This is a genomic window from Hyphomonas sp. CACIAM 19H1 (genome assembly GCF_003325995.1).
Taxonomy (GTDB): Bacteria; Pseudomonadota; Alphaproteobacteria; order Caulobacterales; family Hyphomonadaceae; genus Hyphomonas; species Hyphomonas polymorpha.
This window is the reverse complement of the sequence record NZ_CP016437.1, coordinates 576,855-805,741: the sequence shown is the minus strand read 5'-3', so window position 1 is coordinate 805,741 and position 228,887 is coordinate 576,855. Positions and strand designations below refer to the sequence as shown.

General features: G+C 62.5%; 207 protein-coding genes and 2 tRNA genes (2 of these 209 cut by a window edge). 91 read left to right on the top strand and 118 right to left on the bottom strand.

Translation table 11 applies throughout. The annotated features are described in order from the left end of the window. Positions 1–1,143 carry the 3' portion of an aminotransferase class V-fold PLP-dependent enzyme gene (locus BBF93_RS03880; protein ID WP_114106985.1) on the top strand. 105 nt of this gene lie to the left of the window's left edge, so 1,143 of the gene's 1,248 nt are visible here — the last part of the coding sequence; the start codon falls outside the window, past its left edge; it ends in the stop codon at positions 1,141–1,143. A 4-nt stretch (positions 1,144–1,147) separates the two neighbouring features. Here BBF93_RS03880 and BBF93_RS03875 read toward each other — a convergent pair whose 3' ends face one another. From BBF93_RS03875 to BBF93_RS03845, 7 genes are all read right to left on the bottom strand, one after another. Then, positions 1,148–2,719: a S10 family peptidase gene (locus BBF93_RS03875; protein WP_114105029.1), complete on the bottom strand. Its 1,572-nt coding sequence runs from the start codon at positions 2,717–2,719 to the stop codon at positions 1,148–1,150. Beyond that, on the bottom strand, positions 2,716–3,675 hold the full coding sequence (locus BBF93_RS03870) for an ornithine cyclodeaminase family protein (RefSeq protein ID WP_114105028.1): 960 nt from the start codon (positions 3,673–3,675) through the stop codon (positions 2,716–2,718). Before BBF93_RS03870 ends, BBF93_RS03875 begins: the two co-directional genes overlap by 4 nt. Positions 3,676–3,690: 15 nt before the next feature. After that, positions 3,691–5,214: a S10 family peptidase gene (locus BBF93_RS03865; RefSeq protein WP_114105027.1), complete on the bottom strand. Its 1,524-nt coding sequence runs from the start codon at positions 5,212–5,214 to the stop codon at positions 3,691–3,693. A 27-nt stretch (positions 5,215–5,241) separates the two neighbouring features. Continuing rightward, on the bottom strand, positions 5,242–8,241 hold the full coding sequence (locus BBF93_RS03860; protein WP_233349262.1) for a TonB-dependent receptor domain-containing protein: 3,000 nt from the start codon (positions 8,239–8,241) through the stop codon (positions 5,242–5,244). Positions 8,242–8,443: 202 nt separating this feature from the next. Further along, positions 8,444–9,766: an APC family permease gene (locus BBF93_RS03855; RefSeq protein WP_035601919.1), complete on the bottom strand. Its 1,323-nt coding sequence runs from the start codon at positions 9,764–9,766 to the stop codon at positions 8,444–8,446. A 10-nt stretch (positions 9,767–9,776) separates the two neighbouring features. After that, positions 9,777–10,886 (bottom strand): pyridoxal phosphate-dependent aminotransferase, encoded by a 1,110-nt coding sequence (locus BBF93_RS03850; RefSeq protein WP_114105025.1) that lies wholly within the window; start codon positions 10,884–10,886, stop codon positions 9,777–9,779. A gap of 274 nt (positions 10,887–11,160) precedes the next feature. Continuing rightward, on the bottom strand, positions 11,161–12,762 hold the full coding sequence (locus BBF93_RS03845) for a hypothetical protein (protein ID WP_114105024.1): 1,602 nt from the start codon (positions 12,760–12,762) through the stop codon (positions 11,161–11,163). A gap of 223 nt (positions 12,763–12,985) precedes the next feature. Here BBF93_RS03845 and BBF93_RS03840 point away from each other — a divergent pair, with 223 nt between their 5' ends. Beyond that, complete coding sequence (locus tag BBF93_RS03840) at positions 12,986–14,755, top strand: hypothetical protein (RefSeq protein ID WP_114105023.1); 1,770 nt, start codon at positions 12,986–12,988, stop codon at positions 14,753–14,755. 82 nt (positions 14,756–14,837) lie between these two features. On the opposite strand, the gene BBF93_RS03835 is transcribed toward BBF93_RS03840, so the two are convergent. Next, a tRNA-Leu gene (locus tag BBF93_RS03835) sits at positions 14,838–14,922 on the bottom strand. Positions 14,923–15,008: 86 nt separating this feature from the next. On the opposite strand from BBF93_RS03835, the gene lipB reads away from it, so the two are divergent. Beyond that, positions 15,009–15,695 carry a lipoyl(octanoyl) transferase LipB gene (lipB, locus tag BBF93_RS03830; protein ID WP_114105022.1) on the top strand — a complete coding sequence of 229 codons (687 nt, stop codon included), beginning with the start codon at positions 15,009–15,011 and terminating at the stop codon, positions 15,693–15,695. A gap of 44 nt (positions 15,696–15,739) precedes the next feature. Here the strand turns inward: lipB and BBF93_RS03825 are convergent, their stop codons facing one another. From BBF93_RS03825 to BBF93_RS03805, 5 genes are all read right to left on the bottom strand, one after another. Then, positions 15,740–16,531, bottom strand: coding sequence for a DUF805 domain-containing protein (locus BBF93_RS03825; protein ID WP_114105021.1), 792 nt, complete (start codon positions 16,529–16,531; stop codon positions 15,740–15,742). A 30-nt stretch (positions 16,532–16,561) separates the two neighbouring features. Beyond that, complete coding sequence (locus tag BBF93_RS03820; RefSeq protein ID WP_035601902.1) at positions 16,562–17,083, bottom strand: DUF805 domain-containing protein; 522 nt, start codon at positions 17,081–17,083, stop codon at positions 16,562–16,564. A 134-nt stretch (positions 17,084–17,217) separates the two neighbouring features. Then, the gene (locus tag BBF93_RS03815) at positions 17,218–17,667 is read right to left on the bottom strand and encodes a DUF805 domain-containing protein (protein ID WP_035601899.1); all 450 of its coding nucleotides are present in this window, start codon (positions 17,665–17,667) and stop codon (positions 17,218–17,220) included. A gap of 43 nt (positions 17,668–17,710) precedes the next feature. After that, positions 17,711–18,244 (bottom strand): DUF805 domain-containing protein, encoded by a 534-nt coding sequence (locus BBF93_RS03810; protein WP_051612785.1) that lies wholly within the window; start codon positions 18,242–18,244, stop codon positions 17,711–17,713. Between the two features lie 156 nt (positions 18,245–18,400). Next, positions 18,401–20,407 (bottom strand): acetyl/propionyl/methylcrotonyl-CoA carboxylase subunit alpha, encoded by a 2,007-nt coding sequence (locus BBF93_RS03805; RefSeq protein WP_114105020.1) that lies wholly within the window; start codon positions 20,405–20,407, stop codon positions 18,401–18,403. A gap of 165 nt (positions 20,408–20,572) precedes the next feature. Here BBF93_RS03805 and BBF93_RS03800 point away from each other — a divergent pair, with 165 nt between their 5' ends. Together BBF93_RS03800 and BBF93_RS03795 are read left to right on the top strand one after the other, a co-directional pair. After that, complete coding sequence (locus tag BBF93_RS03800; RefSeq protein WP_114105019.1) at positions 20,573–21,793, top strand: serine hydrolase; 1,221 nt, start codon at positions 20,573–20,575, stop codon at positions 21,791–21,793. Between the two features lie 261 nt (positions 21,794–22,054). Further along, on the top strand, positions 22,055–22,741 hold the full coding sequence (locus BBF93_RS03795; RefSeq protein ID WP_114105018.1) for a hypothetical protein: 687 nt from the start codon (positions 22,055–22,057) through the stop codon (positions 22,739–22,741). Between the two features lie 159 nt (positions 22,742–22,900). Here the strand turns inward: BBF93_RS03795 and BBF93_RS03790 are convergent, their stop codons facing one another. Next, entirely contained in the window at positions 22,901–24,139 is a 1,239-nt protein-coding gene (locus BBF93_RS03790) for an EAL domain-containing protein (protein WP_035593562.1), read from the bottom strand. A 324-nt stretch (positions 24,140–24,463) separates the two neighbouring features. Beyond that, a complete protein-coding gene (locus BBF93_RS03785; RefSeq protein WP_114105017.1) occupies positions 24,464–25,297 on the bottom strand; it encodes a fumarylacetoacetate hydrolase family protein in 834 nt (277 codons plus the stop codon). 111 nt (positions 25,298–25,408) lie between these two features. Between BBF93_RS03785 and BBF93_RS03780 the strand changes: the two genes are divergently transcribed. After that, the gene (locus BBF93_RS03780; RefSeq protein WP_114105016.1) at positions 25,409–27,073 is read left to right on the top strand and encodes a DUF262 domain-containing protein; all 1,665 of its coding nucleotides are present in this window, start codon (positions 25,409–25,411) and stop codon (positions 27,071–27,073) included. 6 nt (positions 27,074–27,079) lie between these two features. Here BBF93_RS03780 and BBF93_RS03775 read toward each other — a convergent pair whose 3' ends face one another. The 3 genes from BBF93_RS03775 to BBF93_RS03765 all read right to left on the bottom strand — a co-directional run bounded on the left by BBF93_RS03775 (position 27,080) and on the right by BBF93_RS03765 (position 30,193). Then, the gene (locus tag BBF93_RS03775) at positions 27,080–27,577 is read right to left on the bottom strand and encodes a YciI family protein (protein ID WP_114105015.1); all 498 of its coding nucleotides are present in this window, start codon (positions 27,575–27,577) and stop codon (positions 27,080–27,082) included. Positions 27,578–27,680: 103 nt separating this feature from the next. Beyond that, entirely contained in the window at positions 27,681–29,696 is a 2,016-nt protein-coding gene (locus BBF93_RS03770; protein ID WP_114105014.1) for a TonB-dependent receptor, read from the bottom strand. A 68-nt stretch (positions 29,697–29,764) separates the two neighbouring features. Continuing rightward, the gene (locus BBF93_RS03765; RefSeq protein ID WP_114105013.1) at positions 29,765–30,193 is read right to left on the bottom strand and encodes a DUF2946 family protein; all 429 of its coding nucleotides are present in this window, start codon (positions 30,191–30,193) and stop codon (positions 29,765–29,767) included. 148 nt (positions 30,194–30,341) lie between these two features. On the opposite strand from BBF93_RS03765, the gene BBF93_RS03760 reads away from it, so the two are divergent. From BBF93_RS03760 to BBF93_RS03745, 4 genes are all read left to right on the top strand, one after another. Further along, the gene (locus BBF93_RS03760) at positions 30,342–31,109 is read left to right on the top strand and encodes an SDR family oxidoreductase (RefSeq protein WP_035593550.1); all 768 of its coding nucleotides are present in this window, start codon (positions 30,342–30,344) and stop codon (positions 31,107–31,109) included. Then, on the top strand, positions 31,109–31,480 hold the full coding sequence (locus BBF93_RS03755) for a tRNA-binding protein (protein ID WP_035593547.1): 372 nt from the start codon (positions 31,109–31,111) through the stop codon (positions 31,478–31,480). The genes BBF93_RS03760 and BBF93_RS03755 overlap by 1 nt, the downstream gene beginning before the upstream one ends. Then, positions 31,477–31,950, top strand: a complete 474-nt coding sequence (locus BBF93_RS03750) for a PaaI family thioesterase (RefSeq protein ID WP_114105012.1) — start codon at positions 31,477–31,479, stop codon at positions 31,948–31,950. The genes BBF93_RS03755 and BBF93_RS03750 overlap by 4 nt, the downstream gene beginning before the upstream one ends. A gap of 190 nt (positions 31,951–32,140) precedes the next feature. Then, positions 32,141–32,614: a hypothetical protein gene (locus BBF93_RS03745; protein ID WP_114105011.1), complete on the top strand. Its 474-nt coding sequence runs from the start codon at positions 32,141–32,143 to the stop codon at positions 32,612–32,614. A gap of 682 nt (positions 32,615–33,296) precedes the next feature. Here BBF93_RS03745 and BBF93_RS03735 read toward each other — a convergent pair. The 3 genes from BBF93_RS03735 to BBF93_RS03725 form a co-directional block, all read right to left on the bottom strand. After that, positions 33,297–34,187, bottom strand: a complete 891-nt coding sequence (locus BBF93_RS03735; protein ID WP_114105009.1) for a DUF1499 domain-containing protein — start codon at positions 34,185–34,187, stop codon at positions 33,297–33,299. A 64-nt stretch (positions 34,188–34,251) separates the two neighbouring features. Next, positions 34,252–34,599 carry a DUF3088 domain-containing protein gene (locus BBF93_RS03730; protein WP_114105008.1) on the bottom strand — a complete coding sequence of 116 codons (348 nt, stop codon included), beginning with the start codon at positions 34,597–34,599 and terminating at the stop codon, positions 34,252–34,254. Between the two features lie 6 nt (positions 34,600–34,605). Next, positions 34,606–36,231, bottom strand: a complete 1,626-nt coding sequence (locus tag BBF93_RS03725) for a long-chain-fatty-acid--CoA ligase (protein ID WP_114105007.1) — start codon at positions 36,229–36,231, stop codon at positions 34,606–34,608. 120 nt (positions 36,232–36,351) lie between these two features. Here BBF93_RS03725 and BBF93_RS03720 point away from each other — a divergent pair, with 120 nt between their 5' ends. Beyond that, the gene (locus BBF93_RS03720) at positions 36,352–37,323 is read left to right on the top strand and encodes a glycerophosphodiester phosphodiesterase family protein (protein WP_233349261.1); all 972 of its coding nucleotides are present in this window, start codon (positions 36,352–36,354) and stop codon (positions 37,321–37,323) included. A 10-nt stretch (positions 37,324–37,333) separates the two neighbouring features. Here BBF93_RS03720 and BBF93_RS03715 read toward each other — a convergent pair whose 3' ends face one another. After that, on the bottom strand, positions 37,334–37,717 hold the full coding sequence (locus BBF93_RS03715; RefSeq protein WP_035593535.1) for a DUF4345 domain-containing protein: 384 nt from the start codon (positions 37,715–37,717) through the stop codon (positions 37,334–37,336). 272 nt (positions 37,718–37,989) lie between these two features. Between BBF93_RS03715 and BBF93_RS03710 the strand changes: the two genes are divergently transcribed. Then, positions 37,990–38,439 carry a glyoxalase superfamily protein gene (locus BBF93_RS03710; RefSeq protein WP_114105006.1) on the top strand — a complete coding sequence of 150 codons (450 nt, stop codon included), beginning with the start codon at positions 37,990–37,992 and terminating at the stop codon, positions 38,437–38,439. Between the two features lie 16 nt (positions 38,440–38,455). Here the strand turns inward: BBF93_RS03710 and pdxH are convergent, their stop codons facing one another. Continuing rightward, positions 38,456–39,115, bottom strand: a complete 660-nt coding sequence (gene pdxH, locus BBF93_RS03705; protein ID WP_035593731.1) for a pyridoxamine 5'-phosphate oxidase — start codon at positions 39,113–39,115, stop codon at positions 38,456–38,458. Positions 39,116–39,199: 84 nt separating this feature from the next. Between pdxH and aroC the strand changes: the two genes are divergently transcribed. Continuing rightward, entirely contained in the window at positions 39,200–40,291 is a 1,092-nt protein-coding gene (aroC, locus tag BBF93_RS03700; RefSeq protein ID WP_114105005.1) for a chorismate synthase, read from the top strand. An 80-nt stretch (positions 40,292–40,371) separates the two neighbouring features. Here aroC and BBF93_RS03695 read toward each other — a convergent pair whose 3' ends face one another. From BBF93_RS03695 to BBF93_RS03685, 3 genes are all read right to left on the bottom strand, one after another. After that, a complete protein-coding gene (locus BBF93_RS03695) occupies positions 40,372–40,872 on the bottom strand; it encodes a porin family protein (RefSeq protein ID WP_035593529.1) in 501 nt (166 codons plus the stop codon). Between the two features lie 240 nt (positions 40,873–41,112). After that, on the bottom strand, positions 41,113–41,613 hold the full coding sequence (locus BBF93_RS03690) for a porin family protein (protein WP_051612158.1): 501 nt from the start codon (positions 41,611–41,613) through the stop codon (positions 41,113–41,115). A 164-nt stretch (positions 41,614–41,777) separates the two neighbouring features. Further along, a complete protein-coding gene (locus tag BBF93_RS03685) occupies positions 41,778–42,785 on the bottom strand; it encodes a class I SAM-dependent methyltransferase (RefSeq protein ID WP_233349260.1) in 1,008 nt (335 codons plus the stop codon). 231 nt (positions 42,786–43,016) lie between these two features. On the opposite strand from BBF93_RS03685, the gene BBF93_RS03680 reads away from it, so the two are divergent. Next, positions 43,017–43,784, top strand: a complete 768-nt coding sequence (locus BBF93_RS03680) for a glycine zipper domain-containing protein (RefSeq protein ID WP_162786393.1) — start codon at positions 43,017–43,019, stop codon at positions 43,782–43,784. A 91-nt stretch (positions 43,785–43,875) separates the two neighbouring features. Beyond that, complete coding sequence (locus tag BBF93_RS03675) at positions 43,876–44,454, top strand: copper chaperone PCu(A)C (RefSeq protein WP_162786392.1); 579 nt, start codon at positions 43,876–43,878, stop codon at positions 44,452–44,454. Here the strand turns inward: BBF93_RS03675 and BBF93_RS03670 are convergent. Further along, positions 44,451–45,206: a TlyA family RNA methyltransferase gene (locus tag BBF93_RS03670; RefSeq protein WP_035593523.1), complete on the bottom strand. Its 756-nt coding sequence runs from the start codon at positions 45,204–45,206 to the stop codon at positions 44,451–44,453. The genes BBF93_RS03675 and BBF93_RS03670 overlap by 4 nt on opposite strands. 165 nt (positions 45,207–45,371) lie before the next feature. Between BBF93_RS03670 and BBF93_RS03665 the strand changes: the two genes are divergently transcribed. From BBF93_RS03665 to BBF93_RS03655, 3 genes are all read left to right on the top strand, one after another. After that, positions 45,372–46,871, top strand: a complete 1,500-nt coding sequence (locus BBF93_RS03665; protein ID WP_114106983.1) for an amidase — start codon at positions 45,372–45,374, stop codon at positions 46,869–46,871. A 163-nt stretch (positions 46,872–47,034) separates the two neighbouring features. Continuing rightward, entirely contained in the window at positions 47,035–48,111 is a 1,077-nt protein-coding gene (locus BBF93_RS03660; RefSeq protein WP_114105001.1) for an efflux RND transporter periplasmic adaptor subunit, read from the top strand. Next, positions 48,108–51,383 carry an efflux RND transporter permease subunit gene (locus tag BBF93_RS03655; RefSeq protein ID WP_114105000.1) on the top strand — a complete coding sequence of 1,092 codons (3,276 nt, stop codon included), beginning with the start codon at positions 48,108–48,110 and terminating at the stop codon, positions 51,381–51,383. Before BBF93_RS03660 ends, BBF93_RS03655 begins: the two co-directional genes overlap by 4 nt. Before the next feature lie 19 nt (positions 51,384–51,402). Here the strand turns inward: BBF93_RS03655 and BBF93_RS03650 are convergent, their stop codons facing one another. Both BBF93_RS03650 and BBF93_RS03645 read right to left on the bottom strand, forming a co-directional pair. Continuing rightward, positions 51,403–51,681: a hypothetical protein gene (locus BBF93_RS03650; protein ID WP_035593517.1), complete on the bottom strand. Its 279-nt coding sequence runs from the start codon at positions 51,679–51,681 to the stop codon at positions 51,403–51,405. An 86-nt stretch (positions 51,682–51,767) separates the two neighbouring features. After that, the gene (locus tag BBF93_RS03645) at positions 51,768–52,193 is read right to left on the bottom strand and encodes a hypothetical protein (protein ID WP_114104999.1); all 426 of its coding nucleotides are present in this window, start codon (positions 52,191–52,193) and stop codon (positions 51,768–51,770) included. A 186-nt stretch (positions 52,194–52,379) separates the two neighbouring features. On the opposite strand from BBF93_RS03645, the gene BBF93_RS03640 reads away from it, so the two are divergent. Next, a complete protein-coding gene (locus BBF93_RS03640) occupies positions 52,380–53,360 on the top strand; it encodes a Gfo/Idh/MocA family protein (RefSeq protein ID WP_114104998.1) in 981 nt (326 codons plus the stop codon). Here the strand turns inward: BBF93_RS03640 and BBF93_RS03635 are convergent, their stop codons facing one another. Next, positions 53,361–55,103: a DUF4332 domain-containing protein gene (locus BBF93_RS03635; RefSeq protein ID WP_114104997.1), complete on the bottom strand. Its 1,743-nt coding sequence runs from the start codon at positions 55,101–55,103 to the stop codon at positions 53,361–53,363. Between the two features lie 252 nt (positions 55,104–55,355). On the opposite strand from BBF93_RS03635, the gene BBF93_RS03630 reads away from it, so the two are divergent. The 4 genes from BBF93_RS03630 to BBF93_RS03615 all read left to right on the top strand — a co-directional run bounded on the left by BBF93_RS03630 (position 55,356) and on the right by BBF93_RS03615 (position 59,163). Then, on the top strand, positions 55,356–56,720 hold the full coding sequence (locus tag BBF93_RS03630) for a tryptophanase (protein ID WP_114104996.1): 1,365 nt from the start codon (positions 55,356–55,358) through the stop codon (positions 56,718–56,720). A 76-nt stretch (positions 56,721–56,796) separates the two neighbouring features. Further along, a complete protein-coding gene (locus tag BBF93_RS03625; protein ID WP_114104995.1) occupies positions 56,797–57,447 on the top strand; it encodes an SRPBCC family protein in 651 nt (216 codons plus the stop codon). Continuing rightward, positions 57,447–57,788, top strand: a complete 342-nt coding sequence (locus tag BBF93_RS03620) for a helix-turn-helix transcriptional regulator (RefSeq protein ID WP_114104994.1) — start codon at positions 57,447–57,449, stop codon at positions 57,786–57,788. The genes BBF93_RS03625 and BBF93_RS03620 overlap by 1 nt, the downstream gene beginning before the upstream one ends. A 61-nt stretch (positions 57,789–57,849) precedes the next feature. Beyond that, positions 57,850–59,163, top strand: a complete 1,314-nt coding sequence (locus BBF93_RS03615) for a cytochrome P450 (protein ID WP_114104993.1) — start codon at positions 57,850–57,852, stop codon at positions 59,161–59,163. A gap of 72 nt (positions 59,164–59,235) precedes the next feature. On the opposite strand, the gene BBF93_RS03610 is transcribed toward BBF93_RS03615, so the two are convergent. After that, complete coding sequence (locus BBF93_RS03610; protein ID WP_035593504.1) at positions 59,236–60,576, bottom strand: acyl-CoA dehydrogenase family protein; 1,341 nt, start codon at positions 60,574–60,576, stop codon at positions 59,236–59,238. A 255-nt stretch (positions 60,577–60,831) separates the two neighbouring features. Here BBF93_RS03610 and BBF93_RS03605 point away from each other — a divergent pair, with 255 nt between their 5' ends. The 4 genes from BBF93_RS03605 (at position 60,832) to BBF93_RS03585 (ending at position 64,257) form a co-directional block, all read left to right on the top strand. Further along, the gene (locus BBF93_RS03605; protein ID WP_051612154.1) at positions 60,832–61,125 is read left to right on the top strand and encodes a hypothetical protein; all 294 of its coding nucleotides are present in this window, start codon (positions 60,832–60,834) and stop codon (positions 61,123–61,125) included. Between the two features lie 131 nt (positions 61,126–61,256). Beyond that, complete coding sequence (locus tag BBF93_RS03600; RefSeq protein ID WP_114104992.1) at positions 61,257–61,787, top strand: hypothetical protein; 531 nt, start codon at positions 61,257–61,259, stop codon at positions 61,785–61,787. 591 nt (positions 61,788–62,378) lie between these two features. Beyond that, on the top strand, positions 62,379–63,230 hold the full coding sequence (gene kdsA / locus BBF93_RS03590) for a 3-deoxy-8-phosphooctulonate synthase (protein ID WP_114104991.1): 852 nt from the start codon (positions 62,379–62,381) through the stop codon (positions 63,228–63,230). Between the two features lie 16 nt (positions 63,231–63,246). Then, the gene (locus tag BBF93_RS03585; protein ID WP_114104990.1) at positions 63,247–64,257 is read left to right on the top strand and encodes a glycosyltransferase family 2 protein; all 1,011 of its coding nucleotides are present in this window, start codon (positions 63,247–63,249) and stop codon (positions 64,255–64,257) included. Here the strand turns inward: BBF93_RS03585 and rfbA are convergent. The 6 genes from rfbA to BBF93_RS03555 form a co-directional block, all read right to left on the bottom strand. Beyond that, positions 64,251–65,120 (bottom strand): glucose-1-phosphate thymidylyltransferase RfbA, encoded by an 870-nt coding sequence (gene rfbA, locus BBF93_RS03580; RefSeq protein WP_114104989.1) that lies wholly within the window; start codon positions 65,118–65,120, stop codon positions 64,251–64,253. The genes BBF93_RS03585 and rfbA overlap by 7 nt on opposite strands. Further along, positions 65,117–66,022 (bottom strand): dTDP-4-dehydrorhamnose reductase, encoded by a 906-nt coding sequence (gene rfbD, locus BBF93_RS03575; protein ID WP_114104988.1) that lies wholly within the window; start codon positions 66,020–66,022, stop codon positions 65,117–65,119. The genes rfbA and rfbD overlap by 4 nt, the downstream gene beginning before the upstream one ends. A gap of 32 nt (positions 66,023–66,054) precedes the next feature. Next, positions 66,055–67,125 (bottom strand): dTDP-glucose 4,6-dehydratase, encoded by a 1,071-nt coding sequence (gene rfbB / locus BBF93_RS03570; RefSeq protein ID WP_370454406.1) that lies wholly within the window; start codon positions 67,123–67,125, stop codon positions 66,055–66,057. 67 nt (positions 67,126–67,192) lie between these two features. Then, positions 67,193–71,134, bottom strand: coding sequence for a glycosyltransferase (locus BBF93_RS03565; RefSeq protein WP_114104986.1), 3,942 nt, complete (start codon positions 71,132–71,134; stop codon positions 67,193–67,195). Positions 71,135–71,136: 2 nt separating this feature from the next. Continuing rightward, the gene (locus BBF93_RS03560) at positions 71,137–72,480 is read right to left on the bottom strand and encodes an ABC transporter ATP-binding protein (RefSeq protein ID WP_114104985.1); all 1,344 of its coding nucleotides are present in this window, start codon (positions 72,478–72,480) and stop codon (positions 71,137–71,139) included. Further along, positions 72,470–73,279 (bottom strand): ABC transporter permease, encoded by an 810-nt coding sequence (locus BBF93_RS03555; protein WP_114104984.1) that lies wholly within the window; start codon positions 73,277–73,279, stop codon positions 72,470–72,472. Before BBF93_RS03555 ends, BBF93_RS03560 begins: the two co-directional genes overlap by 11 nt. Positions 73,280–73,536: 257 nt before the next feature. Here BBF93_RS03555 and BBF93_RS03550 point away from each other — a divergent pair, with 257 nt between their 5' ends. Genes BBF93_RS03550 through BBF93_RS03530 form a run of 5 tightly spaced genes read left to right on the top strand, consistent with a single transcriptional unit; the run spans position 73,537 to position 78,319 of the window. Further along, entirely contained in the window at positions 73,537–74,922 is a 1,386-nt protein-coding gene (locus BBF93_RS03550) for a DUF2142 domain-containing protein (protein WP_233349259.1), read from the top strand. A gap of 31 nt (positions 74,923–74,953) precedes the next feature. Continuing rightward, positions 74,954–76,105 (top strand): glycosyltransferase family 4 protein, encoded by a 1,152-nt coding sequence (locus BBF93_RS03545; protein WP_114104982.1) that lies wholly within the window; start codon positions 74,954–74,956, stop codon positions 76,103–76,105. Then, a complete protein-coding gene (locus tag BBF93_RS03540; RefSeq protein ID WP_114104981.1) occupies positions 76,102–77,160 on the top strand; it encodes a Gfo/Idh/MocA family protein in 1,059 nt (352 codons plus the stop codon). Before BBF93_RS03545 ends, BBF93_RS03540 begins: the two co-directional genes overlap by 4 nt. 11 nt (positions 77,161–77,171) lie before the next feature. Next, the gene (locus BBF93_RS03535) at positions 77,172–77,591 is read left to right on the top strand and encodes a GtrA family protein (RefSeq protein ID WP_114104980.1); all 420 of its coding nucleotides are present in this window, start codon (positions 77,172–77,174) and stop codon (positions 77,589–77,591) included. Further along, positions 77,588–78,319 carry an FkbM family methyltransferase gene (locus BBF93_RS03530; protein ID WP_114104979.1) on the top strand — a complete coding sequence of 244 codons (732 nt, stop codon included), beginning with the start codon at positions 77,588–77,590 and terminating at the stop codon, positions 78,317–78,319. Before BBF93_RS03535 ends, BBF93_RS03530 begins: the two co-directional genes overlap by 4 nt. 52 nt (positions 78,320–78,371) lie before the next feature. Here BBF93_RS03530 and BBF93_RS03525 read toward each other — a convergent pair whose 3' ends face one another. The 4 genes from BBF93_RS03525 to rfbC form a co-directional block, all read right to left on the bottom strand. Then, on the bottom strand, positions 78,372–79,439 hold the full coding sequence (locus tag BBF93_RS03525) for a glycosyltransferase family 2 protein (RefSeq protein ID WP_233349257.1): 1,068 nt from the start codon (positions 79,437–79,439) through the stop codon (positions 78,372–78,374). 48 nt (positions 79,440–79,487) lie between these two features. Then, positions 79,488–80,351, bottom strand: coding sequence for a rhamnan synthesis F family protein (locus BBF93_RS03520; RefSeq protein WP_114104978.1), 864 nt, complete (start codon positions 80,349–80,351; stop codon positions 79,488–79,490). 63 nt (positions 80,352–80,414) lie between these two features. Beyond that, positions 80,415–81,578 carry a DUF2793 domain-containing protein gene (locus BBF93_RS03515; protein WP_114104977.1) on the bottom strand — a complete coding sequence of 388 codons (1,164 nt, stop codon included), beginning with the start codon at positions 81,576–81,578 and terminating at the stop codon, positions 80,415–80,417. 134 nt (positions 81,579–81,712) lie between these two features. Next, on the bottom strand, positions 81,713–82,264 hold the full coding sequence (gene rfbC, locus BBF93_RS03510) for a dTDP-4-dehydrorhamnose 3,5-epimerase (RefSeq protein ID WP_162786645.1): 552 nt from the start codon (positions 82,262–82,264) through the stop codon (positions 81,713–81,715). A 163-nt stretch (positions 82,265–82,427) separates the two neighbouring features. On the opposite strand from rfbC, the gene ahcY reads away from it, so the two are divergent. The 4 genes from ahcY (at position 82,428) to BBF93_RS03490 (ending at position 87,052) form a co-directional block, all read left to right on the top strand. Beyond that, positions 82,428–83,837, top strand: coding sequence for an adenosylhomocysteinase (ahcY, locus tag BBF93_RS03505; RefSeq protein ID WP_114104975.1), 1,410 nt, complete (start codon positions 82,428–82,430; stop codon positions 83,835–83,837). A 22-nt stretch (positions 83,838–83,859) separates the two neighbouring features. Continuing rightward, positions 83,860–84,717 carry a formyltetrahydrofolate deformylase gene (purU, locus tag BBF93_RS03500; RefSeq protein ID WP_114104974.1) on the top strand — a complete coding sequence of 286 codons (858 nt, stop codon included), beginning with the start codon at positions 83,860–83,862 and terminating at the stop codon, positions 84,715–84,717. Positions 84,718–84,739: 22 nt separating this feature from the next. Further along, a complete protein-coding gene (metK, locus tag BBF93_RS03495) occupies positions 84,740–85,921 on the top strand; it encodes a methionine adenosyltransferase (protein WP_114104973.1) in 1,182 nt (393 codons plus the stop codon). 198 nt (positions 85,922–86,119) lie between these two features. After that, the gene (locus BBF93_RS03490) at positions 86,120–87,052 is read left to right on the top strand and encodes a methyltransferase domain-containing protein (RefSeq protein ID WP_162786390.1); all 933 of its coding nucleotides are present in this window, start codon (positions 86,120–86,122) and stop codon (positions 87,050–87,052) included. 21 nt (positions 87,053–87,073) lie between these two features. Here the strand turns inward: BBF93_RS03490 and BBF93_RS03485 are convergent, their stop codons facing one another. The 4 genes from BBF93_RS03485 to glmS all read right to left on the bottom strand — a co-directional run bounded on the left by BBF93_RS03485 (position 87,074) and on the right by glmS (position 92,235). After that, a complete protein-coding gene (locus tag BBF93_RS03485; RefSeq protein WP_114104971.1) occupies positions 87,074–88,225 on the bottom strand; it encodes a DegT/DnrJ/EryC1/StrS aminotransferase family protein in 1,152 nt (383 codons plus the stop codon). Between the two features lie 96 nt (positions 88,226–88,321). Next, on the bottom strand, positions 88,322–89,248 hold the full coding sequence (locus BBF93_RS03480; protein WP_162786389.1) for a hypothetical protein: 927 nt from the start codon (positions 89,246–89,248) through the stop codon (positions 88,322–88,324). A 29-nt stretch (positions 89,249–89,277) separates the two neighbouring features. Next, positions 89,278–90,294 carry a UDP-glucose 4-epimerase GalE gene (galE, locus tag BBF93_RS03475; protein WP_233349256.1) on the bottom strand — a complete coding sequence of 339 codons (1,017 nt, stop codon included), beginning with the start codon at positions 90,292–90,294 and terminating at the stop codon, positions 89,278–89,280. A 114-nt stretch (positions 90,295–90,408) separates the two neighbouring features. Beyond that, complete coding sequence (gene glmS, locus BBF93_RS03470; RefSeq protein WP_114104968.1) at positions 90,409–92,235, bottom strand: glutamine--fructose-6-phosphate transaminase (isomerizing); 1,827 nt, start codon at positions 92,233–92,235, stop codon at positions 90,409–90,411. A gap of 178 nt (positions 92,236–92,413) precedes the next feature. Here glmS and cysD point away from each other — a divergent pair, with 178 nt between their 5' ends. The 3 genes from cysD to BBF93_RS03455 all read left to right on the top strand — a co-directional run bounded on the left by cysD (position 92,414) and on the right by BBF93_RS03455 (position 96,488). Beyond that, complete coding sequence (gene cysD, locus BBF93_RS03465; RefSeq protein ID WP_114104967.1) at positions 92,414–93,397, top strand: sulfate adenylyltransferase subunit CysD; 984 nt, start codon at positions 92,414–92,416, stop codon at positions 93,395–93,397. Continuing rightward, the gene (cysN, locus tag BBF93_RS03460; RefSeq protein WP_114104966.1) at positions 93,397–95,328 is read left to right on the top strand and encodes a sulfate adenylyltransferase subunit CysN; all 1,932 of its coding nucleotides are present in this window, start codon (positions 93,397–93,399) and stop codon (positions 95,326–95,328) included. The genes cysD and cysN overlap by 1 nt, the downstream gene beginning before the upstream one ends. 89 nt (positions 95,329–95,417) lie before the next feature. Continuing rightward, positions 95,418–96,488: a mannose-1-phosphate guanylyltransferase gene (locus tag BBF93_RS03455; RefSeq protein ID WP_114104965.1), complete on the top strand. Its 1,071-nt coding sequence runs from the start codon at positions 95,418–95,420 to the stop codon at positions 96,486–96,488. 15 nt (positions 96,489–96,503) lie between these two features. Here BBF93_RS03455 and der read toward each other — a convergent pair whose 3' ends face one another. The 5 genes from der to BBF93_RS03430 all read right to left on the bottom strand — a co-directional run bounded on the left by der (position 96,504) and on the right by BBF93_RS03430 (position 101,692). Next, positions 96,504–98,030, bottom strand: coding sequence for a ribosome biogenesis GTPase Der (gene der / locus BBF93_RS03450; protein ID WP_114104964.1), 1,527 nt, complete (start codon positions 98,028–98,030; stop codon positions 96,504–96,506). Between the two features lie 51 nt (positions 98,031–98,081). Continuing rightward, positions 98,082–99,431 (bottom strand): PQQ-binding-like beta-propeller repeat protein, encoded by a 1,350-nt coding sequence (locus BBF93_RS03445; protein WP_114104963.1) that lies wholly within the window; start codon positions 99,429–99,431, stop codon positions 98,082–98,084. Next, positions 99,428–100,144, bottom strand: coding sequence for a hypothetical protein (locus tag BBF93_RS03440; RefSeq protein ID WP_114104962.1), 717 nt, complete (start codon positions 100,142–100,144; stop codon positions 99,428–99,430). The genes BBF93_RS03445 and BBF93_RS03440 overlap by 4 nt, the downstream gene beginning before the upstream one ends. Positions 100,145–100,225: 81 nt before the next feature. After that, complete coding sequence (panB, locus tag BBF93_RS03435; protein WP_114104961.1) at positions 100,226–101,053, bottom strand: 3-methyl-2-oxobutanoate hydroxymethyltransferase; 828 nt, start codon at positions 101,051–101,053, stop codon at positions 100,226–100,228. A 57-nt stretch (positions 101,054–101,110) separates the two neighbouring features. Continuing rightward, entirely contained in the window at positions 101,111–101,692 is a 582-nt protein-coding gene (locus tag BBF93_RS03430; protein WP_114104960.1) for an NnrU family protein, read from the bottom strand. A gap of 620 nt (positions 101,693–102,312) precedes the next feature. Here BBF93_RS03430 and BBF93_RS19740 point away from each other — a divergent pair. From BBF93_RS19740 to BBF93_RS03415, 3 genes are all read left to right on the top strand, one after another. Further along, complete coding sequence (locus BBF93_RS19740) at positions 102,313–102,582, top strand: hypothetical protein (RefSeq protein WP_233349255.1); 270 nt, start codon at positions 102,313–102,315, stop codon at positions 102,580–102,582. Further along, positions 102,567–103,649 carry a GGDEF domain-containing protein gene (locus tag BBF93_RS03420; RefSeq protein WP_035593423.1) on the top strand — a complete coding sequence of 361 codons (1,083 nt, stop codon included), beginning with the start codon at positions 102,567–102,569 and terminating at the stop codon, positions 103,647–103,649. The genes BBF93_RS19740 and BBF93_RS03420 overlap by 16 nt, the downstream gene beginning before the upstream one ends. A 235-nt stretch (positions 103,650–103,884) precedes the next feature. Beyond that, positions 103,885–106,203, top strand: coding sequence for a bifunctional diguanylate cyclase/phosphodiesterase (locus BBF93_RS03415; protein ID WP_162786388.1), 2,319 nt, complete (start codon positions 103,885–103,887; stop codon positions 106,201–106,203). Positions 106,204–106,218: 15 nt separating this feature from the next. On the opposite strand, the gene BBF93_RS03410 is transcribed toward BBF93_RS03415, so the two are convergent. Beyond that, entirely contained in the window at positions 106,219–108,228 is a 2,010-nt protein-coding gene (locus tag BBF93_RS03410; protein ID WP_114104957.1) for a transglycosylase domain-containing protein, read from the bottom strand. A 255-nt stretch (positions 108,229–108,483) separates the two neighbouring features. On the opposite strand from BBF93_RS03410, the gene BBF93_RS03405 reads away from it, so the two are divergent. Beyond that, positions 108,484–108,942, top strand: a complete 459-nt coding sequence (locus BBF93_RS03405; protein WP_114104956.1) for a cytochrome c — start codon at positions 108,484–108,486, stop codon at positions 108,940–108,942. Positions 108,943–108,950: 8 nt separating this feature from the next. On the opposite strand, the gene BBF93_RS03400 is transcribed toward BBF93_RS03405, so the two are convergent. After that, positions 108,951–109,319 (bottom strand): YraN family protein, encoded by a 369-nt coding sequence (locus BBF93_RS03400; protein ID WP_114104955.1) that lies wholly within the window; start codon positions 109,317–109,319, stop codon positions 108,951–108,953. Further along, positions 109,309–110,184, bottom strand: coding sequence for a 16S rRNA (cytidine(1402)-2'-O)-methyltransferase (gene rsmI, locus BBF93_RS03395; protein WP_114104954.1), 876 nt, complete (start codon positions 110,182–110,184; stop codon positions 109,309–109,311). Before rsmI ends, BBF93_RS03400 begins: the two co-directional genes overlap by 11 nt. A 47-nt stretch (positions 110,185–110,231) precedes the next feature. Between rsmI and BBF93_RS03390 the strand changes: the two genes are divergently transcribed. From BBF93_RS03390 to BBF93_RS03380, 3 genes are all read left to right on the top strand, one after another. Beyond that, positions 110,232–111,533, top strand: coding sequence for a penicillin-binding protein activator (locus BBF93_RS03390; protein ID WP_114104953.1), 1,302 nt, complete (start codon positions 110,232–110,234; stop codon positions 111,531–111,533). A 99-nt stretch (positions 111,534–111,632) separates the two neighbouring features. Continuing rightward, complete coding sequence (gene dnaJ / locus BBF93_RS03385; protein ID WP_035593414.1) at positions 111,633–112,784, top strand: molecular chaperone DnaJ; 1,152 nt, start codon at positions 111,633–111,635, stop codon at positions 112,782–112,784. A gap of 100 nt (positions 112,785–112,884) precedes the next feature. Then, positions 112,885–114,711 (top strand): ankyrin repeat domain-containing protein, encoded by a 1,827-nt coding sequence (locus BBF93_RS03380; RefSeq protein ID WP_114104952.1) that lies wholly within the window; start codon positions 112,885–112,887, stop codon positions 114,709–114,711. On the opposite strand, the gene BBF93_RS03375 is transcribed toward BBF93_RS03380, so the two are convergent. Continuing rightward, the gene (locus BBF93_RS03375; protein ID WP_162786387.1) at positions 114,677–115,327 is read right to left on the bottom strand and encodes a TetR/AcrR family transcriptional regulator; all 651 of its coding nucleotides are present in this window, start codon (positions 115,325–115,327) and stop codon (positions 114,677–114,679) included. The two genes, BBF93_RS03380 and BBF93_RS03375, sit on opposite strands and share 35 nt — an antisense overlap. Before the next feature lie 105 nt (positions 115,328–115,432). Between BBF93_RS03375 and BBF93_RS03370 the strand changes: the two genes are divergently transcribed. Together BBF93_RS03370 and BBF93_RS03365 are read left to right on the top strand one after the other, a co-directional pair. Then, positions 115,433–116,710: an HlyD family secretion protein gene (locus BBF93_RS03370; protein ID WP_114104950.1), complete on the top strand. Its 1,278-nt coding sequence runs from the start codon at positions 115,433–115,435 to the stop codon at positions 116,708–116,710. Between the two features lies 1 nt (position 116,711). Further along, on the top strand, positions 116,712–118,307 hold the full coding sequence (locus tag BBF93_RS03365) for a DHA2 family efflux MFS transporter permease subunit (protein ID WP_035593408.1): 1,596 nt from the start codon (positions 116,712–116,714) through the stop codon (positions 118,305–118,307). Positions 118,308–118,319: 12 nt separating this feature from the next. Here BBF93_RS03365 and BBF93_RS03360 read toward each other — a convergent pair whose 3' ends face one another. Together BBF93_RS03360 and BBF93_RS03355 are read right to left on the bottom strand one after the other, a co-directional pair. After that, positions 118,320–120,050, bottom strand: coding sequence for a pilus assembly protein TadG-related protein (locus tag BBF93_RS03360; RefSeq protein ID WP_114104949.1), 1,731 nt, complete (start codon positions 120,048–120,050; stop codon positions 118,320–118,322). 1 nt (position 120,051) lies between these two features. Next, positions 120,052–120,471, bottom strand: a complete 420-nt coding sequence (locus BBF93_RS03355; protein ID WP_035593403.1) for a TadE/TadG family type IV pilus assembly protein — start codon at positions 120,469–120,471, stop codon at positions 120,052–120,054. 432 nt (positions 120,472–120,903) lie between these two features. Between BBF93_RS03355 and BBF93_RS03350 the strand changes: the two genes are divergently transcribed. The 3 genes from BBF93_RS03350 to BBF93_RS03340 all read left to right on the top strand — a co-directional run bounded on the left by BBF93_RS03350 (position 120,904) and on the right by BBF93_RS03340 (position 124,030). After that, the gene (locus BBF93_RS03350) at positions 120,904–122,154 is read left to right on the top strand and encodes an acetyl-CoA C-acetyltransferase (protein WP_114104948.1); all 1,251 of its coding nucleotides are present in this window, start codon (positions 120,904–120,906) and stop codon (positions 122,152–122,154) included. A 142-nt stretch (positions 122,155–122,296) separates the two neighbouring features. Further along, positions 122,297–123,340, top strand: a complete 1,044-nt coding sequence (locus BBF93_RS03345; RefSeq protein WP_162786384.1) for a class I SAM-dependent methyltransferase — start codon at positions 122,297–122,299, stop codon at positions 123,338–123,340. Between the two features lie 18 nt (positions 123,341–123,358). Beyond that, positions 123,359–124,030, top strand: a complete 672-nt coding sequence (locus BBF93_RS03340; protein ID WP_114104946.1) for a pseudouridine synthase — start codon at positions 123,359–123,361, stop codon at positions 124,028–124,030. A gap of 4 nt (positions 124,031–124,034) precedes the next feature. On the opposite strand, the gene BBF93_RS03335 is transcribed toward BBF93_RS03340, so the two are convergent. Next, positions 124,035–124,466 carry a PaaI family thioesterase gene (locus BBF93_RS03335; RefSeq protein WP_114104945.1) on the bottom strand — a complete coding sequence of 144 codons (432 nt, stop codon included), beginning with the start codon at positions 124,464–124,466 and terminating at the stop codon, positions 124,035–124,037. An 80-nt stretch (positions 124,467–124,546) separates the two neighbouring features. Here BBF93_RS03335 and BBF93_RS03330 point away from each other — a divergent pair, with 80 nt between their 5' ends. Beyond that, positions 124,547–126,373: an ABC-F family ATP-binding cassette domain-containing protein gene (locus tag BBF93_RS03330; RefSeq protein WP_114104944.1), complete on the top strand. Its 1,827-nt coding sequence runs from the start codon at positions 124,547–124,549 to the stop codon at positions 126,371–126,373. Between the two features lie 79 nt (positions 126,374–126,452). Then, positions 126,453–126,932 (top strand): PAN domain-containing protein, encoded by a 480-nt coding sequence (locus BBF93_RS03325; RefSeq protein WP_114104943.1) that lies wholly within the window; start codon positions 126,453–126,455, stop codon positions 126,930–126,932. Here BBF93_RS03325 and BBF93_RS03320 read toward each other — a convergent pair. Then, complete coding sequence (locus BBF93_RS03320) at positions 126,901–128,502, bottom strand: peptide chain release factor 3 (RefSeq protein WP_114104942.1); 1,602 nt, start codon at positions 128,500–128,502, stop codon at positions 126,901–126,903. The two genes, BBF93_RS03325 and BBF93_RS03320, sit on opposite strands and share 32 nt — an antisense overlap. Positions 128,503–128,741: 239 nt before the next feature. On the opposite strand from BBF93_RS03320, the gene BBF93_RS03315 reads away from it, so the two are divergent. Then, complete coding sequence (locus tag BBF93_RS03315) at positions 128,742–129,275, top strand: hypothetical protein (protein ID WP_162786383.1); 534 nt, start codon at positions 128,742–128,744, stop codon at positions 129,273–129,275. Positions 129,276–129,333: 58 nt separating this feature from the next. Here the strand turns inward: BBF93_RS03315 and BBF93_RS03310 are convergent, their stop codons facing one another. The 8 genes from BBF93_RS03310 to BBF93_RS03275 form a co-directional block, all read right to left on the bottom strand. Continuing rightward, positions 129,334–129,696 carry a hypothetical protein gene (locus BBF93_RS03310; protein ID WP_114104940.1) on the bottom strand — a complete coding sequence of 121 codons (363 nt, stop codon included), beginning with the start codon at positions 129,694–129,696 and terminating at the stop codon, positions 129,334–129,336. A gap of 78 nt (positions 129,697–129,774) precedes the next feature. Continuing rightward, positions 129,775–130,179: a hypothetical protein gene (locus tag BBF93_RS03305; RefSeq protein WP_114104939.1), complete on the bottom strand. Its 405-nt coding sequence runs from the start codon at positions 130,177–130,179 to the stop codon at positions 129,775–129,777. Positions 130,180–130,284: 105 nt separating this feature from the next. Next, positions 130,285–130,671: a hypothetical protein gene (locus tag BBF93_RS03300; protein WP_114104938.1), complete on the bottom strand. Its 387-nt coding sequence runs from the start codon at positions 130,669–130,671 to the stop codon at positions 130,285–130,287. Next, positions 130,668–131,003, bottom strand: a complete 336-nt coding sequence (locus BBF93_RS03295) for a hypothetical protein (protein WP_114104937.1) — start codon at positions 131,001–131,003, stop codon at positions 130,668–130,670. Before BBF93_RS03295 ends, BBF93_RS03300 begins: the two co-directional genes overlap by 4 nt. A gap of 91 nt (positions 131,004–131,094) precedes the next feature. Continuing rightward, complete coding sequence (locus BBF93_RS03290; protein WP_233349253.1) at positions 131,095–131,460, bottom strand: DUF1491 family protein; 366 nt, start codon at positions 131,458–131,460, stop codon at positions 131,095–131,097. Between the two features lie 38 nt (positions 131,461–131,498). Beyond that, positions 131,499–131,807 carry a hypothetical protein gene (locus BBF93_RS03285; RefSeq protein ID WP_035593376.1) on the bottom strand — a complete coding sequence of 103 codons (309 nt, stop codon included), beginning with the start codon at positions 131,805–131,807 and terminating at the stop codon, positions 131,499–131,501. Between the two features lie 92 nt (positions 131,808–131,899). After that, a complete protein-coding gene (locus BBF93_RS03280; protein WP_114104936.1) occupies positions 131,900–133,147 on the bottom strand; it encodes a glycosyltransferase family 4 protein in 1,248 nt (415 codons plus the stop codon). Positions 133,148–133,250: 103 nt separating this feature from the next. Beyond that, a complete protein-coding gene (locus tag BBF93_RS03275) occupies positions 133,251–134,852 on the bottom strand; it encodes a sensor histidine kinase KdpD (RefSeq protein WP_162786382.1) in 1,602 nt (533 codons plus the stop codon). Between the two features lie 160 nt (positions 134,853–135,012). Here BBF93_RS03275 and BBF93_RS03270 point away from each other — a divergent pair, with 160 nt between their 5' ends. Beyond that, entirely contained in the window at positions 135,013–135,984 is a 972-nt protein-coding gene (locus BBF93_RS03270) for a hypothetical protein (protein WP_035593374.1), read from the top strand. Between the two features lie 85 nt (positions 135,985–136,069). After that, positions 136,070–136,489, top strand: coding sequence for a SufE family protein (locus BBF93_RS03265; protein ID WP_114106980.1), 420 nt, complete (start codon positions 136,070–136,072; stop codon positions 136,487–136,489). 5 nt (positions 136,490–136,494) lie between these two features. Here BBF93_RS03265 and BBF93_RS03260 read toward each other — a convergent pair whose 3' ends face one another. The 16 genes from BBF93_RS03260 to BBF93_RS03185 form a co-directional block, all read right to left on the bottom strand. Beyond that, complete coding sequence (locus BBF93_RS03260) at positions 136,495–137,157, bottom strand: hypothetical protein (protein WP_114104934.1); 663 nt, start codon at positions 137,155–137,157, stop codon at positions 136,495–136,497. Further along, positions 137,154–137,498, bottom strand: coding sequence for a helix-turn-helix domain-containing protein (locus tag BBF93_RS03255; protein ID WP_114104933.1), 345 nt, complete (start codon positions 137,496–137,498; stop codon positions 137,154–137,156). The genes BBF93_RS03260 and BBF93_RS03255 overlap by 4 nt, the downstream gene beginning before the upstream one ends. A gap of 100 nt (positions 137,499–137,598) precedes the next feature. After that, positions 137,599–138,099 carry a PAS domain-containing protein gene (locus BBF93_RS03250; RefSeq protein ID WP_114104932.1) on the bottom strand — a complete coding sequence of 167 codons (501 nt, stop codon included), beginning with the start codon at positions 138,097–138,099 and terminating at the stop codon, positions 137,599–137,601. A 147-nt stretch (positions 138,100–138,246) separates the two neighbouring features. Beyond that, the gene (locus tag BBF93_RS03245) at positions 138,247–138,660 is read right to left on the bottom strand and encodes a MucR family transcriptional regulator (RefSeq protein WP_035593659.1); all 414 of its coding nucleotides are present in this window, start codon (positions 138,658–138,660) and stop codon (positions 138,247–138,249) included. A 180-nt stretch (positions 138,661–138,840) separates the two neighbouring features. Next, a complete protein-coding gene (locus BBF93_RS03240; protein WP_114106979.1) occupies positions 138,841–140,616 on the bottom strand; it encodes a Na(+)/H(+) antiporter subunit D in 1,776 nt (591 codons plus the stop codon). Further along, on the bottom strand, positions 140,616–141,059 hold the full coding sequence (locus tag BBF93_RS03235) for a hypothetical protein (RefSeq protein ID WP_051612131.1): 444 nt from the start codon (positions 141,057–141,059) through the stop codon (positions 140,616–140,618). Before BBF93_RS03235 ends, BBF93_RS03240 begins: the two co-directional genes overlap by 1 nt. Then, a complete protein-coding gene (locus tag BBF93_RS03230; protein ID WP_114104931.1) occupies positions 141,056–142,564 on the bottom strand; it encodes a monovalent cation/H+ antiporter subunit D family protein in 1,509 nt (502 codons plus the stop codon). The genes BBF93_RS03235 and BBF93_RS03230 overlap by 4 nt, the downstream gene beginning before the upstream one ends. After that, entirely contained in the window at positions 142,561–144,099 is a 1,539-nt protein-coding gene (locus BBF93_RS03225) for a monovalent cation/H+ antiporter subunit D family protein (protein WP_035593368.1), read from the bottom strand. The genes BBF93_RS03230 and BBF93_RS03225 overlap by 4 nt, the downstream gene beginning before the upstream one ends. Further along, positions 144,096–144,596: a cation:proton antiporter subunit C gene (locus tag BBF93_RS03220; RefSeq protein ID WP_035593366.1), complete on the bottom strand. Its 501-nt coding sequence runs from the start codon at positions 144,594–144,596 to the stop codon at positions 144,096–144,098. The genes BBF93_RS03225 and BBF93_RS03220 overlap by 4 nt, the downstream gene beginning before the upstream one ends. 3 nt (positions 144,597–144,599) lie before the next feature. Beyond that, the gene (locus BBF93_RS03215) at positions 144,600–145,052 is read right to left on the bottom strand and encodes a Na(+)/H(+) antiporter subunit B (RefSeq protein WP_035593363.1); all 453 of its coding nucleotides are present in this window, start codon (positions 145,050–145,052) and stop codon (positions 144,600–144,602) included. Then, complete coding sequence (locus BBF93_RS03210) at positions 145,049–145,660, bottom strand: DUF4040 domain-containing protein (protein WP_035593361.1); 612 nt, start codon at positions 145,658–145,660, stop codon at positions 145,049–145,051. Before BBF93_RS03210 ends, BBF93_RS03215 begins: the two co-directional genes overlap by 4 nt. Further along, positions 145,657–146,025, bottom strand: a complete 369-nt coding sequence (gene mnhG, locus BBF93_RS03205) for a monovalent cation/H(+) antiporter subunit G (protein ID WP_035593359.1) — start codon at positions 146,023–146,025, stop codon at positions 145,657–145,659. The genes BBF93_RS03210 and mnhG overlap by 4 nt, the downstream gene beginning before the upstream one ends. Before the next feature lies 1 nt (position 146,026). After that, the gene (locus BBF93_RS03200) at positions 146,027–146,323 is read right to left on the bottom strand and encodes a monovalent cation/H+ antiporter complex subunit F (RefSeq protein WP_035593356.1); all 297 of its coding nucleotides are present in this window, start codon (positions 146,321–146,323) and stop codon (positions 146,027–146,029) included. Further along, entirely contained in the window at positions 146,320–146,775 is a 456-nt protein-coding gene (locus BBF93_RS03195; RefSeq protein ID WP_233349251.1) for a Na+/H+ antiporter subunit E, read from the bottom strand. Before BBF93_RS03195 ends, BBF93_RS03200 begins: the two co-directional genes overlap by 4 nt. 127 nt (positions 146,776–146,902) lie before the next feature. Beyond that, on the bottom strand, positions 146,903–148,105 hold the full coding sequence (locus BBF93_RS03190) for a DUF2336 domain-containing protein (protein ID WP_035593352.1): 1,203 nt from the start codon (positions 148,103–148,105) through the stop codon (positions 146,903–146,905). Between the two features lie 64 nt (positions 148,106–148,169). After that, complete coding sequence (locus tag BBF93_RS03185; protein ID WP_233349250.1) at positions 148,170–148,655, bottom strand: hypothetical protein; 486 nt, start codon at positions 148,653–148,655, stop codon at positions 148,170–148,172. A gap of 146 nt (positions 148,656–148,801) precedes the next feature. On the opposite strand from BBF93_RS03185, the gene BBF93_RS03180 reads away from it, so the two are divergent. Genes BBF93_RS03180 through BBF93_RS03165 form a run of 4 tightly spaced genes read left to right on the top strand, consistent with a single transcriptional unit; the run spans position 148,802 to position 152,940 of the window. Beyond that, positions 148,802–150,280, top strand: a complete 1,479-nt coding sequence (locus BBF93_RS03180; protein WP_233349249.1) for an MFS transporter — start codon at positions 148,802–148,804, stop codon at positions 150,278–150,280. A 48-nt stretch (positions 150,281–150,328) separates the two neighbouring features. Next, the gene (alr, locus tag BBF93_RS03175; RefSeq protein ID WP_084324081.1) at positions 150,329–151,387 is read left to right on the top strand and encodes an alanine racemase; all 1,059 of its coding nucleotides are present in this window, start codon (positions 150,329–150,331) and stop codon (positions 151,385–151,387) included. A gap of 9 nt (positions 151,388–151,396) precedes the next feature. Continuing rightward, positions 151,397–152,179, top strand: coding sequence for an ABC transporter permease (locus BBF93_RS03170; protein WP_114104930.1), 783 nt, complete (start codon positions 151,397–151,399; stop codon positions 152,177–152,179). Continuing rightward, positions 152,176–152,940 (top strand): ABC transporter ATP-binding protein, encoded by a 765-nt coding sequence (locus BBF93_RS03165; RefSeq protein ID WP_035593348.1) that lies wholly within the window; start codon positions 152,176–152,178, stop codon positions 152,938–152,940. The genes BBF93_RS03170 and BBF93_RS03165 overlap by 4 nt, the downstream gene beginning before the upstream one ends. Positions 152,941–152,950: 10 nt before the next feature. Here BBF93_RS03165 and BBF93_RS03160 read toward each other — a convergent pair whose 3' ends face one another. Beyond that, positions 152,951–153,508, bottom strand: coding sequence for a hypothetical protein (locus BBF93_RS03160; protein ID WP_162786381.1), 558 nt, complete (start codon positions 153,506–153,508; stop codon positions 152,951–152,953). Positions 153,509–153,693: 185 nt separating this feature from the next. On the opposite strand from BBF93_RS03160, the gene BBF93_RS03155 reads away from it, so the two are divergent. Both BBF93_RS03155 and BBF93_RS03150 read left to right on the top strand, forming a co-directional pair. Further along, positions 153,694–154,029 (top strand): type II toxin-antitoxin system Phd/YefM family antitoxin, encoded by a 336-nt coding sequence (locus tag BBF93_RS03155; protein WP_114104928.1) that lies wholly within the window; start codon positions 153,694–153,696, stop codon positions 154,027–154,029. Continuing rightward, complete coding sequence (locus tag BBF93_RS03150; protein ID WP_114104927.1) at positions 153,998–154,270, top strand: Txe/YoeB family addiction module toxin; 273 nt, start codon at positions 153,998–154,000, stop codon at positions 154,268–154,270. Before BBF93_RS03155 ends, BBF93_RS03150 begins: the two co-directional genes overlap by 32 nt. On the opposite strand, the gene BBF93_RS03145 is transcribed toward BBF93_RS03150, so the two are convergent. Both BBF93_RS03145 and BBF93_RS03140 read right to left on the bottom strand, forming a co-directional pair. Further along, positions 154,258–155,457, bottom strand: a complete 1,200-nt coding sequence (locus BBF93_RS03145; RefSeq protein ID WP_114104926.1) for a TIGR03862 family flavoprotein — start codon at positions 155,455–155,457, stop codon at positions 154,258–154,260. The two genes, BBF93_RS03150 and BBF93_RS03145, sit on opposite strands and share 13 nt — an antisense overlap. 36 nt (positions 155,458–155,493) lie before the next feature. Further along, positions 155,494–155,949, bottom strand: a complete 456-nt coding sequence (locus tag BBF93_RS03140; RefSeq protein ID WP_114104925.1) for a hypothetical protein — start codon at positions 155,947–155,949, stop codon at positions 155,494–155,496. A 139-nt stretch (positions 155,950–156,088) separates the two neighbouring features. Here BBF93_RS03140 and radA point away from each other — a divergent pair, with 139 nt between their 5' ends. The 5 genes from radA (at position 156,089) to BBF93_RS03115 (ending at position 161,241) form a co-directional block, all read left to right on the top strand. Continuing rightward, the gene (gene radA, locus BBF93_RS03135) at positions 156,089–157,471 is read left to right on the top strand and encodes a DNA repair protein RadA (RefSeq protein ID WP_114104924.1); all 1,383 of its coding nucleotides are present in this window, start codon (positions 156,089–156,091) and stop codon (positions 157,469–157,471) included. Next, positions 157,464–157,991, top strand: a complete 528-nt coding sequence (locus tag BBF93_RS03130; protein ID WP_035593340.1) for a CvpA family protein — start codon at positions 157,464–157,466, stop codon at positions 157,989–157,991. The genes radA and BBF93_RS03130 overlap by 8 nt, the downstream gene beginning before the upstream one ends. A gap of 67 nt (positions 157,992–158,058) precedes the next feature. Then, positions 158,059–158,937 (top strand): hypothetical protein, encoded by an 879-nt coding sequence (locus BBF93_RS03125; RefSeq protein ID WP_162786380.1) that lies wholly within the window; start codon positions 158,059–158,061, stop codon positions 158,935–158,937. 114 nt (positions 158,938–159,051) lie between these two features. After that, positions 159,052–160,503 carry an amidophosphoribosyltransferase gene (purF, locus tag BBF93_RS03120; protein ID WP_035593336.1) on the top strand — a complete coding sequence of 484 codons (1,452 nt, stop codon included), beginning with the start codon at positions 159,052–159,054 and terminating at the stop codon, positions 160,501–160,503. Between the two features lie 21 nt (positions 160,504–160,524). Continuing rightward, complete coding sequence (locus tag BBF93_RS03115; RefSeq protein WP_114104922.1) at positions 160,525–161,241, top strand: SDR family NAD(P)-dependent oxidoreductase; 717 nt, start codon at positions 160,525–160,527, stop codon at positions 161,239–161,241. 2 nt (positions 161,242–161,243) lie between these two features. On the opposite strand, the gene BBF93_RS03110 is transcribed toward BBF93_RS03115, so the two are convergent. Then, positions 161,244–162,170 (bottom strand): Gfo/Idh/MocA family protein, encoded by a 927-nt coding sequence (locus BBF93_RS03110; RefSeq protein ID WP_114104921.1) that lies wholly within the window; start codon positions 162,168–162,170, stop codon positions 161,244–161,246. A 218-nt stretch (positions 162,171–162,388) separates the two neighbouring features. Here BBF93_RS03110 and BBF93_RS03105 point away from each other — a divergent pair, with 218 nt between their 5' ends. The 3 genes from BBF93_RS03105 (at position 162,389) to BBF93_RS03095 (ending at position 164,691) form a co-directional block, all read left to right on the top strand. Next, positions 162,389–163,411: an NADP-dependent oxidoreductase gene (locus BBF93_RS03105; protein ID WP_114104920.1), complete on the top strand. Its 1,023-nt coding sequence runs from the start codon at positions 162,389–162,391 to the stop codon at positions 163,409–163,411. A gap of 2 nt (positions 163,412–163,413) precedes the next feature. Then, positions 163,414–164,325, top strand: coding sequence for a hypothetical protein (locus BBF93_RS03100; protein WP_114104919.1), 912 nt, complete (start codon positions 163,414–163,416; stop codon positions 164,323–164,325). A gap of 99 nt (positions 164,326–164,424) precedes the next feature. Then, positions 164,425–164,691 (top strand): HU family DNA-binding protein, encoded by a 267-nt coding sequence (locus BBF93_RS03095; protein ID WP_035593325.1) that lies wholly within the window; start codon positions 164,425–164,427, stop codon positions 164,689–164,691. Between the two features lie 30 nt (positions 164,692–164,721). On the opposite strand, the gene BBF93_RS03090 is transcribed toward BBF93_RS03095, so the two are convergent. The 3 genes from BBF93_RS03090 to BBF93_RS03080 form a co-directional block, all read right to left on the bottom strand. After that, positions 164,722–166,140: an MATE family efflux transporter gene (locus BBF93_RS03090; protein WP_114104918.1), complete on the bottom strand. Its 1,419-nt coding sequence runs from the start codon at positions 166,138–166,140 to the stop codon at positions 164,722–164,724. 166 nt (positions 166,141–166,306) lie between these two features. Continuing rightward, on the bottom strand, positions 166,307–167,023 hold the full coding sequence (locus BBF93_RS03085) for a CPBP family intramembrane glutamic endopeptidase (protein WP_114104917.1): 717 nt from the start codon (positions 167,021–167,023) through the stop codon (positions 166,307–166,309). A gap of 69 nt (positions 167,024–167,092) precedes the next feature. Continuing rightward, entirely contained in the window at positions 167,093–168,469 is a 1,377-nt protein-coding gene (locus tag BBF93_RS03080) for a class II 3-deoxy-7-phosphoheptulonate synthase (protein ID WP_114104916.1), read from the bottom strand. Between the two features lie 153 nt (positions 168,470–168,622). Between BBF93_RS03080 and BBF93_RS03075 the strand changes: the two genes are divergently transcribed. Next, a complete protein-coding gene (locus BBF93_RS03075) occupies positions 168,623–169,930 on the top strand; it encodes an AAA family ATPase (protein WP_162786379.1) in 1,308 nt (435 codons plus the stop codon). On the opposite strand, the gene gor is transcribed toward BBF93_RS03075, so the two are convergent. Genes gor through glmU form a run of 3 tightly spaced genes read right to left on the bottom strand, consistent with a single transcriptional unit; the run spans position 169,927 to position 173,464 of the window. Further along, positions 169,927–171,312, bottom strand: a complete 1,386-nt coding sequence (gor, locus tag BBF93_RS03070; RefSeq protein WP_114104914.1) for a glutathione-disulfide reductase — start codon at positions 171,310–171,312, stop codon at positions 169,927–169,929. The two genes, BBF93_RS03075 and gor, sit on opposite strands and share 4 nt — an antisense overlap. Before the next feature lie 55 nt (positions 171,313–171,367). Further along, complete coding sequence (gene rpiA, locus BBF93_RS03065) at positions 171,368–172,069, bottom strand: ribose-5-phosphate isomerase RpiA (protein ID WP_035593312.1); 702 nt, start codon at positions 172,067–172,069, stop codon at positions 171,368–171,370. An 18-nt stretch (positions 172,070–172,087) separates the two neighbouring features. Beyond that, positions 172,088–173,464, bottom strand: a complete 1,377-nt coding sequence (gene glmU / locus BBF93_RS03060) for a bifunctional UDP-N-acetylglucosamine diphosphorylase/glucosamine-1-phosphate N-acetyltransferase GlmU (RefSeq protein ID WP_114104913.1) — start codon at positions 173,462–173,464, stop codon at positions 172,088–172,090. 81 nt (positions 173,465–173,545) lie between these two features. On the opposite strand from glmU, the gene BBF93_RS03055 reads away from it, so the two are divergent. Further along, the gene (locus BBF93_RS03055; protein ID WP_114104912.1) at positions 173,546–174,259 is read left to right on the top strand and encodes an HAD family hydrolase; all 714 of its coding nucleotides are present in this window, start codon (positions 173,546–173,548) and stop codon (positions 174,257–174,259) included. On the opposite strand, the gene BBF93_RS03050 is transcribed toward BBF93_RS03055, so the two are convergent. Further along, complete coding sequence (locus BBF93_RS03050; RefSeq protein WP_035593304.1) at positions 174,229–174,471, bottom strand: hypothetical protein; 243 nt, start codon at positions 174,469–174,471, stop codon at positions 174,229–174,231. The genes BBF93_RS03055 and BBF93_RS03050 overlap by 31 nt on opposite strands. Positions 174,472–174,973: 502 nt before the next feature. On the opposite strand from BBF93_RS03050, the gene BBF93_RS03045 reads away from it, so the two are divergent. The 5 genes from BBF93_RS03045 to BBF93_RS03025 all read left to right on the top strand — a co-directional run bounded on the left by BBF93_RS03045 (position 174,974) and on the right by BBF93_RS03025 (position 179,131). Then, a tRNA-Val gene (locus BBF93_RS03045) sits at positions 174,974–175,048 on the top strand. A gap of 88 nt (positions 175,049–175,136) precedes the next feature. Continuing rightward, a complete protein-coding gene (locus tag BBF93_RS03040; protein WP_162786378.1) occupies positions 175,137–175,880 on the top strand; it encodes a lysophospholipid acyltransferase family protein in 744 nt (247 codons plus the stop codon). Next, positions 175,877–177,166: a 3-deoxy-D-manno-octulosonic acid transferase gene (locus BBF93_RS03035; RefSeq protein WP_051612129.1), complete on the top strand. Its 1,290-nt coding sequence runs from the start codon at positions 175,877–175,879 to the stop codon at positions 177,164–177,166. The genes BBF93_RS03040 and BBF93_RS03035 overlap by 4 nt, the downstream gene beginning before the upstream one ends. Further along, entirely contained in the window at positions 177,163–178,149 is a 987-nt protein-coding gene (gene lpxK / locus BBF93_RS03030) for a tetraacyldisaccharide 4'-kinase (RefSeq protein ID WP_114104910.1), read from the top strand. Before BBF93_RS03035 ends, lpxK begins: the two co-directional genes overlap by 4 nt. Positions 178,150–178,168: 19 nt before the next feature. Further along, positions 178,169–179,131, top strand: coding sequence for a lysophospholipid acyltransferase family protein (locus BBF93_RS03025; protein ID WP_114104909.1), 963 nt, complete (start codon positions 178,169–178,171; stop codon positions 179,129–179,131). A 121-nt stretch (positions 179,132–179,252) separates the two neighbouring features. Here BBF93_RS03025 and BBF93_RS03020 read toward each other — a convergent pair whose 3' ends face one another. Further along, positions 179,253–179,837, bottom strand: coding sequence for a squalene/phytoene synthase family protein (locus tag BBF93_RS03020; RefSeq protein WP_162173987.1), 585 nt, complete (start codon positions 179,835–179,837; stop codon positions 179,253–179,255). A gap of 133 nt (positions 179,838–179,970) precedes the next feature. On the opposite strand from BBF93_RS03020, the gene BBF93_RS03015 reads away from it, so the two are divergent. The 3 genes from BBF93_RS03015 to BBF93_RS03005 all read left to right on the top strand — a co-directional run bounded on the left by BBF93_RS03015 (position 179,971) and on the right by BBF93_RS03005 (position 184,035). Beyond that, a complete protein-coding gene (locus tag BBF93_RS03015; RefSeq protein ID WP_035593299.1) occupies positions 179,971–180,579 on the top strand; it encodes a superoxide dismutase in 609 nt (202 codons plus the stop codon). Between the two features lie 197 nt (positions 180,580–180,776). Next, entirely contained in the window at positions 180,777–182,366 is a 1,590-nt protein-coding gene (locus BBF93_RS03010; protein WP_114104908.1) for a DEAD/DEAH box helicase, read from the top strand. A gap of 370 nt (positions 182,367–182,736) precedes the next feature. Further along, positions 182,737–184,035, top strand: coding sequence for a M20 family metallopeptidase (locus BBF93_RS03005; RefSeq protein ID WP_035593631.1), 1,299 nt, complete (start codon positions 182,737–182,739; stop codon positions 184,033–184,035). A gap of 55 nt (positions 184,036–184,090) precedes the next feature. Here the strand turns inward: BBF93_RS03005 and BBF93_RS03000 are convergent, their stop codons facing one another. Then, positions 184,091–185,191 (bottom strand): cytochrome P450, encoded by a 1,101-nt coding sequence (locus BBF93_RS03000; protein ID WP_114104907.1) that lies wholly within the window; start codon positions 185,189–185,191, stop codon positions 184,091–184,093. Between the two features lie 375 nt (positions 185,192–185,566). On the opposite strand from BBF93_RS03000, the gene nadA reads away from it, so the two are divergent. The 6 genes from nadA to BBF93_RS02970 all read left to right on the top strand — a co-directional run bounded on the left by nadA (position 185,567) and on the right by BBF93_RS02970 (position 191,874). Continuing rightward, positions 185,567–186,709: a quinolinate synthase NadA gene (gene nadA, locus BBF93_RS02995; RefSeq protein ID WP_114104906.1), complete on the top strand. Its 1,143-nt coding sequence runs from the start codon at positions 185,567–185,569 to the stop codon at positions 186,707–186,709. A gap of 75 nt (positions 186,710–186,784) precedes the next feature. Further along, positions 186,785–187,246: a hypothetical protein gene (locus tag BBF93_RS02990; protein WP_233349337.1), complete on the top strand. Its 462-nt coding sequence runs from the start codon at positions 186,785–186,787 to the stop codon at positions 187,244–187,246. A gap of 12 nt (positions 187,247–187,258) precedes the next feature. Continuing rightward, positions 187,259–188,848, top strand: a complete 1,590-nt coding sequence (locus BBF93_RS02985) for an L-aspartate oxidase (protein ID WP_114104905.1) — start codon at positions 187,259–187,261, stop codon at positions 188,846–188,848. Positions 188,849–188,892: 44 nt separating this feature from the next. Continuing rightward, the gene (locus BBF93_RS02980; RefSeq protein ID WP_114104904.1) at positions 188,893–190,059 is read left to right on the top strand and encodes a hypothetical protein; all 1,167 of its coding nucleotides are present in this window, start codon (positions 188,893–188,895) and stop codon (positions 190,057–190,059) included. Between the two features lie 92 nt (positions 190,060–190,151). Beyond that, positions 190,152–191,009 (top strand): carboxylating nicotinate-nucleotide diphosphorylase, encoded by an 858-nt coding sequence (gene nadC, locus BBF93_RS02975; RefSeq protein WP_114104903.1) that lies wholly within the window; start codon positions 190,152–190,154, stop codon positions 191,007–191,009. 55 nt (positions 191,010–191,064) lie between these two features. Then, a complete protein-coding gene (locus tag BBF93_RS02970) occupies positions 191,065–191,874 on the top strand; it encodes an SDR family oxidoreductase (protein ID WP_114106977.1) in 810 nt (269 codons plus the stop codon). On the opposite strand, the gene BBF93_RS02965 is transcribed toward BBF93_RS02970, so the two are convergent. The 10 genes from BBF93_RS02965 to BBF93_RS02920 all read right to left on the bottom strand — a co-directional run bounded on the left by BBF93_RS02965 (position 191,871) and on the right by BBF93_RS02920 (position 203,533). Next, complete coding sequence (locus BBF93_RS02965; RefSeq protein WP_114104902.1) at positions 191,871–192,527, bottom strand: O-methyltransferase; 657 nt, start codon at positions 192,525–192,527, stop codon at positions 191,871–191,873. The two genes, BBF93_RS02970 and BBF93_RS02965, sit on opposite strands and share 4 nt — an antisense overlap. A gap of 3 nt (positions 192,528–192,530) precedes the next feature. Then, a complete protein-coding gene (locus BBF93_RS02960; protein ID WP_233349247.1) occupies positions 192,531–193,667 on the bottom strand; it encodes a cell wall hydrolase in 1,137 nt (378 codons plus the stop codon). 451 nt (positions 193,668–194,118) lie between these two features. Beyond that, positions 194,119–196,836: a pyruvate, phosphate dikinase gene (gene ppdK / locus BBF93_RS02955; RefSeq protein WP_114104900.1), complete on the bottom strand. Its 2,718-nt coding sequence runs from the start codon at positions 196,834–196,836 to the stop codon at positions 194,119–194,121. A 151-nt stretch (positions 196,837–196,987) separates the two neighbouring features. Then, positions 196,988–199,132 (bottom strand): glycine--tRNA ligase subunit beta, encoded by a 2,145-nt coding sequence (gene glyS, locus BBF93_RS02950; RefSeq protein ID WP_114104899.1) that lies wholly within the window; start codon positions 199,130–199,132, stop codon positions 196,988–196,990. A 99-nt stretch (positions 199,133–199,231) separates the two neighbouring features. Continuing rightward, the gene (locus BBF93_RS02945) at positions 199,232–199,765 is read right to left on the bottom strand and encodes a hypothetical protein (RefSeq protein ID WP_114104898.1); all 534 of its coding nucleotides are present in this window, start codon (positions 199,763–199,765) and stop codon (positions 199,232–199,234) included. 57 nt (positions 199,766–199,822) lie between these two features. Next, positions 199,823–200,710 carry a glycine--tRNA ligase subunit alpha gene (locus tag BBF93_RS02940; protein WP_114104897.1) on the bottom strand — a complete coding sequence of 296 codons (888 nt, stop codon included), beginning with the start codon at positions 200,708–200,710 and terminating at the stop codon, positions 199,823–199,825. 263 nt (positions 200,711–200,973) lie between these two features. Continuing rightward, complete coding sequence (locus tag BBF93_RS02935) at positions 200,974–201,717, bottom strand: tRNA1(Val) (adenine(37)-N6)-methyltransferase (protein ID WP_114104896.1); 744 nt, start codon at positions 201,715–201,717, stop codon at positions 200,974–200,976. Continuing rightward, positions 201,714–202,673 carry a type I pantothenate kinase gene (gene coaA / locus BBF93_RS02930; protein WP_035593256.1) on the bottom strand — a complete coding sequence of 320 codons (960 nt, stop codon included), beginning with the start codon at positions 202,671–202,673 and terminating at the stop codon, positions 201,714–201,716. The genes BBF93_RS02935 and coaA overlap by 4 nt, the downstream gene beginning before the upstream one ends. A gap of 165 nt (positions 202,674–202,838) precedes the next feature. Further along, positions 202,839–203,045, bottom strand: a complete 207-nt coding sequence (locus tag BBF93_RS02925) for a DUF2007 domain-containing protein (RefSeq protein WP_035593253.1) — start codon at positions 203,043–203,045, stop codon at positions 202,839–202,841. Then, positions 203,045–203,533 carry a hypothetical protein gene (locus BBF93_RS02920; protein ID WP_035593619.1) on the bottom strand — a complete coding sequence of 163 codons (489 nt, stop codon included), beginning with the start codon at positions 203,531–203,533 and terminating at the stop codon, positions 203,045–203,047. The genes BBF93_RS02925 and BBF93_RS02920 overlap by 1 nt, the downstream gene beginning before the upstream one ends. Positions 203,534–203,702: 169 nt before the next feature. Between BBF93_RS02920 and BBF93_RS02915 the strand changes: the two genes are divergently transcribed. Then, positions 203,703–204,716, top strand: coding sequence for a polyprenyl synthetase family protein (locus BBF93_RS02915; protein WP_035593250.1), 1,014 nt, complete (start codon positions 203,703–203,705; stop codon positions 204,714–204,716). A gap of 1 nt (position 204,717) precedes the next feature. Here BBF93_RS02915 and BBF93_RS02910 read toward each other — a convergent pair whose 3' ends face one another. From BBF93_RS02910 to BBF93_RS02895, 4 genes are all read right to left on the bottom strand, one after another. Next, positions 204,718–205,818 carry a glycosyltransferase family 4 protein gene (locus BBF93_RS02910; RefSeq protein WP_114104895.1) on the bottom strand — a complete coding sequence of 367 codons (1,101 nt, stop codon included), beginning with the start codon at positions 205,816–205,818 and terminating at the stop codon, positions 204,718–204,720. After that, positions 205,782–206,678 (bottom strand): 4-(cytidine 5'-diphospho)-2-C-methyl-D-erythritol kinase, encoded by an 897-nt coding sequence (locus tag BBF93_RS02905; protein WP_114104894.1) that lies wholly within the window; start codon positions 206,676–206,678, stop codon positions 205,782–205,784. Before BBF93_RS02905 ends, BBF93_RS02910 begins: the two co-directional genes overlap by 37 nt. Positions 206,679–206,689: 11 nt before the next feature. Further along, the gene (locus BBF93_RS02900; protein WP_114104893.1) at positions 206,690–208,435 is read right to left on the bottom strand and encodes a lipopolysaccharide assembly protein LapB; all 1,746 of its coding nucleotides are present in this window, start codon (positions 208,433–208,435) and stop codon (positions 206,690–206,692) included. A gap of 71 nt (positions 208,436–208,506) precedes the next feature. Continuing rightward, positions 208,507–209,712 (bottom strand): N-acetylmuramoyl-L-alanine amidase, encoded by a 1,206-nt coding sequence (locus tag BBF93_RS02895; RefSeq protein ID WP_051612122.1) that lies wholly within the window; start codon positions 209,710–209,712, stop codon positions 208,507–208,509. Between the two features lie 428 nt (positions 209,713–210,140). Here BBF93_RS02895 and BBF93_RS02890 point away from each other — a divergent pair, with 428 nt between their 5' ends. Next, on the top strand, positions 210,141–212,897 hold the full coding sequence (locus BBF93_RS02890) for a ribonuclease E/G (protein ID WP_114104892.1): 2,757 nt from the start codon (positions 210,141–210,143) through the stop codon (positions 212,895–212,897). 93 nt (positions 212,898–212,990) lie between these two features. On the opposite strand, the gene BBF93_RS02885 is transcribed toward BBF93_RS02890, so the two are convergent. The 6 genes from BBF93_RS02885 to BBF93_RS02860 form a co-directional block, all read right to left on the bottom strand. Continuing rightward, entirely contained in the window at positions 212,991–215,222 is a 2,232-nt protein-coding gene (locus BBF93_RS02885) for a 3-hydroxyacyl-CoA dehydrogenase NAD-binding domain-containing protein (RefSeq protein ID WP_114104891.1), read from the bottom strand. Positions 215,223–215,251: 29 nt separating this feature from the next. Further along, positions 215,252–216,457, bottom strand: coding sequence for an acetyl-CoA C-acetyltransferase (locus BBF93_RS02880; RefSeq protein WP_035593235.1), 1,206 nt, complete (start codon positions 216,455–216,457; stop codon positions 215,252–215,254). Positions 216,458–216,476: 19 nt separating this feature from the next. Further along, positions 216,477–216,917, bottom strand: a complete 441-nt coding sequence (locus BBF93_RS02875; protein WP_051612121.1) for a PaaI family thioesterase — start codon at positions 216,915–216,917, stop codon at positions 216,477–216,479. Positions 216,918–216,923: 6 nt separating this feature from the next. After that, the gene (locus tag BBF93_RS02870) at positions 216,924–218,099 is read right to left on the bottom strand and encodes an acyl-CoA dehydrogenase family protein (protein WP_035593231.1); all 1,176 of its coding nucleotides are present in this window, start codon (positions 218,097–218,099) and stop codon (positions 216,924–216,926) included. Between the two features lie 110 nt (positions 218,100–218,209). Then, positions 218,210–219,994 (bottom strand): acyl-CoA dehydrogenase C-terminal domain-containing protein, encoded by a 1,785-nt coding sequence (locus tag BBF93_RS02865; protein ID WP_035593228.1) that lies wholly within the window; start codon positions 219,992–219,994, stop codon positions 218,210–218,212. Between the two features lie 110 nt (positions 219,995–220,104). After that, a complete protein-coding gene (locus tag BBF93_RS02860; protein ID WP_035593225.1) occupies positions 220,105–220,584 on the bottom strand; it encodes a MerR family DNA-binding transcriptional regulator in 480 nt (159 codons plus the stop codon). Between the two features lie 273 nt (positions 220,585–220,857). Here BBF93_RS02860 and BBF93_RS02855 point away from each other — a divergent pair, with 273 nt between their 5' ends. Next, positions 220,858–224,550 carry a peptidoglycan-binding protein gene (locus BBF93_RS02855; RefSeq protein WP_114104890.1) on the top strand — a complete coding sequence of 1,231 codons (3,693 nt, stop codon included), beginning with the start codon at positions 220,858–220,860 and terminating at the stop codon, positions 224,548–224,550. 11 nt (positions 224,551–224,561) lie between these two features. Here the strand turns inward: BBF93_RS02855 and BBF93_RS02850 are convergent, their stop codons facing one another. Next, positions 224,562–226,733: a beta-propeller domain-containing protein gene (locus BBF93_RS02850; protein ID WP_114104889.1), complete on the bottom strand. Its 2,172-nt coding sequence runs from the start codon at positions 226,731–226,733 to the stop codon at positions 224,562–224,564. 131 nt (positions 226,734–226,864) lie between these two features. On the opposite strand from BBF93_RS02850, the gene nudC reads away from it, so the two are divergent. Together nudC and BBF93_RS02840 are read left to right on the top strand one after the other, a co-directional pair. Further along, entirely contained in the window at positions 226,865–227,782 is a 918-nt protein-coding gene (nudC, locus tag BBF93_RS02845; RefSeq protein ID WP_114104888.1) for an NAD(+) diphosphatase, read from the top strand. A gap of 104 nt (positions 227,783–227,886) precedes the next feature. Continuing rightward, positions 227,887–228,111: a hypothetical protein gene (locus BBF93_RS02840; RefSeq protein ID WP_114104887.1), complete on the top strand. Its 225-nt coding sequence runs from the start codon at positions 227,887–227,889 to the stop codon at positions 228,109–228,111. 231 nt (positions 228,112–228,342) lie between these two features. Here BBF93_RS02840 and BBF93_RS02835 read toward each other — a convergent pair whose 3' ends face one another. Both BBF93_RS02835 and BBF93_RS02830 read right to left on the bottom strand, forming a co-directional pair. Next, positions 228,343–228,807 (bottom strand): YHS domain-containing (seleno)protein, encoded by a 465-nt coding sequence (locus tag BBF93_RS02835; protein WP_114104886.1) that lies wholly within the window; start codon positions 228,805–228,807, stop codon positions 228,343–228,345. After that, a protein-coding gene (locus BBF93_RS02830) for a hypothetical protein (protein ID WP_233349246.1) crosses the window boundary here: on the bottom strand, positions 228,804–228,887 show its final stretch. 450 nt of this gene lie beyond the right edge of the window; the window shows 84 of its 534 coding nt (coding positions 451–534); its start codon lies beyond the right edge, outside the window; its stop codon occupies positions 228,804–228,806. Before BBF93_RS02830 ends, BBF93_RS02835 begins: the two co-directional genes overlap by 4 nt.

The window sequence follows — 228,887 nt, the reverse complement described above, 5'->3', positions numbered from 1 at the left end:
CCGCCATCTTCGCTGCCAGACCGGAGCAATTTTGACCTTGAGGGCGTGTATCTGAACGCGGGGTCGCAGCACCCGATCAGCCGCCCCGCGCGCGCCTCGCTGGAAGCTTACCTGCAGAACCGCGCCCACCATGCGCCGGGCGCCGGCTATGAACTCGGCAGCAGCGCCGCCGTGGAAAAGTTCGCGCGCCTCGTAAACGCCGATCCCGACGAGATCACCTTCGTGCAGAGCACTACCACCGGCGAACAGATGATCGTCCGCTCTCTGATGCTTCCGGCACCAGGCGCGCGCGTCGTCACGGATACGCTCCACTTTTTCGGTTCCGTCCCGCTCTATATAGAACTTGGCAAGGCGGGCTGCGATGTTGCCTGGGTAAACCACAAGGATGGCCGCATCCTGCTGGAAGATATGGACCGCGCCATCACGCCCGGCACGCGCCTCGTCGCGCTCTCGCTCGTCTCTACCGTGAACGGCTTCCAGCATGATCTGAAGGCCATCTGCGATCTTGCCCATGCGCGCGGCGCGCTTGTCTATGCAGACATTATCCACGCCGCCGGCTGCGTGCCGGTGGACCTGCATGCGAGCGGCGTCGATTTTGCCGCCTGCGCCAGCTATAAATGGCTGATGGGGGATTTCGGTCTTGGCTTCCTCTATGTGCGCCGGAGCGCCCGGGAAGCGCTCACGCGCACACAATATGGCTATTATGGCGTCAGCAGCTTCACCAGCCACGTCTACCCATTTGATCCGCCGGGAGACGAAGTGGCAAGCTACGCCTTCCCCGACACGGCAACCGGCCTCTTCGCGCTCGGCACCTACTCCCACACGGCCGTCGCCCTGCTCAACGCCTCGCTCGATTACATCGCATCAATCGGTGTAGAGACGATCCAGCGCCATGCCGCAGCGCTCACCACACGCCTCAAACAGGGCCTGCTGTCGCAGGGTTATACCCTGATGACGCCGGAGGAAGCAGCAACGCCTCTGGTGGCCTGCGCCTATGAAAACGCCCGCGCCCGGATCAGCCCGAAACTGAAGGAAGCGGGCATCACCACCACCGTGTCCGCAAACCGGTTCCGCCCGTCCGTCTCGGTCTTCAACACCGCCGAGGATATCGACCTCTTCCTGGCCGCCATCGGCCCGGCCTGAGAGATCACTTCTCCAGAAACGCCCTGAGATCAGCCGAAAAGGCTTCAGACGTTCCGCCCAGATACAGCATATGTCCGGAGGCATAATCGGTAAACGTCACCCGGTCCTGCGGCAGGCCCGCCGCCGCGATTGAGGCGCGCGCATCCGCCGGTGTCGTCACCAGGTCATAATAGCCAGACGCCACCAGAACGCGCAGATCCCGATTGCGCCGCATGGCCCAGGCCAGGTCGGTGGCATAGCTTTGCCCTTCCGCCACGCCGGCGCGCGTCCAGTTCCAGCCAAACAGCAACTCCCGCCAGCGGATCGACGCATAGGGCCGCCCCAGGCTGACTTTCAGATCATCGCGGAGCATCTGATGAAACGCCGCCACAAATCCGGGCACATAGCGCGTCATCGCCGGATCATCCGCCACCGGATCACCCCCGCTATGGGCCAGCGGCAGCGTATACCGGCTGTCATACATCCCGATTTCCAGCCCGCGCGCCTTCAGGGCGGCTTTGGCATAGCTGCGCTCGTCGATGTAGAGATCGTCGCCAATCGCGCTCTCCGGCAGGCCGGTCAGGCGGGCGAGATCGCTCAGGGTCTGGGTCCGCGCCTCCCCTGCCAGCGTTCCGGCAAGGTGCGCCCGCAGGGCCGGCTCATAAACGTCCCGCGCATACGCCGCCGCCGCATCATAGATTTCCACCACGCCGCCAGCGGGCATCTCCACCAGCCCGTGAAAGGCAGAGGTCGCCGCAATCCCCGGCAAAGACCGCGCCTGCTTCCCGGCCAACTGTTCAGCCGCCATCTCGCCGCTCGGCTGCCGCGCCTCCAGCGTCGTTCCCAGAAGGATGATCCCGTCCAGCGTGATCCCCCGCATAAGCCCGGTATAAATCGGCCCGCCCATCAGCGCGCGGGGCAACACCGCCGCCCGCATGGATCCATAACTTTCTCCGAGTACGTACTTTGGCACGTTCCAGCGGCCATATTCGCTGAGCCAGAGTTCAATGAACTGCGCCACGGCCTCGGCGTCTTCATCGACGCCCCAGAACATTTTCGGATCAGTGCCGTTCAGCGGCACACTGAAGCCTGTGCCCACCGGATCAATAAAGACGAGATCGGCCACATCCAGAATGCTGTTCGGATTGTCCTCCAGCCCGAATGGCGGCACATTCGACGGATTCACATCCGCGTCCAGAACAACGCGGCGCGGCCCGATGGCGCCCATATGGATCCAGACAGACGCTGATCCCGGCCCGCCATTGAAGACGAAAACCACCGGCCGGCGCGCGTCCTGAATATCCGTCCTCAGATAGGTGAAGGAAAAGATGCTGGCCGTCGGCGCGCCATTCATGTCGCGCAGCCAGGTGTCGCCCGCAATCGCCTGATAGGAAATCGTCTGGCCATTTGCCACCAGCGTATGCTCGGTCACGCTGCGATAGGGCGCGGCCTCGGCAGGCGCCGCGACCGGGCCTTCCGCCGCCTGCGCGGCCTGAACTGGCACCGGCGTCGCAGTCTTCTCGCCCGTTTGCGCGCAGGCATTCAGTGCCAGGATGGCCGCCGCGCAAACGCCTGCCTGAAAGCCAAACCGTGTCATTGCCCACCTTCTTTCCGGATCATCTCATAAACATGATAGCCCGCCGCGATATCCTGCACGATATGTCCGAGAGATTTATAGATCGTGATCTCCTCCGGCCCCTTCCGGCCCGGCACATTCCCCAGGACAACGTCGCCGATCTCGCCCAGGAGATGCGCTTCGGTTACCGCGCCGCTGGCCATCGCATGGCGCAGCTCCGCGCCCTGCGCCAGCACCGATGCGCGCGAGTCGGCAAAGAACCGCCCCGCCGCCACCAGCGCATCGTCAATCTCGCGTGGGCCATCAAAGCTTGACCCGACCACATTCACATGCGCGCCAGGGCTGACCATGCCGGCGGTCAGGATGGGCTCGGCCGCGCCCGTCACCGTGCAGATCACATCGGCCTCCGCCACCGTCCCGGCTACTTCGCTGCAGCTGGCGCAGGCAATTCCTGTTCGTTCACTGATCTTCTCCGCCAGCGTGCGCGCGCGGTCCGGGCTGCGCCCCCAGATGCGGATTTCGTCAAACGGACGCACTACCGGCAAGGCGCAGGCATGGTGCCAGGCCTGCTCGCCCGTGCCCAGAATGGCAAGGATGCGCGCATCTTTCCGTGCAAGAACATCTGTCGCCATCGCGCTCGCGCTCGCCGTGCGGATCGCCGTGACCATGCCCGCCTCAAGCTGGCAGAGCGGCGCCCCGCTGACCGGATCAAAGATCACCACGGCGCCCTGATGCGAGGGCGGCCCGCCCTCGGCGCGATGGGGCATCACGGAAACCAGCTTCGAGCCGAACGGCCCGCCCGGGCCCAGCGTGCCGCCCATGATGCCGAACATCCGGCCCTGATCGAGCGGCAGAATCTGCCGCAACATCTGCTTCGTCTCACCCGAAGACAGCCGCGCCATCGCCGCCCGCATCACCTCGATACAGTCTGCATAGCCCAGCGTCTGCGCAATCTGTTCCGCGCTGATGAAAATCACGCCCGGCCTCCAGTCTCAGTTGCCCTCATCATTCCAGCCGCGGATCCAGAACCGGATATCATTGCCGAAGGCCTCGGCCGAGCTTTCAACCGAATAGGCCATATGCCCGCCGATATACTTCCCGCTCCGCACACGGTCTTTCGGCCAGTCGGACTGGTCAATCAGATAGTCGGCCGCGCCCACGGTCGTCATCGTGTCGTGATAGCCGGTGCCGACGAACACTCTGAATGCGGGATATGTGTCAAACGCCGCCTGAAGCCTTTCGGCATAAGCAAAATGTGCGAAAGGCGAAGCCCCGCCCCAGCGCCAGGCATCAAAGTTTCCGGCGCTGAAGGAATTCACATAGTCTTCCTGCGGCAGATCACCGAAGGTTTCCTTTGCATAGGCCGCAAAGCCGTCGCTATAGGCCTGTTGCAGAATGCCGGAGGGATCTCCACCCTCGCTCAGCGGCCCGGTATAGCGCCCATCACTCCGCCCGAGGATCAACCCCTGATCCTTCAGCAGCTCCACCCGGAACTGCTCCTTCGAAATGCGCAGCCGGTTCTCGATATAATAGGCAGATGGAATGCCGGTATATGCCTCAAGCTTCCCGGCCACGTCCGCCAGCTCTTCCGGGGTAATGCGCTGTCCCTTGAACAGCGCGCCCAGATATTCGGCCTCGCCAAAGGCTGTCACGTCCTCGAGAAAGGCTTCAAAGCTGCGCCCCTGCTGATCGACCTTTCCGAGATCCCAGGCGATGGCCGCCAGCGTGGGCAGCGAGGCGATATAGCTGAGAATATTCTGCTTGCGCTGGGAATATTCGATGATGTTGACGGCCTGCCCCATCAGGAACACGCCCTGAAGGTTCATTGATCCGTCCCCGGCAATCTGCCCGGCCGCTTCAGCGGCGCGGTGGGTGCCATAGCTTTCGCCCAGAATGAACACCGGGGCGCCTGCGCGGCCGTGCTTCTCCAGCCAGGCATTCGCAAAGGCCACAAACTGGGCGGCATCGGCGTCAATGGAAAAATATTTCGAAGCGTCTTCCCCGTCCGCCACGCGGCTGAAGCCGGTGGAGGCCGGATCAAAGAAGACGAGGTCTGCCGCGTCCAGCGGCGAATAGGGATTTGCCACCAGGCGGTGGTCTTCCAGCGGCGCGGAAAGATCCTCCGGCACGAAAACCCGCTGCGGCCCGAGCGCGCCCATTTGCAGCCACAGAGACGCTGAAATCGGCCCGCCATTGAAGATGAACAGCACCGGCCGCTCATCCGGCGCAGCGCCGGTATCGGCAGTGTAGGAAATTGTCACAAGATCAGCTGGCGGAAGATCTTTCCCCGGCGCAATTCTGACCCGCTCAAGCGCGGCAGTATAGGCCACCTCCACCCCGCCAAACACGCCGCTTCCCGGCACGGCAATGTCCCCGGCAATGAGCGGCGCGGCCTCTGCCACCGGCGCCGCAAGCGCGGCTTCGGGAACAGGCATCGCAGGCTGCGCGCTGACGCAGCCCGCGAGAAGAGATAGCGCTGAAATACCGGAAAGAAGGCGCCAGGCAGTCATGGTCATGGTGTCTGGCACCTCCTTTTGGTCAGATCAGAAGCGGTAGTTTACGCCCGCAAAGTAACGGCGGCCGAGGATGTCCCCGTGGTACAGCGTCGGATAGGACGGGCCCTCATCGAAGATGTTGGTCACACCGGCGCGCAGCGTCAAGCCTTCCCGAACCTCATAGAGGCCGGACAGCGAGTGAACATAGTTGGCGTCAATGTACGGGTTCGGATTGTTCTCGATGGTGGCATCCGGCAGGGCCAGAACATTGTCGAGATAGTCCATCTGATAGCTGATGCGCAGCGGGCCATTGGCATAAGCCGCGTTGAGGCGGGCCGTCCAGTCGGGGCGTTGCACGGTATTATCAGAGCGAACGAAGGTCGTTCCCGTCACCGAGGTTGTCAGCTCGGCCATATGCGTCGCCTCGAAGCCAAGCGTGACATTGCCTGTCGCGCCGCTGAAGAGGTCGTTCACGTCAAAGCCGTAATTGAGGTAGTAGACTTCGCCGCGGAACTTGATCTGGCCCGCATTAAACGTGGTGGTGCGGCCCGTTGCGGTCGTGCCCGCCGGGTTGGAACCATCCGCCGTCTGAAGGCGCGTGAAGGCCGAGCAGATGGCCGCTGGCTGCGGGGTGCTGTCATAGCAGGTCGCCATGAAGTCGGCCGTGGTGAAGGCCGAAAGGCCGTCCGTCAGGTCGATCTCGATCCGGTCAGCCGCCACAGTCAGTCCCGGCACGATGAAGTTGTCAAACACCACGCCGAAGGTGGTCGTTTCGGAAACTTCGTTGGCCAGATCCGGGTTGCCGCCAGTCAGAACGCTGGTCACCGTGAAGTTCTCGGCAGGGTTCTGGAAGGTCGCCAGGTTGCCATATTGCGGATTGGCGGCCCACTCAGCTTCACAGTTGGCGCGGCGCACGGCAGGGTTGGGCCCCGAATTGATGCGGTCAGCATCGCAGGGGTCAAATCCGCCATTGGCGATGATGGTATTCTGCGGCGCAAACAGCTGCTCCAGCGTGGGTGCACGGAAGTTCCGGCTGCGGGTTACACGGAAGGTCAGGCCATCAGTCACCTGCCAGCGCGAACCGGCGCTCCAGACGGACTCTTCACCCGCGATGGAGTTGTCCACCATGCGGTAGGTGCCGCTGAAATCCAGCGCTTTCACGCCCGGCAGGGTCAGGTCACCGCCGAAGATCGGCACGAGCACTTCTGCCGAATATTCGTTGGTGTTGTATTTGCCCGAGCTTTCGGTCTGCACAGCGCCGGTGCCCACAAGGCCCTGCTGGTTTGCCAGGAAGGGCGTGTAGGTGGCTTCTTCGCGGCGATGCTCGTAGGCCAGCACCAGATCCACCGCGCCGGCCGGCAGGGTGAACAGCTGCGTGCCGATGGTTGCCAGCAGGTCCACCTGCTCGTTGGCAAACTCGAAACCGCTCCGTGCCGAGACATATTCCGACGCAGCCTGGCTGATATTGCCTGCGCCGAACGGGTTCAGCGGCGCGCAAGCCGGATCATCGTTGGTGGTGATGGCGTCGGCATTGACGGCGCAGACAATGTCGCCCGCGCCGTTGCGCACGGCGTTCACCGCCTTGTTGAACTTGGCGAAGTCTGCCTCCCAACGCCCCTGCTCGCCGCGCACATCGGCAAAGCTTGCCGATGCGGTCCAGTAGAAGTTGCGGCCAGCCGCATCAAAATCGCCTTCAAGTCCACCCAGAACGCGCCAGGTCGTGGTCTCGTTCTCCTGAAGATTGCTCGGGAAAAGATCGTCATAGAAGTGGCGGGAGAGCCACAGCCCGCCGCCCGAAGCGAAGGCCGGGCTCGCTGCGCTCAGCGTATCGATGGCCGACTGGCTGAGGAAGGGGTTGGCATTGGTGAAGCGGATGGCGCCGGAAGTCACGCTGGTCTGGTTGAGCACCGAGCGCGCATAGCCTTGCGGCACGCTTTCGCCATTTGTCTGGGCATACAGCACTTCGGTATTGAAGCGCAGATTGTCGGAGATGTCGTAGTGGCCAATGAGGTTGCCGGTGAAGCGCTCAACGCCTGTCCGCAAGCCGGCGAGGTCAGAGTAACGCGTCCCCTGACCACCTTCCGCAAACGGAATACCCAGGATGTTGCCCGGATCGTAGGAAACGACAGAGCCGTCCGGCGCAAACTGCGCAGGCGAGCCGCCCACGCTGGTGAGGAAGTTTGGCGGCGGCGCGGGCGTGCTGAAGATCACGCCATTGCCATTGTGGTTCCAGAAGTAGGCGGGAATGATTTCGCGCAGTGATGAGATGCCATCATTCGGACCGGTGTCCGCCGGGTTGCTCTGCGTAATGCGAGAGCGGTTGGAGGCTTCAAAATCGCTGAAGCGCGCAACCGGCGAAGATGACATTTCGAGGTTCACGGCAATGTTGCCGCGGTCATTGTCGAAGTTCTGGCCAGCCGTTATCCGGCCGCTCCACTGTTCGAAATTGCCCTGCTCGGTGTCGCCATATTGCAGGTCGAGTTCGAGGCCCTCGAAATTGTCCTTCAGGATGTAGTTCACAACCCCGGCAATTGCGTCAGAGCCATAGACGGCCGCGCCGCCTGCCTGAACCACCTCGATCCGGTCGATCAGGCCGGTCGGAATGATGTTGGCGTCCACCTGCGCGTCGCCCAGACCGCTGGAGGTCGTCGCAAACCGGCGGCCGTTTACCAGCGTCAGCGTACGGCCGGTGCCAAGGCCGAAGAGTTCCGGATACTGCTGGCCCGAGCCGGAGTTGGAGCCGTCGCCAGCTGCCTGGTTGAGCTGCGGACGCAGCGAGGTGATCTCGTTCAGCGCGTCACCGGCGCTGATCAAGCCGCGCTCTTCGAAGGCAGCGCTGCCGTAGGTCACCACCGGCGCGGGCGTGGAGGCGACATCACGGCGGATACGTGAGCCGGTGATGACCACCGTTTCCAGCGTCGCTGTGGCATCCTCTGCCGCCGGCACGGTTGCCGCCGGCTCATCTTCCTGCGCGACCGCAAGCGGCGCCACCAGGGCAGACGCTATGGCGGCCAGAGCACACGTATTCAACAGGCTCTTCACGATCACATTTCTCTCCATCGCTGATCTCCGACCCGAGCCACGCTCCCCTTCCAGCCCCTCAATGGCGCTGGCTGCTGCACGGCTTTTCGTTGGATGTCACGCTAGGAAATGGATGACGGTTTTTTTATACTATTTGCGACACGGCCACCCCGGCTTGTGCAACAACTATTCTCCAGCGCCCGGCTGGGGAATATTTCTGCCAGCGCGGTTAATTGCCCTTCCGGGTGTTCCGTACCCGAAGGTTGAGGAAATAATAAACGATACCGAGCAGGGCCCACCCGCCCAGCAGCAGATAGGGCCGCCAGTCGGCCGAAATGCCGAGCAGGATGATCGCCGCGCCCAGAAAGATGCCAAATCCCGCCAGCGCATAAACCATGCCGGCCGGCAGGCTGAACGAGGCTGCTTCGCGCAATTCCGGCTCGCGCCGGCAAAGGCCGATGGCCGAAAGGCAGGTCGCCGCATATTTGAGAATGGTCGGGATATTCACCGCCAGGAACAGGAAAACCAGGTTCTGCGGCATGAACAGCCCCAGGCAGCAGAGGCCGAAGGCAAGGTAAACCGCGTTCTGCGGCACGCCGCGCGCCGCATTGGTCTTCGCCAGAAAGCCCGGCAGCATCCCGGCCCGCGACATCGCATAGAGAAACCGCGTCATGATCACGAAGGTGGCATTGATCGAGCTGCCGATGGCCACAAAGGCGCAGATCAGGATCAGCCACTGCCCGTTATTGCCCAGCGAGATACGCGCCGCGTCCAGCAGCGGCGCAGAGGACGCTGCCAGCGCATCGCCCCCCAGAACACCCAGCGCAATCACCGCGACCGACAGGTAAACCGCCGCCGTCAGCGCCACGGAAATAGCGATGCCCAGCGGAATGTTCCGCCGCGGATTGCGCACTTCCCCGCCCACTTCCGTCGCGCTCTCGATGCCGAGGAAGAGGGAAATCAGTAGCGGAATCGCCGCAAAGATGCCGATCAGGCCCTTGTCCGCAAACGGAATGAAATTCTCAGGCTCCACATGCCCTGCCCCGCCAAACACGAACACAGCGCAGGTGGCCAGCAGGATCACCAGCATGATCGCCTGGCTGCGCGCCACAAAGGAAACGCCCGCCAGATTGATCAGGAACACCGCTGCAAAAATGCCGAACATCACCAGCTTTGACGGCAGCGCGATGACCGCTGACATGTAGGAAACCAGCACCATGGTCAGCACGATCAGCGCCGCCGTGCTGCCGGCGATCCGCATCCAGCTGATGATGAAGCCGGCAAAGGGATGCACAAAGCGGCGCGGCCATTCAAACGAGGCCCCCGTTGCCGGGGCCGCCGCGCCCATGAAGGAATAGATCAGCGCAAAGACGATCATCGGGATGATCGCGATCAGCATCGACACGAGCATCGCCGGCCCGGCCACCGCCGCCGCCGGCGCTAGGATCGAGAAGATCGATACGCCCACCGCCGTGCCCAGCCCCAGTGATACAACGCCGAACAGGCCGACATTGCGCTTCAGGCCATCGGCAGCGGGCGGGGCATCGGACATCGGTTTTCCTTCAGGCACTATGGCGCTTCTGGCCGTTTGCGCGATACTCGGCAAGCCCGCGCGACAGGCGGCCCAGCCCCTCGGTCAGCCGCTCCGGCGGCAGGCCATAGCCGATGCGCAGATAGCCCGGCGCGCCGAAACATTCGCCCGGCACCACCACCACGCCATGCTTGGCCGAGAGCCATTGCGACAGGCTGCGCGTGTCTTCCACACCGACCAGCTGCGGAAAGCAGGTACAGCCCAGCAGCGGCACGCCGGTCTGGATCAGCCCCTGCTCTGCCATCTCGCTCAGCGCGGTTGCCGCAATCGGCCGGGCCGTCGCCATCATCTCATTGCGCCAGGCGTCAAACTTGTCTGCCCGCGCCAGCACTTCGGCGGCCACACAATGCGACAGGCGCGAGACGTTGAAATCGGCCCGCTCGGAATAGTCCCGCAGCCGGCGCAGCAGGTGGCGCCCGGCAATGATCCATCCGCAGCGCAGCGTGCTCAAGCCAAAGATCTTCGTGAGGCTGCTGATGCGCAGCACATTCTCATGCTGGCGGGGGTCCAGCCCCGGCCCGGCAGTGCCCAGATAGTCCCGGTACACCTCATCCAGCAGCAGCAGGACGCCCCGCGCCTCCAGCGCGCGGGCCAGCTCGGCCAGCGTCTCATCGCTGACATAGGCCCCGCTCGGATTGTGCAGGTTGGTCAGCACCACCATGCGCGTATCCGGCTGCAAGGCATCCAGCACGCCCTCGACAGAAATGCCGAATCCGGGCGCCTGGCGCCGGAAGAAATCGGCCTCCACGCCCACATCCCGCGCCATGTTGGCAAAGATGTCAAAGCCCGGCGTCTCCACCAGAATGCGGTCTCCCGGCGAGAGCAGTCCGGTATAGATCATCGAAACGGCGGTGGTCGCCCCGGTCGTGCAGAGGATGGACTCTTCGGGCACGCCATAGCGCGCCGCCAGACGCTCGCTGATATCCGGATTGTTCCGCATAAAGACGCTTTTATAGGAATCCGGAAACCCGTCGCGGAACGCATTGCGGATCACTTCGGCCAGCATGTCGACCGGCTCGGGAACAGAGCTTTCAAACAGAGGCACGGTCCCCGGCGTACCGGACCGCATCAATGTGATCATATCCCTCACCCAATGGGCAAAGCTCAGGACGTTTTCGTTGGAACCATCAGATGCGTCCACTGCGTTCTAATCCTTACCCTTTGAATCTGTTATGGTCCCTGACGCGTGCAGCCATTGAGGGCGCGCGCCGCCAGAGCGTTGCCTGACATCTGACAGGCAGCCGAAAAATTGTTTATGCAAAGGCCAGCGCGGCCAGCGCCTCCAGCGCATAGATGTTCTAGCCCGCGCCAGCTGCCCCATCCTGTGCTGCAGAAAGCCCCCGCGCCCACGGCGATCAGCCCGGCAGGCCGCTGGCAAAGCAGGCTTCGGGCGCCACGCCCTCCACGCGCACCCAACGCATGCCGTCAAAGCTTTCCCCGTCCACCTCGATCGGCGCCGGCGCCCCGCGCACACACGCCCCAAAGGCATCGGTGGCCGGATAGATCACCTGCCCGTCAATGTGCAGCGCGCGGACGAATGCTTCCTCCTCGGCGCCGAGTTCTGCCGACACAAAATCGCTCCAGGCCTCAAGGGTAAGCTGGATCTCGCCGCGCTGACGCAGCGCAAACACTTCGCGCACCAGCATGTCCAGCGTCCGCGTCCCGCCGCTTGTTGCGCGGATGCGCGCGTCCAGATCGGCGAAATAAAGCGCGCCCCGCTGATAGGGCGCATGGCGCACGCGCCCGTCACTGAAGCCCACCCGGCCAATCTCGAGCGCAGGCATTGCCCGGGCCGGATTGGAATAGTACCGGTCGGTGAGGCCATTCAGCCCGCTGATATAGTCCTCAAGAGAAATGCGCCCCGCCCGGAAGGGCACGGTGTATTCGTAATAGGTGGTCAGCCCTTCGGAAAACCAGTTGGTGAGGGCATGTTCGCCGCTCAGCCCGCCCACCCACATATGGATCATCTCATGCGCCAGGGTGGAGCGGGGCGATTGCCCGCCCATTTCCTCAGGCCGGGCCGGCCCGCGCGACAGCATGAAGGAATTGGCCAGCGCCGTTGCCCCGCCATAAGGCTCGGTGTCGAGCTGGCGCAGGAACACGCGGTAATCCGGCGCCGGATCAAGATAGGCGAAGAACTCCCCGAAATAGTCGTAAAGATCCTTGGCATACGCCATCTCTTCGGCCACATCGAACGGGAAATTGCCCAGCCAGTAAGCACGGAAATGTGTTTCTTCTTCCGCAGGCGGATATTGCCCGGCAGGCCCCGCCATCAGCCAGCCCTGCATCAGAGCGGCGGGGGGGCCATTGACCTCAACACGTCCCTCTCCGAACGTGGTAACCCCCACCGCTCCCGGTCCGAACTCTGCCAGATCCCAATCGAGATAGGACAGGTTGGACTCTGAATTGACGGGCACGATCATATAGCCCGCGCCCGCGCCGCTCACGCCGCCTGCTGACGGCCGAATTCCAAAGGCCGGCCCAGCTGGTCCTCCCTCAGGCTGGACAAGCGCTCTATAGGAAATGTCGAGAGGGTATTCGACATCCCGCGTCGCCGTCCAATGCCGGAAATATGGGAAGCCTCCGGGCACTGGATCGTCCTGCTCAAGGGTAAACTCGACCGGGCCGGCCCCGTCTGTCACGCGCAGATCACGGATACGGTCCGCAACGCCCATGACATTCACGTACACAACCGGCGCTGACAGCTTCAGCCGGGTTTCCCCGCCCTTCAGCCCGCCATGCAGCCGCGACGTAACGGCGATGGCTTCCACCGCGCCGCCCTCGTCCAGCTCTGGCCGGAGTGTGATCTCATAATAAGCTTCCGGCTTCGCCTCAGGCGCGGCCACGGCTGCGTCAGGCGCGCACTTGCAGGCCGCCAGCGCGATCAGGCCGCAAAGCGCCATGCCGGCAACCCGTCCGCGCGCCTGCAAAATCCCGAACCAGGCAGCGTCTGCCATCGAAAGCCTCAACTCATTCTTCAGGGTCAACTTTCTGCAGGCGGGGCAGAATAGTCCTTTCGATATTGCCGCCGAATACTGCCCCTCCGCATGAATGCCCCGCCATGGGCGCGCTGCCGGGATAGATTTTTCCGTTCCGCCCCTCGCGCTCTTTCATTCGATTAAATCTCCCCGGCAATGCCTGTAGGATTACGCCAACCCTGCCGACCGAGGACCCCGCCGCATGATCTCCGCCCGCCCCGACCGCTCGCTCCTCGCCGCCGCCGCGCTGCTGATCGGCTGCCTGCTGCCGTCCACCTGCGCCGCCCGGCCCGCGCCCGCTGCCGAGGCGCAAGCCGCCGCGCCTGCCGATATGGAGATCGCCCTCACGCCCCGCCGCCCCACCGGCGAAAAGGTCGAGGCCATCGACATCACCCTGCTCATCCGCGAGCCAGCGCTCCAGCCCGGCGACACCTTCCTCTCCATGGCCATCGTCCGCGTCATGGCCCCCGGCGCGCTCAAGCATCCTGAGACGCTGGTTGCCGAAGACGCCGCCGGCGCCCTGCCGCTGACCATCGAGGAAGACCCCGTCGACCCCTCAGATTTCCGCCAGGACCGCCGCTGGATCGCTGCCCGCGCCAGCCAGGGCGATGTCACCGTGCGCTACACGATCGAGCCGCGCGTGATCACCGCCGCCACCCGCCCCGGCCCGCTGATCGACACCCGCACCGAGCTCACCGGCTTCTATGGCGCGGGCAACACCATGCTCGCCCTGCCCGTCTCCGGCTGGCCGCGCAAGGTTGCCCTCACCTGGGATCTTTCAGAGCTTGAGCCCGGCGCCCGCGCCGCCTCCAGCCTTGGCGAAGGCAATGCCACCGCCAGCGTCACCGCCCAGAACCTAAACAACACCTTCTTTATGGCCGGCCCCCTGCGCAGCCAGCCCGAGGACGGCTCCGGCCCGTTCGTCACCTACTGGATGACGCCTGCCGCCTTCGACCTTGACGGCGCCGCCGACTGGACGCGCCAGGCCTACGATTATTTCAACAGCTTCTTCGGCGCCAGCGACACGCCCTTCCGCATCTTCATGCGCACAACCGAGCGCTTCCAGGGCGGCGGTGGCGGCGGCTTCAACTCCTTCATCTTCGGCACCGTCGACGGCGAAGACCGTGATCCCGATGAAGTCCGCGGGCTCCTCGCCCATGAAGCGCTCCACCATTTCGTGCGCGGCTATGGCGATGGCGGCGGCGCGGGTGGCCAGCAATGGTATTCTGAAGGCGTGACGAACTACTACACTGTCCTCCTGCCCTACCGCGCCGGCCTCACCAGCCTCGATCACTATATCGACGGCTTCAATGGCTACGCCAAATCCTATTACACCAATCCGCAGTCAAACCTTTCCAACGCCGAAGTCACCCGCCTCTTCTTCTCCGATGGCAATGCCCAGATCGTGCCCTACAATCGCGGGCCGCTCTACATCGCCCTCCTCGACGCGCAGATCCGCGCCGCCTCCGGCGGAGAGCTTCGCGTGGACAATCTGATCTTCGACTTTCTGGAAAGCGGAAAGGACGCTGCAGACGGCGTTGCCCTCTGGCATGACCTTGTGGGCATCTATCTCGGCGAGGCTGGCCAGGCCGGCTTCCGCGACATGATGGAAGGCGCGCCGCTTGATCTGCCGTCAGACCTTTTCGGCCCCTGCTTCACCGCCGAAGACCGTATGCTGCAGAACTTCGTCATCGGATTCCGTCCCTATAAGGATGAAGACGGCCACACCCGCGCCGGTCCCATCGTACCGGGTACTCCCGCCGAAGCCGCCGGCATTCAGCGCTTTGACCTGATCGAGAACCCCGAGACCCTTGAGGCCGCCAGAGACGCCGCCCCCGGCACGCCGGTCACCCTCACCCTCCAGCGCGAAGGCGCCGCCCCCTTCACCATCACCTACACCCCCTGGACGCCCCCGCGCCCCGGCAAACAATGGGTGCGCACCCCCGTTCCGGAAGAAGACTGCAATCTCTGAGGTCCACGCCCGGCCCTGAAACGCAAAACCCCTCCCGGGCCAGGCCAGGGAGGGGTTTTTTGCGTCTCCGCAGATCAGAGAATGGTGCGGTCGAGAAGACTCGAACTTCCACGGGTTGCCCCACAGCGACCTCAACGCTGCGCGTCTACCAATTCCGCCACGACCGCACACTGGTATTCTCGAGGCAGACGGGCCGTATAAGGCGGTCATTCGGCTTTGTGAAGCCCTGAAAAACGCCTATATCGCACCGGCCATGAAGAATTTTCCTCCCGTCGAATGGGCCGTCTCTGACGCCCCGGTGCCTTACGAGGCCGCCCTTGCCGCGATGGAGGCCCGCGCCCGCGCCATCCGGGATGAAAATGCCCCGGAGCTGCTGTGGTTCCTGGAACATCCCCCCCTCTACACCGCCGGCACATCGGCCCGCATCGAAGACCTGAAAGACCCCGCCCGCTTCCCCGTTTACGATGCCGGGCGCGGCGGCCAGTACACCTATCACGGCCCCGGCCAGCGGGTGGCTTATGTGATGCTCGATGTCGGCGCGCGCGGCCGCGATGTCCGCGCCTTCGTCGCCAGCCTGGAAGCCTGGATCATAGAGGCGCTCGCCGCCTTCAATGTCGAGGGCGGCATGCGCGAAGGCCGCGTCGGCGTCTGGGTCGACCGCACAGAGCCCGGCGGCCCGCCGCGGGAAGACAAGATCGCCGCCATCGGCGTGCGCCTCAAGCGCTGGGTCAGCTTCCACGGCATCTCGCTGAACGTGGAGCCGGAGCTCGACCATTTCACCGGCATCACCCCCTGCGGCATCGAAGACCCCCGCTACGGCGTCACCAGCCTCGCCGGCCTCGGCCGCATCGTCTCGATGGCAGAAGTGGACATGGCCCTGAAAGCCGCCTTCGAGGGTGTCTTCGGCAGCGAACTGATCCGGATGGAAGCGCCCCTCTAGCCCCCTCTCCCCAAGGAGAGGGGGCTAGAGCCCGCGCTGCGGGGTCAAACCCCGCGCGCAATCTCCTCAGGCGTCATATGGCTGCCCGTACGGAATTTGCCTTCCCCGCCATTGGGCAGGCGCGCCACATACATCAGCGACCACAGCATCGCCCCGAAGGAAGCAAGCCACCAGATCGGGAAGGCCATCCCCATGCCGGCCTGCATGGCCAGCTGGCGCTCGCTCATCTGCATCATCGCGGCCCGGCGCGGATCGCGCGCTCCGCCGCCGCCTGCCGCAGCCGTCTGCGTGTCCTTGGACGCGGCGTCTTCGCCCTCTTCCTCTTCGCCCTTCTTCTCCGCGCGTGTTTCCACCGCTTCGGAATTGGCGGGCGAATGCATCTGCCGGTATTGCGCCGCGCCTGCCTGCGTGCCCAGCGCATAGGCGATCAGCCCCAGCAGCAGCGGCACCAGCACGATCACCGCCATGAAGGCCGACCGCCCCGCTTCCGTCAGCCTGCGGACATGCACCACGAATGAGGTATATTCCGTCAGCAGCGTAAACAGCGCGAACGGCAACAGCACCGCCGGCACGGTAAACAGCATGAGGTTCACAGGCTTGTTGAAGCCATCGCTGCTCACCCCGGCAATCCCCGCCACGAAGGCGATGAAACTCGGGATCACATACAGCAGCAACCGGCCCATGAACATCAAGGTCCAGGCCCGCGTGAAGTGCAGCTTGTAGGTCTTGCCGAAGGGATTGAAGAGGGTCTGCCACCAATTCATGTTTTCCGGCGCGTCGCGCGCGTCACGGATCCAGGGGCGGTGCGGGTCAACGGCGCCGGCGGTATATTCCATGGCTGGTCCTCGTCTTTTAAGGGGCGGGCGTCAGGAAGAACGGCTGCCGGTCGTTGGCGGGCCGAAGCGATTGGGTTTGGGGTCGGATTTCAGGCTGTAGGCGACATAGCCGGTCAGGCCGCTGGCAATCAGGAACGACAGGATGTTGGGCACGGCCGACAGGCGGGAGAACTCCTCCACCTTCGCGCTCAGCGCCGCCTGATCCACGCCCTCGGGCGCCAGCATGGCGTTCACCAGCTCCGTGGACAGCTCCATCGCGCCCGGAACCATCAGCTGCATCAGGATGCCGCCCACCACGGCGTTCACCACCAGCCAGCCGGCCAGGAACAACAGCCACAGCCAGGCGCTTTGCCCGGCATCATGCAGGCGTTTGGCGAAGACGCAGATATACGGAAACACCAGCGCATATTGCAGCACATTGACCTGCGGCCCGGCGATCACCGTCAGCGTCTGGATCGCCACCATCACCCCCGTCAGCACAATCAGGCCCCGCGCAAAGTCGCGCGGGCTCGACCGGCCCTGGGGATCAAAGAAAATCTGGCGGAAATCCATGCGGTCTACTCTGTCCCTTCAGGGGCTGGTTTTAAGAAACGCTACGTCGCCCTTATCAATAAACGATAAAGGCACGCAACAAAAAAAGCCGGGCGCCCCCGCCCGGCTTTCTCTGGAAGTCGCGTTGCCCAGGATCAGGCAAAGATGTCGGCATTGCCCGCGCCCGGATTCTTCGGATCGGGGCCATACTTGTTCGGACCCACCGTGCCGGGGATACAGCCGATCACGATCTGAGCGATCGAGGCCAGGAAGTTGATGAACGGGATGAAGCCCGCAATCACGAGGCCGAGATAGATCCAGCCGGTCTGGTTGATGTCATGCAGCCGGCGCACGAACAGCGCGATGCTGGGAATGATGATCGCCAGCGCATACAGGCCAATGATCCCGATGAACACAAAGCCCAGCGGCCCCATCGCCCCAGTCTCCGGGTTAAATCCGCCAAGCGTCAGCATGAGGATCGCGAGCACCGTCATCACCAGCGCATTGAACAGCACCACCCACCAGTATTCCGACCGGCGCGAACGCCCTTGGAAATCGGTATAGCGCGCGAAAAACATTTTTACGGCGTCAGGAAAACTAACCATCGAAGAATATCCCCTTGTCGATGTTGGTTGAGCTAAAGTCGGATCAGACGAAAGTAGAAGAGGCGCCCGCCGGGCCGGGGCCATACTGGTTGTCATTCGGATCGGTCTTGAACAGGCCCATCACGGCGCCCACAACGCCGGTGACGATCAGGGAAGAGACGAGGCTTGGAATAAGCTGCGCCTGCGCTGCCGCCTTCGAAGCTTCCATCGCCACGCTCATCGCAGCAGCGGGATTTCCACTGGCAGCGGCCTGCTCAATCTGGCGCTCCATGTCTGCCTGCAGGGCGGCCTGATCGACCCCGAACAGGCCCGGCAGGAATGCTGCCAGAACAAATGACACAACGATTGCCAGTAGGACCATCGCCACCGTCAGCCAGCCCGTCTTGCCCGCATCATGGAAGCGTTTCACATGCACCGCGATCCACGGCCAGATGAACAGGATACCCACGAATCCCAGAAACGGCGAAACGAATGCGCTGATAACATTCAGTACAGCGCTGATACCGAACAGGATGATCACAGCGCGCCAGTAGGTAGGCTGATCGATCCGCCCATTGGGGCTCAGATAAAGTTCCATGGAACTGTCCCTTCTATGTCCGGCAACGGATCAGGTTGCCGCCCGTGTAGAGTGACGGCCCGTCCATGGGAAAAGTCCCCTGCCGCCACGTCAGCAGGATTACCAGACCAAACCGGTTTAGGAAACTTTAAGTTCGAGACAGGTGGGGCTCGCCGCTCAGGCGAACTCCACCATGATCTCGTCAGCCGCCACGCTGTCGCCCGCCTTCACATTGATGGCCTTCACCGTGCCGGTTGCGCCGGCGCGGATAATGTTCTGCATCTTCATGGCTTCCACGATGCAGACCGCTTCGCCTTCCTGCACTTCCTGGCCAATCGACACATCCATTGACACAACCAGCCCCGGCATCGGCGAAATCACCAGCTTGGAGGTATCCGCCTTCGGCTTCTCCGGCAGGCGGCCATGCAGGTCGGCCACAAACGGCGTGCACACCAGCGCGCGCAGCGCCACGCCGCGATGACGGAAGAGATAGCCTTCCGTCCGGTCGGCAAACTTCACGGCAAACGGCTTGCCATCCAGCACGCCTTCCAGAAGGTGCTGCCCCGGCTGCCAGGACGTGACGAGGCTGTGCGCCTTGCCGCCATTGACCGTGATCTGAGCTTCCCCGTCTTTGCCGATATCGATCGTCACGGGATGATGCTTGTCGCCCAGGATCACCACCCAATCCTTGCGGATGGAGGCGGCCGGCGACGACATCTGATCGGAAATCTGCGCCGCGCGGCGCGAGAAGAAGGCATGCACATAGGCCGCCGAGCAGATCAGCATCGCTTCCTGCTCCTTCGTCGGCTCGGTGCCTTCAAAGCCCTGCGGGAACTCGTCCTTGATATAGGCCGTCGTGATATTGCCCGAGCGGAACCGCTTCTCGTCCACCACCGCGGCGATGAACGGGATATTGTCCTGAATGCCCTCGATATGGAACCGGTCGAGCGCCTCGCCATGGGCGTCCAGCGCCGCGTCGCGGTCCTTCCCGTGGGTGATCAGCTTGGCGATCATCGGGTCATAGAACATCGAGATCTCGTCGCCCTCGCGCACGCCGGAATCAAGGCGCACTTCCCCGCGCGCCACTTTCCCTTCCGCGGGCGGATGGAAGCGCTTCAGGCGGCCAATCGATGGCAGGAAGTTCCGGTACGGATCTTCCGCATACACCCGGCTCTCCACGGCCCAGCCATTGATCTTGATGTCGGATTGCTTGATCTTCAGCTTCTCGCCATAGGCCACGCGCAGCATCTGCTCCACAAGGTCGACGCCCGTGATCATCTCGGTGACGGGGTGCTCCACCTGCAGGCGGGTATTCATTTCAAGGAAGTAGAAGCCCTTGTCCTTGCCCGAGGCCACAAACTCGACCGTGCCCGCGCTGTCATAGTTCACAGCCTTGGCGAGGGCCACGGCCTGCTCGCCCATCTTCTTGCGCGTCTCGGGATCAAGCAGCGGCGAGGGCGCTTCCTCGATCACCTTCTGGTTCCGGCGCTGGATCGAGCATTCCCGCTCGTTCAGGAAGATGCAGTTGCCATGCTTGTCGCCCAGCACCTGGATCTCGATGTGGCGCGGCTCCAGGATGAACTTCTCGATGAAGATCCGGTCGTCGCCAAAGGAGGCGGTCGCCTCCGCCTTCACCGCCGGGAAGCCTTCTTCCACTTCCTTGTCATTGGCCGCCACGCGGATGCCTTTACCGCCGCCGCCCGCAGACGCCTTGATCATCACCGGATAGCCGATCTGGCGGCTGATCTCGACCGCGTGCGCGGTGTCCTTGATCAGGTCCATATGCCCCGGCACGGTCGAAACGCCGGCTTCTGCCGCCAGCTTCTTGGACGAAATCTTGTCGCCCATCGCGTCGATGGCATGGGCGTTCGGGCCGATCCAGCCGATCCCCTCTTTCTCGAGGCGCTTGGCAAAGCCGGCATTCTCGGAAAGGAAGCCAAAGCCGGGATGGATCGCCTCTGCGCCCGTCTGGCGCACCGCGTCGATGATCTTGTCTTGGACGAGGTAGGACTGGGCCGCCGGCGAGGGACCGATATACACCGTCTCATCGGCCATCTCGACCGCCATCGAGCCAGCATCCGCATCCGAGTAAACGACGACCGTTTTGACGCCCAGGCGGCGGCAGGTCTTGATGACACGGACGGCGATTTCACCGCGGTTGGCGATCAGGATCTTCTTGAACATACGGTCCTTGGCCCCTCGAAACTGTAACAAACCTGTTTCCGTTAAGCCGCCCCCGCCCCCTTGTCCATGCTTGCCCCACCGGCAATTTGCTGCACTGCGCCTTGCGGCCAAACTGCGGCAGACTAAAGCTGCCAGCCGGAAAAAAGTGACGGGAGGGTCAGGTTTATGGGCGGCGCACAAAAATGGCTGCGGGGCATCGGCATTGTTGGCGTTGTCATCGCGCTTATCCTCGGGGCCGGCTGGGTTCTCGTGGGGCCGGATTGGCGCGCCCTGATCGCCCATCCGCCTTCCGGCCGGGATGTTCTCTTCTGGTCGAATGCCCAGCGCGATGCTGCCTTCCGGATGATGGACCACCTGCCCCTGATCATCGAATCGCGGCCCATCCCGCGCGGAGAAACCGTGCGCCCCCTGTCTGAAGGCGCCCCGCTGGACCTTTCAGCGGAAATTGACCTCGACGCCTACCTCGACGCCCAGAACGCCGCCGCCCTCGTTATCCTGCAGGATGGCAAGATCCGTCTCGAGCGCTACGGCAACCGCTTCGCGCCGGAGGGCCGCTGGACCAGCTTCTCGGTCGCCAAATCCCTCACCTCCACCCTTGTGGGCGCCGCCATCGCGGACGGCTATATCGAGAGCCTGGACGATCCGGTGGCGAAATACATCCCGGATCTGGCCGGCTCGCCCTATGATGATGTCACCGTTGCCCAGCTCCTGACGATGACGTCCGGTGTGGCCTGGAACGAGGATTATGAGGACCCCGCCTCCGATGTCGCCCTGTTCGACAAGGCCGAGCCACAGCCCGGCGCGCATGGCATCGTCACCTATATGCGGGGCCTTGCCCGCGCCCACCCCCCCGGCGAGGTCTGGAACTATTCCACAGGCGAAACCAACCTGATCGGCATCCTCGTCAGTTCCGCCACCGGCAAACCCGTCTCCGATTATCTCTCCGAGAAAATCTGGGCGCCCTATGGCATGGAGCAGGACGCCACCTGGCTGCTCGGGCAGGATGGCCACGAGATTTCCGGATGCTGCATCCAGGCCGCCACGCGCGACTATGCCCGCTTCGGCCAGTTCATCCTGGATGGCGGCGTCACCGCCGATGGCCCCATCCTCCCGTCAGACTGGCTGCCCAGCGCCACCCTGAAACAGGCAGACATCGGCGAGGCAGGCTTCGGCTACGGCTTCCAGTGGTGGACACGCGACGACGGCGCCTTCATGGCCGATGGCATCTTCGGCCAGGGCATCTTCATCGACCCTGCCCGAAACCTCGTCATCGCCTCCAACGCCAACTGGACCAGCGCGCTGGGCCTGCGCGACGGCGAATGGCCCGCCCGCGACGCCTTCTACACCGCCGTCCAACGCGCCCTCGACGCCGAAGCAGCGGAGTAGCCCCTCACCTCCCACGCCCTAACGGGCGCGGGCCCCTCCTCTCCCGCAAGCGGGAGAGGGGTTGGGACTTGGCCGCAAGCGCAATGCTAAACCCCTCTCCCTCTGGGAGAGGAGGGGCCCATCGCGCAGCGATGGGAGGTGAGGGCAGCAACGCCCCCTATCCCACACCTCCAGCCCCAGAAACCCCAATCCCTTCAACCCCTTCCCCCAAAACCACCCCCGCCTTATCCACCCCCTCCTGCGCCGTGTTATTCTCCTCGCATGGAAGACGCCGCCCTTCAGCCAACGGATGATCCCGTCTACGTCCTGCTCGAACAGGCACGCCAGCTCATCCTGCGCTTTGTCCATTATATCGACAGCATCTTCGAACGCCTCGGCACCGCCCGGCCCAGCAACGCGCTCCTCCGCAAGCTGACGAGCTACGCCCTCGTCCCGGCTGAAACTGCCCTGCGCCGTGTCGTGCTGATCCTCGCCGCCCACCAGCCCATCCCTGAGCGCCCCAAGCCCCGCGCCCTGCCGGACGCGGCAAAGCCGCCCTCCGGGACCGTCTCACCGCAGAAAGCCGCCCAGCCCCGCGCCCCCGTCTTCAACATGCGAGAGCCCCAGCCCCGCGTGAAGTCAGACCATCTCCCCGCCTCGGAACTGCCGCGCACCCGTGTGCTGACAGATGCTGTTCTCAGCGCGCCGACCGTGCCCGCCGCGCCGCCGCGCGACCTTTCCGCAGGCTTCGCCCGCCGCCTCGCCGCGCTGCATGGCGCCCTGAACAATCCCCATGCCGTCGCTGCCCGCTGGCTGCGCCGCCAGTTCGCCGGCGCCGCGCCCAAGCCCTGCCCCCTCTCGCCCCACCGTATCCCCGGCCTGCGCAGCGCCCTCCCCGGCTCCGAAAAAGAAACCCTCCGCAACCTGACAGACATGGCCTTCAGCTTCTTCGCCGCCGACACTTCCTGACGCGCCGTACCCTGGCCACAATCGATCTCCCCCAGCCTCCCGGCACCCCCGGCGAGGGCGCGATCGCATGTGCCGCGCTCTGCACCCGAAACGAAACGGCCCGGCCGCCAATTGGCTGCCGGGCCGTTTGAAATCAAACAGCGTGAAACGCGCGGAACCTCAGTGATAGTTCGACAGGCGCTCGATCAGCTCGCGCGGGGGCGCGGTGTCTTCCATCAGCGAGGATTTGATCGGGCGCGGGGCGCTGAACACATGGCCCTGGCCGAAGGGGATCTCGTATTCGAGGATCTCCACCACGCTGGCTTCGTCCTCGATCTTCTCGGCGATCAGCATGATGCCATAACGCGAGAAGGCGGCGCCCACTTCATTGGCCGCCAGTTTGCGGTTGAGCGCGGTCAGCGGGCGCGGGCCCTGCGGGTCGCGCAGCTGGTCGATCAGCTGGCTGCCATTGACCTTGACGAAACGCACCCCCGCCGCCTGCAGGCGCGGCAGGTCAAGGTCGAGGCCCGTCACATGGTCGATGGAGAAGCGGAAGCCGAGCGCCGTCAGCTTGTCCATATTGGCGCGCATCGCGGGCGAGCGCTGCTCAAACCGGTCGGCCCGGATCTCGAAGATCACCGAGCCGGAAAGGTCGCGGTTTTCCATCATGAATTCCAGGAACATCGGGAAGAAGGTCGGGTCTTCCAGCGAGATCGAGGAGATGTTGCAGAACACGCCCACGCGCCGGTCCCGCTCGGCCAGGCGGCGGACGATCTGCACGCAGCGGAACAGCATGAAATTGTCGATCACGCCCATCAGGCTGGCGCGGCGGGCCGCGTCCAGAAAGTCTGCCGGGGTGATATGGCTGCCATCGGGGCGGCGCAGGCGCGTGAAGCCCTCATAGAACGTCACCCGGCGCTGGGGCAGCGACACGATCGGCTGCAGGTGCAGGTCAACCCGGCCATCCTTCAGCGCGTCGCGCACATCCCGCAGGGCGGCGTCTTCCACCGGCTGAACCCGGGCCAGCGCCGTGCTGTCGGTCAGGCGCGTCTCGAAGCTGCGGGTCAGCTTGTCGATCAGCCCTTCCAGCTGGCGCATCTCGTTGACGAGCGCATCCCGGCGTTCGCCCAGCTCGATCTTGACGGTTTCCTCGATGGCATCGGTCCGGGCCTCCACCACATTCATGCGGCGGGCCGTATCGGTCAGCTCGCGCTCGAACCCGTGAACGCGTTCCTCGGCCTGCTTAGCCGCCTTCGCGGTCAGCGAGGTGCGCACCAGTACGTGGATCTGAATGAGGACCGCCGCCAGCCCCGCCCCGCCCGCAATCGACAGCGGCAAGCCCGCCGTGGTCAGCGTGAAGAGGCCGTAGCCGGTCCCCGCGCCTGCGGCGAGATAGAGGAGGATCAAGAAAAAAGTCATCAGGTCAGCACCCGCAAACAGCCCATCAATCTTAAAAATAAGGCGAAATTAGTTAACGAATTGCTGGGAATTGTCCTGATTTGCCCCCTCCCGCAAGCCAGCCGCAATCCGTTGCAAATCAGCCACAACGGACCGTTTCCTGATGTTCTGGCTACAGAAGGCGCGTGGACACGGGGATTATCAAAGGTTAACCAGGAGCTGTTCCCGGTTGTGAACGCCCCCGGTCCGCGGCCAGTGCTGGCCGGAGCGGGGGCGATCTCGGGGGAGACTGGGGCCTTGCCCACAAGGCGAGGCCCCGTCGTTCCCGCTGGAAGGCGCCCCGGTTCACCCGATTCGCATCGTGTCAGGCTCGGGAACGATCTCGTTCTCGATATGGCCCAGCCCGTCGATCTCGATGCGTACACGGTCACCTGCCTTCAGCCATTTAGGCGGGTCGAAACCCGCGCCGACCCCTGCCGGCGTTCCGGTAAAGATCACATCCCCAGGCTCCAGCGTAAAGGCTGCGGTGAGATGTTCAATCTGCGCCGCAATATCATGGATCATGTCGCGGACATGGCCCGACTGGCGCTGCTCGCCGTTCACATAGGAGCGCACTTCCAGCCCCGGCAGGTCCTCGATTTCATCGGGCGTCACCAGCGCCGGGCCGAACGGGGCATGGGTGTCAAAGCCCTTGCCCATGATCATCGTCTGGCTCGCCTTCTGCCAGTCGCGCACCGAATAATCGCAACCGATACAAAAGCCTGCGACGATCTCCATCGCCCGCGCGCGGGGCACATGCCGGCCATGCCTGCCAATCACGGCCACCAGCTCCCCCTCATAATCGAGCTGCCCGGACACCTTGGGCAGGTGGACCGGATCATAGGGCCCGTTGACCGCCGTGGCCTGCTTGTTGAACCATTTCTGCACCTCCGGTTTGGCGGTGTTGATGAAGCTTACGCTCTCGGCGGCATGGGCAGCATAATTGACACCTATCCCCAGGATTTTTCCCGGCCGGGGCACCGGTGCCAGAAGATGCACCACGCTGAGCGCCAGCGGCGCGCCCTTCTCCTTGCCTTCCAGCGCCTCGACAAGGCTGTCGCCTGCAACCGGCACGACAGTATCGCCTTCCAGATGGCCAAACCTGACCAGCCCTTCGGCCACGAATCTCACGAGGCGCATATCGTTACTCTCCTGTCACACAAATGCCCAAAGAACCTTGCGGGGTGTTCATCTCGCGTTGTCGGCCCCTTTGGCAAGAGCTAGGGAGGGCGCGAGTAGAAGGGTAGACTAATGCAACTTGGAGTCCGCGCGCAGGAAAGTTCTCTGAGCGAAGTGTTCGCGCCCGGCGAGCGGCTGCGCATGCCTCATTACCAGCGCAGCTATTCCTGGGGCGACCGTGAAGCGCTCGATCTTCTGGCAGATCTCGTCGATGCGATGGACGCCTCCATCGCCCACTTCATCGGCGCGCTCGTCTTCGTGAATGGCGAGGAACCCGGCCATCTGGAAATCGTCGACGGCCAGCAGCGCCTGACCACGCTCACCATCCTGCTCTGCGTGCTGCGCGATCTGGAGACAGACCCCGCCCTCTCCAAGGAGCTGCACAAGCTGATCGCCGACGAGGACCGCCCGCTGCTGGGGGAAAGCGCCAACTGGCGCATCGCCCTCAACTATGATGTCGGCGCCTTCTTCCGCGATTCCATCCAGACGCCGGGCGCCACGCTGAAGCTCGACAACGAGCCTGGCGACAGCGAAAGCCAGCAGAAGATCATCGCCAATGCCGCCGCCTTCCACCGCGAACTGCGCGAGATGGCGCCCGAGCGCCGCCGGGCGCTGGCCGATGTCGTCACCGGCGGCTGCGCGCTCGTCCGCGTGGTCGTCGACAACAAGGACCAGGGGTTCAAGGTGTTCCGCGTGCTGAATACGCGCGGCAAGGAGCCGGGCGCTCACGATATCATCAAGACTGAACTGTTCCAGCGCGCAAAGTTTACGGCCGACGAGGCCAACGCCTATGCCGAGCGCTGGGCCGAGCATGAGTCCCTCCTCGGCGGCGGCGCCTTTGACGATCTTCTCCGCCAGATCCGCGCCATCCATGATCGCTCGCCCAAGGGCGACCTCTTCGCCGGCTTCCAGAAGGCGGTGCTCAACAAGATCGATCCGCGCACATTCCTTGACGACATGCTGCCAAGCTATGTCGCCGCTTTCCGCGTGGTCGAATCCGGGCAGGACCCGCTGGATATGGGCGCCCCCCAGGGCGTGCTCGACAGCATCAACCAGCTGCGCGCCCTTGAGCACAAGACCTGGCGCGCGCCCGCCATCCAGTTCATTGTCGAACGCGGCCTGACAGACCCGATGGCGCCGGACTTCTTCGCCGCTCTCGAACGCCTCTCCTACATGTCTCAGGTCATGGTGCAGGAGCGCGAAACCCGCAACAAACGTCTCGCCCGCATCACCGAAGCGGTGAAGAATGACCGGGTGCTGTTTGGCAAATCCGGCCCCCTGTCGATCAGCCGCGACGAAGCCCGCAAGCTGCGTGACCGGCTGACGACGCGCTTTGGCACCTATGGCCAGCGCCGCGCCATTGCCCTGCGCCTCTGCGCGGCCATCGCGGGCGGGCGCACCATACCGCCGGAATCCGACGCTACCGTCGAACACGTCCTGCCGCGCAACCCGCCCGAAGACAGCCACTGGATGATCACTTGGCCCGACCCGGTGAAACGGCGCGAACAGTGCGACACGCTCGGCAATTTCGTTCTGCTCACGAACAAGGTGAACCAGCAGGCAGACCGGCTGGACTACCGCGCCAAGAAGGAAATCTACTTCAATGGCGGCGGCGGGCAGGACTTTGCCCTGACGCGCGACCTGATGGAACAGGATGCCTGGACCTCAGATGTCGTCCGCCGCCGGACGGAAAAGCTCGCCGACATCCTGATGCAGGCCTGGGGCCTGGCGGGCTGAGCCGCCCTACTCCCCAATCCCTTTCTTCTGGATCTTCGCGTGAACCTCGTTCACCTGCATCAGCGCGGCTGAGCCGTAATACTTGCTGTAATCTACCGTGAAGATGCCTGCCTCAATCGTGGGGTCGCTCGCCACCCATTCCTGCGCGGTGGCAATGTCGGCTGTGTTGAGAATGAACAGGCCGCGCCGCCCGTCTTCCCCGCCCAGCGGCCCGGCCAGCACCAGTTTTCCGTCTTCGGCCAGCCGGCCCATATTCGAGAAATGCCCGGCAAACAGATCCGCCCGCTGATCCTTGTCCGTGATCGCGGCGTCCTGCGGCCCGGTCTTCAGGATTGCCAGCACATAAGACCGCATCCCCAGATCGTCCGCCCCCAGCCTTTCGGCCAGCGCCGCATCATAGGCAGGTGGCGGGGCCGTGGCCGCAGGCGTTTTCCCGGAACTTGCACAGGCAACCGGCAGCGCCAGCAAGGCCGCCGACACCAGAAATCGCAGAGCATGAAACATCGAACCCTCCCTTCAATGAGACGCGCAGTCTGCGCCTTCAAGGGTGGGTCTGGCAAGCAGAGCTGCGGGCCGCCCACGAAGGGCAAGCCCGCAGCCAGCCGGATCAGAAGCGTGCGCGGATGCCGCCGAACACGGCCCGCCGCTCCACCGGATAGTAGATCGCCGAAGCCGGCGTTGCCGTGATCACCGCGGAAATATCCCCGGCGGCCTTCTCCCCGGCGAGGTTTCGCGCGTCGAGGAAGAGGTCGATATTCCCGGTCGCCTGATAGCTGCCGGTCAGGCCCAGCAGGGTATAGCCGTCTGTGCGGGTCGTATTGTTGTAGTCCGCCCAGGCGCCCTCCGGCACCCATTCAAGATTGGGCGCAACCGTGAACCGGTCATGGCTGAAGCGCAGCTCCGCCCGGTAGACATGCTCGGGCACCACCGGCAGCGTGTTGTCCCCAAACTCGGCATCGCCGTCAAACTTGAAGTCCGAGTACTGATAGACCTGGCGCAGGGTCAGCCAGTCAGTGAACTCCAGATCCAGCCCCGCCTCAATGCCCCGGTGGATGGTCTTGTCGGCATTGAAGGTGGAGGCCGGAATATCCGGCCCGACCGTGAATTGCAGCATCTCGCCATCAATATCGGCCGAATAGAGCGACACGTCCCAGCTGGCGATCCCGGCGCGCCCCCGCGTGCCGATCTCTGCCGTCCAGGCCGTCTGCGCATCGACCGGCACGAAGCTGGCAATCTGCGCCACTTCGCTGAAGCCGGGGAACTCAGCCGAGCGGCTGTAATTGGCGTAGAGCTGGATTTCCGGGGCCAGATCATAGAGCAGGCCGAACTTCGGCGAGAACGCGTCAAAGCTGGCCGTCCCCAGAACGTCCGTGGCGGCGCCATTGTTGAAATTGAGCTGCTGTTCCCGCTCGCCTTCGGCATAGATTGCCCCGGCGATCAGGGTCAGCTGATCGGTCACGCTGTAGCGGCCTTCGGCATAGAGGTTTGCTGTCCAGGCTTCCTGATCGGCCTGAAAGGTCAGCGCGCCGCTGCGGCCATTGATGTTGACATAGCGCTTGGCGTCGGTCTCGCCTTCGCGCGCAGCCCCGCCCACGGTCAGGCCCAGCTTGCCGCTTTCCCAGTCATAGCGGGCCCACACACCCCGGTCCTGAGAGGTATAGTCCAGCACCTGGAAGATCGGATGGAACAGCTCTTTGTCATTGAGGAAAGCGCCGATGGCGAGTTCTCCCTCGCCCAGGGCAATCCGTGTCTGGTTCTGCACACGGATCGATTTGATGTCGCGAGCCTGATCGCCCACGAAATTGCCTTTCGTGGGATTGTTGAGCGCGTCGCTCAGCGTCAGCGCGCCGGGCAGTTCCTGGTCGATGTCATTGAGGCTAAGATAGAAGCGGGTGCTTACCGCGTCCGTCACCTGATAGCCCACATTGCCCTGGAAGCGCACCGAGTCGCGGCGCACATGGTCCCGGTCGCCCTGCGAGGTGTCAGCGCTCACCGCGCCCCAGGCGTCCAGCTTGCCCTTGACGGCGCCGGCCGAGACAAGCCCGCGATAGGTCTCAAAGCTGCCAACGTCGGCGCGCACATAAACGCCCGGCGCGGTCTCGCCCGTCGGCGTCACACCATTAACCGCCCCGCCCAGCGTGCCCGAGCCAAAACGCAGCGCGTTCGCCCCGCGATACACTTCCAGGTGATCGAAGAAGATCGGCTCCAGTTCCTGGAAGTCGCCATTGTCATCGGCAAGGTTGATCGGCGCCCCGTCCTGCAACAGCGTGATGCCGCGCATGTGGAAGCCCCGGCTGATGCCCGAACCGCGAATGGAGATCCGCACTTCCTGGCCATAGCGCGGCTGGGTGTAGACGCCCGGCGAGAAGCCGAGCGTATCGCGCATCGACACGAGGAAGCGGTCGGCAAACTCCTCATAGGTGATCACGTCCGTGCCGCCCGGCGTCCTGGCGGCCTGCTCCATCGCGGCGGCGGCGCGGGCGGTTGAGGTGACGAGGATCGTCTCTTCGATCTTCGGCGCGTCTTCGGTGGCTTCCTGCGCCGCGGCGGGCAGCATGGCCCCGAAGGCAAACGACAGGGCGGTCAGGCTCACGGCGGAGCCCTGTTTGAATGTAAGTTTCATGTGATTGGGTCTTCAGACAGATAAGGTCCGGGCACGCCCGGCTTTGCCACCCGGTCTCCGGGCAGCGCTCAGATCGTATCTGTCAGGGCGGGCGGCGCCCGCGCGCCCAGCGGCGGCCCGCGGGCCACCTTCACAAAGCGCACCTCGAACAGCGCAACATCCGCAGACACCGGCTGCATCACCGGCGCCTTGAAGGTCACCGCATCGGGCACCGGAACCGGCTGGCCCAGCACGCAGTCCCCGCAATCATGCGGCGGGTCGCCTTGCGTCTTCTTGCCTTCCTTTTCAGCCAGCAGCTTGGAAAGCTCCGCGCCGATGGCCACCGCGCCGGCGGTCTCTCCCGGCGTCGAACAGTAATGGGCCACGAGGTCGGGCGAACGCTCTGCCGCCGCTGCCATGGCCCAGGGCATCACCGCCTGGATCAGCAGCGCGACAACCGCCAGCAGGCGGGCCAGAGAGGCGGTGAGGGAGCGCGACATCGCCGCGCGGTCTAGCATGGCTGCCCCGTACGCAAAGTTGCGTAATCGCCGCAGAGGCGCCAGCCCTCCGGAAATTCCCTTACGGAACCCCTAGCGGTTCTGACAGGTACGCCCTAGCGTGCGCCGAGCAAAAAACTTGGAAACGACACACAAAGAGGAGCGCCCCATGAGCCTGTTCGACCTTACCGGCAAAACCGCCATCATCACCGGATCTTCGCGCGGCATCGGCCGCGCCATCGCCGAGGCGATGGCAGATCAGGGCGCCCGCGTCGTCATCTCCTCACGCAAGCCTGGCCCGTGCGAGGAAGTCGCCGCCGAGATCAACAAGAAGCATGGGGACGGCACCGCCATCGCCATCCCGGCCAACATCTCTTCCAAGGAAGAGCTGCAGGCCATGGTCGACGAGACCACCAAAAGCTTCGGCAAGATCGACATCCTCGTCTGCAACGCCGCCTCCAACCCCTATTATGGCCCGATGGCCGGCATCTCGGATGATCAGTTCACCAAGATCCTGCAGAACAACATCATCTCCAATCACTGGCTGGTGCAGATGGTCGCCCCGCAGATGCAGGCCCGCAAGGATGGCGCCATCATCATCGTCTCCTCCATCGGCGGCCTGCGCGGTACCCCGATCATCGGCGCCTACAACATTTCCAAGGCGGCCGATTTCCAGCTCGCCCGCAACCTCGCCACCGAGTTCGGCGCCGACAATATCCGCGTCAACTGCATCGCGCCGGGCCTGATCAAGACCGACTTCGCCAAGGCCCTCTGGGAAAACCCCGAAACCCTCAAACGCTCCCTCACCGGCACCCCGCTGAAGCGGATCGGCGAACCGGAAGAGATCGCCGGCGCCGCTGTCTATCTCGCCTCCAAGGCTGGCAGCTACATGACCGGCCAGATGCTCGTCGTCGACGGGGGCGCCACGGTTACCTGATGCACTACACCGCTTCGCCGGACGCACCCCCTGCGCCCGAAATCACCTTCGAGGATTTCCTGAAGGTAGACATCCGTATCGGGACGATCCTCGAGGCCGCCCCGCTGGAGGGCGCGCGCAAGCCCGCCCTCCGCCTTGTCATCGATTTCGGGCCGGGCGTAGGCCGGAAGAAAAGCTCCGCCCAGATCACAGCCCATTATGAGCCTGACGCGCTGATCGGCCGTCAGGTGGCTGCGGTGGTGAATTTCCCGCCGCGCCAGATCGGAAAGTTCATGTCAGAAGTCCTCACCCTCGGCTTTGCCGACAGCGCCGGAGAGATCGTCCTCTTCTCGCCCGACCAGCCCGTTCCCAACGGGGCCCGCCTCGCATGACCCAGCGCACGCAAATGTCCGCCCAGCAGGACGCCTTCTTCAAGCGCCTGCGCTCTGGCGAATGGGAACGGCCCCCCGGCATCCGCAATCTCGGCATCCGCCCGCAGGACTGGCTGAAGGAAGTCTCCTATGGCCACGTCTATTATGAATGGCCCAATGATGGCAGCCGCGACATCGGCCCGGACCGCGTGTTCGGCGGCTGGGTGGCTGGCCTCTCCGACCACATCGTCTCGATGACGATGGCCAGCGCGCTGGAAGAGGGCGAATGGTTCACCACCACAGAGCTGCAGACCCGCATCTTCCGCCCGGTGCCCAATGGCCTCATCAGAATCGAGGGCCGCCTCATCTCGCGCGGCAAGACCTCCGGCTTCGTCGAGGCCGACTGGCGCGACGAAAAAGGCCGCCACCTCGTCCGCGTCTCCGCCGCCAAGGCCATCCGCACGATGGAAGAGTTGAACCTGAAGCGCTGACCGCGCCCCAAATGCCCACGCTCATCCTGAGCGAAGTCGAAGGATGTGCCACACAGCGCAACGCTAGCCCCGGCTCGCCCTTCGACTTCGCTCAGGGTGAGCCGTTTGATAGGTTAATCAATCCGGTTATCTGGAACTCTGGCCAAGTTCGGCGCGTTCTGGCAGCCTGCGCCTCAAAGGAGACCGCCCCATGCTGAAGCCCCTCGCCACTCTTGCCGCGCTTGCCGCCGTATCCGCCCCCGCCGCGCTTGCCTGCAGCTGCCTGCCCTGTGACAGCCAGCCCCCGCTGCTCGAAAGCGAATACACCGCCGGCGCCTTTGTCGGCGAGCTGATGTCGGTGCGCAAGCCCGCGACCGGGAACTTCCCCGCCGAGACCGAGGGCGGCTTCGAATACCCGCCGCAGCTGGTCTACCTCTTCAAGGTCACCCGCAGCCTCAAAGGCGACATGCCAAAATACGTCATGGTGCGCAGCGCTTCCAACTCCGCCGCCTGCGGAGTAACGTTCAGTTTCGAGGGCCTCAACGCCGTGGCCGTCTCGCAGGATGAGGACGGGCGCTACCATGCCGGTTCCTGCTCGCAGATGTGCTGGGGCGCCGAACCCAACCGCAGCCTCATCACCGAGGACACGATGCAGACCTGGGCCGATCCGATGGCTCTGGAGTAGGCTCACGCCACGATCTTCGTGCTCTAATAGCGCTATCGATTTCCAATCTCGTATTCTCTCGGAAAGGCGGAGTTTACATCAAGCAGAAGGATTTTCAGCGGCTATAGCGGTGTCGTATCGCAGGCGTTTGATACGGTGAAATATCAAAGGGAATGTCAGGAACCAAAGAATAACCGCGATTGTCCACATTATCCTGCCCCCTAGCCCAGACTTATTTGTGACCAGGCGCCGTGATCTATCAATGCAAATATATAGGTAAAATATCTGCCAGAATATACCTGAGGATACGATCAGCGATTCAGAAACAATTGCGTCGAACTCGTCGTAGTTCCGATCAAAATATACTATAAACGCCGTAGACACATAGAAAAGGCAAAGGCTCATTACATCAGAACGATGGATTGGTGTGCCTCTGACTATGCTGTTCAGGAAAACAGGGAATACCGGATAAAGAGCAACCATTCCCGCCGCAAAAAATAATTCGGGGAAGTCGTTTCTCTCTGAATCGCTTGAATTCCTGAATACTATGCTCAGTATCCAGAATATCCAAAATGCGATCACGGCTATCTTGGGCCACTGATTCAAGCGCCTTAGTTCGTCCATAGCCCCCCCTGCTCCCGATATGTTCGCCTCTATCCAACTTCCCGCTGGCAGCGAATGCTGCTGGCAGATAGCCTGCAAATCAGCCCGCCTGCCCCTTGTTGAGCCGCACTTCCAGCTCGTCCAGAAGGTTGCGCACGCGCTTGGCGTTCACGCCGAGGTCTGACAATCCCACCCGGCTCACCGAGCGCACATCAATGCGCACGCCCGCGTCATCCGGCAGCACACGGATGAGAATGTCATCCTTGAAGCCATACCAGAAACTGGTCTCGGTCGCCTCGATGCGCCCCGCTTCCGGCTCGGCCAGCACGATCGTCCAGCCGCGCGCCTCCACAGCGGCCAGCGCGGCGGCATAGCCTTCTTCCGGCGTGCCCGGCGCAATCAGCGGTGCGAGCTTGGGATAGGGTGTGGCGCGCGGCGATTTCTGCTCGCCCGGCACAAACTCCGCCTCCTCCTGCACCTCGGCGACACGCCGCCCGGAAAGCCCCGGCCAGCGCGCATCGGCCTCCGCCGAAATCAGCGGGTCGTCTTCAATCGCGTTCTGCGCGCCGGTTGCTTCCCGCTCGGTCACCAGCGCGTCGCTGGGGGCGATGGGGTCAGCCCAGTCGGTCTGGATGTCGTGCAGCGGTGGCAGGCGGTCCATCTGGCCTTCATGCGCGGCCAGCCGCCCCATGGTGAGGCCGGACACCAGCAGCGCCGCCATCGCCATCATGAACGGCCGCTTGCGCGGCGCCTTCGCCAGGGCGGCAATGCCCGCCGCAAGCGACAGACCGATCACCGCCCAGACCATTGGCGGCCCGAACTGCAGCGTCAGCGTCTCCAGCCCCGTCTGCCAGCTCCAGAGCCCCGCCCGCGTGCCCAGCGCCGCCACGCCAAACCACACCACCGCGCCAATCGCTGCCAGCAGCGCCGCCCCGGCCAGTTTTCCGCGCCAGCCTGCCGGCTCATTGCCTGTGTATGGGGTGTCGCTCATGGCCGTCCTCATGCTTCGCGCGCGACCCTAGCGATTTTGCCCCGCCCCGCAATGAGGCGCGGTGTCAGGGATGGGCGCGCGGATAACCATGCCGTGTGTGCAGCAGATCGAGGATCGCCATCGGCTCGTTCACGAACTGGCGCCCGTTGAACGATGCCGCTGAGAGAAGCGCGGGCGCCCCCTCTGCCAGGACCAGAACCGGCAGCGACTGGTTGGCCTCTCCGATCAGCGCGGCGACATCGCTGCGCGGTCTTGGAAAGGCAATCCGGCGCACCTCCAGCGCAGGGCGGTGCTCCGGAAACGAAGCCAGCACCCCCTCCATCAGCGCGCAGTGCCAGCAATAGAAATCCTGTTCCGGGAATGCCGGATCCCGAAAGCCCGGCTTCAGCAGGAACAGGATATCTTTTTGCATGGCCCCTTACGCCGTCGGCAGCTTGTAGTCCTTGAACTTCTCGCGCAGGGCCAGCTTGTTGATCTTGCCGGTGGCGCCCAGCGGAATGTTCTCCACGAACTGCACATCATCCGGCGTCCACCATTTGGCGATCTTGCCTTCGAGGCTTTTGAGGATTTCTTCCTTGGTCGGATTTTCCCCGGCCGCCGGCTGCACGATCAGCAGCGGGCGCTCGTCCCATTTGGGATGGTAGATGCCGATGGCCGCGGCGTTCGCCACCTTGGGATGGCCCACGGCGATGTTCTCGATGTCGATGGAGGAAATCCATTCCCCGCCAGACTTGATCACATCCTTCGCGCGGTCGGTGATTGTCATCGTGCCGATCTCGTCGATGGTCGCCACGTCGCCCGTGTCAAACCAGCCCTCCGCATCCAGAACATGCCCGCCTGCGCCCTTGAAATATCCCGCAGCAACAGCGGCGCCGCGCACCATCAGGCGGCCAGAAGACTGCCCGTCACGCGCCACGTCCTGGCCGTCATCATCCACCAGCTTCAGCTCCACACCAAATGGCGGGCGCCCCTGTTTCAGCTTCTGCTTCATGCGCGCGTCAACCGGCGCATTCTCCAGGTGCGGTGGCAGCGCGCCGAGGGTTCCCAGCGGCGAAGTCTCGGTCATGCCCCAGGCATGCACCACATCCACCTCATACTCCTCCTCGAAGGCCCGCAGGATCTTCTCCGGAATGGCAGAGCCCCCGATCAGAACCTTCTTCAGATATGGCAGTTTCAGATTGTTCTGCTGAAGATGCGTCAGCAGCATCAGCCACACGGTCGGCACGGCAGCTGTCAGCGAAACCTTCTCCGTATCCAGAAGTTCGTAGATCGAGGCGCCGTCCATCTGCGCGCCGGGCATCACCATGTTTGCGCCCGTCGCGGGGCAGGACATCGCCAGCCCCCAGGCATTGGCATGGAACATCGGCACCACCGGCATCACCGAGTCCGACGCGCCCATGCCCATCGCATCCTTGCCCATCGTCACCAGCGTGTGCAGCACATTGGAGCGGTGGGAATAAAGCACGCCCTTGGGATTGCCCGTCGTGCCGGAGGTATAGCAGAGCCCGCAGGCGGTATCTTCCGGGAAATCGCCCCAGCGCACGCTCTTGCTGCGCCCGTCGATCCAGATGTCGAAGGCGATCGCGCCGAGCGTATTCTCCGGCATCGTGTCGGCGCCGGCATAGATCACGAAGGTCTTCACCGTCTCCAGCTTGTCCTTGATCGCCTCGACGATCGGCAGGAAGGTCTTGTCGAAGATCAGAACCTTGTCTTCGGCATGGTTGGCAATCCAGGCGATCTGCTCAGGGTGCAGGCGCGGGTTGATCGTGTGCAGCACGGCGCCAATGCCCATCGTGCCATACCAGCTGGCCATATGCCGCTCGGAGTTCCAGCCCAGCGTCGCCACCCGGTCGCCCAGGCCAATGCCTTCGTCTTTCAGCGCCGTGGAGACCTGTTTCGACATGTCATAGAGGTCGGAATAGGTGATGCGCGCGATATTGCCTTCCACGCGGCGCGTGATGATCTCGCGGTTGCCGTGCTGCAGACGCGCATGTTCGAGGATCTTGTCCACCGTCAGCGGCCAGTCCTGCATAATGCCTTTCATGTAACTCTTCCTCCGGAATAGGTTTTGTCTTCGCTGTCTCTGCGCAGGGTCGTGTCTTGTGATTTTTCAAAGCCCTGTCTATTCGGGCAGACGCGCTGACGCAAGGAAAGGACAACGCTGATGTCACGACTTCTGGTAGCGGGCCTTTCTGCCCTTCTCCTTGCCGCCTGCAGCGAGGCCCCGGCCACTGATCCGGTAGACACCCCCATCGTGATCGCGGATCCCGGCAGCGCGCCGCCGGCGATGAGCACGGCGCTGACCGCCCCGCTGCCCGATTTTTTCAACTGCCTGCGCGAGAACAATGGCGTCGTCGTCGCCGCCCATCGCGGCGGCCCGGCCATCGGCTTTCCCGAGAACGCCATTGAAACGATGCAATACGGCTTCGAGCGCGGCATCCGCGTCTTCGAGATCGACGTGGCCGAAAGCCGCGACGGCGTCCTCTTCCTCCACCATGATGACCAGTTCGGCCGCACGGTGGACGCGACCGGCTATAATTCCGACACCGACTGGGCCACCATCGCCGGCTACCGCCTGAAGGACATCGACGGCGAGGTGACGAGCTTCCACCCGCCCAAGCTGACTGACGCGCTGATCTGGGCCCGCAATACGGGCGCCATTGTCGAACTGGACCGGAAGAAGACCACCTCTTTCGCCAATATCTGGGCCGCCGTCGTCGCCGCCGGCGCCGAAGGCAACGCCATTCTGATCTCCTATTCGGATGAGGAAGCCGCCGAAATCGCCCGCGTCGCCCCCGGCGCCATGATGACCGCTTCGGCCTTTGGCGGGCGCGACATCGAACGCCTCGAAAGCCTCGGCGTCGACCGCAGCCGCGTCATCGCCTGGACCGGCACCCGCGAACCCGACCCGGCCGCCTATGCCCGCCTCCTCAAGGAAGGCGTCGAGCCCGCCTTCGGCACCCTCGGCCGCAAGGGCGAACGCCTCGACGATCAATACTGGGCCGATGACGATGGCAGCGAGTATCAGCGCCTCGTCGATGACGGCGTCGTTCTCATCGCCACGGATGAGCCCTACAAGGTCGCCGAATGGCTGACCGCCGATGACGAAGGCTGGACCTCCTGCGCGACGCCTTGAACCCCCGCCGCTACCCCTTCGCACGCCGGGCGACAAGCCAGACCCACAGGAGGACGAGCGGGGAGCCCAGTTCGATGAACATGCCGGTCAGCTGATAGCTGGTGCCGAGCCCTACGGCCTGCCAGGAAACGTAGCGGGCGAGACCGCCGATGAAGAGGGCCGCGCAGATGATCGCGGCGGTCCGGAAGTGTTTCTCGATCTGCGGGATGATGCTCCACAGCAGCAGGGTGACGATAACATACATCCCGGATAGATACCGGAACTGGTTATCCACCGCCGAAGCCACCGGCGCATGGGGCGACAGCGCAGCCGCGCCCCCCATGACGCCCATCACCGCAAAAGCCAGCGGAACAAGCGAGAAAATTCCAAGGACGATCTGCAGGCCGAGTTTCATTTTGTTTCATCCGGAGTCGATTTTGTCACATCTGGTGCCATCTCTCCATCGTTCCGCACGCATTGGCAATTCTTGACGTTTTCGGCGCGCCGGCGTATTGCGCGCCCCAAGGTTCGGGACGCCCGCCGCTCGCAAGGTTTATCGCCTCAAGGTGAAGATCCCCCCGCGCTCCCGCGCGGGATCATGACAGCAGATGAGCTTTCCTCTCCCTGCCAGTCCTGCAGCAATGCGAGCCCTGCTTCATTGAGACTGGCGGCAGAAGGAACCTCTTTATGTCTTCCCCCATCACCAATCGCGAGCAGGCGAAAGCCCGCGCCCGCGAAATCCGCGCCGAGCGCGCCCGCAGCGGCGATCCTGTTTCCCATTCCCAGGCGCTCGAACTGGTCGCCCGTGAACTGGGATACCGGGACTGGAACACCGCCTCGGCCCGGCTGTCGAACGAACCAGAAATGCCCCTGCAGGTCGGCGATCTTGTCTCGGGCCGGTATCTCAAACAGCCTTTTACGGGCCGGGTGCTCGGCGTGAAGGAGCTTTATGACGGGGCCGCGTTTGAAGTGACGATCCACTTCGACGAGGCGGTCGATGTGGTCGAGTTCGACAGCTTCTCGAACCTGCGCACGCGTGTGACGATCACCGTTTCAGCGGCCGACGTCTCGCAGGCCCGCACCAGCGATGGGGCGCCCCACATGATCGTGGAGCGGACCGGCACCGAAATCGTCTGACGGCCAGGGCGGCGGTTTACGGGTAAAGCCGCACCGTTGCCCAGCCGCCGCTTTCCTTCCGGTAGAAGCGCAACCGGTCATGCATCCGGAAGGCCTGGTCCTGCCAGAACTCGATCTCTGTCGGCGCGAGGCGGAAGCCGCCCCAATGCGGCGGGCGGGGAATGTCCTTGTCGTCGCCATAGATGGACGAGATTTCGGCCACGCGCTGCTCGAACACTGCCCGGTCGGCCAGCGGGCGGGACTGGTCGGACGCGATCGCGCTGATCCGGCTCTGCGCCGCGCGGCTGGCGAAATAGGTGTCGGCTTCGGCCGCGCTGACCGGGGTTACCCCGCCGCGCACGCGCACCTGCCGGCGCTGGCTTTTCCAATGGAAACAAAGCGCCGCCACCGGATGGGCGGCCAGTTGCACGCCCTTTGTGCTCTCAAGATTGGTAAAGAAGGTAAAGCCCTCCTGGTCGACGCCCTTCAGCAGCACGATGCGCACATCCGGCCGGCCCTCGGCATCGACGGTGGCCAGCGACATGGCGTTGGAATCGTTGGGCTCGCTGGCGCGGGCCTGCGCCATCCAGTCCTGGAAGAGGCCGATGGGGTTATCTGTCTCCGGCACCAGCGGGCGGTCGCCCTCGGCAGCATAGTCAGCCGCGCTGGGGCTGGGCGGAATTACAGGAGAGGTCATGGGCACGCCCACCTTTTCGCGGTTTGTAAGCCTTCGTTTTTCATATAGGACGAGGCCCGCAGCCGCGAGAGGATAGCCTGTCACATGTCCCACAATACATTTGGCCACCTGTTCCGCGTCACCACCTGGGGCGAAAGTCATGGGCCGGCGCTTGGCTGTGTCGTGGATGGCTGCCCGCCCGGATTGCCTCTGGACGCGCCGTTCATCCAGCAATTCCTGGACAAGCGCCGCCCCGGCACTTCCCGCTTCGTGACGCAGCGCCAGGAGGCCGATGAGGTGAAAATCCTCTCCGGCGTGTTCGAGGACGACCGCACCGGCGGCCCTGTCACCACCGGCACGCCGATCTCGCTGATGATCGAGAACACCGACCAGCGCTCGAAAGATTACCGCGAAATCCGCGACCGCTACCGCCCCGGCCATGCCGATTATGCCTATGACCAGAAATACGGCGTACGCGACTATCGCGGCGGCGGGCGCTCCTCGGCGCGGGAAACAGCCGCCCGCGTGGCCGCCGGTGCGGTGGCGCGCCGGGTGCTCGGCGAGGGCATCGTCATTCGCGGCGCCGTGGTGCAGATTGGCCCGCACATGATCGACCCGGAGAGCTGGGACTGGGCCCAGACGCAGGAGAACCCCTTCTGGGGCCCGGATGCAGCGATGGCCGCGCAATGGGAAGACTATCTCGACAGCATGCGCAAATCGGGCAGCTCGACCGGGGCGATTGTCGAGGTGCATGCCTCCGGCGTTCCGGCCGGATGGGGCGCGCCGGTCTATGGCAAGCTCGACGCCGAACTCGCCGGCGCGATGATGAGCATCAATGCTGTGAAGGGCGTGGAAATCGGCGCAGGCTTTGCCGCCGCCGCGATGAGCGGGGAAGAAAACGCCGACGAGATGCGCGCGGGCAATGGCGCGCCGCGTTTCCTCGCGAACAATAATGGCGGGGTGGCCGGTGGCATCTCTACCGGGCAGGACATGGTCGTCCGTATCGCGATCAAACCGACATCTTCCATTCTCAACGAGGTGAAATCCATCACCCGCGACGGAGAGGAAGTGGATGTGCGCACGATCGGCCGGCACGATCCGTGCGTGGGCATTCGCGCGGTGCCGGTGGCCGAAGCGATGATGGCCTGCGTGCTGGCGGACGCAAAGCTGCGCCACCGGGGACAGACAGGGCGGTAGCTCAATTATTCTGCCCGCAGAACAAAAAACCCCGGCACGTTCTGTGCCGGGGTTTTTCTATTCAAGTATGCAGGGGAAGCTTAGAAGCGAACCACTGCGCCGATCGAGAACACGTCGGCATCATTGTCGTCGCCTTCATATTTCGTGAAGTCGCCGCGGATGCCGAACCGTTCGGTGGCGAAGAATTTCGCGCCGACGCCGTAAGCAACGCCGTCGAAATCACCCGAAGCCGAGCCGACGCCCGGAACGCTGGCGCTCAGTTCGGAGGTGGCATAGCCAACCCGGCCGAACATGTGGAAACGTTCAGAGATCGGAGCACGCACGACGCCGAAAGCGCCGATGGAGTGGTCGAGTTCGACCTTGCCCAGACCAACATCATCGTCTTTCACGCCAATGGATGCCTCACCTTCAACACCCAGGTGACGGGTGAAGAAGTAAGAGCCGCGGCCCGTCAGAGCGCCGAGATCGGCAGAACCGATATCAACGTTCGAATAGCCGGCGCTCAATTCGACATCGCCCTGAGCGAAAGCTGCAGGTGCAGCCGTGAGGGCAATGGCGAGGGAAGCAAGTGCGATTTTCATTATACGCTTTCTCCAAATAACTGCGCTGAGCGCAGGGCGGAAATAGCAATGAAAAATCCGTGTGCCACCTTTCTTCGCAGCAATGTGACAGAAAACCCTAACCCCTGTGTCAGAAAAAGCACGATTAATTACAGGCCCTTAATGTTTACCTTTAGGAAACACTCTGTCCACAGACAAAAAAAATCCCGGCGCACAGGGCGCCGGGAAGATGTTTGGGAGGAAATTGGCTGTGGAATTACATCAGAAGCGCATCACGCCGCCGATGGAAACAACGTCGGCATCATTCCGGTCGCCTTCGTGTTTGGTGAATTCACCGCGAATGCCGAAACGTTCGCTGGCATTGAATTTCGCGCCAACGCCATAAGCAACACCCTTGATGTCAGACGCAGCGGCGCTGAGGGCAGGATTGTTGGCGCTGAGTTCCGTCGACGAATAGCCGAGGCGGCCAAAGAGGCTGACGCGGTCGGAAACCGGCGCCTGCATGACACCATAGGCACCGAGCGAATGATCAAGCTCAACCTTGCCAACGCCGAAATCATCGTCTTTCACGCCGACAGAGGCTTCACCTTCAACACCGAAATTGTTGGTGAAGAAGTAGGTGCCGCGGCCTGTGAGCGCGCCGACTTCTGCCGGGCCGACATCAAAGTTCGAATAGCCGCCGCTGATTTCAACATCTCCCTGCGCAAAGGCAGCGGGGGTTGCGGCGAGAACAACTGCGAGGGAAGCAAGTGCAAGTTTCATGATCTACTTTCTCCTTATTACGGCGCCTGGCTTTCTGGCCGGGCACAGGCAGAGACGTAGACACGAATCCTCCGTGTTCCATCTTTCCATACAGTCATTTTCCGGCTTTGCCGGAACACTGTGTCCAAAAAATCACGATTAATTGCAGAGACTTAATATAGTTGTCAGAGATGTGTTTTGCGCCAGGCCGTTATCTTGGTGAGGAACGCAAGTGTGCCACACTCCTTAACGAAACCGGCCTGCGTCAATGCGCCGTCCAGATCCCATGCAAGATAGTCCTTGTAATAGGGCTCATGAAAACCATGGGGGAAATATTCGAGTAAACCGTCCAGAGGCGGACGATCCGAGAACTGCAGACTGTCTGCGAGAATAAACAGCCCGCCCGGTTTCAGGACGCGGAATATCTCTGACAGAACCAGCGGGCGCACACGCGGCGGAAGCTCATGGAAAAGATAGATCGACACGGCCATGTCGAAGCTTTCGTTTTCCACAGGCATGGCTTCGGCCATCTCCTGGATCACATCGGCCTGGCGCCAGCGGGCAAGCCGCGCGCGGGCCGCTTCGGTATAGGAAGGCGAGAGGTCAAGCCCCGTCACATTGAGGCGCGGCCACACCTCCAGCACCTTCTCGAGGAAACGCCCATTTCCGCAAGCGACATCAAGCAGGCTCTGCCGGCGCTGATCGCGCCCCTGCAGCGCCCTGGAAATTTCCGCCAGCGCGGCCCTGCGCATGGCGTCGGCCGTGCCGGAGAAGAGAGCTTCGACCTGCGTGTCATAAAGCTCGGCACTTTCATCGGTGAACCAGCCGCCAGTCTGGTAGTGGAAATTCTGCAGGTAATAATCGGGATAGCGGTTGGCATTCCTCTGGAGGAAATCGCCGCCCGCCTGAATATCGCGCTGGAGTGCCTTGCCGTCTCTGGCGAGGCGTCTTTCGTCCACCGCCTTCACATCCTGCTGGAACGCGCGGGCGGCCTTGAGCGCGCCGGGAAGCCCCGCGAGGCGGAGCTCACGCGGCTCAGGATAGAGGCCCGCCTCGATATTGGCCCGGTCCTGCAGGAAAAGCTCGAAATAAGCACGCCGCAGCTCCGCCATGTCAGGCCGGCCGCGGCTTGGCTGGAAGGCCGGCTCGCCGGGGCGGTTGAAGCCTTCGGCGCGGGCACGGGCGGCCTGCATCTGGGCCGTATACCAAGCAGACCGCAGGCCCTGCCCGGCCGCATACCGGGCGCGCCCTGCTGTTCTTGCGGCTATCCTGCGCCATTCCATGAGGGGAATATGTGGCCGACAGGGCGGCCCGTCCAGCCAGCTTGGCGGCCGCGCGCGTTCTTCAGGTCCGGTTCAGATTGCCCGTCCCAGTATAAAGGCAACACTGGAGGCCCTCGGCCTTCGATCACAAGGAGTGTGGTGATGATGAAGATGGCGATTCTCGCCTGCGGCGTCAGCCTTCTGGCCGTTTCCCTGCCGGGCGAGGCCCATGCCCAATACGGTTATGGTTATGATCCCTACCCGGCGCCGGCGCGCAATGTGCAGTGCGAGCGGCAGAAATCCTCTGACGGCACGGCTGGCGCGGTCGTCGGCGCGGTGGTCGGCGGGCTGATCGGCGGCGCCATCGGCAACAACATCGACAATGACCGCTACTACACCGAATACCGCCGCCGCGGCCCGCCGCGCACCTATAAGGAAAGCCGGTCCAATTCCGGGCAGGTGGCCGTCGGCGCGACACTGGGCGCGCTGGTGGGCGGGCTGGCGGGCAGCGACATCGCCAAGAAATCCTCAACCGACTGCCAGGTGGCCTATGCCCCGGTCAGCAGCTACTCCTCCGTGCCTTATGGCTCGATCCCGCAGACGACCCAGGGCCTTTATGGCGGGGCCGAGGTTATGCGCGGGGCCCCCAATTCCTATCCCCACCCCGCGCCGCAGCCTTATCCGGCATCAAGCTATCCCTCCTCCTATCCGGCGCCCGCGCCTGCCCCATCCTATCCGCCCTCTGGCGGGTATCAGTATGGCGGTGGCCAGCCAGCTTCCGGGGGGCCGGACTGCCGGGTGATCCACCGCGAAACGCAGATGCCCGATGGCCAGGTGATGCGCGATCCGGTGACCGCCTGCTGGAACAACAACACACGCCAGTGGCAGATCCAGGATGGCTGGGGCGAGGAAGAGCTCTACGGTTACTGAGGCAGCCTGACGCGCGGCAAGAAACGGAATTGCCATCAACGGGAAGCTGATGTTCACTCCGCGCCAATGTGGATCTGAACGGAGCTTTCCCATGCGCATGTCCCTGATTACTGCGGCGAGCCTTTCGGCCCTGCTTCTGGCGGCCTGCGCGCCGGCAAATGAGCAGCCTGCTGGTGATGCTGCTGTGGCCCCGGTGGAAACCGAGGCTGTCCATGATGATCATGCCGGCATGCACGGCGATGACATGGGCACCGAAGCGGACGCGCCGGTTGACCGGGGCATCATCGCCGGAACGCTGGCACTGGTCGAAGGCAGCGTGCTGGTGCCACCCGCCGGACGCGATGTGACCGCAGGCTTTGGCACCTTTGCCGCCGGTGCCCGCGCCGTGACGATCACAGGGGCAGAGGCGCCGTTTGCGCAGGCCGTTGAACTGCACACCCATGAGATGAGCGCCGATGGCAAGATGGCGATGCGCAAGGTGGAAACCTTCACCGTTCCCGCCAATGGCGACCATTCCCTGACGCGGGGCGGCGACCATCTGATGTTCTTTGGCGTGCAACCTGACAGCCTGACGCCCGGCACTGCCGTGACGGTGACCGTCCGTGTACAGTTTGAAGATGGCACCACGGAAGATGTGGAACTGCCGATGACGGTTGCCGCGCGCGACTAGATCTGAAGCCTGCGGGCGAGGAAGAGATATTCCCGGTTCCCGTCTCCGCCCTCTATCGGGCTGGGGATGGGGGCTTCGGACTGCCAGCCCATTTCCGACAGGAAGACCGGGAGGCGCGCGAGCGCTTCGCCCACCGCTGCTTCATCGGTGACGATGCCGCCCTTGCCGACATTCTCCGGGCCCACCTCGAACTGGGGCTTGAAGAGGGCAAGGAGGCGCGCGCCCGGCGCTGCGAGGATGAGCGGCACGGGCAGCACCTTGTGCAGCGACACAAAGCTCAGATCACAGACAATGATTTCCGGCGCGGCTTTCAGATGACCGGCTGTCAGGTCGCGGGCATTCAGGCCTTCAAAGGCCGAGACGCGGGCGTCTGCGGCGATCTTCGGATGTAGCTGACCATGGCCCACATCAATGGCCGTGATATGGGCCGCGCCGCGCTGAAGCAGCACGTCCGTGAAGCCGCCGGTGGAGGCACCAAGGTCAAGGCAGGTTTTTCCGGCGACATCGATGCCGAATGTATCAAGCGCATGAGCGAGTTTCAGGCCGCCGCGCGAAACATAGGGGTGGGCCGCTTCCGCCTCGATCCGGGCGCTGCGGGCGATCATCTCAGACGGCTTGCGGACAAGCTGTCCATCGGCCCTGACCCGGCCCGCCGCAATGGCGGCCTGCGCGCCGGCGCGGCTTTCAAAATGGCCGAGGGCGACGAGCAACCTGTCAGCGCGGTCTCGTTCCGGCGAAACGGGCTCTGTCATCTGGGGGCGGTCCTTTCCGGGCTTTCGCAGCAGACTTACTCGTAAAGGGACAGGCGGGGCCAGTGTCAACGTCAGGACAGAGAGGGCTTGCGCAGGCGGGGCTTGCCCGCCACGATGAGCGGCGATGAACTGCAGACATTGCATGGGACCGGGAGCTTTCCTTTCATGACAAGACTGACACGCCGCGCCGCCCTCGCCGGAGGCGCCGCCACGCTCGCCCTCGCCGCCTGCGCGCCCAAAGCGTCCGATACGGCCTCCAAGCCAGACATCGCGCCGGCGCCCCCCGGCTTTCGTGACGGGGTGGCGATCGCCGCCGCCATTGCTGCGGGCGAGACCACGGCATTGGCAGAAGTGGAAGCGGCGATCGCGCGGGCGCGGGCCGTGGAAGATCAGATCAACGGCATCGTTACCGAAACCTTCGAGATTGCCCGCGCCGATGCCGGCGGGGTGCTTGCCGGGCCGTTTGCAGGCGTGCCGAGCTTCATCAAGGATCTGATCGACTGGCGGGGCGCGCCGACACTGAGAGGCTGCCGGGGCCTTGAGGGGCATGTGGCGGCCACCGACAGCGTGTTTGCCGCCAGATGGCGGCGGGCGGGGATTGTGTCGCTGGGCAAATCAGCGACGCCGGAAGCCGGGCTGATTTCCTCCACCGAGCCGCTCTCCAACGGGCCAACCCGCAATCCCTGGGATGTCTCCCGCATACCGGGCGGATCGTCCGGCGGCGCCGCGGCGCTGGTGGCCGCCGGCGTCGTGCCCTTTGCTCATGCCAGCGATGGGGGCGGATCGATCCGCATACCCGCATCCACCTGTGGCGTCTTCGGGATGAAGCCCTCGCGCGACCGGCTGCCTTATAGCGAGCCCGGCGCGGCGGCCCCGCCGCTTCAGATTTCGGTGAACCATGCCGTGACCATCAGTGTACGGGACTCCGTTGAGCTTTTCCGCGCGGCGGAAGTGCCAGGCGGAGCGTATCCGGCCCTCGGCGAAATCCAGCCCCTGACCCGGCGGCTGAAGATCGGCTTTGCGCCCGAGCCGATTGGCGGAACGACGCTGCATCCCGATACCCGCGCTGCAATCGAAGACGTTGCCCAGCTTTGCCGCGACCTTGGCCATACCGTGATCGACTATACCCTCCCCATGGACGGCCCGAAATTCACTGACGCATTCATCATGTACTGGGCCGCAGGCGCCGGAGAGTTTGCCCGCCAGGTCAGCGCTTATTCCGGTAAACCGGTCAGCCCTGACATTCTGGAGCCCTGGACGCTGGGCCTGGCAAACATGGCGGCAAGCCGGATGGATGACCTGCCGGGCATTGTCGGCTACCTTCTGGCCTTCGAGGAAGAGTATCACAGCTTCTTCAGTGGCCTCGATATTCTGCTTACCCCGGTTACCGGAAGCTCGGCCGTGGCAATCGGGGAACAGGCGCCCGACAGGGACTTCGACGCGGTGATGGACAGCGTGCTGAGCTTTGTCGCCTACACCTCGCCCATGAATGTGGCGGGCGCCGCGTCGATGAGTGTGCCGCTTTCCTGGTCACCGTCGGGCCTGCCTATCGGGGCGATGTTCTCCGGACGGAGGGGGGATGACCGGCTGTTGTTTGAACTGGCGCTGGAACTGGAGGCCGCCCGGCCCTGGGCAGGGCGCAGACCGGCTGTAACATCGCTGTAATATTCGCAAGAATTAATCAGCCAGATCAAGCAATTAACCAAACTGGTCCAGTCCTTTGCAGGCTGGAAACGGGTGGCGTGCTAGAAATCTTTTAGCACAAACCCTGACTCTTGCGTCAGGATGCCCTATTTTACCGTCCGCCCTCCCAGGAAAGACCCACACAGTGAACCGTTCCGTCCTGATCGCCGCCATCATTCTGGTGGCTATTGTCGCCTACTTCGGACTTCGCAGCGTCATGCGCGGAAGTATTAGCACGGAGCAACCCGCGGCAGAGGCCTCAACCCGTTCCGATGTCCCTCAGGCCCTCGTGATTGAGGCGCAGAGCCAGCGGCATACGATCCGGATTGCCGCCAAGGGCCGCACGGCGCCAGACAAATCAGTGACGCTGAAGGCGGGAACCGCCGGTACGGTGGTGGCGACGCCGGTGCGTGAAGGCACATTCGTCAAAGCCGGAACCCTGCTTTGCGGACTGGATGTTGAAGCCCGCAGCGCGAGAGTGAAAGAGGCCGAAGCGGCCCGCGACTCCGCGCGCGTGGATTATGAGGCCGCCGTCAAACTCGCCGAGAAGGGCCTCACCCCCGCCAATCGCGAAGCCTCGGCCAAGGCCAGCCTTGATGCGGCCGAAGCGGCCGTGAACTCGGCCAAGGTGGAGTTGTCCCGCACACAGGTCCGCGCGCCGTTTGATGGCGTCTTCGAACGCCGCATGGCCGAAGCGGGCGACTATCTTTCTCCGGGCGGGGCCTGCGGCCTTCTGGTGGACCTGGATCCGGTGATCGTGGCGGCCGAGGTGACCGAGGCTCAGGCCGGGCTGCTGCAGGTCGGCATGGCCGCCGAAGTGGTGCTGGCCGATGGCCGCAAGTTTCCCGCCAAGCTGCGCTTTGTGGCGCGCACCGCCAACGAACAGACCCGCACCTTCCCGATTGAAGCCGAGCTTGATACCGGCGACGCGCTGGTAGCAGCCGGGATTACCGCGTCCATGTCCATTCCCGCCGGGGAGACGGACGCAACGCTCATCAAGCCATCCCTTCTCACCCTGTCTGACGCGGGCCAGCTAGGCGCGCGCCATGTGACGGAGAACAACACCGTGGCCTTTGCGCCGGTGCGCATTATCGACGAGACGAGCGAAGGCGCCTGGGTGACGGGCCTGCCTGACCGCGTGCGGCTGATTGCGATGGGCCAGGACTATCTCAATGACGGCGTGACGATCAAACCGGTCTCCGCCGAGGGAGCCGGAAAATGACAGGCGTTGTCGATTGGGCAATCGGCCGGACACGGATGATCCTTACCATCCTGGTCTGCGTGCTGATTGCCGGCACGGCTACCTACATCAACATGCCGAAGGAAGCGGACCCGGATATTCCAATCCCCTTCGTGGCCATCACCGTGCCGCTTGCCGGCGTGACACCCGAAGACGCTGAGCGCCTTCTGGTGCGGCCGATCGAACAGGAGATCCAGTCGCTTGAAGGCCTGAAGACCTTCAACTCCTACGGCACCGAGGGCGCGGCCCAGCTGGTGCTGGAGTTCGAGATCGACGCGGACATCAATCAGGCCGTGCTCGACGTCAAAGACAAGGTGGATATGGCGAAACGCTATTTCCCCGATGACGCCCGCGAGCCGATTGTCACCGAGTTCAACGCGGCGCAGTTCCCTGTGCTGGTGGTCAACCTTTACGGTGACGCGCCCGAGCGCGGCCTTGCCCGGATCGCCGACAACCTCAAGGACCGGCTGGAAAGCAACGGCACGATCCTGGAAGCCCGGGTGCTGGGCAAGCGCGAGGAGCTGCTCGAGATCGTTGTCGATCCGGTGAAGTTGGAAACCTACAACATCTCCTATCAGGAGATCATGGCAGTCGTCTCGGCCAATAACCGGCTTGTGGCGGCAGGCTCCATCGAGACGGGCCAGGGCAGCTTTGCCGTGAAGGTGCCCGGCATTATCCGCACCGGCGCCGACGCGCTCTCCCTGCCGGTCAAACAGACCGACAATGCCGTGGTGACCCTGGGCGATGTGGCCGATGTGCGCCGCACCTTCAAGGACCCCACCGGCTTTGCCACCTTCAACGGCGAGAATGCCCTTCTCATCGAGGTGGTGAAACGCAGCGGCGCAAACATTCTTGATACGGCCAATTTTGTGCGCGAAGCGGTGGCCATCGAGCAGCAATCCTGGCCGCCGACGGTGCAGGCGGTTGTCACCTCCGACACATCCGAGATGATCGGCACTCAGCTCGGCCAGCTGCAAAGCTCGATCATGACGGCCATCCTGCTTGTGATGATCATCGTTGTGGCCGCGCTCGGTCTGCGCTCGGCCGCGCTGGTGGGTATCTCGATCCCCGCGACCTTCGTGATGGCGTTCCTGCTGCTGGGCGCGTTCGGCTTCACGATCAACATGATGGTGATGTTCGGCCTCGTGATCGCGGTCGGTATGCTGGTCGATGGCGGCATCATCGTTACCGAATATGCTGACCGTAAGATGGCCGAGGGCCTGAACAAGCGGGACGCCTATGCGATGGCGGGCAAGCGGATGTTCTGGCCGGTGGTGAGCTCTGCGCTGACTACGCTGGCCGCGTTCGTGCCGTTCCTCTTCTGGAACTCGATGCCCGGCAAGTTCATGGCCTACCTGCCGATCACGCTAATTTTCGTGCTGACGGCCTCGCTGATTTCCGCGCTGATCTTCCTGCCGGTGATGGGCGCCACGTTCGGCGCGCGCCCCGGCGGCACCGATGAAGACCTCGCCGCGCTGGCAGCCGACGCAGACCCGCGCAAGGCGAAGGGCTGGCTGGGCGCGTATGTGCGCGTTGTCAGCGAAACGATCCGCCGTCCGCTGATGACCACGGGCGCAGCTTTCGGGCTCGTCGTCCTGATCTTCATGTGGTTCGGCTCGGAGCAGCACAAATCCGAACTGTTCCTCGATATCGAACCCGAACAGGCCTATGTGTTCGTGCAGGCACAGGGCGCCCTTTCCGCTGCGGAGCAGGCTGAGCTGGTGAAACGCGCAGAGGCGGCCATCGCCGACCTTGACGGGATCACGGCGCTGTCCACACGCGCGGGGTCGTCCGGCGGCGGCGGGGTCAACATGGACGCCTCCGGCGGCATGCCGGCAGATACGATTGGCCAGATCCTGATGGATCTGAAAACGACTGCTGATGGGCCCTATAACGGTCGCGTGACGCTTGAGCGCGTTCGCGAGCGTCTCTCCAATGTGCCGGCGCTGCGCTTCCAGATCAGCGCCCGCGAACAAGGCCCGCCCGGCGGCAAGGATATCCAGGTCGCCCTGCTCGGCTTTGACAATGACGAGCTGTATCAGGCTGCCGACATGATCCGCGGATGGATGGAAGCGCGCGGGGACGTGCGCGAGGTGGACGATTCCCGGCCCCTGCCTGGCGTGGAATACCAACTCACCGTCGACCGGTCCGAGGCTGGCAAGTTTGGGGTCGATGTCGCCCAGGTGGGCGCCGCGGTCCAGCTGGTGACCAACGGTATCCTTGTGGGCCGTTATCGCCCGGACGATTCCAATGATGAAATCGACATCCGTGTACGGTTTCCGGAAGACGCCCGTTCTGCCTCCGCGCTGGACAGCCTGCGGATCGCAACGCCGCAGGGGAATGTGCCGCTGTCGCTGTTTGTCGACCGTGAGCCTGCCCCGCGCGTCAGCACGATAGAGCGCCGGGATGGCAAGCGGGTGATTTCCGTGCGCGGCAACGCAACCGAACAGGGCGCGGGCGCGGCCATTGTGGCTGAACTCAAGCAATGGATCGACGCGCAGGACATGCCGGCCGGAATTGAGGTGCGTTTTGAAGGCGCTGACGAGGATTCGGCAGATGCTGCCGCCTTCTTCAGCGGGGCTGCTGCGGCCGCCCTCTTCATGATGGCCGTGATCCTGCTCTGGCAGTACAATAATTTCTGGCAGGTGATCCTGACCCTGACCGCCGTGATCATTTCCACGGCCGGGGTTCTCGTGGGCATCAACCTTGTGCTGCCCTATGTCAGCATCCTGATGATCGGCACGGGCATCGTGGCGCTCGCAGGTATCGTGGTGAACAACAATATCGTGCTCATCGATACCTTCAACCGTCTGCTGTCGGACGGGCGCCCGCCCGAAGAAGCGGCGCTGGCAACCGCTGCCCAGCGTATCCGCCCGATCCTTCTGACCACCGGCACGACCGTATGCGGCCTGCTGCCCATGGTGTTGCAGATGACGGTAGTGTTCTCCGAAGGCGCCATCAATTTCGGCGGCGCGACCTCTGAATGGTGGGTCCAGCTGGCGACCGCCGTGGTGTTTGGCCTTGCCTTCTCCACCATGATGATCCTGCTGGTCACGCCCACCTGGTTGCTGGTGCCCTACCGGATGAAGCGCCGGGCCCGTAAGGTCATCAACTGGCTGAAACCCTATGTGCTCAAGGTGCTGAGCTGGCTGCGTGCCCACAAGGGCGGCGATCGCACGCCGCCGCCATCAGGCAGTGTCGCCGCCAATGAGGACGGCAAATCATCCAAGGAAATTCTGCCGGCGGCTGAGTAAGCAGGCCGTCAGCCAGCTCTCAGCCCGCCGGGCGGATACGGTAGACGACGGTGGCGGTCATCACCGCGCCAGCCGGGCCGGCGGCCGAGCCGCTGGTGAAGAGAATGGTGCGTGTCTTGCGGTCGATCCGGGGCGTGTAGACAAGCGCGCCGGGCGCTTCAGCCGTCGCGGAAAGATCGAGCGTCACCGACACCAGATCCAACTGGTCCGGCGCGCAGGCGGCCTCTGCATCGGCGCGGATCGCCTGCATGAGGCGAACGGCGATGGCTTCATCCGCGTGAAGGCTTTCAGTCGTCATGATGGCGGGCCCCTGTCAGTCCTTGGGTCAGTTCTGACGAGGGGCTGTAGCGGGCTTGGAGAGGCTTGAAAAGCCTCGCCCGTGCGTCAGGCTGCGCGGGCAGCCGCTGCGGCGGCAGTCTCGGCATCGTGCGCGATCAGGGCGCCGAGCTGGCCGAGGCCTTCAATTCCGCAGACCTCATGCATCCAGTTGCCGATGGAAGGCAGCAGGCGGCCCATGATTTCGTGATCGATGCCGGCAGTGCGCAATGCGCCAAACATCTGCTCGACAACCCGGCGGCGGCCGCCGGGGGTGAGTTCGATCAGACGGGCAATTTCACCTGTGGGCGCGCCGATCTCAGCGCCGGCCGAGGCGGCAAGCGCGCGGGCCCCGGGAAGGGTGCGGAAAGTGACAGCCGCCAGCGGCGCCCCCTGCCGGTCGGCGCCATTGAGCAGAATGCCCAGCGCCTTGCGGGCGACGGGCTCCTCGAGACCGTTGGTGTTAGCGATGTGCGCTATGAGATCATTTATCATGGCGAAGGCACTCCTAAGATCCAACGGCCCCGTGGAGCCCGCACTAAACGCGCGGTGTGGTTTCCGATTCCTGAATCGAGTGAATCTTTTTGGGTCATTCATCAAGAAAGGGGTTAAGCGGTGTTAGGCCGGGGTAAACAAACCGCGCGCGTTTGTTTACCTATGGCTTGAGGGAGGGGGCTCTGCATGGTCCGGATCGGCATTCTCGGGGCGGCGAAAATTGCGCCCAAAGCCCTGATCCCGCAGGTAAAAAAGCGGGCAGACTGCAGCGTGGTGGCAATCGCCGCGCGGGATGGCGCGCGGGCTGGCGCCTTTGCCGGCGCGCACGGCATTCCGGAAGTTGTGGAAAGCTATGAAGCCCTGATCGCGCGGCCGGACATAGACCTCATTTACAACGCCCTGCCCCCGCACCGGCACGCGGACCTGTCGATTGCCGCGCTGGAGGCGGGCAAGCATGTGCTGTGTGAAAAGCCCTTCGCCCTCAATGCGCCGGAGGCCCGGCGGATGGCCGACGCAGCAGAGCGCACCGGCAGGCATCTGATCGAAGCCTTTCACTACCGCTTCCATCCCATGTTCCTCGACATTCTGGAAAAGGTCCGCAGCGGCGCCATTGGCAGGCTGTGCGCGATGAAAGCGGATTTCTCCGTGAGGATTCCCTATGCGGCGGAAGAACTGCGCCACCGGCCGGATCTGGGCGGCGGCGCCCTGATGGACCTTGGCTGTTATCCGCTGCACTGGTTGCGGACAGTCGCTGGCAGCGAGCCACGCCTGATCTCCGCCCGGATGGAAGAAGGGGCCGCAGGTATCGACCTTGTTACCGAAGCTGAACTGGAATTTCCCGGCGGTGTGCCCGCCCGGCTGAGAACCAGCATGAAGCCCGATCAGAAGATCAAGGCGTTCCTGGCCATAAAGGGCAGCGAAGGCATCCTGCGCGCCACAAACCCGATCCATCCCAGCCGAGGGAACGCCATCTCGATCCAGCGTGGCAGGGACGTCACCCGTTACTCCGTAGACGGAGAGACCACATATGACTACCAGCTGGCCCATGTGCTGGATGTCATCGCGGGCCGGGCAACCCCTCTTACCGGCGGGGCGGACGCGGTTGCCAATATGGCGATGATCGACGCGATTTATGAAACGGGCGGACTGAAGCCTCGCGGGACGTGATCAGGCGGTTTCCTGCGCCATCTCGATCCATTCCTCGACTTCCTCTTCCTCCAGCGTTTCGCCAGGGCGCAGCACGCGCGAGCCGGCGGAGGTCTGAAGGAACTCCATCGCCAGCTCGAAAATCGTGGCGGCAGACGCATTGGCGAGGTCTTCGCGTGAGGAAATTCCCGCGCCGACGAGCAGCTGCGCGTCATGCACCCGGAGGCCCGGCACTTCGATCATCAGGGTCGCCTGCATCTGCCAGGTCTCGATAGCGTCCACCGTGATGTGACGGACCCCAATGATCTCGGCCGCCTCATCGGGATCGCAGATCAGCAGGTCACCCACCGTCTCTATCCCGGCTCTGGCAAGGTGCACGGCCGTTTTGGGGCCGATCGACGGAGCATCGACCACGGGCGAGTCGAAGGTCAGGGCAGCGCGGTGATGGCGGGCAGCGGCCGGGGCAATGATGGCCGGCGGCCCAGGATCGTCTTCCTCCTCCAGCTCGTCACCGGCGTCTGCCTCATAAGCCTCTTCCAGGTCTTCCTCTTCCTCATAGACCTCCTCGTCCTCATCGTCAGAGGCGTCCAAGTCTGTCTCATATTCGGTGTGGTCCTCAAAGTCTTCTTCGGCGTCAGCTTCGGCCTCTTCGAGGAGGTTTTCCTCTTCGCCCTCGTCAGCATAGGCTTCATCCGCATCGGCCTCTCCGGCCTCCTCCTCGATCACGTCGAGGATCTCTTCTTCCGCCTCAGCGGTGTCCTTGAGCAGGTTTTCAGCCTCTTCCTCGGGCTGGATGCCTTCCGGGTCCCGCTTTGTGCCCAGCGGGGCAATCGGCTCGGCATTCAGTTCCTTCAGCGAAACCCGGCGCACTTCCTTGGCGTGCTGCTCGCGGATCAGCTTGTCATCTTCCGGCAGGGCGCGGATGACTTTTCCGGTCTTCTGGTATTCCTTGTACATCTTCTCGACCGTGGACCGGTCGGCCATGTCTTCGAGCTTCGCCGTGATCCAGCGCAGCGGGATATCCAGCGTCTCGATATAGCCCTGCAGGGTGAGATTGACCTTGGGCGGAGAAACGGCCGCCTCCTCTATGGCCCGCGTGATGATGGCGGCAAAGCCAGCGGTGGCATAGGCGATCAGATCCACAATGACGGCGCGCATCGTCTCGTCGAGGCCCGAGGGCGGATCGGCGACGCCGGCATCAATGTCATAATGGTCGATAAAGGTGAAATAATGCGCGTGCGCGCGCAGGGCGCCTTCGCGCACCATGTCAGACACGAAGCCGAGCCCGCCCGGCACCTTGATATCGGGATACCCCTGCTGGGCGATGCGCGCATCGATTTCCGGGCGCGACTTGGCGATGCTCCACTCCACGGCGCGGTGGATGACGCCTTCTGCCTCGGTCTGGCCGGTATGGAAGGGCTGGATCGGGTCGGCATAGTAATGGCTGAGCACACCGAGCGCCCAGGCCGCGTCGCTCCAGCGTTTGCGGCGCAGCAGGTCAACGGCCACCGCATACCATTCGGCCGCCTTGGCCCGGGCCCCGCCCCATTCGCCCTCGCCGACATGCAGAACATGGTTCTTGAAATCCCGGAAGGTGTCGTCGGGGGCCTTGGCCCCCTTCAGAAGCTGCTCATGATGCACCAGCATCAGCGATTTCCATCCTTCCGCTTCCGGCCCCTCGATCAGGGAGAGCGCATCAAACGCAATGAAATGGTGGGTCGAGCGGCAGCGGTGCGCGCGGATAACGCGTTCAAGCAGGGTCATGGTCTCATCCTGAGAGCAAATCAGGACGCTATTGGTGGCTTGAAATGGTGAATGTGCTGTTAACCTTATTTCACCTTCTGCGCTTGGCAGCGGGCGACCCGGCATGATAAATCCTGCCTATCGCAACAGGCGCTGAGCGCGGCCGTCATCCAGGCAACTGGAGAGGCAACCGCGGCGCGACCAGTTCCTGTGCGCGGGGCATCTGTCACCAGGGCCCCACTCCCAGGAACGTTTCAGCCGGGAGTGCCCCTCATGAAGACCATCATCGAACCTTTCCGCATCAAATCGGTCGAGCCGATCCGCATGACCACGCGCGCCGAGCGCGAGGCCCTGCTGAAGGCGGCGGGCTTTAACCTTTTCAAGCTGCATTCGGAGGATGTGATCATCGACCTTCTGACCGACAGCGGCACCTCCGCCATGAGCGCAGCGCAATGGGGCGCGGTGATGACCGGGGACGAAAGCTATGCCGGGGCGCCGAGCTTCTACCGGTTCGAGGCGGCCGTGAAAGACCTGATGGATTTCCGCCACATCATCCCCGCCCATCAGGGCCGGGCGGCCGAACACCTTCTCTTCACGCTGATCGCCCAGAAAGGCGACCTCATCCCCTCCAACACCCATTTCGACACCACGCGCGGCAATATCGAGGCGATGGGGGCCGAAGCGCTGGATATTCCGATTGCCGAGGGGCGTGTGCCGTCGCTCGATCATCCGTTCAAGGGCAATATGGATCTGACCGCGCTCGAACGTGTGCTTGCAGAGGAAGGCCACCGCATTCCCGCCGTGATGATGACCATCACCAACAATGCCGGGGGTGGCCAGCCTGTCAGCCTGGAGAATATCCGGGGGGCGGCTGCGCTGGCGAAAGCGCATGGCAAGGCCTTCTATATTGATGGCTGCCGCTTTGCGGAGAATGCGTGGTTCATCAAGCTGCGCGAGGAAGGGCAGAAAGACCGCTCGATTAAGGACATCGTGCGGGATTGTTTTGCTGTGGCCGATGGCATGACAATGAGCGCCAAGAAGGATGCCTTCGCCAATATCGGCGGTTGGCTGGCTCTCAACGATGACGGCCTGGCCGAACGCGCCCGCACCCTGCTGATCCAGACCGAGGGCTTCCCCACCTATGGCGGGCTTGCGGGACGCGACCTTGACGCCATTGCCCAGGGCCTCACGGAAATCATCGACGAGGATTACCTGCGCTACCGGGTACGGACGAATTCCTATATCGCCGAAAGACTGGACGCGATGGGTGTGCCGGTGGTGAAGCCTGCAGGCGGGCATGCCGTGTTCATCGACGCGCGCGCATTCCTGCCGCATATTCCGCCGCTGGAATATCCCGGCCAGGCGCTGACCTGCGCGATGTATGAAACCGGCGGCATCCGCGCCTGCGAGATCGGCACCGTGATGTTCGGCCGCAAGCCCGATGGCAGCGAAGCGCCTGCTGCCATGGACCTTGTCCGCCTCGCCATGCCCCGCCGCGTCTACACCCAGAGCCATGCGGACTATGTGGTGGAAGTGCTGGAAGAAGTGGCCGCCGCAAAGGACAAACTAAAAGGCCTGCGCATCGTGAAAGAGCCGCCGATGATGCGCCACTTTACGGCGGCGTTCGAGCGGCTTTAGGCGCCCGCGCATTTGCGCTTGACCGAAAAATAAGTCTGAACTTATATAAGTTTTGACTTATAAGAAGGACCTCGCCATGAGCCATGATATTGCCGCCGCAATCGGCGCAACATCCCGCATTGTCCGCAAGCGGGAGCGGGAGGGAAAACCGGCGGAAGCGGTGCTCGCCGAGCGGAGCTATCCGACGGATATCGATGACCTCTGGGACGCGCTGACCAATCCCGAGCGGCTGCCGCGCTGGTTCTCCCCGGTCACCGGCGATCTGAAGCTCGGCGGGCGTTATCAGGTGGAGGGCAATGCCGGCGGCACGGTCCTCACCTGCGATCCGCCCAGGAGCTTCACGCTGACTTGGGAATTTGCCGGGAATGTCAGCTGGGTGGAGGTGTACCTGCGCGCCATCTCGGAGGATGAAACGCATCTGCAGCTGGTGCATGAGGCGCATATCGATCCGGAATGGGCCGCCAAGTATGGCCCCGGCGCCACCGGCGTCGGCTGGGATCTCGGCCTGCTTGGCTTGCAGACGCATATCGCAACCGGCTGGGCGAAACCGCCCGAGGCCGACACAGAATGGATGCAGACGGAGGAATATCGCAGCTTTGTCCGCCGCAGCAGCGATGGCTGGCGCGAAGCTTCGGTGGCAGCTGGCAATGACGCCGAAGCGGCACGGCTGGCGGCGGCGAACACGGCCGCCTTCTATCTCGGCGAAGCCCCGCCCGGAGAGAGCTGATGCATGCATTTGATGTTTTGGGCGATCCCGTGCGCCGGCGCATCCTGGAACTGCTGGCTGAGCGCCGGCACGCTTCGGGCGAAGTTGTCGAGGTAATCCAGGCCGAGTTCGGCATTTCCCAAGCAGCCGTGTCCCAGCACCTAAAGGTGCTGAGGGAGAACGGCTTTGCGACGGTCGATGCCGACGGCGCACGGCGCATTTACACGCTGGATGCCACGCCGATGCGGCAGGTGGACGACTGGCTCGGCCACTTCAGAGGCTTCTGGACGCACAAGCTGGAATCGCTCGCCACCGAAGTCAGCCGGGACAGGAAAAAGAAATCGGACCGGCGAGACGCTTGACGCCCCTTACGGCAAGTCGCAACCCTTCTCCCTGAGCACAAAGTGCCGGGAGGAAACTGATATGGCAGATGACGGCGCACTGACGCCCTTTCCAGGCTTCAAGCGGGGCCGGATTGATGATGAAATCGTCAATCCGGAGCTTTATGCCAGCGAAGAGATCCATGATGTCTATACGCGGCTGAGACGGGAAGATCCGCTTCACTGGACGCAGCCCGAAGGCTTCCGGCCGTTCTGGTCTGTCACCAAACAGGCCGACATTCTGGAGATCGAGCGCCAGCATCCGATTTTCATCAACAGCGCGCGGACCTATCTCAGCCCGATTGCCGGGGAGGAGTGGATCAAATCCATGACCGGCGACACGCACCTGTTCCGCACGCTGGTCGATCTGGATGACCCCATCCATATGAAGCTGCGCGCGCTCACCCAGGGCTGGTTCATGCCGCCCAATCTGCGCAAGCTGGAAGAGCGCATTGCGGGCCTCGCCAAGGAGCATGTCGATCACATGCAGAGCCTTGGGAGCGAGTGCGATTTCGTCAAGGAAGTGGCGCTCTGGTATCCGCTGCGGGTGATCAATTCGATCCTGGGTATTCCGCGCTCGGATGAGAAATTCATCATGAAGATGACGCAGGAGATCTTCGGGCCGGGCGACCCCGATGTGGCCGCCGAAAGCAGCAATGTTTCCGAGGACGGCGCCTCGATGACCAGCGATCAGGGCGTGGACCTGCTGCAGACGGCGCAGGAACTCTTCGCCTATTTCGGAGCCATCACGGCCGACCGCCGCGCCAACCCGAAGGACGACCTTTCCAGCATCATTGCCAATGGCAAGATTGATGGCGCGCCCATCGGCGAGCGCGAGGCGATGAGCTATTACATCATCGTGGCCACCGCCGGCCATGACACGACGAGTTCGACCGCGTCCGGCGGCCTGCTACAGCTGATGCGCCAGCCCGATCAGCTGATGAAGCTGAAGAATGATCTCTCATTGCTGCCCAACGCCGTAGAAGAGATGATCCGCTGGGTGACCCCGGTGAAGCATTTCATGCGCACGGCCACGAAGGATTATGACCTGCGCGGCAAGACCATCCGCAAGGGCGACGGGCTCGCCCTCTTCTACTGGTCTGGTAACCGGGATGAGGAGGTGTTTGATCAGCCCTTCGAATTCCGGGTCGACCGGGACGTGAAGAAGCAGGTGGCCTTCGGGCATGGCGTGCACCTCTGCCTCGGCATGCACCTTGCCCGGATGGAAATCAGGGCCTTGTTTGCGGAGCTTCTGCCGCGCCTCAAATCCATCGAGCTGGCCGGCGAGCCGAAGAACACGCGCGCCAATTTCGTCTCTGGCCTGAAGAGCCTGCCGGTGCGCTTCGAGTTCACCTGATCTCTTGCGCCAAAGAAAAAGCCTTCGCGGAACTCCGCGAAGGCTTTTTTGTGCCTGGAAGGCAGGGCGCGTTTATCTCACCGCGAAATCTGTCGGTTCGGTGCTCTTGCCGCCTTTACCGGTTTCGCCTTTGGGCTGGCCGTGTTTGCCGGGGCCCATGAAGCCGAACATGTGGCCGGCCACCTTGCGGATCTGGATCTCTTCGGAGCCTTCGGTGATCCGGTAGCGGCGGTGGTGGCGGTAGATATGCTCGAACGGCTTGTGGCGGGAATAGCCGATGCCGCCATGCACCTGCATCGCCCGGTCGGCCGCTTCACAGACGAGACGGTTGGCGTAGTAGTTACACATCGACACCTTGTCGGAGAGCTTGATCGCCACTTCCGGCTTCGACATCTGGTCCATTTCCCAGGCCGTCTTGAAGATCAGCAAGCGGAGCATTTCAGCTTGCGTGGCAAGCTCCACCAGCGGGAACTGGATCGCCTGGTTGGTGGCCAGCGCCTTGCCGAAGGGCTTGCGCTCCAGCGCATATTTTACGCTTTCCTGAATGCAGTAGAGCGCCGCGCCGCAGGAGGAGGCCGCCTGGCGGATGCGGTTTTCATGCACGAAGTGCTGGGCGAGCGCGAGGCCGCCTTCCGGCGGGCCAAACACGGCATCTTCCGGCACCCAGACATCCTTGATGGTGAGGCGAGGATGGTCCGTCGGCATGTTGAAGGTCCACATATACTCTTCAATGATCACGCCGGGATCGCGGGCTGGAATGAGCAGACAGGTGATGCCTTTGGCGTCGCCATCCTTTCCGCTGGTGCGGCAGAACAGCATGATGTGGGTGGCGACATGCATGCCGGTGATCCACATTTTCTCACCGTTGATAAGCCAGCCATCCTTGCCGTCTTTCTTGTGGCGGACGGCGCGGGTTTCCATATGGGTGGCATCAGAGCCGTGATGGGGCTCCGTCAGGCCGAAGCAGGCAATGAATTTGCCTTCCAGCGCGGCGGTGGCGAGGTGTTTCTGATCGGGCCGGGCAAAATCGCGCAGCATCAGGATCTGCGGGAAGTTGCCGACGATGGAGTGTTCGTTCTGCAGGTCATTGTGCAGGCCGAGGCCCTTGCGGGCGAAATGCTCGCGGATGATCGCCATGCCAAGATTGGTGCCGTCCTGGCCGCCAAATTCCTTCGGCAGAGCGTAGCGCAGGTGGCCTGCTTTGTCGGCGCGGCGCTTGGCTTCCTTCAGCAGCTGCTCCCATTCGGGTCGTGGCAGACCGCCATTTTCAAAATCGGTACGCGCCCATTCCCGGCGATGGTCGAAAAAGCGCTCATTGTCGTCCTGGGCCTGGAGCGGCTTGATCTCATCTTCGATAAATTTGTCCAGCACGACCAGATAGTCGGCGATGTCCTTTGGGATGTTGAAATCCATGGGCGTTTCCTCGGGCTGCGTCAGTATGCACTCACCTTACGCCAGCTCTGGCGCTGGACAATTTGTGCCGCCGGGGCAATGAAGCCCTCAGAATGTGCTGCAGCGCAGCAAATGGAACGATCCGTTCTCCAAAATCCTGAATTCAGCACTCTGAACGCTTGACGAAATGTTCAGCGTTCTTTAGCCTGAAAATTAGGCAGCAATGCCCCACCAAAAAAATCGCAGCAACAACCAACCGAACACAGGCAACCTCCCATGCTCCGTTCCGCTATCGCCGCTCTGGCTTTCGCTGGCCTCGCCCTTCCGGCTTTCGCCAGCTACACCTTTGAAACCGCTGAACCTGTCTCTCAGAAGCGCGTCATCGCTGAAAGCGTCGTCTGGACCTGCGATGGCTCCGTCTGCACCGGCGATCTGAAGCGCAAAGCCCCGACCGTGCGCGTCTGCAAGAAGATCGCCAAGGAAGTCGGCGCCGTCACCGCATTCCGCAACACGTCTGCCGAGCTGACCGCTGAAGAACTGGCCGAGTGCAACACCGCCGCCAAGAAATAAGGCTCCCCTCTCCAAGCCTTTCTTCCGAGCCGCCGCGAACCAACGCGGCGGCTTTTTTTGTTTCGAAGCGCTTCCTGTTCGTGCGAACATCGGGAAAATTCCGGCCACTTCAGGACCATCGGGGACCGTCCGTGGAAGACAAAGCCAAGCGCTCAATTCGCAAAAGACTGCTGAGTTACTTTCACGCCCATCGGCGTGACATGATTTCAGTTGCCATATTCGTTCCGTCGGTCCTGACCATCGGCATCTACTTGGGAATACAGATGGACCGGCATTTCGTCGTTAAAGACGGCATCAAAAACGGCATCTACTGGTCTTGCAATCATTTTTGGGAAGGCCCTCTCGCTGGAGGAGGCAAACGCTGCGAAGCACGGCTGATCCACGGGACAAACCTGCGCTACCAAACAGGCTGGAAGAACCCCGATATCGGCTCATTGGCCCGCGATATTCCCGTCAATGACAGCCACAAGCTTACTCACGTCGCCTTGCTCACAGACAAGATTTTCGCAAAGACCGATGATGGCGCCTACTACATTATTGCCTTCGAACTTTTCGATAATGGAGGGCACACGCAGAAGGTTTCCGGACCGATGGACGAAAGCTTATTTGTTGAGCAGGCACCTGACACCACTCTGAACTGGATGCCGGTCCACACCCCCTAACATCAAGATGTCGCCATGCAGAAACCAGAAGCCGGATGCGGCGCCGCCATTCTAGACGGGCAAGGCCGCCTTCTCCTGATCCAGCACATGAGAGAACCTGAGGCAGGCGCCTGGGGCCTGTCCGGCGGCAAGATCATTTCGGCGAACGCGCGCAGGACACGGCCCGGCGGGAAATCCGGGAAGAACTCGGCATCCAATTTTGTGCAGTTTGCGGGCATTTCGCAATTCACCGCGATGTTAACTTACATTTGGCGCAAATCGTGATTAGCTTCTCCTTGCGCTGGATGGTCCAGGGCAAAAGAACGTGCGTGTTGCACGCCTGAAAGGAGGTGATCCAATGTCGAGTGAGAAACCAGGTGAGGCCGTTGGGTCTGTATCCTATGGTGTCTGGCTGGAGCAGCCTCCAGTCCGCGCCTAGAGATACAGGTTCGGCGCTGAAACGCGCCGCGATCTGACGGGCCCCACGGGGCTCACGGGAGCCGCCCTTCGACAGGGCGGCTTCTTTGTTTCTGCAGATGATGAAACAGGTTCGCGATCAGAGTGAATTTGCGCTAACTAGCCGCGTTACGAGGATTCCGGAGTACCCCGATCATGACAGCGCTGACCCACACACCTTCTGGCTGGACCATTGGCGGAAATGGCCCGCTGGCGGTTATGGCGGGTCTCAATGTTCTGGAAGACGAGGGATTGGCGCTGGAAGTTGGCACGGAACTGAAACGCATCTGCGGCGGCCTGGGGCTGCCCTATGTGTTCAAGGCAAGCTTCGACAAGGCAAACCGCTCCTCAATCAAGTCCTATCGCGGTCCCGGTCTCGAGGCGGGCCTCAGAATCCTCGCCAGCGTCAAAGCGAAGCTGGGCGTGCCGGTCGTGACTGACCTGCATGAGCCTTTCCAGGCAGAGCCCGTGGCAGAAGTTGCCGACATCATCCAGCTGCCCGCCTTCCTTGTACGCCAGACTGATCTGGTGATTGCCGTGGCAAAAGCCGCCGCCAAGGAGAAGGCCCTGATCCAAGCCAAGAAGGCCCAGTTCATGGCCCCCTGGGACGCCAAGAACATCCTGACCAAGATTGCCGAAGTGGCGCCGGAAACCGGCGTCATCCTGTGCGAGCGGGGGGTGAGCTTCGGCTACAACAATCTGGTCGTCGACATGCTCTCCATTCCGGAAATGAAAAAGCTTGGCTGCCCGGTGACCATCGATGCGACCCATGCCGTGCAGCTTCCCGGCGCGGACCCCCGCACCGCCGGCGCCTCCACCGGTGGCCGCCGGGATGGGGTATCCATCATCGCCAAATCAGCCGTGGCCGCAGGCGCTGACGGCGTATTCCTGGAGTTCCATACCGACCCGGACAAGGCACTTTGTGATGGCCCGAGCTGCCTGCCGCTGTCGGCCGCCAGTGAGCTGCTGACCACCCTGAAACGAATTCATCAGGCAATAAACGGCTAGTGGGCTGTTGCCTCTAATGAACCCGCACAGAGTTTCCGTCATCATCATCAACTATAATGGCGGCGCATTCCTGCAGCAGGCAGTCAATTCCCTCAGCCGGCAGACCTTCCGGGATTTCGAGCTGATCGTATTTGATAATGCGTCGACGGATGGATCTGCCGATACGCTTGACCTATTGGGCGTTCCCGCCGGGCGATTGGTGCGCAGCCCGGAGAACATCGGATTTGCCGGCGGGAACAACCGCGCCGCAGAGCTTGCCACCGGCAGGTGGCTCGCTCTGCTCAATCCTGACACTGTTGCCGAGCCCGACTGGCTGGAGAACCTGCTCGCGGCCGCCGATGCGCATCCTGATTGCCGCAACTTCGCCTCCGCTCAATTTGACCTGAACTCCGCCGATACACTCGATGGCGTGGGAGACGCCTATCTCGTCTTCGGGATCCCCTGGCGTGGCGGGTTCGGGCGGCCGGCAAGCGAGCTTCCCGGCATGGGGTGGTGTTTCAGCGCGTGCGGCGCAGCGGCAATGTATGATCTGGCGCTGTTCCGTGAACTCGGTGGCTTTGACGAGCGCTTCTTCTGCTATTGCGAAGATGTTGATCTGGGATTTCGCCTGCAACTGGCCGGGCATGATTGCCTGTTCGTCAACACGGCTGTCGTGCATCATGCCGGCAGCGGAATAACCGGACGGACAAGCGCATTCTCCACCTATCACGGGACACGCAACAGGGTCTGGACCTATTTCAAGAACATGCCCGCCGGGGTCCTTCTTGCGACCCTGCCGGGCCATGTCGCACTGACACTGTACATCGCGGCCAGAAACGTCTTTACCCCGCGTTTCAAGCCAATGTTGCGCGGCCTCAAGGACGGCGTTGCAGGCCTGCCACAAATCCGCAGGCCATCTGCATGGAAGCTTTCCCGGCACAGGATGAAAACGCGCCACCTTCTTTCAAGGATGGCCTGGAACCCCTGGCTCATGAGCGCCCGGAAAGCGCATGTCCGTAATCTGACGAGCAAGCCTGCCGATCAGTGATCGCTCACGAGCAGGTGACGCAGATAGTCGCCGTATTCGTTCTTGTACCCGGCCGCGAGTTTTTCCACCTGCGCATCGTCAATGAAGCCGCAGCGCCAGGCAACCTCTTCAGGACACGCAACCTTCAGCCCCTGGCGTTTCTCCAGCGTCTGGACGAATTGCGACGCCTGGATCAACCCGTCAAACGTGCCCGCATCAAGCCAGGCCGTTCCCCGCGGAAGGCGCTTCACATTAAGCTGCCCCTTCTGCAGATAGAAATCATTGATTGCGGTGATCTCAAGTTCTCCGCGGGCGGAGGGTTTCACTTCACGCGCGATATCCACCACCTGGTTGTCATAGAAATAGAGACCAGTGACCGCCCAGTTGCTCTTCGGCTTTGACGGCTTCTCTTCGATCGAGAGCGCCTTGCCCTGCCGGTCGATCTCGACCACGCCGAATTCGGTTGGATTTGTCACCTGAAAGGCAAAGACTTCCGCGCCGGACTGAAGCTGGCCAGCCTCTTCCAGATCTCCGCGCAGGCCCGCCCCGTAGAACATGTTATCGCCCAGCGCCAAGGCGCTCGAGCCGCCCCGCACGAAGTCTGCCCCGATCAGAAATGCTTCGGCAAGACCGCGCGCTTCGGGCTGCTCGGCATAGCTGAAATTCATGCCCCAATCTTCACCGGAGCCGAGAAGGCGCTGATAGGCCGGCAGGGCTTCCGGCATTGAAATGATCAGCATGTCGCGTATCCCGGCCATCATCAACGTCGTGACCGGGTGGAAGATCATCGGCTTGTCATACACGGGCAGAAGCTGTTTCGAAACGCCTCGCGTAATCGGGTACAGACGTGTGCCCTTACCGCCGGCGAGAATAATCCCCTTCATGCGCTCCAACCTTTCGTTCTTACGAGTTCTTCGACCACGCTGCGGGTGCTTGACCGCCAATCCGGAAGCGCAACCCCATAGATCGCCGCCAGATGGCTGCAATCCAGCCGAGAGTTGGCAGGCCGCCGCGTGGGTGTTGGATACTCGGCTGTTGTGATCCGTTGGACGCGGGCCGAAGGTCCGCCTGCTGCCGAACTGACGGCAAATATTTCTTCGGCAAATTCCGCCCAGCTGGCTTCTCCGGCGGCCGTCATATGAAAGACGCCAGGAACGAGCGCGGCCGGGTTGCCGGCATATTGCAGCGCGATCGCCCACAGGGCCGCCGCGATATCGTTCGCACTTGTCGGGTTTCCGCGCTGGTCGTGAACGACGGTCAGTTCATCCCGGCCTTCGGCCACCCGCAGCATGGTTTTGGCAAAATTCTTGCCCCAGGGGCTGTAAACCCAAGCTGTCCGCAAGATGATCGCCTGCGGATTGCTTTGCGCAACCTTCTGCTCACCCTCTAGCTTGGACTGGCCGTATACGCCGAGCGGATTAACCGCATCGGTTTCAAGATACGGACCGGATTTTTCGCCGTTGAACACATAATCCGTGGAGAGATGCAGTATGGGCGCGCCTCGCGCGGCCGCCGCCTCCGCCAGCGCGCCAGCAGCCGCCGCATTGACGAGTTTCGCTTCTTCGGGCTCACTTTCTGCCTGATCGACGGCCGTGTATGCGGCGGCGTTGATCACGAGGTCAGGCGCGGTAGCCTCAACCACGCGCGCAATACTGCCGGTATCCCGGATGTCGAGCTCCGGCCGGCCAAGGCAGACTGCCTGAACACGATCAGCGGGCACCGAAGCGGCCAGCGCACGGGCAACCTGCCCGCCCCTGCCTGCCACGAGAACGTTTAATCTGGACATCTTGAACTCTTTAAACAGATTGGGTTGCCCGCTCAGGCATTTGCTTTTTCTGCAAGTCCGAGACGCTGCCCCGAATAGACATTGCTCCGGAGCGGACCCCACCAGGCCTCATTCTCCAGATACCAGGCGATCGTCTTGCGAAGACCGGACTCGAAATTCTCCTGGGCCCGCCAGCCCAGTTCGCCCTCCAGCTTTGTCGCATCAATGGCGTAGCGGTGATCATGGCCGGGACGATCGGCAACAAAAGTGATCAGATTGCGGCGAGGCTCCGCAACCGGGCGCACACGGTCGAGTTCATCGCAAATCGCTTCCACAACCTGCAGGTTGGTCCGCTCGTTTCGCCCACCAACATTATAGGTTTCGCCCGGGCGCCCCTTCGACGCGATCAAAGCGAGCGCGCGCGCGTGGTCTTCCACAAACAGCCAGTCCCGAATGTTGTCGCCCTTGCCGTAAACCGGCAGCGGTTTGCCTTCGAGGGCGTTCAGCGTGACCAGAGGAATGAGCTTTTCCGGGAAATGGTAAGGCCCGTAATTGTTCGAACAGTTCGACACGACCACCGGCAGACCGTAAGTGCGCTGCCAGGCTTTGGCCAGGTGATCAGATGCCGCCTTCGAAGCCGAATACGGGGAGGACGGATCATAAGGTGTTTCTTCCGTGAACAGCCCATCGGCGCCCAGGGAGCCGTACACCTCATCGGTTGAGACATGCAGGAAGCGAAATGCATCTTTCGCTGCGCCGGTGAGCGTGTTCCAATAGGCGCGGGCACCCTCCAGCATGCTGTAGGTTCCTACCACATTCGTTTCCACGAATGCTTGGGGGCCGGAGATTGACCTGTCGACATGGCTCTCAGCTGCGAGGTGCAGGATCTGCTGGGGCTTTTCGCGCGCGATGATCTCCGCCATCAGAGGCTGATTGCAGATGTCTTCAATGATGAGGCGCGCCCGCCCGGAGCGTTCTGCCTCAGCAATGCTTCCGCGCGTGGCCGCATAGGTCATCTTGTCGATGATCACGACCTCGGCTTGCTGGTCCTGCACAAGATGGCGCACCACCGCCGAGCCGATAAAGCCAGCGCCGCCCGTCACAATGACCTTTTTATCACTCATACGCATCAAACCTTAAGACGACAGACGGAACCGGATTTCAACTGCATTTCAACGGCAAGCAACGCGCTTACACAAGCTCCTGCCCTGCATTCTCCACGATCTTCGAACCGTCCCCGTGGTTTGCCAGGCGCTTGTGCGACTCGGCGACACCTTTGAGATAGTTCTTGAGTTGGGCCGCCTGCTGCTCGAAGGTTACAATCCGTTCACGGTAGGGGTTCTCGTAACCCTCGAGTTTTTCAGGGTTATCTAGAATTTCCAGAACGGCCTTCCGAAGAGCAAGATAGTCGAAATCCTCGGCAAGGGGAACGATTCGGCCGTTCTCGCCGTCCACGATGTCCTCGGCTGTTCCGCCGCCATCGGTGGCGATAACCCACACATTGCGGAGCAGCGCCTCACGAACCGTCAGCCCGAAGCTCTCCTTCCACTGCGAAGGAAACATCAGCACGTCGATGCCATCAAAGAAATCATCAAGCGTTTCCTGATTGTAGGCCGGCAGGAACACTGTGTTTGGCGGGAACCGGTCCTTGTGCGTCTCAAAGGAAGAAAAACCGAGATTGAGCGTGTTATCAACGATACACAGCTCGAAATCCCGCTCCTGAGGGATGCCCTCAAAAGCGCGGATCAAATATTGAATGCCCTTGACGGGATGATCCCCCCCGACATAGCCAAACCGGATCTTGCGGCCCTTTACACTGCGATGCTTGCCGGGCGGCGACATCCGCACGCCATTCTTGTTCACCTGAACCCGCTGCGGATCGAACCCATTTGCGAGGTACAGCGACCGCTGAAACACGCTGGGAGTGAGCAACAGCGCAGCATTGTCCAGAATCTGGCGCAACATGATCCGGCGCTGGACGGTGAAGTTGAAGTCGGGAACACACTTCAGGCAGACATTGAGATCGATCTGCTTCTGGAAGCAGTATTTGTCGTTGCCCTTCACCATGAACTGGCGTTCGCATATCCACCAGGCGTCATGCAACGTCACTACATAAGGTATATTCAGCTCGCGGCAGGCATCCGCGACAGAGGCGCTGATTTCCTGAATTGAATGGAAGTGCACAACGTCTGGCTTGTAAGCTTCCAGAATGGTTTTGAACTCAGCCTCCATTTGGAGATTCTGATAATTCATCATCCGGTCCGTCATCGGGGGCAGCTTTATGCCGATGCAGTCCACATCCTTCGCATGATAGCGCTTGAAGGAATAAGGAGCGGCCTCCCCGCCGATGGAGGTCACGACGAGGAAGTCCAGTTCAACGTCGTGCGCGAGCCGCTTCACGACTTCCTCGGCAACAATCGTTGCACCGCCAAAGCTCTGAGGCGCGTAAAACACGTTGGCCACCAGCACCTTGAGCTTGTCTTCGTCGCGCTCGTTGAACTGATCCAGAATGGGGCGCACCTGGGTTTCGGCTATATATCCCGGAGAATAGGTTTCCAGGACAGCTTCCAAGGCGGCCTTGCCAACCCGCAACCGCAGATCAGCGTCTGCGACCAACGCAGCGAGGCTTTGTTCCCACTCTTCATCGTTGGTTGCCAGATAACCGGTTTCGCCATGCCGGATAACTTCACGGAATGTCCGCGTAGCAGAACAGACCGAAGGAAGTCCGACAACGGAGGCCTCCAGATATTTGATATTGCTTTTGGCGTCGCTGAAGAGAGTGGGCTCAAGCGGGGCCAGGCTGATATCAGCCCCGGCAAGCGTCGCAAGGTAGTCCACAAAATTGCTGAATGGCCGGCGCACAATCCGGCTTTCGAACGGCGCCAGAGCCTCTGATATAGTCAGCTCCCCGATAATCTCGAGGATCACATTCTCATTCTTGCGCAGAATGTTGGCCAGCGCTGGGGTTGCCAGCATAAAGTCCACATCATGGGTCTTTGTTCCCGACCCATAAACAATCCGGACCGGACTGCCGGCCTCTTTCGGTTTGCGTGATTTGCGGATGGTTTCGGCTGCTGCCAGCGTTTCCGCGTCCAGACAGTTTTCAACAACGAAAGCGTCCTTCACACCCGCCGCTCTCATATAGTCTGCAATGGTTTCAGTGGAGGCAATGCCGTAATCAACCGCCTGAAGGGCCGACCTGTAAATGGGCACCCCTTCGAGTACCGAAGCGCGGAGTTGGGGCTCGAGACGCGCGAGGTTGGAATTGGTGAGGTAGGCAGGCTCATCGAAAATGAGGTCGTCGACTTCCCAGAAAGTGATCACACCGAGACGTTTGGCCTCCTGAATGACCTCAATCTGCTCAGGATATCCCGGGGTGCGATAGAAGATCGCTATGCTGGCTGTCTGCAGCGCCTTGAGCACCTCATCCTTACGCCACCATTCAAACACCTGCACCGGGATACCCAAGCTTTCGAGATGCCGGACCTTTTGCCACACTCGATACTTGGCACACTGAGGAATGGACAACTCCGCAGAAATAACGACGCGCGGGGCCATGAGCGCTCCGGCCGGGCGGACTACGGGTTGAGCATACACGTCAAAGCGCTTATCCGGCGCCGCCACTACGGCTGCGGAGCCGACATGCACCTCAGCCGGCACACTTGGCGCATGAGGATCATGGCGCAGGCGCACCCATTCGGAGACTCTGCCGGGGGTAACCAGGGCCTTAAATGCCTGTTTCACACCCCGGGCCCGAAGGTAATTGACAGCTCGTTTTCCGAGGGCCGCCCCAGAGCGATAACTGCGCTTCAGCTTGCCCTTTGCACGCCCCGCCAGCAGCCGCGCGCGCCGCACCGGCGCGGTGATACGCCAACTGGTAGAGCTATAAAGCTCCGCAATGACCTGCTCCTTGTGCTGCAGATTTGCTTCCAGCTCCGCCAGGCGGCGTTGCTGGGCCGCGTTTGTATCCGTGATGGTCTGCAGGGCCTGGGAACTGGCCTCAAGAGCCGCGCGGTACTCTTCCAACGAGTGGCGCAACGCATCCCGCTCTCTAAGTGTCGCCAAAAGAACCGCCCGATGCTCCTCTAAATGCTCGCGGATTTCATCGCGTTCGTCGAGAGTCGCGATGAGAACCGCCCGATGCTCTTCAAACTCCTTACGGATCTCATCCCGCTCATTCAGCGTAGCAATCAGGACGGCGCGATGCTCCTCGAACTCTGCGCGAATGCCATCCTTTTCGTTCAAGGTTGCAATAAGTACTGCCCTGTGGTCTTCAAGCTCCCGGCCTACGCCGTCGAGATGCCCTTTCAGATCACGGATCATGCCTTCATTATACTGAATGATTTCTCCAAGTTTTCCAACAAGAAGACTATCCTCCAGAATTCCCCATTCCGGCACCTCGGGGAGCTCGGCATCAGAAGCGATCAGTATTGAATACACGCCGTTCGACAAATGCCGCCGGCTGGCATCAAACCGGCCTCCGCCCAACAGGCGATAGTCGACGAATTCAGCGTCTTGTGCCCCTTCCTCGGGGACGATGAGCGATCCGGTGGTGGCCTTTTGTTGAAGGCCGCGAACGTTACGGAACGCTGAGCCCAGAAGCTCACGGAATTCTTTTTTCGTCAGCTCACTGACGTGAAACTCGTTGTGGTTTCCGTGGATCGTCGAATAAATCTCCTTGTTGGGAGACGACATGATCAGCAGACCGCCTGGAACCAGCACGCGGCGAATTTCAGAAATGAATTTATCGTGGCCGATGAAGTGCTCGATGGTCTCGAAACTGACAACGACATCCACACTATGGTCATCCAGCGGAATGGCCGTGGCGCTGCCACAGATATATTCCAGATTGTCCGTCGTATAACTTTTTTGAGCGTGCCGAACAGCTTCCTCGGAGATGTCGACCCCCTTCACCTGCTCCGCAACCTGAGCAAGCATTGCGGAGCCATAGCCCTCGCCGCTTGCAATATCCAGGACACGTTTGCCTTTGCAATAATGCATGGCGAAGATGTACCGGTGGCGATGTTCCAACTCGACTTCGCCGCCCATCACGGTCGTATAACGCTCGCCTGTGAAGGTCAGCCCGACCTCCGCCACGGGGAATCCCAGCTCGTTGACCTTATCGTTTGCCATTTTCAGGCCTCCGGCTGCGAAGTTACTGTCAAATCGATGTCGAGCATTGGGATACCGACAAGCCCTTTTGCAACGTGCGACGCCGATACTTTAAAAAAGCGCGCATCATCCATCCAGTGATGCTGCACATGGTCGGTCTGGGTGCCTTCGGCGAAGGCGACGTTGATCGAGTAGTCACCGCTCGGCAAATAGGGAAGCTGGAAGCGGAAGCGGGCAATCACGGTTTCGCCGGCGCGCACATGCACGCGGCTGGCCGCATAGGTCAGGAAAGTGTTGTCCCCAAAAAGGTTCTGGCCAAGCCGATCCTTGATGTAGAAACCGGCAATCGGGTGGGCGATATCCTTGTGAGCCTCAATCCGGACTTCAAGAATGACTTCCTCTCCGCCGACCACGGTCTGCAACTCCGCCTCATGCTCGTCGAGCAGGTTGGCGCTCAGGATGGTGGCGCCGCGGTTCCCGAACCAGGGCCCGTTTGGATCAAAATCGAAGATCTGGATTTCGTTGCGGGCAACCGAGCTTTGCAGCATGTCCTTCCGGGGATCCACGACCTTGCGCCCCTGATGCACAGGCGCCTTGCGGGCGCCGCCAATCTGGAACCCGTCCCCCTCGCCATCGCCGTAGAGCGAGGCGAGATAGGAGTAAGAAATATCCTTTGCGGAGCCTTCCGCACGCAGCTCGCCCTTGTCGATCCAGATCGCCCGGTCACAGAGATTCGTAATGGCAGAGGTGTCATGCGACACAAACAGCAGCGTGCCGCGCTCCTTGAAACGGTTGATAAAGCGCATGCACTTCTGGACGAAGGGCGCGTCCCCAACCGACAGGATTTCGTCAACAATCAGGATGTCTGCGTCCACATGCGCCGCCACCGCGAAGGCCAGCCTTGCATACATGCCCGAGGAATAGAGCTTCACGGGCTGTTCCATGAAGTCGCCAATGCCGGCAAACTCGGCAATCTGCTCAAAACGCTCATCAACCTGGTCTTTGGACAGGCCGAGGATCGTGGCCGCCAGGACGACATTTTCGCGACCGGTGAATTCCGGATTGAACCCCGCGCCAAGCTCGAGAAGCGCAGCGATCCGCCCTTCCACTTTCAGCTCTCCCAACGTGGGTGGCAGGATGCCGCTGATCATCTGCAGAAGCGTGGACTTGCCGGCTCCATTGCGGCCGATCACACCCAGGGTCTCCCCTTTGCGGACATCAAAGCTGACATCCCGAAGCGCCCAGTATTCCGAATAATATTTCTTCTGACCGAAGCTGAGCATCTGCTTCAGCCGGTCTTCGGGTTTCCGGAAAATATTGTACTTTTTTCCTAGCCCCTTGGCCGAAATCACAAACTCAGACGACATCTGCAAATCCGCGCCTCAATCGATTGAACGCCACAAACCCGGCAACGCAGACCAGAAGCGACAGCACCGTGGAGCCCCCGAAAAACAGGGGATCCGGCAGCACGCCCCAGAACAGAACATCCTTGGACGCCTCAAGTGACGGGGTCAGCGGGCTTGCCTTCAGGATCGGCTGCAACGCTGCCGGCAATGTTTCGATGGGATAGAAAATCGGGCTGAGAAACATCAGCATGGAGATAATGACGGCGACCACGTGCCTCAGGTCCCGGAGATAGACCCCCAGCGCGCTAAGCAGCCATGCGATCCCTAATGCATACAGCAGGGTGGGCAGAAAAGTTACAGGCAACATGACCGCCGTCAAAGGTGGAAGACCGTACATAACGGTATAAATTGCAACTAAAATTGCCGTACCGATTAGTAGATTGATCAGTGCGCTAACGAGCGTCACCATCGGAAGAATATTCAGCGGAAACACCACCTTTTTCACGTAGCTCACGTTCTCCAGGATCAGCCCAGGAGCGCGCCCCACTACGTCGGAGAATGCGCCGTGAATGAGAATTCCCGAGTAAAGCAGCAGCACAAAATTGGCATCCACTCCCTCCTCGACCACCCAGCGCGGCTGGAAAATATAAGTAAATACAAATGCATAAGTCGCAACCATCAGCATGGGGGTGAATATCACCCAAAAAAGGCCGAATAAGGATCCGCGATACCGTGATTCTAGATCACGTAGCGCCAGCCGAATGATCAGTGTCCTAAGTTGTCCGCCAGAGAGCAGATTGATGAGTTTTTGGGAAATCAACGGCTACGCACCTCAAAGGCTCACTTGTTAGTAGAGCTAAAGTCATGATGGAAGTTGCAAGATAAACCACGCGATGCACCACGATGCCCTTGCTGGTCAACCATGCCGACACCGCCACTGGCAGAAATCCATCTTTATCGGAAGATCGCATCGTGTGCACTTGCCTTAGGCGGCCCAGCACTCCACAACCCTCAAAAAAGACAGCCCAAGCTTACTGGCAAACCATGATCGCACAGCTGCCTCGTATATTCGCCGTAATGTCCGTGTTCTTTGGAACGCTGATGATTTTCATCTTGCCTCCAATCCAAGCACCTGACGAAAATAGCCATTTCATTCGAAGTGTCATGGTAGCTTATGGCAAGCTTGAACAGCACGAGGAATCGGGACAGATCGGACAGCATGTGCCGATAAGTTTGTCAAACTATGTAGATGCTCATGGCTACCTGAAATTTAATCCAGATCGCAAATACCCATACGCTAGCTGGTATAGGGATTCTCATCAAAAGGCGGAGTTTACTCCCACCGAATTCCTACACTATTCGACGCAGGACGCCTCTCCTTTATTATATCTGCCGCAAGCGCTTGGTATTCGGGTAGCGCAGTTTTTTGCCGAGGTAATTCCGCTACGCCCGTTTGATTTCAGCTGGGCCGCAGCCCAGTATGGGGCCCGGCTAGGCAATCTTGTGATGTTCACAGTGGTCGGCGTCATTTCGCTCGCTTACGTGTCGCGCTACCGGCTGGTTGCATTCGCTTCGCTCACCCTTCCGATGGTCATGCAGCAGAGCGCATCCTCGAGTTATGACGCGACCACGCTAGCCGTTGCAGTTGGTTTCTTCGCCCTTTTAACGGGATTGCTGGAACGGCAGCGTGCGCCAAGAAAGGTAGAAATTGCGCTATTGATAATTTGCGCCTTCCTTCTGGGCCACGCCAAGGCGGCGTATGCGCCTTTGCTTTTGTCGGCAGTTCTATTTTATAAGATCGTGGAGCGGCGCGAGTTAGTCTATCTTCTCGGCGGCATGTTCGCGGCATCATTGGTAGGATTTTTGATCACGACGCTCGTGCTTGGGGTGCCTGATAATCCGGTTGCGGCCAGCTATTATGCAGCACAAATTGATTGGTTGAAGGAACATTGGTGGGACGTTCCAAGGCTGATCGCCTACAGCACCTGGCACAATCAAGCGTTGTTGACGATTAGCTACTTTGCTAATTTCGGTTGGCTCGACACGAACTGGGCACTGCCTATGGTGATTTTGCCGGCGGGATGTCTCATGATAGCGGTTCTGGCCGATGGCAGCCTCGGCAAAGGTCTCTTCGGCGCATGGGGCACATCGGTCGTCGTTGCGGGCCTCATTCTGTCCATCACTGCGTTCACACTTGCTATGTATATTTACTGGACTTCTTCAATCGTGCCCGACGGTCAGGGCATAGGAGCTCCGGTCGTTCAAGGAGTCCAAGGCCGCTATTTTTTGCCACTCACCGTATTCGGATTAGCAGTTTTCGCTGCACTGCCTGACTTCATAGCGAAGCGTATCGATAGAATGAGAAATGACGCCGCCCTTGCCCTTGTGACTCTCTCAACTACTAACTTAACATTGATGCTGTTCGCTATTTTGGTGCGGTATTGGGTTCCCAGTTCTTCCTAACACAAAGGGTAGCATAGTGCTGAGAATCTGCATGGCGGCCGGACATTTCCTGCCTAATGTTGGTGGCGTTGAGCGCTACATTTACAATCTAAGTAGAGCGCTTATTCGGCAAGGGTGTGAGGTGTCGGTCCTGACTACCCAGTCAGAGGACGCGCCCTTGATCGAAACCATGGATGGCATTGATGTGTTTCGTTTGCCATCGTTGCATTTGGGAGGGGGACGCCTTCCCGTCCCGAAGCTCTTCAATAAGCAGGTGCTAGCACAACTCGCAGCGGTCGAAGCGTGGCAACCTGACATTTTTGTAATCCACACGCATCTTTTCCTTTCCAACCTCTGTGCTGCTAGGCTGGCTAGGAGAACTCAGACGCCGCAGGTCTTGGTCAATCACGGATCAGGATTTGTGAAGGGCGGAAACTTCGCCATAAACTTGGCACTGCAAGGATACGAGCATCTTTTGGCTAGGCAAATCGGCCGACACAGTGCTGAAGCATTCGGGGTGTCCCAGTCGGCGGCGAAATGGCTCTCGGAGTTCGGAATTGACACTGGGCAGGTTATCGCAAACGGGGTGGATATCGCTTCGATGCCGAAGCGGTCTGCTGAATTTCGCCACCGGTTGGGACTTTCCGACGATGCCTGCATGATTGCCTTTGCAGCGCGACTGCTCCCTGAGAAGGGCGCCGATACGCTGATTGCGGCTTTCAAGAAGCTCAACCCGGCCGATGCGGGACTTGTCATCGCGGGCGACGGTCCGGCGATGGGTGCGCTCAAGGGGCTGTCCGACGGAGACTCCCGCATTACATTCCTCGGCGCTTGCCGCCACAGCGATGTCTTACAGATGTTTGGTAGTGCCGATATTATGGCGTACCCGTCTAGATACCCCGAAGGACAGCCGACCACCGTGCTGGAAGCCGGAGCGATGGGATGCGCGGTGATTGCTAGTCCTCGGGGCGGCACTGCGGAGCTCATCGATAATCCGGATCTGGGCATAATCACTGACTGTCAAAGCGACCTTGAACTCGCCTTAAATAAGCTGATTAACGATGCGGCGTACCGCAAACATCTCGGGACCAATCTGCAGCGCAAAGTACACACGCTCCATGATTGGAGAATCATCGCAGAAAGAGCTGCGGCAACTTTCAGCCGCATAGTGACGAAGCATAAAGAAACGGTCCTCAGCCAATGAAGCGCGTTTGTCTTATTGGTGGGGGAAATATAACAAACCTCCGCCACATCCCGGCCCTGATGAAAAACAAATCGCGAGCGGAGATCGTTGGCGTGATCGGCGCTGACGAAGCTGCCGTGCAGCGTACGGCGCAGCGGGTGGGCGCGGAACACAGTTTGGTGTCGGACCTCTCGAAAACGTCCATCGGCGAAATAGACTGGCTGTCCCACGTCGACCTAGCGGTAATCGGCACCCCGCCACGCACTCATTATGATCTGGCTCAAGCGCTCCTATGCAGCGGCGTCAATGTCCTGGTCGAAAAGCCGGTAACTATTGATCCATCTGCAGCTCAGCTACTGGCAGACAGCGCCGAGCAGACAGGCCGTACTTTGGCAGTGATGCACAATTTTCAGTACGCAAACGGTGCCGCTCGCCTTCACCGACTGATACAGTCCGGTGCGTTAGGAGACATCGCGTCGTTCTTCATGCTCCAGTTCACCAGCAGGAACCGTCGGCTGCCGATCTGGTACAAGGATCTGCCGCTCGGGCTGTTCTTTGATGAAGCGTCACATTTCATATATCTGCTCCGGCGCTTGGGTGGTCCAGTTGAAGTCCTTGACGCTTATGGCCAGTTCGGCCGGGACCCGGTCGACAGAACACCGATCCTCATGAACGCCTCAATGACGGCAGGTGGAACACCCGCGCAACTGATGATCAACTTCAACGCTCCTGTTTGCGAATGGGCGTTTGTCGTCTCCGGTTCTAAACAGCTGGCCTACTATGATTTTTTCCGCGACGTGCTGATCGTTCTGCCAAATGATGGACAACACTATGCGTTGGATATTCTGCGGACATCTGCTTTCTCAACGCTGAGCCACTGGGCTGGGTTTGTGACCAACGGCTTCCGCCTCGTGATGGGAGATCTTCATTACGGCGTTGACCGTGTAGTCGGCAATGTTCTTGATGCGGTTGATGGCGCGCCCTTGCCCGAAGAAATCTCGATACAGAGGGGCCTGGAAACGGTAACAGTCATGCACCGGATATCGACGCTCATTGAAGCCCGCAGGACCCCATAGACTTACCTCAGATGAAACCGTCGCCCTTCAATATCCTATATCAGGTGGCCCGCTTCGGCGTGGTAGGCCTAATGAATGTTGCAATCAACGCAGTCATTTACATGGCGCTAGTCTATTTAGGCGTACACTACATCCTTGCCTCAGCCGTTGGCGCGATCATTGGTGTGCTGAATTCTTTCGTCTGGAGTCGGCTCTTTGTGTTCAAGACTCAAGGCAAGGTAGCCCCCCAACTCGTCAAGACGCTCATGGTCTACGGCGCCCAGATTGCAATCTCCTGGGCAGGCCTAATCGTGCTGATCGAATTTTTTCATATTGATCCGTATTCCGCCTATATACTTAATGTCACCATCGTAACACTAATTAGCTTTCTAGGCCTTAAGTATTTCGCCTTCAGCACACGGAACAAAGCAACAGAAGGGGGGAAACCTTGAGCTTCAGCGCACTCTTCAGACGCTATCGCGCACTCAGCGAGGAGGACAAAGCCTACTATCGTCGGCGATTTGTTGACCTCAAGATTCATGCCCGATCTTCTTTTTCCCAATTCGGCGAAGATTCCAACGTGATGGAACTGTTCAGGACAATCGGCAAACGGAACATAACTTACATTGATATCGGCGCGAATGATCCAGTCATTCACTCCAACACTTATCTGTTCTACCGTGAAGGCGCGTCGGGACTTTTGGTCGATGCCAACCCCAATATCTGCAAGCGCCTTCGCGCCAAACGTCCGCGAGACACCGTAATGCAACGCGGGATCGCCGCACAAAGCAGCGCGCCGATGAAACTCTCAGTGATGGACCTTGACGGCCTGTCCTCCTTACGCCCGGAATGGAGTGAACGGCTGAACGAAGAAGGCATTGCCCACAAGGTATCAGAAATAGAAGTGCCGGTCTTTGGAATCAACGAAACCCTAAAAGAGTTCGGCAGGACACAGATTGATTTTGTTTCGCTGGACATTGAAGGCTTAGACTTCGAAGTAGCTTCCGCTTGGGATTTCGATCTTTATCGCCCTCAACTATTCTGCATCGAGACCGGTACTGTGACCAAAAGTCAGCACGTCAAGAACACGGATTTCTACGAGTTGATGCATTCAAGGGGCTATGCGCCGTTGTTCGAGACGTTTGCGAACACGATCTTCCAGGACTTGCACCTTAGTTGATGATGCCGCAGAAGCGGTGGACGCAGGAATACAAGGGACGCACCCTTTCGCCCTAGGTTGTGGGTGCAACTGACCTGTAGGCTCGCATCAGCTTCAGCTGAGGATAAATTGGATCGCGCGGAACATTCAGTATGTCAAAGTTCAGCGCTGCCAAAAGCAGCTGAACCCCCAGCATGACCGGCAAAGCAGACAGCATAACTAATCCTGGGGATGCAATATCGAAGGCATCCGCCCGCGTCACGAAATGCCGAAATGCAACCATTGCACCGAAGACGATCAGTACCATTCCGAATATTGTTTCGAGGGTCGCAACCGTGAAATTGCGGATGATGTAATGCCCTACAAATCGCTTAAAGGCGTTGCGCGTATGGTAAAAAAGAAATGGTAGCACCACTCTCCGTACGCTGAGATTGCTTTCCTCATCGGCATAGATAGCTGGCATCGCTACATCGCGCACCACCGCTCGCATTGCGCCCAGATGGTATAGTACGTCCGACTCGAAGAAGTAGCGTTTCGCTACATTTCGTGTTGCCAATTCTCGGGCCACTTCGGCATGGATTGCAGTGTACCCATTGGTGGGATCAAAGACATTCCAGTAGCCTGACGACACCTTTGACATCAGGCTAAGCGCAGAGTTTCCAAACAGCCGGATGAACGGCATGCCCTTCACATGAGACAGGCTCGAGAAACGGTTACCTTTGGTGTAATCGGCCACGCCGCTGGCGATCGGCAAAACCAGCGGGCCCAGCCATCGCAGGTCCATCTGATTGTCCCCGTCAACCTTGACGATGATCCTTGCGCCCAGTTCACAACACTTGCGGTATCCTGTCATCACCGCGCCGCCAACGCCCTGGTTCTGCGCGTGCTCGATCACATGGAAATTGGGACGATTACTACAGGTGGTGGCGAAAGCGCCGCTGCCTTCCGGGCATTTGTCGTCAACCGCGACAACCCCTTCGACCCAGTCTGGAATGGCGGCCAGCACATCGGCGATCTGGTTTTTCACCCGAAACATCGGAATGACGATCCAGACCCCCATTTCGGCCAGCTCGTCGCGCAACGCTTCCCGCTCGGTTGGCATGATGAAAGGAGGCCGACCGCCCGGCTCTGTCACAGACATTTTACACTTCCCCAGAGCCCCTCAGCATCAACGGCCTGTCTGACGCGATCATTTCGCTGGGTCAACCCAACTGTTTCCCAATTCCGGAAACCGACGCAAAATACCTTTTAAATCAATTCTATTCGGATTATTCCCAAGCAGTTCACGCTTGACCATCGGAATACCAGCGGCAAGCACCTCGTCCCATTGAAAGTGCATCGGGTTGAGCTCCGGCAAATGGCGCAGCCGCCGCGCCAGTTCGATAGAACGGTCTGGCTCGGCGGGGCTCATATTCCGTGCCGCAACTGCCAGGCGGGCCAGCGATCCCGGAGATTTCCGGGCGGCGAACAAGGCACCCAGCGACAACCCTGCATCGCTCAACGCCCGGGTCAGCCCGACCTCATAACTTTCGATCAGCCCGGCCTTGGAGTCCCGGGCTTCAATCCCGCGCCAGAAACTTTTGAAGGCCTCCGAGGTGAAGGCCCTGCGCTTATAGCAAACGAACCAGGATTGGATGTGCCAGCCATACTCCCAACTGGCCACCAGGCCGCAGACATCGTTTGGCAGCGCGCTGACCCGGTCGAACAGGCTGTCAGCGGGAAACAGGGGCCCCAGAACACTGTCATTGGCCAGGCAAAGTTCATCATAGGCATCCAGCGGCCCCAGCGCACTGATCGCGTCCCGCCAGGCCCCGAAATCATAACCCTCATTCTCGCGAATGATCAGGTCGGTCGCCACTTCCAGCAGATGGCCGCGGTCGGATACCTCAATTGGGCTGTTGCTGACCACAACCAGGCGCGCCACATGCTGGCGATACCATGTCAGCAGTTTCATGGCCGAAGACGATAGTCCGCCGTCAGCATCATAATGTACGAAGATCATACAGCGGGAGGGCAAGGTCAGACGTCCGGATAACCAGTCTGCCGTATGCATATCAGAGGGCTCTCCTTGTCAAACCCCCGCATGCCAGCGCACGACCGTTGCCGGACCGTCGCCTTACTTGACGATCGACCCGTCTGTGATAAGGCGCCAGCTCGCGCCGTCTGAAAAAGCAGGCCCGGCCCCGGCGCTCGCATCCGAAACAAAGACAAGGGCCCCTGCCGGATAGGCGGCCGCCGCCGGAAGAGTAGCAACCGTGTAAGCCGCCAGGCGCATCGGCTTCTCAATGTGCACCGCTTTGGGCGAGGCCCGGAAAACATAGTCGTCTGCGCCGCCGCCAAGATTGTGGAAAACCTGAAATTCGGGCGCCTGCCCCGTGGCGGTATAGGCCGGGCGAGCCTCGACGCGGACATTCATTCTCTGCGTCAGGGTCTGGAAACCGAAATCGACCAGATCGATTCCGGGATTGGCCGATTTCTGTTCGAAGATCGCCCCTGCAATGCCTTGAGAGGAATCATTGATCAACCGCAGAGACACCTGGCCGAGATTGCCGCCGCCTTCTATCTCCACGCCTGCTGTACCCGTTGTTCCGGTGTTCACCAGCTTTGCCCCATCGGGCAGCACCGCGCCCTGATGCAGAACCAGCCGCCCGGTGGCCCGCTCGACCTGCAGCGCCGAAACGAACGCTTCCCCATCCGGTGATACCCGGATGCTGAGATCATCATTTCCGGTAAGGCCGATTTCGGCCCGGCCGGAGAAGGCATCCTGAAATACGAGAGAGGCGGTGGCCGCTTCGCTGGCCTTGTTGATGATCTTGCGCGCACTTCCAGAGCCCGGCGTGACATCATCATGGCTGAGCAGTTCGGCGTCGGACTTCACGATGAACCGGCTTACTGCGTCAGGTTCGGCATTTATGCCACCACGGCCAGCCACCAGAACCGGCAGGTCAGTCCAGGCACTCCCCGTAAAAAACCTCAGCCTTTGCTGATCAAGGTCAAACGCAATCAGGCCTGGCCGGGGCAAGACGAACTGCCAGCCCGCGTCCATAAAAGCTGCCAGCGCACCCTCCGGGGCGCCGGCCCATTCCGTTCCATCTGCATCCGCCGTAAGAATGTAAACATCGCCTTCAGACGGGCTCTCGGGCTGCAGCGCCACCTCAGCGGAAACTACACAAAGCTGTACCAGCGTATCCATACGCCGGAGGGCTTCGTTGAGGGTCACATGCTTTTGGGCCTGGTTGGGTTGAAGATAGGGCAGGCCAAGGCGAGGGGTATGGGTCATCAAGGGGCTCCGATCGGCATAAACACGTCACGGAAACTAGCCCCGGGCAGAATCCCCCCGGATTGGCGCGGCGCAACCTGTTGCGCCTGCCGGGAAACGGCGGCGGGCCGCCGCGCGCCTGTCCCCAGAATCGATCAGAACGGAGTGCTGAAATCCCGGAATGCGGGTGCCTGCTCATCTTTTTGCGAAAGCACCGGTGTGATGCCCGCCAGCCCCCAGTCGATGGCCAGGTCCGGATCGTTCCATTTTACCGATCCATCGCATTCCTTGGAGTAATAATTGTCCACCTTGTAGGCGATCTCTGTATTCGGGACCAGCGTTGCAAACCCATGCAGGAAGCCGCGCGGCACGAAGATCTGCACACCATTTTCAGCCGAAAGCTCTGCTTTCACCCATTTGCCATAAGTGGCCGAGCCTTTGCGGACATCCACCGCCACATCCACAATCGCGCCCCGCAACACCCGCACCAGCTTTGCCTGCGCATATGGCGGCGACTGAAAATGCAGGCCGCGCACCGTGCCCGTCTGCACCGACAGAGAGTGATTATCCTGCACGAAATCGGCATCAATACCCGCCGCCTTGAACCGCGCGGCGCTGTAGGTCTCGCTAAAAAAGCCGCGGTCATCGCCAAACCGCTGCGGCGTCACCAGCTTCACATCAGCAATCTCCAGCGATTCCACTTTCAACGACACGGGCATTCCCTCACGGCTAACTTTGAACGCGCGCCTTGTGTCACAGCTTGCCCCAGGCTTCCAGCCGACAATCAAGCTGCAGCATCGGCTTCAGCCCGCAGTTGCACCGGGAAGGCACACGTGATACCGCCTGCGAAGCATATAAAGGATCGTTGATATGACCGCCAAAACCCTCCCCAAGGACTATTTTGTGAAGGACATTTCCCTGGCCGATTTCGGCAACAAGGAGATCGCCATCGCTGAAACGGAAATGCCGGGTCTCATGGCGGCGCGTGAAGAGTTTGGCCCCAGCCAACCGCTCAAAGGCGCCCGCATTGCTGGCTCCCTCCACATGACGATCCAGACTGCCGTGCTCATCCAGACACTCGAAGCGCTCGGCGCCGACGTTCAGTGGGTCTCCTGCAACATCTACTCCACCCAGGACCACGCCGCCGCCGCCATCGCCGCCAACGGCACCCCCGTCTGGGCCTATAAGGGCGAAACGCTGGAAGAATACTGGGATTATACCGACCGCCTCTTCCACTGGCATGATGGCGGCGCGCCCAACCTCATCCTTGATGACGGCGGCGATGCAACGCTCTACCTCGTCCTTGGCGAGAAGGCCGAAGCCGATCCGTCGGTCCTGAAAAATCCCACCTCCGAAGAAGAGAAAATCCTCTTCGCCCAGATCCGCAAGCGCATCGCCGCCAGCCCCGGCTGGTTTGGCAAGACCAAGGCCGGCATCAAGGGCGTTTCGGAAGAGACCACCACGGGCGTCAACCGCCTCTACCAGATGGAAAAGCGCGGCGAACTGCCCTTCCCGGCCATCAACGTCAACGACTCGGTCACCAAGTCGAAATTCGACAACAAATATGGCTGTAAGGAATCGCTCGTCGATGCCATCCGCCGCGGCACCGATGTGATGATGGCTGGCAAACGCGCCTTCGTCGCCGGTTATGGGGATGTCGGCAAAGGGTCGGCTGCCTCCCTCTCCGGTTCGGGCGCGCGCGTCGCCGTCTCCGAAATCGATCCGATCTGCGCCCTGCAGGCGGCGATGGATGGCTATGAAGTTACCACGATGGAAGAAGCCGCCCCGCTGTTCGACATCTTCGTCACCGCAACCGGTAACAAGGACATCATCAAGGTCGATCACATGCGCGCCATGAAAGACATGGCGATCGTCTGCAATATCGGCCACTTCGACAATGAAATTCAGGTCGATGGGCTGAAGAATTTTCAGTGGACGAACATCAAGCCGCAGGTGGACATGATCACCTTCCCGGATGGGAAACGCATCATCCTTCTCTCCGAAGGCCGCCTCGTGAACCTTGGCAACGCCACCGGCCACCCGTCCTTCGTGATGTCGGCCTCCTTCACCAACCAGACGCTGGCCCAGATCGAACTCTGGACCAAGGGCGGCGAGTACGCCAACAAGGTCTACACCCTGCCCAAGCATCTGGATGAGAAAGTGGCCCGCCTGCACCTTGGGAAACTGGGCGTCAAACTTACCGAACTTTCGGGCGAGCAAGCCTCCTATATCGGCGTTGAAACCAGCGGCCCGTTCAAACCGGATCACTATCGCTATTGATCTGGCGGCGGGAGAGCGGCCCTTGTCTCAAACCTTCATCCTCACCCTGAGTTGTCCGGACCGGGTTGGCCTCGTGGCCAGCCTTGCCCGGCTGATGGAGGAACATGGCTGTTTCATCATAAACTCCCGCACCTTTGGCGATCCGGAGACAAACCGCTTCTTTGCCCGGCTGGTGTTCAGCCCGCCGGGCAATGGCGGCTCGCTAGATGCGATCAAGCAGGCCATGACGCCTCTGGCGGCCGAGATTGAAGCCGACTGGCTGATCCGCCCATCGGACGAAAAACTCCGCACCCTGTTGATGGTGTCAAAGTCGGATCATTGCGCAAATACGCTGCTGTATGCAGCCCGCCGCAATGAACTTCCCATCGAAATCACAGGTATCGTGTCCAATCACGAGTCCCTGAAATCCACTTTTGCCCATTGGGGCCTGCCCTGGTTCCATGTGCCCGTCTCGACGGCCAGCAAGCCAGAAGCTGAGACGCGCCTTTATGAAATCATCCAGGAGACACGCTCGGAACTGGTCGTCCTTGCCCGGTACATGCAGGTTCTCAGCGAAGATGCCTGCCACCGCCTGGAAGGCCGTGTCATCAACATCCACCATTCCTTCCTGCCCGGCTTCAAGGGGGCCCAGCCCTATCACCAGGCCCATGCCCGCGGCGTGAAGGTCATTGGCGCCACTGCCCATTATGTCACCGCCGATCTCGATGAAGGCCCGATCATCACCCAGGCCACCGAAGCCATTGATCACACCTTTACGCCCGAAGACATGGTGGAAACCGGCCGTCACATTGAAGGCATCGCTCTTCTGCGCGCCGTGAAGGCCCATGCCGAACATCGCATTTTCCTGAATTCCGGCCGAACGGTCGTGTTTGCCCGGTAAGCTATTCCAAGAGGAGCCCAGAATGCCCCTGAAATCCCATGAGTTCACCAGCGAGAGTGTCGCCGAAGGCCATCCCGACAAGGTGTCGGACCAGATTTCCGACGCCATCGTGGATCTGTTCCTGAGTAAGGACCCGACCTCGAAAGTCGCCGTGGAAACCCTCTGCACGACCAACCGCGTGGTTCTGGCTGGTGAAGTGCGCACCAACAATGGCGCCGTTGTCACGCCTGACGAGATGAATGCGGCTGCCCGCGCCGTCGTCAAGAAGATCGGCTACGAGCAGGAAGGCTTCCACTGGCAGAACATGACGGTGGACAACTACGTTCACGGACAGTCTGCCGAAATCGCCCAGGGCGTGGAAGAAGGCCAGGGCCTCTTCAAGGAAGAAGGCGCCGGCGACCAGGGCATCATGTTCGGCTACGCCACTGACGAGACGCCGGAGCTGATGCCCGCCACCCTCGTCTACTCCCACCAGATCCTGGAAAAGCTCGCAGAGCTGCGCCATTCGGGCAAGAACCCGCAGCTGGAGCCAGACGCGAAAAGCCAGGTGACGCTGAAATATGAGGGTTCGCGCCCGGTTGGCGTCAACGCCGTCGTCATCTCTCACCAGCACAAGGCCGGCGTCAGCCAGGACGAGCTGCGCGAGATCATCCGCCCGGTCGTCAAATCCGTGCTGCCCGAAGGCTGGTTCCCGCCGGAAGACAAGTTCTACATCAACCCCACCGGCAGCTTCGTCATCGGCGGCCCGGACGGCGATACCGGTCTCACCGGCCGCAAGATCATCGTGGACACCTATGGCGGCGCAGCCCCTCATGGCGGCGGCGCCTTCTCGGGTAAAGATCCGTCCAAGGTGGACCGCTCAGCCGCTTACGCTACGCGCTATCTGGCCAAGAACATCGTGGCCGCCGGCCTCGCCAGCCGCTGCACTATCCAGGTCTCCTACGCCATCGGCGTGGCCCAGCCCCTGTCGATCTATGTCGACACCCATGGCACTGGCCAGGCAGACGAGGCCCGCATCGCCAAGGCGCTACGCGAGCTGTTTGACCTGTCGCCCAAAGGCATCCGCACCCATCTGAAGCTTGCCAGCCCGATCTACGCGCCCACGGCCGCCTATGGCCATTTTGGCCGCGTTCCCGGCGCAGACGGCACCTTCACTTGGGAAAAAACCGACCTCGCCAGCGAGCTGAAACGGCTGGTGAACTAATACCTACTGTAGCAAGCGCTACAGTTTTCAGCGTTCAACCGGGCGATGGCCTCATGCCGGCGGCCATCGCCCGGATCAACTAAAACATTGACGAAAATGGCAGGCCTGCACGATGCTGGTTTCAGCAACTCTCATTTGTAAAAAGGGGATGCGGAAATGGCACTGGGAGGCGCAAACCCGGCCTATCATCGGCGGTCCTTGATCCTGGGGCCGATCGCCCCTGCGAAGATGCGGGGTGTCGAAATTGGCGCGCTGTGCAATCCGCTTATTCGAAAAAATGAAGGCGACGTCCTGTATGTCGACTATGCCGATACCGAACATCTGCGGGCAAATCAGTTTTCAGATTCGGTCCAGCCGGAAGACATTGTTGAGGTAGACATCGTTTGGGGTGAAAAGCCCCTCGCCGACTGTCTCGGCAAGCCTGTCGATTATGTGGTCGCGGTGCATGTTATCGAACACGTGCCGGACGTGATCGGCTGGCTTTGGGAGATACATGACGCCCTGTGTGAAGAGGGGTATCTCTCTCTGGCGATCCCCGACCGGCGCTACACATTCGACATACTCAGGCCCGAGAGCACGGCCGGGGAGCTGATCCAGGCATATCTGGAAAAACGCCGTATACCGACGCCCGCCCAGAAATTCGACTTCACGTCACTCTGGCGCCATGTGGATACGCAGGAAGCATGGAGAGGGTATCCTGATCTCAATGCCCTGCGCCCGGTTGGCCCGGAAAATGTGGAAGTCGCCTTCGCGCAAGCCAAGGAAATCCACGAAACCGGAAGGTATTTGGACTGTCATTGCTGGGTATTCACACCCGAGAGCTTTCTCAAATGCCTGGTTCTATTGGATCGGCTTGACCTCTTCCCCTTTGAAGTGGTCAACTTCCTGGATTCCCCGCAGGACGAAATGGAATTTCTGATCCATCTGCGCAAATCCGGTGATCGGGCAAACCGCAGTGCCTCTATTGGGGCCGCACTGGATGATCTCCGCAGGGCTCAAGCCATTTTTGCCGATGCCTCGGCCATGGAAGCCGAAATCCATTCATTGAGAGCAGAAATCGACGCCCTGAAAGCATCGACGTCCTGGCGCATCACGCAACCTCTCCGAAAGCTGCGCGAGCGCTTTGCGTAATTTGTCTCAAGGCCCGGCGGCTTAGTTGAACGAGAGCACGCTGGTTATAACCCGGCCCTGATCTTCCGTGCTCAGATAAGGATGCATCGGCAGGGCCAGCACATGCCGGCTGGCCTCTTCCGTCATCGGCAGGCTGCCCGCAGGCGGCGCAAAACGCGCGGCAAAATCCTGTTGGTGGATCGGCACGGGATAGTAGACCATGCTCGGAATACCCTGCGCCGTCAGATGGGCTTGCAGGCCATCGCGGCGTTCATGCTCGATCACATATTGCGCCCACACACTCTGCCCGCCCGCGATGACCTTCGGAACACGGCGCACCTTGCCGTCAAGAGCCTGCGAATAGCGATTGGCAACTGCTTCGCGTTTCTCGATCTCATCGGCGAAGATCTTGAGCTTCTCCAGAAGGACCGCAGCCTGGATCGTATCCAGCCGTGAATTCATCCCCACCCGGAGCGACAGGTATTTCGGGTCATGATGGAAGTTGCGCTGCGCGGCGTCCGTCGGCGTCACCTTGCCATAGACACGCAGCGACTCAATCAGTTCCGCCAGCGCGCTGTCATTGGTCACAATCGCCCCGCCATCGCCATAACAGCCAAGCGGCTTGGCCGGAAAGAAGCTTGTCGTGGCAATATCAGCCCAATCGGAGGGATGGCGTCCATTCAGCGTGCAGCCATAACCCTGAGCTGTATCGGCAATCAGCTTAAGCCCTTCCCGGTCGCAAATCGCCTTGATCGCGGGATAATCCGCAGGCTGCCCGAAAAGATCTACGGCGATGACAACGCGCGGCGTGAGTTTTCCTTCCGCCTTCACCTGCGCAATCTGCGCCTCAAGGCTGGCCGGATCCATATTGTACGTGTCCGGCAGAATGTCGACGAAGACCGGCGTTGCCCCAAGCCAGGGCACCACCTGCGCGGTTGCCACGAAGGTAAAGCTTGGGCAGAAAACAGCGTCCCCCGGCTTCAGCTCCCACGCCATCAGCGCGAGCGCGAGCGCGTCCGTGCCATTGGCACAGGAGACCGCGTGTTTCGCACCGCACCAGGCGGCTAACTGCGTTTCCAGTTCGCCCACTTCAGGGCCAAGCACATACCGCCCGCTCTCAATCACGCGCTGCACGGCCGTATTGATCTCGTTTTCAATGCGGCGGCGCTGAGCCTGAAGGTCGATGAATTGCATGGGTCCGGTTTCCTGATCTTGCGCCAGCAAGCGCTTGCCGGCGCTGTTTGGCGCGGCTCGCGCGCGCTTTCCAGTCACACTTGGTTTCAGCCTGTGTCAGGAAAACTCTACGCGTTCCTGAGAGAAATAGAACAATGATCGTGTTTCGTCGTCGATGTTGGAAGCGTCCACATGCAACAGCTTGCGCATCGCATTCTTGCGGTCCTTGAGGGCATGGTCAAAATCGCCCTCGATCAACTTGTCGACCCCAAGCCGCGACATCGCTTCGCGCACTTCCAGATAAAGCGTCAGCGATCCGCCAAGGAACATGGATTCATAGGCAATCTTGCTCGCAATCTTGTCATGAATATCGCCATACCCAAACTGGCGCTCCATCACAGACTGGCGCTTGGTGATGAAGTCGATTTCCTGACGATAATCCGGGTGCCGCAGGTAAATGGATTTGAGCCGCACCATCTCTGAATCGATGGTCTCCTTCACCTGTTCGGGTAAGGCATCGGAAAGGATGATGACGATGTCGACATCAGAGCCCTTCACCATTTCGCCCGACGCGGCGTGTTCGCGCGGCTCGTTATGGGCCAGGAAATAAGCAAGATCGCCAGCAATGAAGGCGCAAAGCTGGCTGCGGGTTTCGCGGCCGAGTTTCAGGAACACTGCCTTCATGGCCGCCTGGGCGAGCGCGATTTTCTCGCGGCTGATCTCGCGGTGGGTATTAGAGAGAGAGCCCTGCCGCTCAATCATCTGCTCGCGCTGGCCCGGCAGGCCGAAGAGGGTGAAGGAGAGGAAGTCTCGCAGGATCGACGGGCTGAGCCGCACCTGATCCTCCCGCGTAATATCATAGCGCAGATAGTAGCTGGCAAAGTGGGAGATCAGAAACGACTGGCTGCGGAAGCAGGCCTGCCACAGCGCCAGCACCGGAATATCCGGCATCGCGAAGGCGAGTTCCTTACCCAGCTGTGGGCCGCGCTCACCGATCTGCCCGACAATGCGGGCCTCAACTTCAGCCAGATCCACTCCCGGCACGTCTCATTCTCCCTTGCTGGCCGATGCCATTATCCGGCATCTGTTCTTTTTCTTGCCCAGTCTTTCTGGTGCCAGGCAAGTGCAGACTGGATAATCGAGTCAATATCCGAACGGCGCGCCTTCCAACCGAGAGTTTCAGCCGCGCGGTCCGGCGCCGCGACCAGGCGCGGCGGATCTCCCGCCCGGCGCGGTCCAATTTTGCGTGGCAAGGTCTGCCCGGTGGCCTTCTCTACCGCCGCAACGACTTCGGCAACGCTGGTGCCGCGCCCGGTGCCCAGATTGAACACATTACTGGGGGCGCCCGCCCGCAAGGCGTTCAACGCCAGCAGATGTGCCTCAGCCAGGTCTTCCACATGGATATAGTCGCGTATCGCAGTGCCGTCGGGCGTGTCGAAATCATCCCCAAAGATACTAAACGCATAATCCGGATCATATGCGCCCTTCAGCGCAAGCGGAATAAGGTGGGTCTCCGGCACATGCCGTTCGCCCGTCAGCGCGTCACGATCGGCGCCGGCAGCATTGAAATAGCGCAGGCAGGCGGAGCGGATTCCATGTGCCCGGTCACTGTCGGCCAGCATATGCTCAACCATCAGTTTGGACATTCCATAGGGATTTATCGGGTTAAGGGGATGATCCTCAGCCAGATATTTCGTCTGCGCACGGCCGAATATCGCGCAGGTCGAAGAGAAGATGATGTTGCGCACATCATGTCGGCGCATGACCTCCAGAAGGTTCAGCGTCGTGACCGTGTTGTTGCGATAATATTTTTCCGGCTCGTGAACAGACTCACCCACAAGCGTCGAGCCGGCAAAATGTGCAACCGCATCAGGCTTCACCTTCTGGAAGGCCGCCTCAATGTCTGCCGGCTCATTCAGGTCACCCTCGATCATCCCGCCCCAGCGCACCAAGTCACGCCAACCGGTGGCAAAATTGTCGAAAACCGTAACTTCCCACCCAGCCTCGGCAAAGGCGCGGCAACAATGACTGCCGACATATCCAGCGCCACCCGTGACAAGAACCTTCCCCTGCATACGCAACCGCCACATTCGAATTTTATCCGGCACGGCCCCCGGCCCATCCGCGCCATTCTATATCGGCGACCGTTAACAGGCCCCCTTCAGCCGACAGAACACTGCCGAAAAGCCCCGCGGCCCTGCCCGTTATTCCACCGTCACCGATTTGGCGAGGTTGCGCGGCTGGTCCACATCGGTGCCGCGCGTCAGGGCGACATAATAAGCCAAAAGCTGCAACGGAATAGCCGAGAGGATGGGCAGCGAGATTTCGTCGCCTTCGGGCAGCTCGATCACATGATCTGCCCGCTTGCCCGCTGCCTTGATTCCGGCGGCGTCGGAGATCAGGATCACTTCAGCCCCGCGCGCGCGCACTTCCTCGACATTCGAGATCGTCTTCTCGAAAAGTTCGTCCTTCGGCGCCACGACGATGACCGGCAGGCCCTTCTCGATCAGGGCAATCGGCCCGTGTTTCAACTCGCCGGCGGCATAGCCTTCGGCGTGGATATAGGAGACTTCCTTGAGTTTCAGCGCGCCTTCCAGCGCCAGCGGGTAATACCGGCCCCGGCCAAGGAAGAGAATGTCGCGCTTGCCGGCGATATGCTTGGCAACTTCCTTGACATGAGCGGCGCATTCCAGAGCCTGCGTCACCTTGCGCGGCAGGGCCAGCAGGCTACGGACGAATTTCACCTCATCGCCGGGCAGCAGATGTCCGCGCGCCTTGGCGGCCGACAGCGCCAGAATGGCGAGTACGGACAATTGTGCCGTAAAGGCCTTGGTCGAGGCAACGCCAATCTCCGGGCCCGCATGGGTGGGCACAATGGAGGCGGCTTCCCGCGCAATCGAGCTTTCCGGCACGTTGACGACTGCAATCGCCGGCGTGCGGTTTTCGCGGCAATAGCGCAGCGCGGCCAGCGTGTCGGCCGTCTCGCCCGACTGGCTTACGAAAATTGACAGACCTTTTACCGGCAGAACCGGGCGGCGATAGCGGAATTCCGAAGCGATGTCCGGCTCAAAGGCGAGGCGGGCGATCTGCTCGAACCAGTATTTCGCGGTGAAGGCGGAGTAATAGGCCGTGCCGCAAGCGATCGCCACAGCGCGGTCAGCATCGGCAAACAGCGACCGGGCCGCTTCGGGGATGCTGATCGTCTGATCGGCCTGGTTGATATAAGGCATGATCGATCGGGCGAGGGATTCCGACTGCTCGTGGATTTCCTTGAGCATGAAGTGATCATATTCGCCCCGCTCGATCAGCGCGTCATTGACCGCAGAGGTAACGCGCGGACGGTTTACCCGCTCGCCGCGGACATTGCGGATATCGAAGGCATTGCGGCGCAGCACCACCCAGTCGCCTTCCTCCAGATAGGTGACGTCGCGCGTCAGCGGCGCCAGCGCGATGGCATCAGAGCCGAGATACATCTCGTCCTCACCATAGCCGAGCACCAGCGGCGAACCCTTGCGGGCGCCGATCACGAGTTCCGGGTCGTTGGCGAAGATGGCGGCAATAGCGAAGGCGCCCTCGAAATGTTTCAGCGCCTCTTCGAAAGCGGCAACCGGGTCCTTTCCTTCGGCCATATAGGCGTCGATTAGCTGGGCGATCACTTCGCTGTCGGTTTCCGACTCGAAAGTCCGGCCGCGCTTCTCCAGGTCTTCGCGCAGCTCGCGGTAATTCTCGATGATGCCATTATGAACGATGGCGACCGAGCCGGATTGGTGAGGGTGGGCGTTGGTCTCATTTGGCGCGCCATGAGTGGCCCAGCGGGTATGGGCAATGCCCGTGAAACCCTTGAGGGGACTTTCGGTCAGGCGTTCCTGAAGGTTAACAATCTTGCCCTTGGCGCGGCGGCGCTCAACTCCGGCTGCGGCGGCCACAGCGATGCCGGCGCTGTCATATCCGCGATATTCCAGCCGCTTGAGGCCATCGACCAGGCGGCCCGCTACTTCATCCTTGCCTGCAATCGCGACGATACCACACATGATCGGTGCTCCGGTTCTCTGGTCCAGCCCAGCAAATGCTCTGCCATGGGTTTGACCGTTTCCATAAACCCCGGGAGTCGGGCTGCACAATGACGATTTATGTGCATTTGTGACACCGATTGCGGCAGATTCCGGTCTGGCGCCGCGCCTGCTTTCGTTTAGCTTTACTGAAGGGTCAATGCGGAGCCGTCACAGAGCCTTCCTTCCCGCCACAAGGCCCGCTACGGAACGCGCCAGTGCCAGAACAGGACCAGTAGCCTTGCCCACCCTGACCCATCTTGACCGGCTTGAAGCGGAAAGCCTCCACATCCTGCGGGAAGTTGCGGCCGAATGCGAAAAGCCCGTGATGCTCTATTCTATCGGCAAGGATTCGGCCGTGATGCTGCATCTGGCGATGAAGGCTTTCTATCCGGCCAAGCCCCCTTTTCCGCTGCTGCATGTCGATACCGGCTGGAAATTCCGCGAGATGATCGAATTTCGCGACCGCAAGGTGAAGGAGCTGGGGCTGGAGCTTCTGGTGCATATGAATGAAGACGGCGTGCGCGAAGGCGTCGGCCCCTTCAGCCATGGCTCGGCCTACCATACCGATGTGATGAAGACCGCCGCGCTGAAACAGGCGCTCGACAAATTCGGCTTCGATGCAGCCTTTGGCGGGGCCCGGCGCGACGAAGAAAAATCCCGCGCCAAGGAGCGTGTCATCTCTTTCCGCTCCGCCGGCCACCGCTGGGACCCGAAACGTCAGCGCCCGGAAATCTGGAACCTCTACAATACGCGGATGCACAAGGGCGAAAGCCTCCGCGCCTTCCCGCTGTCAAACTGGACCGAACTCGACATCTGGCAATACATCCGCCGGGAAGGCATTGAGCTTGTGCCGCTCTATCTCGCTGCGCCCCGCCCGGTCGTGACATGGAATGACACGCTGATCATGGTGGATGATGACCGGGTGCCGGCAGATATTGCTGCCAGGGCAGAAGTCAAATCCGTCCGCTTCCGGACGCTTGGCTGCTATCCGTTGACCGGCGCTGTGGAAAGCAGCGCGGCGACGCTTGACGAAGTGATCCAGGAAATCCTCCTCACCACCACCTCCGAACGCCAGGGGCGCGCCATCGACAAGGACCAGTCCGCCTCGATGGAGAAGAAGAAGCAGGAAGGCTATTTCTGATGCGCCTCAATGATGATCTCATCGCCTCCGACATCGGCGCCTATCTGGAAGCGCACGAGAACAAGTCCCTGCTCCGCTTCATCACCTGCGGATCGGTGGATGATGGCAAATCCACGCTGATCGGGCGGCTGCTCTACGATTCCAAGATGATCTTCGAGGACCAGCTTGCCGCGCTGGAAAACGATTCCAAAAAGGTTGGCACCCAGGGCGACAGCATCGATTTTGCCCTCCTCGTCGACGGCCTCGCTGCCGAGCGCGAACAGGGCATCACCATCGATGTCGCCTACCGCTTCTTCGCCACTCAGAAACGCAAGTTCATCGTTGCCGACACGCCCGGCCATGAGCAGTATACGCGCAATATGGCGACGGGCGCTTCCACGGCGGACGCCGCTATCCTGATGATCGACGCGCGCAAGGGCGTGCTGACCCAGACCCGGCGGCACAGCTTCATCGCCAGCCTGCTCGGCATCCGCCATCTGGTACTGGCCGTGAACAAGATGGACCTGATCGGCTTCAATCAGGCCATCTTCGACGACATCGTGGCCGATTATATGGCCTTTGCCGAGGGTCTTCCCGGAAAGGTCAGTATCCAGCCGATCCCGCTCTCCGCGCTGGCGGGTACGAACATGACCGAGCGCTCGCCCGAGACGCCTTGGTATGACGGCCCGAGCCTGATCGAATATCTCGAAAGCGTCGAAATCGAGGACGAACGCGCTGCCCGGCCTTTCCGTCTTCCGGTTCAGTGGGTAAGCCGCCCCAACCTCGATTTTCGCGGATTCGCCGGCCAGATCGCCAGCGGCAGCGTGAAACCGGGCGACAAGGTGCGCTCGCTTCCCTCCGGCCGTGAAACCACTATCACTCGTATCGTCACAGCTGACGGTGATCTGGCCGAGGCCGTCTCCGGCCAATCGGTCACGCTGACCTTCGCTGACGAAATCGACACCTCCCGCGGCGACATGATCGTGTCTGCCGATCAGCCTGCGGAGGTCTCTGACCAGTTTCAGGTTCATCTGCTCTGGATGAACGAGCAGCCGCTGCTGCCGGGCCGGCGTTATATTCTGAAGACAGGCGCCAAGACGGTCACCGCAACAGTCAACGCGCCCAAGCATGGTATCGACGTCAATACGCTGACGGAAACCTCCGCGCGCACGGCTGAGCTGAACCAGATCGTCGTTGCCACCCTGTCGCTGGACCAGCCGATCCCGTTTGATCCCTACAGGGACAACCGCGAAACCGGCGGCTTCATCCTGATCGACCGCCAGTCGAATGACACCGTCGCCCTGGGCCTGATCGACTTTGCCCTGCGCCGCGCCTCCAACATCCATTGGCAGGCGCTCGACATCAGCCGCGATGCCCTTGCCGAACAGAAAGGCCAGCGCCCGGCGGTCCTCTGGTTCACCGGGCTTTCGGGCTCGGGCAAGTCCACCATCGCCAATGCGCTTCAGAAGCGCCTCTTCGCCTATGGCCGTCACACCTTCATCCTGGATGGAGACAATGTGCGCCACGGCCTCAACCGCGATCTTGGCTTTACCGATGCCGACCGGGTGGAAAACATCCGCCGCGTTGCCAATGTGGCGCGGTTGATGTCGGACGCCGGCCTGATCACGCTGGTTTCGTTCATCTCCCCCTTCCGGGCCGAACGGCAGCTGGCGCGCAGCCTGATGCCGGAGGGCGAATTCATCGAGATCCATGTGGATACGCCGCTGGAAGTGGCCGAAACGCGCGATGTCAAAGGTCTCTACAAGAAGGCACGGGCTGGCGAGATCCGCAATTTCACCGGCATCGACAGCCCCTATGAGCCGCCCCTGAACCCGGAAATCCGTATCAGCACCGCAGACCGGACCGCTGACCAAGCGGCCGAAGAGATCTTCGCCTATCTGGATAAGCTCGGTTTCCTGAGCATCTGGGACGGCCCCGGCAGCGGTATCTGAGGCAGGTTCAGCCCCTGCGTGGCCCGCAGATTGCATATCCTGCGCCGACGGGCATTCTCGCCCGCTGGCAGCAGTGATGCGAGTTGAGCATGAGAATCCACCCTGTAATCATGTGCGGCGGTGCGGGCACACGGCTCTGGCCGGCATCTGACAAGGCGCGTCCAAAGCAGTTTCACAGCCTCGTTTCGGACAAATCGGTGTTCCAGGAGACGGTCCTGCGCTTTCGGACGCCGGATTGCGAAGGCGCTTTCGCAGAGCCGATCATCATCAGTAATGCCGCCTATGCCGATCTGATCGAGGCACAACTGGCCGAAATCGGCGCGGAAGCGTCCGCCATTCTGCTGGAACCGATGGGAAAAAACACTGCGGCGGTCGCAGCGATTGCCGCGCGCGTGATCGCCGGACGATTTCCCGGCGGGCTCGGCCTGCTTGTTCCCTCGGATCATTATATCGGGCGGCCAACCGCCTTCACCGATGCCATCCGCACGGCCGCCGCAACCGCGCAGGCCGGCTACATCACCACATTCGGCATTGCCGCCAGCCGGCCGGAAACCGGCTTTGGCTATATTCAGGCCGGCGCCCCGCTGTCCGGGCCGGTCTCGCGCGTTGCCGCCTTCAAGGAAAAGCCGGATCTCGCCACCGCCGCGAGCTATCTGGCCAGCGGCCAGTATAGCTGGAACGCCGGCATCTTCCTGTTCGATGCAGACACGCTTCTGGCCGAACTGGGAGCATTTGCGCCCGATATTCTGGAAACGTCTTCCCGGGCGCTCAACGCTGCCCGCACCGAAGGCACGCGGTTCTTTCTGGACCCGGACATTTTCGCCACCATCCGCAGCACGTCGATCGACTATGCGATCATGGAGCAGACCGACCGAGCCGCCGTCTATGCACCGCTGGAGTGCGCCTGGAGCGATATCGGCACCTGGACGGTGATTGGCGATGTTTCAGCCCGCACAAATTCCCCTGAGCCGATCATCATCTCCGCATGCGAATGCGTCGTACATGCCGCAGACGGCATATTGGTCGCGCTGGTGGGCGTTGAAGACCTTGTTGTGGTTGCCGATGGCAAGCGCGTTCTCGTCGCTTCAAAGGACAGCGCGCAGGATGTCGGCAAGGTGGTACAGATCCTGAAGGATCGCGGGCTGGACCGCTATCTCTAAAGGACCCGCCCCCGGCTACTCATTGCGGCGCTTGTAACGCGGCGGGCCATCCGGGCCGACTTTGCCGGCATAGGGGTTCTTGCCCTGGCGCACGAACAGCCGGATCGGCACGCCGTGCATGTCGAACGCCTCGCGGATACCGTTCACCAGATAGCGCTTGTAACCCTCCGGCATCTGATCACCGCGCGAGGCGATCAGCACGAAGGTTGGCGGGCGCGCCTTCATCTGCGCCATATAGCGCGGCTTGATCCGCTTGCCTTGCACACTCGGCGGCGGGTGATGCTCAACGGTATGACGCAGCCAGCGATTGAGGTCGCCAGTCTTCGCCCGCGCGGTCCAGTCCTTGTAGACCTTTACCACCGCCGGCATCAGCTTCTCGGTATTGCGCCCGGTCAGGCCGGAGAGGAACACCACGGGCGCGCCACCCGCATTTGGCATCAGGCGGTTTGCCATGTCGCGGATATGCCGCGCAGCAGCGTCCGTATCCTGAACCGTATCCCATTTGGAGATGACGAGCACGAGCCCCCGGCCTTCGCGCAGGGCGAGGTCGGCGATCTGCAGATCCTGCTTCTCCATCGCCTCATGCGCGTCCATGACGAGGGCAACAATGTCGGCATATTTCAGCGAACGGATGGTCTCGGCGGTAGACATCCGCTCCAGCCGTTCCTGAACCTTGGACTTGCGGCGCAGGCCTGCAGTATCCACAAGACGGATCTGGCGCCCTTCCCATTCCCAGTCGATGGTAATGGAATCGCGCGTGATCCCCGCTTCCGGACCCGTCAGCAGACGGTCAGATTGCAGCAGCTGATTGATCAGGGTCGACTTGCCGGCATTGGGCCGCCCGACGATGGCCAGACGGATCGGCCGGTCTGCCTGCACCGGCGCGGCAGGCGTATCCACATCGGCTGCCTCGATGGCCGCGACCAGCTCATCATCCGACATCGTCGTGTCTTCAATGTCGATATGGGCGAGCTTGTCGAGAATGTCGTCGCCGGCGCCGCCGGCATAGTCAGGCTCGGCCTCTTCCAGCGCACGCTCGAAGGCCTCTTCGCCCAGGGCGTTGCGGATAGCGTCGTAAAGCTCGGCCATCCCTTCGCCATGCTCGGCCGAAAGGCCCACCGGTTCACCAAAGCCAAGGCTGAACGCATCGAACACGCCCGCTTCCCCGGCGCGGCCTTCAGCCTTGTTGGCCGCCAGCACGACCGGCAGGTTTGCCTTGCGCAGAAGGGCAGCGAAGGTTTCGTCCTCCGGCGTCACCCCGACGCGGGCATCGACCAGGAACAGCACAAGATCAGCCTCCGCAATGGCCGCTTCGGTCTGGGCGCGCATCCGCGCTTCCAGGCTGTCATCCTTCACATTCTCGAAACCGGCAGTGTCGATCAGCGACAAGGGCAGCGAGGCAAGGCGGCCTTCGGCCATCTTGCGGTCACGGGTCACGCCGGGCTGGTCATCCACAAGCGCAATCTTCTTTCCAACCAGACGGTTGAAAAGGGTCGATTTACCGACGTTTGGCCGGCCGACAATGGCGAGCTTCAATGGCAAGGCAGACGCCCTCCGCAGCGGCTATGAGCCGGAGGGTCGCCCCGGCCCGAATTATCTGATGGCGATCAGGCGTGCCTTATCCGTCAGGATGTAAAGCTTACCCTGAGCCGCGATGGGCTCAAGATACACCGTATCGCCAAGTTTCAGCGAAGCGGTCTGCTGCCCCGTCTGCGTGGAGAATGCAAGCAGTTCCCCCTCTGAAGAGGCCACCAGAACCCGGTCAGAGGCGATAATCGGGGAAGAATAGCTGATCCGGTTCTTCTTTTTCTTCTCATTCTTGAACTGCGGCAGCTCCGTCACCCAGAACGCATCACCATTCTGGGCGTCGAGGCAGGCGAGTTCGCCATTGATGCCGACAACGAACAGGTAGCGGCCAGCCAGGGCGGGCGCGCGGGTGGAGCCGACGGTCTTGCCCCAGACGCGGGTGCCGGTGCGGCCGTCAATAGCCACGGTAGCGCCCGACTGGTTGGAGGCGAAGACGAGGCCCGCCCCGAGGACCGGACGGGAGCCGATATCATTGATCTCGGAAATCGGCGTGAAGCCCCCTGCCTGCTGGATCGCATCGGTCCACAGGCGGCGGCCATTGGACGCCAGATAGGCAATGATCTCGCCGGAGGAGAAAGGCGCAATCACGAACTCTTCGACCGCAGCAACGCTCGGGCTGCCGAGCACCCGGGCGGTTTCGGAGATGGCCTGATCGCTCCACAACGTCTGGCCGGTGGCCAGATCAAGGGCGAAGATTTCGTTGTTGTTGGAATTGATGAACACACGGCCATCAGCAATCGTGGGCGACCCGGTCATAGGCGCACCAAGCGGGCGCTTCCATTTTTCGTCACCATTTGCCGCGTTCAGGGCAGCGACATAGCCGTAGCCACTGGCGACCACCAGCGTATCGCCGGAAACCGCCAGGCCGCCACCGACGGCGGCCTTGTCACGGCGCGACAGGCCCCTCAGCCGTTCGGACCACACCGAGCCGCCATCCGACAGGCGCATGGCGCGCACAGTCTGCTGGGAATCGAGCACATAGATAAGGTTGCCATCGGTGACCGGGGAAGAGGTCAGCGCTGACCGCTTGTTGGAACCCTTGCCGGCCGAACGGCGCCAGTCGATCCTCAGATCCTGCGCGGCCTGGATATGGCCGGTAACCTTGGCCGGGTTGCCGCCCGCTTCGGGCCAGGCATTGACCGATATGGCCGGCGGCAGGTCGATTGCCACGCCGGCGAGGCCGGGCTCGGGCGTTACCTGCTCATCATCCAGCACCATCGCCAGACGGCCAGCTCTTTCTTCAGCGGTCTGCTCCGCCTTCTTGTTGTTGCCAAAGCTTGGCAGGCTGTTGCAGCTCGACAGGGCGAGCGCAGCCGCCAGCGTCGTGCTGGCAAGAATGGTGCGGGCAAACTTCATTGGCCGGTCTCCTGCGGCTCGGCCGGTGCCGTCTCGGCAGGCGCGGCCTCTGTTGCTTCTTCAGTTCCGGTCTGCACCGGGATTGCCGCCAGGGCGATCTCGGCGCGCCGGACCAGCCCCTGCGGCGCGTAAGCGTCGAGGCGCAGGCGGTTGTATTCGGTACGGGCGCGGGCAAAATCGCCGGCCTCATAGGCCTTGGCTGCCACCAGTTCCCGTGCCAGGGCGCCGACGGTGCTGTCATCGGTCACGAGGCTGCCGAGGGTTGTCTCGAGGTCTGCCAGGCTCAGCTCGTCCGCCTTGAAGTAGGCCGATTTCAGCAGCGCAAGGCGCTCATACGGGCCGCCTTCAACGCCGCCGACCGAGGCGAGCAGCTCGGCTGCGCCAGCGGCATCCCCGCCGCCTTCATACTTGGTCTGAGCGAGGAAATGGGCCGCCAGCGGGGCGAGCTTGGCATCCTCGTTCATGATCTTGGTGAAGGCTTCTTCAGCCTCGGCATAGCGGGCGTCTTCCAGCGCGCGGATACCGTTTTCCAGAGCCAGCGCGCGGGCTTCGCGGCGCGCTTCGGCCTGGGGGGCGAGCACAAACTCGTTGACGGCGACGCCGATGATCAGAGCCGCCACCCCGCCATATACGAAGGGCCGCCATTTCTTCCAAAGGCTTCCCAGCTTTTCCTGGCGAATGCCTTCGTCAACTTCAGTGAAAATGTCGCTCACGCAGGGGCTCCGGCGGGATTGTTGGGGGACTCGGGCGCGAACCTAGACGGCCCAAGGCGGGCCTGCAACGGATCAGCGCTGTTAAGCCCCCTGTTTTCGCAGGCTGTAGGTTTCAGCCGTGCCCGGGAAGCGCCGGGCGCGCACATCTGCTGCATATTCTGCGGCTGCAGCGTCGATCGCCGCCCGCAGATCGGCGTAGCGGCGGACGAATTTCGGCGTCCAGTCGAACAGGCCGAGCATGTCCTGCGTCACCAGAACCTGGCCGTCACAGGCCGCCGACGCGCCGATCCCGATGGTGGGGCAGCTGACTTCGGCCGAGATTTCAGCGGCAAGGTCTTCAGCGACCCCTTCGATGACGATGCAGAAAGCGCCGGCATCAGCGGCGGCCCTGGCCTCGGCAATGACCCGGTCGCGTTCGCCATCGGTGCGGCCCTTGGCGCGGAAGCCGCCATCGACATTGATCGCCTGCGGACGCAGGCCGATATGGCCCATCACCGGAATGCCGCGCTCAACGAGGTGAGCAATCTGGCCGGCGGCATAGGCGCCGCTTTCGATCTTGATGGCCTGGCAGCCGGTTTCCTTCATGATCCGCACGGCGTTCAGGAAGGCCTGATCGGCGTTCGTCTCATAGGAACCAAAGGGCATATCGACCACGACCATGGCGCTTTGCGAGCCGCGCATGACAGCCTGGCCATGCAGGATCATCATCTCCATCGTGACGCCGACCGTGGAGGGCAGCCCGTGGACCACCATGCCGAGGCTGTCGCCCACCAGAAGAATGTCGCAATGGGGATCGAGGATCGCGGCGGTCGGGGCGTCATAAGCCGTCAACATGACAAGCGGCGTCGCGCCCTTGGCGGCGGCGATGTCCTTGACGGTCTTGCGGGTCGTCTGGGTCTGTTTTGACATGGCCCTGCGATTACCCGGTCAGAACGAGCCGGGCAAGCAATGCCTTTGCCCGGCCGGTTACTGTGGCAGGGCGGGCATGCCGAAGAGGATCGGGTGGAGCCAGAGGAGGATCACCGCATACGCCCCTGCCCCGATGACCACGGCGCCGATATCCCCGATGGCGGAAACCGGCGCGTCCGGGCCGGGGCCGATATCGCCGCGCTTTTTCACGGCAATCCGGTCAATCACCCCATAGGCGAGGAAGCTGCCGAAGAGGAGGACCGAATTGAGCTCGCCATTGGCCAGCAGATGGCCCAGCGCCCAGATCTTCACCGCCGCCAGCATCGGATGCTTTACCGCTTTCTTGATGCGGCCCGTGGGCAGATAGGCGGCGGCCAGCAGGATCATCGCCGGCAGCATCAGGGCAAGGTTGAGATGCGCAAGGCCGGTGGGCGGGGTGTAGAGGATGGGCGCGGGCCGGGCGGCACCGAAGCCCCAGATCATCAGGCCAAGGCCGACCGCCGAGACCAGGCTGTAGAGGCCCATATAAGGGCCGTATCCGAGCTTTGCCTTCAGATCCTTTCCCGGCGCGCGGCCGCGGAAAGCGCTGAACAGGTGCGCTCCGAAAAAGATGATGATCCCCAGAATGAGATAGGTCATGGCGGTGCCTCCCAGCGTTTGGCGCACGGTAAACCGATTGGAGAATGGCGGGAAGCGGCGCGTTTGAGGCAGCACGAAGGGCCGGAACGCGCGGGAGCGCGGCCGGTTTTGGGGAAATGGCGGAGAGAGGGGTCCCGGATAATCGCTTCGCGATTTCCGGGATGACGGGGGGATGTGGCTAGGAGGTGTCGGGGTATGGGGCTCCCCCCTCCGCCCCTGCGGTGCACCTCCCCCGCAGGCAGGGGAAGATGACAGAGCCAGATAGAGAGATTTCGTCCGTTGGAGGATTTTGGGAGTCTTTCAAAGAACCGCCAACGAGGTTCGGCGCGATGTGGCTTTCCCAGACGGGATCGTCCCAGCTCGGCTTTACGGCGGCGGGTTTCCTGTAGGCACGCCCATGATCGCCGGCCTGGACGATATAAACGTGGCCCCATTTGCTGACCGAGATCAGCAGGGTACGGAGTTCACCATCCTGACGTTTGAAGATCCAGCGCAGCTGCAGCCAGAGGTATGGCCAGAAGACTGGCAATACGTGGGCATACAGGCGGGCGATCTCAGGCGACATGCCTTGCAGTATACGTCCGCCTGCGGAGGGGGTGGGGAAATAAAGTTTTTCCCGCGTGTTTGCTGCAGGTTTGAGCGGAATTTTGTTGGATAGGGCTGCGCGGTTGGAGTTTTTTCTGGAAACTTCTCAAAAAAGCCAAGCCTGCTCCAAAGACATTCAGGATCAGAATTTGGCCAATCCGGACAATCCAGGACAGTTTCGGACAATCCCGGCAACCTTGGCGAAAAAAAACACCGTAACCGGTATTAACCGTCCTCAAACCCTCTTCTGGTACGACATAACATCTGACAATGACTGGATAGACCCAACATGGGCGCGCAACTGATCGACCGGACCCCGCTGGCCACTGCCTCTGACCCCAGAGCCCAGCTGGATTTTCGAGAAGCGTGCAAGGCTGCCGTGCGGGTGTTTCAGCTCAGCGAGAAATACAAGACCGCGCCCTACCCCAATGCCTATGCGGTGTGGTTTGCCTATTCGACGAAGTCTGATCCGGCGCTGGTAGCCGAGATTGACGAGTTGCTGCTGGGGCAGGACACGATTTCCGCCTATGATATCGAATTGCTGTTCCAGGCCTATCTGGCCGAGGAGCAGAGCGTTTTTGCAACTCATGATCTCAGCCAGGCGATTGGCGACGAGATTGAGGAAGTGCTGGCCGTGATCGGCACCAGCCTGCAGCAGAACTCGGCCTTTTCCGCCACCCTGACGACGCTGGAGCAGGACCTGCCCAAGGCGGCCGCCTCGCCCGAGCAGCTCAATTCACTGGTCTCCGGACTGATCGAGGAAAACCGCCGGATGAGCGCGATGACGCAGGAGCTGAACCAGGGCCTTGCCCGGTCTCAGAGCCTCATCACGACCCTCAGCGAGCAGCTGGATGAAGTACGCACCCAGAGCCTGCGTGACCCTCTGACCTCCATTCCCAACCGCCGCGCCTTTGACAAGACGTTGGAAGAAGCCATCGAGCATGCCGCCCGCACGCGCGAGCCGCTGTGCGTGGCGATGGCCGACCTTGATCATTTCAAGGCGCTGAACGACACCTTCGGGCATGAGGCCGGCGATGTGGTGCTGCAGAATTTTGCGCGGCTGATTTCGTCCAGCGCGGATGAGCCGCGGCTGGTGGCCCGGCATGGCGGCGAGGAATTTGCGATCCTCTTTCCCGGCAGCCAGCTTATGGAAGCCTATAACCGGCTGGTGAACATCAAGCACCTTTTGAGCAAGACCGTGCATCAGCTGGAAGGAGCACCCGCGCCCCTGCCCGCCGTGACGGCTTCCTTCGGTGTGGCGAAATACGAACCGGGAATGTCTGCCCGCGAACTGATGCAGAAAGCGGACAAATTCCTCTATGAGGCCAAGACCAAGGGCCGCAACCGCGTCTGCGCGCCGGGGATTGGTTAATCCGGCGAGCGAGGGGCGCCGCCCGGCCAACCATGCCGGGAGGTCAGGACGGCCCAACTCCTTACAAGGGCTTAATCAGCTTGCTGAAACTCTCCCGGTGCATCCGGGCGGAGCTTTAACCCAGATCAGCTAATGTGGGCGCTAATTCAGGGGCCCCAAGAGTCTGGCAATGTTAACCGCTTTTGATTTTCAGATCCATTTTGACAAGTTGGTAAAATTCTTAAAGCCGGTTCCGGTGCCCCCGAAACTCCAGCCGGGACTTGAAATCAAGCAGGTTAACTCCATCAACCATCTGATCATGGTGATGCTGCTTGTCGGATTGCTCAATACCGCGATCATCCTGGTCCAGCTTGGCCCGCACGGGGAAAGCCCGATGGCCGCGCTCTGGGGTCTGGGACTGACACTGCTCAACGGCATCACCTTCCTGCAGCATCTGCGCGGGATGAAATATCGCCACACGGACGGATTTGCTGCGCGCAAGCTGCATGCAGTGGCGAAAAGCGCAACTGTGCATGGCCTGTTCTGGGGCGCCCTGCCCCTGATGATCGCCCTCAATGCCAGCGACACCGAGTTCATGGCCTGCATCACCATCACCGCAGGCATGATGTTTGGCGGAACCTTCCTGCTCTCCCGCGTGCCGCAGGCAGCCATTTGCTTCATTGTTCCCATCGGCATCGGTCTGCTGAGCGCCAGCCTTCTGCGCGGGGGGCTGACCAGCCATCTGATTGGTGTGCTGTCTGCCGTATACATATTTGTTCTCATCTATTCGGTGCGCTGGGCACACCGGCAGTTTGTTCAACAGTATCTGAGCGAGGCGGCCTTAAGCGAGCAATCTCAGGTCATCAGCCTGCTGCTGCGCGATTTTGGCGAGACGTCTTCTGACTGGCTGTGGCAGACAGGCAGCGATTTCCGGCTGGAGAGCGTGCCCTGCAACGGCAGGGACGCGGACAATTCCAAATCCTTCATGAGTGTGGGGCGTAACTTCTTTTCGCTGTTCCAGAGCGGGGAAAGCCGCCGCAAACTTGAGCAGGCGATGCAGGCCTGCGAGCCATTTCAGGATATCGTTCTGCAGGTGCGCGTATCGGGGTGTGACAATTGCTGGGTCTCCCTCACCGGCAAGCCGATCTATGAAGACGACCGGTTCATTGGCTTTCGCGGCGTGGCGTCGAATGTGACGCAGGCCAAACAGGCCGAAGACCGCATCGAACGTCTGGCGCATTATGATGATCTGACCGGGCTGCCCAACCGCGCCCATCTGCTGGACCTGCTGGAAGGCTGGGCCAGCGCACCGCTGGAGATTGCATCCGTCCGGGCACTGATCTGTCTGGATCTGGATACGTTCAAGGTGATCAATGACACACTCGGTCATCAGGCAGCTGACCAGTTGCTGCGGCAGGTGACCAACCGGTTGACCGAGCACGCAACCGCCAATGACCTTGTGGCCCGGATCGCCAGTGATGGCTTTGTCATGGCGATTGAGCGGCCAGCCTGCGAGAATGGTCTTGAGAGCTTCATGGACACGCTGAGTGCCTATCTCAATGAGCCTTATTCGGTATGGGGCGCAACCATCGTTTCGACGGCCTCAATCGGCTTGCGCAAATTCGACGACCGCAACCTGGACGCACAGATGGCGCTGAAACACGCCGATCTTGCGATGCACGCCTCCCGCAGCAAGGGAAAAGGCCAGTGGGCGATGTTTTCTCCGGAGATGGCGAACAAGGCCGAAGCGCGCCTGCGCGGAGAATCGGATCTGCGCGAAGCGATTGCGCGCGGCGAGCTGTTCCTCGTCTACCAGCCTCAACTGAGCACCGAAACGCAGAAGGTTGTCGGCTTTGAGGCGCTGGTGCGCTGGAACCATCCCAAGCTTGGCATGATTCCGCCCTCGGAGTTTGTTCCCATTGCCGAGGAAAATGGCCTGATCGTAAGCATCGGCGAATGGATCATCCGATCGGCCGCAGCGCAGGCTGCGCGTCTACCCTCCAATATCCGCATCGCGATCAATATCTCGCCGCTGCAGATGAACGCCACGAGCCTTGTGTCGACGATCGTGCATGCCCTGGCTGCCAACAGGCTGGACCCTTCGCGCATTGAGCTGGAGATTACCGAATCCGTTCTGATGGCCGATACAGGCTTTGCGCTTGAACGTTTGCATCAGTTGCGTGACATGGGCCTGAGAATTTCTCTGGATGATTTCGGCACGGGTTATTCCTCGCTCAGCTATCTGCGGATGTTCCCCTTCCACAAGATCAAGATTGATCAGAGCTTTGTGCGCGGGATCGAGACCGATGCGGAAAGCCGGGCGATCACCCAGGCGACGCTGACGCTGGCAAAACTGCTGGGGCTGCGCTGTACGGCGGAAGGTGTCGAGACGCTGTACCAGGCAGACTTCCTGCGCCAGCATGGCTGTGACGAGCTTCAGGGATATCTGGTGGGGCGGCCACAGCCCATGGACGCCATGAGGCATCTGATTGACGCCGCTTCCGAGGACAGCGAGACACAAGCAGCGCCGCAGGAAAACGAATACATCGCGCCCAGAGCCGCGATGGCAAACTGACCGGACGCAGGCGGACTATTCTGCCTGCTGAACGTTTCCGCCACGGCTGGCAGTGCGGGAGGAACCGGAGGCGGCGGCGAAGGCCTGAGCCATGCCGCGATAGAAGGTGATGCGCTGTTCCGCCGCCGGATCAAGCACCACAGCGCGGTTTGCCCCGAAGAGGGGTTCCGGTTTCTTGCCCTCATGGGCGACCTTCATGATCTCTGCCCACAGCTCTGCCGGGAGGGCACCGCCGGTAACGCGGCGCATGGGGCTGTCATCATCATTGCCGACCCAGACGCCGCCGACATAGGCCGCCGTGAAGCCGACAAACCAGGCATCGCGGGACTCCTGGCTGGTGCCGGTCTTGCCTGCGACGGTCCAGTTCGGAACGCGGGCGCGCCCGCCGGTGCCGAAAGAAGCGCTGATGACGCGCATCATCATGGCATTCATCTCGGCGGCAAGGTCTTCCGGGTACACACGTTCCCGCTCGGAGGCGGGATGTTCGAAATAGACCTGGCCGCGCGAGTCCGTGACGCGGGCGATCAGATAGGGCTCCATCCGGTAGCCGCCTGACTGGAACACGCCATAGGCGCGCACGAGTTCCCAGAGGCTGACTTCCTGGCTGCCGAGAGCGATGGAGGGGTAAGGCTTCATCTCGCTGGCAATGCCGAAGCGTTTGGCCAGGGCGGCGACGCGCTCGGGATTGGTTTCGTTGCCAAGCTCTGCCGCCACCGTGTTGGTGGAACGGGCGAGCGCTTCGGACAGCGTCATCGGCCCGTGATATTCGCCGCTATAGTTCACCGGCTGCCATTTGCCGATGGAAATCGGCCGGTCGTTGAACACGTCATAGGGCGAATAGCCGTCTTCCAGCGCGAGGGCATACACGAAAGGCTTGAAGCTGGAACCGGGCTGGCGCTTGGACTGGGTGACGCGGTTGAAGGGCGAGGCGGCATAGTCCACCCCGCCGGTGAGGGCGACGACGGCGCCGGTGCGGTCAAGGATCAGGGCGGAGACCTGGCTGGCGGAAACGGCCTTGCCATCCTTGGCCATGCGGTCCGACAGCAGGGCCTGGGTTTTCTGCTGGACCTTGGGATCAATGGTCAACTGGACGACAGCATCCCCCGGCACGCGCGGCAGGAGCGTCTTCAGGCGCTCGGCGGCAATATCCAGCGCGTAGCCGAGCTGGGGGTCGTAGCGCGGGGCGGGAATGATGTTGATCGGCGCTTCTCGGGCAGCGGCGGCTTCCTGACGGGAGATGTAGCGCTCGCTCTCCATTTCCTTCAGCACATAAAGCTGGCGGGATTTGGCGCCCTCCAGATTGTCGCGCAGATTGAGCTTGGACGGGGCCTTGGGCAGCGCGGCCAGCAGGGCGGCTTCGTGGATCTGAAGCTCAGCCGGGGGTTTGCCGAAATAGAAGCGGGAGGCGGCGTCGATGCCGTAAAGGCCGGCGCCGAAATAGATGCGGTTGAGATAGAGCGAGAGGATCTCGTCTTTCGACATCTTCTTTTCGAGCTGGCGGGCGAGGGTGATTTCCTGCGCCTTGCGCTGCATCGTCTGGCGGCTGTCGAGAACGAGGTTCTTCACCAGCTGCTGGGTGATCGTGGAGGCGCCCGAAACGGTTTCGCCGGCGGCGGCATTGGAAATGGCGGCGCGGGCGATGGCGGCCTCATCGGCGCCGTCATGTTCGTAGAAACGCTTGTCTTCAGCCGCGATGAAGGCCTGGGAGACATGTTTGGGCAGCTCTGCCACCGTAATGGCGCGGCCATAGCGGGGGCCGCGCACGGCGAGGGTGTTGCCGTCTGCGTCAATGAACTCGATGGCGGCCTCGCGCTGGGCCTGCCACAGCTCGGACACTTCCGGCAGGCGGGGCATGCCCGAATGCAGGCTCTGCCATTTCCACAGACCCCAGGCGCCACCGCAGAGGGCGATGGCGCCGATGGCGATCAGCAGAATGCGCAGCGGGCTCAGCCGGCGCGGCGAGAGCGCCTGCGCCGGGACACGAATGACCCTCGGCATACGGGGCGGTTGATGGCTGTCGGTCATGCGTGAATGGCCCGGCCTGAATGCTGGAGTGTGCCTGAAACCCGGAGCCTAACTGATAGAAGATTACGGCAGGGTGAAGGCACCAGCTGGAACGGAACGGAGAGTACAGGCCGTCAGGCGCCTCCGGCTAGGGAAAAGTACGGGTTTCGCCTTTCTGCAGGCCGGTGGCAGGGTGGATCTGTGGTATAGGGAAGGTCCATGGCCGATTCTGGCCTGCGCCGCCCTGCCCCAACTTTCTGCAAAAGGAGCCCGCCGATGCGCCCTTCCCTGCCTCTCCGTCCGGCTGCCCTGCTGCTGGCCGCCGGGCTGATGACAATCGCCGCCTGTGAACGCCAGCCGGTCGAGCCGCCGCATGTGCCCTCGCCCGGCGTGGGGCTGGAAACGCCGGCAGAGCCCGAGGGGCCCCTGTTTGATGCCGACGCGCTGGGCATTCCGATGGATGAAGCCTCGATTGCCGACGGCAAGGCGATTGCCGAAACCCATTGCGCGATCTGCCATGGGCTGGATCAGGATGCGAGCCTGAGGGCTGACGCGCCGCCGCTACGCTATGTGCTGTCGCTCTACTCGCCGGAAAACCTGGCCGAAGACTTCCGGGCGGGCATTCATGTGGGCCATGAGGACATGCCGGACTTCGTGTTCGGAGACCTCGGGATGGATGTGCTGCTGGCCTACCTGGTGAGCATCCAGGAGACCCCGCCGACAGCGGTAGAGTGAGGCGCTGGCTAAGCCAGACCGGGGCGCCAGGCATCCTTCAGATGATGCGGCAGGCGGCCGGGGGCCAGCGCGATGATGTCGTAACGCCAGCCATAGTCTGCGAGCTTCGGGCGCTGGCCCATCCAGGCCTCTGCGGCGCGGGCGATGCGCTGCCAGGACTGGACGCTGACGGCGCCGAGGGCATCGTCCCTGCGGGCGCGGGCCTTCACCTCGACAAAGGCGATCAGCCGGCCCTTGCGGGCGATGAGATCAATCTCTCCCACCGGAAGCTTCACCCGCGACGCCAGGATGGAATAGCCCTTGAGGCGCAGCCAGAGGGCGGCGCGGCGCTCTGCCTGCCGCCCGCGCGCCTCGGCGATCTGGCGCTTAGCCGGCATCTTCCGATTTGATCTGCAGGGCGCGCTGATAGACCTCGCGGCGCGGCAGGCCGAGCGCCTCGGAGACGCTGCTGGCGGCTTCCTTTGTGGGCATGGTTTTCAGGGCGTCGCGCAGGGCGGAGTCGAGATCAGCGGCGGTGGCGGATTTTTCCTCCGGCGGGCCGGCGAGAACGACAATCTCGCCGCGCGGCGGGCCGGCTTCGTCATAATGCCGGGCGAGGCTTTCCAGCGTGCCGCGCCGGGTTTCCTCGAACATCTTGGTGAGTTCACGGGCGACGGCAGCCTGGCGCGCGCCGCCCAGAACGCTGGCAAGGTCTGCCAGGCTTTCGGCAAGGCGCGGGCCGCTTTCATAGAAGACGAGCGTGGCGGGAACGTGCTTGAGTGATTCGAGGGCGGCTTTGCGGGCGCCGGATTTGGGCGGCAGGAAGCCGGCAAACATGAACCGGTCACTCGGCAGACCAGACGCGACGAGCCCCGCCAGCAGGGCCGAGGCGCCGGGCACAGGATGGACCTTGTGGCCCGCCTCCAGCGCGTCATGCACCAGCTTCCAGCCGGGATCGGACACCAGCGGCGTACCGGCGTCCGAGATCAGCGCGATGCGGCCGCCCTTTTCCAAACGCGCGAGGATCTGCGGTCTCCGTTCGGCCCCATTATGGTCATGGTACGGGCTGAGACGGGCTTTAATCCCGTAGGCGGACATAAGTTTTGCCGCCACGCGGGTGTCTTCGGCCAGAACCTCATCGGCAGCGGACAGGATGTCCAGCGCGCGCAGGGTGATGTCCCGGAGGTTGCCGATGGGCGTGGAAACAACATACAGGCCCGGAGAAACGGCAACGGGCTGTTGCCCGGCACCGGCGGCGCTCATAGAGTCGCCCTCGGCTGGAATCGAACTGGCGTCGGAAGGATCGGAAGATGACATTGTTGCCACCCTTACTCAGGAAACTCCGGGCGCCAAGCCTTGTGCTGGCCTCGCTGCTTCTGGCGACAGCCTGCGCCTCGGCGCCGGCGCGCCCGCCGGTCTCCATCGGGACAGGCCAGCCGCGCGTCGATCCGGTGACCGGAGAGCCCGTGCAGCCAAAGCCCGGTGAGACGTTTGACACCAGCCAGGTGGACGAACCCTATTTCCGGGATGATGGCGGCCTGACACCGGATTTCATGCGCGGCAAGGATGTTAAACGCGCCGCAGTGCTGCTGCCCTTTACCCATCCCAGCGCCAATGTGCGCTCGGAAGCCGAAAGCATGCTGGCGGGGGTTGAACTCGCGCTGTTCGAACTGGCCGGGACCGACTTCCTGATCATGCCGATGGACACGGCAGGCCGCGCCTCAACCGCTGAAGCGCGCGCCGATGAAGCCATCAAGGAAGGCGCAGACATTATTCTGGGGCCCCTGTTTGCCGCCAATGTGGGCGGGGTGAAACAGGCGGCCAACCGCAAATCCATTCCCGTGGTGGCCTTCTCCAACGATCCGACCGCTGCCGGTGGCGGGGCGTATCTGGCCTCGGTGATGCCGGAAGAGGAAGTGATCCGCGTGATGGGCTATGCCGCCAGCCGGGGCACGCGCACCTTTGTGTATCTCGGGCCTGACAGCCCGTATGGCCGGCAGGTGGAGGCAGCGATGCGCGCCGAAGCGGCCAGAAATGGCTGGCGGGTGGCCTCCAGCGCGTTCTACCCGGCCGATTCTGGGGCTGGAGACCAGGCACGCCAGATCGCCAGCGTGGTGAAGGCCGAATATGCAGGCTCCAACCAGCGCGTGGGCGTGATGATCCCCGAGCGGGGCACCCGCCTGCTCGCGGTGGCGCCGCTGCTGCCTTATAATGGCGTGGACCTGAAACGCGTGCGCCTGATGGGCACGAGCAACTGGGACGACAGCTCTGTCTGGCGCGAACCGACGCTGGAAGGCGGCATCTTTGCCACGCCTGATCCGGGCAATATGACGACCTTCAAGGACACCTATCGCCGGATCTATGGCCGCGCGCCGACCGACCTGGCGGCAGCCGCCTATGACGCCGCCGCGATGGCCGTAAATCTGTCGGCCGCCGGGGCGATCCAGCATTCCGGCGTGACCGACCCCAACGGCTTCATGGGAGTAAACGGCCTCTTCCGCTATCGCCTCGACGGGACCGCCCAGCGCGGGCTGGCCGTGAAGCAGATCGGCGGCGGCGGCGCCTCTGTCGTGGAGAAAGGTATTACCCAATTCCCGCCGGGTGGTAGCTAATTGGCCTGACTTGCGCCTGACTCCGGCCCTTGCGGGGGGCCGGAGGGCGCCCCAAATGACCCGCACAGGGCGGACCAGAGTTCAGGCAGCGACGAAGATATGAACAAGCGCGACTATTATGAAGTGCTCGGCGTTGACCGCGGCGTCGACGAGAAGGCGCTGAAATCAGCCTATCGCAAGCTGGCAATGAAGTATCACCCCGACCAGAATCCGGGCGATGCCACAGCGGAAGAGAAGTTCAAGGAAGTGGGAGAGGCCTATGCCGTGCTCTCCGATCCGCAGAAACGGGCCGCCTATGACCGTTATGGCCATGGTGCCTTCGAGAATGGCGGAATGGGCGGCAACCCGTTTGGCCAGGGCGGCAACCCCGAGGATATCTTCCAGGATCTGTTCAGCCAGGTGTTTGGCGGGGGCTTTGCCTCCAGCCGCCGCCGCAGCGGCCCGCAGCGCGGCGCAGACCTGCGCTATGACCTCGAAATCACGCTGGAAGAAGCCTTCTACGGCAAGGACGAAACCATCCATGTGCCCCAGGCAGTGACCTGCCGCCCGTGCGAAGGCACGGGGGCCGCGCCCGGCACCAAGCCCGAAACCTGCGAGACTTGCGGCGGCCATGGCCGCGTGCGCGCCCAGCAGGGCTTTTTCACCATGGAACGCACCTGCCATATCTGTCAGGGGCGCGGCCAAATCATCCGCAAGCCGTGCAAGACCTGTGGCGGCGCCGGCCAGGTGAAGGAAGAACGCAAGCTGCAGGTGAAGATCCCCGCAGGCGTTGAGAGCGGGATGCGCATCCGGCTGTCCGGCGAGGGCGAACCGGGCAGTGCCGGCGGGCCGAAGGGCGATCTCTATATCTTCGTCGAAGTGGTCGAACACGACATCTTCGAACGCGACGGGCCCAACCTCTATTGCCGTGCGCCGGTGCCGATGACGACGGCGGCGCTGGGCGGCGAGATCGACATTCCGACCATCGATGGCGGCCGTGCCCGCGTGGCCATCCCCGAAGGTGCGCAGACGGGCCGCAAGCTGCGCCTGCGCGGCAAGGGCATGCCGAGCGTACGCGCCAATGGGCAGACCGGCGATCTCTATGTCGAGATGTTCGTGGAGACCCCGCAGAACCTGACCAGCCGCCAGAAGGAATTGCTGCGCCAGTTCTGTGACTGTTCCGGCGCTGACTGCCATCCGGAAAGCGAAGGCTTTCTCGGCAAGATCAAACGCTTCTGGGGCGGCGAAGGCGACGAAAAACGCCCGGTTTGAGCCGGTCGCCGCGATTTTGCCTCGCAGATAAACGATCCATTCTGGATTGATGCCATATTCTCCGTTTAGGTGCTGGGATCAGCAAGCGGAGGACTGGGGCATGGCCAGAGGAAGTGCGTGGCTTCTGGGCGCGGCCGGGATAGTGCTGGCGGCGTGCGCGCATCCGCCTGCGGCACTTACCAGTATCGCCGCCGCCGATCTCAGCAGGCCGGGCCGGGAGATTCCCCCTTTCACGCCGCAGCTTGTCCGCAATGATGCCCCCGAACTCTGCGCGCCTTATGCCGCCGCCTGGGAAAACCAGTTCCGCAGCCCCGGCGAGATGGACGCCGCGGCGATAGACCTGCGCGGAATGCCGCAGGATGCCGCCTTCAGATTTCCGGATACGGACTATACAGGCCGCAAGGATGGCCTCTCGACCTTTCAGCAGGCTGTGCGCCATGATCTTGACGGGGACGGCGAGAATGAGGTGCTGCTGGTGGTCGGCCGGGATATCGGCTGGCGGTATCTGGGCGCGGCGCTCTATGTGTTCGAGGATGAAGCGGCGTTCGATGCCGTGGTAAAGGCCTATGAGGCCCGCGCCCCTATCGGCAGCAGCAAGCAGGGCTGGATCGATCTGGCCGACGCGGCGCTGGGCGGGCCGACGGCGGAGTTTGGCATTGTAGCTCAGGCGCGCCTCTTCCTGAAAGACGGCGCGCTTTACACGGCTTCGCCCGAGACCTACCGCCCGCGCGTGGCGGACATGGAGATTGAAACGCTGCGCCGTGTGTGGCCTGCGGAGAATGCCGGGCCGGTTTGCGAGATCAGGGTTCGTCCGCCAAAGGACGAGCTGGAAGCGATTGCGGCCACCTCCCCGTTTCTTCAGGCGCTGCAGACCATGTATGGCGGGCCGGGCGAAAACCTGATGTGCTATGGCACGATGGGGTGGACCGGGGTTGATCCGCGCCGCTTGCTGGCCGACATTTTCCATCGCCCCCAGGCATCGGCGCAGCCTCTGGAAATACCGAGGGGCGATCTTCCGTCCGATGACACGGCGCGCCTGCTTCGCGCACTGAACTGGGGCGCAAGCGATCCGGAAGGCTGGGCAGTGTATCAACGCCTGAAAGACGGCGAGCCGGACTTTCTCGCTCAGATGGCGGAGCATTATGCTGCGCGTTTTTACATGACACCCGAGGCGGCAGAAGACGCAGCCCTGCGCGCCTGGCGGGCATTGATGGACCGGGTGTTCTATGCCCGCAGCAGTGACGCCCCACTGGCCTCTCTTGCAATGGAGGGCGAGCCTCCGCTGGTGTTGGAATTGGACGCGGGCGCGGCGGCGCTGGCAGACGCTGCCCTGACCGCGCCCGGCCTGCTCAGCCTGCCGCCTTCTCCTCAGAACCGCGCGGCGCCCCGGACGGCCATTGCTGCCGCGATCCATGCCGGCCTTTCCGCCAGCCGGATCGAGCCGGTGTTTCTGGAGAGCTGGGCATATGTACAGCGGGCGGGCGATAGACGTGAGGCTGTCCGCTTTGCCGGCGGTATTCTGCCCGCAGCCGTTAGCCGCCCGGAAGTGCTGGAAATTGTGCTCAGCGCTGGGATCGATGCCAATACGCCTACGAATTATTTCGGCAAGACGGCGCTGATGTATGCGGCCCAGACCGGGAATATTGAGGCGGCGCGTCTTCTGATTGCGGCGGGCGCCGATGTGAATGCCCGCACCGACGGCCGCAGAGCGGGGAATCCCACAACCGGTTGTGGCCGGCTTGAGCGCGATCGGCGCTCCGCCCTGATGTATGCGGCGGAGAATGCCGGCGAAGACCTGATCCAGTTATTGATCGAAGCGGGCGCCGATACGGCTGCGCGGGATACGCAAGGCAATGACCTCAACTGGTATCTAGGTCGCAACCCAGCCCTGCTCAACGGTGGCGCAGGCCGTCCAGGAAGAGGCTGACGGCGTCGTCTACCACCTCGCGGATTTCGTCTGCGTCCGGAAAATATCCGGGGATCAGCAGGGCGCGGTGAGCCAGGGTGCCGCGAACCATTTCGAGGAAGAAGTGGGCGGCACGGTGGGGGTCGCGCAGTTTGAGCTCGCAGGCTGCTTCCCGGTCTATCAGATAGGCGGCGACGGCGGCGCGCACTTCGCTGAGGCCTTTCTCATAGAACTGGCGGGAGAGATCCGGGAACTTTGGCGCGAGGCCGAGAATGACGCGGTAAAGGCCGATGCCAGTGGGCGTCAACAGATGGGCCACGAAGTTCTGGCCGATGCGGCGCAGGCCTTCCTCAGCCGGAGCGTGCGCGGAGAGTTCCAGCTGCAGGGCGCCGGAAAGCTCCTTCACGCGGCGGGTGACGACGGCGAGAAACAGCCCCTCCTTGTCTCCGAACTGGGCATAGAGCGTGGAGAGCGACCCGCCGGCGCGCGCAACGATCTCGGCCATGCTGGCGGCTTCATACCCCTGCTCCAGAAAAACATCCCGCGCAGCATCCAGAAACGCCTCACGGCGCTGCGCGGCGCGGCCTGCGCGCCCGGTTGCCGCTGTTTCTGAAGCTTTTTCCGAAAAGGCAGGCATGAGTGAACTTTCACGAATTGGTGTAATTGACATTACACATTTTGGTGGTGTAATCAAGATTACAGTTTCGGGAAATGATCAGCCCGACCATCAGAAACAAGTGCCATGCGCCAACAAACTCTCTCCCCGAAGCCCGCCGCTCAGCCGCTTCCTCCCCGTTCTGAGCCCGGGCCTGCCTCCTCCCAACCGTCCCCGCAAAATCCCGCCGGAAGAGCCGATCCGGAAAATGCCAGCCCAGAAGCTGAGCCGGCAGGCTTTGTGGAGCGGCATCGCCGCCCGATCCTGATCGGGCTTGGCCTGCTGCTGGCCCTGATCATCGGGTGGAAAGGGACCGACTGGTGGACCACCGGACGGTTCGACGTTTCCACCGACAACGCTTATGTGCGCGCCGACATCACGCTGGTGGCACCCAAGGTGCAGGGATATGTCGAAGACGTGGCGGTAAGCGACAATCAGGCGGTGAAGGCGGGCGACCTGCTGATCCGGCTGGAAGGGGCTGACGCTGCCGCACGAATGGAAGAGGCGCGCGCCGCCCTGGCCGCCGCAGAGGCGGAAGCTGCCCGCGCCCGGGCACAACTGGCTTCGCTGAAATCCACCGCGGCGGGCGCCGCAGCCAGCCTCGCCGCCGAAAACGACCGCCTCTCCGAGCTGAACGCCGGGGCCGAAGCGGCCAACGCCAATGCCCGCCTTGCCAAGGACGAGCTTGCGCGGGACGAGCAACTGGCTGAGCGCGGCTTCTATCCCAAGGCCGGCCTCGACACGGCCGCCGCCAAGGCAGACGCGGCCAATGCATCGGCCGATCAGGCAGGCGCCGCCATTGTTTCGCAGAAAAGCCGCATCTCGGTTGCCCGCACGTCGCTGGCCCGCGCGCAGGAAGATATTGGCGCTGCAGAAGCCGCCATCGCCAGCGCCGATGCGCAGGTGGCCGCCGCGAAGGCGCGGGTGGAAGCTGCCGCGCTTGACAGTGGCCGGTTTGAGATCCGCGCGCCGGTTGACGGGATCGTCACCAACCGGACGGTGGCGCGGGGCCAGCTGGTCAACCCCGGCCAGCAGACGATGGCGATCGTTCCCACACAGAGCGCTTATGTGATTGCCAACTTCAAGGAAACCCAGCTTGGCCGGATGCAGCCGGGCCAGCCGGTGGAGCTGCATATTGATGCGTATCCGGACATGAAGGTGCATGGGACGGTGGAGTCGCTGGCCCCCGCCTCTGGCGGGCAGTTCAGCCTCATTCCGATGGATACGGCGACCGGCAACTTCACCAAGATCGTGCAGCGGGTGCCGGTGCGGATCGCGATTTCGCAGGATGCCCTCGCCACCGGCCTGATGCGGCCCGGCCTGTCGGTGGAAGCGACTGTTTCGGCAAAGCCCGCCAAGAGCTGACATGACCGCCGCGACGGCCTCACCCGGTGCAGGCGCTCCCCCCGCCGCCAGCGCGGCGGAGGAGAAGATACCCCTGACGCTGCATATCGGCTTCTTTGCCATGGTGATCGGCATGTTCATGTCGATCCTCGACGTGCAGATCGTCGCTAGTTCCATCCGTCAGATCCAGGCCGGCGTGGCCGCCAGCGGCGAGGAAATCGCCTGGGTGCAGACCGGGTATCTGATTGCCGAAGTGGTGGGCATTCCGCTTTCGGGATTTCTCAACCGGGTGTTCGGGCTGCGCCGCCTGTTCATCCTGTCGGCGGGCGCCTTTACCGTTACCAGCCTGCTCTGCGCGCTTTCCTGGGATCTCGACTCGCTGATTTTCTTCCGTGCCATTCAGGGCTTTGCCGGGGCGGCCATGGTGCCCACCACAATGGCAGCGGCCTTTACCCTGTTCCCCGGCGGACGCTCGATGACGCAACAGGTGATGATCGGCATGGTGGCCACGCTGGCCCCGTCGATTGGCCCGACACTCGGCGGCTGGGTGACCGAGCATCTGGGCTGGCACTGGCTGTTCCTGATCAATATCGGCCCAGGCATTGCCGCCTGCGTGCTTGTGTATCTGTTCGTACCCAAACAGAAGGGTGACTTCGCTCTGCTGCGCCGGCTGGATGTGCTCGGATTCGCCGCGATGGCCCTCTTCCTGGGCAGCCTTGAATGGGTGGTCGACGAAGGCCCGAGCGCAGGCTGGTTCACCGACCGCAGCATCGTGTATGGGGCGGCCCTCTGCGCTGTGGCGGGCGTGATCTTCTTCTTCCGCTCCTTCACCTATCATACGCCGATTGTCGACCTGATGGTGTTCCGCAACCGGAACTTCTGGTCCGGCGCGATGATAGCCACCATTGTCGGCCTCGGCCTTTACGGATCGGTCTATATCCTGCCGCTGTTTCTCGGGCAGGTGCGCGGATTTTCGCCGCTGCAGATTGGCCAGATCATGAGTATTTCCGGCATCGCGATGTTCATCGGCGGGCCGCTTTCGGGCGCGCTGACGAAGCGTTACGATCCGCGCCTTGTGGTGGGTATCGGTATCGTGCTGGTGACGGCGGGCCTCTGGGGCAATGCGCAGCTGACCGCGCAATCAGGCTTCAACGAACTGATGTGGCCCCAGGCGCTGCGCGGGATTGGCCTCATCATGACGATGGTGCCGGTGTCCAATCTGGCGCTGGGCACGCTGCCCCCGCCGATGGTGGCGAACGCATCGGGCCTCTTCACCGTGGTGCGCAACCTGGGCGGGGCCTTCGGCATCGCGGCGCTGAACACGATGACCTATCATTTCACGGCGCTGCACGAGCAGGAAATTGCATCCGGCCTCGACCCGGCGCGGCCGGAAGTGCAGGCCTTCCTGCAGCAGGCCGAAGCGGCGGGCGCGGCCCATGGCCTGGCCGATCCGGCAGCCTCTGCCTATGCGCAGCTGGTGATGCGGATGAAGATCGAAGCGATGACCATGACGTTCAACAACCTGTTCATGGCGATGGCGATGGCCTTCTGCCTGATGCTTCTGGCGCTGCTTGTGCTGAAGAAACCCGTGAATGCGCCCGCAGGCCCGGCGCATTGAACTGCAGCGGATTTACTGGACGAGCACCGGCGCCTGGCAGGTGACGCCATGGACGCGGACATCCGCCTCTCCCAGATGCACGCCGAGCGTTGCGAGCAGATTGAAAACCACACTGTCGACGGGTTCCAGCACGGGCGTCAGGGTTGCAGCAAGGGCTGCCTGCACCAGCGACGGCGTTGCCAGGGACAGGGGCCCGGCATCGATACGCACATCCAGCTCGCGCAGGGCAGAGCCGAGAAGCGATGAGGTAAAATCGCGGGTGGTGGCTGTCTGGCTGCGGTTGGCGTCGATATCTGCGCGGGAGAAGGAAAGATCCGTAGACCGCTCATTTCCGACGCGGACATCTGCCTTCGCCCGCACATCCAGAAGCAGCGTATCGACAATCTTGGTGAGGGACACGTTGATGGTGCGCCCGATCTGGGTAAACTCGCTGCGCTTGATGTCCCCGATCATGACGCGGCCAACCGCGGGCCGGGCCGCGATGGTGACCACCGGCGCTCCGGAGCGGGAGGACTGACAGGAAACGGCGCGCAGCTGGGCCTCGGCCGAAGCGACCTCGACATAGAGCGGGATGCGTACCTTCGCGCCGGCAAGCAACGCAGCGCCAGGCAGTTCAAACTCCACCTTGAGACGGGTCTGCGCCGTGGTGACAACGGCATTGGGGCCGGAGAGGCGCAGCCAGGGAGAGCTCTTGGGGCGCTCCCCGATAACGAGTTCCACGCTGGTTTTCAGAAGGCCGGGCACAGTGGTGCCAAGGTCCAGGGTTGCCTGATGCGCGCCGTTCGAGGCGGTGATCGCAGCGGTGACAAGCTCCATCACCGGCGCCTGAAGGGCGGGCTTGGCACGCGGGTCGTCCGGCTTCAGCTTGCCGGTGCCACCAAGATCGATGGCATCTGCGAGCCGGATGCGCGTCGATTGCGCGCCGGCGTTCTGTTCGATCTTGCCAAGCGCGGCGCGGGTCTGGACAGTCAGCGATCCCGCCTGTCGGATGGCCGCCGCAAGCTGGGCAACGCTGATACGGGTGCCCAGGATATCGTCATAGCTGACACCGGAGAGGCTAAGATCCGTAGCCAGAACATCCAGCATCTCGAACAGGGAGATGTCAGCACCCAGTAGCGCGTTATAGTCCATCACAGTCAGGTTCAGCTCACTGCCAAGGAGGCTTCCGAGGAGTGCGTTGATGGCGCCGCCCTCCACGCGGGCCAGGCGCGAGCCGACCGAGAAGGCCGCCTCCGACGACGCATAGGCAACGCCGCTGGTGGTCATCATTGCGGGCTCCTTGATGCCAGCGAGGATGAAGAACTCACCAGACCGGACAACCGTGACCTGCACTGCATTGAGGGGCTCACCCCCGGCCTTGAAACGCATGGCCGGGGGGAGCTTGGCATCGGCGATATAGTGGCCTTTGACGACCTCGGCCCACGCGCGGGAGGGGAAGCGCGGATCGCGGCGCGTGGGCCATTCTTCCTTTTTCAGAAGCTGGACATCGCCCATGCCATTTTCGGTAAGCAGCGTGAGAACATGACTTTCCGCTGAATTCAGGTTTGCAGCCGCAGTGATGGCGGCAAGGTCTGTCAGGGATTGCAATTCGCGTCGCTGAAGGCTGACACTGCCAAGGTCTACCGCCATTGCCATCATCAGAATGGCCACCGGCGAAATCAGTGCGGACATGATCGCAACATTGCCCGTCTCGTCCCGCGCCTGCCGAAGGCGCGCCGCAAGAAGTGCGCGCAGGGGGGCCATCTCAGAACCCTCCCGCCCGGATCACGGAGACGTGCCGGATGGTCTTGCCGGGCAGCGGGAGGGGCGGGCCCAGATTCCAGATCGGCAGGCTCGCCGCGTCATAGGTGACCGTGACGTAGATCAGCTCGGGTTGGTCGGCATCTGCCGTCACTTGAACCGCAAGATCGTCGGACCGGATGAGGCCGTTTCTGCCAACCGACGCAAAGGCCGTGGCCGAGGCAAGCGCCTGGCGCTCATTCAGATCGAGACCCGCCAGCGCGGCGCGGGCGGAATTGGCCGAAATCTGCTGAACGGTATGGGCCGCGCCGAAGTAGAGACCGTAGGCAAGCAGAGCGACGATCATGAACAGGAAGACCGGGGAGATAATGGCAAACTCCAGCGCGGCTGTGCCCGACTCGTTTTTCAACCCTTTGTGGACCATCCACTGCCTCCATCGCTTGAGCCGGCAATCTCCTTCCTGGCTAAACCCGGCCTGACTGCAGAAAACACTGCAGTTCTGATTATTCGCCCCATGATGGCGGCCGTGTCGTTTACAGGGTGTAAAAGTGAAGCGGCAATCTTAACGCGTAAAAATCCCAGAGGCTGCCTGGAGGGGGATAGCAAAAAGTTCAACCAAATCAGGAGGTGAAATCCGCTTCCTGAGAAGGATGGCCGGAGGAATTGGTCTGAAACCGGACACCCATCCTGTTATTTCAGTCAGCCTCCGGACGACCCGGCTCAGACTTAACGGCCGGAAAATGATCGCACCCACTGCCCCGGCGTCACGGCTTCCCATGCTCCTTACGCACGCGTAAGCCTTGAAAACAGACGCTGCCTGAGCGCGCCTATCATTAAAAAGACAGGGAGTAACAACATGGCTGATGCCTTTATCGTTGATGCCGTCCGTACGCCGCGCGGCGTTGGCAAGGTCGGCAAGGGCGCCCTCGCCCATATGCACCCGCAGCATCTTGCGGCCACCGTTCTCAGCCAGCTGCGCGACCGCAACAAGCTGGACACCGAGACCGTCGACGACATCATCTGGGGCACTTCCAGCCAGCGCGGCGCGCAAGGCGGAGACATGGGCCGCATGGCTGCCCTCGACGCCGGCTATAACGTCAAGGCTTCGGGCGTGACGCTGGACCGCTTCTGCGGCTCGGGCATCACCACGGTGAACCTCGCTGCAGCGCAGATCATGTCGGGCATGGAACAGTGCGTCATCGCCGGCGGCTGCGAAATGATGAGCTACACGGCTGCTTCGGCAGATCCGAAATCGCCGCCGATGATGGACGCTGGCAACCTGCGCCTGCGCGAGCGTCACCCGCAGTCTCAACAGGGCTGCTGCGCCGACGCCATCGCCACGCTGGAAGGCATCGACCGTGAAGCTGTTGACCGCCTCGCCGTTGTCTCTCAGGAGCGCGCAGCCCAGGCGATCAAGGAAGGCCGTTTCAACAAGTCCGTTGTGCCGGTTTACAATGTCGACGGCACGCTGGCCCTCGACCATGAAGAGTTCCCCCGCCCCGGCACCACGATGGAAAGCCTCTCGGGCCTGAAGACCGTGTTCAACATGTTCTGGAACATCCCGGTCGACGACAAGGGGACGACCTATGGCAGCCTGATCGAGAGCCGCTACCCGCAGCTCAAAGGCAAGATCCAGCACGTGCACCATGCCGGTAACTCTTCGGGCGTCGTGGACGGCTCGGGCGGCGTGCTGCTCGCCTCTGACACCTACATGAAGAAGCACGGCCTGAAGCCGCGCGCCCGCATCGTGGCAACCGCCAACATGGGCGACTGCCCGACGCTGATGCTGAACGCCCCTGTCCCGGCCGCGAAGAAAGTGCTCGAGAAAGCCGGTCTCACCACCAGCGACATCGACGTCTGGGAAATCAACGAGGCATTCTCGGTGGTTGCCGAGAAATTCATCCGTGACCTGAAACTCGACCGCGAGAAGGTGAACATCAATGGCGGCGCCATGGCGCTCGGCCACCCGATCGGCGCCACCGGCTCGATCCTCATCGGCACCGCGCTGGACGAGCTTGAGCGGTCGCAGAAGCGCTATGGCCTCGTCACCATGTGCGCCGCTGGCGGCATGGCCCCGGCCGTCATCATCGAGCGTCTCGACGCCTGATTTTCCCGTCAGGGAAACGAAGAAACCCCGCCGGTTTGCGCCGGCGGGGTTTTTCTTTGGCGGACGCGCCACGGTAAAATCCTCTGCCCCCGCCGCGCGAGATGGCTTTCCTCCGGGCAATTGGGCGGCTATCGCTGCCCGGATGATGGATACAGTTGTTTTTGATACCCTGCTGCTGGCGCTCGAAACGGGCGCCGTTCCCGTGCCTGAAACCGGCCTGATCCTGGTGCTGAACGCCGAACCCGGCGGCTGGCTGGCGCAATTGCCGAAGGAGCGGGTGGTCTGCCGCACGAGCCTGAAGCCAGCCTATGACGCGCTGAAGGCGGCCGGTTACTCCGTATTGGAGCCCGATAGCGTGGAGATTCCCGAGGCGATGCTGACCATCGTGGTGCCGCCCCGGCAGCGCGACTATGCGCGCGCGCTTTATGCCCGCGCCCTGTTGTCGGCGCCCGAGGGCGGCTATGTGCTGGCGAGCCTGCCCAACACGCTGGGCGGCAAGACGGCGGAGAAGACGCTGGCCGAGATCGCCGGGGATGCCGAAAGCCTTTCGAAGCACAAATGCCGAGCCTTCTGGACCGTGAAACATGCCAGCCTCGTGAACGAGGATCTGGCGCAGGACTGGATCGAGGAAGACGCGCCCCGCGAGATCGAGCCGGGCCTCTGGAGCCGGCCGGGCCTTTTCAGCTGGGACCGGATTGATCCGGGCAGTGAGCTTCTGGCCGACAGCGTGCCGGAATATACCAAGGGCATTGGCGTCGACATCGGCGCGGGCAATGGCTTCCTCAGCCGCGAAATCCTGCGTCATTGCGCGAACGTTGAGCGGATGGACCTGCTCGAGGCCGATTACCGCGCCCTCTTCTGCCAGGAGCAGACGATGGCGGAGTTTGCCGGGCGCTGCACCCTGACCTGGGGCGACGCGCTGAAGGATATGCCACGGGCGACCTATGATTTTGCCGTAATGAACCCGCCTTTCCATACGGGGCGGGCGGACAATTCAGAACTTGGCCGCGCCTTCATCCGCGCCGCTGCCGCCACACTGAAACCTTCGGGCACGCTGTGGCTGGTGGCCAACCGCCACCTTCCGTATGAGGCAGAACTTTCCGCCTGCTTCCGCGGCCAGGAAATGCTGGAAGATGAAGACGGCTACAAGATCATCAAGGCCGAAAAGCCCAAGCGCCAGAAATGATCAGGACGTGATCAGGGCATGAACGACACACGCAAGCTGGCAAAGTATCTTGCCGGGCTCGGCTATGGCTCGCGCAAGGAAATGGAAGTTGCAATCCGGCGCGGCCGCGTGACGGGCTGGGGCGAGGAGGTGCGCTTTGACGGCGAGCCGCTGGACCCCGCGCCCGGCATGGTGCTGATGCTGCACAAGCCGGCGGGCTATACCTGCTCGCATCAGGATCAGGGCCGCCTTGTCTACGATCTTCTGCCACCACGCTTCCTGAAGCGGGATCCGAAGATTTCATCCATTGGCCGGCTGGACGCCGACACAACAGGACTTATTCTGTTTACGGATGATGGCGCCCTGCTGCACCGGCTGATCTCGCCCAAGTCAGACATCCCGAAAACCTATGAGGCCACCCTCGCCCGCCCGCTTGAAGGACACGAGGCGGCGCTGTTTTCATCCGGCACGCTGGTCCTGCGCGGCGAAGACAAGCCCTGCCTGCCTGCCACGCTGGAAGTCACCGGCGAACGCACCGCCCGCCTCACTCTCACCGAAGGCCGCTACCACCAGGTGCGCCGCATGTTCGCCGCCGCCGGCAACCATGTCGAAACACTACACCGCGCGAGCTTTGGCTCGCTGGTGCTGGGTGATCTGGCTGAGGGGGAGTGGCGACTGCTGACGCCGGAGGAACGCGCTCGCCTGGGCTGAGCGTCTAGCCGGCCTGAAGGACCTTGAAGGTAGCACTGGCGCGAGCCACCGGCACCCCGTCTGCCCGCACCAGGCAATCGGCAAAGCAGATCGACCCGCCCGCCTTGACGAAATGCGTGTCGGTGGCGAGCCACTGGCCGACCCTGGCCGACCCGAGATAGTCGGTGTTGAGGGTGATTGTGACGAGACCGCCGGGCGCTCCGCGGCCGTCCTCCTGAAGGGCCGCCACGCACGAAAGCCCCATGGCATTGTCAGCCAGGGAGGCGATCAGACCGCCGTGGACGAGCCCCCGCGAGTTACAATGCGCTTCTGAAAGGACAAGGCCAATGGAAACCTCCCGCGCCAGCGTTTTCGAGAAGAGCGGTTCCCATGGATCGGTAAAGCGCGATTTGCGGAAATGCGGGCTGTACCCTTCGGGGACCGAGGATTCTGTCATGAATTGAGTTTGCAGATGGCCTCGCCGCTTGTCCAGTCATCCCCTAGCGCGGCGCGCCACCAGCCGCTATCTCCCTCGCCATGGCTCAACCTCCCCTGATTACCCTCACCGATGTGCGCCTTTCCTTTGGCAATACGCCCCTGTTCGAGGGCGTGACGCTCGCGCTTTCCAAGGGAGAGCGGGCGGCGCTGGTCGGGCGCAATGGCGCGGGCAAGTCCACGCTGATGAAGATCGTCTCGCAAGCCGCTGAGCCCGATTCCGGCGAGGTGTGGCGCCAGCCAGGGGTGACCTTCGCAAATGTCGCGCAGGAGCCCGATCTCACCGGCTATGCCACTGTTCTGGACTATGCGAGCGACGGGCTGGAGGCCGCCTATATGGCGGAGGCCGAGCTGATGGAATTCGGCATTGATCCGGCGGCTGACCCCAAAACGCTTTCCGGCGGGCAGATGCGGCGCGCCGCGCTGGCCAAGGCGTTTGCGCAGGAACCGACGATCCTGCTGCTCGACGAGCCGACCAACCATCTTGATGTGCCGATGATCGAATATCTGGAAGGCCGGCTGAAAGCCTTTAACGGCGTTGTGCTGGTGGTGAGCCACGACCGGCGCTTTCTGGAGAATATCTCCACCAACACGCTGTGGCTGCGCCAGGGCAAGGTGCTGAAAAGCCCCGAAGGCTATGTGAAGTTCGATCAGTGGGCAGAACAGATCGAGGAGGAGGATGAACGCCAGCTGAAGCGGATGACGACCCACCTCAAGGATGAGCAGCACTGGCTGGCCCGCGGCGTCACCGCGCGGCGCAAGCGCAATCAGGGCCGCCTTGCCCGGCTGCGGCAGCTGAAGGTGGAGCATGCGCAGGTGCGCAGCGCGCTGAACGACCGCAAGGCTTTGGCGACGATTACCGCGGATGCGGGCGACTCCCTCAGCAAGAAGGTGATCGAGGCCAAGGGCCTTTCGAAAACCTATCAGACCCCGGAAGGAACTGATCTCGTCATCGCGAAGGATCTTGACCTGCGCATCCTGCGGGGCGACCGGATCGGCATCATTGGACCCAACGGGGCGGGCAAGACGACCCTCGTGCGCCTTCTGCTGGGCGAAATACCGCCCGATGCCGGTACGCTTTACCATTCCAAAACGCTGCAGGTGACCTATCAGGACCAGACGCGCGACACGCTGAATGCCAGGGACACGATCTGGGAAGCGCTGGCGCCGGAGGGCGGGGATTCGATCATGGTGCAGGGGCACCAGCGCCATGTGGCCGCCTATGCAAAGGACTTCCTGTTCAAGCCCGAACAGCTGCGCCAGCCTGTCGGCGCGCTTTCGGGCGGGGAGCGCAACCGGCTGGCCCTCGCCATTGGCCTGGCGCGCACATCAAACCTCCTGGTGATGGACGAACCGACCAACGACCTCGACATGCAGACCCTCGACCTCCTGGAGGACATGCTGCTGAATTATGAGGGCACGCTGATCCTCGTCAGCCACGACCGGGCCTTTCTGGATGCGACGGTGACAAGCTGCCTTTCCCCCATCGGCGGGGGCGAATGGATCCAGACCGCGGGCGGCTGGAGCGACGCGCAGGAACAGCTCAAAGACGTGCGCCGCAAGGATGCTCCGAAGGCGGAGCCTCAGAAATCGCCGGCAGCCGCGCCGGCCCCGGCCAAGCCCAAACCGCAGACCAAGCTCTCCTACAAGGACGAGCACCGCCAGAAAGAAATCAACGCGCTTATTCCCAAACTCCAGGCGGAGATTGGGAAGCTTGAGGCCGACCTTGCCGACCCGCAGCTCTATGCCCGCGATCCCAATGGCTTCAACAAGAAGTCTGCCCGCATCGGCGCAGCGCGCGATGAGCTGGAAGGGATCGAGATGGAATGGCTGGAGATCGAGGAAAAGCGGGAAAGCCTCGGCAGCTAACCCCCGATTTTTAAGGCAAACGCTTCGTTAATACGGGGCGGGTAGCCTTGTCGGCGGATAATTGCCGGAGCCCGAACCCATGCGCCTTGCCACGCTGATCGCCGCCGCCTGCCTTGGCCTTGCCGCCAGCGCCCATGCCGATGGCAAGGATGGCAAGACGCTCTCGGTCCCGCCGATTGCGCCGCTGGAAGCCACCGGAGCGATGCAGGAGGCCGCCTACACCGCGCCGCCGAGCCATGAGCCCAACACCTATCGCTTTGGCGCGACCTATTCTGTCACCGACACCGGAACGGCGCTCATCTGCGAAACGGCCTGCGATGGTGACGCCAGCTGCAAGGCATGGTCATTCGTGGACACCTATGGCGCCTCGCCTGCCCGCTGCGAACTGAAGGCAGGCCAGGGGCGGAAGGAAGAAAACCCGCTCGCCACTTCCGGCGTGGCTACAAAGCTGAAAACAGCAACCCTCGGCGATATGCCGGTGCCTCCCCCGGCGCCTGCAACCGATCCGGGCCAGCTCAGCGGCGGGATTACGCCAGAGCCCGTTCCTTCGTTGCCGTAAAGCGGATGCCGGGGTTTTTCTCCTGGGCATAGCCAACATCCCACGCATTCTTTGCAAGGTATACGGGCGCGCCATCAAGATCTGTGCCGGTAGCTGACTTGTTCCGCTCAAGGAACTCTTCGAGTTTCTTCGGATCGTCCGATGCCATCCAGCGGGCCACGTTATAGGGCGCCTGCTCGAACATCACTTCGAGATTATATTCGGCCGTCATCCGCTCGATCATCACTTCGAACTGAAGCTGGCCCACGGCGCCGACGATCATGTCAGACCCGATGGCGGGCAGGAACAGCTGCGTGACGCCCTCCTCGGCGAGGCTTTCCAGCGCCTTACGCAGATGCTTGGCCTTCATCGGGTCTTTCACGCGGGCGCGGCGCAGAAGCTCGGGCGCAAAGTTCGGGATGCCGCCGAACTGGATGTCGCCATTTTCTGACAGGGAGTCGCCCACGCGCAGCTGGCCATGGTTGGGTACGCCGATCACATCGCCGGCATAGGCAGTCTCGGCGATTTCTCGGTCCTGCGCCATGAACATCAGCGGGTTGTGAATGTTGAGCTGTTTGCCGCCGGTGGTTTTGAGGCGCATGCCGCGCCGGAATTCGCCCGAGCAGAGCCGCAGGAAGGCCACGCGGTCGCGGTGGTTGGGATCCATGTTTGCCTGGATCTTGAAGACAAATCCGCTGACGGAAGGATCATCGCGCGAGATCATCACCTCGGCGCCCTTCTTCACCGCCTTCTGGGGGCGCGGCGCTGGAGCATAGGAATGGAGGGTGCGCAGGAGCTCTGCCACACCGAAATAGCGCAGCGCAGAGCCGAACACGACAGGCGTCATGTTCCCCGCGCGGAAGGCTTCCGGATCAAACTCCGGCAGCAGGCTGCGGGCCATCTCGATGCCTTCCACCATTTCGGCGAAGACATAGGGGTCGAGATTGGCTTTAAGGCTCTCAGGCTCGCCGGAGATTTCCGTGGCCGGACCAATCCGGGCAGGCTCGCCCGGGCGGCGCTCGAACTGGAGAAACTGGTTGCGGGCAAGGTCCAGCATCCCGGCAAAGCGCTGGCCGCTGGCGGCGGGCCAGTAGAGGGGCGCAGTGTCGAGCTGCAGCTTGTCCTGCACTTCATCAAGCAGCGCGATGGGCTCAAGCGCTTCGCGGTCCATCTTGTTGATGAAGGTGACGATGGGGATGTCCCGCATACGGCAGACTTCAAACAGCTTCAGCGTCTGCGGCTCGATGCCCTTGGCGGCGTCGAGCACCATGACGGCGCAGTCAGCCGCCGTCAGCGTGCGGTAGGTGTCTTCGGAGAAGTCTTCGTGGCCCGGCGTGTCCAGCAGGTTGAACATGAAGCCGTCAAACTCGAACGTCATCACCGAGGCCGAGACCGAGATGCCCCTGTCGCGCTCGATCTTCATCCAGTCAGACTTAGTGCGCCGCGCCTCGCCGCGCGCAGCCACCTCGCCGGCCGCCCGGATGGCGCCGCCCGCGAGGAGCAGGTTCTCGGTCAGCGTCGTCTTGCCCGCGTCGGGGTGCGAGATAATGGCAAAGGTGCGCCGCCGGGCGGCTTCGGTAACGTGCGACATGGATCAGCTTCTCTCTTCGCCGGAGGCCCTAGCCGATTTGGCGAATGGAATGAAGGGGCTGGCTGTCCGGGCGGGAAACCGATGTGCCGCCGACCAGCAAGAAATTCTGGCCCTAGCCTATGCCGATAGTCTTGAATCTGTCAGTGCCCTTCAAAGCAGGTCGGTGGAGATCAAAATAAATGAGATGCGATCCAATACTCGCTCCTAACGACTGGGACGGTGCCCGCGGACCAAACCTCGTGCGGTGGCTCACAGACGCAGATCTTCGCTTTCCTGGCGTTGGCGGCTTCTACGACCCGCCTTCCGGCCGTATTGTCGGGGCACAAACGCATGACCACTGGGTGATCTTCCACGGTCTCCAAGTAGTATTGATCGTGCCGGAAGAAGAACACTCAGCCTGGCATTTGGAATTCCGGGACCAACAGCACAAGATGGGATGCGCTTGGCGTATGCGCGATTCCGTTTGGAAGGAATCGTTCACTCAAAGACACATCTCTGACGAACACAGCCACTTCGTGCTCCAGTTCCACGATGAAGTGGTCGAATTGATTTGCCGCGATCTGCTTTTTGGACACACACCCTTTGATCTGGCTGCCGCAATCGACAGTCACCCAAGGCTGGCGTATCCGTACTTCCAACTTGCCGCCTCCTTAGAAAATCAAGGAGACAAGCAAGGCGCGATCATAAACTACGAGAAGTATCTACAGCTCGAAAGTGATTCGAGATCAGCAGAGTACGTGCGTCGGACTATTGATAAGCTTCGCCGAGGTTAGTTCGGCGCGTGCCAAAATACTGATGCATGTTTGGGCAGCCTTTCGGGCCGCACGGCCTCTAAGCCGCCCGCGTCCAGAAGGTGTCGGTGCCGCGGCCTTCGGCGAGGCGGGTGCGGACGGCGTCGAGGATGGATTCCGGCAGGATCGTCAGACGCGCTTCGGCCACACGGCCATCGTGCACTGGGAAGAGCGCGGCATTGGCGCCGGTCTTGGCAATGATGAGAGAAGCGAGATCATCCACCATAGTCTGGTCTGGCACCTGCCCGCGATCATGCAGCGCCTGCAGGCGGCCGCGGACGAGGTCCATCGCTTCGCGGGGCCGCAGCGCCTGAACATTTCCCCCGAACACGGATTCCCGGATGAGCAGCCGCATCTCCGGCGCCTCGATCTCGGTCACGATGTCATTCAGAAGGAACAGCATTGCCGCCCAGGCCCCCGATTATCCCAGCAGGCCACAACCTGCTGGGATAGGGTAAACAGGCGGTTTATGGCGCTGGCCTCAGCGGTTAAGTTTCAGCCCGAGGGCTTCCATCAGGGCGCCGGTGCGCGCATTCGCGCCGCAAGCGCCTTCATGCGCATCAATCGCGGTCACGAGTTCTGCCTCGGCGGCGTCCCATTCCGGCTGGCGGTCGGTCCAGTCGAGCTCGGCTTTACGGATTTCAGCGCGGAAGAAATCAATCTCCGCCTGGCGCTCCGGCGTATTGCCCTTGGTGTCGATTTCCTTGCGGACGAGGCCCCGTTCCTTCTCGGCTTCCTCAAACCGGGTCTGCACGGCCATCCGCTCATTATTGGCCGCCTTCACGGCAAGGCCCGCCCTGTTCACATCGGCCACATAGGACTCGCAGGCAAAAGCGGCAGGCGTAAGCGTCAGCGCGGCGAGGGCGCAGGCAATGATCAGTTTCATGGAATCTCCTCCTGTCAGTGAAGGGAAGATGCCTCGCACATTGCGATCTGGCCAGATTACAGTCGCATCAGTCTTGCGGCAGAAAAGGGGCGCGGCGCCTGCGCCTCACTCGGCCGGGCAAGCGGCCTGGGCTGCCTTCAGCTCCGCATGCAGCGCGGCCGCCTCGTTTCTGAAGGCCAGGGCGACCAGATACTCAGCTTCGCCTTGCGCCATTTCCTCAAGGAACTGATCTTCGTCCATGGCGCCGTCGTCAAATTCGTACTCGACCCACAAAAGATAATCGATCAGCAGGTTCAGATCGGCATCCTTCTGACGTTCATTGGCGCTGGCGGCGCGGATCGCCTCGTCCAGTTCAGGGCCGCAGGCTGGGACGCCGCCTTCAAGCGCGGCAGGTGTAACGCCCTCTTCGACCGGCTGCGCGCTGCTTTTTGTCAAAGCGCTCACGGCAAAAGAGACGGCGAAGAAAACGGCGAAGACACTTACGGCTTTCATGGCTCGGCCGCTCCGCATTCGATGTATTTCTTCCTTAGGGCCGCGAGCCGGTCTTCGGCTGCGGCATGTTCCGCCTTGGCGGCGCGATGCTTGTCTTCTGCTTCCATAAGGAGACGCGACTCCTCCTGGGCATTAATGATGCCTTCTTCATAGTCCATCGAGATCCAGCCGATCATTTCGTAAGCCTCTCTGGCCACCCACGAAAGCCGGGCTTCGTTGGTCCGCGCCTCGGCTGTGGCCCGGTCAAGCTCGGGTCCGCAGGCCGGTATGTCAGCCATGGCGAGCGGCGCGGCGCAGAGGACAGCGGTGGCGATCAATGAGAAGCGAAGCATCTTCTGAGTTCCAAGGTGTGGACCGGAAAGGCTATCCAGCCAGCTAAAGGCTTTCTGTAAGGAATGTCTTCCACCTGTTCAGGGGGCTGCTTCAGTGCCCATCTGATCCGGGGGGATCCCCTTCAACGTCTTCTGTCAGGAAATGGCGTCCCTGCCGGTCTTCGATCTCGATAACCCAGAGATCGCTGTCGCGCGCTTTCGCGCGGCGGACGTATTCGTCCACGGCGGCTTCATCCGGGCCGACGCCCTGAACAGCCAGGTTCAGGAAGATACGCTCGCCGTCGAGGTTCATGGAAGGAATATAGGCTGCGGCCGTGCCATCGAGGCGGGCAACCTTCACCAGCACATCGCCGCGATCTTCATCGCCGTGCTGGGTGACGAACGCGCTGGCCCCGGCAAGATTTGCCCGGCGGATCAGCGCGTCGGTCCATAGTCTGGCTGGCAGACGTTCCATCATCGGTCCGAATGTCCCGTGTCACGCCTGCCCGTCAAGCATCAGGCGCCGCCAAAGGCACACTGCATGCCGGTGCTCATCATCGCGCCCATGATCTTGGACTGTTCGTCAGCCGGGAGGTTGTCGAGAACTTCACCGCCCTTTTCTTCCCCCTGCGCCATCGCCTTGGCGACCGTGTTGAACGTCTTGGCGTCGAGACTTTTTTCCAGGCCATCGGCGATGCAGGAACACATTGCCTTGTCCTCACCCGCATCGGTGCAGGCTTTCACCATGGTTGCCTTGGACCCGCCCGTGCCACCACATGCTGCCAGCGCAAGCGCCAGCGCGCCTGCCACAATTGCCATTCTCATTTTGAGATATCCCCTTGGCTGATAGTAATAGGCAAGCGTGACACGCTTCGCGGGGCTATGCCACCGCTTTTTCGGCGCGCTTGGAGGCGGGCTCAAAGACCGAACGCAAAAGTCAGCCGGTCCCTCAGGATCGTCCGGTTCTGGCTTGTCAGGCCCTTGTTCCGTGCCGCCGCGGCCATTCTGGCCAGGCCTCCGCGCGCTTCCGGAGAGCGTATGATATGAAGGCAGGCCTGCGCCAGATCATCTTCTCCCAGCACGCAGATGAAGTGTTCGCCTTCGGTCAGCCCCAGGCCTTCGGCCCCGACCGGCGTGGTGATGACCGGAACGCTGTGCTCCAGCGCGTCGATGATCTTTGTCTTGATGCCCGTGCCCTGAAGGATGGGCGCCACCAGCACGGCGTTGCCAGCCAGAAAAGCGGAAAGGTCGGGCACGAAGCCGGCCACCTCGACCTTCTTGTAAACCGCATGGGCCAGCGGCTTGCCGGCTGCCTGGAAACAGTAATCCGTATCCGAACTGCCTGTATTCTTGCTCACTTGAACCGCTGCGCGGTCCAGCAGCTCCAGCGCTTCGGCGTTGGGCGCGTAGCCGGCATTGCCGATGAAGACGAAGCGGACACTTCGGCTGAAATCCTGTTGCGGAACCGGCAATTCGTTGATCAGAGGCGGGAAGGCAACAACATCAGCCCTCCCGGGGCAATCGGTTCGCATCTCATCGGCTTCCAGGGCCGACACCATCAGGATCGCATCAAACACGTCCGCAGCACGCCGCTCGGAGCGGTCCATCAGGCTCTTTTCCACACGCAGTAACAGCTTCTTGAGCCTTGGGACCAGGAAACGGATGGCACCTGGAAGCCGCGCCTCGAATGTGCCGCCCAGATCGCCTGCCGTCTCATTGGTCAGCATCCGCTGGTACCGCTTCGACAAGCGGTCATCCATGTCGAGGACAAGGCGAATGCCCGGATAGTGGCGATGAATGGCCAAAGCGAGGTGGGAGAGGCGCGCCATGTCGAACACGATCACATCCGGGCGAATGCGCTCCGCCGCTTCCATGACGGCCGCAGTCGCAGGCCCGTTCAGAAACAGGTGGCTCTGCAGCGGCAACAAGGGACGCCTGAGCATGCTCCCGGCAATCCCCATCAACCCGGACATCTCCAGCATCCCGGAAGAGCTGATAAAGTCTGGCGCAGGCTTCGTCGGCGGGTCGCCGAAAGAAAGCAGATGCACCTCACCGAGTGTCGCTGCAAATTCGAGCGTCTGCACAATCATGCGCTGACGCCCCATTTCGACCGGCCACGGCCAGCGTGTCGCTATATAAAGTACCTTCACAATGTCCCACCACATTCCCGGAGCGCGTCCCACCACAACCCCGCAAAGTCCCACCGTCTGAAGCGTGCTTCAGAACCGCGTTAACCCAGAAATACACACAAACACGGCGAAAAGGTGGTCATTCCGCCGCTTCATCGAGCGGTCTGAGATCGGCGTCACTGGCGCGAGGCAGGATCACCTCTGCCTTGGTTCCCCGGCCCGGTTTCGAACTCAGGCGCAGCTCACCGCCATGCAGCTCTGCAAACCGGCGCACGACCGACAGGCCAAGCCCGGTCCCGGCCTTGGCGCCCGTCGCCTGCGCAAAGGGCTGGGTGAGGCGGGCAAGATCGTCGGCGGGAATGCCCGCGCCCCTGTCCTGAACGCTGAGGATCGCAGCTCCCCCCTCAATCCGGGTTTCCAGGGTAACGGTCTTGCCATTGCCGGAATACTTGATCGCGTTGGAGACGAGGTTCTGCCAGATCTGGCGCACAGCGCGGGCGTCAGCCTCCGCCCAGGCCTCGCCTTGGGATTTCAGCTTCAGCGTTACCCCGGCGCGGTCAGCGTGACCTTTCAATTGGCGCATGACGGACTCTGCGGATGCCGACAGATCCACTGGCTCGGGATCAAGGCGGGGTTGGCCAGCCTCGGCGCGGGCCAGGTCGAGTATGTCGTCGACCAGTAGCAGCAGGTCCGTACCGCTCTCATGGATGATTGCCGGATAATCCGCATACACCTCGGGCATCGGCCCCATGAGTTCTGCCTGCATGATCTCGGCATAGCCCAGAATGGCGTGCAGCGGCGTACGCAGGTCATGGCCCAGAGAGGCGAAGAAGGCCGTGCGCCTTTTCAGTTCTTCCTCGAAGTCCGCGCGCGCATCCTCCTGAGGGTCGGGCAGCCCCGCCGGCGGCGCGAAGAGGAGTATCGCTGCGCCGCCAGAACTGGTCTCGGCGGCAATCAGAACACGCTGCCCGGAAATCAGCGTGGCTTCCCCGGTCACGCGTGCGCCCGGCTGAGTAATATCGCCGGGCAGCCCGCCTGGTTCGAAAAGGGTGGTCAACGCCGCGCCCGGCCTCAAGGCCCGCAGCCCGAACGTGTCCCCGGCCGCGCCGCGCAGGCGGCCTTCCGGCGTCACATCCAGCAGCGCGGCGCCATGTCCGGGCAGAGGCGGCACCATCGGGCGGGCGGGGGCCGCAGCATGGTTGGAGGTTTCCGGTAGCGCAGGAGCGTCTGGTTGGAGTTTCTGTTGGAGTTTTTCTGCCAGTCCGGAATGCACCAGCATCCACACCATCAGCGCGGAAACAACGAGCCCGGAAAAGGCAAATGGAACCGCTACGGCCCCGGCCCATCCGGCAGGCTGAGGCACCCAGCCAAGGGCCCCGCCCACCAGCACCAGGAACAGGGCGAAGGTTGCAAAAACCCCCGCTTCGGCGGCCATGCGGCGGGCGCCGGCCAGAAGCCCGGCCAGAGGCGCCGCCAGTAGCAGTATGGTTAAGGGAGAAGCGCCCCCACCGGTCAGAATCAGTCCGGCAAGAGCCACCACCGTCCAGGCAATCACGACCAGTCCGCGCCAAAGCGAATCACCTGCCGGAACGAGGCTTCCCGCGATTCCGGGCACGCTCGCGGTAACCATGACCGCAAGCACCGGCCACAGGGGCGCACCTGCGATCAGGCCCGCAAGCCCGCTGCCGCCGCACAATGCGAGCCAGGCAACGTGAACAAACTGTAATCGCTTCTGCGACATACGGGGGTCCAAGCGTTAACACCCCAGAGAGATTTATTAGGCATTTTCTGCCAGAACGATCACCTGCTGTATTTGTAATGTGGCAAACAGACAAGGCGAGGTTCCCCCGTCAGGGAAGTTAAGGCATCACTATCGCGTGTCGCGTGAGGGAGAGAGAAACATGGCTGCATTGCGGGTTTTCGCAGCGGTTCTGGCAGTAGCTGGGCTTGCCGGCGTATCGATAGCTCAAGGCAAGGACCCGGTCTCGGAAAAGGCCGCCGTCTATATGACCTACCAGTCCGACGCAGATAAAGTCGGTGGTAAACCTTTCAAATCTTCGGGCGACATTGATGCCGCCCTTGAAACGCTCGGCTCCTACAATGCCGATCAGCTGACGCGGGGCTGGATTTCCTACTCCGCCCTGGTCGCCTCGCAGGATCCCGATTTCCGCGCCAACGTACGCGATATCGAGGCCTTTTATGGCCGTGACCGTGTGGTCAACAGCTTCGCCACCGGTGGGGGCTATGCCCGCTCGCTCAAAGGCGGTGACGATGCGGTCGGTTCTGCGATCGCTGTGACAGATGAAGATCTCGCACGGCTTTATTCCAACGCTGCCATCGTCAAGGAGCAAGGTTATTCCCTTCAAGGCTATGGCTGGGCCAAGTCGCGCATCCGCGATGGCAGCCGCCGCGCGGAAAACGTCAAAGTGCTGCAAGGCAAAGGCCAGGCGGCCGACAATCTTATCCTCGCCGCCCTCGTCGCGCCCAGCGCCACGCCGCTTTCAGACACCAATGCAGCCGGCGTGACGACAGCCGTTGCGACCGCATCTGATGTGGCAACGGCCGTACGCCTGCCCACCTTCCTCACCGGTAGTTTCACCGGCGGCAAGAAGAAGGTGAAGTATGGCAAGGAGCCGGTGGCAAACCAGATCGCTTCGGTGGCTGCGCTGCGCATTCTGGGCGCCGACGCGGTTGAAGAAGCCAAGCTCAGCCGTGTGATGCTGGAGCCCAGCGTCCAGAGCTGCATGAAGATGCAGAACCTTCAGCTGCAAGGCTGCGTCGCCGGCGTGGGTCAGGAGTTTGAGGTTCCCCACTGCATCAGCCAGCACGCGCTTGCCGAAATCGCTGACTGCCTCGGCGCCGTTTACAAATAGGCGCAAGCTGCAGATTTTCATTGAACCCCGGCGCAGCGCCTGCGCCGGGGTTTATTTTTTGCCCCGCTTGCCCCAGATGACGCCGATGAGCATTCAAGACGCCGCCGCCGACATCCGTGAAGAATTCTCCTGGCTGGAGGATTGGGAGGCTCGTTACGCCCACATCATTGATCTGGGTAAGCAGAACCCGCCGCTGAACGCCGAGGAGCGCACCGAGGAGAACAAGGTGCGCGGCTGCGCCTCGCAGGTCTGGATGGTCACCCGGATCGAGAATGGCCAGATCAAGGTGCGGGCCGAATCCGATGCAATGATCGTTTCCGGACTGATCGCCCTGCTCATCCGGCTGTATTCCGGATCGGACCTGAAGGAAGCGGCGGCCTTCGATGCGGAAAGCTTCCTCGACGAGATCGGCGTCAAAGGCGCGCTGACAGCGCAGCGGTCGAATGGGCTGGCCTCAATGCTGGCGCGCATCCGGCGCGATGCCGGGGCCGCGCTGGCAGGCTAGCGCTTTCAGCGGGCCGCCCTGACGGCAAGGTCATAAGCCGCAATCAGCGCCATCAGCGCAGAGAGGGCTGTCTTGCAGGCCTCCGCCTCCGCCAGCCCCGCCTCCCGCGCAAAGGCTTTCGCGGTGCCTGAATGGATTAGCAGGCTTTCGAGCTGACGAAACCGATCCAGCCCGATGGCGGCCTGCAGCGCGGTCAGGCGTGAGAGCGCCGTCTCCGGCCCCGCGCCGGGCGGCCTGCGCTCACCGGGCCTCGCCGGGGCTGCTGACGCCTGGCGCATATCGACCTGGAAACGCTGGCTTGCGGCCTTGAGCCTCGCCAGGTCGGCGGGCTTGCTGATGAAGTCAGCCATAATCGTATCGAACAGGGAAACCGGCTTCTGGCGGCGCCCGCCTTCCAGCAATCTGGCAGGCGGGGGAATGGCAGCCCGCGCAGGGGCGAGCCGCTCTATTGCGAGAAAGCGCCATGGCCTTTGCGGGTCAGCATGGACCGCGCCTTCGTCTTGCAGCCGCCCGGCAATCAGCGGGGAAAGACTGCCCGCCGCTGACAGCCGGGCATCCTGGCTCCGATAGGCCCGCCACTGTCCGCCGCTCTCGATCAGCATGCCGCCGGCCCCGAGCACGCGGCGAACCTGCGTTTCGCTCAAGGCGCGCAACCTCGCCCGGCTCATACCGCCGCCTCCGCAGCCCCCAGCAGGACAACCGACTGGATGCCGCTGGAAAGCTGGTCGATCCAGATGTCGAAATCGGCGTCTTCCCGGTAATCCTCAATGATCCGGCAGGCATGGGAAATGGTAGAGCGGTCCCGGCCGAAGGCGCGGGCAACCCGCGCCAGGCTCATTCCGCAGGCCGTGTGCGTCAGATACATGGCAATATGCCGGGCGCGCGCGTGGACCGGATTTCCACGCTCTTCCGACAGAACAGCCTCGGCCTTCAAACCAAGTGCGTAAGCCACCAGCGCCCCTGCCAGATAGGCCCTGTCTTCATCTCTTTGGGGATTGAACTCCGCCATTCACCACTCCTCTTCGGTTATGAGGAGATCATAACCGAGACGGAGAGGTGTAGGATAACTTTCCTATTCCGGCAAGCAAGCGCCCGGAAAATGCTGGGGATCAGGCGGCAAAGCGCGATCTGGGATGTTGGATAAGCCGGTCATCCTTGGGGATGGTCCGGAGCAAGCGGCGGCTTGGCAGGAGCTCGTCATGGCACAGAACCTGGCTGAGCGCGCCATCATCACCCACCAGCGGTAAGCGGAGCCAGGCATGGATACGCCCGCCGGTCTCGATGATGCCGCCCACCGGCTCGCCCCGCTCCAGCGCGGCTGATAGTCCGAGAGCATAACACTCGCCATGAGCTCCGGCGATTTCAGTCAGGCGCATGCCCCGCACCTCGACACCGAAAATCTCGCGCAGCCTCGATCCGGCGATCCGGAACCGGCATTCTCCCGCCTCATCCACTTCGACGATTGAAATACAGGCCAGCGCGCTGCGCAGGGCGCCGGGATCGATATTGTCCCGTGCAACCCGGCCCTGGCCATCACGGCGCGATTGCCAGTGCTGGATCAGCACTTCCTGAGCATCGGTGATGCCTGCAAAAACATTCTGTTGACGCATGACTGCCGCCCCCGCGGTGATTCGATAAGAATCACCTATCGCGCGAGTAGACTCCGGGATCAAGAGTCAACGAAGGAATTTGTTAACATAGATTAGCGAAATATTTCATTTCGATTTCGCAACGACCCACGTTTTCTTGCGCTATGCTTAGCGTTCTTGCCGGCCGAGACCCATTTTCTTGGCCAGTTTTGAACGTTGCGCGGAATAACCTGGCGCCACCATGGGATAGTCTGCCGGCAATCCCCACTTCTCGCGATACTCATCCGGCGACATGTCGTATTTGGACCGCAGGTGGCGCTTCAGAGATTTGAATTTCAGCCCGTCTTCCAGGCAAATCAGATAGTCGTGCTGGATGGATTTTTTCACCGAAACCGCCGGTTTGAGCCGCTCCGGTTCACTTACCGGGTCGCCGAGCTCCACAAGAGAGCGGTGAACATTGCGAATCAAATCCGGAAGTTCAGTCGTTTGCACCGCATTATTCCGGACATACGCAGCCACGATTTCTGTAGCATATACAACGAAATCGTTCGACCTGACCGATACGTTCTCTTCTTCCGGCATACCCAGCACCCCATCGATTACTTGGGAAGCGTATGTCACCTCTGACAAACGTCAAATACAGAAATTCCGACACTGGCTGCCGGACTGCTTCCATTGAGGCTTTATTGCACCAGTGAGAGTAGGTTCGAATGGAAAAAATCGGCCAGCCAAGATGAACCGGCTGGCCGTTTTGTTATCCCGCTATGCCGACAGGAAAGACATCAGCAGTACGGCCGCCAGGATAACGGCGGTCCAGATGGATGCCCCGCCGGACAAGCCGCCCCGCGCGATCTCGCCACGCGGACTGAAGGCAGATTCCAACCGCTTGTAGGCCCGCTCCGACAACCGCGTGAACAGAGTGGACGTTGCCGGCCCCATCTTGCCCCAGACGGTGCCCGACCATTGGACAAAGCCATAGCCGGCCTTGCGGTAAAACCAGTCGGTATCGAGGATCGTGCCGGGCTTCTCGGCCGGATAGAGCGCGAAACGCTTGAGCAGGATGAAGGCGAAGGTGGCCAGCACCAGAAGCTGCATCTGGGTCAGGATATGTTCCAGCGTGAAGGGCTGGTAGCTCGAGGCCTCGATCGGATAAGGCAGGAGACTGTAGAGCCACTGATAGCCAAAGCCCGGAATGATCGCCGGCAGGCCGACAGCGATACACAGGAACGCCGCCATCCCCATGGCCAGAAGCATGTTGAACGGCGCTTCCTTCACCCGCTTGCCGCTGTCATGGCCGAAGAAGGCAAAATACGGGATCTTGATGCCTGAATGCTCAAGCACACCGGCAGAGGCAAAGAGCAGCATCAGCCAGACAACCACCATGGCGGGATCCGACACGCCTTCATAGGCCACCGCGCTCATCGTCAGCGACTTGGCCACAAAGCCGGAGAATAGCGGGAAGGCCGAGATCGACAGGCCGCCGATGATACAGAACAGCGTCGTCCAGGGCATGGAGCGGTAAAGCCCGCCCAGTTCCGATGCCTTGGTCGTCCCCGTCCGGTAAAGCACCGCGCCCATGCTCATGAACAGCAGGGCCTTGTAGATGATGTGGGCAAAGGCATGCGCGCTGGCGCCATTGAGGGCGAGTGCATTGCCAACCCCGGCTGTGCCCACGCCGATGGCGCAGATCATGAAGCCGACCTGGTTGTTCAGCGAATAGGCCAGAACCCGGCGCAGATCGTTTTCGATCACCGCGAAGAAGACCGGGAAGACGGTCATGATCGCGCCGATCCAGATCAGCGCATCGAAACCTGGGAACAGGCGCGCGAAACCATACACCGCAAGCTTCGTGGTGAAGGCAGACAGAACCACCGCTCCGACCACGGAGGCCTTGGGGTAGGAATCCTGCAGCCAGTTATGCATGAAGGGGAAGGCCGCCTTGATGCCGAGCGCGATGAAAATGTAGATCGCACCGGGATCGCTGAAGCTCTGAAAGGCTTCAAGTGACAGCGTGCCATTGTACCGCCAGACATAGGACAGGCCATCCAGCAGGATCACGCCCGACAGGATCTGGATCACCAGATAGCGCATCGAGGCAAAGTAGGCCGCACGCGTGCCTGCCTGCAGGATCAGGAAGACCGAAGTGATCGCGGTGATTTCCCAGAAGACGAACAGCGTCATCAGGTCGCCGGCGAAACTCGCCGAAACGGCCGCGCCGGCATAGGCCAGCGCCATACCGTCCTGGCGGGGATTGTTCGTGTGCAGCGCATAGATGGCGTTCAGCAGCGACGCGATGAGGAAGGCGAGGCCGAAAATGAAGTTCAGGCTGTCGACGCGGTAGAAGCTGAAGGTAATGTCGAGTGCTTCGGCGGTCAGCAGGTCCACTTCATGCGGCGCCATTACGAGCAGCGCGATCGCGGCGATGGGCGTGCCAACGGTGAGCACCTGGCGGACCTGGCGGTATGGGATGAACAGGGCGGCGATGCCCACAAGGATCATCAGCCAGCCGGGATTGAGGGCAGCAAGCCAAGCCGGCATCATTCTTCTCCCTCAAACGCTTTGGGTTCGCCCGCATTCAGGCGGTCAGCAATAGCTGGATCGATATCGGCGGGCGGGCCGCTGAGATCGCCATAATAGTTTTCGTCGCGGCGCAGCAGCTTGCCCAGCGGCCAGCCCATCAGCACAACGAAGGAGAAGGCCGCAAAGCCCCAGAGGGCGTAGAAGCCCACTGCATTGGCGATCCCGATCTTCTCATGACGGGGCACAATCAGGTCCAGCAGAACCAGAATGATCGACAGGGCCGCCATGCCCCAGAAGATGATCCCGCCAATACCCTTCTTCTCGGTCCAGCCAAAGAGAACGCGGGACATGGGATGGATACCGTCGTCCGGGGTCCGGCTCATGGCATTGACCTTTTCGGCCGCCGTTTTCACGAAGCGGCCAGACGTATCCCGTACGGGAGGGGTCGTGTCGTTGCTCATGGCAGCGCGGCCTCCTGAACTGTGGTTGTGGCCGCATCGAGCGCGGGGGCCAGGAAGTCACCCATCGGATCGACCAGCAGGAAGAGGATGAGGCAGAGGAAGGCTGTGAACAGCGGCGCTGCCACCGTCAATGCGGGCGCCCCGCCCGGCCGTTTGAACTCCTTCACCGGAGCTTCCGGCGGCGGCGGCATCAGCGCCAGGATCGGAATCGGCAGCAGATAGGCAATGTTGAGGACCGACGATGCGATCAGGATGAACGGCACCCAGTCTGCCCCGCGGTCGACCGCGCCCTGCATCAGCTCATATTTCGGCCAGTCCCCGGCAAAGGGCGGCACCCCGATGATCGACAGAGAGGCCATGAAGAAGGCGATGAAGATCAGCGGCATCTTCCGGCCGAGGCCGCGCATGTCGGAGATGTTGGTGAGGCCCGTGGCCACATAGATGGCGCCGGCGCACATGAAGAGCGTGATCTTGGCGGCGGCGTGGGCAGCGATCTGCAGCGAACCGCCCATGAAACCGGCCTTGTCTGCCAGCATGGCGCCGAGCGTGACATAGGCCAGCTGCGCCACCGTCGAATAGGCAAGACGCGCCTTGAGATTGTCCTTGGTCAGCGCAATCAGCGACGCCACCACAATGGTGATACACGCCACATCCATCAGGAATTCGCGGGAAGGCGTCGCATTCAGCAAGTCTGCGCCGAAGATGTACATCGACACCTTCAGCACCGTGAACACCCCTGCCTTCACGACGGCCACCGCGTGCAGCAGCGCAGAGACCGGCGTTGGCGCGACCATGGCGTTGGGCAGCCAGAAATGGAACGGCATGAGCGCCGCCTTGCCGATGCCGAACACGAACAGCAGCAGCAGGGCGCTGGCCACGGCCGGCGAGATCTGGACATTCGCCAGAAGACCGCCATCGACAAAATCCAGACGCTGACCGGCCACGAACCAGGTCCACATGATCGCTGTCAGGAAGAAACCGATGGAAGTGCCAAGCAGGGTCAGCAGGTAGATGCGTGCGCCGCGCTGGGCTGCGGCATCTCCCTTGTGGGCGACCAGGGGATAGGTCGACAGCGTCAGCACTTCATAGAAGATGAAAAGCGTGAACAGATTGCCCGCAGAGGCAACGCCCATGGCGCCGCAGATGGCAATGGCAAAGCAGATGTAGAAACGCGTCTGGTTCCGCTCGCGGTTCCCGCGCATGTAACCGATGGAATAGAACGAATTCACGATCCAGAGACCGCTGGCCACGACTGCAAACAAGGCGCCGAGCGGTTCCAGCTTGAACGCAATCGCCAGCCCTGGCGCCGCCTGGCCGACAAACAGTTCCGGGCGCGCCCCGGACGACACCAGCGCCGCCAGCTGGATCACCACGGCAAACAGCGCAATCGATCCGACAATCGTGACGCCTTCCCGGATGTTCGGGAACTTGCCCATGGCGGCGATGCCCGCCGCGATCAGCAGTGGCAGGATAAGGACCGCCGCAATGAGGGTTTCCGGGTTCATCGGAACGCCTCCACACCAAGGGCAGCCACCGCCCCGTCACGGGCAAGACCCAGCGGGAAGTCGGCGGCGATGCCGAAATAAAGATTGGCGAGCGCCAGTATCCAGAGCGGCACAAGGATCAGCAGCGGCGCCTCCTTATGGGTTTTGCGCGGGTTGAGCGGCGGCTGGAAGAAGGCCGCCTGAAGAATACGGCCGACATAGAAGACAGCCAGGAAGCTCGAGAAAACGACGAGCAGCACCGCCCACCACCAGCCCTCGGCAAACAGCGCGTAGCCGAGCTGCAGCTTCGACATGAAGCCCGCCGTCAGCGGCACACCAATCAGCGAGAGACCGGCAATGGCAAAGGCCGTCATCGTCCACGGCGCCGTGCGGCCAAGGCCGGCAAAGTCGCGGATCGTCGTACCCTGATGGGTCATCACGATCCCGGCGATCGCCATGAACAGCGCGCCCTTCATCAGGGCGTGATTGAAGAGGTGAAGCAGGCCCGCAGCGACACCGGGGGCCGTCGCCAGCGACACGCCCAGCAGCATGTACCCGACCTGCGCGACGGAGGAATAGGCCAGCACACGGCGCACATCGGTCTGGAACACAGCCTGGAAACTGCAGATCACCATCGCCGCTATTCCGAGCGGCGCGAGCACCCAGGAGAAACTTGCCAGTTCGAAGCTGTATTCAGGCCGGAAAACGGTGAACAGGAACCGCACCAGAGCGTAGAGCGCCACCTTGGTCGCCGTTGCCGACAGGAAGACGGTAACGAAGCTCGGGCTGTAGGAATAGGCGTTGGGCAGCCATTGGTGGAGCGGCCACATTGCCGCCTTCAGGCCGAGGCCGACAATGATGAAGGCGAAGCCGACCTGGACCGAACGATTGTCAGTCAGCGCGGGCAGACGATCTGCGATATCGGCCATGTTCAGCGTGCCGGTGGCCGCATAGAGGAAGCCGATGCCAACAATGTAGAAGCTGGCGCCCAGCGTTCCCATGATCAGATAGTTGAAGGCCGCCGGCAGCGCGCGCCGGTCACGCCGCGCCCCCATGGCAACCATCACATAGGTCGCCAGCGAACTGATCTCGAGGAAGACGAAGAGGTTGAACGCGTCCCCGGTGGATGCCACGCCCAGGAGGCCCGACATGCAGAGCAGGAAGGCCGCATAGAACATGCCGAGCTTGTTGCGATTGCTGAGCTCGGACGTGATCGTCGGCCAGGAAAATACCGAAGCCAGGAAACCGATACCGGTCACCAGCAGCAGGATCATCGCATTCAGCGCATCGGTCCGGAACTCAATGCCGATGGGCGGTGGCCAGCGGCCGATCTCATAAGAGAGTATTCCCGTCGGCGAGGACTGCACCAATGCCAATGTGACGATGGCCAGGTAGAAGGAAACGCCCGCCGTCAGCACGGAAATAAGCCAGGCTGCGCGCCCGTTGGGCAAGATCGCCACGAGCGGCGCGATCAGCATCGGCACCGCAACGAGCAGCACCGGCGCGTGCGCAAGCGCCCAGGCGGGCGCGGAGGTCAGCACGGATTCCAGCGTCATGCCGAAGCCTCTTTGATGTCTTTGTCTGCTTCGAGTTCCTGGGCGAGCGCGGTTTGCATGTCGATCTCGCGAACCTCATCAGCTTCGATGGTGCCGTAAGCTTCACGGATGCGGACGATCAGCGCGAGGCCAAGCGACAGCGTGGCGACACCGACGACGATGGCCGTCAGCATCAGAACGTGCGGCAACGGATTGGAATAGGCGTGATGCAGGTCTGCAAACCGCTCGCCTGTCGCCGCCAGTAGAGAGTCAGGACCATTCACGCCATCATGTACGGGGTCGGAATGATAAGGGGTATCTTCCGGCAGAAGGATCGGCGCCGTTCCGCCGCTGACCTTGGCAAGCGACACATAAAAAAGGCAGATCGTCGTCTGGAAGATCGACAGGCCGACAAGGCGCTTGATGAGATTTTCTGCAGAAAAGGCGATATAAAGGCCGATCATCATAAGACAGATGATTGCCCAGTAGCCTGCGCGTTCGAGAACAAATTCGACCATGGCTTACCAGTCCTCGTCACGGATTTCAGCCACGCGGCCGGCCAGCGCGTAGAAGATGGTAATCATCGCGCCGGTGACCGCAAACAGCACACCCAGTTCCACGATGATAATGCCTGCATGCTGACCGTCATGACCGCCCGGAGGCTCGCCAAACAGCGCCTGGTATTCGAGGAACAGCCCCCCCTGCATCATCGACCAGAAACCGACGCCGACATAGATCAGCACACCAACGGCAGCCAGCGTCCGGGCGAATACCGGCGGCACAGCGCGCATCGTAGTAACGAGGCCGAATGTCAGCGAATGAAGGATGATGGCAACGGCCAGCACCACGCCAGCCTGGAAGGCCCCGCCCGGCCCCACTTCACCATGGAACTGGACGTAAAATCCGTAGATCACGATCAGCGGAATGAAGCACTTGCCTATGACGCGCAAAATCACGTGATGATCACTCTTCATGATGCATCGCCCTCTTTGCCCTTGCGCTTCTTGTTCCGCAGCGTTTCGGCAAGAGACCGCTCGCCAAAGCCCAGCAGCATGGCAACGGCCAGACCGGCAACAAAGACCACGACCGTTTCGCCCATCGTATCAAAGCCACGATAGCTAGCCAGAACCGAGGTCACGACGTTCGGAACGCCCGTATCGAACCAGTTCACATGCACATAGGTCATGCCCGGTCCGGTATTGGCGGGGGAGTTGGGATCGCCGAGGCCCGGCAGGTCGACGGTTGCGTAGATCAGCATGGCAGCGGTGGCGCCGCAGACCAGGAACGGGCCGAGTTTCGACAGCGGCTTCTCCGGCTTGGCGGTCCGTGCCGTCAGCAGCATCGCCCCCAGAAGCACCGCTGTGGACATGCCCGCCCCAACCGCTGCTTCGGTATAGCCCACATCGACAGCATCCACCGCGATATACCAGGCCGCGGAGACGAGCGAATAGACGCCCGACAGCATGACGATCGCAAACAGGCTGCGCAGCCTTGCAATGGCAAGCGCCACAATGAACAGGATGGCCAGAAGCGTGATGTTGATCAGCAGCGGGCCGGCATCTGCCGTAAACAGCTCCCTCATGCTTCGTCCTCCGGATTAGCAGCACCCACCGGGCCAATCCGCGGCTGCAGGCCGGCCACATGCGCGGCATTCACCAGCGCATGTGAAGCTGTCGGGCTGGTGAGGAACAGGAATATGAAAATGCAGAGCAACTTGACCAGGACAAGCCAGTTGGGCGCCATCAGCGCCATGCCGATCAACAGCAGCGCGGCGCCGGATGTATCGGTCACGCTGGCCGCGTGAAGGCGGGTGTAGAAGTCGGGAAAGCGCAGCACACCGATGGCGCTGACAATGCAGAGAAACCCGCCGGCAAGGCATGCCAGCCCGCCCAGCGGATGACGCAGGAACTCCCAGAAATTTCCAATGTTCGCAAGGAATTCGCCCATGTCATTCACCGCCTTTGGCAGGATCAACCCGCCGGGCAAGAGGCACCTGGAAAGAACGGTAGCGGAAGAATTTCAGGATCGCGATCGTGGTGACGAAGTTGATCAGCGTGTAGATCATTGCGATGTCCAGAAAGTCGGGCCGGCCCATCACATAGCCGAGCAGCCCGATGACCAGCACGGTTTTGGTGCCGAAGGCGTTGACCGCCAGAATGCGGTCATAGAGCGTCGGCCCCATCAGCGCGCGCACGAGCAGAAGCACCATTCCGATCAGAATGGCGATCAGAGCAGCAGCGGTCATACACGGCCCTCCTTCGGGTCGCAGGCGGCGGCACAACGTTTGTCCATTTCGATGAAGCCCTCCGGCTCCGTGCCGGACTCGTAGAGCCCGTGCACGAGGAGCTTGTCCCCTTCGATCTCCACAGTCACCGTGCCCGGCGTCATGGTGATCGAGTTGGCGAATGTCACTCGGGCGAGGTCGGTCTTGCAGGTGGTTTTGATCTTCGCGAGCGTGGGAGTGATGTCGAGATCAGCGCGCAGGCACGCCCGGATCACAACCCAGTTCGACTTCACGACTTCAACCGCCAGCCAAGGATAATATTTCATCAGCTGAGGCAGCCGCACATACGGCGCGCCTTCGCGATCGATGATGTCCAGCCGGTAAGCCAGTATCATCGTCAGCAGCACCGAGGCGCCGCCAAATCCGAGCATCAGCGGCTTGTAGTGGCCCGAATTACCGAGCCAGAAAGCCACCAAGGCCGCCAGTAGTCCCAAGAAATACGCCACAGCGCCCCTCAGCTCCGACCGATCCCAATTTGGTGAACGACCCACCTAAAGGGCGCGGGCCCGCTTGAAAAGCCCGTTCGCCCCGAAAAAGACACTAACGCCCGAAGACGAGGCGGGCGGTGCGTTGTGCGGTCGAGAACGCAGCCTCTTCATTGGCGGGCTCTCCCAAGGATTGGGCGTGGCGTAGCGCCGCAGGCGAGTAAGCCGAGGACAAAGCCCAGTTCCAATACCGCAGTGTTGTCTGCGCCTTGAGCACCGAAAGGACCTCATATGTTTCCGCAACCAGTTGGAATTGCGGATGAGGCATGCCGGGGTCTAGCTCCAGCGGACGGCGTAATGCCGTCCACAGCATCGCGAGATATTCGCGCTTCAGACCGGTTGCCTTGCAGAGCACAGCCAAGGCTTCCCCGCCCGGATCGGACAATATCTTGGCGGCCGTCACCGGCTTGATGCCTGAGAGATACCCGATCTCCTGGGCAATCTTGGCTTCCATGCCCTCGCTGGCCGCAGCATGAACCGCGTCTTCAAGACTCTCATACGGGCTGCGCTCAATCGCAGCGCGGTTGCGCTGGCGCCTTTCGATCAGCTGCAGCGCCTTGCGCGTGACGGGATCCTGCCAGCCTTCTGCCGCTGCCATTTCAAACACGTCCGAGCAGAGGGAGATCATCTCCTGACGCTCGGCCGCATGGCGTGTCAGTATCTTCCGCCGCGTGGCGGCATCTGCCCACCAGAACATCGCCATCGCATGAGAGGGCTTCAGTTCGATCCGGTCAGCCAGCAGCGGGCAATAACCGGGCTCGTCCCGGGAAGCGGCGATCAGCCTGTCCATGGTCGTCTCGGCGAAGGCCGCTGTCCGGTTTGCCAGCAGCTCGCGCACGACATGAGGCTCACCCACATCTGAAATGGCAGCGGTGACGGCCACAGAGAGGTTGCGCCGGCGGGCCACCGCCAGCCTGTGTTCGGGGGTAGTCTGCCGGACGATCTCCGCAAGGTCGCAATCGTCGAACGCCTCGCTTTCTTCCAGCAGAGGCCGCGCGACTGCAAAGTTCGACTGGGCAAGATACCGCAGGAGCCGCCGGGGCGCCTCACGGCTGCCCGCCAGGCGCGCGGAACACATCACACGCTCGCGCTCGCCGGCATGAAACAGCATATCGAGCAGAATATCGCCGGCCATCTGCCGGTCCTGCGGCGGAATGCGGGACGCCGGCATTGAGACAACATCCAGTATCCGGCGGAGAAGCGCTTCCTGAGCAGCCCCTACCGGCAGATGTGTCCTGGATTCTGTGGCGTCAGCCATGCGCAAACCTCGGGCAGCGCCCGGCAGATTTGCATCAATTGATTAATGAGAAATGGAGCCAGGTTTACGCTTGCCGCCAGTATTGAGCAGGCGTCAGCACCCGGCTGGTGCGCGACCGCCCCGGGTGCACGACCAGCAGCAACAGGCTGAGCGCCAGCAGGATCACCGCCACCAGGAAATGGGTTCCGCCGTCAAGCGTCCCATCCGGGAGGGTAATCTCCCGGCCCAGCCAGGGAGAAAGATGCAGCGCAACGCCGGTGCCGAAAATCAGCACGGCAATCACGGCCCCCAGCCGGCGGCTGAAGGGCAAAAGGATCAGGATCGCCGCCACAAGCTCCAGCAGCCCGGCAACAAACCGGCCAGCCGGCTCGAACAGCGTGATCCCTGATTTCTCGGCCAGCGCGGCGAACACGGCGTGCTGCCCCGGCGGATCGAAGAATTTCACGTCTCCTGCAACCGGTGCCGGCCAGGGATGCAGCGTCAAATGGAGGAACATCGCCGCCAGAGCCAAGGCGATGCCCCAGCTGACCGCGTACCGGAACGTCCGCATTGGAAGAGACCTCACCCACATGGTTTACAAGTCATAAAAAACCTATCGGCACAGTCCTGCCTTTGCAACCATGCCCGGCTGCTGCTAGCGGTCGGGTTCCATTATCGGCAGGTTTGTATGAGTATGCGCCGCGTGGGGACCAATCAGTGACAGAAGACGCCGGAAAAGACGCCGAAGAAACGCGCGCGCAGGAAACCAGCCCGGCCGCCGTGGATGCGACCGTCAACGTGACGTCACCGGTCAGCGGCGTCAGCGAAGCGATTACCGCCGGCGCATCCTTTCTGGTAACCGCCACCAACTGGCGGGCCAGGAAACTGCGCCGCGGCGTGAAGATCGAACTGCCCGCCTATCTCGGTGTCCAGTGCAGCTGGTTCATGGCGTTCGGGCTACAGCTTGTCCTCTTTCCGTACCTGATCACCGGGCGAAACCACCTGCATCTGGACGGCCTCGCGCTCGGTCTTGCCAATATGGCCCTGTCGGCCCCGTCAGTGGTGTTCCTTCTGATTGGCGGCGTGGTGGCAGAGCGCGCCGATGGCCGCCGCCTGCTCATCCTGCTTCATCTTCTCGCTGCGGTGCCATCCCTCTTTCTCGCTTTGGCTGTGTCACGCGGAGAGCTGAGCTATCTGGCAATGATCTTTTACGCGCTGGCCATCGGCACCATTGGCGCCTTCATGATGCCCGCGCGCGACGCCATCGTGAATGAAGTGGTCGAGCGGCGGATGCGCGTCGGCTCAAGCGTGACCCTGCAGCTGGGGGTGACGCTCGCCACCATGGCGCAGTTCCTCGCGCAGATCGGGGGGCTCGTCCTGGCCGGCTATGCCGACAAGGCGACCCGTATGCCGCCCTGGCTTGGCGGGTTCTCGGTCGGCCCGATTTCGGCCAGCACCCTGCTGATTGTTCAGGGCATCGCGCTGGCCTGCGGCGCAGGCTTTGCCCTCTTCATGGCCCGCGGGCGCCAGGTGCGCACAGGCCGCAAGGGGCTCGGCGCGGCTGTCGGAGACATCCTCGATGGCGTGAAAGCCGTGCGCAGCGATGCAAAGCTCTCGGCCATGACGCTGCTGATGTTCGGTGTCGGCGTGTTCGTGATCGGGTCTTTCCTGGTCGTGCTGCCGATCATCAACCGGGATGTCTACCATTTCGGCTCGTCCGGTATCCGGGACATGTTCGTCACCTTCTGGATGGGCGCCTTTGCCTCGTCCGTCGTGCTGGCGATCTTCCGCCGCATCAAGCGCCAGGGCCGCCTGCTGCTGACTGCCCAGTTCATCGCATCTGCCGGCATGATCCCGATGCTCTGGGTAGTGCCGCACTGGGCATTCCTGATGATCGTGTTCATCTGGGGCAATGCGGCGGGCATCTCCATCGCCATGAGCCGGTCGATCGTCCAGGACGCAGCCCCAAAAGAGAAACTCGCGCGCGTCCTTTCCATTTACCAGCTCGGCTTCATGGCAGGGGCCCCGTTCGGCGCCGCGCTGATGGGGCTGCTGGTCGACCTCTTCGGCCCTCAGAAGATCGCCGTGGTGCCTGCCGGCGGCATGATCCTGCTGATCCTGTGGATGGTGTTCTTCACGCCTGTCTGGAACATGAAGGGGTCTGCCTGGGTCGCCCATCATGAAGGCGGCAAGTAGCAGGCGGGCAGGATGACAAGGCGCTGAAACTCGCCTAGCGATGGGCCCATGAGCCACATGCCCCGCGCCACGGTCCTGACCGGTAATATTGCCGATAATTGGAGGACGCTTGATGCCCTGCATCCGGGCGCAACCACGGCAGCTGTCGTCAAGGCAGATGCCTATGGCCTGGGCATCGCGCGGATTGCGCGCGCCCTGCGGATTGCCGGCTGCCAGACATTCTTCGTGGCTTATCCGGAAGAAGGCGCCGCTGTCCGCAAGGCGGCCGGCAAGGCGGCCCGCATCTTTGTGCTGAACGGGCCCATGCCCGGCCGGGATCTCGCCCTTTACCGGGACGCAGATCTCACAGCCGTCCTTTCCAGCGAGGCCCATGTCCTCCTCTGGAACAATACCGTGCAGGGCTCCTGCGCCTTGCAGTTCAATACCGGGATGAACCGCCTCGGCCTGCCCACAGACCTTGGCGAGAAGGAACTGGCCGGCCTGCGGCGGCTGCAGCCGGTGCTGGTGATGAGCCATCTTGCCTGCGCCGATGAGCCGGACCATCCGATGAACGCGCAGCAGCGCAAGGCCTTCAACGAAGTGGCTGATGCCTTCCCGGACACCCCCGCCAGCCTTGCCAATTCCAATGGCTGCTATCTGGGCAAGAAGTTCGCTTACGACCTGACCCGCCCCGGTCTCGCCCTGTATGGCGGCACCCAGCCTCCGGCAGGGATCGATCTGAAGACCGCCGTGATCCTTGAGGCCAGCATTCTCTCGGTCTTCACCGGGCGCGCCGGCGGGCATGTCGGCTATGGCGCCACTCATACGCTGACCGAGGACCGCCTTCTGGCCACCTGCAGCCTTGGCTATGCCGATGGCATACCCCGCTCCGGCGGCGGCCAGATGACCGCCTGGCTGGGCGATCTGCCGTGCCCCGTCCTGGGGCGTATTTCGATGGATCTGATAACGATCGACATCACGGGCTGCACCAAGCAACCGAAAATCGGCGAACGGGTTGAATTTCTGGGCGAGAACGCCAAACTCGAGGCGCAGGCATCTGCCTGTGGCACGCTGGGTTACGAACTGCTGACAGGCCTTGGCCCCAGAGTGCAACGTGTTTACCGCTGAGGCCTGACCATGCAGAATCCCTTTCAACTTATTGGCCGGGCTGTGCTTGGGCTGTTTGCCGAGATTGGCCGTCTTGCGGTGTTTTCCGCGCAGGTCATGGGCGCTGCCTTCACGCCCCGCTGGTATGGCGGCCAGATCCTCAGCCAGATGGTGAAGATCGGCTTCTACTCCCTGCCCGTGGTCGGCATGTCGGCCGTGTTCATCGGCGCGGCCCTCGCGCTCAACATCTATGAAGGCGGCAGCCGCTATGGCGCCGAACAGTTCGTGCCCAGCATCGTGGTGCTGGGTATCACCCGCGAACTTGGCGTCGTGATCACCGGCCTGATGCTGGCTGGCCGCGTGACCGCCGGTATCGCCGCCGAAATCGGCGCGATGCGGGTCACCGAACAGATCGACGCGCTGGAAACGCTCTCCGCCTCCCGCTTCCGCTATCTCTATGCCCCGCGCTTCATCGCGGCGCTGATCACCCTGCCGATGCTGGTGGCACTGGCAGACATCATCGGCGTCATGGGCGGCTGGCTCGTCAGCGTCTACGGCCTCGATTTCGATTCCACCGTCTACCTGCGCAACACGCTCGACTTCGTCACCCGGAACGACATTCTCGCCGGCCTCATCAAGGCAGTCGTCTTCGGCGGCGTGATCGCGGTCATGGGTTGCTATCAGGGCGACCGCAGCCAGGCAGGCGCCACCGGCGTTGGCCGCGCGGCCACGCTCTCGATGGTCGGCGCAGCGGTGCTGATCCTTGCCTTCAACTACATCATGTCCACCATCTTCGTGGAGATCGGCCTGTGACAGCTTCCCTGCTCAAACTTGAAGGCGTCGAGAAATCCTTCGGTCCCAAGAAGGTGCTGCGCGGCGTCGATATAGATGTCGCCCCTGGCCAGAGCCTCGTGATCATCGGCGGCTCGGGCTCAGGCAAATCCGTGATGCTGAAAAACGCGCTCGGCCTAATGTCTCCCGACGCTGGCCGCATCGTTTTCGATGGGCAGGACGTGACGAACGCCAAGGGCAAGACCCGCGAAGCCATGCGCGCGCGCATCGGCATGCTGTTCCAGGCAGGCGCCCTCTTTGACTCGCTCACCGTCTGGGAAAACGTCGCTTTCCGCCTCATCAATTCCGAAGGCATGAGCCGCAGGCAGGCCAAGGAACGCGCTATCGAGACGCTGAAGAAAGTGCGCCTTGGCGCCGATGTCGGCGGGCTTTATCCGGCGGAGATTTCCGGCGGCATGCAGAAGCGCGTCTCGCTCGCCCGCTCGATCATTTCCGAACCCGACCTCATCTTCTTCGACGAGCCGACGACCGGCCTTGATCCGATCACGGCAGATGCCATCAACGACCTGATCCTGGAAATGGTTCGCGGCCTCGGCGCCGCCGCCGTGACGATCACCCATGACATGGCCAGCGCCACCAAGATCGCCGACGAAATCGCCATGCTGCTCGACGGCAAGATCATCTGGCGCGGCCCGGCGAAGGATGTGTATGCCAGCGGCAACGAATACGTGGATCAGTTCGTGAACGGACGAGCTGAAGGGCCGATCCAGCCGGCGATATGACCACTTTGCGTTAGTTAGCCAAACTCTGCATTCTCTTTGCCGCTCTAGCAATCAAATCCACGACATCGTTCGGAATTTCGTTGGGTTTGGTGCGATAAGAATAAAATTGCGTAATCGCATCATCGACCAACTCTGCAAGAGGCAGCCCCATCATATCGTCCTGCCAAAGCAGATACACGTGCTCACGCAAGTCAGTCTTTCTCAAGCCCTGATATTTTCTTTTTCTGCGACCATCCGTAATCTGACCAATCAGCGCATCGACAGCTTGTCTTATCTGCCCAAAGGATGCAGAGGCCCTTGAGAACGCTCCCGCCTCTTTGCCTGCGTGAGCCTCAACTTCTTGAATTTCTTCTTCTGATGGCGCATCTTTGGGAGAATCGCTATGACGCGCCAACTGCTCTTGTACAGCTGTCTTCTTCTGCTGCTCCGTTTGTTCAGCCACGCGCCGAACGATTCTTCCACCGACAACAGCACCCACTATAGTTGCTATTGCGGTAATTGATGTTCCGGTAGCCTGAGAATTTAAAAGCTCCCAAAGAGTTAAATCGGTTGGAATACCCCATTCCATTTTTTCTTATCCCCAACAGTTTTTTTTATTAGCTAAACACTAATGAGATTCACATCAACTTAAAAGAGGGCACTTTCCTTTATTCGGATCGCTGAAGTTTATTCAGCAATCCCCGGTCTTATAATTCTATTGAGGGCACGCTCCACGCCCTTGCGTCTGTACGCAATAACGTACATATTCCCTGCATGCCCAATATCACCGACGCCATCTCCATCACCGAAGCGCGCGCGAACCTGAAGAAGGTGATCGACAGCGTAATCGACGATCATGCGCCAGTTGCCATCACGCGGCGGGGCGCAGGCGCCGTTGTTGTCTTGAGCCTCGAGGATTACAACGCCCTGCAGGAGACCATCCACGTCCATTCCCAGCCGGGCCTTGCCGAATACATGAAGGACATCGACGCCGGAAAGATCAAAGGCGGCGTAACCGTACCTAAAGGCGTGCTTCAGAATTTCGACTCCCTCGAAGACCTTTTCCGCTGGATCGACCGTGAACACGCTCCTGACGCCAAAAGCGCTTGAGCATCTCGCCTGGTGGATGAATCATGATCCGCGCACCGGCCGAAAGGTGCTGCGCCTGATCGAGGAATGTGCCCGCTCCCCCTTTGAAGGAACGGCCAAACCGGAACCGCTAAAAGGCGATCTTTCCGGCTGGTGGTCCCGCCGAATTACACAGGAACACCGCCTGATCTATAAGGTAGACGGCAGTGGCGAGGATCAAAAGCTCATCATCGCCGCTTGTCTCGGCCATTACGACGACTGAACTGCTACCGCCCCAACCGCCCGCCCCATCGCCAAACACGCCGTCAGCAGATAGCCGCCTGTGGGCGCATCCCAGGCGACCATTTCGCCCACACAATACGTACCCGGAATATCTTTCAGCATCAGTTGCGCGTCCAGCGCGTTCCAGGCGACGCCGCCGGCGGTGGAGATGGCAGTATCCATCGGGGCGGTGCCCGTCAGCGTGAGGGGCAGGGCCTTGATCAGGCGGGCGAGCGCGTCTGGCTCTCTCGGCGGCGCCCCGCGCGTCACCTCATTCACCAGCGCGGCCTTCACGCCGTCGAGCTTTGCCGCCTTCCTCAGGCGGTTTGATGCGGACTCCTTCGGGCTTATCCCGCCCAGTCTCGCCGCAAGCGCCCCTTCCTCCGTATCCGGCAGAAGATCGACCAGCAGCGTCGCCGCGCCCCGGCCCGCCAGTTCCTGCCGGAGCGCCGCCGAGAGCGGATAAACCGCCCCGCTCTCGATGCCTGCCCGCGTGATGACGAAGTCGCCCCGCTGCGCCTTTCCGCCCGCGCTCAGCGCCACGCCCTTCACAGGCGCGCCTTCCTGCGCCGCCAGCATCCGCGCAGACCAATCCACAGTGAACCCGCAATTGGACGGCGCAAACGGCTCGATCTCTACCCCGCGCGCGGCCAGAATGTCCGCCCACGCCCCATCTGATCCAAGGCGCGACCAACTTGCCCCGCCCAGCGCCAGAATGGTTGCATCTGCCTCCACGCGCGCTTCGCCCTCAGGCGTATCGAAGACCAGTGCGCCGCAATCGTCCCAGCCTCTCCAGCGATGACGCGGATGCAGCGTGGCGCCGCCCGCGCCCAGCCGCGCCAGCCAGGCACGCAGCAGAGGTGAGGCCTTCATGCCAACGGGAAACACGCGGCCGGAAGAGCCCACATAGGTTTCGGCCCCGAGCCCTTTCATCCAGCGGATAATCTCCGCCGGGCCGAACGCCTCCACCATCGCCGCAAGCCGGCCGTCCGGCGCAGTATACCGGGAACGGAACACGCCCTCGTCTTCGGAATGGGTGATGTTGAGGCCGCTCTTGCCCGCCATCAGGAATTTACGCGCCGGGCTCGGCATCGCGTCATAAATGGCAACGCGCGCGCCCCGTTCCAGCGCCGCTTCCGCCGCCATCAGGCCCGCCGGCCCCGCCCCGATGATCGCAACCCGTTTCATCCCGCCCCTTTAGCGGGCGGGCGCAGGCGTGGCCAGCTAGTCGCCCGTTGGCGGCGTGGCGCACTGGCCGAGGATGGCCACAAGGGAGTAATCCTCCCCCCAGAACACGCCTTCGGCGAGGTCCCAGGCTGTTTCCGTCTGGTTCTCGATGTAGACTTCCGTTTCGGCGTCAAGCTCGCTCATGCCGAGCCCCATCTTGAGGGCTGCCTGGCGCTCCCATTGCGCTGAGGCGTCCCGCGCTGCGGCTTGGCTCAGCCCCGGATCAAGCTTCCCTGAAAGCAACTCGTTGCTCAACTCATCGGGCGCAAAGACCGACCAGACGTACCAGAACGCTGCGCAGGTCCAATAATGGTTTGCGGTCACGGGGCGTTCGTTGGCGGCTTTGCCCTGGGCGAAGGCGCCATTGATATTCGAAGAATCGTCAAACTCCGCCATCGCGGACAGAGAGGTGGCGGCCAGAAGCGCGGCAACGGCGAGCGTGCGAATGATCATGGATGGTCCCCTTTGGGCTATCTGTGCCCCCACAAAGCCGCGCTGAAAACCACCGGTTCAGGTGGGCTTGCTGTTTGCGCTGCCACGGGCGCACGCCTAGACTCCAGCGCTCTGAAATACCTGCTGGAACCGATTCCCCATGGCGAAACCGCCCACCTCTGCCTTCGTCTGCCAGAATTGCGGCGCCGTTTACGCCAAATGGGCCGGACGCTGTGAAGCCTGCGGGGAATGGAACACGCTGGTGGAAGAGGCCGTCTCCGCCCCGCCCGGCGCGCTGAAGGCAGAGAAAGCCGGCACAAAGCGCGGGCCGAAAGCCGAATTCATTGCCCTCGATGCGGAAACCGAAACGCCAAACCGCATCGTCATCGGCGTGGACGAACTCGACCGCGTGTTCGGCGGCGGCATCGTGCCGGCCTCTGCCACGCTGATCGGCGGTGACCCCGGCATCGGTAAATCCACGCTCCTGCTGCAAGCGGCCGCGCGCCTTGCCCGCAATGGCGTGAAGACAGTCTATGTCTCCGGCGAGGAAGCCGCCGCCCAGATCCAGGAACGGGCAAAGCGCCTGAAGGTCGCCAACTCCCCCGTCCAACTCGCCACCGAGACAGACCTGCGCAAGATCCTCGCCGCGCTGAAAGAGGCCTCACCCGATTTCGTGGTGATCGACTCGATCCAAACGCTCTGGTCCGACAGCCTGGAAGCGGCCCCCGGTTCGGTCGCGCAGGTCCGCGCCTGCGCGCAGGAACTGGTGCGCTGGGCGAAGAAGTCCGGCGCCGCGCTCGTGCTCGTTGGCCATGTCACCAAGGAGGGCACCATCGCCGGCCCCCGCGTGGTGGAACACCTCGTCGATGCCGTCTTCTATTTTGAAGGCGAGCGCGGCCACCAGTTCCGCATCCTGCGCGCGGTGAAGAACCGCTTCGGCCCGACGGACGAAATCGGCATCTTCGAGATGCATCAGTATGGCCTCGCCCCGGCCAAGGAGCCGTCTGCCCTCTTCCTCTCGGCCGAAGATGAAGGCAGCGGCGGCACAGCGGTGTTCGCCGCCATGGAGGGGTCCCGCCCCGTGCTGGCCGAGGTTCAGGCCCTCGTCGCCAAAAGCCCCTTCGGAACGCCGCGGCGCAGCGTGATCGGCTTCGACTCCGGCCGCCTCGCCATGCTGATGGCGGTGCTGGAGACGCGCTGCGGGGTGAATTTCGCCGGAATGGATGTCTATCTCTCGGTCGCAGGTGGCTACCGGATCAACGAGCCGGCAGGCGATCTTGCCGCCGCCGCTGCCCTGCTGTCGTCGCTCGCCGGAAACCCTGTTCCGAAGCGTTCGGTCTTCTTCGGCGAAATCGCGCTTTCTGGCGCCGTCAGGCCAGCGCCGCGCATGGATCAGCGCCTCAAGGAGGCCGCCCGGCTGGGCTTCCGCACCGCTTTTGTGCCTGAGGGCGTACCTTCAGCAGAGAGCGGCTTGACGGTGACGCCGATTGCAAGGCTTATCGCGCTCGTCGACTTACTCGCGCCGGACGCGCCTGATGCTTGAAAACATTTCAGCTTTTGACGGCATCGTCGTCGGTGTGATCATCGTTTCGGCGATCATGGCGTTTGCGCGCGGCTTCCTCCGGGAACTGGCCACGCTCGGCGCCTTCATCGGCGCGCTGGCTGCAGCCTATTATGCGCGCAAATTCTTCAGCACGACGGTCGCCGGCCTGCTGCCGGAAGGCAGCCACCCGCTGGCGCCCGACATCATCCTCGTCGTCTCCGCCTTCCTGATCGTCTATGTGATCGTGGCCTGGTTTGGTCAAAGCCTGTCAAAATCCATCATGACCAATGGCGAGATCGGCTTGTTCGATCATATCGCGGGCCTCGTGTTCGGTATTTTCCGGGGCTTCATTGCGCTGGTGTTCTTTGCGGTGCTGCTGAATGTGGCGGTCGAGCATGACCGCGTGCCCCCCTTCATCTCCGAGAGCTTCAGCTATCCCTATCTCGAGCAGATCGCTGACCGTGTCACCGGTGAAGCCGAAGAAGCCAGCCGCGAAATCAGTGCCCAGCGCCAGCCATAATCGCGCTGCTTGCCAGGCGGGCCGGGCCAGCTAGTCTCTGCTCCAGCACTTTTTCGGGGGACACGATATGAAGCCGTTCTGCATGCCGGCCCTTGCCCGCCACCTGCTCCTTGCCGGCGCTACGTCCGCCCTGCTCGCCGCCTGCGCGACCCAGCCAGCCCCGCCCCGACCGGCAGATACCCCGGCGCAGCAGCAAAGCGTGACCGACACGCTGAAAGCCCATGCCATCCCGGTCGCGGCGCTGAAGCCCAAGGATCCCGGGATCGCCGCGCTCGCACGCGCGGTGTCAGGCGCCCAACTCGTCAGTTTTGCGAGCGGCTGGTCAGCGTCGCAGGAAGACGAGGATCTCAAAGGCGCGCTCACCGAGGCTCTTGTCCACTCCGGCCGTCTGGGGCTGCTGGTGCTGGATGTGCCCTGCGACGGCGCGGAGGTGCTGAACGGCTACGCCAGCGGCAACGCCACAAGCATGCTGGCGGCAGACGTGGTCAGGTCCGCGCCGATTGAGCAGAGCCAGAAAACCGCAGCTCTGGCAGACATCCTCACGGTGCTGCGCGGATGGAACGCCGTAAACCCGGACCGCCCTGTGCAGGTGTCGGGCAAGCATTGCAAGGCCGCAGCCAGCGCCGATCCGGAACGGGTGTCAGTCTTCTGGGGCCTCGATCAATTGCCGGCCCATACCGGAGAGAAAGATCTCGCCGCCGCGGCCCTGCAATATGGTGAGCCGTCCGGAAACCATGTCTGGCTGGTGCAGACCGATGATGAAGGGCTTTCCGGCATCCTTCCAGCTTCCGGCTGGATTGACCTGCGTGCCCTTCCCGGCACCTCAGACGTTGTGACCTGGCGGCAGGACCGGGCAGTTACCGAGCCCCTTCTCCGGCCGCAACATCCCTCGTCTGCGGACATTCTTTTCCGGCATGCCGGGCGCACCCCATCAGCCCCGCTCTGAGACACGCGCTGTGATTTGATGACAAGAATGTCACTGCCGGGCTTTCGCCCGCAGAAGAACCAGCCTATATCCCCGCCTAGGCATAGGCCCCCACCAGCAAAGCCGGAACGTCCGATGGTCTTTTTCGATCATGATGACGATAAACCCCGCGAAGAATGCGGCGTTTTCGGAGTCTTTGGCAGCCTTGAAGCAAGTCTGCTGACAGCCCTGGGGCTTCACGCCCTGCAACACCGAGGACAGGAAGCGGCCGGCATCGTCAGCTTTGACGGCAAGCGATTCTCCTCCGAGCGCCATATGGGCCTCGTCGGTGAGAGCTTCGGCGGAGACCTTCGCCAGCGCCTTCCCGGCCACGCCGCCATCGGCCACAACCGGTACTCCACGCAGGGCCGCCCCATGGCCCGCAATATTCAGCCGATCTTTGCAGACCTTGATACCGGCGGCTTCGCCGTGGCGCATAACGGCAACCTGACCAATGCCCGCATCCTGCGTCAGGAACTCGTCCGCAATGGCGCCATCTTCCAGTCCACGATGGACACCGAAGTCATCCTTCACCTTGTCGCCCGCAGCCCGAAGAAACGCTTTGTCGAGCGCCTCGTCGATGCAATGCACCAGATCGAAGGCGGCTATGCCCTTGTCGGCATCACCGGCAAGAAACTGATCGGCGCACGTGATCCCATCGGCCTGCGCCCGCTGATCCTCGGCCGTCACGGCAAATCCTATGTCCTCGCCTCGGAAACCTGCGCGCTCGATATCATCGGGGCCGAGTTTGTCCGCGAGATCGAAAACGGCGAAGTTGTCGTCATCAGCGAGGAAGGCATCGAATCGATCCGCGCCTTCCCGCCGCGCCCGCCCAGCCCGTGCATCTTCGAATATGTCTATTTCGCCCGCCCGGACAGCTTCATCCAGGGCCGCTCGGTCTATGAAGTGCGCCGCCGCATGGGCCAGCAGCTGGCTGCCGAAACGCCTGCCGATGCCGATGTGATCGTGCCCGTGCCCGATTCCGGTGTTCCGGCTGCCCTCGGCTTTTCGGAGGCTTCCGGCATCCCGTTCCAGATGGGTATTATCCGGAACCATTATGTCGGCCGAACCTTCATCCAGCCGACCCAGACGGGCCGGCAGACCGCCATCTCGAAAAAGCACAGCCCCAACCGCGCCGTGCTTGAAGGCAAGCGCGTGATCCTCGTCGACGACTCCATCGTGCGTGGCAACACGTCGAAAAAGATCGTCCAGATGGTGCGCGAAGCCGGTGCCCGCGAGATCCACTTCCGCTCGGCCAGCCCGCCGATCGTGAACCCGGATTTCTATGGCATCGACATGGCTGCCAAATCCGAACTCTTCGCGGCCATCCATACCCATGAGGAAATGGTCCGTGAGCTGAAGGTGGAAAGCCTTGGCTTCCTGTCGGTGCCCGGCCTCTACAAGGCCATCGGCGAACCGGTGCGCGACGGTATGCAGCCGCAATTCGCGGACCACTGCTTCACCGGCGAATACCCCACCCCGCTGGCCGACCATCAGCGCGACCAGGCGGACAAAGAGCGCCAGCTCTCCCTGCTGGACGATGTGTAAGCCTCGCGCTAAAGCCGCGCGATGACAACCAAACCCCGTCTCGTTCTCGTCACCGGCGCCTCGCGCGGCATCGGCCGCGCCGTCAGCCTTGAGCTTGCCCGCCAGGGCAACATCGTCATCGCCATCGCCCGCTCCAAAGCGGCGCTGGAAAAGCTCGACGATGAAATCCGAAAGCTTGGCTCCGAGGCCGTCTTGGTCCCGATGGACTTGAAGGACACCAAAGGCATCGAGACGCTCGGCAAGATCATCGCTGAGAAGTTCGGCAAGCTCGACGGGTTCGTCGCCAATGCCGGCCTGCTGGGGACGCTTGGCCCGCTGGAAACCTGCGGCCCGCGCAGCTTTGAGGAAACCATCCAGGTGAACCTCACGGCCAATGCCCACCTCATCCGAGCGCTCGGCCCCTCTCTTCACCGCTCTGAAAACCCGCGCGCCGTCTTCATCACCTCCGGGGTCGTCCCGCGTCCGCGCGCTTTCTGGGGGCCCTATCAGGCCTCCAAGGCAGGCCTGGAAGCCCTCGTCAAAGCCTGGGCCGATGAGAGCGAAAAGATGCCGCTGCGGGTGAACCTCTTCGACCCCGGCGCCGTGCGCACCGGCATGCGCGCCGAAGCGATGCCGGGCGAAGACCCGATGACCCTGCCCACACCGGAAGATGTGGCGAAGGAACTTGTGAAGCTGGTTTCGCCGGAAGAAACCCGCACGGGCGCCCGCATCGTCTACCGAGAGATCGCGGTCAACTGAGCCTACTTCGCCGGGGCGCCCGCCAGCGCCTTTGCCTCGGCGGCTTCCGCCATTGCCACGGCAGCCACCGCGCCGTGCGCGGGCACAGGGCTGCGCGCAAGGCCAAGGCAGGCAGCGTAGAAGCCTTCATCCGCCGCGCCCAGCGGGTCAGGCAGGTCAGCGGCAATATCTACGCGCACTTCATAAGGCGTCGTGTTCTTCAGGCGCCGCGTCAGGAAGTCGATGTCAATTTCGCCGGAGGGATAGACCACACGCATGGTGCGCTCGCGGAAATCTGCCGCGCGGCTGGCGCGCAGTTTCGCCTTCCCGCCGCTGGCATAATCGAACACCGCTTCGGCCTCGTCGATATGCGCCGAATGCACCTTTCGGCCGGTCGCCTCGACATGGGTGAACTCCCGGCCGAGCATCATGGCGGCCAGGTCCAGGTCATGGATCATGAGATCCCAGATCACCGACACGTCTCCGGCGCGGCCACCCGGCGCGGGCGGACCGGAGCGGACCGACTCGATCAGCAGCGGCGTTTCCTTGATGGCGAGCACGCCCATGGCCATCGCCACGAAGCGTTCCTGATGGCCCACCTGCAGAATGCGGCCCCGGGCGGCAGCTTCATCGGCAAGATCACGCGCGGCAATGCCCGTCAGCGCGAGAGGTTTCTCCACCAGCACATGGCAATGTGCCTCGATGGCCTGGCGGGTGAGCGGCTCATGCCAGACTGCAGGCACAGCGATCACCACAGCGTCGCACTGGCCTAGGAATTCGGCATAATCGGAATAGCCCTGCGTGCCGAAAGTATCGGCCAGTTTCTGGGCGCGGGCGAGGTCCACATCGAAGATGCCGACAAGGTCTGCGCGTGCCGAAGCGGCGGCTTTCTGTGCGTGATAGTTTCCGAAGACGCCGGCGCCTGCAACGCCCACCCTGAGCCTGATCATTCCTGCCCTGATCCTTTTTTCTGGGCCGACATGACATGTGCCGGGGCGCCTCGGCAACCCTTGGCCTCAGGCCGGGACTGCTGCGCGGACGCGGGAATCTTCGATACACCCCCTTCACATACCGGGTCTGCCGGGTCATCTGGAGGGGACTATGCCGGACACATCCGGGACAAAACCGGACAATTCCGGACACAAAAATCACAAGGGAAGGAACCGCCATGTCCAAGCTCACCTCCACTGATTGGAGCCTCGCCGCCCGCCCCGTGGGCATGCCAAAGCTGTCCGACTTTGCCAGCCGCCAGGTGGAAGTCGCTGACCCGCAACCAGGCGAGATCCAGGTGGTGAACACATGGATGTCGGTCGATCCCTACATGCGCGGCCGGATGTATGACCGGGAGAGCTATGTGCCGCCCTTCCAGATCGGCGAGACGCTGCAGGGCGGCGCGGTCGGCCGGGTGACGGCGTCCGCCCATCCCGATTTCAAGACGGGCGATCTTGTCTCCTCCATGCTCGGCTGGCGCACAGCCTGGGTGGCCGCGCCGCAGGCCGCCATGGTGCAGAAGCTGCCGAATACCGGCCTGCCCGAGAGCGCCTATCTGGGCGTGGCCGGCATGCCGGGCCTGACGGCCTATGCCGGTCTCTTGCGCGTGGGGGAACTCAAGGAAGGCGATACCGTATTTGTCTCCGGCGCGGCGGGCGCAGTGGGCTCCACGGTTGTCCAGATCGCCAAGATCAAGGGCTGTACCGTCATCGGCTCTGCCGGCGGGGCGGAGAAGTGCGCCTTCGTCAAATCGCTCGGCGCCGATCATGTGATCGATTACAAACAGGCGCAGGGCTTTGACGGCCTGACCGCAGCGCTGAAGGCGGCCGCCCCCAAAGGCATCGACGTCTATTTCGACAATGTCGGCGGCGACCATCTCACCGCGGCGATCGAGGCTGCCCGCCCCTTCGCGCGCCTCGCCCTTTGCGGGATGATCGCGCAGTATAACGAGACCGGCAAACCCGAAGGCCCGCACAACATCATCCAGGCCGTCGGCAAGCAGTTGAAGCTTCAGGGCTTTATCGTCTCGTCACATGCGGATATGACCCCCGCCTTCCACGCCGACATGGCCAAATGGATTGCCGGCGGGAAAATGAAATATGAGGAAACCGTGATGAACGGGATCGAGAAAGCGCCCGACGCTTTCCTCGGCCTCTTCACCGGCGCAAACACCGGCAAGATGCTGGTAAAACTGGGATAGACATGGCTGCTCTTTTTGACGCCTACATCATGGTTGACTGGAGCGCGGCGGCCAAGCCGTCGCTCGGCGCCAATTCGATCTGGATCGGCATTCTGGCGAAGGATGCGCGCCTCAAGCTGCAATATCGCGGTGTGAACATCGACACGCGCCTGAAGGCCCGCGCCTTTCTCGAGGACATGGTCGCCAAGCTGACCAAGCGCGGCGACAAGGTGCTGATCGGCTTCGACTTTGCCCTCGGCTTTCCGGCGGGCACGGCGGCGGCGCTGGGCCTCGACACGTCGGCCCAGGCCCCGTGGCAGGCGACCTATGCCCATCTTGCCAGCAAGCTGAAGGACAAACCGGACAATTCCAACGCCCGCTATGCCATCGCGGCGGGTCTCAACTATGCGATCTCCAAAAGCGCCTTCCCCTTCTGGGGCGCGCCGGCACGCGATGTCGTCTCCACCCTTTCGGCCACCCGGCCCGATTATGAGGGCGGCGTACTGCCCGAATACCGGATCTGCGAGAACTACCTTAAAGAGAAAAAGATCGGCCAGCCGAAATCGGTCTGGCAGCTCGCCTATACCGGCTCGGTAGGCAGCCAGACGCTGACAGGCATCCCGCACGTCCATGCCCTGCGGCAGGCCTGGCCCACATCCCGCATCTGGCCGTTCGAACTCGGCACAGAGCCCCTTACCGCAGAGGCGCTCGAGGGAATCGACGTGGTTATGGCGGAGATCTACCCCGCGCTGGTGAAGGCCAAACCGGAAAAAGGTGAGGTTGCTGACGAAGCGCAGGTTCGCGGAATCGCCCGCCACTACGCCGATCTGGACGAAAAAGGGCTCCTGGCAGCGGCTTTTTCCACAGCCAAATCATTTTCCCCTGAACAAAACCGGCACATCACCGAAGAAGAGGGCTGGATTCTCGGCGTTTAGCCCGTGTTTATAGGGCGCTCGGCGTATTCACGGGCTACGAATCGTGGGTAAGTCGGCCCAATGGCGTGCAAACGTCATTTAACCTAGAGGAGAACCCCTATGAACAAGGGTGAACTGACCAAAGCGGTGGCAGCAGCTTCCGGCCTGTCGCAGAGCGACGCTGGCAAAGCCGTCGACGCTCTTTTTGACACCGTCGCTTCGGCAGTGAAGTCACGCCAGCAGGTTGCAATTGCCGGCTTTGGCACTTTCTCGGCCAAGACCCGGAATGCGCGCGAAGGCCGCAACCCGGCAACCAAAGAAACCATCAAGATCCCCGAGAAAACCTCTCTTGCTTTCAAACCGGCATCGGCTCTGAAAGACATCTAAGGTTCCGGCCCCCACGGGGGCCTTTCCGGATCAGGCGGCGCGTTCCACACCGGGGCGCGCCGCTTTCCATTCCAGCAGGATCACCTGCGCCGTACCGGCCGCGAAGACGCCGATGAACGCCCCCTCCAGCACGCCTGAAGCGCCCCGCCCCAGCGGAATGGCCAGCCAGTAGCAGATCGGGATCATCACCACGAAGAATGAACCAAGATGGATGGCGCTGGGCAGCCAGACCATGCCCTGCGCGCGCAAGGCAAAGGAGGCCGTCGCCTGCAGCCCGTCAAACACCGTGGCCGCCGCCGCCAGCCACAGTAGCGCGGCAATGGCCGGCGCAATGGCAATGCCGCCGATAACAGCGTCCTCGCGCACCAGCAGCCGCGAGATCGGCCCGGCGAGGCTGATCAGCAGCACGCCAAGCAGCACCCCCATCACCAGCGTGGCGACCACGCCCAACCGGCCGGCATTGCGCACCTCTTCCGGATTGCCCCGGCCGATGGCCTCTGCCACGCGCACGGAGGTGGCCGTGGCGATGCCGAGATAGAACATGAAGCACACGCCCATCACCTGCACCGAATAGCCATAGACGGCGTTGGCCGCGATGGAGACCCAGGTGGCGATGATGAAGGTGACGTTGAAGCCGCCCCATTCGGCGATGTTGGAAATGGCTGTGCCCGAGCCCACCGAAAGCTGGCGGCGGGCTTCCCCCTTCTCCGCCTCCGGCGAGCGGCGGAAGCCGGGGGTGAGCGCGGCCACGAAGATCAGCATGACAACGGCGATCAGCCAACGCGTGATGGTGGTGGCCCAGGCCACGCCCTCAGCCCCCATCTGCGGGAAGCCCCACCAGCCGGCAACCAGCGCCAGGTTGGCCACAAGGTTAATCGCCACGCCCGCATACATCACGATGGTAACGAGCAGCGGACGGCGCAGCGCCTCAAGATAATACGAACAGGCCTGCGAGATCATGTGCCCGCCAAGCCCGAAGGCGAGGATGCGGGTGACCGCCGCGGTGGACGCGGCAACCACTTCAGGCGAGGCGGTCGCAGCCGCTTCCTCGCTGGCCGGGGCGATGGTGACGAAGACCCAATGGAAGAAGGGATCGGCAAAGGGCACCAGCGCCGCCGTCAGCACCACGCCCAACAGGATGGCCCACCACAGCCCACGCCGGAAGACCCGGCCAGACCCAGCCGCCCGGCCCGTGCCCAGCATTTCGGAGGTGAGTACCTGAACACCCAGCAGGATGCCGATGCCAAAGCCCAGCGACACGCCGATTGGCAGCCAGGCAGAGAGCACATAGGCCAGCTCACCCGGCGCATACTGGCCGAGCACGATGGCGTCTGTCAGGCCCATGAGCATCATGGCCATACGGCTGACGGCGATAGGCACCGACAGCCGGATCAGATCTGCAATATCCTTTGCCCGCGCCCAGGCGGGCAGGCGCGACGTCGCCGCCATGACTGCCCTCCCTTTGATCTTATCCAGGCCTCTGCCTGATTTCTGAGCAGCCGGGCGTGATGCCCGAAAGACAGTCAGAGAGCAAGCCGTCCGGGCAAGGATTTTTCTGACGATGCCTAAGAGCAACAGGCAGGGCGAAGGCGCGCCCCCATCGGGGGGCTTTCTGTCAGAACAGGGTCGAGGCGCCGTTGGCGATGTTATGGGCGATCACTGGCAGCAGCAGGCTGCCGGTGCGCTCGCGCAGCCATAGCAGCAGGAAAGCCGGCAGGCCCGTCATCGCAAAGGTCATCAGGTCCAAATCCACCGCGCCCGCCTTGTAGCTCAAAGCATGCGTGATGCCGAAGAGAAGGCTGGTCAGCACGCCGCCATACCCGATCGGCGCGCCCGCGATACTTATCCTTCCACGGAAGGCTTCATTGAGGGCGAGCAGCAGCGTGCCGCGATAGAAGAGTTCTTCGTCCAGCCCCGGCATGGTCCACTGGAAGGCGATGGTTTCCAGGCTGTCCGGCTTCCCGTCTGCCCCGCTCAGCGCCAGCCAGAAGAACAAGCCGGCGAGCGCGCCGAACATCACCAGCGCCCCGCCCCAACGCGGCCCCTGGTCCAGCGTCATGCCGCAACGCTTCCAGCCGAAGGCGGGCAAAGACATGACGATCAGCGTGCCGGCAATCGCCGCCAGCTTGCCGGCCCAGTTCCAGTCTGCCTGAGGGAACGGGTCCGGGACCATCCAGAAACCGCGCGTCAGCAGCGCCTGATAGGCAAGGTTGAGCACCAGCGCCGCCACCAGCCACCGCCACCGGAAGCCACTGCGGAAAACAGCCGCGCCCAGCAGGGCAAGCCCCGCCAACACCCCCGTCTCGATCAATGTCCGGATCAGCTCGTTCATGCATCCTGCCTCCTCTGCCGATGCTTAGATGCAGCGGCAGAGGAGTTTGGATGCAGGCTATGCCGGGTTTTATCCCGCCTTGCGCGCGCCAGCGGCGTCGGCTTCGGCGGCCTGCAGCTTCTCGGCAATCAGGAAGGCCAGTTCCAGCGCCTGTTCGCCATTGAGGCGGGGATCACAATGGGTGTGGTAGCGGCTGGAGAGGTCTTCTTCGGAGATCGCCTGCGCGCCGCCGATACATTCGGTCACGTTCTGGCCGGTCATCTCGAAATGCACCCCGCCCGGATAGCAGCCCTCGGCCGACAGCACGTCAATGAACTGGCGCACTTCGGAGAGAACGCGGTCAACAGGCCGCGTCTTGAAGCCGGTGCCGGTTTTCAGCGTGTTGCCGTGCATCGGATCACACGACCAGACGACCGTGCGGCCGGATTTCTTCACCGCGCGGGCGAGCGGCGGCAGGCCAGCCTTCACGCCTTCCGAGCCGAAGCGCGAGATCAGCGTGATGCGGCCGGGCTCGTCCTTCGGGTTCAGCGTGTCGATCAGGCGGAGAAGCTCATCTGTCTCCATGCCGGGGCCGCACTTGATGCCGACGGGATTTTTCACGCCCTTGCAGAAATTGACATGGGCGTGATCCACCTGCCGCGTGCGGTGGCCGATCCACAGCATGTGGGCGGAGGTGTCATACCAGTCGCCGCTGGTGGAATCGATGCGGGTCATCGCTTCCTCATAGCCCAGCAGCAGCGCCTCGTGGCTGGTGTAGAACTCCACCTGCGACATCTGCGGAACGCTTTCAGCGTTGAGGCCAACGGCTTCCATGAAGCGCAGCGAGGCAGAGATCTGGTCGGCCAGCTTCTGATAGCGCTCGCCCTGCGAGGAGCGATCCACGAAGCCGAGCATCCAGCGCTGCACGTTGGCAAGGCTGGCATAGCCGCCCTGGCTGAAGGCGCGCAGCAGGTTCAGCGTGGCGGCCGATTGCGAATAGGCCTGGATCAGGCGCTCTGGGTCCGGAATGCGGGACTCAGGAGTGAATTCCATGCCGTTGATATTGTCGCCCCGGTAGGAGGGCAGCGTCACGCCATTGATCGTCTCGGTCGGCTCCGAGCGCGGCTTGCCGAACTGGCCGGCAATCCGGCCCACCTTCACGACGGGCTTGGCCGCGGCAAAGGTCAACACCACGGCCATCTGCAGGATCACGCGGAACGTGTCGCGGATGTTGTCCGGGTGGAATTCCTTGAAGCTCTCGGCGCAGTCCCCGCCCTGCAGCAGGAACGCCTTGCCGGCGGCCACATCGGCCAGCCGCGCCTTCAGGCGCCGGGCCTCGCCGGCAAACACCAGCGGCGGAAAGCTCCGGAGGCGGTTTTCAACAGCTGCCAGGGCGGCCGCGTCAGGATAGTCCTGCGGGATGTGCTTGGCAGGCAGGTTGCGCCAGTCGGAAGGATGCCAGGTCATTGCTCGGGTCTCACTCAGTTTTCGCCGCGATAAAACATATGAGCGCCCATTGCTCAAGTTTCACCATAATTTCACTGCAAGAAGATGGCGGAATCGCGGGCTGTCCCGTTAAAAGGCCGGTCCAGACAGAAGATTCATGCGCCGCGGGGCCAGATGTCGCACGTGTATATCAGCCATTCGGGCAAAGACCCGGACGCCCTGCTCGCTTTGCATGAGGCGCTGCGGGCAGCTTCCGTTGCGGTATTCCACCCCGGCGAAGACACTTCCCGCGCGGAAGCCGACGCCGCCATCGACCGGGCCTTTGCGATCATCGTGCTGGTGTCCGCCGAGGGCGTGCGCTCCCGGCGCGTGCGCCAGGATGTGGAGGCCGCCAAGGCGATGGGCCTCAAGCTCATCCCCTACCAGGTCGACAAGGCGCGCCTCAACGGCTTCTTCAAGCAGGAAGTCCAGCCCCATCTGCGCCTCTCCTCTGCCATGCCGGACGGCCTCGACCAGCTCGTGGCCGAAACCCAGGAAGCCTATCGGAAGAAATGCCCGGTCATCGCGGTGATGAACCTCAAGGGCGGGGTCGGCAAAACCACCGTCACGGCGCAGGTCTTCGGCGCCTGGCAGGAGGCCTTCGGGGGCCGCGTGCTGCTGATCGACCTCGATCCGCAATATAACCTCACCCAGACGTTCTACCCGATGGATCTCGCCGACGCCTCCTCCGCGCAGGACCGCTCGGTCATCTCCCTGTTCGAGCGTTCGCGCCTGCACGCGCGCGACGCGGCCTCGCCTGCCGAAAACTGGCTCGGCCTCACCATCCAGCCTTTCACCCCCGCCCCGCGCGATCAGTTCGTACACCCCGTTCTGGGCGTGGACGGCCCGCCGGGACGCCTCGACATCATCTCCGGCCAGTTCGAGATTTCCAAATACGCCTTCTCGGGCGACCCGGACGCTCTGGCCGCCGTGAAGCAGCATTTCCTGCGCAGCGTGGACCATTATCGCAGCGAATACGACCTCATCGTCTTCGATACCAACCCCAACGCCACCTTCCTGACGCGCTGCGCGCTGGAGGCGGCAGACCGGGTGATCGCGCCGATGCATGCCGACATCTACTCGCTGCGCGGCGTGCGCCTGCTCAATCAGGTGATCTGCAATCAGATCGAAGAGGCGAGGCGCCCGGAGCTGTCGATCCTCTTCAACGCCGTGAACCGGAACGAACAATCCACCTTCGAAGCCGATGCGCGCAATGGGGTGTTTGACGAGATTGCGGGTTTCCCCCTGTCAGAAGCGCTGCTGACCGCTGCCCTGCCCCGCTCGGCGCATTTTGCCGTCAAGGCCCCGCAGGAAGGCCAGCCCGCCTGGCGCCAGCTGGTCATCCATGCCGGGCGGGGCGGCGGCCTCAAACCCATCCGCGAAAGCCTGAAACAGGTCGCGCTGGAAATCCGTGATTTGAATGAGGGGAAGAAGGGGCACTAAACCCCTTCCGGCACCCATTTCGTCCGCATCGTGACGAGTTCTTCAGCGGCGGACGGGTGCAGCGCGCAGGTCTGGTCGAAATGCTGCTTGGTGGCGCCCATCTTCACGGCAATCGCCGCTGTCTGGATCATCTCGGCGGCATCATCGCCCACCACATGCACGCCCAGCACGCGCTGATCGGAGGCGCGCACAACCAGCTTCATGAATGTGCGCGTCTGGTCGCCGTTCAGCATGTTCTTCATCGGGCGGAACTTCGTCTTGTAGATGTCGATCTCGCCATAGGTCTTGCGCGCTTCGGCCTCTGAGATGCCCACCGTGCCGACTTCCGGCTGGGTGAACACCGCCGTCGGAATATTGGCGTGATCCATCTTCCAGGGCTTGCCGCCAAACTCGGTATCGGCAAAGGCATGGCCCTCGCGGATCGCCACAGGCGTCAGCGCCACACGGCCGGTCACATCACCCACCGCCCAGATATTCTCGACATTCGTGCGCGACCATTCATCCACGATCACATCGCCATTCCCGGCCAGCTTCACGCCCGCCTTGTCACATCCGAGATCGTCCGTATTCGCCCGGCGCCCCACGGCCATCAGCACAACATCGGTCTCAATTTCCGTGCCGCTGCTCAGCGTCACCGTCAGGCCGGCATCAGTCTTCTCGATGGAATTGAACACGCATTTCGTCACCACCCGCACGCCGGCCTCTTTGAGGCCTTCATGCACGGCGAGGCGGATTTCATCATCAAATCCGCGCAGCACGGTATCCCCGCGATAGACAAGGCAGACCTCCGTGCCGAGCCCGGCAAACACATGCGCAAACTCCACCGCAATATACCCGCCGCCCGCAATCACCATGCGCTTGGGCAGCTCGGTCAACTCGAACACGCCGTTGGAATCGATCACATGCTCAACGCCGGGAAGTTCCTCCGCAGACGGAAGCCAGGGCCGCCCGCCCACAGCGATGAGGATCTTCTTCGCGGTGATCGTCTTGCCGGATTTTTTGAGGCGCAGCGTATGCTGGTCCACAAATTCTGCGCGGTCATCAAACACATCGACACCGGCATTTTTCAGGTTGCGGTCATAGATCGCTGACAGGCGGTCCACTTCGGCATGCAGGCCCACCATGAACTTCTCATGATCGTAGGAGACATCCCCCACAGACCATCCGTATCCGGCAGAAAGTTCGATGTCCTTTCCATACTTGCTGGAATATACCATGAACTTCTTGGGCACGCAGCCGCGCACAACGCAGGTGCCGCCCATCCGGTATTCCTCGGCCAGACCCACCTTCGCGCCCGCCTGCGCCGCAATTCTCCCGGCGCGCACGCCCCCCGATCCGCCGCCAATCACGAACAGGTCATAGTCATAGGCGGCGTCGGTCATGGGATATTCCTTGGATTTCTAATGAATTACCGGCAGCAGATGTGAGGCGCCCGCCTCAGTATTCAATAATATGCGCGCCATTTTCGTCACCGATGATCACGGTGCGGGCGAGGCCGATGAAGAGGCCATGCTCCACCACGCCGGGCACCCCGGAGAGGAAAGCGGCCGTCTTTGCCGGGTCGGGAATGCGTCCACAATGGCAGTCGAGAATATGGTTGCCGCCATCGGTGACCAGCAGGTCCACACTGCCCGGCGCCTTGCGCAGCTCGATGCGCGGGCGCTCAACGCCTGAGGCGACGAGGGCGTCATGCACCTTCTTCGCAGTGATGGTGTAGCCGAACGGCGTCACCTCCACCGGCAGCGGAAACGCCCCGATATGCGGCACCTCTTTGGAGCTGTCGGCAATCACCACCATGTGATCGGAGGCATTGGCGATGATCTTCTCGCGCAGCAGCGCCGCCCCGCCGCCCTTGATCAGCACCCCGCCAGGGCCAATCTCGTCGGCGCCGTCGACGGTGAGGTGAATGCGGTCCACCTGCTCGAACGGGATCAGCGGAATGCCGAGGCTGCGGGCGAGGTCCCGCGTCTGCACACTGGTCTCGATACAGCGCACCAGCAGGCCATCGGCAATCTCGTCGGCCAGCATCTCGATGAAGAACTTCGCCGTCGATCCGGTGCCAAGGCCAATCGTCATGCCCTCTTCGACGAAATCCATCGCGGCGGCGGCGGCGTTCTGCTTTTCGGTATCGCTGGCCATGAGAGGCTATCCGTTCTGCTAGTCCTTGCCTTTGGTGCGGGCAGCCTTTTCGGCGGCCTTCTTTGCCCGGTAATTCTTCGCCCAGCCTTCGCGGGTCACCTGCTGGCCCCGGCCCACGGCAAGCGCGTCATCGGGCACATCCTTGGTGATCACGCTGCCAGAGCCGACATAGGCGCCGTTCCCGATCCGCACCGGCGCAACGAGGGAAGAGTTGGAGCCGACAAACGCCCCCTCGCCCACATCCGTCTGGTGTTTCAGATAGCCATCATAATTGCAGAAAATCGTGCCCGCGCCGATATTGGCGCCCGCGCCGATGGCGCCGTCGCCCAGATAGGCCAGGTGGTTTGCCTTGGCGCCCTCGCCCATGGCAGTGTTCTTGGTTTCCACGAAATTGCCAATGTGAACGTTTGCGGCCAGCACCGTGCCCGGCCGCAGCCGCGCATAAGGGCCAACACTGCAGCCCGCGCCAACGACCGCGCCTTCGAGGTGGCTGAACGCGCGGATCTGCGCCCCGCCCGCCACCTTCACGCCGGGGCCGAACACCACATTCGGCTCGATCACGGCGTCGGGGCCGATCTCGGTATCGTGAGAGAAGAACACCGTTTCCGGGGCCACCAGGGTGACACCGGCCTCCATCAGCGCGCGGCGGCGGCGGCTCTGGAAGATCGCTTCGGCCTCGGCGAGGTCCACCTTGGAATCGCAACCGATCAGATCATCCTCACCCGAAACTGCCACCGCGCAGCCAATGCCTTCGGCGCGCGCAAGCCCCACAAGGTCGGTCAGGTAATACTCGCCCTTGGCATTGTTGTTGGTCACCTTTGCCAGCAGGCGGAACATGTCGCCCGCGCGGCCTGCCATGACGCCTGAGTTGCAGAGGCGCACCCTGAGCTGGTGCGGCGTGGCTTCACGCGCTTCGACAATGGCCTCCAGGCTGCCATCTTCGGCGGTGATCAGGCGGCCATAGAGGCCGGGGTCTTCGGCCTCGAAGCCCAGCACGCCCAGCCCGGTCTTGCCGGAAAGTGTGCCGAAAAGCGCTTCAATGGTCGCCGCCGGCACCAGCGGGCTGTCGCCATAGAGCACCGCCAGATCGCCCTCAAACCCAGCCAGCGCGCCCTCAGCGCAGCGCACGGCATGGCCGGTGCCCTGCGGCGGGTCCTGATAGGCAATGGCAATGTCGGGATGGTGTTTTCCCAGATGCGCAATCAGCACGTCCTGCGAGGGATGCACCACTGCGACGATCTTCTCTGCGCCAACATTCCGCGCCAGTGCGATTGACCAGTCGACCATCGGCCGCCCGGCGACGGCATGCATCACCTTGGGCAGGGGCGACTTCATCCGGGTTCCCTTGCCGGCAGCAAGGATGACGGCGGCGCGCTGTTTGGGCGTGTCAGTCAAGTGCGGGCTCCCTCTCGCTTTCCTCTGCCCCATCGCCTAGACGAAACCCCGCAACTTGGCGAGGGCGAAGGAGGGTCTGGCATGGCGGAAATGGGCAGCTTCGAGGGCTGGACTGTCGCTTTCGATCTGGACGGCACGCTGGTGGATACCGCGCCAGACCTGCTGGGCGCGCTCAATCATGTGCTTATCGATGCCGGCCTTGCTCCGGTGGACCTGCCGACGATTGCGACCCTGATCGGCAATGGCGCCCGCGCCATGATGGAGCGCGGCTTCGGCGTGCACGGAGTCACCCTGCCCGCGCCGGACATGGACGCGGCGTTTGAGCGTTTCATCGCCTATTATATTGAGAATATAGCTGTCGGCTCGCGCCCGTTTGAGGGCTGCGTCAACGCGCTGGATGCTCTGCTGGATGCGGGCGCCACACTCTGCGTCTGCACCAACAAGCGCCAGGATCTCAGTGAGCGGCTGATCAGCGAGCTTGGCCTGACCACCCGCTTCGCCGCCATTCTCGGCGCGGACCGGGCAACCAATCGCAAGCCGCACCAGGATCATGTGTTCGAAGCCGTCCGCGCGGCGGGCGGCACACCGGCCCGCGCCCTGTTCGTGGGCGATAGCCGAACAGATGAAAGGGCAGCCCGGAATGCCGGACTGCCCTTCCTGTTTGTGACCTTTGGCTACGAAGCCGAAACAGTCGAAAATCTCGCGCCCGATGCGGTCATCGGCCACTATTCCGAATTGTTACCAGCTTTGTCAGTCCTGAGGGATCAAGCCGTCGCTTCGTTGCGCGGACGGTAAGTGGGGCGCGAAGACCCAACTTCACCGGCAGCGCGGCGGCGCGGCATGCCATTGACCATATTGGAACGCACGTCGCAGCGGGCGCTCCGCATCGCGGGAACAAAACCTGCGTCCACGAGGTCTACGTCGACCTCATAACCGCGCTCTGCCCAATACGAATTGATTTTTTCACGGAGGCGCTTTGCGCCTTCTTCGTCACACCAGTCTTTCACTCTGCTCTCTCCAGGCGATCTTATCGTTTTTGAAGTTGAGACAGCCCTATGGGGGGCCATCTGTGCCTGTCCTTCTTAAGGTTCATCACGCGGACCTTGCCGGCCCGTCTGTGTATGTCCGGTAGATGACAATGTTTGCCGGGTTTCTCAAGAGCAATTCTATATAACTTTTTCTTAAACTAAGAAGATGAACAACTGTTCATCATGAACGCTCATTCATCTGGCGTTCATCTTGTGATCCTGATCAGGGTATTGCCCGTTTAATTGCAACCGTTTGCAGTTGCGGCGCACAATCCCAGCGCCTGCCGCCATCTACCCTCATAAGAAGTATAACGCACACGCCCGCTCGCGTATCATGCAATTCCGCATGGCTTCAACGACGATCCATGCGTCCACATTTCCGTACTTAACCACGAAAACCCACCTTCGCCTATCTCGCAGCTGCCTTGCGATATGTGCTTGACCTCATCCTGAAGCAAGATTACCCACCCCGCTCGCGGTCGGGCGATTAGCTCAGCGGTAGAGCACTGCCTTCACACGGCAGGGGTCACAAGTTCGAACCTTGTATCGCCCACCATTCTCCTTTCCGTCCGCGTTCTTGCCGGTTCCCCAGCTTTCTGAACTGTTCAATGGCGCAGGGCGCGAAGCGCAGTATAAGCCGCCCGATGAAAGCGTTTTTCCGCTCTGCCCCTGTTGTTGCCGTGCTCGGATTCCTCATCTGGGCCTGGATGGCGCTGGTCGGCCGCACGGTGCGCTGGACGATCGAAGGCGAAGCCGAAGCGCGCGCCGCGCTGGCCGTGGAAAAGCCCGGCCTCATCGTAGCGTGCTGGCATGAGACCATCCTGCTGATGCCGGCAGGCTGGAACCGCGCGGTGCGCCACTGGCCGGAAAAGCGCGGCCGCGCCGCCATGATGATCTCCCTCTCCCCCGATGGCGAACCCGTCGCCCGCGCCATCAAACACCTCGATCTGGATGTCGTACGCGGCTCCAAGGGCAACAAGAAGAAGACGAACAAGGACAAAGGCGGCATGCGCGCCATCGCCGAGGCCGCCAGCCGCCTGCGCAGCGGCGGCTATGTCTGCATGACGCCGGACGGCCCGCGCGGCCCCCGCCGCATCGCCAGCCAGGGCGCCGTGACCCTTGCCCAGCGCAGCGGCGCCGCTGTTCTGCCCTATGCCATCTCCACCCGGCCCGCCCCGCGCCTGAAAAGCTGGGACCGCTTCATCATCCCCCTGCCCTTCACGCGCGGCGCCATTGTCTTCGGCCCGCTGCTCGTTTGCCCCCGCGAGGCATCGCCCGAGGCGTTGCAAGAAGCGCTGCAACGCGGCATGGATGAGGCAACCCGGCGTGCCGAAACGCTTGCCGGATATCCCGAACAACCCGCCAGGCCGGAGCTTATGACAGAATGACGCCTGCGTTATTCGCCTACCGGCTTACCACCTATGCCGCCTCGCCCTTCCTCGGCTTTGTGCTGAGCGACCGGGCGCGCAAGGGCAAGGAAGACTATCTGCGCCTGCATGAGCGCTACGCCAAACGCCTGCCGCCGCGCCGGCCAGGCCCGCTGGTCTGGCTGCATGGCGCGAGTGTCGGTGAAAGCGGCCTGCTGCTGGAGCTGGGCCGCCGCATGATTGCCGAGCGCCCCGGACTGATGCTGGTCTTCACCAGCCAGACCGTCACTTCCGCCCGCGTGCTGGGGCCCCTGCTTCCCGACAACGCCATTCATGCCATGGCCCCGCTCGACACGCCCCAGGCCGCCCGCCGCTTCATCCAGCACTGGAAGCCCGACCTCTGCGTCTTCGCAGAAGGCGAGATCTGGCCAAACCTGATCCATGAAGCCCGCAAGGCAGGGTCTCGCACTGCGCTCGTCAATGCGCGGATGACGCAGAAATCCGCCGAAGGCTGGCAGAAGGTGCGCAGCCTGTTCCGCCAGCTTGTCGGTAATTTCGACATTGTTCTGGCCGCAGATCTGGATACCGGCCAGCGGCTGGAAAATCTGCTCGGCCGCCCGGTCCGCGCGGCAGGCAATCTCAAATCTGCCCTGCCCCCGCCCGGCGCCAATGAGGTGGAGATGAGCCGCATCGCCGCCAATTTCATCGCCGGGCGCCGCTGCCTCTTGGCCGCCTCCACCCATCCGGGTGAGGAGGAACTCTTCCTCGACGCCGCCGCCACGCTGCACGAAGATGTCGCCCTGATCATTGCCCCGCGCCATCCCGAGCGCGGCGACGAGATCGAAGCCCTGCTGAAACAGCGCGGCCTGCGCCATGCCCGCCGCAGCAAGGGCGTCCAGCCCGACAAGCGCGACCGCGTGCTGCTGGCCGACACGATGGGCGAGATGGGCACCTGGCTGCGTCTTGCAACGGCAGTCTATCTCGGCGGCGGCCATGCCGAAGGCGTTGGCGGGCATAACCCGCTCGAGCCGATCCGCCTCAACCGCCCCGTCGCCACCGGCCCGCGCGTCCATAATTTCGCAGACCTGATGGCAAGCCTCGAGGCGACCGGCCTCGTCCACACGGTCGATGGCCCGGCCGCCCTGCACACTTTCCTGCAGGCGCCCCCGCCGGTGCCCGAAGATGCGCTGGCCAAACTCGCCGCCGAAGCCGACGAGCCGATGCTGCTGACGCTCGGCGTGCTGCTGCCGCTGCTGCCCAGGCCGCTGCTGGAAGGCGCGGGCGCGGCCTCGGAGGGGCGGCGGTGAGAGCGCCGCATTTCTGGTCGGCCGGCCTTGATCCGCAATCCCGTGAAGCTGCCCCGCTCACCCGCCTGCTGCTGACGCCCTTCTCGATGCTCTATCTCTGGGGGCTCCGGCGGAAGCTGGCGCGCGCCGTGCCCGACAGCGCCCCCGTGCCGGTCGTCTGTATCGGCAACCTCACCACCGGCGGCGCCGGCAAGACGCCGGTAACCGAAGCCATCCGTAACCGGATCACTGCCCGCGGCCTGCGCGCCGCCAGCCTCTCGCGCGGCCATGGCGGAAAAGAGCGCGGCCCCCTGAAGGTTGACGCTGGCGCGCACACTTACCGCGATGTGGGCGATGAGCCGCTGCTCCTGGCCGCCACCGGCGAGGCCTGGATCGGGCGCGACCGTCCGGAAGCGGCTCGCGCCATGGCGGCGGCGGGCGCAGACGTAATCGTCATGGATGATGGCCATCAGAACCCGTCCCTGAAGAAAGACCTCACCTTCATCGTGATTGATGCAGGCGCGCCCTTCGGCAATGGCCAGGTGCTGCCCCAGGGGCCGCTTCGGGAAAAGGTGCCTGAAGGGCTCGCCCGCGCCGATGCCGTTATCCTGATGGGCGAAGGCCCGGTGCCGCGTGAAGTTACCGCCAGCGGCCTGCCCGTGCTGCGCGCGCGGCTCGCCCCGGCGGAGGCCCCGCCGCTCGGGCCCCTCGTCGCCTTTGCCGGCATCGGGCGCCCGCAGAAATTCTTCGACAGCCTGGCCGAGGCAGGCGGCCATGTCTCCGACGCGGTGCCCTTCGGGGATCATCATCCCTATGCCAAAGGCGACATCCAGTTCCTCCGCAGCCTGGCACGCGATCATGGCGCGCGCCTCGTCACCACCACCAAGGATCATGTCCGCCTGCCGCCGGAAGTGCGGCAGGAAATCCACGCCTGGCCGGTAACCGCAGTATTCGAGGATACCGCAGCGCTTGACGCGGTGCTCGCGCCGCTCTTCAAAAGCTGACGGAAAGCTGACGCAGCCCATGAACGACCAGACCCCCACCGCCTATGTCCGCCCGAAGGACATCGATAACCGCGCCAGCTTCGGCCAGCGGCTGCAATGGCGCCTGGAGACCATCGCCTGGGATCTCATCTATTGGGGCCCGATGAAAATGCTGGGGCCGGACAAGGCCTCCGATTTCGGCGGCTGGCTGGTGAAGAAGATCGGCCCGCTTCTCTCCCAGCACAAGACAACCCGGCGCAACCTCCGCCTCGCCTTTCCAGGCTGGAGCGAGGAACAGGTGGAAGCCACCGCGCTCGCCGCCTGGGAAAGCGCCGGGCGCACGGCGGGCGAGTTGCCGCATCTGCCCAGTATTGATCCCTATACGTCCGGACGGGTCGAGATTATCGGCCTCGACGTGCTCGATGCCATCCGCGACAGCGGCAAGGGCGCCGTCTTCATCTCGGGTCATTTCGCCAATTGGGAAATCATGCCGGCGGCGATCACCAAACGCATTCCCCATGCGGTGATGACCTACCGTGCCCTGAACAATCCGCACATCGACAAGCGCATCGCCGACCTCCGCCATGATTATGGCACCGCCGTCAACGCGCCCAAGGGCATCGGCACACGCGAGCTCATGCGCTCCCTCGCCAAGGGCGCCCCCGTCGCGCTGATGAATGATCAGAAGTTCAATGAAGGCATCCCGGTGCCCTTCTTCGGCCATGCCGCGATGACCGCGCCCGGCCCCTCGCGCCTCGCCCTCAAATACCAGGTGCCCATCGTTCCGGTATCGACCACGCGCACCGGCCCCGCCCGGTTCCGGATCGAGTTCCACACGCCCTTCATTCCTGAAAACACCGGCAATCAGGAAGCCGATGTGAAACGCTCGGTCGAGCGCATCACCGCCTTCATCGAAGCCCAGGTGCGCGCCCATCCCGGCCAATGGTTCTGGCAACACCGCCGCTGGCCGAAGGAAGCGTGGAAAGAGGCCGGCGTGCTGTAAGGCACAAAAAAACTCCAACGCGGTTGGAGTTTTCAGGCTTGCCGTTGGAGTTTTTCCTGGAGTTTTTTGCGGACTTATCCCCGCTTTTTCGGAGCGCTTATCCACGCATTCCGGGCACTCTTCAGACCTCGCCGGTATTGATCGCCTTCATGATCGAAAACCGCTTGGTGAAGGGGTTGGGCTTCTTCCCTTCGCAATAGAGTTTGCGTAGCCGGTAATGGGCAATCGCCGGGCGCATCTGTTTGGGCGCGGGCGAGACGATCGGGCCGAATGCCTTGGACGCATGGCGGCGCGCGGCGGCATAGGCGGCGGCGACCGTCTGCAGATCGCCTGCCCAGTTATGCGCCGGGATCAGGATATTGGCCGCCGTCAGGCCAAGCCAGCCTTCGGGCTCGCGCGCGCGGTCATTCTCCAGGAAGGCAGTCTGATAGCCATCGACCAGCTTCTGCAGCGCGCCGGGTTTCAGGCGGCCTGCTGCAATCTCTTCAGCCAGCGCCAGGCACACATCATGCCCGCGCGGGGGCTTTCCCTCGGCGATTTCCTGGATCGCTTCGCGCCACCACTGGAAGCGGATCAACCCCAGCGTCTCTTCCGAAACCGCCTCGCGCACCCTGACAAGCTCGTAAGCGAGCGCGTAGAGCGCGATCAGCGCCCGGCGCTCGGCGGCAGGGGCAAACCGGCTGGAAATCCACCGGTCCTCGTCCACACGCCGGACTCTTTTGTCAATTTCTTCCCAAGGGGTTTGGGTCAGGGGTCTGGTCTCGTTTGACATGGCCCCCATATGTGCGAAACCGCTCGCGAGCGAAAGAGACCAAAACCCGCGCAAAGAGGACACCGCCATGGCCTTCACCCTCCCCGAACTTCCCTACCCCCGCAACGCCCTTGCCCCCCATATCTCGGAAGAAACCCTGAACTTCCACTATGGCAAACACCATCAGGCGTATGTGACCAACCTCAACGGCCTTGTCGAAGGCACCGACCTTGCCGGCAAATCCCTTGAGGAAGTCATCAAGATTTCTGCCGCCGACAAATCCAAGGCTGGCATCTTCAACAACTCCGCCCAGGTGTGGAACCACACCTTCTACTGGCACTCGATGAAACCGAATGGCGGCGGCAAGCCCCACGGCAAGGTGGCTGAGCTGATCGAGCGCGACCTTGGCGGCTATGACAACTTCGTCAAAGAGTTCAAACAGGCTGGCGCCACCCAGTTCGGGTCTGGCTGGGCCTGGCTCTCCTACAAGGGCGGCAAGCTGGTGATCTCCAAGACGCCGAATGCTGAAACGCCCCTCACGGAAGAGGGCACCACGCCCCTGATGACGATGGATGTGTGGGAACATGCCTACTATCTGGACTACCAGAACCGCCGCCCCGACTACATCGACACATTCCTCAACAGCCTCGTGAACTGGGACTTCGTGAACCAGAATCTGGCCGATGCCGGCGCGTAAGGCCTTCTGAGACTGCACAAAAAGCGAACGCCCGCCCTTCCCCGGCGGGCGTTTTTGCTATATGGGGCGCACATCAAACGCTCCGGGCATGGGATTCGCCCGGCTGTGGCTGGTCAGGCATGGGGTCTGGCAGACGCAGGACAGAGCCGCCAATACGGGCGGCCGGGCAAATCAACCAGACATCCCGGAGACTACACTTGACCGACACCCAGACTGTAACATTCGCTGACCTTGGCCTGGCTGAGAACATTCTCAAGGCCGTTACCGAAGCTGGTTACACCATCCCTACCCCGATCCAGGCCGAAGCCATTCCGCATATCGCGATGGGCGGCGACGTGACCGGCATTGCCCAGACGGGCACCGGCAAGACGGCCGCCTTCGTGCTGCCGATGATCCAGCGCCTGTCCACCGGCCGGGCCCGCGCACGGATGCCGCGCTGCCTGATCCTCTGCCCGACGCGCGAGCTTGCCGCGCAGGTGGCCGAAAACTTCGAGAAGTATGGCAAATACCTGAAGCTCACGATGGCGCTGCTGATCGGCGGCGTGTCGTTCAAGGATCAGGAGACCCTGCTCCAGCGCGGCGTGGACGTGCTGATCGCAACGCCGGGCCGCCTGATGGACCAGTTCGATCGCGGCAAGCTGCTGCTGATGGGCGTGGAAACGCTGATCATCGACGAAGCTGACCGGATGCTCGACATGGGCTTCATTCCGGACATCGAGAAGATCTGCACCAAGCTGCCGGCCAACCGCCAGACGCTGCTCTTTTCCGCCACCTTCCCGGCCGACATTCAGCGCCTTGCCAAGACCTTCCAGAAAGATCCCAAGAAGATCGAAGTGGCCCGCCCCGCGCAGACCGCCGAGACGATCTCGCAATTCGTGGTCAAGCTGCCGACCAATGACGGCAAGGCTCGCCGCACGGCGCTGCGCCGCGTGATCGAAGCGACCAATGTGAAGAACGGCATCGTCTTCTGTAACCGCAAGGTCGAGGTGGACATCGTCGCCGCCTCGCTGACCAAGCATGGTCATGACGCCGCGCCGATCCATGGCGACCTGCCGCAAAGCGTGCGTTCCGAAACGCTCCAGCGCTTCCGGGATGGCAAGCTGAAACTGCTCGTGGCCTCCGATGTGGCCGCGCGCGGGCTCGACATTCCCGATGTTGGCCACGTCTTCAATTTCGGCCCGCCGCCGAAGGATGAAGACTATGTGCACCGTATCGGCCGCACGGGCCGCGCCGGTCGCAAGGGAGAGAGCTATACGGTTGTGACGCCTGCGGACGATAAGTCCTGGGGCTTCGTGCTGAAGATGATCAAGAAGGACGTTCCGGAATTCATGCCGGAAGGCCTGCTCGAGGAACTTGAAACCCTTCCCCCCGAAGAAAAGCGCGACCGCAAGGGCGGACGTGACCGCGACCGCGGGGAGCGGGGTGGCCGCAGCGCCCGGGGCCGCAATAGCGACCGCAGCGACCGCGCCGAGCGCAGCCCGCGCCGCCGCGAGCAGGAAGACGGCGATGTGGCCGTTGCCGAAGCGCCCGTTGCCGTTGAGGTGGTGGACGCCGTGGAAACGGTCGAGGCCCCTGCTGTTCAGGAAAAACCCCGCCGCGAGCGCCCTGCCCGCAATGAAAAACGCCGTGAGCGGAATGACGACCAGCCGCGCGGCGAAAAACGCGAGCGTGATCGCGACCGCCCGCAGCGCGATTACAAGCGCAAGGATGACGATCTGATCCTGGAGCCGGCGCCTGACCGCGTGGTCGGCTTCGGCAAGGACATTCCGGCTTTCCTGAAACGCTAAGGCGTTTCCCACGAACTCTTCCGGCCGGCCGCGCTCTCTGGGCGCGGCCGGTCTGCGTTTGGGGGAAGCGTACAACTCTGCCTGCGGCTCCAGAGACTCCCGGGACCAGAATTTGGACAAATCCGAACAGTTCCGGCCACTGCCTGGGCGCCCCCTTCCCCCTTGCGGCATTCCTGACTAGGCTTGAGACTGTTGAGGGAAATCTGTTTCAAGGGGTGATGCCATGATGATCCGCCGGAGTTTGCTTGTTGCCGTGATGGCGCTGGGCCTGGCCGCGTGCGGCGGGGACAAGCCGGAAGATGGCGGCGCGCCCAGGGAGCTGCGCCCGGACAATGGCGCGGCCGTATCCACCGCAAGCGCCGTGAGCGGCATGCCGGTGGGCGAGCTGCGCTCAGCCGATCCGAGCCTCGTGGAGCTCTACAAGAAACTGCACGCCAATCCCGAGCTTTCCTTCCGCGAGGTGGAAACGTCCAAGCTGATGGCGAACGAATTGCGCGCGCTGGGCTTTACGGTGACCGAAGGCCTTGGCGACACCTGGGTGCGCGAGAAGGCCATGAAGGACATTGGCGAGGTGAAGCCGGGCGTCGGCGGCTATGGCGTGGTCGGCGTGTTCGAGAATGGCAGAGGGCCCACAATCCTCATCCGCGCGGATATGGACGGCCTGCCCGTGCCCGATCAGACAGGCTTTGACTTTGCCTCCAAGGTGATCTCGCAGACCTGGACCGGCGTGGAAAGCCCGGTGATGCATGCCTGCGCGCATGATATTCACATGACCGTCTGGGTCGGCACCGCGCGGGAGCTGATCAAGAACAAGGACAAGTGGAAGGGCACCCTGGTGATGATTGCCCAGCCGGCCGAGGAGATTGGCCTGGGCGCGCAGGCGATGCTGGCGGACGGGCTCTACACGAAATTTCCGCTCCCGGACTATAATCTGGCGCTGCATGTTTCGGCCAGCGCGCCGGCGGGTGTGATCAACTATTCTTCGGGCTTTGCGCTGGCCAATGTCGACAGCGTCGACATTACCGTGAAAGGCGCGGGCGGGCACGGCGCCTATCCGCATACGACGCGCGACCCGGTGCTGATCGGCAGCCATATCGTGGTGGCGCTGCAGAGCCTTGTCTCGCGCAATACCAACCCGCTCGATTCTGCCGTGGTGACGGTCGGCTCGTTCAAGGCAGGCGCCAAGCACAACATCATCGCGGATGAGGCCGAGCTTTTGGTCACCGTGCGCTCCTATGACGACGCAACACGCAAGATGCTGCTGGACGGGATCAAGCGCATTGCCGAAGGTCAAGCCACCGCCTTTGGCGCGCCCGCGCCGGAGATCAAGATTGAGAGCGACTATACGCCCGCCACCTATAACGATCCCGACCTGACCGAGCGGGCGATGAAAGCGGTGGCCAGGAAGCTGGGCGCAGACAATGTGCGCGCGGTGCCGCCAGTGATGGGCGGGGAAGACTTCAGCCAGTTTGCCCGCACGGATGAAAAGATCCCTGGTCTGATCTTCTGGCTGGGCGCGGTGTCGCCCGACCGGTTTGCCGCCTCGCAGATGGATGGCATGCCCCTGCCTTCGCTCCACTCGCCGCTGTTCGGGCCAGACTATGATCCGGCGATCGCCACCGGCGTGGAAGCGATGACCACGGCGGCGATGGACCTGTTCAAGGACTGAAGGCGGCCCTCCCCTGGCCGGGGAGGACCGCCCAGCCCCCTGCGGCAGCAGACCGTTACCAGCTGATCTTCAGCGATGGCATGTCTGACGGCTGGAGAATGTTCCAGACGCCGGTATCGCCTTCAATCTGCGGCTGCCGCGCGATAAAGAAAGCCAGCAATGCCTGCAGCGTGGCGCGCACGAGGGCATGGCCGAGGCAGGCATGCTGGCCCATGCCGAACATCAGGGGCCGCGCCTCCTGACGCGCAGGATCAAACCGCTCAGGCCGGTGAAAGGCCAGCGGGTCGTGATTGCCCGCAGCCCAGAGCATGGAGAGCGCCGTTCCGGCCGCGATTTCGGTTTCGTCCAGCCGGAGGGGCGCGGTGGTGAGCCGCATGGTCATGGGAGCGGGGCTGGCAAGGCGAAGCAGCTCGTTCGTGCACTGAGGGGTGGCGGCGAGGGTATCCCGGTTTTCTGCAGCGATGCGCAGGCAGGCGGCAAGACCGGTGGTGGAAGTTTCAATGGCATCGAAGACCATGCCGGCGATAAGGTCTGCAGCCTTCCCTGCCCCGACCGCCACCTCCAGAGCGCGGCTGAAGGGAGCGTCATTGGCAAGCGCAGCGAGGGAAAGCGCCCGCGCCTCAAGGGCGGCGGCCTCGGCAAGCGCGGCCTTTGAAAGGTCCGGCGCCATCGAGAGGACATGGGCCATGTCGGCGACGGCCTGCTCCAGTGCAAGCGCAGCCTTCTCGTTATAGCCGATCACCGAGGCCCAGACAGCGCGCACAACCGGCGCAATCACCTCCGTCCTCAGATCAAGGCCGGTGGCCTGACGAGGGAGCCCCGCCACGGCCGCTTCAGCGATGGCGGACACATCCACAAGGTTCAGGGCAGCGATGAGAGCGGCGCGATCTGCCCGGTGGGCCGGGCCGGATTTGGTGAAGACCGAGCGCACCAGCAGGTTATATATGGCCGGGGTATCGGCCATCGCTGCCGCGTCCGGCGCCATGCCATCTGCGGCAGGGTTGTGAGCCAGCGCCGAAAGCTGGGCATGGCCCAGAACGGCGAGGCCGCCCCAGGGGGCCTTCTGTATACGGTCACCGGCGGCGAGATCGGCCTCGAAGGCAGCGGCAAGGGAGGGCCAGCCCATGGGCCGGTCAAAGGTGGAGAAGGTTTTCATGTGAGTAAGTCCTGAAAAGCAAAGCCAAGCGCCCTGCACGGCGGCAGGGGCAGTGAAACGGATGTTTCAGGGCTTAGCGTTTCCGGACGGACTGCATGACGGGGCTTCCTGTTGAGGACCGAGCTTAAACGGGCGCCGGCCAGCGGGTCCAGACCCAGTTTCAATAAAGGCAGGATTTAGGCAGCGGCCTTGCTTTGGGGGGGCGTCTGCGCTAGATACCCTTTTGCTCAGACTGCGTATAAGGTTCACGCCGCCGTCGCAAACGAGCCCTGAAAGCCAGAGCGTTTTTGAGGGAGCCCTTGAAACGCTTCTTTTCAGGCCTAACTTATACTCAAATCGAGCATAATTAGCTCGATTGGTTGAAGGAGGTTCACCATGGCGCGTTTGATCGATGCTGGTCCCGGCTGCCCTACCCCCACCCCGCTGCGCGGCAAATCCGGCGCCGAGGCGCGCGGCCTTGTCTATGACGACGCCGTGAAGGCGGAAACCGATCCGCTCTATCCGTTGGTGCAGGATTTCGTGACGCCGATGGAATGGCCCGCGATTGCGCCGCTGGTGGCCGGCATCAACCGGCTGAAGCGTGAGAAGAACGCGGTGATCCTGGCGCACAATTACATGACGCCGGACATCTTCAGCCTGGTGGGCGATTTCCGGGGCGACAGCCTGCAGCTGGCGCGCGAAGCCGCGAAGGTGGACGCGAAGGTGATCGTGCAGGCCGGCGTGCATTTCATGGCCGAGACCTCGAAAATCCTCGCCCCGGAGAAGGCCGTGCTGATCCCCTCGCTGGAAGCCGGCTGCTCGCTCGCCAGCTCGATCACGGGCGCCGATGTGCGCCTGATCAAGCAGAAATTCCCCGATTATCCGATCGTGACCTATGTGAACTGCACCGCCGAGGTGAAGGCTGAGTGCCACATTACCTGCACCAGCTCCAACGCGGCGCAGGTAGTGGAAGCCATCGCGAAGGAATGGAATTCGGACACGGTGATCCTGGTACCGGACCAGTATCTGGCGAAGAATGTGGCCGCCCAGACCGGCATCCGTATCCTGACCTGGCCCGGCGCCTGCGAAGTGCACGAGCAGTTCTCTGCCGAAGACGTGAAACAGCTGCGCGAGGCCCATCCGGGCGTCGTCATCCTGGCCCACCCCGAATGCCCGCCCGAAGTGCTGGAAGCGGCCGACTATGCCGGCTCAACCTCGGCGCTGGCCAATTATGTGTCGGAGAAGCGGCCCAGCAAGGTGGTCCTGCTCACCGAATGCTCGATGAGCGACAATGTGGCGGCGGAAAACCCCGGCGTGAACTTCATCCGTCCGTGCAATCTCTGCCCGCACATGAAGCGCATCACCCTGGAAAACATCTATGACTGCCTGGTGACGGGCACGCATGAGGTGACCATTCCGGAAGATGTGCGGGTGCGCGCGAAACAGGCGCTGGACGCGATGCTGGCGCTGCCGAAGATGGAGCGGCCGCTCGATTTCGTGACCGGCCTCAAGCCGATGGAACTCGAACTCGTCATCTAGTGCGTAAACCGGGTTGCCAGAGGTGGCCCGGAGGGTTGAAGTCAGCATGGCGTGTTCAGGAGGATGACCTTGCGGATGTTCGGTGGACGGATTGCAGCGGTGCTGGTGATGGCCTGCATGATGGCGAGCCCGGCGCTCGCCAATTCGGGTAAAAGCAAGGACCCGTCAGATGTGCTGGGCAGCTGGAGCTTCCAGACCAGCCCCTATCGCAGCGGCCAATGCGTGATGAGCGGCACGATGCGCCTGTCTCCGCATCCGGAAGAAGGGCGCTATACGTGCGAACTGACGGCGGTCGAGATGTGCTCCATGTGGGGCCGCTCGGTTGTGCGCCAGTCCTGCGAGGCGCGCCGGTTTGGCGACCAGGTGTCAATCCGCTCCACCATCGAGGAGATGCTGGAATCGAAATTTGAAGGCCTGCTCTATGTTCCTGACAATTTCACGCTGACGATCCAGTCTCACGAACGCATGTTCGGGGCCCTCGTCTCTGCTGTCACCGCGCCGGTGGAGTTCCGCCGCGCGAATGACGGCATTTCCTGATCGGACAGAACCATGCTTGCGGGGACAGATGACCGCCTCCAGGCCGGCGCGGGGGCCGCGACGGATGTGCTGATCGTCGGGGCGGGCCTTGCCGGCCTGTTCCTGGCGCTGAAGCTGGCGCCCCGCCCCTGCCTGGTCGTCTCGCCGGCCCCGCTGGGTCAGGCGTCCTCCTCTGCCTGGGCGCAGGGAGGCCTGGCCGCCGCGCTCCACCCGCTCGACAGCCCGGCGCAGCATGCCGCCGATACCGTGGCCGCCGGAGCGGGCCTTGTGGACCCGGTGATCGCACGGCTGATCGCCGAAGATGGCCCGGCCCGCGTGCGCGATCTGGTGGCCCTCGGGGTGCCGTTTGACCGTACGCCGGACGGGCAGCTGGCCCTGTCTCTGGAGGCGGCCCACTCCCATCCGCGCGTGGCGCGGGTTTCAGGAGACCTTGCCGGCAAGGCGATCATGGACGCGCTGGTGGCCGCCGTGGCCGCGGCCCCGCATATCGAGCTGATCGAGGGGGCGCGGGCCGAAGCGCTGTTGCAGGATGTGCACGGACGGATCGGCGGGGTCATTCTGCGAGGCAACAATGGCCGCCCGTTTGTAAAAGCGGCGCGGGAAACCGTTCTGTGCACGGGCGGGTCGGGCGGGCTTTACCGCGTGACGACCAACCCCAAGGAAGCGCAGGGCGAAGCCATCGCCATGGCGCATGTGGCCGGCGCCGTGCTGGCCGACCTGGAGTTTGTGCAGTTCCATCCCACCGGCATCGACATTGGCCGCGACCCTGCGCCGCTGGCCACCGAGGCGCTGCGCGGGGAAGGCGCCACGCTGCACAATTCTGACGGGCGCGCCTTCATGGCCGACTATCATCCGCTGGCAGAGCTTGCCCCGCGCGATGAGGTGGCCCGCGCCATTCATGCCGAGCGCGCAGCGGGACGCGGTGCATTCCTCAATTGCATCACGGCGGTGGGCGAAGAATTCCCGCACCATTTCCCGACCGTATTTGCCGCCTGCATGAGCGCGAACATCGACCCCCGCCGCGACATGATCCCGGTGGCCCCTGCCGCGCACTATCATATGGGCGGCATCGTGTCCGACCTCTGGGGACGCTCCACCCTGGACGGCCTTTCCGTATGCGGAGAGTGCTCGTCCACCGGGGCGCACGGCGCCAACCGGCTGGCCTCGAACTCGCTTCTGGAAGCGGTGGTGTTTGCCGAGCGGATTGCCCGGCGCCTGCGCGACGCAGACCTTTCCGAAGCGGGCGCCAGCAGCGGCGCCGTCACCCCGCGCCTCACCGGGCCGGACATGCTGGAACTGCGCGAAGCCATGTCGCGCCATTGCGGCGTGGTGCGCGCGGCGGGCGGGCTGACCGAGCTGCTGAACGTGATTGAGCGGCTGGAAGCCGGCTGCCCCGGCGCGCCACAGCTGACCGCCGCGCGCCTGATCGCCAGCGGCGCACTGGCCCGCACCGAAAGCCGCGGCGGCCACTTCCGCACCGACTTCCCCGAAACCGGCGCGCCCGAACGCCAGTTTGTTTTCCGCAGCGACACGCTCGCGTCAAAGGTAATCGGAGACAAGGAAGAGAACCCGGGCGGAACCTTTGGTTGCCAGCTGGCCTAGCGAACGCTAGCGTAAGCCTGCCATCATCATGGGAGGCGAACCTCATGCGCACTGGTTTCAAGACCGCAATTACTGCGATCCTCCTCTCAACATCCGCGATCTGGCAGGGCGCCGAGGCGCAGAATGACGCTCTCGGCTATTTTCCGGACCGGGCATCTCTTCACAAGGAGCTCTGGGAATCCTACGCCTACGTAACCTCTGGCGAAATCAACCCAAATGTCATCGACTGGACTATCCAATTTGCATCCGCCTACGGACGAGAAGATCTTATCCAGGACGTTGTCGCGAGATATGTCAGCCAGCCCTGCATTTCTGAAGACCCGTTCGATCCGGAGAAAATAAGAGAGGCGGTCAAGGCGCACCAAGTGGCGATCATCAACGAAACCCACCATTCCCCTGATGACCGGCAGCGCATACTCGAAATGGTCCCAATCTTCGCAGAGGAAGGGTTCACCTACTATGCCGCGGAAACCTTTCAGGATGGCGTTGCCACGGACGGGAATAAAACCGGGCTGGATGCGGGATTTTATTCCACGGAGCCATTTCATGGCAGGCTTCTTAGAGAACTGGCGCGCCTGGGGTTTGAGTTTGTTCCGTTTGAAGCGCGGCTAACAGACCGCGTGGACGGCGACCGGCGCATTCTGCGCGAACAGGTGCAGGCTCAGAATATTATAGATCGAATACTGAAGGAAAATCCTGAAGCAAAGATTTTGATCCATGTAGGATGGGCACATGCCTTTGAGATACCCGAGGATGAACACGGCATGGCTTGGATGGCCCAAAGACTGAAAGAAAAATCGGGCATTGATCCATTGACTATTTCCCAGACCTTTTGCCGCGCCGCCGGAGACAAGGCGGTCCTCATTCGGAGCGACAGTGAAGGCGGAGAGGATAAGCTCTATGCAACAGACTTGGCCATCGGCGCTGCCGGATGGTCTTTCACGGACGGACGCCCAACCTGGCATCGCCGCTTGGGATTTCAGCCGGTGCCTGTTCCGGCCGTTTTAAGGGATGACGACCTGCCCGTAATCGTGGAAGCGATGCCAGAAGGCGCGGACGAGCTGACTGTTCCTGACGACAGGCTTCTGATTGCTCCTGGAGAAAGCCATGTTCTCATGCTGCCAGAGGGCACTTATGAGCTTTTCAGCTTCACGCAGGCGGGCCAGATGCGCGGCCCTGTGCGAATAGAGGTGAACTCCGTCGCGAAATGATCTGCCCGCGGGTAAACCTTCGGTCATCCCTTGTTTTTATGGAACGGGGATTGTTCTAGTGGTTTCAGATTACCAATGCGAGGCGTTTGCCGATGACACCCTATATCCCCCCTCTTTCTCCGATCATCCTTGATCCGATTGTGCGCCTGGCGCTGGCCGAAGATCTGGGGCGGGCGGGAGACCTGACGACGGACGCGACCATTCCGCCGGAGACGCGGCTTTCGGTGGTGATCGCGGCGCGGAAACCCGGCGTGATTGCGGGGCTGGACGCGGCCGCCTATGCCGCGCAGCTGGTAGACCCTGAGCTGAAACTGCAGATCGAAAAGCCTGATGGCAGCGCGCTGACACCCGGCGATGTGGTGGCGCGCCTTTCCGGCTCTGCGCGCTCCATCCTGATTGCCGAGCGCACGATGCTGAATTTCCTGGGTCGGCTTTCCGGCGTTGCCAGCCTGACGCGGAAATATGTTGAGGCGGTGGCCCATACGCAGGCGAAGGTTGTCTGTACCCGGAAGACCACGCCGGGGCACCGGGCGCTGGAGAAGCGCGCCGTGCGCTGTGGCGGCGGCACCTCTCACCGCTACGGCCTGGATGACGCCATCCTGATCAAGGACAATCATATTGCCGCCTGCGGGGGCTCGATTGCCGCGACGCTGGAGCGGGCCAAAGCCTATGCCGGGCATCTGCGGATGATCGAGATCGAGGTGGATACCCTTGCCCAGCTCGAAGAGGCGCTGAAGCATGGCGCACACGCCATCCTGCTGGACAATATGGACCTTGCACAGCTGCGCGAGGCCGTGGCGATGACCGCCGGGCGCGTGGCGCTGGAGGCTTCCGGTGGGGTAACCCTGGAGACGGTGGGCGCAATTGCCGAGACGGGCGTGAACTTTATTTCGTCCGGCGCGCTGACACATTCGGCGCCCAATCTTGACCTTGGCCTCGATGTGGTCTGACAGTCTCCGCCAGAAACACTGGCACGGCCGGTGACAGATCATGGCGGAGGAAAACATGGCAGGCGCAAACGGCCGCAAGGCAATCTTCATCACGGGCGCGGCCTCGGGCATCGGCGCGGAAACAGCGCGCTATTTTGCGCGCAAAGGCTGGTTCTGCGGCCTGTATGACATCAACGAGACGGGCCTGAAGTCGGTCGCGGCCGAGATCGGCGCAGACGCCTGCCACCTCGCCAAACTCGACGTGACCAGACGCGCCGACTGGGCCGCCGCCATGGAGGGCTTTGGCGCCGCCACTGGAGGCAAGATGGATGTGCTGTTCAACAATGCCGGCATCGGCCGCCATGGCTGGTTTGAGGATGTGCCACCCGAAGATTCCGACCTCGTGATCGACATCAATGTGAAAGGCGTGATCAACGGGGTTTATGCTGCCCTGCCCCTGCTGAAGGCAACGCCGGGCGCGCGGATCATCAACACCGCGTCAACCGCCGGCATTGTGGGGGCGCCGCAACTGGCGGTCTATTCGGCATCGAAATGGGCCGTCCGTGGACTGACAGAAGCGCTGGATGCGGAATTCCGGGATCTGGGCATCCGTGTCACCACGCTGATGCCCTGGTTTGTGGATACGCCAATCCTCGAGATGGGGAACAAGGAAGGCGCCAATGTGAAAATGTCCGACCAGATGAAGGAAAACGGCGCCAAGGTTTATCCAGTCTCCATGGCGGCGGAGAAGGTGTGGGAAGCCGCGCAAGGCGACGACATCTATTACATGGTGGGCGGGGACGCAGAGAAGGCACGCTTCATGACGCGCTGGCTGCCCGGCATTGTGCGCAAGAATATCCGGAAGAATGTTCCGGCGAGGGATTAACGCCGGATCGCCAGGGCGAGGCCATCATGGCCCTTGAGGCCCACCTGCTGAAGCACGATCGCTTCAAACTGCGGGTGGGCTGAAAGCTCTGCAAGGAAGCGCGCAGCGCCCTTCGCCATGGGATCATCCGCCAGCGGATCAAGCACCGCGCCCTTGCGCACAACATTGTCTGCCAGCAGCAATCCGCCAGGGCGCAACAGGCGCGCGGCCTCCGCAAGATATTCCGGATACTCATCCTTGTTGGCGTCAAGGAAAACGAGATCGAAGGGGCCGGTGAGTGCGGCCAGCGACGCAAGTGCCGGGCCGGGCAGGATCAGCGTCTGTGAGCCGATGCCGGCCTCGTTGAACGATGTGCGGGCGAAGGCGGCATAGGCGGGGTCGAGTTCCAGCGTCACCAGCTCGCCATCGGCCTGAAGCGCGCGGCCCAGCCATACGCCGGAATAGCCGCCCAGCGTTCCGATTTCCAGAATACGGCGGGCGCCGATGAGTTTGGCGAGCAGGTAGAGCAGCTTCCCCTGCCCGGCTGACACTTCAATGTGCGGCAGGCCCGCCTCTGCGGCCCGCTGGCGCAGCCGGATGAGCGCCTGATCCTCGGATACAAAAAGGCCGTCGATGAACTGATCGACGGCCTCAAAGATCTGGTTGTCTGCCATGGCCTACTGGGCGGCGGCGCGGGCGGCTTCGAGCTGGCGGGCGAGATAGTCGTCGATGACAACCGGCGCGGGCACAGCGGTCTCCTCAGCGACCGGCGCGGCCTCAGCCGGAGCGTCCGCCTTCACGGTTTTCACCGTCTGCACCGACATCAGGCGCGGCGCAGGCGCCGAGACCGTGCGGGTGGAGGTGGTGACACCGGCGGGCGCCACCGTGGGCGTGATAGTGTAATAGCCGTCATCGGCAGCGCTGGAGGCATCTGCAAACAGCAGGCCCTCGTCGAGGGCGGCCATATCAGCTTCCTTCGTTGCGTCGAGCTCAGCCAGGCGCAGTTCGGTCTGGCGCTTGCGGGCCTCGAAATTGCGCTCCACGCTCGCCCATTCGGCGCCGCGCGGAAAACGGTAGAAGATGTGCAGGCCAACCTGCTTGGTCTTGATCAGGCCGGCATTCCAGACCGGATCAACATAGGTGGCGTGATAATGGGTGGCCCCGCCCGTGCGGTCCTCATTGAGGCCCATCATGACATGCGCGGCAATCCGCTGGGCCCGGTCCCACGCCTCCCCGGCCGGCTTGTTCCGGTCCATCGACCCGTCACAGGTGAAGGTGAACTGGCAGCCGGTGGTGCGGGTGGCGCCCTGGAACACGACGCCGCAAACGCTGTCGGGATAGCGATGGTCGCGAACGCGGTTGGCGATCACTTCGGCCACGGCGATCTGGCCGTTGATCGGCTCCCAGGCCGATTCGTAATAGACGGCCTGCGCCATGCACATCATTTCAGCGTCGATCGTTTCGGCGCGCTGGATCTGCTCAGGGCGGAAAGAAGCAAGCGATGCGAGGGCCGCGCCATCGCGGTCGCGCATGGCATAGCGGCTCATCGAGGAGTCGATGTCGCGCTTCAGGGTGTATTCGACCGTGCGCAGCCAGGGCGAGTCCATCAGGGCCGGCGTGTGGCCGGCGGTGCGGACAGCAAGGCCGCCATCTTCATAGAGGGCAAGACGCTCGGCTTCGGCGCGGAATTCCGCGTCGGCGCGCAGGCCTGCCTGTTGTTCAGAAATCGCCGGAAGCGAAACGGACGCTGTAACCGCCACAACGGCAACCATGCCGCCGCGAATGAAAACGTCGCGCTGTTCCTGGTCGGTCATTCCAAGCCACCACCGTGTGAGCTTTTCACGCAGCCCTTTAACCCGGGACACACTCACCCGGCCTGGTTTAAGAAACCTTAACATCACCGCTCCTCTTTATCCCCGGCCGGCAATTATTGGTTTGCCTGAAGCCCCGGAGTGTCCGAGATTTATTCGTTTCTATTCGGCCGAAAGTGCCCGGCCAGACCCCGCAGGGACCGGAGGGACTTGGCCCACCCGCAACTATCTAGCAATATTTCAGCCAGATTCCTGAGTGACAATTCAGAAAGCCTTGGAACCGGGCCGAATCCCGGGATTCGCGCATCACACGAATAAACCGGTATAATTATCTGAAAAATAAAAGGAAAACGGAGCCGCAAGCGGCTCCGTTCCCTGTGCATGAAATGTCAAGTTGTTGCACAAATGCAACGTTCAAGGCCGTCCGGCTTTTGGGCCGAACCGCCCGGAAGCGCTACTTTTTCGCTCCGCGGATGGCGGCCTGTGCCGCTGCGAGACGGGCAATCGGCACCCGGTAAGGCGAGCAGGAAACGTAATCGAGGCCGGCGCGGTGGCAGAATTCGACCGATGCCGGGTCCCCGCCATGTTCACCGCAGATCCCCAGCTTGATGTCGCCCCGCGTCTTGCGGCCGCGCTCGGCGGCGATCTTGACGAGTTCGCCTACGCCTTCCTGGTCCAGGGTGACGAAGGGGTCTTTCTCGTAGATGCCCTTTTCCGAATAGGCCGGCAGGAACTTGCCTGCGTCGTCACGGGAGATGCCGAGGGTGGTCTGGGTGAGATCGTTGGTGCCGAAGGAAAAGAATTCGGCGGCCTGCGCGATTTCCCCTGCCGCAAGCGCGGCGCGCGGCAGCTCGATCATCGTGCCGACCATGTAATCAAGTGTGACGCCCGTTTCGGCGAAGACCTTCTTGGCCGTCTCGTCCACCAGCTTTTTCAGGATGTCGAGTTCGCGGTGGGTGGCAACCAGCGGGATCATGACTTCCGGAACCGGCTTCAACTTGCCTTCCTTCGAGACATTCACAGCCGCCTCGAAAATGGCGCGGGCCTGCATCTCGTAGATTTCAGGATAGGTGATGCCGAGGCGGCAGCCGCGATGGCCGAGCATCGGGTTGGACTCGTGCAGATCTGCCGCGCGGCGGCGCAGCTCCTCAGCGCTGAGGCCGGACGCCTTGGCCACACCGGCAATATCTTCATCGGTATGCGGCAGGAATTCATGCAGCGGCGGATCAAGCAGGCGGATGGTGGCCGGGCGCTCGCCCAGGATGTGGAAGATTTCCTCAAAGTCCGAGCGCTGCATCGGCAGCAGCTTGGCAAGCGCCTCGCGGCGGCCCGTCTCGTCATTGGAGAGGATCATCGTGCGCACGGCCGGGATACGCTCTTCCTCGAAGAACATATGCTCGGTGCGGCAGAGGCCGACACCTTCGGCGCCGAACTCGACCGCGGTGCGCGTGTCCAGCGGCGTTTCGGCATTGGCGCGAACCTTCAGCTTGCGGCGCTTGTCGGCCCAGCCCATCAGCTCGCCGAAATCACCCGAAAGGTCCGGATTGATCAGCTCGACCGCGCCGGCGATGACGCGGCCATTGACGCCGTCCACCGTGATCATGTCGCCCTTCTTGAAGGTGCGGCCACGGGCGGTGAACTCGCCTTTGGCGGTGTCGATGCGCAGGTCCGACGCGCCGCAGACGCAGGGGCGGCCCATGCCGCGCGCCACAACAGCGGCGTGGCTGGTCATGCCGCCACGCGCGGTAACGATGGCGCGGGCAGCGTGCATGCCCTTGATGTCGTCCGGGCTCGTCTCGACACGGACGAGGATCACGTCCTCGCCCTTGGCCGCCATATGGAAGGCTTCTTCGGAATCGAACACGACCTTGCCGACGGCGGCGCCGGGGCTGGCGGGCAGGCCCTTGAAGGCCACATCATAGTTCGGCTTGCCGAGCTTCTTGTTCTCGTCATCGCTGGGGATGCGCGGGTGCAGCAGCTGGTCCAGCGCGGCCGGATCAATCCGCAGCAGCGCTTCATCTTCCGTGATCAGACCTTCGCGAACCATGTCCACGGCAATCTTCACGGCGGCAGCGGCGGTGCGTTTGCCATTACGGGTCTGCAGCATGTAGAGCGTGCCGTCTTCGACGGTGAACTCGATGTCCTGCATGTCCTTGTAGTGACGCTCCAGCGTGTTGGCGACGTCGATCAGCTGTTTGTAGACCGCCGGCATCGCCTCTTCGAGCGGGGCATCTGAGGAGCCGAGCGTGTTGGCGCGCTCCCGCGAGATCGGCGCGGGCGTGCGGATGCCGGCAACAACGTCCTCACCCTGAGCATTGATCAGGTATTCGCCATAGAAGATCGGCGAGCCATTGGACGGGTCGCGCGTGAAGGCAACGCCGGTGGCGGAGGTGTCCCCCAGATTGCCGAACACCATGGACTGCACGTTGACAGCCGTGCCCCAGCTTTCGGGAATGTCGTTGAGCTTGCGATAGATGATCGCGCGGTCCGACATCCAGGAATTGAACACTGCGGAAATGGCGCCCCAGAGCTGTTCGCGCGGATCTTCCGGGAACGGGCGGCCGAGCTCTTTCTGCACGGCGTCCTTGTAGCGGACGATGACCTGTTTCCAGTTATCGGCCGAGAGGTCCGTGTCGAGGTCGAGGCCTTCGCGCTCTTTATAGTCATCAAGGATGTGTTCGAACTCGTCATGGCCCATGCCGAGGACGACGTTGGAATACATCTGGATGAAACGGCGATAGCTGTCATAGGCGAAGCGGTCGCCTGCCTTGCCCGCGAGGCCGGCGGCGACTTCCTCATTGAGGCCAAGGTTCAGCACCGTGTCCATCATGCCCGGCATCGAGGCGCGCGCGCCCGAGCGGACGGAGACGAGCAGCGGATTGGCCGGATCGCCGAAGCCCTTGCCGGTCTTGGCTTCAAGGTCTGCCAGCGCAGCGGCGACCTGGGCCTCCAGCGTGGCAGGATAGGCGCGGGCATTTTCGTAATAGGCGACGCAGACAGCCGTTGAAATCGTGAAGCCGGGCGGCACAGGCAGGCCCAGCTTTGCCATTTCGGCAAGGTTGGCCCCTTTGCCCCCGAGCAGATTCCGCATCGAGGCCTCGCCATCGGCGGTTCCGCCTCCGAAAGCGTAAACCCATGTTTCGTCAGCGTTTTTTACTGCGGCGTTGCTCATACGAAGCGTTCCCCGTGTTCAGCTTTGATCTTCCGGCCCCCAAGGCTGGCGGCCAGCTTGCAAGTCCTATGCTGCATGCGCGTGCGAATTGCCAGTCATGCAAATGCCGCGCCCTCTTATCGGGCCCCTATATCGGTAGGATGAGGCCGCCTCAGCCCTCGATTTTCGAGAAATCGGCCACCTTGTGGAGCGCGCCGCGCACCGCCAGCAGCAGAGCGAGACGGTTTTCCCGCACTTTGGCATCCGAATCGTTGACCATTACGCCGTCCAAATACGCATAAACTGGCCCGCGCAGGCCAGCGAGCACGCTCATGGCGCCAACAAAGTCCTCCGCCTTGAGGGGCGCTTCGAGCGCGGCTTCGGCCTCGCTCAGCGCTTTCCAGAGCGCCTGCTCCTCGGCGGGGCCCTTGGCGATGAGCGCAGGATCGACCGTCAGCCCGTCAGGCAGCGCGCCCTTCTTCTCTTCGGCCTTGAGGATGTTGGCCGCGCGGCGATAGCCCGCCAGCAGCGTGGCACCATCCTCGGTGGCGAGGAAGGCAGCGAGCGCTTCGACCCGCTTGACGATCAGCACAAGATCATCCTCGCCCAGAGCGAACACGGCATCGATCAGATCGTGGCGCTTGCCCTGGTCGCGGAGAACTTGCTTGAGGCGATCGGCGAAGAAGGCAGGAAGATCAGCAGTTACATAATCGTACAAGTTCTTTCGAACTTGGATCACGCCTACCTCTGCTACATCGCCAGAAAAGCCGACTGGACCAGATGCCGATACATCAACACCTGTATTGTCCATATGCAGGATGAAGGTTTCGCGCAGTGAAAACCGAACCTTGTTTTCTAACACCAACCGAACCACCCCCAACGCTGCTCTGCGCAGCGCAAACGGATCTTTCGAACCGGTGGGTTTTTCATCAATCGCCCAGAAGCCGACGAGGGTGTCCAGCTTGTCGGCGAGGGCGACGGCGATGGAAACCGGATCGGTAGGGACCGAGTCGCTTGGGCCTTGGGGTTTGTAATGGTCGCGGATGGCGTCGGCGACGCGGGCGTCTTCACCGGCGGCCAGGGCGTAATAGCGGCCCATCACGCCCTGAAGTTCCGGAAACTCTCCGACCATTTCGGAGACGAGATCGGCCTTGGCGAGGCGCGCGGCGCGTTCTGCCAGATCAGGGTCTGCGCCCACTTTCGGGGCGAGTTCGCGGGCGAGCGCGGCGACGCGTTCCACCTTGTCACCCAGGCTGCCAAGTTCTTCCTTGAAGGCGATGATTTTCAGCTTTTCGCCCATCGCCTCCAGCGGCGTCGCCTTGTCCTTCTCCCAGAAGAAGCGGGCATCCGAGAGACGCGCGGAGAGAACGCGGGCATTGCCCTCAGCGATCTTCTTGCCGCCATCGCTGGCGGAGATATTGGCGACAACGATGAAGTTTGGCGCGAGCTTGCCGGTCTTCTTCGAATTGGCCGCGAAGTATTTCTGGTGCGTGCGCATCGAGAGGGTTATGACCTCTGGCGGCAGGTCCAGGAAATCCGGATCCATCTGCCCAAGGACGACCACGGGCCATTCGGCAAGCCCGGTCACTTCTTCCAGAAGGCCCTTGTCTTCGATCCATTGCAGGCCCGCGCTGGCGCAGACCCTGGCGATGCCCTCAAGGATCATCCTACGGCGATCCTCGCGGGAGAGGATCACATACCCCTTCCCTTCCAGCTGAGCCTTATAATCCGCCCACCCCGTAACCGTGTAGGGCCCGCGGCCATGCACGCGGTGGCCTTCGGTGGTGTTGCCGCTGGCAACGCCGCCCACTTCCAGGGGAACGATCTTGCCATCCAGCACACAGACAATACCCTGCAGCGGGCGCACCCAGCGCAGCTCCCCGGTGCCCCAGCGCATGGATTTGGGCCAATGGAATTCGCGGATGATGGCGGGCACCGCCTCGGCGATCACATCGGTGGCGTCCCGGCCCGGCGTGGTGAGATAGGCAACGTAGAAGTCGCCCTTCTTGGGATCGGAAACGACCTGCGCTTCGCTGATATCCTTCAGCCCCGCCCCGCGCAGGAAGCCGGCCACGGCCTGTTCCGGCGCGCCGACCTTGGGGCCTTTCTTCTCTTCGCGCACATCAGCCGAGCGCGCGTCCAGCCCCTCGATCACTGCCGTCAGGCGGCGCGGGCCGGAAACGGCAAAGGCATTCTTCCAGCCAAGGCCAGCCTCTTTCAGCTTGCCCGTCAGGGCGGCCAGAAGGTCAGCCTCCGCCTTCGCCTGCATGCGCGCGGGGATTTCTTCGGAGAAGAGTTCGATCAGGAGTTCGGACATGGGCCCTGCAATCGCCGGAATTAGGGGTGGGCACGGCTTACAGCTACGGGCGGCAGGGTCAAGCGGGCGGGGCTATGGATTGCGCAGCGGCCGCCGGCCTCAGACCCCGCAGGTGCCCTCGATGGGGATGATTTCACCCTGTACCGGGTCCACAATCCGGATTGTGCCTTCATAGGCGCGGTATTCGAAGCCTTCGTCCGTTTCCGTCAGTGTCAGCTGAACTTCCACTGGCCGCTCGGCATTGCGGTAGGTCCAGATGGCGGCGCCCTCCTGTTCTGTCTTGGAGACCTCTTCCAGGCCGACCGCCTGCCCGTCCAGCCCGATGGCCGCAGGCGCCGGAACACCGGCGATTTCGGTGATGAACAGCGCGCCGCCGAGCTCGCCGTTTTCGGCCTGGCGCTGGAAGCGGCAATAGATTTCAACGGTGGTGGGCTCAAACGGCGTGAGCGCCAGAGTGTCTGCGGTGTCAGGCTCACCCGCAGGCGGAGTTTGGGTGGCTGCCCCCACCGCCGGAGAGTGGGAAGCCGCTGCCTCCGGCGTCCCCGCACTCACGCTTTCCGCCTGGGGGGAAGGCTTGCAGGCAGCGGCGGAGGCCGCCAGCGTCAGCGCAAACAGGGCGTAAAATGGTTTCATCGGAAATCTCCTCTGGCGCTATCAACGCCTGAGCCCGAGATCCGTTCACCCGAAGTTTCAGGCCTGCTGCTCGGCCCACTGGGCAGCGGCGCCGCGCGCAAGGTCTCTCACCCGTGCGATATAGGCTTGCCGCTCGGTCGGGCTGATGGCGCCGCGAGCGTCGATCAGGTTGAAGGTGTGAGAGGCCTTCAGGGCATAGTCATAGGCGGGCAGCGGCTTGCCGGCCTCGCGCAGGGCGACCGACTGGCTTTCACAATCGGCAAACCAGCGCTTCAGCATCTCCACATCGGAATGCTCGAAATTGAAGGCGCTCTGCTGGCGCTCGTTTTCCAGGAACACGTCGCCATAGGTCAGCGGAACGGCCGAGTCCGGATCGTTGAAAGGCAGATCGTAGACATTATCGACGCCGAAAACATACATGGCGAGGCGTTCGAGGCCATAGGTCAGCTCACCGGAAACCGGGAACACGTCGAGCCCGCCAACCTGCTGGAAATAGGTGTACTGGCTGACTTCCATCCCATCGCACCACACTTCCCAGCCAAGGCCCCAGGCGCCGACGGTGGGGTTTTCCCAGTCGTCTTCGACGAAACGGATATCATGCACCGCCGGGTCGATGCCGATGCGGTAGAGGCTTTCGAGATAGAGATCCTGAAGGTTTGGCGGGTTCGGCTTCAGGATGACCTGATACTGGTAATAATGGCCGAGCCGGTTGGGGTTTTCGCCATAGCGGCCATCCTTGGGGCGGCGGCTGGGCTGCACATAGGCGGCGCGCCACTTCTTGGGGCCCAGCGCGCGCAGCACGGTGGCCGGATGCAGCGTGCCGGCGCCGACTTCCATGTCATAGGGCTGAAGGATCGCGCAGCCCTGCGCCCCCCAATAGGCCTGCAGCGTCAGGATCAGGTCCTGGAAGGATTTCGGCTTGGCGTAGGCTTTTGGGGCAGACATGCGGGGCGTTCCGGCGTTTGATACACTCCCGCACCTAGCGCCGCCCGGGAAAGTTCGCAACCGGGCGCCGCCTACCACCAGCCTTTCTTCTTGCCCGGGCTGTTATGGTCACGCGTGCCGAAGGCGCCGTAGATGGCGATGAACAGGCCAAGCGCCAGGCTGGCGATGAAGAGAAAGGTGAACATGGGAGCGGTCCCCCGGCGTCAGATTGCCGTCAGGTTCAGTTTGAGGGCTTTTCTGCGCGGTTCAAGGGTAAATCGCCGCTACCAGGCTACGGGATGGCCTTCGATGATAGCCTGGGCTGCCGGTGTTCGCGCGCTGTCGTCGTCCGTATGCGTGATCAGGGGGGGTAGAAGGGTGAGCGGTCCGCGCTTCAGCCCCTTGCGGCCGCGCACCAGTACGCGCCGGGCTGGCTCGCCCGTCTTGGAGGCAACCGGTAGCAAGGTAATCTCGCCCGCCTGACGGTCGAGCTGGGCCAGGATGCGGGCAAGCTCGGCCGCGCGGTGGACAAGAATAACTGGTGCGCGGGGCTTTGCGGCATGGATCATCGCCTTGATCCACCCTTCCAGCGGGAGGGTCTCGATATAGGCCGCCGCCTTCCCTTCCCCCGGCTGCGAAATTTTTCCGGGCTCAAAATAAGGCGGGTTGGCAAACACAAGATCAAAGCGGTTTTCGTGAGGCTTAACCCATTCTGACGCTTCGGTATTTTCGATAGTGACGCGGGGGGAAAACCCGTTCAGGCGGGCGCCCTCTCGGGCCATTCTCGTGACATTTTCGGACAATTCGAGACCGGTGAACGCCACGCCCGGCATCCTCCAGGCCGCCGGCAGCAACGCGCCGCCACATCCGCAGCCAAGCTCCAGCGCCTCGCCCTTGTCCAACACCGGCAGCGCGGCGGCGAGAAGGAGGGAATCAAAGCCTGTGCGAAAGCCCTTCACCGGCTGAACGAGGCGGACCCGGCCCTGATAGACAGTGTCTTCGGTGGTCTCGTCTTCGGGCGCGGTCATAGCCGCCTCAGGGCGACTTCGCTGACGAGATGGTCTGCCCCCTTGCGCAGGATCAGGTCCGCGCGCGGGCGGGTGGGCAGGATATTCTCGTGCAGGTTTTTCAGGTTGATGTTCTCCCAGAGGCCGATGGCGGTTTGCAGCGCTTCGGCTTCAGAGAAGGTGGAATACCGGTGGAAGTAGGATTCCGGGCTGCGGAAGGCGGTTTCCCGCAGGCGCATGAAGCGGGCGATATACCATTCCCGCAGCAATTCCTCATCGGCATCGATATAGATCGAGAAGTCGAAGAAATCCGACAGGAAGGGCACGATCTTGCCATCGCGGGGCAGGTCCCGCGTCTGCAGCACGTTCAGCCCCTCGAAGATCAGGATGTCCGGCCGGTCGACCGTCACGTATTCGCCGGGGATCACGTCATAGGTCATGTGGGAATAGACCGGCGCGCGGACATTGCGCTCGCCCGACTTGATGGTGGAGAGGAAGCGCAGGAGCGCGCCGACATCATAGCTTTCCGGAAAGCCCTTGCGCTGCATCAGCCCCTGCGCCTGCAGCACAGCGTTGGGATAGAGGAAGCCGTCTGTGGTGACGAGATCGACCTTCGGGCTGGCAGGCCAGCGGCCGAGCAACTCCTTGAGGATACGGGCGGTGGTCGATTTGCCGGCCGAAACCGAGCCGGCCATGCCGATGATGAAGGGCGAGGGCGCAGCATCGGGCGTGCTGAAGAAGGCGCGGCGCTGATGGAAAAGGCGCTGGACCGTCTCGACATGCGCCGAGAGCAGCCGGGATAGTGCCAGATAGATGCGGCGCACCTCGTCCAGATCAACCGGATCATAAAGGGAGGAGAGGCGGCGGACTTCATCCTCGGTAAGCGTCAGCGGTGTATCGGCCCGGAACTGCGCCCATTCGGCCGCCGTGAAGACATGATAGGGCGAATACCTGCCCGCCGGTTCAAGCTGGTGCATAGGCGCGATCCCGTCGGCTCCGAAATGTCCCGGCAAGGCCCGGACGCCTGCCGAAGATATAAGAGGATTGGCCATACGCGCTACACCCCTAGTTAAATTCGGGATTTTCTCTTGAGGACTTTGGCGCGCGGTTCAAGTCCGACGCAAGGGAAGGAAAACGGGCCTCTACTCCCGGCGCAATTCGGCAAGCAGGGCATCGGCGCGCAGCTTGTCGTCGCTCTTAACCATCAGCCTGCGCGGAAATGCGCCGATATTGCCCTCGACCGCCGAGATATGCTGATCGGCAACAAAGCCCTCTATGCCCGCCTCTGCCAGCAGATGCTGGGCATAGGACAGCTTAACCGGGTCGTTGGTGCGGAGTACTTCTTCCATTACTGGATCTGGCCGCGCAGGTTCATATCGACCGAGCGGGCATCATAAACGGTGGCCTTGTCGGGCTTGGGATTGGCGCCGGTGACGATTTCCAGAACCGCCGTCGCTTTTCCGCTCGAGCTTCCCCCGCCCAGCGGGATGCCGAAACCCACCCCGACGCCAACGCTGGACGAGCGCCCGTAAGAACCCGTGCCGCCGCCGATGCTGATGGAGGAGCCGCCGCTGCGGTTTGCCTCGGCGTCCAGATATTCGGAGGTGACCTCAAACCAGTCCCTGCCCTCCATGAGCGTGATCTCGGACGCTCGCAGCAGCGCCAGATTGCGCGCCTTGCCGGGGTCCTGGTCAGTGTAGGCAATCCTGTGCCGGCCCGCCTCGATCTGCTGGGAGGTGTAGCCCATGGCGCCTTCCCTGGCGGCCGGGCCGTAAACCGGGGTTGTGGCGCAGGCGGCCAGCGAAAGCGCCCCGAGGGCAATGAGCAGAGGTTTCATGGGGGTCATACCGAACTAAACGCACCGACCTGTCTGGTGGTTGCACGCTATCCTATTGCCGCGCCCGCGCCAATGCGCTCAAAGGCATGCGGCCCGGTGCCACGTCGAGTTGCCCGGGTATTTGCGTAGATTTACCTATGTTAAGACCCCCGCTGCCGGAGTGCCCCGTTTGACCCTCGCGCCAAAACCGAAGAGCAAGGCCCAGCTCTCCTCGATCACGGAGCGTATGCAGGCACTTGTTGCAGACGACCTGATCGCCGTGGAACGCCTGCTGGCAGAGCGGGCGGCAAGCCCGGTGGCCGTCATTCCGGATCTTTCTGGCTATATCGTCTCGGCTGGCGGCAAGCGCCTGCGCCCGATGATCACCCTGATCGCCGCCCATGCTGTGGGCAAGGCGACCCATGCGACCCATGCGCTGGCAGCCGCTGTGGAGTTCATTCACACCGCCACCCTGCTGCATGACGATGTGGTGGACGAGAGCGACCTGCGCCGGGGCAAACCCGCCGCCAAGGCGATCTGGGGCAACAAGGCCTCGATCCTGGTGGGGGACTTCCTGTTTGCGCGGGCGTTTAATCTCCTGGTCGAAGCCAACAGCCTGGAGATCCTGAACCGGCTGGCCACGGCCTCAACCGTGATTGCCGAAGGTGAAGTGCGCCAGCTGGCCGCGATGGCCGCGCGCGACCTGCCGACCGAGGAATACCTCGCCATCGTTGAGGCCAAGACCGGCGCCCTGTTTGAAGCCGCCGCCGAGACGGGTGCAATGTCTGGCGGGGGCGAAGAACACGCCGACGCGCTGGCGACCTATGGGAAGAATCTGGGCCTCGCCTTCCAGATCATTGATGACGCCCTCGACTATGGCGGGACCACTTCGGTGATCGGCAAGTCGGTCGGCGATGATTTCCGCGAAGGCAAAATCACCCTGCCGGTGATCATTGCGCGCCGCCGGGGATCAGATGAAGACCGGGCTTTCTGGGACCGGGCGCTGAACCCAGAAACGCAGGAAGATTCCGACCTCGCCCACGCCGTTCACCTGATCCGCGCCACTGGCGCGGCCGAGGCCACCGTGCAGGAGGCTGAGGCCTATGCAGCGCTTGCCAAGGGCGCGCTGCGCACGCTGCCCACATCGGCCTATCGTGACGCGCTGGAAGACCTCGCTGATTTCTGCGTGAGCCGGGCTTACTGAGCTATTTGCCTTCGGCCACAAGACGGCGGCCCAGCGTGACGCGCTGCCAGATCCAGAGCCCGCAGCCCAGCAGCAACAGCCCCGCAAACAGGCTGGCCGCAATGCCTGCGCCCTGACGCGCGCCGGTGATCGCGGCGAGCCCTGTGATGAGGCAGAAGCCCCACCAGAGACCGGCGACCTGCAGATGGCTCCAGCCCGCGCGCAGGAATAGCTGATAGGCATGATCCCTGTGGGCCTGCATCAGCGGGCGGCCCAGGCGTGCCCGCCAGATGAGCGTCAGAAACACATCGATCAGGATCGGCAGGACAAGCGTTGCCGGAACCCAGGCGGAATGGATGACAGCGGTCGCGAGCCCTGCCCCGCCGATCAGCGCGCCGATGGCGAGGGAACCGGTGTCGCCCGCATAGAGGCGGCCGGCCAGGTTCCAGGCAAGGAAGCCGCACAGCGCCGCAATCGCCGCCACCAGCAGCAGGAAGAGGATGCCCGGCGCGGTTCCCGGCGGGGGCGCGACGATGACCGCCAGCGCGGCGAGCAGGATGGCGGAAGACCCCATGGCGATGCCATTGGCCCCATCCAGAAAGTTCACCGCGTTGGCCATGACGAACAGCCAGAGCGCGGCGCACAGGATGCCGATGAAGACAGGCAACGCGAGCCCGCCATCACCGAATCCGGGCAGCCAGAGCTGCGTGACATGCGGCCCATAGATCGCGGCAAAGACGGATGCGGCCGCGAGCACCAGCAGCTTGCGGCCGGCGGGAAGGTTGAGCCTGTCATCGGCAAATCCGAGAAGGCCTGCAATCAGCATAAGGAGCATCGGCCCAGCCAGCGCGCTTTGCGCCAGGGCAGCAATGGGATTATCAAGGCCGCCCGGCAGCAGAAGACTCCCGGCGAGGAGCGCGGCGCCGATACCGGCCAGAACCCCAAGTCCCCCGGCGCTGGGCACCGGCCGGGCCTGCGTCTTGCGGCCGCCATCTGGCGCATCCTTGGGGCCCAAACGGATCATCAGGGCGCAGACGAGGAAGCTGACGATCAGCGGCACCACGGCCCAGACAAGGGAAAGCCCGATCATGGCGCGCGCCCCAGGCGGCAGGCCGCCGTCCACCAGTGCTTCCTCGCCGCGTCATTGCGGAGGACGACCATCGCGCGCTCGGCAAAGGCAATGGCCTCAAAAAGGGCAAGGCAGGTGGCGCCCGATCCGCTCATCCGGGCGAGGAGGACGCCGGGCTGGGCGCGCAGAAAGGTGAGCGCTTCCGCAATCTCCGGCACCATTGCGATGGCAGGCGCTTCCAGATCATTACGCTGCTCGCGCAGCCAGGCAGCGACGGCTTTGGCATCCTGAAATTCCGGCAGCGGATGGATTTCGGCAAAGCCTGCGCCGCCGCCTGCCTCATCATGGGCGCGGAAAACCGGCCCCGTGGGGCATGGCACGCCGGGATTGACCAGGAGGGCATCAAGCGGCGGCAGAGACGGCACCGGCGTGACGCGCTCCCCTTCCCCGCGCATCAGGGCAGGCTGGCCGGAAAGCGCCACCGGTACATCGCCGCCAAGCCGGGGCGCGATGGCGGCGGCATGGGCGGGGTCTATATTCCAGAGCTTTGTCAGCAGGCGGAGGGCTGTTGCCGCATCCGACGAGCCGCCGCCGATGCCGGCGGCAACGGGAAGCCATTTCTGCAGCGTCAGCCGGGCGCCCTGGCGCGTGCCCGAGGCGGCCTGAAGCGCGCGGGCCGCCTTGAGGACGAGATTGTCCTCGAGCGTTCCGGCTTCAGCCGCGCGAGGGCCCGAGACCTCAAGGCTGATCGTGTCTGCGGGCTCGGCTTGCAGATGATCTGCAGCCCGCCCATCGGCAAAGACGACGAGCGAATCGAGATCATGCCGGCCATTGGATTTCGGCGGGCCGACATGCAGGTAAAGGTTCACCTTGGCAGGCGCCCAGCCGGAAAGGCCCGTTTCCGAGATAGTCATGTCCCCGCCCTTCAGGGAGTTTCCGGCACACCGGCCGGAGGCGCAGGCGTGGGGGCTGCCTCGGGCGCGTCTGGCCCGAGCTTCGAGTGCAGCTTGGCGTTGATCCGTTCCCGGTCTTTCTCGGTGGGGTCCAGCGTCAGGGCCCGTTCCCACTGGAACGTCGCTTCAAGCTTGCGGCCCGCGCGCCAGTAAGCGTCGCCCAGATGGTCGTTGAGAATGGGGTCACCCGGTACGAGTTCGACGGCGCGTTCAAGATAGTCGACGGCTTCCTCATACTGGCCGAGCTTGTAATGAGCCCAGCCGAGGCTGTCGATGATGTGGCCCGACAGCGGCTCCAGGATCACCGCGCGGCGGATGAGGGCGAAGCCCTCTTCGAGGTTTTCGCCCCGGTCGATCCAGGAATAGCCGAGATAGTTGAGAACGGTGGCGCTTTCCGGGCGCAGTTCAAGCGCATGTTTCAGGTCGGCCTCGGCTTCCGGCCAGTTGCCTTGACGCTCCCGCGCGGCGCCGCGCGCGAAGATCACGCGCCAGTCTTCCTTGGCGCCGTCGCTCTCGATGATCTCGCTGAGCACGGCCTCGCCCTCGGCATAGCGTTCCAGCGAGATGTAGAGATCGGCCAGTTGAAGCTGAAGACTGCGATCCGGCGTTCCGGCCAGCGCTTCATCCGCCACGCGGAGGGCCTCATCGCTCTTGCCCTGCGCGTTCAGGAGGCTCGCTAGCTGGCCCTGCGCATTGGCGTAATAGGGAGACGATACCGGCACCTGGCGCAGCACACGGATGGCATCATCGCGCCGCCCGCCATTCTCCAGCGCCTGCGCCCAGAGGGACCGGGCAACCTGAAGGTCCGGGTCCAGCGCCAGCGCCAGCACAAAATAGACCGAAGAGAGATCATCATTGGTCTGATACATCAGCGCGGCCGCCGGAACGTACAGCGCCAGCGCGGCCCCTTGACGGGTGGTCAGCCGGCGCGGCTTGATCTGCTCTCCCGCCTCGATGCGGCGGGCAAGCTCGGCCAGGGCCGCATTCGTGCCGACCTCGGCCCGGAACGCCTCAATGATTTCAAGCGCGTGCCCGGTGTCTCCGCGCGCAGCGAGAAGTTCGGCATGCGCCTCTACGCCAATGGCGAGGCGGGCGCCCGATGCCCAGACCCGCTCGAAATTGGCAAGGGCCTGATCCTCGGCGCCGCCCGACATCTGAAGCAGGCCAAGCATGTAGAGGGTGGGGCTGTCATAACGCAGGTCGCCGGTCAGCCCCTGCTCAAGATAACCCGTCGCCAGAGCAAGGCCGTCCTTGTCCAGCGCGCGCCAGGCCGACATGCTGTTGGCGATATTGCGGTTGAAAGGCTGAAAGGCCGACTCTTCCAGATAAGGCCGTGCCTTTTCAGGCTTGCCCCGCACGATGGCATCGACAGCGAGCGTGAGCCGGACGAGGCTTGCCTCACTGCCGGCTGCCAGCGCGCGGCTGGAAAGCCCGGCTGCCGCCGGATAGTCCCCCGCCAGCAGCGCAGAGAAGACCGCGCGCTCAGCAATCGAGGCCTGCTCGGGCATGACATCAATGATGGCGGCATAGCGCCGGGACGCGGTCTCCGGGTCATTCGTCAGCGAGGCAATCCGCGCGATCATGAAATCCCGATAGGCCTGCGCTTCGGCCGGGCGGTCGCCGGTAAAGTCGTAGGATGGCCCGTGCGGACCGGAGGAGGCACAGGCCCCGAGGGCGAAAAGGCTGGCCAGGAAGATCGGCGAAAGGATGCGTTTCATGGGCAAACACTTGCAGTATCCGATGGGCGCTACAAGTGGCGCGCAGCGGTCTGCCACGCGCCATTTGGGCGCTATTGCGAGGCGATCCGCAGGTCCTGACGGTCAAAATAGGTATCGATGGCGTTCTTGATGGCGCGCACCGATGCCTGGCGGCCCTTGTCCGACTGAAGGCGCTTGGCGTCGTCGGCATTGGTGAGGAAGCCAAGCTCCAGAAGCACAGCGGGCACATCCGGCGCGAGCAGCACATAGAAGCCGGCGCTGCGGTGGGTGTTGCGCAGGACCGGGCCCGCCTGCTCAAGCTCGGGCAGCAGCAGTTCGGCAAATTCGGCCGAGCGGGTCTTGGTCTCGCGCTTGACCAGATCGGAGAGGATGCCGGTGAGCCGCTGGGGCGTGCCATCCTCAATCGGGATCACCCAATTGTTACGGCTCGCTTCCCGGTCGATCCGCCCCTCCCCGCGTGCGGAGATGGTGTAAACCGAGGCCCCCGCAACCGAGCTGGACCCCGCCGCATCCGCATGCAGCGAAATGAACAGCTCGGCGCCCCAGTTGCGCGCCTTGGTCACCCGGTCTTCGTGATCGACATAGACATCGGTGTCACGCGTGAGCTTGACAACATAGCGGCCATCGGCCTCCAGCAGGTCTCGCAGGGCAAGGGCCGCCTTCAGGGTGACATCCTTCTCCCGGCCGCCATTGATCGCCATGGCGCCGGGATCCTTCCCGCCATGGCCCGCATCAATGACCACGACATGCCCCTTGCTGCGCGGGGGCGCTTTCCGGCCGGCTGCCGCGCCGCTCGCGCCTGCCAGGAGCGCCGTCTGATTTTCAGCCGCCTTGGCCGCGTCCGTCTCCGCCTTGGCCAGCCGGCGCTGGTCGCGCTTGGCAAGGCTGGAGAAGCGGGCCTCCGACACGGTGTCGAGATCGACGATCACGCGGTAGGATTTTTCGGTGCCTGTTGGCGGCAGGCGCAGGACGCGCGCCACCGACATGGGCCGGTCAAGCGCGAATTCCAGCCGCCCCGGGTTCAGCGACCAGACGGTCACCCCACCGCCGCCGGGGCCTTCCGTCGAATAGGCGTTCGACCTTAGCGGGAAAATGATGCGCCGCACACCGCCAATTTCGGTGGCATAGGCTTCCGCCTCCTCGGGGGCGTCGGTCCAAATCGTGATTCGGGTCGGCGCCCCGTCGCCCACCACGCGCACTTGTGACACGTCCGCAACGGCGCCAAAAACGGCGCCAAAGCAAAGTATTAACAAGACTGAAACAATACGTGTCAGCATCAGCTCTGCAGGGTGGAAGGGGCGGTCGCTGCCCAATTTCAGGTCACTGACGTGGATACCCACAGGAAGATTAACCCAGCCTTGACCGCAGATTAGCTGTTACAGCACCCCCAGCGGGAATTTGGCTCTTTCAATTGCAGGGAAAATTGGGCACTATTCTCATGTGGCCGCCGTAAAGGGTCGGCCCAACGGTTTCCCAACAGCGCACCCCGGCCCGGCTTCCCCGGAAAGGCAAGCGGGCGGCGCGCTCCGGAAAGCAGGAAAAATGCGCACTGGTGCCGCGAACACTGCAGGTTTGATCGACTCGCCGAGGCGAGACGGCTCCCTGCGCCCGCAAGGCGCCTCCCTCACCACTTATTCCGGCCTGCCAGCCAACCAGAGGCGCCCTGCGCCCTGGCGAGCGGCGCCGGACCGAAAGGTTCTGTTTAATGAGCAGACTGATGCTGATCGACGCCGCCCACCCCGAAGAAACGCGGGTGGCAATCGTCAACAATGGCCAGGTTGACGATTTCGACTTCGAGGCAACCGGCAACGAACAACTCCGCGGAAACATCTATCTCGCCAAAGTGACCCGGGTGGAGCCCTCGCTCCAGGCGGCCTTTGTCGAATATGGCGGCAACCGCCACGGCTTCCTCGCCTTCAGCGAGATCCACCCCGATTATTACCAGCTGCCCGCTGCGGACCGCGAACTGCTTCTGAAAGAAGCTGCCGAGGAGGCCGCCGCCGCCATCGAGGATGATGATGACGGCCCCTACGTGCCCCACGGCATGAGCGCTGAGCTGGAAAACGGCGGCAACGGCGAAGCCGTCAGCGCCGATGACAGCGATGGCGACGAAGACGACACCGACGCGGACGCTTCTGCCGATGCAGAGGGCGATGGCGAGGATGACGGCGAAGAAGCCCGCCCGCGCGCCGCAAAGCCTGAACGCCGGGGCGGCCAGAAAAAGACCCAGCGCACGCCGATCTCCAAGCGCTACAAGATCCAGGAAGTGATCCGCCGCCGCCAGGTGATGCTGGTACAGGTGGTGAAAGAAGAGCGTGGCAACAAAGGCGCAGCCCTGACGACCTATCTGTCGCTGGCCGGGCGCTATTCCGTGCTGATGCCGAACACCCCGCGGGGCGGCGGCATTTCCCGCAAGATCGTCAATTCGGCTGACCGCAAGCGCCTGAAATCCATCGTTTCAGAGCTGGATGTGCCAGAAGGCCAGGGCCTGATCGTGCGCACGGCCGGCGCCAAGCGCACCAAGGCCGAGATCAAGCGCGACTATGACTATCTCTCGAAACTGTGGGAACAGATCGTCGAGAAGACCCTCTCCTCCGAAGCCCCGGCGCTGATCAATGCCGAGGGCGGCCTCGTTCACCGCGCGATGCGGGACATGTTCGACAAGGAGATCGAGGAAGTCTGGGTCCAGGGCGATGAAGCCTATCGCGAGGCCAAAGACCTCGCCAAGATCATCATGCCGAGCCAGGCCAAGAAGGTTCAGCAATGGCGGGAGGAAGACCCGCTCTATGTCGCCGAGGCGGTCGAGAACCAGCTCGATTCCATCTATTCCCCGGTCGTGCAGCTGAAATCGGGCGGCTATCTGGTGATCAACCAGACCGAAGCCCTCGTCGCCATCGACGTGAACTCCGGCAAATCCACTCGCGAGCGCAACATCGAGCAGACCGCCGTGCGCACCAATCTGGAGGCCGCCGAAGAGGCCTGCCGCCAGATGCGCCTGCGCGACCTTGCCGGCCTCATCGTGATCGACTTCATCGACATGGAGGAGAACAAGAACAACCGCGCCGTCGAAAAACGCCTGAAGGAATGCCTGAAGGTGGACCGGGCACGGGTTCAGCATGGCCGCATCTCGCAGTTCGGCCTGATGGAAATCTCCCGCCAGCGCCGCCGCCAGGGCGTGCTGCAGGCAACGTCTGACCCCTGCCCGGCCTGTAACGGCACCGGACGGCGCCGCTCCATCCCGTCGGCTGCGCTGCAGCTGATCCGGGCGATCGAGGCGCGCGCGGCTACCGGCGGCCTCAAGGGCATCGGCGTGAAGGCGCCGACGGATGTGGCGCTCTACATTCTCAACAACAAACGTGAAGCGCTGATCGAGATTGAGCGGGTCGCAGGCTTTGCCATCTCGATCCATTCCTCCGAAGACATGCTGCCCGGCGATTTCGAGATCAATGCCGAGCGGGATCCGGGCGCCAAGCCGAAGAAACGCCCGACGCCGCGCTCGCTGATGAAGCCGACGCCGCCGTCTGTCCGCGATGAGGATGACGAGGACATCGAGGACGAAGACCTGATCGAGGCCGATGACGAAGCCGGCGATGAGGACGAGGCGGGCGAGCCCCGCAGCTCCGAAGCCTCTGACGAGAAACAGGGGGGCGGCCGGCGCCGCCGCCGCCGCCGCCGGGGTGGCCGCAGCCGTGGGGAAACCCGCGAAACCGGTCTGGAAGTGGTGGATGCCGAACGCCCTGCCGATGCAGAGGCAGATGCGGACACCGGCGACGAAGACGATGACGACGAAGACGGTGACGAGACCGTTGGCACTGCCGAGGCGGGCTCTGACGACAGCGATGCTGCGCGCAAGCGCCGCCGCCGGGGCCGCCGGGGCGGACGCCGCCGCCGCAGAGGGGGCGAAGGCCGTGGCGAGGGCGGGGAGATTGCCGCCATTGCCGATGGCGGGGCTTTCCTCGATGGCCTCTCGGTCAGCGCCGATGTGATGCTGTCGGAAGAAGAACCTGCGATTGGCCTGCCCGCGCCCGTTGAAGCGCCGGAGGTCGAAGCCGAAACGGCCGAAGAGCCGGTTGCGGTTGAGGCTGAAGGTGAGACGGTTGAGGCAGAGGACGCGCCTGCGCCCGCCGCTGACGAGCCGCGCACGGGCCGGTCCCGCTCGCGCCGTGGCCGGGGCAGCAAGTCTGCGCCGGAGGAAACGCCCGCTGCAGAGGCCGCCCCTGCTGTGGAAGCCGCGCCCGAAACGCCGGAGCCTGTTGCAGAAGCAGAACCTGTTCATGTGGAGCCCGCCCCCGTGGAAGCGCCCGCCCCGCAAGCCGCGCCGGAGCCGGAGCCTGCCATGGCGCAAGCCCAGGCCACGCCTGTAGCGGCTGAGCCGGAACCTGCGCCGGCACCGGCCGCCCCTGCCCCAGCCGAGCCCACCGGCCCGAAACGCAGCGGCTGGTGGAACCGCGGGAAAAAGTAATCACCTGATCCATCAGGTTACGGACAAAACAAAAAAGGCCGGAGCAGTTGCTCCGGCCTTTTGCATTGTGACGACCGAAAGGTCGCGGCTGCTTTACGCAGCCGCCTTCTTCTCTCCAGCCGGCGGGAAACGGTCGTAGAAGGATTGGCCCTTCTCCGCCATTTCGCGCAGGAGTTTGCCGGGACGGAAGCGTTCGCCATATTTGTCGGCCAGGCGGTCTGCCTCGGCGACGAAAGCGGGCACGCCCCAGATCAGGTCCATATAGCTGACGCAGCCGCCGGTATAGGGCGCAAAGCCCCAGGCGAGGATCGAGCCGATGTCGCCATCACGCGCGTCCTGGATCACGCCTTCCTCAAAGCAGCGGGCCACTTCGATCGCCTGACGGATCAGGAGGCGATTGGTCAGCTCTTTCTTCAGCGCCGGCGGGCATTCATCGATCTTGACTTCGACCTGCTCGTTGAGGTCCGGCCAGATGCGGTCGGGTTTGCCCTGCTCGTTATAGTCGTAGAAGCCCTTGCCGGCCTTGCGGCCCACGCGGCCCTTGTCTTCGACAATCCAGGCCATCATGCGGCCCAGCGGGGCTTCGTTATAGTCAAAGCCGGTCGCCTTGGCGGTTGCTCGGCCAACCTTGAGGGCGGTGTCGAGGCCAACAGAGTCAGACACTTCCAGCGGGCCCATCGGCATGCCGGCCTGACGGCCAACGTTTTCGATGATCGCCGGCTTGATGCCTTCCGACAGCATCTCCAGGCCTTCTTGGGTGTAGGTGCCAAAGCAGCGCGAGGTGTAGAAGCCGCGGCTGTCATTGACGACAATCGGCGTCTTCCGGATCTTCAGCACATAGTCGATCGTCTTGGCGAGGGTTTCCTGGCTGGTTTCCTTGCCCATGATGATCTCGACCAGGCCCATCCGCTCGACCGGCGAGAAGAAGTGGATGCCGATGAACTTGTCCTTGCGCTTCAGCGGCGTGGAAAGCTGGGTGATCGGCAGGGTCGAGGTGTTGGAGCCAACGATGGCGTTCTCGCCAAGGGCGGCTTCCGCATCGGAGAGCACCTTGTGCTTCAGATCGATGTCTTCATAGACGGCTTCAACGATCAGGTCGCAGTCTTCCAGAAGCTTATAGTCCGTGGTCGGCGTGATGAGGGAGAGCAGCGCGTCGCCCTTCTCCTTCGTGCTCTTGCCGCGCGAGATATCCTTCTCCACGAGGCGTACGGAGTATTGCTTGCCCTTGTCGGCGGCTTCCTGTTTCACATCAACCAGCACCGTGCGGATGCCCGCCCGGGCCTGCTCATAGGCGATGCCGGCGCCCATCAGGCCAGCGCCGATGATGCCGACTTTCTTGATCTCTGCCTTCTCAAAGCCTGCCGGGCGGTTTGCGCCTTTCGACAAGGCCTGGGTGGAGAGGAACAGCGAGCGGATCATCGCCTTGGCTTCCGGGCGCTGCTGGGTGTTGATGAAGTAGCGCGTCTCGATACGCAGGCCCGCATCGATCGGCACCTGGATGCCCTCATAGATGCAGGAGAGGATGTTCTTCTGGGCCGGGTAGTTCCCGTAGGTCTTCGCCGCCAGCATCATGTTGGACATGGTGGCCACCTGGCCAGCGCCAGGCGATTTATGCGGCACGCCGCCGGGAACCTTGAAGCCTTTTTCGTCCCACGGCGCTTTCGCCTTCGGGTTAGCCTTCACCCAGGCCTTGGCGCGGGCAACAGTCTCCGCGCCCGGAGCAAGCTCCTGCACAACGCCCATGGCATGGGCCTTCTCGGCATTGAAGCTTTCGCCCTGAAGGATCAGCGGAAGCGCGGCCTGAACGCCCACAAGGCGCGGCAGACGCTGCGTACCGCCAGCGCCCGGCAGAAGGCCGATCTTGGCTTCCGGCAGGCCGAACTGGATGCGCGGATTGTCATTCGCCGCAACGCGGTAATGACAGGCGAGCGCCACTTCCAGGCCGCCGCCAAGGGCCAGGCCGTTCAGCGCCACCGCCACCGGCTTGCCGCAGGTTTCCAGCTTGCGCAGCGTGCCGTTTAGGGCAAAGCCAGCTTCGAACTGCTCTTTCTTCAGTTCGTCCTCGGACTTTTTCTTCTCACCGCCGCCGCTGCCGGCGCGGTCGCCCATCTCGCCAAGGTCTGCCCCGGCGCAGAAGCCGGTTTCCTTGCCGGAAGAAATCACCAGGCCTTTTATGTCCGCGTTGGAGGCAACCTCATTGGCAATGGCGATGATGTCCGCCACCGCCTTGCCGGTCAGCGTGTTCATGCTGCGGCCGGGCACGTCAAAGATGGCGTGAGCGATGCCATCGGCATCGATGTCGAATTTGAATGTTTCGAGTTTCATGATCGTGTTCTCAATATTCCGTATCGTGATTAGACGCGCTCGATGATCGTGGCGGTGCCCATGCCGGCGCCGACGCAGAGCGTGATGAGGCCGGTTTCCTTGTCGGAGCGCTCAAGCTCATCGAGCACCGTTCCGAGGATCATGCCGCCGGTGGCGCCCAGCGGGTGGCCCATGGCGATGGCGCCGCCATTGACGTTCATTTTCTCGTGCGGAATGTCGAGCAGCTTCATCATCAGCATGACGACGGATGCGAAAGCTTCGTTGAGCTCATAGATGTCGATGTCGCCAACATTCATGCCGGCTTTCTTCAGCACCTTCTGCGTCACATAGGTCGGGCCGGTCAGCATGATGCCCGGCTCCGAACCGATGGAGGCCATGGCGCGAACGCGGGCGCGGGGTTTCAGGCCCATCGCCTCGCCCATTTCCTTCGAGCCGAAGAGAACGGCAGACGCGCCGTCCACGATGCCCGAGGAGTTACCGGCATGGTGAACGTGATTGATCTTTTCCAGCTCCGGATAGCGCTGCTTGATGACTTCATCGAAGCCCATGGCGCCCATGCCCGCAAAGGATGGGTCCAGCGCGGCGAGGCTCTGCATGGTGGTGTCAGGGCGCATATGCTCGTCATGGGCAAGGCGGATGCCGCCCATCTGGTCGCGCACCGGAACGATGGACTTGCCAAAGCGGCCTTCCTTCCAGGCCTGCGCGGCGCGGCGCTGGCTTTCCAGCGCGAAGGCGTCCACGTCATCGCGGCTGAAGCCATACTTCGTCGCAATCGTATCGGCGCCGATACCCTGGGGCGTGAAGTAGGATTTGAGCGCAATCTGCGGGTCGGTGGACCAGGCGCCGCCAGCCGCGCCCATGGGCACGCGGCTCATGCTTTCCACGCCCCCGCCGATGGCCATGTCGGCCTCGCCGGTCATGACTTTCGAGGCGGCCATGTTGCAAGCTTCCAGGCCGGAGGCGCAGAAACGGTCAACCTGAACCCCGGCCGTGGTTTCGGCATACTCGGCATTCAGCACCGCGATGCGCGCGATGTCGCCGCCCTGCTCGCCCACGGGCGAGACGCAACCGAAGACGACGTCGTCGACCTTGGAGGTGTCGAGATTGTTCCGGTCACGGATGGCCTGCAGCACCTGCGTGCCGAGGCTGAGCGCGGTGATCTCGTGCAGCGCGCCGGAGGATTTGCCTTTGCCGCGGGGCGTGCGCACGGCGTCGTAGATATAGGCTTCGGGCATGGGGTGGCTCCTTTGGAAGTCAGGATCTTGGGGTTTCGGCCGGTGCCTTCACCGGGTTGAGCGTAAGCGAAGCGGTGGCTCTCGCGGCTTCCTTGCCGCGGGAGTCGAAAAGGTCGGCCTCGGCGAACACCATCGCCCGGCCGACATTGCGAAGCCGCGCGGCCACCTCGATGGGGCCAACGCGGACGGGGCGGAGGAAATGCGTGTGCAGATCCACCGTGGAAGGATATTTCGATGTGCCGGCCTTGATGGTCGTCAGCATGCCGATGGCATCATCCATCATCGCCACGAGATAACCGCCCTGGATATAGCCGGCGGGATTTGTGAATTCCGGGCTGCCATTGAACCGGACGCGCGTGGTCATCGCCTTCGCGTCCAGTTCAACAAGCTCAAAGCCGAGGGACACCGAGCTGCGCGCTGGGTTTGGGAAGACTTCGCGGAGCAGGTGCCGGTCAGGCATGATACCTCAGAGCGTCCTCGCGATCAGCATTTTCATCACTTCGTTGGCGCCGCCATAGATGCGCTGGACGCGGGCATCGGCATACATCTGGGCGATGGGATATTCATCCATATAGCCAAAGCCGCCATGCAGCTGGAGGCATTCGTCGATGATCTTGCACTGAAGATCCGAGATCCAGTATTTCGACATCGAGGCCGTGGACGCATCCAGCTCCTCCTTCAGGAGAAGCTCTGTACAGTGATCAGCGAACACTTTTGCGACAGTTGCCTCGGTCTTGCATTCAGCGAGCTTGAACTGGGTGTTCTGGAAATCGAAGATCGTCTGGCCAAACGCCTTGCGGCCTTTGACATAGTTCACGGTCTCGTGGATGGCGCGCTCGATCATGCCGACGCCCTGAAGGCCGATGATATGGCGCTCCTGCGGGAGTTTCTGCATCAGCTGGATGAAGCCCTTACCCTCTTCCCCGCCCAGCAGGTGAGCGGCCGGCACACGCACGTCGTCGAAGAACAGCTCGGAGGTGTCGGCGGCGTGCTGGCCCACCTTGTCGAGGTTGCGGCCACGGCGGAAGCCGCCTGCGCCTTCAACCGCGTCTGTCTCGACACAGATGATCGAGATGCCCTTGGCGCCCTTGCTCGGGTCTGTCTTCACGCAGAGGAGAATCAGGTCAGCTGTCTGGCCGTTTGAGATGAAGGTCTTCGAGCCATTGATGACATAGTGATCGCCGTCCAGCTTCGCCGTCGTCTTCATGCCTTGAAGGTCAGATCCTGCGCCCGGCTCGGTCATCGCGATGGCGGTGACGAGGTCGCCGGAGCAGATTTTCGGCAGCCAGCGCTGCTTCTGCTCTTCGGTGCCATAGGCGGTGATGTAGGGGGCGATGATGGCATTGTGCAGCGTGATGCCAAAGCCGTCGATGCCCTTCCATTGCTGCTGCTCAATGATGATGGCCTCATGGCGGAAGTCCCCGCCTGCGCCGCCATATTCTTCCGGAACCGACGCGCCGAGCAGGCCCATCTCGCCGGCCTTCTTCCAGATCTCGCGCGGCACGATACCGGCCTTGCGCCAGGCGGGCACATGCGGGGCGCATTCCTTCTCGAAGAACTGGCCCACGGCATCGGCGAAAATGTCGAGCTCTTCATCCTGGCGCCAGGCAGCCTTGGGGACGTTCAGAGGGCTCTCATGCATCGGTATCTCCACATCTTGTCGTAGCGTAAAGTTGCCGCTTACGTTCACGTCAGCATGTAAGCGTGGCGGCCCGGATTCTCCAGCCGTGCCGCCACGTCAGGGATACCGCGTCAGAATTGCGCGGCGTCGAGCGCCATCATGGCGGCCGCGCCGGTCTTCACCTTGATGAGGTGGGCGCCGGCATCGGGCAGCATCCGCTCGACAAAGTAACGGCCGGTGGCGATCTTGGACGCATAGAACGGGTCGCCGCCCTCCTGCTTTTCCAGCGCGATCTTCGCCATGCGGGCCCACATATAGGCCAGCGCGGTGAGGCCCATCAGGTGCAGATAATCATGGCTGGAAGCACCGGCATTGTTGAAGTCGCTCATGCCGTTCTGCATCAGCCACATCGTGCCATCCTGAAGCTGGGCACGGACGGTTTTCAGGCCCTCGATGAAGGGCTCAAGGCCTTCCATCTTTTCATTGGCAGAGATGAATTCGTCGATCTCGCCGAAGAAGGAGAAGACCGCGCGGCCCCCGTTTGCGCCGAGTTTACGGCCAACGAGATCCAGCGCCTGCACGCCATTGGTGCCCTCATAGATCAGGGTGATGCGGCAATCGCGGACGATCTGCTCAAGGCCCCATTCGCGGGTGAAGCCTGAGCCGCCATGCACCTGCAGGCCGAGATTGGCGCTCTCATAGCCCTTGTGCGTAAGATAGGCTTTCACCACCGGCGTCAGCAGGGCCATATAGTCGCCTGCCTTCTCGCGGACTTTCTCGTCGGGAGATTTGTGCTGCAGGTCGCCCTGGAAAGCCATCCAGTAGGTGAAGGCGCGGCCGCCCTCGATGAAGGCTTTCTGTTCCAGCAGCATGCGGCGCACATCGGGATGAACGATAATCGGGTCTGCCGGCTTTTCGGGAGCCTGCGCGCCCGTGAGCGAGCGGCCCTGAACGCGGTCCTTGGCGAAGTCGAGCGAGTTCTGATAGGCTATCTCTGCCTGGGAAAGCCCCTGCAGGCCCACGCCAAGGCGCGCTTCGTTCATCATCACGAACATCGTGCGCATGCCCTTGTGCTCTTCCCCGACGAGCCAGCCGGTGGCGCCATCATGGTTCATCACGCAGGTCGCGTTGCCATGGATGCCCATCTTCTCTTCCAGGCCGCCGCAATAGACGGCGTTGCGCTCGCCGAGGCTGCCATCTTCGTTGACCAGGAATTTCGGCACGAGGAACAGCGAGATGCCCTTGATGCCTTCCGGGCCGCCTTCGATGCGGGCGAGAACAAGGTGGATGATGTTGTCGGTAAGGTCCTGTTCGCCGCCGGAAATCCAGATCTTCTGGCCGGTGATCTTGTAGCTGCCATCCGCTTGCGGAACGGCCTTGGTCTTAATCAGGCCGAGGTCAGTGCCGCAATGGGGCTCCGTCAGGTTCATGGTGCCGGCCCATTCGCCCGACGCCATCTTCGGCCCGTATTTCTGCTTCTGCTCATCCGAGCCGCCAGCCATCAGCGCCTGGAATGCGCCATGGGTGAGGCCGGGATACATGCCGAACGCCATGTTCGAGGAGGAGACCATCTCGGTCCAGGCGATGTTGACGACATGGGGAAGCCCCTGCCCGCCCATATCCGGCTCGGTGGCCAGCAGCGGCCAGCCATTCTCGACCAGCTGCTTGTAAGCATCGGGGAATCCATCCGGCGTCTTCACGCTGGCATCAGCGGCGCGCTTGCAGCCCTGCTTGTCGCCCACCGCGTTCAGCGGGAACAGCACATTCTTGGCGAACTTGGCGCCCTCATCGAGGATCTGGTCGACTGTCTCGGGCGCGGCATCGGCAAAGCCCGGAAGGTTTGAATAGTTCTGCAGCTCAAGCACTTCGTGCAGCACGAACTGCATGTCACGGACGGGGGCATCATAACGGGGCATCTTCAGACGACTCCTTGGAATGAGTAAGTTTGGCGCCTTCAATGCCAAAGCGCGTTGGAAAAGTCATTCCAACGCGCTTCATTATCTTCAAAAATGTCAGTAACGGTCAATCAGACTTCGTCGAGCTGCTTGCGGGCAACCTGTTCATAAGCGGCTGCCTGGCGCTTGGTCTCTTCCGACGGGCCGGGATTTTCGACGATGCCCTGCAGCCAGTCGATGCCCTTATAAAGTTCAGTCAGGGCGGTATCGATATCCTGGCGCTGGACTTCCAGTTCGCGGGCCTGCTTGCGGAATTTCTCCAGCATCATGCGCGTCTGGGCACGTTTGCCGTCATTCAGCGCATAGAGGTCGAGAATTTCACGAATGTCGGCCAGCGGCAGGCCAAGACGCTTCAGGCGGACGATGATGGTGAGGCGCGCGCGGTCGCGGTTGGAATAAAGGCGCATCATGCCGTCGCGGGCCGGATGCAGCATGTCCTTGTCTTCATAGAAGCGCAGGGCGCGGGGCGTGACGCCAAACTCGCGGGCGAGTTCGGAGATGGTGTAAGTACGTGATTCTGCAGCAGAAATGGATGAAGTTGGCTTGTGCATGGCTGTCTCCCTTGAAGTGCAATTTTTATTGTTCTTATTATTAGTCAGCGCAGACTATCCAGCTTTCCGCGTACGTCAACGTCAATTTTCCGCTTACGCGAACGGAAAGTGTTGGCACGCCCTCTGACAGCTTCCTGCAGCCAGGCTAGTCCCCGGAATTAACAGAATTAACGCGCCCTTAAGGGAATAAGCCGCATTTCTCCCGAAGTATGAACAAATCGGCCGTTCGCCTTAACCCGGCGCAGCGGTGCGGGTGCGCAAGGAGTGGGCGCGATGAGCCAGACGGGGCCCTGGAGCGTAAAAGGGATAGATCAGCGGGCCCGGGAAGCCGCGCGCGAAGCCGCGATGGCTGAGGGAATCACGCTGGGTGAGTATCTCAACCGCCTGCTGATGTCGGCTGACGAACCTCATTATGAGGAGATGCGCTCTCCTTATGAGGGGCCGTCCTATGGCAATCCGTCCTACCGCAATCCGCCCCGCCCCCCGCGCAGCGACTATCGCGGCGAGCCCCGTCCCCAGCAGGACGCCGCCACCGCGCTTGAGCGCCTTTCCCGCCGCATCGAGGCCACCGAGGCCCGCTCCACCCTCGCCATTACCGGCATCGACCATACCGTGCTGGGTCTCGTCGCCCGCATCCAGAATGCCGAGCAGACCAGCGCCGCCGTGGCCGGCCATGTCGAAGGCCTGATCGATGAGATGCGCGAAACGCATGAGGCGCTGCAGGCCAAAGTCCGCCGGATGGAGCAGGACGAGACCGGCAAGCAGAACATTGAAGCCCTGAAAGCGCTCGAAGCCGCCCTCGGGAAGCTCGCCAATCATGTTTACGAAGAAGCCGAGCTGACCCAGAACGAAGCGCTCGCCATCAAGGGCCGCGTCGAGTCCGGTTTTGCCGATGTCACCGAGCGCGTCGAGACCATCGACACCCGCGTTCAGCGCACACTATCGGAAACTGCCGCCCGCATCGACCGCGCCGTAGAACAGGCCGAGCAGCGCGCCGAAGGCGTCACCCGCCACCTCTCCGAACGGATGGGGCAGCTGGAAACGGAAGTGCGCGAACAGGCATCAAAACTCGAAAGCCGGTTTGATGATCTGGAACTGCAAACCGCCGCCAGCGCCGCCGACACTCAGAAGGCAGAGGAACGCCTGAACGCGGTTGAGGATGACGTGTCCGGCGCACTGTCCTCGATGGAGGCAACGCTCCTGCGCGTTCAGGAACGCCTGAACCGCGCCGAGACCACAACCGACGCAGCCCTGAAGGGCCTTGAATCCACCTTCGCTTCGCTCGACGAACGCATCGATGCCGTCGCCAAGACCGTTGACCCGGAACTGGCCGATCGTCTGCGTAAGGAATTTGACGCACGCTTTGAAGACATCACCCAGCTTGTGCGCTCCACCGTCGACAATGCGCGGATGGAACTGGCCGGTGAGATCACCCGCGCCGCCGAACACGACGCAGAAACCGAAACGCAGCTGCGCACCGAAATCGGTGAACTGAAGGCGCGCCTGGCGGAAGTGGAAGCGCGGGATCCCGAAGAACTGACCTCCGGCGTGCGCGAAGAAATCGAGCGCCTCGGCACAACCGTCACGGAACGGATCGATGCGCTGGCAGAGCATGTCGAGACCCGCCTGGAAGAAAGCGAGATCCGCGGCGCCGAAGCCATCGAACAGGTTGGCGAGCAGGTCACGGTTGCGGCGGTCCGCCTCCAGAAGCGTCAGGACGAAGCCCTCACCGCGCTTGCCCAGGAAATCGAAGCCAGCCGCAAATCGGCCGATGCGCGCCTCTCCGACGCGCTGGCGAGCGTGTCCGAGCGCCTCGAAGAGATTCACAATCAGTCCACCGACTCCCTCTCCCCGATGCAGCGCGCCATCGCCACGCTGGCCTCGCGCCTCGAGAGCCTGGAAGCCTTCACCGTGCCGCCCGGCGCCGAGCTGCCGCCCCCTGCCCTGACCCCCGAAGCGCCCACGAGCTTCACCGAAGAAGTCGCCGCCGATCCCTATGCAGAGACGGAAACCTCTGCCGAAGATAGCGATGAGGACGCGCATGGCGAGTTTGAAGCCGGCCTTCCCGAAATCGCCTTTGAAGACCTGGTGCCGGATGCTCCGCAGGCCGAAGAAGCAGACTTCAGCTCCGGCTTTGAAGACTGGGACGCGCCCGCCGAGACAGACGCAGAAGCCCAGCCGGAAGAAGAAAGCCCCTTCGGCTCAGATTTCGAAGCCATTCGCGCCGCCGTTGAGCGCCTGAGCAATGTCAGCGCGCAAGCCGCCGCGCCCGCGCTGGAAGAGACCGAAGACAGCGCGCCCGAGCTCGCCGCGCCTGCGATCAGCGAAGATGTGTTTGACGACGCATTCGAGCACGACTTTGAAGATGATCTGGACGACAGCCAGTTCATGGCCGGTATTCCCGATACGGCCGCGCCGGATATCGGGGCAGAAGACTATGATCCGTTGGCAGAACTCGCCGGGCTGGAAGAAGCCCGCAGCGAGGCGCGCGAGTCGGATATCTTCGATGACGAGATCGAAGGGGCACCCTTCATCGCCGAAACACTGCCGAATGCTGATCGCGATGATGCCTCCGGCCTGATCGACACGCTGGACAATGCCGCCGCCGATCGTGACGCGGAAACAACCGACTACATCGCCCGCGCGCGCCGCGCCGCGCTGGCCGCGGCCGACACGCAGGGCAAGCCCCGCCGCACGCCGGTCTCCCCGGCCAAGCAGACAAAGCCCTCCAGCAATCGCGCGCCGCTGCTGATTGCCGCCTCCGCTGCCGTGCTGACCGGCGCGGCCGCCGGCGGTTATCTCTACCTGCGCGGCAAGCAGCCGCATGATCCCTCCCTCTCCGGGCCGGTCGACACCTATGTCGATCCGATCTTCGCCTCTGCGCCGCCGATCGAGGCCGACCTCCAGCAACTGGCGAGTCTCGACGCGGCCGCGGGCTCTCTCCCGCTGCAGGGCGTCCCTGCCGAAGAAGACGAACTCTTCGACAGCGCCGAAGGCGCCATCGAGGAAGACATCTTCGGCTTGCCCGGCGCCGTGGCTGCCGAGACAGCCCCCGCGCCTGCGCCGGCCGCTGCGCCCAAGGCACCCCCGCCGGCAGACGTGCCGACCATCGCCTCCCTCAGCCCGCAGCCCACCGCCAGCTATCCGGCCATCCCGGCCGTGGTGACGGTCGAGTCTGAAGCCAATGCCGGCAATGCGATTGCCCAATACCAGCTGGCGCAAAGCTATCTGACGCAGAATGATCTGGACGCGGCCATTCCCCTGCTGCGCCGCGCCGCCCTCAAGGGCGCAGCGCCTGCGCAGTATGACCTCGGCAAACTCTATGAGCAGGGCCTGGGCGTTGATCAGGACATGATCGAGGCGCGCAGCCTGATCGCCAAGGCGGCTGTGGCAGGCCATGTCGGCGCGATGTACGATCTCGCCCTCTTCATGGCCGAAGGCGAAGGCGGCGAACTGGATGAAGCCGGCGCCGTGGAATGGTTCAGCAAGGCCGCCGATCACGGCTTCCTGGACGCTCAATACAATCTCGGCGTGATGTATGCCGAAGGAATCGGCGCTGGGCAGGATCTGGCCGAAGCGCTCTACTGGTTCGAACTGGCCTCCCGCAAGGGCGACAGCGCCGCTGCTCTGGAAGTCCGCAACCTGACCGGCCGTCTGCCGCCGGAAACCGTGCGCGAAGTTATGGAAGCCGCCGATGTGTGGAGCGAGCTGCCAAGCATCGCGCTCGCCAATGGCCGCTTCGGCGCCCAGCGCTGGAACACGGGCAACCCGCTGCAGGTTCAGGCCGTGCAGACGGCGCTCTCCCGGCTTGGCTATCTCTCCAGCCAGCCTGACGGCGTGATCGGTCCGCAAACGGCAAATGCCATCCGCGAGTATCAGCGCGGCGAAGGTCTCGCCGTAACCGGCACCGTGACGCCCGAGCTGATCGAGCGCCTCAACACCGGCGCGTCGCGCGGCCGGGGCTGAGGCGCCCTTTCCTAGTCTGCCAAGGGCGCGGTGAGGTCGATCCGGCCGGTCTCGGTCACCTTGCCGTCTTCAACGCGGCCTTCCACCAGTTCGGAATTGATCAGCGCCAGCACGCGCCCGCCGGTGAAGATCGGGCGGGCATTCCCATACCAGTCGATACAGGACACTTCGCAGGTGTAACCGGTCTCCGAAGGCAGCTGCGGATCGCGGCGCGTGGCGTCCAGCATACCGGCCTCCGCCAGGCCACCATCAGGCGCCGCCGCAATATAGCTCATGTCGGAGCTGGCCGACCACCACCACCAGCGATCCGCCTCCTCTGACCGCGGAACAGTCGGCAGGCCGATCAGGCCCGCCCCATCGGCACCAATGCGGCTGTTGAAGGCGTGGCTGCGGCTCTCGCTCTCATAGCGCCCCTTCAGCGTGATCGTTCCGGAGATGCGCGGCTCCGCTCTGAGGTCGATCAGCGACAGGCTGAGGCCTTTGTTGTCATGGTATCCGGTCAGCGCCATGTATGGCCCCGCCCGCTCGGCGCGGATCACGTCATGCGTCAGCTCCACCGTCACCGGCTGGTCCGGCGCATCGACCGGCACAATGATCGCGCGGCCCGCATCCCGTGTCTCGCCATCCCCTGGCGGCCAGCTGCCCCAGCCTTCGCGCGCACCATAGACCAGATGCTTTTCCGTGAAGCGGGCTTCATAGTCAGAGGCGCCCGGCGTCGGCAGGTCAAAGTAACGTCCGCCAGCGGTATCGTGGAACACGTCATCGAGCTCACTCAGCGGCACGTCGAAGAAAGTGAGATCGGCTTCATCCTTGCTGTCCCAGCTATCACAATCGCGGTGGCGCCAGTCGAGCACGGCACGGAAGGTGCCCGCGTCCATATCCATCGAGAACTGGTTCTGCGGCGCGCCGCGCACGCCGAGCACCGCCGGCTTCGCCCCATCAGTAGGCAGACGCACCAGCGCTGAAGGCGCAAGATCGGCAAGCTGCGGGCGCGGGCCTTCCGAACATTCCGGATAGCGCGCACGCTCACCGAGATCCCGCTCCCGCTCATCATCGGTAGGGCTCATCCAGAGCCAGAAGGCATCCTTGGTCACCAGGAACTCATGCGTCTCGGTTCCGACAATCGCGGTCGCCTTGCAGGCAGGCACGGTGCCATCGCTGACCCCGGCAATATCGCACACCGTCACTGTATGGATCACCGGCTTCAGCGTCTGCTGAACCGGCATCCAGATGTCGGTGGCGCTGAACAGCGGGCGGCCATCTTCAAGCTCCGTACGCTCACGGAACCCGTCTCCCTCCTCCTGGCGCCATTCGCGGATCACCGGGATCTCCAACTCATCCCACCATCCCCGGCCCACCAGATAGATCGGCGTATGGATGACCAGCTTTCCGTCGATCATCCGCGTCGCATAGTTGGAGCCGGAATAATAATCATTGGAAGAAATGTAGAAGGTCGCCTGCCGCGTCACCTTCCCATCCTCTCCAAGGTTCAGCACCGTGTATTCGGTGGCTTCCTCGCGATAGGAATATCCGGTCACCAAGATCGTGCGCCCGGCGACGAGCACTTCATCATACCAGGTGTCTTCATGGCTGGAGCGATAGACATTCGCGCGGTCTGCCAGCTTCAGGCCCGGCTCTCCGCCGGGCATCAGGTCCGTCACGAAGAGGCGCCCATCCTGAAGGATCACCAGATGCTGGCCGATCTGCTTGATGATGCCGCCTTCATCCACGCCGGCTTTCTGGTTGTTGGTGATCTCGGGATTGTCTGCCGACCCCGGAACGGCGCTGCCGGTCACGGTGACTTCCTGCGAAGGCGCAGCCTCCGCTGCCGGCGCAGGCGTGCCAACCGCCATCGCCATATCCGCCGTAGGCGCCGGCGCGGAAAGCACCGGATAGGGCCGGCCGATGCCGCGCGCGTCAGCGGCCTCGCGCGTTGCCCGGATCCAGTCCTTGAATTCCTCTTCGCTGCGGAACTTCGAAAGCGATGTTGCGCGCAGCCCGGCAAGCGCCGGGTCTTCAAACGCGGCGAGCGTTTCGTCCTGCTCCGGCACTTTGAAATCCGCATAGCGGTTCTGGTCGGCTGCAGGCGGCTCGGGCGGATCCACGAAGGTCTGCCGGGGTGAAAAATAAGCGCAGCCGCTGACGGCAAGTGCGACCAGCGGCAATCCGAGATAGCGTTTCATGATGTGCGTCCCCTCAAACGTATGCGCACACTACCGCATGCGACTGCGGCGGAGTAGTGGCAGACCCGTGGCAAGGCTGGCGCGGCGTCCGGTGTTCCCTTCTCCGAAAAACCGATCTAGTCCTCTGGCCCATGACGAACTCGAACGACATGCCCCTCGCCGCCAAGCCCATCAACCGCGCCGCCCATCGCCGCAATGATGAGGCCTGGCTTGAAACCGCCATCCAGCAGGACAACGCCCTGATCCTCATGCTGCGCGCAGGCGAACCTTTTGTCGCCAGTGATGGCGGGCTCTACTGGTTCGGCCCCGAAGCGCTGCGCGTCTCGCCCGGCAGCCCGCGCCTCTTCCTCGGCGAAGACAAATCCGGCGCGCCGGTCTTCGCGCTCGACCTTCCGGCAAAGTTCGATGTGGCCAGTTCCCTGATCGCCGGCGCAGGAGAGTTCCTCGATTTCCGCCAGGCGTCTGCGCGCATGCCGGACATGGATGCCAACTGCGCGTCCACCGCGCGCAGTCTTTTCCTGTGGCACCAGAGCCACAGGTACTGCGCAAAATGCGGCGGGCAGAATGGCATCGTCGAAGCGGGATGGAAGGCACAGTGCGCCGCGTGCGGCGCCGAACATTTTCCGCGTACCGATCCTGTCGCCATCATGCTTGCCGTAAGAGGCGAGCGTGCGCTGATCGGTCGTCAGAAGTTCTGGCCTGCCGGCTTCATGTCCTGCCTCGCCGGCTTCTGTGAACCAGGCGAAACGATCGAGCAGGCTGCCTCGCGCGAGATGATGGAAGAAGCCGGAATCCAGTGTGATCCCGCCAGAGCAGAGTATGTTGCCTGCCAGCCCTGGCCCTTTCCTTCCTCGCTGATGATGGGCTTTATTCTGCCTGCTGACTCAGAGGAAATCATCATCGACTCAAAGGAGCTGGAGAGCGCGCGATGGGTCACGCGCGAAGAGATGCGAGACATCCTCAACGGCACGCATGGCGAACTCTTCTGCCCGCCGCCGACCGCCATTGCCCATCACATCATGAAGGTCTGGGCCTTCCGGAACGATTGATCGTGTACGGACTGCTACACGGATTCTCCTCATTTGTGAAAATCAGGAGTTGATTTCTCCCGAATCACGATATTATTGGCTGGCCAGATGATAGGAGATCAGACATGGCAGTTGCAAAGAAACCCGCCGCTAAAGCTGCCACCAAAGCAGCCCCGGCAAAAAAACCGGCAGCCAAAGCTCCGGCCGCTAAAGCAGCCCCGGCTAAAAAGCCTGCTGCAAAAGCTGCCCCGGCGAAAAAGCCGGCCGTGAAAGCCAAAGCAGCTCCTGCTGCTAAAGCTGCTCCGGCAAAAAAACCGGCCGCTAAAAAACCGGCCGCGAAAAAGAAGTAAGTCTACGGACAATCTTCACATGAAACGGGCGAGCTGGTCTCGCCCGTTTTTTTATATTCAAATCAAGGCATTATGAGACTGCCCACCCCGCGCCACCGATCATTGATCTGCCGCTGATGTTTTACATACCGCGCGCATCTCTTTTCGCCGCAGCGCTTTCTCCAGCCCCCCGAGAGATCCCGCTTCCATCTGCCCGCCGGCGCCTGCGCAACCGGTCCCTGCGTGCCCGGATCACCTCTTCCGGTTGAGGTCTGGCCAGGTCTTGTCGGCCTGCGCGATGAAGCCCGGGATGTCGCCTTCCCACTTCTCCTGAACCGCTCCGTTATAGTTCAGGTAAAGCTTGCCATCGACGATCTTCCAGAAGCGCGCATCGCCCTTGGCGTGGTAGCCTTGGCTGACAGCCCAGGCGCAATACCCTCCATATTGAGGGGCGTACTTTTCCGGATCCCCGAGAAAGGCATCGCGATTGGCCGCGCTGACAAATCGGAAAGTCGCGCCCTTGTATTCGGCGGTGAAATCCTTTGACCCCTTGTTGGGTTTTCCGTCCTTGAAATAGGCAACCGGATCATACCCCTGCACTGCAACATCAGAGAAGAGGTCGGTATAGACCGGCGGCTCTGCGGCAGCAGGCGCAGGCAGGATCAGCATGGGCGAAGCCGCCATCAGCAGGGCAACAACAAGCGTGCGGGGTTTCATCCGTGAGGAACCTTTTCTTCTGAAGCCAGTTCTTCTGAAGGCAGCGAAGCTGGCGCCGGAACCAGCGCGCGGGCAAGCGC

Bases quoted from the DNA above. Each gene is read 5' to 3' on its own strand.
- BBF93_RS03875 (WP_114105029.1), bottom strand. From the start codon at position 2,719: ATGACACGGTTTGGCTTTCAGGCAGGCGTTTGCGCGGCGGCCATCCTG.
- BBF93_RS03865 (WP_114105027.1), bottom strand. From the start codon at position 5,214: ATGACCATGACTGCCTGGCGCCTTCTTTCCGGTATTTCAGCGCTATCT.
- BBF93_RS03855 (WP_035601919.1), bottom strand. From the start codon at position 9,766: ATGTCCGATGCCCCGCCCGCTGCCGATGGCCTGAAGCGCAATGTCGGC.
- BBF93_RS03850 (WP_114105025.1), bottom strand. From the start codon at position 10,886: ATGATCACATTGATGCGGTCCGGTACGCCGGGGACCGTGCCTCTGTTT.
- BBF93_RS03845 (WP_114105024.1), bottom strand. From the start codon at position 12,762: ATGGCAGACGCTGCCTGGTTCGGGATTTTGCAGGCGCGCGGACGGGTT.
- BBF93_RS03840 (WP_114105023.1), top strand. From the start codon at position 12,986: ATGATCTCCGCCCGCCCCGACCGCTCGCTCCTCGCCGCCGCCGCGCTG.
- lipB (WP_114105022.1), top strand. From the start codon at position 15,009: ATGAAGAATTTTCCTCCCGTCGAATGGGCCGTCTCTGACGCCCCGGTG.
- BBF93_RS03825 (WP_114105021.1), bottom strand. From the start codon at position 16,531: ATGGAATATACCGCCGGCGCCGTTGACCCGCACCGCCCCTGGATCCGT.
- BBF93_RS03820 (WP_035601902.1), bottom strand. From the start codon at position 17,083: ATGGATTTCCGCCAGATTTTCTTTGATCCCCAGGGCCGGTCGAGCCCG.
- BBF93_RS03815 (WP_035601899.1), bottom strand. From the start codon at position 17,667: ATGGTTAGTTTTCCTGACGCCGTAAAAATGTTTTTCGCGCGCTATACC.
- BBF93_RS03810 (WP_051612785.1), bottom strand. From the start codon at position 18,244: ATGGAACTTTATCTGAGCCCCAATGGGCGGATCGATCAGCCTACCTAC.
- BBF93_RS03805 (WP_114105020.1), bottom strand. From the start codon at position 20,407: ATGTTCAAGAAGATCCTGATCGCCAACCGCGGTGAAATCGCCGTCCGT.
- BBF93_RS03800 (WP_114105019.1), top strand. From the start codon at position 20,573: ATGGGCGGCGCACAAAAATGGCTGCGGGGCATCGGCATTGTTGGCGTT.
- BBF93_RS03795 (WP_114105018.1), top strand. From the start codon at position 22,055: ATGGAAGACGCCGCCCTTCAGCCAACGGATGATCCCGTCTACGTCCTG.
- BBF93_RS03790 (WP_035593562.1), bottom strand. From the start codon at position 24,139: ATGACTTTTTTCTTGATCCTCCTCTATCTCGCCGCAGGCGCGGGGACC.
- BBF93_RS03785 (WP_114105017.1), bottom strand. From the start codon at position 25,297: ATGCGCCTCGTGAGATTCGTGGCCGAAGGGCTGGTCAGGTTTGGCCAT.
- BBF93_RS03780 (WP_114105016.1), top strand. From the start codon at position 25,409: ATGCAACTTGGAGTCCGCGCGCAGGAAAGTTCTCTGAGCGAAGTGTTC.
- BBF93_RS03775 (WP_114105015.1), bottom strand. From the start codon at position 27,577: ATGTTTCATGCTCTGCGATTTCTGGTGTCGGCGGCCTTGCTGGCGCTG.
- BBF93_RS03770 (WP_114105014.1), bottom strand. From the start codon at position 29,696: ATGAAACTTACATTCAAACAGGGCTCCGCCGTGAGCCTGACCGCCCTG.
- BBF93_RS03765 (WP_114105013.1), bottom strand. From the start codon at position 30,193: ATGCTAGACCGCGCGGCGATGTCGCGCTCCCTCACCGCCTCTCTGGCC.
- BBF93_RS03760 (WP_035593550.1), top strand. From the start codon at position 30,342: ATGAGCCTGTTCGACCTTACCGGCAAAACCGCCATCATCACCGGATCT.
- BBF93_RS03755 (WP_035593547.1), top strand. From the start codon at position 31,109: ATGCACTACACCGCTTCGCCGGACGCACCCCCTGCGCCCGAAATCACC.
- BBF93_RS03750 (WP_114105012.1), top strand. From the start codon at position 31,477: ATGACCCAGCGCACGCAAATGTCCGCCCAGCAGGACGCCTTCTTCAAG.
- BBF93_RS03745 (WP_114105011.1), top strand. From the start codon at position 32,141: ATGCTGAAGCCCCTCGCCACTCTTGCCGCGCTTGCCGCCGTATCCGCC.
- BBF93_RS03735 (WP_114105009.1), bottom strand. From the start codon at position 34,187: ATGAGCGACACCCCATACACAGGCAATGAGCCGGCAGGCTGGCGCGGA.
- BBF93_RS03730 (WP_114105008.1), bottom strand. From the start codon at position 34,599: ATGCAAAAAGATATCCTGTTCCTGCTGAAGCCGGGCTTTCGGGATCCG.
- BBF93_RS03725 (WP_114105007.1), bottom strand. From the start codon at position 36,231: ATGAAAGGCATTATGCAGGACTGGCCGCTGACGGTGGACAAGATCCTC.
- BBF93_RS03720 (WP_233349261.1), top strand. From the start codon at position 36,352: ATGTCACGACTTCTGGTAGCGGGCCTTTCTGCCCTTCTCCTTGCCGCC.
- BBF93_RS03715 (WP_035593535.1), bottom strand. From the start codon at position 37,717: ATGAAACTCGGCCTGCAGATCGTCCTTGGAATTTTCTCGCTTGTTCCG.
- BBF93_RS03710 (WP_114105006.1), top strand. From the start codon at position 37,990: ATGTCTTCCCCCATCACCAATCGCGAGCAGGCGAAAGCCCGCGCCCGC.
- pdxH (WP_035593731.1), bottom strand. From the start codon at position 39,115: ATGACCTCTCCTGTAATTCCGCCCAGCCCCAGCGCGGCTGACTATGCT.
- aroC (WP_114105005.1), top strand. From the start codon at position 39,200: ATGTCCCACAATACATTTGGCCACCTGTTCCGCGTCACCACCTGGGGC.
- BBF93_RS03695 (WP_035593529.1), bottom strand. From the start codon at position 40,872: ATGAAAATCGCACTTGCTTCCCTCGCCATTGCCCTCACGGCTGCACCT.
- BBF93_RS03690 (WP_051612158.1), bottom strand. From the start codon at position 41,613: ATGAAACTTGCACTTGCTTCCCTCGCAGTTGTTCTCGCCGCAACCCCC.
- BBF93_RS03685 (WP_233349260.1), bottom strand. From the start codon at position 42,785: ATGCAGGCCGCCCGTGCCCGCGCCGAAGGCTTCAACCGCCCCGGCGAG.
- BBF93_RS03680 (WP_162786393.1), top strand. From the start codon at position 43,017: ATGATGAAGATGGCGATTCTCGCCTGCGGCGTCAGCCTTCTGGCCGTT.
- BBF93_RS03675 (WP_162786392.1), top strand. From the start codon at position 43,876: ATGCGCATGTCCCTGATTACTGCGGCGAGCCTTTCGGCCCTGCTTCTG.
- BBF93_RS03670 (WP_035593523.1), bottom strand. From the start codon at position 45,206: ATGACAGAGCCCGTTTCGCCGGAACGAGACCGCGCTGACAGGTTGCTC.
- BBF93_RS03665 (WP_114106983.1), top strand. From the start codon at position 45,372: ATGACAAGACTGACACGCCGCGCCGCCCTCGCCGGAGGCGCCGCCACG.
- BBF93_RS03655 (WP_114105000.1), top strand. From the start codon at position 48,108: ATGACAGGCGTTGTCGATTGGGCAATCGGCCGGACACGGATGATCCTT.
- BBF93_RS03650 (WP_035593517.1), bottom strand. From the start codon at position 51,681: ATGACGACTGAAAGCCTTCACGCGGATGAAGCCATCGCCGTTCGCCTC.
- BBF93_RS03645 (WP_114104999.1), bottom strand. From the start codon at position 52,193: ATGATAAATGATCTCATAGCGCACATCGCTAACACCAACGGTCTCGAG.
- BBF93_RS03640 (WP_114104998.1), top strand. From the start codon at position 52,380: ATGGTCCGGATCGGCATTCTCGGGGCGGCGAAAATTGCGCCCAAAGCC.
- BBF93_RS03635 (WP_114104997.1), bottom strand. From the start codon at position 55,103: ATGACCCTGCTTGAACGCGTTATCCGCGCGCACCGCTGCCGCTCGACC.
- BBF93_RS03630 (WP_114104996.1), top strand. From the start codon at position 55,356: ATGAAGACCATCATCGAACCTTTCCGCATCAAATCGGTCGAGCCGATC.
- BBF93_RS03625 (WP_114104995.1), top strand. From the start codon at position 56,797: ATGAGCCATGATATTGCCGCCGCAATCGGCGCAACATCCCGCATTGTC.
- BBF93_RS03620 (WP_114104994.1), top strand. From the start codon at position 57,447: ATGCATGCATTTGATGTTTTGGGCGATCCCGTGCGCCGGCGCATCCTG.
- BBF93_RS03615 (WP_114104993.1), top strand. From the start codon at position 57,850: ATGGCAGATGACGGCGCACTGACGCCCTTTCCAGGCTTCAAGCGGGGC.
- BBF93_RS03610 (WP_035593504.1), bottom strand. From the start codon at position 60,576: ATGGATTTCAACATCCCAAAGGACATCGCCGACTATCTGGTCGTGCTG.
- BBF93_RS03605 (WP_051612154.1), top strand. From the start codon at position 60,832: ATGCTCCGTTCCGCTATCGCCGCTCTGGCTTTCGCTGGCCTCGCCCTT.
- kdsA (WP_114104991.1), top strand. From the start codon at position 62,379: ATGACAGCGCTGACCCACACACCTTCTGGCTGGACCATTGGCGGAAAT.
- BBF93_RS03585 (WP_114104990.1), top strand. From the start codon at position 63,247: ATGAACCCGCACAGAGTTTCCGTCATCATCATCAACTATAATGGCGGC.
- rfbA (WP_114104989.1), bottom strand. From the start codon at position 65,120: ATGAAGGGGATTATTCTCGCCGGCGGTAAGGGCACACGTCTGTACCCG.
- rfbD (WP_114104988.1), bottom strand. From the start codon at position 66,022: ATGTCCAGATTAAACGTTCTCGTGGCAGGCAGGGGCGGGCAGGTTGCC.
- rfbB (WP_370454406.1), bottom strand. From the start codon at position 67,125: ATGAGTGATAAAAAGGTCATTGTGACGGGCGGCGCTGGCTTTATCGGC.
- BBF93_RS03565 (WP_114104986.1), bottom strand. From the start codon at position 71,134: ATGGCAAACGATAAGGTCAACGAGCTGGGATTCCCCGTGGCGGAGGTC.
- BBF93_RS03560 (WP_114104985.1), bottom strand. From the start codon at position 72,480: ATGTCGTCTGAGTTTGTGATTTCGGCCAAGGGGCTAGGAAAAAAGTAC.
- BBF93_RS03550 (WP_233349259.1), top strand. From the start codon at position 73,537: ATGTCCGTGTTCTTTGGAACGCTGATGATTTTCATCTTGCCTCCAATC.
- BBF93_RS03545 (WP_114104982.1), top strand. From the start codon at position 74,954: ATGGCGGCCGGACATTTCCTGCCTAATGTTGGTGGCGTTGAGCGCTAC.
- BBF93_RS03540 (WP_114104981.1), top strand. From the start codon at position 76,102: ATGAAGCGCGTTTGTCTTATTGGTGGGGGAAATATAACAAACCTCCGC.
- BBF93_RS03535 (WP_114104980.1), top strand. From the start codon at position 77,172: ATGAAACCGTCGCCCTTCAATATCCTATATCAGGTGGCCCGCTTCGGC.
- BBF93_RS03525 (WP_233349257.1), bottom strand. From the start codon at position 79,439: ATGTCTGTGACAGAGCCGGGCGGTCGGCCTCCTTTCATCATGCCAACC.
- BBF93_RS03520 (WP_114104978.1), bottom strand. From the start codon at position 80,351: ATGCATACGGCAGACTGGTTATCCGGACGTCTGACCTTGCCCTCCCGC.
- BBF93_RS03515 (WP_114104977.1), bottom strand. From the start codon at position 81,578: ATGACCCATACCCCTCGCCTTGGCCTGCCCTATCTTCAACCCAACCAG.
- ahcY (WP_114104975.1), top strand. From the start codon at position 82,428: ATGACCGCCAAAACCCTCCCCAAGGACTATTTTGTGAAGGACATTTCC.
- metK (WP_114104973.1), top strand. From the start codon at position 84,740: ATGCCCCTGAAATCCCATGAGTTCACCAGCGAGAGTGTCGCCGAAGGC.
- BBF93_RS03485 (WP_114104971.1), bottom strand. From the start codon at position 88,225: ATGCAATTCATCGACCTTCAGGCTCAGCGCCGCCGCATTGAAAACGAG.
- galE (WP_233349256.1), bottom strand. From the start codon at position 90,294: ATGTGGCGGTTGCGTATGCAGGGGAAGGTTCTTGTCACGGGTGGCGCT.
- glmS (WP_114104968.1), bottom strand. From the start codon at position 92,235: ATGTGTGGTATCGTCGCGATTGCAGGCAAGGATGAAGTAGCGGGCCGC.
- cysD (WP_114104967.1), top strand. From the start codon at position 92,414: ATGCGGAGCCGTCACAGAGCCTTCCTTCCCGCCACAAGGCCCGCTACG.
- cysN (WP_114104966.1), top strand. From the start codon at position 93,397: ATGCGCCTCAATGATGATCTCATCGCCTCCGACATCGGCGCCTATCTG.
- BBF93_RS03455 (WP_114104965.1), top strand. From the start codon at position 95,418: ATGAGAATCCACCCTGTAATCATGTGCGGCGGTGCGGGCACACGGCTC.
- BBF93_RS03445 (WP_114104963.1), bottom strand. From the start codon at position 99,431: ATGAAGTTTGCCCGCACCATTCTTGCCAGCACGACGCTGGCGGCTGCG.
- panB (WP_114104961.1), bottom strand. From the start codon at position 101,053: ATGTCAAAACAGACCCAGACGACCCGCAAGACCGTCAAGGACATCGCC.
- BBF93_RS03430 (WP_114104960.1), bottom strand. From the start codon at position 101,692: ATGACCTATCTCATTCTGGGGATCATCATCTTTTTCGGAGCGCACCTG.
- BBF93_RS03420 (WP_035593423.1), top strand. From the start codon at position 102,567: ATGGGCGCGCAACTGATCGACCGGACCCCGCTGGCCACTGCCTCTGAC.
- BBF93_RS03410 (WP_114104957.1), bottom strand. From the start codon at position 108,228: ATGACCGACAGCCATCAACCGCCCCGTATGCCGAGGGTCATTCGTGTC.
- BBF93_RS03405 (WP_114104956.1), top strand. From the start codon at position 108,484: ATGCGCCCTTCCCTGCCTCTCCGTCCGGCTGCCCTGCTGCTGGCCGCC.
- BBF93_RS03400 (WP_114104955.1), bottom strand. From the start codon at position 109,319: ATGCCGGCTAAGCGCCAGATCGCCGAGGCGCGCGGGCGGCAGGCAGAG.
- rsmI (WP_114104954.1), bottom strand. From the start codon at position 110,184: ATGAGCGCCGCCGGTGCCGGGCAACAGCCCGTTGCCGTTTCTCCGGGC.
- BBF93_RS03390 (WP_114104953.1), top strand. From the start codon at position 110,232: ATGACATTGTTGCCACCCTTACTCAGGAAACTCCGGGCGCCAAGCCTT.
- dnaJ (WP_035593414.1), top strand. From the start codon at position 111,633: ATGAACAAGCGCGACTATTATGAAGTGCTCGGCGTTGACCGCGGCGTC.
- BBF93_RS03380 (WP_114104952.1), top strand. From the start codon at position 112,885: ATGGCCAGAGGAAGTGCGTGGCTTCTGGGCGCGGCCGGGATAGTGCTG.
- BBF93_RS03375 (WP_162786387.1), bottom strand. From the start codon at position 115,327: ATGCCTGCCTTTTCGGAAAAAGCTTCAGAAACAGCGGCAACCGGGCGC.
- BBF93_RS03370 (WP_114104950.1), top strand. From the start codon at position 115,433: ATGCGCCAACAAACTCTCTCCCCGAAGCCCGCCGCTCAGCCGCTTCCT.
- BBF93_RS03365 (WP_035593408.1), top strand. From the start codon at position 116,712: ATGACCGCCGCGACGGCCTCACCCGGTGCAGGCGCTCCCCCCGCCGCC.
- BBF93_RS03360 (WP_114104949.1), bottom strand. From the start codon at position 120,050: ATGGCCCCCCTGCGCGCACTTCTTGCGGCGCGCCTTCGGCAGGCGCGG.
- BBF93_RS03355 (WP_035593403.1), bottom strand. From the start codon at position 120,471: ATGGTCCACAAAGGGTTGAAAAACGAGTCGGGCACAGCCGCGCTGGAG.
- BBF93_RS03350 (WP_114104948.1), top strand. From the start codon at position 120,904: ATGGCTGATGCCTTTATCGTTGATGCCGTCCGTACGCCGCGCGGCGTT.
- BBF93_RS03345 (WP_162786384.1), top strand. From the start codon at position 122,297: ATGATGGATACAGTTGTTTTTGATACCCTGCTGCTGGCGCTCGAAACG.
- BBF93_RS03340 (WP_114104946.1), top strand. From the start codon at position 123,359: ATGAACGACACACGCAAGCTGGCAAAGTATCTTGCCGGGCTCGGCTAT.
- BBF93_RS03335 (WP_114104945.1), bottom strand. From the start codon at position 124,466: ATGACAGAATCCTCGGTCCCCGAAGGGTACAGCCCGCATTTCCGCAAA.
- BBF93_RS03330 (WP_114104944.1), top strand. From the start codon at position 124,547: ATGGCTCAACCTCCCCTGATTACCCTCACCGATGTGCGCCTTTCCTTT.
- BBF93_RS03325 (WP_114104943.1), top strand. From the start codon at position 126,453: ATGCGCCTTGCCACGCTGATCGCCGCCGCCTGCCTTGGCCTTGCCGCC.
- BBF93_RS03320 (WP_114104942.1), bottom strand. From the start codon at position 128,502: ATGTCGCACGTTACCGAAGCCGCCCGGCGGCGCACCTTTGCCATTATC.
- BBF93_RS03310 (WP_114104940.1), bottom strand. From the start codon at position 129,696: ATGCTGTTCCTTCTGAATGACATCGTGACCGAGATCGAGGCGCCGGAG.
- BBF93_RS03305 (WP_114104939.1), bottom strand. From the start codon at position 130,179: ATGAAACTGATCATTGCCTGCGCCCTCGCCGCGCTGACGCTTACGCCT.
- BBF93_RS03300 (WP_114104938.1), bottom strand. From the start codon at position 130,671: ATGAAAGCCGTAAGTGTCTTCGCCGTTTTCTTCGCCGTCTCTTTTGCC.
- BBF93_RS03295 (WP_114104937.1), bottom strand. From the start codon at position 131,003: ATGCTTCGCTTCTCATTGATCGCCACCGCTGTCCTCTGCGCCGCGCCG.
- BBF93_RS03290 (WP_233349253.1), bottom strand. From the start codon at position 131,460: ATGATGGAACGTCTGCCAGCCAGACTATGGACCGACGCGCTGATCCGC.
- BBF93_RS03285 (WP_035593376.1), bottom strand. From the start codon at position 131,807: ATGAGAATGGCAATTGTGGCAGGCGCGCTGGCGCTTGCGCTGGCAGCA.
- BBF93_RS03280 (WP_114104936.1), bottom strand. From the start codon at position 133,147: ATGTGGTGGGACATTGTGAAGGTACTTTATATAGCGACACGCTGGCCG.
- BBF93_RS03275 (WP_162786382.1), bottom strand. From the start codon at position 134,852: ATGTCGCAGAAGCGATTACAGTTTGTTCACGTTGCCTGGCTCGCATTG.
- BBF93_RS03270 (WP_035593374.1), top strand. From the start codon at position 135,013: ATGGCTGCATTGCGGGTTTTCGCAGCGGTTCTGGCAGTAGCTGGGCTT.
- BBF93_RS03265 (WP_114106980.1), top strand. From the start codon at position 136,070: ATGAGCATTCAAGACGCCGCCGCCGACATCCGTGAAGAATTCTCCTGG.
- BBF93_RS03260 (WP_114104934.1), bottom strand. From the start codon at position 137,157: ATGAGCCGGGCGAGGTTGCGCGCCTTGAGCGAAACGCAGGTTCGCCGC.
- BBF93_RS03255 (WP_114104933.1), bottom strand. From the start codon at position 137,498: ATGGCGGAGTTCAATCCCCAAAGAGATGAAGACAGGGCCTATCTGGCA.
- BBF93_RS03250 (WP_114104932.1), bottom strand. From the start codon at position 138,099: ATGCGTCAACAGAATGTTTTTGCAGGCATCACCGATGCTCAGGAAGTG.
- BBF93_RS03245 (WP_035593659.1), bottom strand. From the start codon at position 138,660: ATGCCGGAAGAAGAGAACGTATCGGTCAGGTCGAACGATTTCGTTGTA.
- BBF93_RS03240 (WP_114106979.1), bottom strand. From the start codon at position 140,616: ATGCCGGCTTGGCTTGCTGCCCTCAATCCCGGCTGGCTGATGATCCTT.
- BBF93_RS03235 (WP_051612131.1), bottom strand. From the start codon at position 141,059: ATGAGCAACGACACGACCCCTCCCGTACGGGATACGTCTGGCCGCTTC.
- BBF93_RS03230 (WP_114104931.1), bottom strand. From the start codon at position 142,564: ATGAACCCGGAAACCCTCATTGCGGCGGTCCTTATCCTGCCACTGCTG.
- BBF93_RS03225 (WP_035593368.1), bottom strand. From the start codon at position 144,099: ATGACGCTGGAATCCGTGCTGACCTCCGCGCCCGCCTGGGCGCTTGCG.
- BBF93_RS03220 (WP_035593366.1), bottom strand. From the start codon at position 144,596: ATGGTCGAATTTGTTCTCGAACGCGCAGGCTACTGGGCAATCATCTGT.
- BBF93_RS03215 (WP_035593363.1), bottom strand. From the start codon at position 145,052: ATGAAGAGTGATCATCACGTGATTTTGCGCGTCATAGGCAAGTGCTTC.
- BBF93_RS03210 (WP_035593361.1), bottom strand. From the start codon at position 145,660: ATGAGGGAGCTGTTTACGGCAGATGCCGGCCCGCTGCTGATCAACATC.
- mnhG (WP_035593359.1), bottom strand. From the start codon at position 146,025: ATGGGCGAATTCCTTGCGAACATTGGAAATTTCTGGGAGTTCCTGCGT.
- BBF93_RS03200 (WP_035593356.1), bottom strand. From the start codon at position 146,323: ATGACCGCTGCTGCTCTGATCGCCATTCTGATCGGAATGGTGCTTCTG.
- BBF93_RS03190 (WP_035593352.1), bottom strand. From the start codon at position 148,105: ATGGCTGACGCCACAGAATCCAGGACACATCTGCCGGTAGGGGCTGCT.
- BBF93_RS03185 (WP_233349250.1), bottom strand. From the start codon at position 148,655: ATGCGGACGTTCCGGTACGCGGTCAGCTGGGGCATCGCCTTGGCTCTG.
- alr (WP_084324081.1), top strand. From the start codon at position 150,329: ATGAGCCACATGCCCCGCGCCACGGTCCTGACCGGTAATATTGCCGAT.
- BBF93_RS03170 (WP_114104930.1), top strand. From the start codon at position 151,397: ATGCAGAATCCCTTTCAACTTATTGGCCGGGCTGTGCTTGGGCTGTTT.
- BBF93_RS03160 (WP_162786381.1), bottom strand. From the start codon at position 153,508: ATGGAATGGGGTATTCCAACCGATTTAACTCTTTGGGAGCTTTTAAAT.
- BBF93_RS03155 (WP_114104928.1), top strand. From the start codon at position 153,694: ATGCCCAATATCACCGACGCCATCTCCATCACCGAAGCGCGCGCGAAC.
- BBF93_RS03145 (WP_114104926.1), bottom strand. From the start codon at position 155,457: ATGAAACGGGTTGCGATCATCGGGGCGGGGCCGGCGGGCCTGATGGCG.
- BBF93_RS03140 (WP_114104925.1), bottom strand. From the start codon at position 155,949: ATGATCATTCGCACGCTCGCCGTTGCCGCGCTTCTGGCCGCCACCTCT.
- radA (WP_114104924.1), top strand. From the start codon at position 156,089: ATGGCGAAACCGCCCACCTCTGCCTTCGTCTGCCAGAATTGCGGCGCC.
- BBF93_RS03130 (WP_035593340.1), top strand. From the start codon at position 157,464: ATGCTTGAAAACATTTCAGCTTTTGACGGCATCGTCGTCGGTGTGATC.
- BBF93_RS03125 (WP_162786380.1), top strand. From the start codon at position 158,059: ATGAAGCCGTTCTGCATGCCGGCCCTTGCCCGCCACCTGCTCCTTGCC.
- purF (WP_035593336.1), top strand. From the start codon at position 159,052: ATGGTCTTTTTCGATCATGATGACGATAAACCCCGCGAAGAATGCGGC.
- BBF93_RS03115 (WP_114104922.1), top strand. From the start codon at position 160,525: ATGACAACCAAACCCCGTCTCGTTCTCGTCACCGGCGCCTCGCGCGGC.
- BBF93_RS03110 (WP_114104921.1), bottom strand. From the start codon at position 162,170: ATGATCAGGCTCAGGGTGGGCGTTGCAGGCGCCGGCGTCTTCGGAAAC.
- BBF93_RS03105 (WP_114104920.1), top strand. From the start codon at position 162,389: ATGTCCAAGCTCACCTCCACTGATTGGAGCCTCGCCGCCCGCCCCGTG.
- BBF93_RS03100 (WP_114104919.1), top strand. From the start codon at position 163,414: ATGGCTGCTCTTTTTGACGCCTACATCATGGTTGACTGGAGCGCGGCG.
- BBF93_RS03095 (WP_035593325.1), top strand. From the start codon at position 164,425: ATGAACAAGGGTGAACTGACCAAAGCGGTGGCAGCAGCTTCCGGCCTG.
- BBF93_RS03090 (WP_114104918.1), bottom strand. From the start codon at position 166,140: ATGGCGGCGACGTCGCGCCTGCCCGCCTGGGCGCGGGCAAAGGATATT.
- BBF93_RS03085 (WP_114104917.1), bottom strand. From the start codon at position 167,023: ATGAACGAGCTGATCCGGACATTGATCGAGACGGGGGTGTTGGCGGGG.
- BBF93_RS03080 (WP_114104916.1), bottom strand. From the start codon at position 168,469: ATGACCTGGCATCCTTCCGACTGGCGCAACCTGCCTGCCAAGCACATC.
- BBF93_RS03075 (WP_162786379.1), top strand. From the start codon at position 168,623: ATGTCGCACGTGTATATCAGCCATTCGGGCAAAGACCCGGACGCCCTG.
- gor (WP_114104914.1), bottom strand. From the start codon at position 171,312: ATGACCGACGCCGCCTATGACTATGACCTGTTCGTGATTGGCGGCGGA.
- rpiA (WP_035593312.1), bottom strand. From the start codon at position 172,069: ATGGCCAGCGATACCGAAAAGCAGAACGCCGCCGCCGCCGCGATGGAT.
- BBF93_RS03055 (WP_114104912.1), top strand. From the start codon at position 173,546: ATGGCGGAAATGGGCAGCTTCGAGGGCTGGACTGTCGCTTTCGATCTG.
- BBF93_RS03040 (WP_162786378.1), top strand. From the start codon at position 175,137: ATGAAAGCGTTTTTCCGCTCTGCCCCTGTTGTTGCCGTGCTCGGATTC.
- BBF93_RS03035 (WP_051612129.1), top strand. From the start codon at position 175,877: ATGACGCCTGCGTTATTCGCCTACCGGCTTACCACCTATGCCGCCTCG.
- BBF93_RS03025 (WP_114104909.1), top strand. From the start codon at position 178,169: ATGAACGACCAGACCCCCACCGCCTATGTCCGCCCGAAGGACATCGAT.
- BBF93_RS03015 (WP_035593299.1), top strand. From the start codon at position 179,971: ATGGCCTTCACCCTCCCCGAACTTCCCTACCCCCGCAACGCCCTTGCC.
- BBF93_RS03005 (WP_035593631.1), top strand. From the start codon at position 182,737: ATGCCGGTGGGCGAGCTGCGCTCAGCCGATCCGAGCCTCGTGGAGCTC.
- BBF93_RS03000 (WP_114104907.1), bottom strand. From the start codon at position 185,191: ATGAAAACCTTCTCCACCTTTGACCGGCCCATGGGCTGGCCCTCCCTT.
- nadA (WP_114104906.1), top strand. From the start codon at position 185,567: ATGGCGCGTTTGATCGATGCTGGTCCCGGCTGCCCTACCCCCACCCCG.
- BBF93_RS02990 (WP_233349337.1), top strand. From the start codon at position 186,785: ATGTTCGGTGGACGGATTGCAGCGGTGCTGGTGATGGCCTGCATGATG.
- BBF93_RS02985 (WP_114104905.1), top strand. From the start codon at position 187,259: ATGCTTGCGGGGACAGATGACCGCCTCCAGGCCGGCGCGGGGGCCGCG.
- BBF93_RS02980 (WP_114104904.1), top strand. From the start codon at position 188,893: ATGCGCACTGGTTTCAAGACCGCAATTACTGCGATCCTCCTCTCAACA.
- nadC (WP_114104903.1), top strand. From the start codon at position 190,152: ATGACACCCTATATCCCCCCTCTTTCTCCGATCATCCTTGATCCGATT.
- BBF93_RS02970 (WP_114106977.1), top strand. From the start codon at position 191,065: ATGGCAGGCGCAAACGGCCGCAAGGCAATCTTCATCACGGGCGCGGCC.
- BBF93_RS02965 (WP_114104902.1), bottom strand. From the start codon at position 192,527: ATGGCAGACAACCAGATCTTTGAGGCCGTCGATCAGTTCATCGACGGC.
- BBF93_RS02960 (WP_233349247.1), bottom strand. From the start codon at position 193,667: ATGACCGACCAGGAACAGCGCGACGTTTTCATTCGCGGCGGCATGGTT.
- ppdK (WP_114104900.1), bottom strand. From the start codon at position 196,836: ATGAGCAACGCCGCAGTAAAAAACGCTGACGAAACATGGGTTTACGCT.
- glyS (WP_114104899.1), bottom strand. From the start codon at position 199,132: ATGTCCGAACTCCTGATCGAACTCTTCTCCGAAGAAATCCCCGCGCGC.
- BBF93_RS02945 (WP_114104898.1), bottom strand. From the start codon at position 199,765: ATGAAACCATTTTACGCCCTGTTTGCGCTGACGCTGGCGGCCTCCGCC.
- BBF93_RS02940 (WP_114104897.1), bottom strand. From the start codon at position 200,710: ATGTCTGCCCCAAAAGCCTACGCCAAGCCGAAATCCTTCCAGGACCTG.
- BBF93_RS02935 (WP_114104896.1), bottom strand. From the start codon at position 201,717: ATGACCGCGCCCGAAGACGAGACCACCGAAGACACTGTCTATCAGGGC.
- coaA (WP_035593256.1), bottom strand. From the start codon at position 202,673: ATGCACCAGCTTGAACCGGCGGGCAGGTATTCGCCCTATCATGTCTTC.
- BBF93_RS02925 (WP_035593253.1), bottom strand. From the start codon at position 203,045: ATGGAAGAAGTACTCCGCACCAACGACCCGGTTAAGCTGTCCTATGCC.
- BBF93_RS02920 (WP_035593619.1), bottom strand. From the start codon at position 203,533: ATGAAACCTCTGCTCATTGCCCTCGGGGCGCTTTCGCTGGCCGCCTGC.
- BBF93_RS02905 (WP_114104894.1), bottom strand. From the start codon at position 206,678: ATGACTATCTCGGAAACGGGCCTTTCCGGCTGGGCGCCTGCCAAGGTG.
- BBF93_RS02900 (WP_114104893.1), bottom strand. From the start codon at position 208,435: ATGAAACGCATCCTTTCGCCGATCTTCCTGGCCAGCCTTTTCGCCCTC.
- BBF93_RS02895 (WP_051612122.1), bottom strand. From the start codon at position 209,712: ATGCTGACACGTATTGTTTCAGTCTTGTTAATACTTTGCTTTGGCGCC.
- BBF93_RS02890 (WP_114104892.1), top strand. From the start codon at position 210,141: ATGAGCAGACTGATGCTGATCGACGCCGCCCACCCCGAAGAAACGCGG.
- BBF93_RS02885 (WP_114104891.1), bottom strand. From the start codon at position 215,222: ATGAAACTCGAAACATTCAAATTCGACATCGATGCCGATGGCATCGCT.
- BBF93_RS02880 (WP_035593235.1), bottom strand. From the start codon at position 216,457: ATGCCCGAAGCCTATATCTACGACGCCGTGCGCACGCCCCGCGGCAAA.
- BBF93_RS02875 (WP_051612121.1), bottom strand. From the start codon at position 216,917: ATGCCTGACCGGCACCTGCTCCGCGAAGTCTTCCCAAACCCAGCGCGC.
- BBF93_RS02870 (WP_035593231.1), bottom strand. From the start codon at position 218,099: ATGCATGAGAGCCCTCTGAACGTCCCCAAGGCTGCCTGGCGCCAGGAT.
- BBF93_RS02865 (WP_035593228.1), bottom strand. From the start codon at position 219,994: ATGCCCCGTTATGATGCCCCCGTCCGTGACATGCAGTTCGTGCTGCAC.
- BBF93_RS02860 (WP_035593225.1), bottom strand. From the start codon at position 220,584: ATGCACAAGCCAACTTCATCCATTTCTGCTGCAGAATCACGTACTTAC.
- BBF93_RS02855 (WP_114104890.1), top strand. From the start codon at position 220,858: ATGAGCCAGACGGGGCCCTGGAGCGTAAAAGGGATAGATCAGCGGGCC.
- BBF93_RS02850 (WP_114104889.1), bottom strand. From the start codon at position 226,733: ATGAAACGCTATCTCGGATTGCCGCTGGTCGCACTTGCCGTCAGCGGC.
- nudC (WP_114104888.1), top strand. From the start codon at position 226,865: ATGACGAACTCGAACGACATGCCCCTCGCCGCCAAGCCCATCAACCGC.
- BBF93_RS02840 (WP_114104887.1), top strand. From the start codon at position 227,887: ATGGCAGTTGCAAAGAAACCCGCCGCTAAAGCTGCCACCAAAGCAGCC.
- BBF93_RS02835 (WP_114104886.1), bottom strand. From the start codon at position 228,807: ATGAAACCCCGCACGCTTGTTGTTGCCCTGCTGATGGCGGCTTCGCCC.